This is a genomic window from Serratia sp. NFX21 (assembly GCF_048517035.1).
Taxonomy (GTDB): Bacteria; Pseudomonadota; Gammaproteobacteria; order Enterobacterales; family Enterobacteriaceae; genus Serratia; species Serratia quinivorans.
Genome location: NZ_CP183196.1, coordinates 4,519,087 through 4,749,772, shown reverse-complemented (window position 1 = coordinate 4,749,772; position 230,686 = coordinate 4,519,087). Strand labels below are relative to the sequence as shown.

Sequence of the window (230,686 nt, the reverse complement as noted above, 5' to 3'; positions counted from 1 at the left end):
TGCCTGATAGCCACCCGCGCAGCCTGCGTGCGTTCCATAATTCGCCGAGCATTGAGGCGATCCTGACGCAGTGCGATCTGACGCTGGTGGCCGGTTCACGCCTGCGCAGCAATGAAACCCGTACCTGGACGCTGCCGCTGCCGCGCCCATTGGTGCAGATTGATATTGATCCGGCGGCGGCCAATCGCAACTATCTGGCCGACGAACAAATCAACGGCGACTGTGGTGCCTTGCTTAAAGCACTGGCTGCCCGAGTTAGCCCAGGTGAAAAGGTCAATGCCGAGTGGGATAGCGAAATCGCCCACGCGGTGCAGCAGGCGGAAAGCGCGCTGCGCCAACAGTCGGGGGAATATGCCAAATTAAACGACGCCATTGCCGCCGCGCTGCCGCAGGATGGGCTGCTGGTGCGTGATATCACCGTCTCCGGCAGCGTTTGGGGCAGCCGTTTGTTCCGCGCGATTTCGCCGCTGTGTAACATTCACTCGCTGGCCGGGGCGATTGGCATGGGCTTGCCGATGGCGATTGGTACCGCGATCGCTAACCCGCAGCGCAAGGTGGTCGGGCTGGTGGGCGACGGCGGCTTGGCGTTAGGCCTGGGCGAGCTGGCGACCATGGCGCAGGAGCAGGCCAATATCACTTTGCTGATTATGAACGACGGCGGTTACGGCGTGATGCGCGGCATTCAGGATAAATACTTTGCCGGTCGTCAGTACTATAACGAACTGCATACTCCGGCCTTTACGCTGGTGGCCGAAGCTATGGGGCTGAAAGCCTGGAAGGTCGACAGCGCGGCGCAGTTCAGCGGCGTCTTGGCAGAGGCGATTAACTATCCGGGGCCGTCGGTGGTGGAGGTGGACATGAACAGCATTGGGCCGTTGACCTTCGCCGGACCACCGCAGAAAACCCTGTACTGAGTCGTGACAGATTGAACGACACCTTAATCAGTAAGGTGTCGTTCAAATGAAGTTAATTTTTATTAAATATTCCCAGGGCGTCGACTATCAGTGAAATGGATACTCGTAGCCCAATAATAGCAAGAACCAGTGTGACCAAGTCCACGTAGCTGGTCGCCGGTTGTAATATTTTCAATGACGAATTAATGCCAATAAAGTAACAGCCTGGCATCCAGATAATGGAAATTAACGAGTATCTTGCTTTATTCATAAGTTGACGCCTTAATCTCCGTCATTACTGAGTGAAAGCGATTTTTTTGTATGTATAAAATGCGACAGATGGCGGCCAGGCTGCTTACTACCCACGACCACCAGCGATTTGATCGAGTAAAGATGAGTCAATAGTTTTCATAAATAACTCCATTCCATAGTGTTGTTTTATGTCCATAAGGAAACTTAGTATTATATTGTTTCCAGACAACGTTCAATGCCACTTGGGTGAATTTCCGTTAAAGATCACAAAAAATAAATGGTTATTATGTGTTGTTGTAAGTTGTTTTATTTATATAAATCTATAAGCGGTTTTGAGAGGTTTTTTTTAAAATGGATTTAATAGGATTGCGCTTTTTTATTTTTTTGAAAACGGCACCTTAGTCAGTGGGAAGCCCACTTTTGGGTGCCGTTGCTCTGTAGGATAATGAAGGTTACTTACCTGCCGCGATGCGGTCGCGAATGTGCTGCGCACGCGCTTCCGAGGCCGGGTGGTCGTCGAACATGCTGCTTTGACGGCCGGCTTCCATTTTCGCCAGTTTTTCAAAGCTGGTGACCAGACCGTTCGGATCGATGCCGCGCTGTTTCAGCAGGTCGAACGAGTAGTCATCCGCTTCGCTTTCCTGCTTCTGCGAGAACTGGGCATTCACCAGTTTTTCACCCATGTCCGCCAGTTGTGACTGTGACAACGAGCCGATGATGCCGCCGGTTGAGGCCGCTGCGGTACGCAACGCCACGGTGCCGTAAGCCACCTGCATCGCCTTGCGAGTATGGCCCAGCGCCACGTGGCCCATTTCATGGCCCAGTACGCCTTCCACTTCATTATCGGTCATCATGTCCATCAGGCCGCTGTAAACGCGGATACAGCCGTTGGCCATCGCCCAGGCATTCACGTCTTTAGTGACGTAAACCTTGTAGTTGGCCGGCGTGCCGTTGATATTATCACCCAGCGCCGCGGCGATTTTGTTCAGACGCTTGGCATAGGTGCTGTCAGCCGGCGCGATTTGTGCCTTGCTGTCCATCTCCGCGCAGGATTTATCACTCAGGGTTTTTACGTCGTTATTGCTCAACGTCGCCGCCTGGAACGCCTGTGCGCCAGACTGCATCAGGGTATCGGTATTCAGGTTTTGACAGCCGCTTACCAAAGTGGCAATGCTTAATGCAATCAAAGAGGTACGGATCTTCATAAAGCCATCTTCCTGTGATAGTAACAAGGGGGGAGTGCCATTTTAATTTAGGGAAATCTTGCCGTCTGAGACTAGTGTACGCTGACAATCAGGAAAATAGTGTTATTCCGAAAAAACGACCAATTGTGCTAATAAGTTGTGAACTCGCTCTCATTTGGCATTAGGGATTGCCGTTTTAATGCTGAGTCTGAGAAAATAGAAAACTTGACTGATTTTTTAATCCGACCTGGAGTAAAACATGTCCTCTCGTAAAGAGCTTGCCAACGCCATCCGCGCACTCAGCATGGACGCCGTACAAAAAGCAAATTCCGGCCACCCGGGTGCACCTATGGGCATGGCGGACATCGCCGAAGTCCTGTGGCGTGACTACCTGAACCACAACCCGACCAACCCGCACTGGGCTGACCGTGACCGCTTCGTCCTCTCCAACGGCCATGGCTCCATGCTGATTTACAGCCTGTTGCACCTCACCGGCTACGACCTGCCGATGAGCGAGCTGGAAAACTTCCGCCAGCTGCACTCCAAAACCCCGGGCCACCCGGAATACGGCTACACCCCGGGCGTGGAAACCACCACCGGCCCACTGGGTCAGGGCATCGCCAACGCCGTCGGTTTCGCCATTGCCGAACGCACCCTGGGCGCGCAGTTCAACCGCCCGGGTCATGACATCGTCGACCACCACACCTACGCCTTTATGGGCGACGGCTGCATGATGGAAGGCATCTCCCACGAAGTCTGTTCGCTGGCCGGTACCCTCAAGCTCGGCAAACTGACCGCGTTCTACGATGACAACGGCATCTCCATCGACGGTCACGTCGAAGGCTGGTTCACCGACAACACCGCCGAGCGCTTTGAAGCCTACGGCTGGCACGTGGTGCGTCACGTTGACGGCCACAACCCGGACGCCATCAAGGCCGCCATTGAAGAAGCCCGCAAGGTCACCGACAAGCCGTCGCTGCTGATGTGCAAAACCGTGATTGGTTTCGGCTCCCCGAACAAGGCCGGTACCCACGACGTGCACGGTGCTGCGCTGGGCGCCGCCGAAGTGGCCGCCACCCGTGAAGCGCTGGGCTGGAAATACGCCGCCTTCGAAATCCCGCAGGACATCTATGCCCAGTGGGATGCCAAAGAAGCCGGCAAGGCCAAAGAAGCGGCCTGGAACGACAAGTTCGCCGCCTACGCGAAAGCCTTCCCTGAACTGGCTGCCGAGTTCAAACGCCGTGTGAACGGTGAACTGCCGGCCAACTGGAAAGCCGAAGCCAAAGCCTTCGTGGAAAAACTTCAGGCCAACCCGGCCAATATCGCCAGCCGCAAGGCCTCGCAGAATGCGCTGGAAACCTTCGGCAAGGTGCTGCCTGAATTCCTCGGCGGCTCCGCTGACCTGGCACCGAGCAACCTGACCATGTGGTCCGGCTCCAAACCGCTCAACGAAGACCTGGCGGGTAACTACATCCACTACGGCGTGCGCGAGTTCGGCATGACCGCCATCACCAACGGCATCGCGCTGCACGGCGGCTTCCTGCCGTACTCGGCGACCTTCCTGATGTTCGTGGAATACGCCCGTAATGCGGTGCGTATGGCGGCGCTGATGAAAATCCGCAACGTGTTCGTCTACACCCATGACTCCATCGGTCTGGGCGAAGACGGCCCGACGCACCAGCCGGTTGAGCAGATGGCCAGCCTGCGTGTGACCCCGAACATGAGCACCTGGCGTCCGTGTGACCAGGTGGAGTCGGCGGTAGCCTGGCAGTACGGCATCGAGCGCAACGACGGCCCGACCACGCTGATTTTCTCCCGTCAGAACCTGACCCAGCAGCCGCGTAGCGCAGAGCAACTGGCCAACGTTTACCGTGGCGGTTATGTGCTGAAGGACTGCGCCGGGACACCGGACGTCATTCTGATTGCCACCGGTTCGGAAGTGGGTATCACCGTGGAAGCGGCAGACCAGCTGACTGCGGCCGGCCGCAAGGTGCGCGTGGTCTCCATGCCGTCTACCGACGCGTTCGACAAGCAGGATGCGGCCTACCGTGAATCCGTGCTGCCGGCGGCGGTTAGCGCACGCGTGGCGGTAGAAGCGGGTATCGCGGACTACTGGTACAAATATGTGGGCCTGAACGGCGCCATCGTGGGCATGACCACCTTTGGCGAGTCAGCCCCGGCAGAGCAGCTGTTCAAAGAGTTTGGCTTCACCGTGGACAACGTGGTGGCCAAGGCGCAGGCACTGCTGAAATAAGCGGTCCTTCGCAAGCTGATAAAAAAACCGGTCATTGACCGGTTTTTTTTATTTCAGGCCATCGTCCCGGCACGGCGCGGTGCGCGCAACCGATCGTAAACCGCCGCCAGCAACAGCACTAACAGCGTCGGCTGCAACCAAACCAATCCCTGATCCGCCAACGGCAGTTGATCGAACCAGGCCGGCAGCAGGCCGCTGAAGCTGGAGGCCTTTATTCCGTCGGCGAGGCCAAGCAGCAGACTGGTGGCGATCACCGGTGTGAACACGCGGTTGGCGCTGCGCCAACGGCTCTGGCTAAAGCTGAGCAATACCAGGGCGATGCACGGAGGATAGATGGCCGTCAGCACCGGAATCGATACGCGGATCAGATTGGCCAGCCCGAGATTGGACACCAGCATGGCGAACGCAGCGAGGAGGACCACCAGTGAACGGTAAGACAGCGGCAGATAGCGGGAGAAGAAATCGGCGCAGGCGCAGGTCATGCCCACCGCAGTCACCAGACAGGCGATGAACATCAGGATGGCCATAAAGACGCTGCCCAAATTGCCGAAGGTGTGCTGTACATAGGCATGCAGGATTGCCGCGCCGTCTTGCCCGTCGGCAACCAGGCCGCCGCTGCCGGCGCCCAGCTTGAACATGCAGATATAAACCAGTGTCAGGCCGATGCCGGCAATCAGGCTGGCCCACAGAGTGTAGCGCATCAATAACCCCCGATCGTTGACGCCGCGCGACCGTGCGGCGGTAACGATAATCGAGCCGAACATCAGCGCCGACAGCGTGTCCATCGTCAGATATCCCTGCACAAAACCGGTGGAGAACGCCGCGTCCTGATAGCTGCCGCTGGCGAGGATGGGCGCGCCGGCGGGCCAAATCAACGCGGCGACGCCCAGTGCGGCCAGCGCGAGGATCTTCAGCGGTGCCAGAATATGGCCGACGTTATCCAGCAGTCGCCCGGGGTACAGCGAGATAATCATTGCCAGCGTGAAGAACAGCAGGCTGTAGATAAACTGCTGCAGGGCGCCGTCGCCGGTAAAAGGTGCGATGCCCAAAGCGAAAGAAACGTTGGCGGTGCGCGGTGTGGCGAACAGCGGGCCGAGCGCCAGATAGCAGAGGGTAGCCAGCAGCAGGCCGGCCCTGCGGCCGATTGGTGCGGTCAACAGGCTGATGCTGCCGCCGACACGCGCCAGCGCAATCACCGCGATCACCGGCAGGACGACGGCGGTGACGATAAAGCCTGCGGCGGCCAGCCACAGATGTTCACCGGACTGCAGGCCCACCATTGGCGGGAAAATGATATTGCCGGCGCCGACAAACAGGGCGAAGGTCATAAAGCCCAGGGCGATAATGTCTTTGGGAGATAAGCGTGTTGTCATAACGGTATTGCTTTGCCTGTGTACGATAAAAACAACCTGGCGCCGATAAACTCAAGGGCAGGCGCGATGGGCAAACGGGCACCCATAAAAATTTCGGCATGCAGGATATGATATTTTGCCGAGAAAAGCCTGAGTTACGCTGCGATGAATCAGCTCAAAGCTGGAAATAAACCGGTTGCCGGGCAGCAGGGAATAAACCGCAACCGGTTGAAAACGGTACAGACAAATTTATTGATGTCCTGATTCAGCCTGGCGCGCGGGGCTACGCTGACGCCATCGATAATGTAGGCCTTAAAGCGCATTATCGCCTGGAATACCGTGTTTAACTGCAGGTCGTCGTTGATGCCGCGGAAGTGGCGAATTTGCCCCGAATCATGGCGGATAAAGTCTTCCTCGACCGACAGCACAAAAGGCTGGAATTCCAGTCTCTCTATGCGGTCATTATCAAAGTTAAAGCAGAATCGGCCGTTTCTCGATTTGCGAAAGGGCAGCGTGGGATCGTCCGCCAGGTTATTGCTGACCTGTGTCAGTTTGGTAAAGTCTTCGGGCTGAGCGCCAAGAGTCAATAAAATGTCCTTCATGGTATCACCGGGAATAAACACAGAGCGCTTTTCCTGGTATTCCTTCTTTATAGCGTCAAGCTGAGATAGCTGTTGCATTGCTCTATTGCTCTATTGCTCTATTGCTCTATTGCCTCTTGGATTAGGATAAACTGACAGTTATAAAACCTTGCTGCCGATCTCTTCGCCAAAATAGACCTGCAATTTATACGCCGGCTTTAATGCATTCTCGTTATATTCCACAGAGATGATTTCGCCGATGCGCATATCCAGCCTTAAGTATGAAGGGTATAAATAAAAATGAATTATAAGGCAGGTTAATTATATGGTTTTCGATTTAATTATTAGCGTATCGGGCATGTTTTGTTTTTATCGAGGTCAATATTCGTGAGGTAAAATCTATTAAGCTAATGTTAAATTAGTTAGTATGCTTCGTAGTGAACCACCAACAGCATTATTCAGGTATTTTTATGGTAATTACCGGCAAGGAAAGCTTCTATCGGCGCAAATCCATTATTGCGCCGTTTTTCCTGATACTAATCTGGTCGACCGGGTTTATAGCCGCCCGCGCGGTGGCGGATCATGCCGATCCCAATCTCTTTCTGACCTTTCGCTTCCTGATCGCCGCCGCGGTTTTTGCCCTGCTGGCCGCCAACTGCGCCTGGCCTAAAGGGCGGCAGTTCATCATGCACCTGCTTACCGGCATGCTGATGAACGGCGTTTATCTCGCCGCCAGTTGGTGGGCGGTGGCGAACGGCCTGGCGGCCGGCGTAATGTCATTGATCGGCGGCCTGCAGCCGCTGTTCACGGCGCTGATTTTTGCTTTGGTGCTGCGCAAGCCGATAGGCCTGCGTTCCTGGACGGGGCTGGCGATCGGTTTTATCGGCGTGGCGTTGGTGCTGTCACCGCGGCTGACCGGCATCGACGTCGGTAACATGGCGCTGCTGCCCATTCTGCTGGGTTTTGGCAGCATCGTTGCGCTGACGATTGGCATCATGGTGCAGAAGTCTTCGCTGGCGGCGGCGGATCTCCGGGCCGCAGGAGCTATTCAGCATCTTGGCGCGGCATTGGTCACCGGCGTTTTGGCGGCGGTGATGGGATCGGGAGAATGGGATAATTCGCCAACGCTGTGGTTCTCGCTGCTGTGGTCGGCCGGGATATTGTCGCTGGGCGGTACCGCGTTGTTTATCTGGATGGTGCGGCATGGCGATCTGACGCGCATTACCGCGCTGATGCTGCTGGTGCCGCCGGCTGCCGCGTTGCAGGCTTATTTCCTGTTTGGCGAAGCGCTGTCGTTGGTGCAACTGGCGGGGTTTTGCCTGACATTGCTCGGCGTGGCTATCGTACAGAAGATCCGCCTGCTGCGGCGTTCCAAACTGATGCAATAACACCGGTTATTTCGTCCTTGGTTTAAAAACCGGGATGACCATGGATTTTTTTGACTGAAAAACGTCCAACCTCACAAAACCAAAAGATAAAAAATCAACGGCGTTGCTTAAGAACACTTATTAACTATATGTTAATTTTTAGTTTCTTAAATGTAACCAGGAGTTGATTATGTTGACAAGAATCGGCGCGTCGGTAGTGGCGATGGCTGTACTGGGCGCGGTGCCTGCTTACGCTGAATTCCCGGCAGGCTATCCAGCCGACTATCAAAAAATTGTGGATGGCGCGAAGAAAGAGGGCAAGGTGGTGGTGTACTCCACCACGGATACCAAGGCCGCCGGGCCGCTGATCCAGGGGTTCGAAGCGTTGTATCCTGGCGTTAAGGTCGAATACAACGACATGAACAGCACCGAGCTGTACAACCGCTATATCAGCGAACAGGCGGCGGGAGGCACCAGCGGCGACGTGGTGTGGAGCTCGTCGATGGATACCGCGCTGAAACTGGCGACCGACTATGCACAGGAATACGCTTCGCCGGAACAGGGCCAACTGCCCAAGTGGGCGGTCTGGAAAGATAAAGCCTACGGTACCACCTACGAACCGGTGGTCTTCATCTATAACAAACGCCTGATCCCGCAGGGCGATGTACCGGATTCTCACGCCGCGCTGGCCAAGTTGATCGCCAGCCAGACCGACAAGTTCAAAAAGAAAGTCACCACCTATGACATTGAAAAGTCAGGGTTGGGCTTCATGCTGTCGGTGCAGGACTTCAAGGCCGACCCGAACTATTTCGCCACCCTGGCTGACGTCGCCAAAGGGGGGCTGGCGGTGCAATCTTCTACCGGCACCATGATGGAAAGGGTGTCATCCGGGGAGAACCTGATTGGTTTCAACATCCTGGGTTCTTACGCCGAAGCACGAGCCAAAACCGACCCTTCCCTCGGCATCTCTTATCCGAAGGATTACACCCTGGTGCTGTCGCGCGTGTCCTTTATCAGCAAAGAGGCTGCCAACGGCAATGCGGCAAAACTGTGGCTTAACTACGTGCTGTCGGAAAAGGGCCAGAGCATTCTCGCCAACCAGGCCGATATTCCGTCTATTCGTAATGACATTGAAGGCAAAAACGACATCGACGGCATGACCAAAATGCTCGGCAAAGCGCTCAAACCGATCCCGGTGGATGAAAGCCTGCTGGAGTACCTGCAGCCGGCCAAACGCCTGGATTACATCAAGCAATGGCGTACCGCCGCCGCGAAATAACACAGGATCCGGACGCGCGTCTGCCATTGTGGCGCGCGCCCTTTGGTCGTCGTCGTTTACAACCATCGGGATATATTTATGGAAGCATGGCGCAGAAAGTGGCAAAGCCTGCCGCGCGGCTTGGTGGTGTTGATAACCGCACTGGTTATCTACGTGCCGCTGTCGTTTATCGTGATTCAAAGTTTCCTCTCCGCTCCCTTTTTCTCCCCCTCCAAGGTGTTCAGCCTGGAGGCGTTCCAGTTTATCTTTACCGATCCGGACTTCTACAAGGCGCTGAAAAGCGGGTTTATTCTGGCTTTCGGCCTGGTGGTGATCGCCATTCCGCTGGGGGGCATTCTGGCCTTTTTGATGGTCAGAACCGACTTGCCCGGTCGGCGCTTTATTGAACCGCTGATCCTGGTGCCGATCTTTGTCTCGCCGATGGTCTTGGGTTTTGGCTACGTGGTGGCCGCCGGGCCAGTGGGCTTCTTCTCGCTGTGGGCGGAGTCGCTGCTGGGGTTCGTACCCTGGAATATCTATTCGATGGCCAGCATCGTGGTGATTGCCGGGCTGACGCACGTGCCACACGCCTATCTTTATATTTCCTCGGCCTTGCGCAGCGTCGGTTCCGACGTGGAGGAAGCCGCACGCACGGCGGGTGCCTCGCCTTTGCAGGTGATGACGGCGGTCAGTTTGCCGATGGTGCGACCGTCCATTTTGTATGCTGGGGTACTGCTGTTTTTCCTTGGGCTGGAAGTGTTTGGCCTGATGTTGGTGCTGGGCGATCCGGAAGGCAACCTGGTGCTGGCGACTTACCTGTATCAACTGACCAATAAGCTGGGCACGCCGTCTTACCATCTGATGGCGGCGGTGGCGGTGGTGCTGATCTGCATCACCATTCCGTTGGTGATGTTGCAACGCCGTCTGATGCGCACCGCTAACCGCTTCGTTACCGTCAAGGGCAAGGCGTCGCAGGCGCGGGCGCTGCCGCTGGGGAAATGGCGTTGGGTCGCCGGTGCGGTGGTGGTGTTCTGGCTGACGGTGACCATCGGCGTACCGCTGGTGGGGGTGGTGCTGCGCGCCTTTATTTCCAACTGGGGCGTGGGTGTTTCCATTTGGGACGAACTGTCGCTCAATACTTTCCGCACCATCTGGCAGCAACCCAACCTGCTGCGGGCGATCGTCAACTCGATGGCGATTGGGGTATTCGGCGGCGCGCTGGCGGTGGTTTGCTATCTGTTTATCGGCATTGCCATGCACCGCAAACCCGACGGGGCTACCCGTTTCCTCGATTACAGCGTGCTGGTGCCACGAGCGGTGCCGGGCCTGCTGGCGGGGCTGGCGTTCCTGTGGGTGTTCCTGTTCCTGCCGATGTGGCTGGACAAGTCATTGAAAGAGGGCTGGCTGTCGGCGCTGCCGGTGGCCGAGTGGCTGCGGGAGAACCTGATCGTCTGGCTGCGTTCCTTGCGCAGCACCATCTTCAGCGTCTGGCTGGCGTACACCGTGGTGTGGATGGCCTATGGCCTGCGGCTGATCTCTTCGACGCTGCTGCAGGTCGGCCCAGAGCTGGAGGAGGCGGCGCGCAGTGCCGGCGCGACCCGGGGGCAGATCACCCGTCACGTCACCATTCCGCTGTCGCGCTACGGCCTGATTGGTTCGTGGCTGCTGATGTTCCTGATTTTCGAACGTGAGTATTCCACCGGGGTGTATCTGTTGTCTCCGGGCACCGAAACCATAGGTTCGATGCTGGTTTCCCTGTGGGCGGCGGGCGCCATCGATATCGTTGCGGCACTCTCGTTCATTAACATCCTGCTGGTGGTGTTGGGGCTGGGTATTGCCCTGCGCTTTGGAGTGAAATTACATGATTGAACTTTCGGTAGAAAACCTGCATTTAACCTACGGCGACAACCCGGTGTTGAAGGGTGTCTCGATGGATTTAAAGCGCGGCGAGGTGGTTTCGCTGTTGGGGCCGTCGGGCAGTGGTAAAACCACGCTGTTGCGGGCGGTTGCCGGGCTGGAGAAACCGACCCAGGGCCGCATTATCATTGGCAGCAATACCGTGTACAACGGCAGCGCGCGCAGTGAAATTCCGGCGGAGGAGCGCAACCTGGGGTTGGTGTTTCAGTCCTATGCCCTGTGGCCACATAAAACAGTGTTTGAAAACGTCGCCTATCCGCTGAAATTACGCAAAGTCGCCGCAGCGGAAATCAACCAGCGGGTGCAGGGCGTGCTCGACCAGCTTGGTCTGGGGCATTTGGGCCAGCGTCATCCGCATCAGTTGTCCGGTGGCCAGCAACAGCGCGTGGCGATTGGGCGGGCGCTGGTGTACAACCCGCCGGTTATCCTGCTCGATGAGCCGTTATCTAACCTCGACGCCAAGCTGCGCGAAGAGGCGCGGGTGTTCCTGCGTGAGCTGATCATCAAACTGGGGCTTTCGGCGCTGATGGTGACTCACGATCAGAACGAGGCAATGGCGATCTCCGATCGCATCCTGTTGCTCAACAACGGAAAAATCGAGCAGCAGGGTACGCCGCAGGAAATGTACGGTTCGCCGTCGACCCTGTTTACCGCCGAGTTTATGGGCAGTAATAATCGCCTGCACGGCAAGGTTACCGAAGTGAGTGAGGGCAAAGCGCGTATTGAAGGCAAAGACTGGGCGCTGTGGGGCATGGCGGGGGCAGGGGTAAAAGCCGGCGAAGAGGCCACGGCGGTGATCCGCGTGGAGCGCGTGCGCCTGGGAGATGATGCGCAGGGCAATCAGCTTGAGCTGCCGTTGCTGACCAGCATGTACCTCGGCGACCGTTGGGAATACCTGTTCCGCACCGTCGCCGAGGATTTCGTGGTGCGCGCTTATGGCACCGAAGTACGAGGTCAGACACTGTGCCGGCTCTCCCTGCCGCCCGAGCACCTGTGGATTTTTCCTAAAGTTTAAGGCGGAAAACGTCGTTTTTGTTAAAAAATCTGGCGCAAGGCCAAGGATTGGCCAGGAAAAAGTGTGCGCTAGATCATCTTATTCCCGCAAAGTGTCGTTCGGTTGTCAGGCAGACTGTCGCATCTGTTCCTTTTGGTAAAACTTTGGTTTATGCTCAGCTGAAGCGTTTCAGTTGTGGCTGTTTTCAACTGAAATGCCGGAGTGAAGCCGGTGAAACCACTGCCGGGTCGAAGGAATAATGCAATGCGACGATTCACAGCGGGTGGTGCGCTAAAGTACTCTATGCGGGTTATCCAGATAACCCAGTCAGCGCCCTCTCGACAACGGTGAGTACGCCCGGTGAGGGAAGGCCCTTTTTCAGGAGCAGCATGACAATCCGCATAGCGATAAACGGCTTTGGCCGCATTGGCCGCAGCGTTTTACGCGCACTGTATGAATCGGGACGAAGAGCGGAGATTTCCGTGGTGGCGATCAACGAATTGGCAAACGCCGAGGGGATGGCCCACCTGCTGAAATACGACTCCAGCCATGGCCGCTTTGCCTGGGATGTTCGCCAGGAATGCGACATGCTGACCGTCGGGGACGACACCATTCGCTTGCTGCATCAGCCGGCGGTGGAACAGCTTCCCTGGGGAGAGTTGGGTGTCGACGTGGTACTGGACTGCAGCGGTGTGTACGGCAGCCGGGCAGATGGCGAAGCCCATCTGGCGGCGGGGGCGAAAAAAGTGTTGTTCGCCCACCCAGGCGGTAACGATCTGGACGCCACCATCGTGTTCGGCGTCAACCATCAGACGCTGCTGGCAGAACACCGCATTGTTTCCAATGCGTCATGCACCACCAACTGCATTATTCCGGTGATTAAGCTGCTGGACGATGCCTACAGCATCGAATCGGGCACCCTGACCACCATTCACTCTTCGATGAACGATCAGCCGGTGATAGACGCCTATCATCAGGATTTGCGGCGTACCCGTGCGGCGAGCCAGTCGATTATTCCGGTCGACACCAAGCTGGCCGCGGGCATCACCCGTATTTTTCCGCAGTTTTGCGATCGTTTCGAAGCGATTTCCGTGCGCGTGCCGACCATCAACGTGACGGCCATCGATCTCAGCGTCAGCGTCAGTTCGGCGGTGAAGGTGACAGAGGTCAACCAGCTGCTGCAAATGGCCGCACGGGGATCATTTCGTGGTATAGTTGACTATACGGAACTACCATTAGTCTCGATCGATTTTAACCATGACCCGCATAGCGCTATCGTCGACGGTACGCAGACCCGGGTCAGCGGTCAGCACCTGATCAAGACCTTGGTCTGGTGTGATAATGAATGGGGCTTTGCCAACCGGATGTTGGATACAACACGGGCAATGGCCGCAAGCGGTTTCTAGTACGGCGGCATCGGCACGACCGATGCGCCGCTCAGGCAACTTTATAGTTTCTAGAGAATCAACCAAGAGGGTTCACCATGTCTGTAATTAACATGTCCGATCTGGATCTGGCCGGTAAACGCGTTCTGATCCGCTCCGATCTGAACGTTCCAGTGAAAGACGGTAAAGTGACTTCCGATGCACGTATCCGTGCCTCCCTGCCGACTATTGAAGCTGCGCTGAAACAAGGCGCCCGCGTGATGGTAACTTCCCACCTGGGTCGTCCTACCGAAGGCGAGTACAACGAAGAATTCTCCCTGCTGCCTGTTGTTAACTATCTGAAAGAACACCTGAAAAACCCGGTTCGTCTGGCTAAAGACTACCTGGAAGGTGTTGACGTTGCAGAAGGTGAACTGGTAGTGCTGGAAAACGTCCGTTTCAACAAGGGCGAGAAAAAAGACGACGAAACCCTGTCCAAAAAATATGCGGCGCTGTGCGACGTGTATGTGATGGACGCCTTCGGTACGGCACACCGTGCGCAGGCTTCCACCCACGGCGTGGGCAAGTTTGCACCTGTCGCCTGTGCTGGCCCGCTGCTGTCTGCAGAACTGGAAGCCCTGGGCAAAGCGCTGAAAAGCCCGGCTCGCCCGATGGTTGCCGTGGTTGGCGGTTCTAAGGTTTCGACTAAATTCGATGTGCTGAACTCGCTGGTGAAAATCGCCGATACGGTGATCGTGGGCGGCGGTATCGCCAACACCTTCGTGGCTATCGATAACAACGTCGGTAAATCTCTGTACGAACCTGACTTCGTCGATGCAGCGAGAAAACTGCGTGACGAGTTTAAAATTCCGGTTCCTACCGATTCTCGCGTAGGTACGGAGTTCTCTGAAACTGCACCTGCCACCTTGAAAAAAGTCAGTGAAGTCAACGATGATGAAGAGATCATGGACTTCGGTGACGAAACCGCGCTGGCTATGGCCAAGTTGCTCAAAGAAGCCAAAACCATTCTGTGGAATGGTCCGGTTGGCGTATTCGAGTTCCCTAACTTCCGTAAGGGTACCGAAATTGTCGCGCGCGCTATCGCAGACAGCGAGGCATTCTCTATCGCTGGTGGTGGTGATACGCTGGCGGCTATCGATCTGTTCGGTATCGAGGATAAGATTTCCTACATCTCTACCGGCGGCGGCGCCTTCCTGGAATTCGTGGAAGGCAAAGCGTTACCGGCAGTTGTGATGCTGGAAGAGCGCGCTAAGCAGTAATTCAGACAACGGGAGACGAAAGTCGCCCGTTTATTTTATACCGCGCGGCATAGGCGGCGCGGCATGAAAAATCGATTTACATCCATCTACGGCCGACGAAACAGGACAAAGTAACATGTCTAAAATTTTTGATTTCGTAAAACCGGGTGTCATCACTGGTGATGACGTTCAGAAAGTATTCGCAGTAGCTAAAGAGAACAACTTTGCTCTGCCAGCAGTTAACTGTGTGGGTACCGACTCTATCAACGCCGTGCTGGAAACAGCCGCGAAGGTACGCGCTCCGGTTATCGTTCAGTTCTCCAACGGCGGTGCCGCGTTTATCGCCGGCAAAGGCGTGAAGACTGACGTTCCACAGGGTGCAGCAATTCTGGGCGCGATTTCTGGTGCACACCACGTTCATCAGATGGCTGAGCATTACGGCGTGCCGGTTATTCTGCACACCGACCACTGCGCGAAGAAATTGCTGCCATGGCTGGACGGCCTGTTGGACGCTGGCGAGAAGCATTTCGCCGCTACCGGCAAACCATTGTTCTCTTCCCACATGATCGACCTGTCTGAAGAGTCCCTGGAAGAAAACATCGAAATTTGCAGCAAATACCTGACTCGCATGGCGAAAATCGGTATGACCCTGGAAATCGAACTGGGCTGCACCGGCGGTGAAGAAGATGGCGTGGACAACAGCCATATGGACGCATCCTCCCTGTACACTCAGCCAGAAGACGTGGCTTACGCATACGAAAAACTCAATGCGATCAGCCCACGCTTCACTATCGCGGCGTCCTTTGGTAACGTGCACGGCGTTTATAAGCCAGGCAACGTGAAACTGACCCCGACCATCCTGCGTGATTCTCAGGACTATGTTTCCAAGAAATATAACCTGCCGCACAACAGCCTGAACTTCGTGTTCCACGGCGGTTCCGGTTCTAGCGATGCAGAGATCAAAGAGTCCGTAGGTTACGGCGTGATCAAAATGAACATCGATACCGATACCCAATGGGCAACCTGGGACGGCATCCTGCAGTACTACAAAAAGAACGAAGGCTATCTGCAAGGCCAACTGGGTAACCCAGAAGGTGCTGACAAGCCGAACAAGAAATACTACGACCCACGCGTATGGCTGCGTTCAGCCCAGACTTCGATGATTACTCGTCTGGAACAGGCTTTCAAAGATCTGAACGCAGTAGACGTTCTGTAATCTCGGTTAGCTGTTAGCTCTACATGAAGGCTCCCCTCGGGGAGCCTTTTTTGTTTTTAACTCAGTAGGCTGGCGCCGACGTTGATCGACAACCCGAGGATGATCAGGTTGAAGACAAAGGAAATCACCGATTGCAGCAGGGCGATTTTGCGCACCTCGGCCGCGCCGACCGCCACGTCGGCGGTTTGCGAAGCGACGGCAATGGTGAAAGAAAAATAGGCGAAGTCCCAATAGGTCGGTTCTTTGAGGTCACCGGGAAACAACAGTGGCAGAGGATCTTGCTGCGCGCCCTGACGATAAAATTGATGGGCATAGTGCATGGTGAACGCGGTGGGCAGCAGCAGCCAGGACACCACCAGCGTGGCACCGGTCAGCGCCAGATGCAGTGTTTTCAGCGAGTCGCTGACCTGCCTGGTGGTACTGAGCTCAAACAGAATCGACAGAATGCTCACCATGCAGCCAATGCTGACCAGCGCCAGCACTTTACTGGCGCTTTCATCCTGCGTGCGCGCGAGTTGGCGGATATGCTTCGGCGTGCTGACCAGCATCAACCGCCACAGAAACAGCAGGTAGCACCAGGCCAGCAGGTTCCAGCCGAGCATCAGGCGTTGCAATTGACCGAGCCTGTCCGGCAGCAGCAGGTAGCACAGGATGCCCGCAGCCACGGAAAGCAGCAGCCTGGGGCGAACCCGCCAATAGTGTTGAATCGACGATGGCATCTGCATGACGAGCGAAGTTCCTTATCGTTAAAAAGGCGATAGCGCTATGTTCAGCATAGAGGAAGTTCGGCGATTTTTACCGCTTACGGTTGGCATGCTGCGGGAATGTTAGTTAACCTAGGGCGGTGGTTTCCGACTGACGCCAGATGTCAGTTTTTTTGCGAGTTTATCCCCTTAGGGAAAAGTTAGGACGACACGAATGAAAGATCTGAATGTAGTAGACGGCATTAATGGTGCCGGTAACTGGCTGGTGCAGAACCAGGATTTATTGATTCAGTATGCGGTGAACATCGTCGCGGCGATTGTTATTTTCATCATTGGTTCGATCATTGCCCGAGTAGTCAGCAATGCGGTAAACCGCGTGATGAAGCTGCGCGGCATTGATGCCACGGTAGCCGATTTCCTGTCGGCCATGGCGCGTTACGGCATTTTGGCCTTCACCTTTATTGCAGTGCTGGGGCGCGTTGGCGTACAGACTACCTCGGTGATCGCCGTGCTGGGTGCCGCAGGTTTGGCCGTCGGCCTGGCGCTGCAGGGCTCGCTGTCCAACTTCGCCGCAGGCGTGCTGCTGGTGGCCTTCCGTCCACTGCGTGCCGGTGAGTATGTCGATCTGGGCGGCGTAGCCGGTACCGTCGACCAGGTGCAGATTTTCTCCACCACGTTGCGCACCGCAGACAACAAAACCATCGTGGTACCGAACGGTAAAATCATCGCCGGCAACATCATCAACTATTCCCGCGAGCCGAACCGCCGTGTGGATATCGTGGTTGGCGTGGCTTATAACGCCGACATCGATGTGGTGAAAAAGGTACTGGGCGATGTGATCGCCGCTGACAAGCGCATCATGCACGCCAAAGGCGTGACCGTGCGTCTGAACGAGATGGCGCCTTCTTCACTGAACTTCGTGACCCGCTCCTGGACCACCAATGCCGAGTATTGGAACGTGTACTTCGATCTGATGGAGAACTTCAAGCGCGCGCTGGATGCCAACAACATCGGTATTCCGTTCCCGCAGATGGACGTTCATCTGTATCGCAACGATGCGACCACCGCGAAAGCGGAATAACGGAAAGGGGCCTTGGCCCCTTTTTTATTTGTTCAGTTGGGCAACGCAGGGTCATGCGCAGATGCCCGGCGGCTCAAACTGAGCCGGTAGAGCAGGAAGATGGCGGCAGAACCCACCAACACCGGTAGCGCCAGCCAGATAAAGAACGTCTCCGGGGAACCGGCAGCGGCAATCATCCAGGCACCGAGCATGGAGCCGACAATGGAGCCGAAGCGGCCACTCGCCATCGCCCAGCTTACCCCGGTGACGCGAGCCGCAGTGGGGTAGATAGTGGCGGAAACCAAATTCAAACCGTTCTGTGCGCCTGCCACACCGAAGCCGACAAGGAACACGGTGGCGGCCAGCGTGTAGACATCCCCCATCAGATAGCCGGTAGCGCCGACAACCAGCGCGGCACCCAGGTAGGATAGGGCCAGCACCCGGTAAGGCCCGACGCGGTCCATCAGCAGCGCCATCAGGATTGCACCGAGAGTCCCGCCCAGAGGCAGCATCGCGCCAATGCGTGATGCGTGAACGATATCGTAACCGGCGTCCTTGAGAATGCTCGGCAGCCAACTGGTGAGCTGGTAAAACACGAACAGCGAGCAGAAGAACGCGGCCCACAGCAGCAGGGTCCGCACTGCGCGGCCTTCGGTGAACAGATGGGTCATCGGCGACCGCGCCTGCGTTGGGCGCTCGTCATCGAGGATCGTTACGCCAGCCCAGCTTTTGCCAGTGATACGCTCAACCACCTGGCGCAGGCCAGCGGCATGTTTCGGGCTGGAGGCCATAAAGCGTACCGATTCGGGCATCTGCCAGGCCAGCAACGGCAGCAGCAATAACGGCGCCATGCCGCCCAACATCAGCACGCCGCGCCAGCCGAACACCGGAATAATCTGCCCGGCCAGCAGGCCGCCCAGGGCCAGACCGGCGGTGAAACCGCTCCAGCTCAGGGTGACCATGATCATCCGCCGACGTGCCGGGGAGTACTCTGAACTGAGGGTGATGCAGGTGGGCATCGCGCCCCCCAAACCAATGCCGGTAATTAACCGCAGCAGGGTCAGCGACTCAATGGAATGGGTATAGGCCGAGGCCAAAGTCCCCCCGCCAAAAATCAGTATCGAAACCAGCAGTACCCGTTTGCGGCCAATGGCATCGGCGACCGGACCGAAGATCAGACTGCCGAGCAGCAGACCGAACAACCCGGCACCAAAGGCGGGGGATAACTGCGCAGGCAGCAGATCCCACTCTTCGCGCAGCGCGGGGGCGATATAGCCAATGATGGCGGTATCAAAACCGTCCAGCAGGACGATTAGAAAACACAGGCTGAGGATCAGGATCTGGTAAGGCGAGACCTTGGCGTTGTCGATAATCTCACTGATACGAGCGGTGTTTTGGCTCATGATAGTTCCACTAAATTGGGCTGGTGTGGAGCTGGCTGGAGGGCAGAATAGGCGTCAGGTTCCGGCTGAAACGGGCCTGATCCAAAGCCGCTTTGGCTGGCATGGCGTAGAAACCCGAGTATACACCAGAGCCAAGGGCTTGCAGCGATGTTACGGGGGAAGCCGATGATCTTTTGCGGGTTTCACGCAGGGGAAGCAGGAGGCGCTAATTATAGATACTTTCGCTTTCAGAACGGGCTGGCGTGATGGGCTTTGATTGGCTCTTCGGTCATGGGATGAACAAAATGCAGCTCACTGGCGTGCAGCATCAGCCGCGGGGTCCGTTCGGTGCCGGGCAGCAGGAGACCGCCATACAGGTCACAGCCCAAAATAGGGTGGCCCAATTGCTGACAGTGGATGCGCAGTTGATGAGTACGCCCGGTTTCCGGGGTTAGCTGCACCCGCGTCAATGGCAGTGACGTTCCGTCTGCCAACTCATGATAAAAGCGCTCAATGACCTGATAGCCGGAGCGAGCGGGCTTGCCGTGGATGGCGCAAATCGACATCAGCGGGAACAACGCCGGATCTTTGGCAATCGCTGCGTCTATCACCCCTTCGTTATCGGCCAGATGCCCGCACAGCAGTGCGCTGTACACTTTGGTCACGGTACGCTGGCTGAACTGCTGGCAGAGGGCGGCATTGATAGCCTTATTGCGGGCAATCACCATCAACCCGGAAGTGCCGAAATCCAGGCGGTGGATCAACGTGCAGCCGGGGAACTGCTGTACCAGCCGATGATGCACTGAATCGAGATTTTGCGGATTTTTCCCCGACAGGCTGAGCAACCCGCTGGGCTTATTGATCAGCACCAGACTTTCGTCCTGATAGAGGATCTCGATCTGCTCATGGCACGGCGGGGCAATAAAGGTATCGATAATCTTGGACATCAGGCTACCCGGAGGGAGAGTGGGTGCGGATGATAACGAATTTTAAACCGGCTGACGAATTACGATCGCCTGGCAACAGGGCGGGGGAAAAACCGAGAAGGCTGATTTCCATGCCAGCTAACTTTATTTTCACCAGATGCCTCAAAGCATCCGGTGAAAACTTTTGATACTGGAACTGAGGCCCGCCAACCCTATTTATTGCCCGTAATAAGCATTCTTGCCGTGTTTGCGCAGGTAGTGTTTATCCAGCAGCGCGGGCTGCATGCTGCTGATGCCCGGCGTCAACTGGCGCGAGAAAATCCCCATATAGGCAATTTCTTCCAGCACTACCGCGTTGTGTACCGCGCTGTGCGCGTCCTTGCCCCAGGCGAAGGGGCCGTGTGAATTGACCAGCACCGCCGGAATGGCGTTCGGGCTGATACCGCGTCGGTGGAAGGTGTCGATAATCACCTTGCCGGTCTCCAGTTCGTAATCTTGCGCAATTTCGTCCTCGGTCATCAGCCGGGTGCAGGGAATGGCACCGTAGAAATAATCGGCGTGGGTAGTGCCCCAGGCGGGGATGTCCAGCCCGGCCTGCGCCCAGATGGTGGCGTGGCGCGAATGGGTGTGTACGATGCCGCCGATATCGGCAAATTCACGGTACAGCGCCAGATGGGTGGCGGTGTCCGAGGAGGGCTTTTTGCTGCCCTCGACGGTTTGGCCACTGGCGAGGCTGACCACCACCATGTCCTCGGCCACCATGTGTTCATATTCCACGCCGGAAGGCTTGATCACCACCAGCCCGCGTTCGCGATCCACCGCGCTGACGTTGCCCCAGGTGAAAGTCACCAGGTTATGGCGCGGCAGGTCGAGGTTGGCTTCCAGTACCTGTTGTTTCAGCTGCGACAGCGTTAGCATGTCATACCCCCTTGTTGCATTTTTTGTTCGATCCAGCGGCGTGCCTGTACGATTTCTGCCACCGGCTCTTCGGCTTTCTCGGTCCACATCTCGATCAGGAAAGCGCCGCGATAGTTAAGCTGTTTCAGCGTGCGGAATAGCGCGACGAAGTCGACGCAGCCTTCGCCAAAGGGCACGTCGCGGAACTGCCCTGGCGAGCTTTCGGTGACCGGATAGGTGTCTTTCAGATGGATGGCGGCGATGCGGTCAATGCCCAGCGCCAGTTCCTGCGCCACGTCATTGCCCCAGGCGCTGAGGTTGCCGACGTCCGGATAGACCGTGAACCACGGCGATGCCAGGCAGGTATCCCATGCCTTCCACTTGCTGATTGAGTTCATAAAAGCGGTGTCCATGATCTCCACCGCCAGCATCACCTGGGCGGCGGCGGCGCGTTCGACCGCCCATTGCATGCCCTCGGTGAAGCGGGCGAGGGTGCTTTCGTCCTGCTGTTCGTAATAGACGTCATAACCGGCGAGCTGGATGGTACGGATACCTACGTCCTTCGCCAGTTGGATCGCCTGTTCCATCACCTCGAAGGCGCGTTGGCGCAGCGCATCGTCATGGCTGCCGAACGGAAAGCGGCGGTGGCCGGACAGGCACATTGATGGGATGCTGATGCCGGTTTCCAGCATGGCGCTGACTAGCGACAGCCGCTGTTCTTTGCTCCAGCTCAGGCGTGCCAGCCGTTCGTCACTTTCATCCACCGACATTTCGACAAAATCAAAACCGCAGGCCTTGGCCAGCGCCAGACGCTCGGGCCAGGTCAGGTGTTTCGGTAGGGCTTTTTCATAAATTCCCAATGGGTGCTGGCGCATATCAACTTCTCCAGATGTCATCAATGGCGGTGCGGAACTGACCGGCGGCGGTCAGCGGATCGGCAGCTTCTGCCAACGCCCGGCCGACGATAAAAGCGGTAACGGCGATGTCCTTAAACAGCGGTAAATCGGTCGGGGTGATGCCGCCAGTGACCGACAGCTCAATGCCCAGATCCGACAACGCTTTCATCAGATCCAAATCCTGTCGGCCCCAGGTTTGTCCGCTGGCCTGGGCGTCGCGGCCACGGTGGTAGATCGCCTGGCGGATGCCAAGCTCGCGCCACTGCCGGGCATCGTCCAGCGTCCAGCGGCCGAACAGCTCAATCTGGATCTCGCCCTGGTGCTGTTGCGCCACCTCCAGCGCGCTGGCCATGGTGGCTAACGGCGCGGCGCAGATCACCGTCATCCAGTTGGCACCGTGGTTGAAGGCCTGCTGCGCCAGCGTGCCACCGGCATCGGCCACTTTCAGGTCGGCCACCAGCGTATGTTGTGGGCAGCGTTCACGCAGCGCGCTCACCGCCTGGATACCGGCGCTGATGCATAAAATGGTGCCGGCCTCGATAATGTCGACGTGCGGCTGCAGGCGTTCTGCCGTTTGCAGGGCGGCGTCCAGCCGGGTGTGATCGAGCGCCAGTTGCAGACGCGGTTTGTTGCTCATAGGGCCTCCTTCTGGATGGATTGCAGCGTGGCTACCAGCGCCTGATAACATTGATATTTTTTACCGTAAGCCTCTGCTGCTGCTGCGTCCGGCAGCACCCGTTCGATGCGCGGTGCCAGCGCTCGCTGGGCGGCAGTGAAATCGCTGAATACGCCGCTGCCGACCATTGCCGCCATGGCTGCACCCAGGCAGCCGGTTTCTTCCACCTGCGGCAGTTCCACCGGCAGGCCGCTGACGTCGGCGAACATTTGCATCCAGGGGGCGGATTTGGCCGGACCGCCGGTGACGCGCAGCGCGGTAGCCGCAGGGAAGCGTTGCCGCATGCGGTTGAGGTGGGTCATATGGCAGAACACCACGCCTTCATAAATCGCCTGTACCAAATGCTCGCGCTGGTGGAAGGCCTGCATACCATGGAAGCTGGCGCTCAGGCCCAACCCGGCGTTGGAGCCGTACAGGAAGGGAACAAACAGCAGGCTGCTGTCGGCCTTCGGCAGCGTTGCTACCCAGTCGTTGAGCTGGGCGTAGTCCTGCAGCCCCCATTGTCGGCAGAACCACTCCAGGTTGGCGGCAGAGGTTGGGCTGGCTTCGTGCACAATGTATTTGCCGGCTTCGGCGTGGCGACCATAAACAAACGGGTGGTCGAAACCGTCGGTGATTTTGTCGGTAATGCCGCTGGTAACCGACCAGGTGCCCATCACTGCGTTGAGCCGCGTTTCGTCGTGTAACCCGGCGCACAGCGCGGTGGACACCACATCGAACAGCCCGCCGACCACTGGCGTACCTGCCAATAGCCCGGTTGCCTTTGCAGCGGCGGCGTTGATCCGTCCGGCGATTTCGGCCGAACCGACAATCGGCGGCAGGGTGGGCATGATGTCGCCAATGCCCAGCAGCTGTGCCAGCGCCGGGTCATAGCGACCCTCGGCCATTTGGTAAAGATTGGATTCGGAGATATTGGTTTCTTCACAGGCCAACTCGCCGGTCAGGCAGTAGCGCAGATAATCGTGGGCCATCAGCACGCTGCCAATCTGGCGATAACGTTCCGGCTGATGCTGCCGAACCCAGCGCAGCAGCGACACCGGGTGGCCGGTCCACAGCGTTTGCCGGGTCTGCGGATACAGCGTCTGCGGCACGCCCTGTTTTTGCCATTCCTGCACCAGCGCCAGTGCGCGCTGGTCAGAAGACAGCATGGCATTGCCCAGTGGCTGCCCTTGCTGGTCCAGCAGAAACGCCCCTTTGCCCTGCGCCGAGATGCCGACGGCCTGAATATCACCGACAGCAATCTTGTTGCGGGTCAGCAACTCGCGGATCACCTCGGCAGCGGTGTGCCATAGCGCAGGCATATCCCGCTCCGCCCAACCCGGTTGGGGCGAGACAATTTCCAGGTTGCGGCGAGCGATGCCCAGCTCAGCCCCCTGACGGTCATACAGCCCGGCTTTGATAAAGGTGCCGCCGCAGTCCAACCCCAACCAATAGTCCATTATTCGGCCCTCGCGCTTTGGTCGCATTTGTTCGGCAGCATCAGCGCCAGCACCGAGGCAATGGCCAGTGATACCGCCAGGCTATAAACGCCGACGTCCTTGCTGAACAGGCTGATCAATACGCCGACCATATAAGGGCCGCAGAAACCGCCCAGGTTGCCCAGCGCGTTGATCACGCCGCGTGCCCCACCTGCCACTTCGGCATTGAACAGTTTGGGAGGAATGGTCCAGAACACCCCGGCGGCGGCCTGGATGAATACCCCGCAGCCGACCAGCGCCGCGTAGGACCACCAGATGTGATCTTTCAACAGTACCGACAGCGCCATGCAGATGGCGAAGCAGGCCAGCGGCAGCGCGACGAAGATTTTGCGTTTTCCGGTACGATCGGAGAGTGAGGAAATCACCAGCATGCCGAAGATGGCACCGATGTAGGGCAGAATAGCCAGTATGCCGACCTGTTCCATGTTGCCGTTGGTCAGCCCCTTGAGGATGGTCGGCAGCCACAGGGTGTAGCCGTAAATCCCGGTCTGGTAGAAGAAGTTCACCAGGATCAGCTGCCACATGATCTTGTCGCCCAACACCCGGCGCAGCGAGGCGTTGCGCACCGTTTTGCCTTTGATCAGCAGTTGTTCGTCATGCAGCGTTTTGATCAGGTAGTCTTTTTCCGCTGCTGAAATCCACTTGGCCTCCTGCGGACGGTTGCTGATGGTGAAGTACCACAGCACCATCACCACCAGCGACAGCGCGCCCTCCACCAGAAACAGCATACGCCAGTCCCAGACGGTGATGATCCAGCCGGACAGCGGGGCGGTGAGAATACCGGCTATCGGCACGAACATAATGACGATGGCGTTGGCACGGCCGCGTTCCTTGTCCGGGAACCAGTTGCTGATCATGGTCAGCACCACCGGCAGCATGCCGCCCTCGGAAACGCCCAGGGCAAAGCGCAGGAACAACAGTTGATACTGGTTACTGACCAGCCCGGTCAGCACCGAAATAATCGCCCAAGCCAGCAGCGACCAACCGATGAATTTCTTGCCGTTGCCGTACACCGCCAACTTGCCGCCGGGTACCTGCAGGAACAGATAACCGATAAAGAAGATGCCGCCGGCCAAACCGGCCATCGAGGCGGTAATACCCAGCTCGGCATCCATACCACCGGGCATGGCGAAGGCGATATTCACCCGGTCCATATAGGAAATGATGCAGGTAATCAGGATCGGCGGTACGATCCGCAGCCAGCGTAATTTGGGGATCGCCTGGTTTTGAGTGACAGAAACAGAGGCAATATTCATATATACACCTGTAGGGTCAGATTTTATTGTTTTGGTGGTTTAAGGCGCAGGGGCGCCCACACCCGCCCGTAGGCTGATGATTTTTATCTTTGATTCCTTTGCTGTCGGTCAGGCGCTAAATAATGCCAGCGGTATTTTCACCACTACTTTGCGAATATCGCAGGGTTGTTGATGAATACAGGCCGGGCGATGAACATCCGGCGGGAAAAATACCGCAAAATTACCGGGCTGCATGGTTAACCAGGATTCATCCGCGACGTCCTGATAAAAAATAATGTCGCGCTGCGCCAGTAATTCCTGATGGATCGGGTTATCGCCACGATCCGCCGCCACGCCGATCAATTCGCTGCCGCTGACCAGAAACTGCACATCAACATTTTGACGGTGCACTTCGGGCCGCAGATCGCTCGGTTGCTGGGTGTGCAGATCCAGCACCTGTACTACATAGCCGGTAGCGGGATCCTGATAACGTCCGGCGGGCAGGGCGCTGAAATCCGTGCCTTGCAAATAGGCGATGGCGTGAGCCACCGGTGCCGGGTAGTGCTCCGGTGAGGTATTGGCGATATGGCCAAAGATCATGGTGTTTCTCCTGTTACAGCGCCTGAATGCGCGCCCAGATGCGCTCATCCACCGGAATGCCGTCACGCATGTTTTCTGCATGAATGCGTGGGAATTTATGGCCCGGCAGGCGGATAGCCACCTCCGGGTTATCGCGTTCGGCGCTGGTGATGTAGTCCATGATGCGCTGCAGTTTTGCATCGCGAGTGGCACCGTCGATCAAGCGTTCGATCTCAATGGCGATAAACACCTGCGACACGCCGTACTCGTCACTGTTGTCCTCGGTGACTTCCGCGACTGAAGATCCGCCGGAAAGCAGGGTGGCGATCATATCCAGCACTACCGACAGCGCCGATCCTTTCCAGTAGCCCATCGGAAGAATGCGACGGTTCTCTTCAATGGTGGCCGGATCGCGCGTCAATTGCCCGTCGTTGTCAAAGCCGCCGTCCACTGGCAGGGTTTTGCCCGCCAGCCGGTTCAGCTCCAACGCGCCATAGGAGAACATCGACATCGACATATCTACCATGGTGATTGGGTTACCCGGCACCGCGACGATCAATGGATTGGTGCCGATGCGGCACTCTTTGGCCCCCCAGGGCGGCATCACTGCTGCTGAGTTGGTCCAGCAAATACCGATATAGCCTTTCTCAGCCGCTTGCCAGCCGTAGCCGCCGCCGCGCATCCAGTGGTTGGCATTACGCAGGGCCACCAGCCCGATACCGTGGCCGTCGGCTAACTGCATGGCGCGATCCATCATCTTGCGGGCGGTGAGGTTACCTATGCCCTGATGGGCGTCCCATTGCTCAATTGCACCCAGCGACAGCAGCTTGCTGGGTTCGGCGTCCGGCACAATATCGCCAGCGTCCAACTGCTGAATAAAACGTGGGAAACGGTTAACGCCGTGGGAGTAAACGCCGCTGGCGGAGGTATCGGCGAACATACCGGCACAGTCATCGGCGGTGCCTTCCGCCACGCCACGCGCCAATAGCACGCGTTTGAATTGCTGCTTTAGATCGGTGTAACTCACTCTCATCCTGATTCTCCGCTACGGCGTATTTGTTTGTTTTATGCTCTTCGTATTTCAATATACGGAATTGCATTTCAAATAAATGCTATACCTGCGGTTAAACGAAGTCAAAGCGACGGAGGAGAAAGTTATTTATATAAAACAGTGTGTTAAATTAATCTGATGAATTTGTGATCGACAACACGTTTTGGGGTGTTGACGTGCTTCAGACGTGGCAAAGCAGAGCGGAACAGGCCCGCTCTGCCAACATCATTTTTCCCCGTTATCCGCGAGTATTCAGCACCATGCGGTATAACGAGGTGGTGGCGGTAATGTACAACTCATTGCCGTCCGGCCCGCCGAAGGTGCAGTTAGAGACGCGTTCCGGCACCTCAATCTTACCTAGCTGTTTTCCCTGGCTGTTGAAGATCAGTACCCCATCGGCACAGCTGCAAAACAGGTTACCGATCTCATCAACACAAAAGCCGTCCGGGAAGCCGGGTGCCACGCTGACGAAACGCCGACCGGCATCCAGTTCACGCCCATTGACCTGATACACCCGCAGTTCACTGCGGCCGAGGGTCGGGAAATCGACGATCGACATGTCCGCCACATATAACAGTGACTCATCCGGTGAGAACGCCAGGCCGTTTGGCCGCTGCAGGTCACTGGCGGCAATGTTCAGCGAGCCGTCGCGCGGATCAAAACAGTAGAGGTAGCAGCCGATGATCTGGCTTTCCGATTTGTAGCCTTCTTCATCCCCGGTGATGCCATAGGGTGGGTCGGTAAACCAAAGGGTGCCATCGGAGCGAACCACCAGGTCATTAGGGGAGTTGAAGCGCTTGCCGTCTACCCGATCGACCAGCATTTGCATCTCACCGTTGCTTTCGGTGCGGCTGATGCCGCGCCGCCCGTGTTCGCAGCTGATCACCCGGCCTTCGGTATCGCGCGCATTGCCGTTGGCATAGTGCGACGGGGAGCGCCACAGGCTGAGTTCTCCCTGTCGCGACCAGTGGAACATGCGGTTGCCTTTCACGTCGCTGAACACCACCGCATCCTGCAGCGGCAGCCACACCGGCCCCTCGGCCCAAATGGCCGGTGAGCACAGGCGTTCAAGCGGGTGACCTGTCATCAGTGGGTTCATGCTGCCTCCGCTTACTTCACGCCCCAAATGGCTTTGTAGTGGCCCTGATAATCATTTTGCGGGTCATACCGATTGCTGCTGCCACCGTCGGCAGTGATATTGTCGCGGGTCACCAGGTGCGCCGGGGTGACGTAGCCGGAAGGCGGCTGTTTGGCGAAGGCGCGGTTAAACTCATCCAGCAGTTGCCAGCCGTGCAGTTTAAGCGGTTCCGGTACCGTAGCCGATTGGCTGCCCCCAGAGCGGATGCGTTGATAGGCGGAAATAGAGCCGTCGCCGGCCGAGATGCTGTAGGGCGCATTGTTGCCGCCTTTGCCCGCGGTTTTCAGCGCCGGGGCCATAAAATCAAAATACAGATCGTTAATGGCCAGCGCGTACTGGAACTGGTCACCGTATTTTTGCAGCAGGCTGAAAGTCATGGCCGGCATGCGGTTGGCGGTATCCGCCAGCGGGGTGTCGATAAACTCGACCACCTTGCAGCCACTGCATTTGCCGATTTCCTCTTTCATCACGTTGGCCTTGTCCAGCGCGATTTGGTACAGCGAATCGGTAAAGATCAACACGTTGGCCTTGCCGCCGGACTGCACCACCGCATACTGGGCGGCGATGCGTGCCACGTCATTGGAGTCGGAGGTGACATTGTAAAACACGTTGTATTTGGCGATTGGCCCCGGCTCAGGCACCGCATGCCAGGCGGTCAGCACAATGCCTTGCTGGATGGCTTTTTTCAGCGGGATCTTGGCTACGTTCGGGTTCCAGCCGCCGATCACGATACCGTCCGGCTTCTGGGCAATCGCCTGGTTCAGTGACGCCAATTGATCTTTCACCGAGCCGCCGCCATCCAGGGTTTCCAATTTCCAGCCGGCCGCTTTCGCCGCTTCACTCAGCCCTTCCTGCACGCCCTGCACGCCGCCGTTTTTCATGTCCGAAGCGATAAAGATGATTTTCTTGTTGGCCTGTAACTTTGGCCCGCTGGTGGGGCCATCCCACTGGGTCACGCTGGCGGTGGCCTTGGTGACCGCCGCCGTGGCCTGGTCGAGATAGGCATCGGCCCAGGCGGATGAGGCGGTGCCGGCCAGCAGCAGGGTGGTGGGCAATATCCAAAGATGTTTCATTCGGTGAACTCCTGGTTAAGGATTGATCGCTTTATGGTTATTTTTATCAGCCGGAATGGCTGGGCTGCGTTGAACCGCTTTTTGATTGAGTAGCCGACGGCGTTGGGCGTAGCCTGCCAGCGTGATTGACAGCAACAGCGTCGCACCGTTAAACAGCGGTTCGACCCAGAACTCGCCGCCGAACTGCTGGATACCGGCGATGCCGATAGCCAGAATGGCGATGCCGACTACGGTGCCCCAGACGTTAACCCGACCGGGACGAATGGTGGTACTGCCGAGGAAGGCGCCCACCAGCGCGGGCAATAGATAGTCCATGCCGACGCTGGCCTGGCCAACACCCTGCTCGGCGGCGATCAGCACCCCGCTAAAGCCGGTCAGCACGCTGGAGGCGATAAAGGCACCGATGGTAAAGCGATTGACCGAAATGCCGTTCAGCCGCGCCGCCGCCGGGTTACCGCCAACGGCATACATGCAACGGCCCAGTGGAGTGTGTTCGGTGATCAACCACAGCACCACCGCGACGATCAACACGTAGAACGCCACGATCGGGATCCCGCCGATCTCGGTGTGGTGCAGGGCGATAAAGGCGTCCGGCAGATCGCCGACGATCTGTCGTCCGCCGGAGTGCCACAGCGCAATGGCATACAGCACGGTGCCTGAACCGAGGGTGGCGACGAAACTGTCTATATCCGCCAGTGCCACCAAAATACCGTTCAACAGGCCGTACAGCGCGGAGAGTGCCAGCACCGTCAGCACCGCCATCTGCCACGAAAAGCCGTATTCCACCTGTAAGGTAATGGCCAGGATATGCCACAGCACGATGCCGAAGCCGACGTTAAGGTCAATTTTGCCGACGATCATCGGGATGGTCGCCGCCAGCGCCAACAGGGCGATTTTTGCTTTGCTGGAGAGGATCGCCTGCAGCGTCAGCATTGAGGCGAACGTGGGGGAGATCAGTGAAAACAGGAGCACCAGCGCAATGCACAGCAACAGCAGGCCGTAGCGGGTAAGGACCTGCATCAGCCACGGGCCGGCGCCGTCCTGCGACAGGCTGACTCTTTGTTCCAGTGCCGTTGATTTAACAGATGTTTTAGACATGACCCACCTCAGATTCTAACCTTGTCTCGAGAGTTTCCCCGGCGCTGGCGGAGGCCAGTTCCAATAAATTGGCGAATGACACCTGCTGATTTTTCAGCTCGCCGACCACTTTTCCCCGGTTAAATACCAGTGCGCGGTTGCAGATATGGGCGATCTCCTCAAAGTCGTTAGAGATAACCAATACCGCCACGCCTTCCTCCAGGGATTTATTTAACAGATGGTAGATTTCCGCCCGTGCGCCGACGTCGACGCCGGCGGTAGGGTCTTCCAGGATCAGCAGTGGGGCGCCCAGATGCATCCAGCGTGCCATGACCACCTTTTGCTGGTTGCCGCCGGACAGGGCGCTGATATCGATATTGACGTCCTTGGGCCGCACGTCGAACAACTGGACTTTCCACCAACTGGCCCCGATCTCGGCCCGGCGGCTGTAGCGTGACAGCAGTTTGTGGCCGCTGGCCACAGGGTTGATAAACAGGTTTTCACGCACGCTCATCGACATCACCAGGCTTTCGCCGGTGCGATCCCCTGCGACCAATGAGACGCCGCAGGCCATGGCTTGCTGTGGGCTGCTGGCAGTGTAGCCTTGCTCGCGAAAGCGGATTTCGCCTTCATCAGCGTGACGCAGGCCAAACAGCAACCGGCCAATTTCTTCCTGTCCGGCACCGCGCAGGCCGGCCAGCGCCAGCATTTCCCCAGGCTGCAGATTGAAGCTGACCGGGCCGATATCACCGACCACCACGTTATTGAGCTGCAGCACGGGCGGCCGATTTTCAGGCAGAGGTTCACGCTGATCGTCAGCCATTGCTTCGCCGACGATCATCTGCACCAGATCGCGCAGCGAATAATCGGCGGTATTGCCACCGGCCACATAACGGCCGTCGCGCATAACGCACACCCGGTCGGCAATTTCGATTACTTCATCCAGCCGATGGGTGACGTAAATCATGCCGACCTTTTTGGCACGTAGCCGGTTAATCACCGCGAACAGGTGGCGCACATCGTTGGCGGGCAGCGAGGCGGTGGGTTCATCCAGCACCAGCAGTTCGGCATTGACCGCGACCGCCCGGGCTATCGCCAACAGCGATTTTTCGGTACGCGACAGTTCGAAGACTCTGGCGTCGGGATCCAACTCTATGCCGACATCCTGCAGTGCCTGAACGGCACGGCGGCGAATGGCACGCCAGTCGATCAGGCCGAAACGACGTGGGAAACCCATCACCAGCGCCATGTTTTCCGCTACCGTCATCCATTCGATCAGCCCGAGATCCTGATGAATAAAGGCAATAGGCTGGCGGCTGTCACTTTTTATCGCCGCGGCGGAGGCTATGCTGGCCCCTTGAAACTGAATATCGCCCGCGTCGCGTGGGTAAACCCCGGCCAGCACTTTGATCAGCGTCGATTTGCCCGCGCCATTTTCGCCCAGCAAGGCCAGGACTTCGCCCGGCATCACCTGCAGGCTGACGTCATTCACCGCGACGTTACCGCCAAAGCGTTTGACGATATGGCTGAGGGTGAGAATGGGTTGTTCCGCATTTTCTGGTGTCATGTGATGCGCCCCTGGTCCCTGCATCCGCGATCGGCGTGATGCTGATTGGTGGTTATATCGCCTTTAAATTTCAACATGCGAAATTCAATTTCAAAAATAATATGCCGATTGCCGATCTAAAGCAAAGCAGGAGAGGTTTTAATTTTCTTTTTAAAACAAGTGGTTATTTATATCTTTGCGGAATTGTGACGCACAACTCACTTCGGAAGTTAGCGGAATGTTGCGAGTTTTTAACCCGCTGACGACAATGAAACGGCGTTCCGTCTTCACCTGATGCGGGCCTTGGGGTAACATTCCCGGCAAAGGATCCGTTTGCCACGCCGTGGCGTTGGCTGGCGGCCCGACACTGGAGAAATTGCGCTATGAGCCTGAAAGCTGTCGACGAGAAAGATGATAAGAAAGACAAACCCCTGGGCAGCCAAAGCCTGTTCCGTGGTTTGCAACTGATTGAGATCCTGAGCAACTTCCCTAACGGCTGCCCACTGGCGCACCTGTCTGAGTTGGCCGGCATGAATAAAAGTACCGTCCATCGCCTGCTGCAGGGGCTGCATACCAGCGGCTATGTCACTCAGGCGCCGTCGCCCGGCAGCTATCGCCTGACCACCAAGTTTATTTCTGTCGGTCAGAAGGCGCTTTCTTCGCTGAATATTATCCATGTCGCTGCGCCGCATCTGGAACAGCTCAATCTGGAAGTGGGGGAGACGGTCAACTTCTCCAGCCGCGAAGACGACCATGTCATTTTGATCTACAAGCTGGAGCCAACCACCGGCATGATGCGCACTCGTGCCTATATCGGCCAGCATATGCCGCTGTATTGCTCGGCGATGGGCAAGATTTTTATGGCCTACGGCAACAGCGATTATCCCGATCGTTACTGGCAAACCCATCAGCATGAAATTCAGACGTTGACGCGCAATACCATCACCGAGTTGCCGAAGATGTATGAGGAACTGGCCGATATTCGCAAGCAGGGCATGGCGATGGATCGCGAAGAGAATGAGCTGGGGGTGTCCTGCGTGGCGGCACCGGTATTTGATATTCAACAGCGGGTGCCTTATGCGGTGTCGGTCTCTTTGCCGACCGCCAAACTGCAACAGATTGGTGTCAAAGCCCTGATTAAGCCGGTGCTGGCGACCGCACAGCGTATTTCTCAGGAGCTGGGATTTGTTATTCCCGCCTGATTATTAGCATTGCTGATAGTTGATTAGAATTATCAATTTCACCTAATAATTTTTTCCTCCTATGATGCGCGTATTGACCGATACGCGCCGCTGAACGGCGCTCTTTTCTCTGTGAGGAATACCATGTTAGCTGTCTTTTTGCAGGGCTTTGCCCTGAGCGCCGCGATGATCCTGCCGCTTGGCCCACAAAACGTTTTTGTTATGAATCAGGGTATTCGTCGCCAGTATCATCTGATGGTCGCGTCGTTGTGTGCGCTGAGCGACATCGTGCTGATCTGCGGTGGGATTTTCGGTGGCAGCGCCTTACTGAGCCGCTCGCCGCTACTGCTGGCGCTGGTGACCTGGGGTGGGGTAGCTTTTCTGCTGTGGTACGGCTGGGGGGCCTTTCGTACCGCATTTAGCCGGCAACTGGCGCTGGCGACGGCCGAAGAGCTGAAGCAAAGCCGCTGGCGGCTGGTGGTTACCATGCTGGCGGTGACCTGGTTGAATCCGCATGTCTATCTCGACACCTTTGTGGTGCTGGGAAGTTTGGGAGGGCAACTGACGCCGGACGTACGTTCCTGGTTTGCACTGGGGGCGGTGAGCGCTTCCGTCGTGTGGTTCTTCGCTCTGGCGCTGTTGGCCTCCTGGCTGGCGCCGTGGCTGAAAACCCAAATGGCGCAGCGCATCATTAATACATTGGTCGGGGTGGTGATGTGGGGCATCGCCTTGCAGTTGGCCTGGCAAGGGGCAAGTTTATAAGAATTTGTCACTAATCCGAATTCAAAAACCCGTGCGATATGCTAGCTTTGATGCCAAGGAACTGGCCTTTCAGGCCGGTAATCAGTTAGAGCCTGTCATCAAGGAGACACCGTGAAGCTTAAAGCATTGGCTATGGCCGCAATGATTGGATTAGGGACGTTACCTCTGGCGCTGCAGGCGGCAGAAGTGCCGGAAGGGCCGCACGTAGTGACCTCGGGTACCTCCAGCGTTGACGCGACGCCAGACATCGCCACCCTGGCGATCGAGGTCAGCGTTTCATCCAAAGACGCCGCCCAGGCGAAGAAGCAGGTTGATGAGCGCGTAGCGCAATATTTTGATTTCCTGCAGAAAAACAATATTGAGAAGAAAGACATCAGCGCCGCCAACCTGCGCACCCAGCCTGAATATGATTACCTGAAAACCGGTGAGTCAGTGCTGAAAGGCTACCGTGCCGTTCGTCAGGTACAGGTGACGTTGCGCCAGTTGGACAAGTTGAACGAGCTGCTGGACGGGGCGTTGAAATCCGGTCTCAATGAGATCCGTTCCGTTGAGCTGGGCGTGGCAAAACCAGACGTCTACCGTGAGCAGGCGCGTCAGAAGGCCATCGAGAACGCAACTCAGCAGGCCGCGTCTCTGGCGAAAGGCTTTAACGCCAAGCTGGGGCCGGTATACAGCATTCGTTACCATGTCGCCAACTACCAGCCGATGCCGGTAGCGCGCATGTATAAATCCGCGGGGGCGGCAGCGGAAAGTGATGCGGCGCAAACCTACGAACAGCAAAGCATTCACTTTGACGATCAGGTGGATGTGGTGTTTGAGTTGCAGCGTAACGCGGCACAATAACGCAGGTGGGTTTCAGTAAAAAAGGTTCGCCGCGGCGAACCTTTTCTATTTAATCCTGACGCAGAACCTGGCGGCCGTGCTCCAGCAGAGCATCGGTCACTTTACGCATCATGCGGCTCTCCGGCGCGAAGCGGTGCCAGAACAGCATGCGGCGTTGGAACAGACCCGGCGTCAGATCGATCAGTTCACCCGAAGCCAACTCTTTCTCAATCTGCAGATGCGGGATCATACAGCAGGTGGTGCCCTGGCGTGCCAACTGCACGAAGGCTTCCGACGAGTTCACAATATGGCAGGGCACGCTCCCCGGCGACAGATCAAAGTTCTGCTGCAGGAAAGCCTGGTGCATGTCGTCGAGATGATCGAACGCCACCGCCGGCGCTTTGAGTAGCGCGGAGCGCGTAACCCCGTTCGGGAAGTAACGCTCGGCAAAACCCTTCGAGGCGACAAACAAATAGTCCAGCGCGCCCAGTTGATCCACCAGGCAGCTTGGCAGCGGCTGTGGCTGGATACTCACTGCACCCACCACTTCACCCCGGCGCAGACGTTCCTGAGTGCGGGTTTCGTCTTCTACCTGCAGGTTCAGGCGGATAGGCGAATCTGTCAGCACCGGTTTCAATGCCGGTAGCAGCCAGGTCGCCAGGCTGTCGGCGTTAACCGCCAGCGACAACAGCAGCGGCGTATCAATGCCGGTATCGTTGCCCAGCCACTCTTCTTCCAGTAATTCCACCTGGTGCAACAGCGCCAGCAGTTTTTGGCCCTGTTCGGTCGGGCGTGGCGGCACGGTACGCACCAACAGCGGTTGGCCAAACAGATTTTCCAACTGCTTGATGCGCTGGGATACTGCCGATTGTGTGATGCAAAGTTTTTGCGCGGCGCGCTCAAAGCCACGCTCACGGATCACCGCGTCCAGCGCTTGCAGCGTTCGATAGTCTGGGCGTTTCATCGGAAAGATATCCCTTAAAGTAAATTGATACAGGCACTATGCCACATCTCTGGTGTATTACAGGTGGAAAATCACTGGGCCATCTTGCCGCACCGCGCCTAAAAATGCGGCCTGGCGTGAAGAAGTGTGATCCTGCCTAAGTGAAAAATAGCGATTTACCCTATAATACGCACACGTTTTCGTACAGAGGCAATGGACATATTATGACGCAGGATGAACTGAAAAAAGCGGTTGGCTGGGCAGCACTGGATTACGTTACCCCGGGCACCATCGTTGGGGTTGGCACTGGCTCGACCGCCGCCCACTTTATTGACGCGCTCGGCTCGATCAAGCACCAGATCGAAGGGGCGGTGTCCAGCTCTGACGCCTCTACCGCCAAGCTGAAAAGCCTCGGTATCCACGTTTTCGACAGCAATGAAGTGGATTCACTGGATATTTATGTCGACGGCGCGGATGAAATCAACCGCCATATGCAGATGATCAAAGGCGGCGGCGCTGCGCTGACGCGTGAAAAAATCATTGCCGCTATCGCGCGCAAATTTATCTGTATTGTCGATTCCAGCAAACAGGTCGATGTGTTGGGTAAATTCCCTCTGCCGGTAGAAGTGATCCCGATGGCACGTTCTTACGTAGCGCGTGAGCTGGTCAAGCTGGGCGGGCTGCCGGAGTATCGTCAGAATGTCCTGACCGATAACGGCAACGTGATCCTCGATGTGCATAACCTGAGCATCATGGACGCCATTGCGCTGGAAAACAAAATCAACGGCATCGCCGGTGTGGTGACCGTGGGTCTGTTCGCCAACCGGGGTGCCGATGTGGCGCTGGTTGGTACGCCTGACGGCGTGAAGGTTGTCGAGTAATGTAGTGCCGCTACAGGTATGCGGTCTTGGATCCCACCAGGCCGCATAATTCACTGGTTAAAATATCTTTTATTAAAAGCGTCAAATTTGGTGACATATGTCACATTGCGAGCGATAGCTCCACGAAGCTTCTGTCTATTTCTTTCCCTATGGCATTTTCTGCCAGAAACCACCAACAACGCTGAGCCTTGTACTGACGGGCGGGCAATCGTTTGTATTGCCGCCCGCGATATTTTTGTTATGTTGGATGCGTGCTGTTTCACAACAGCCGCTTCTGAAGTCTGAACATAGGGTCGGGTAAATGGCAAAAGTATCATTGGAGAAAGACAGGATTAAATTCCTGTTGGTGGAAGGGGTTCATCAGAGCACGGTAGATAATCTGCTGGCAGCCGGATATACCAACATTGAATATCACAAAGGTGCGTTAGACACCGAATCGCTTAAGGCATCGATTCGCGATGCTCACTTCGTCGGTATCCGATCGCGCACAAATCTGACCGAAGAAGTTTTCGCTGCCGCAGAGAAGCTGGTGGCGGTTGGCTGTTTCTGTATTGGCACTAACCAGGTTGATTTGAAGGCGGCGACCAAACGCGGCGTCCCGGTGTTTAACGCACCTTTCTCTAATACCCGATCCGTGGCTGAAATGGTGCTGGGCGAACTGCTGCTGATGTTGCGCGGCATTCCGTCCGCCAACGCCAAAGCGCACCGTGGCGAATGGCAGAAGCTGGCCGTCGGCTCGTTTGAAGCGCGCGGCAAGAAGCTGGGGATTATTGGCTACGGCCATATCGGCACCCAACTGGGGATCCTGGCCGAAGGCCTGGGCATGAAAGTGTTCTTCTACGATATCGAGAACAAGCTGCCGTTGGGTAATGCCCAGCAGGTGCGCCACCTGTCCGATCTGCTCAATATGAGCGACGTAGTGACGCTGCACGTGCCGGAAACCCTGTCGACCAAGAATATGATGGGCGCAGAAGAGCTGGCGTTGATGAAGCCAGGCTCGATTCTGATCAACGCCTCGCGCGGTACCGTGGTGGATATCCCAGAATTGTGCAAAGTCCTGGCCAGCAAGCATTTGGCCGGTGCGGCGATCGACGTCTTCCCGGAAGAACCTGCGACCAACAGTGAGCCGTTCATCTCACCGTTGTGCGAGTTCGACAACGTGATCCTGACTCCGCACATTGGCGGTTCTACGCAGGAAGCGCAGGAGAATATCGGTGACGAAGTGGCCGGTAAGCTGGCGAAATACTCCGACAACGGTTCGACCCTGTCGGCGGTTAACTTCCCGGAAGTATCACTGCCGGCGCATGGCCCTAATGCCAGCCGTCTGCTGCACATCCATGAAAACCGTCCTGGTGTATTGACGCAGATTAACCAGATCTTCGCTGAAGAAGGGGTGAACATCGCCGCGCAGTACCTGCAAACCGGTCCGGAAATCGGCTACGTGGTTATCGATATCGAAGCGGAAACCGAACGTGCCGATGCTGCACTGCAACGCATGAAGGCTATTGACGGCACTATCCGTGCTCGCCTGCTGCTCTGATTGAATACGCGGTGACAAAAAGGCCGGATTTTTCCGGCCTTTTCTATTTGGCTATCTGCCATGTCCAATTTTGAGATGGGGTAATGATTTCCGGCAGCGGGATATCCCAATGCTCCACCGGCAGCTGTTCCACCTGCTGGCAGTCATGCGCCAACCCGATAGGGTAGGGGCCGAGATGCTGCCAGTTTTGCAGAGTGCGATCGTAAAAACCGCCGCCCATCCCCAAACGCTGACCCGAGCTGTCAAACGCCACCAATGGCGTCAGCACCACGTCAAGTGATCCGACCGGCAAGACGTTGCGCACATCGAGCTGTGGCTCAAGGATATTGAAACGGTTGTTAACCAGCGGCGTTTCCGGGGTGTAACGCAGGAACAGCAGGTTGCCGGGGCTAAACGGGTGCAACACCGGCAGATAGACTTGCTTGGCCTGTTGCCATAACCGTTCAATCAGCGGACGGGTATCCAACTCACCGTCAAACGACAAAAATACTGCAATGCTGTGTGCCGCCTGGATGCGCGGATGCACAGCGATACGTTCGGCAGTTTGCAGGGCAAAGTTATTTTGTTGTTCAGAGGTTAGGGCGCGTCGACGCTGACGGATTTGGTTACGGATGTTCTGCCGCTGCTGGGCATACTGGGCTTGAAAAGACATAGTCAGCACACTTACCGCTGAGGAAGGGGGAATCTCCGAGATGCCGTCGCAGGCTGTAACCCTTGAACCCATGGTTCAAGGTGAACGTGCTGTCGCAATCTTAAGGCTTCTCGGCGGGCCGAGCATGCACACCGATCGCGGATCATCACATTCTGTTGGTACTAAATATCGGCTCAGGGGACTGGCCCGCTGGCGAACATCTCAGAGAAATTTTTTACTCATTGCCGAAACCTTGGATTTCAGCAACTTAAGTTATTCGAATTGTGCATCCTGACGTTCAGAGATGCGACCCTGTTCAAGCAAAGCCTGTTCAATGGTCTGTTGTAGCATGCGAATGCGTTGTTCCATATTGGACGCATAATCACGGGTTTTCAACCGTTCTTGAGCAAGTTCGTGACAAACATTCAATGCCGCGATGAAAACGAGCTGCTCAGTATTTGTGACTCTAGTGCGAACTTTAAGATCTTGCAACCGTTCGTTAAGATCGACCGCTGCCATGTTCAACGCATCTTGTTGTTCTGGCGGGCAATTGACTCTTAAAGAGCGACCAAAAATTTGAATATCTACTGGTTGTGCAGACATGCCACCTTCCTGCCTAAATTTCGCGCCAGCCTCAACCTGCCCTTACCGGGCCGTCCAAAGCGGGCGCCACTATATATACCTCGGTACCAAGATACAACCCCTTTTTCAGTACCTGGTTGTAATCTACTGCGACAGACATTACCAGTCAAAAAAGGGTTTCAAAATGCGTATTTAGCTTCATTTTGTTCCCTGCCGGCAGTGTGTGAAATCTGGCACATCACGATTATAACTAGCCACTGAGGTGTCGTGCTTATCTGGTACAGCGACGGACCTTGGTGGTAGCATAACACGAACTTATCCTGCCAACGATGACGAATACGCATGTCTATACAGAATACATTTCCAAGTTACCAATCTTTGACCCTTGCCCTCAACCAGCAAGCGGTGGCGTTGACCGCTGCAGAAATGCACGGCCTGATCAGTGGCCTGTTGTGCGGTGGCAGCCGCGACGCCGGCTGGCAATCGCTGGTCTATGATCTGACAAACGAAGGCGTGGCCTTCCCGCAGGCGCTAAGCTTGCCACTTCAGCAACTTCATGAAATTACGCGTGAAACGCTGGAAGACGACGATTTCATGTTCCAACTGATGATGCCGGAAGGCGAGACGGTCAGCGTGTTTGACCGCGCCGACGCGCTGAGCGGTTGGGTGAACCATTTCCTGCTCGGGCTCGGCATGATGCAGCCGAAACTGGCTCAGGTGAAAGACGAGGTGGGTGAGGCGATCGACGATCTGCGCAATATCGCCCAACTCGGTTATGAAGAAGACGAAGACCAGGAAGAGCTTGAGCACTCTCTGGAGGAAGTGGTGGAGTATGTGCGGATGGCGGCCATTTTGTGCCACACCGAATTTACCCGCCGCAAGCCGACGGCACCGGAAAATGCCAAACCGACCTTGCACTAAATACCCGATTTCACGTCCTTAAGGCCGTGAGCACAGGCAGATTGATTTCAGGAGAAGGTGATGACTCAGCAGGAATTCAACAGCCGCCGTCAGGCGCTGTTGGCTAAAATGGCTCCGGCCAGCGCGGCGATTATTTTCTCTGCGCCGGAAGCGACGCGCAGTGCCGATACTGAATATCCTTACCGTCAGAACAGCGATTTCTGGTACCTGACCGGTTTTAACGAGCCGGAAGCGGTGCTGATTCTGGTGAAAAGTGACGAGACGCATAACCACAGCGTGCTGTTCAACCGGGTGCGCGATCTGGCGGCGGAAACCTGGTTTGGCCGCCGTCTGGGCCAGGATGCCGCTCCGGCGAAGCTGAGTGTGGACCGCGCTCTGCCGTTCAATGAAATCAACGATCAATTGCCTCTGTTGCTTAATGGCCTGGACGTGGTTTACCACGCACAGGGCCAGTACGCCTATGCCGATAAAATAGTGTTCGACGCGCTGGACAAGCTACGTAAAGGCTTCCGTCAGAACCTTCAGGCACCGGCGACTCTGACCGACTGGCGTCCGTGGCTGCACGAAATGCGCCTGTTCAAGTCGTCCGAAGAGATGGTTATCATGCGCCACGCAGGTGAAATTAGTGCGCTGGCCCATACCCGCGCGATGGAGAAATGCCGTCCGGGGATGTTCGAATATCAGCTCGAGGCGGAAATTCATCATGAGTTTACCCGCCTGGGTGCCCGCTCCCCGTCCTACAACACCATCGTCGGTGGTGGAGACAACGCCTGCATCCTGCATTACACCGAAAACGAAAGCGAATTGCGCGATGGCGATCTGGTGTTGATCGACGCAGGCTGTGAGTTTAAAGGCTATGCCGGTGACATCACCCGTACCTTCCCGGTCAACGGCAAATTCAGCCGCCCGCAGCGCGCGGTGTATGACATCGTGCTGGCGTCACTGACGCGGGCGCTGGAGATGTTCAAGCCGGGCATCAGCATTCGTGTGGTGAATGATGAGGTGGTGCGCATTATGATTACCGGGATGGTAGAGCTGGGGATCCTGAAAGGCGAAGTAGAGCAGTTAATTGCCGAGCAGGCCCACCGCCCGTTCTATATGCATGGCCTTGGCCACTGGTTGGGGCTGGATGTACATGATGTCGGCCATTACGGCACGCCGGATCGCGACCGTACGCTGGAGCCGGGTATGGTGCTGACGGTTGAACCGGGGCTGTACATTGCGCCGGATGCCGACGTGCCGGAAGAATATCGCGGCATGGGCATTCGTATTGAAGACGACATCCTGATCACCGCGACCGGTATTGAGAACCTGACTGCCGGCGTAGTGAAAGACGCTGACGCCATCGAAGCACTGATGGCGGCGGCAAGGTAATAGCATGAGTGTAATCATCGTTGGCGGCGGTATGGCGGGCGCGACTTTGGCGTTGGCCATTTCATCGCTTACTCAGGGACGATTGGCGGTTGATCTGGTCGAAGCGACCCGACCGGACGACCGCAGCCATCCGGGATTTGACGCCCGCGCCATTGCCCTGGCGCAGGGCACCTGTCAGCAGTTGACGCGCATCGGCGTTTGGCCGGCGCTGCGTGACTGTGCGACGGCCATCACCCAGGTGCACGTTAGCGATCGCGGCCACGCCGGGTTCGTTAATTTGCACGCGCAGGATTATCAGGTTGACGCGTTGGGGCAGGTGATTGAGCTGCACGACGCAGGGCAACGGCTGTTTGCGCTGCTGGCCAAGGCGCCCGGCGTTACGCTGCACTGTCCGGCCCGAGTGGTCGATGTGGTGCGCACCGCGGAGCAGGCCGAAGTGCTGCTGGATAACGGTCAGCGCATCAGCGGGAAACTGCTGGTGGCGGCAGACGGCTCGCGTTCGGCGCTGGCACAGGCCTGTAATGTGCAGTGGCAGCAAAGCGACTATCCGCAGTTTGCTACCATCGCCAATGTCACCACCGCCGAGCATCCGCAGGGGCGCGCTTTTGAACGCTTCACCCGGCACGGGCCGCTGGCATTATTGCCGATGTCTCAGGGACGCAGCTCACTGGTGTGGTGCCATGCGCGTGAAGATCGCGAACAGGTTGACGGCTGGGACGACGAACGTTTTATCAGTGAGTTGCAGCAGGCATTTGGCTGGCGTCTGGGGCGCATCCTTCGCGCCGGGAAACGTCACAGCTATCCGCTCAGCCTATTGACCGCCAATCAGCATGTCAGCCATCGCCTGGCACTGGTGGGCAATGCCGCGCAAACGCTGCACCCGATCGCCGGGCAGGGGTTCAATCTCGGCCTGCGTGACGTGATGTCGCTGGCGGAAACCCTGGCCGAGGCGCAGCAGGCCGGAGAAGATCCCGGTGGCTATGCGCTGTTGGGGCGTTACCAACAACGGCGGCAGCAAGATCAGCAGGCAACCATCGGCGTGACCGACGGCCTGATCCGGCTGTTTGCCAATCGCTACGGCCCGCTGGTGGTCGGTCGCAATCTGGGCCTGATGGCGATGGCCCGGTTACCGGCGGTGCGAGACGCCTTTGCCAAGCGCACTTTGGGCTGGGTCGATCGTTAAGCGGTGTATGAGCAGGGGCGTAGCGTGCTGCGCCCAAAACGCTGGGCAATGGCACAGCGAGTCATTTAAGGAAATTAAGCAGCATGCAATCATTTGACGTGGTTATCGCCGGTGGCGGTATGGTGGGGCTGGCTCTGGCCTGTGGTTTGCAGGGCAGCGGTCTGCGCGTTGCGGTGCTGGAGCATCAGCAACCGGATATGACGCCGCCGCAACCACAGCCGGAACTGCGCGTTTCCGCTATCAATGCCGCCAGCGAGCGCCTGCTGCAGCATATTGGCGTGTGGGACGAGATCCTCAACCTGCGCGCCAGCGCCTATAACGCGATGGAAGTTTGGGATCGCGATAGCTTCGGTAAAATAGCCTTTCGTGGTGACGAGTGCGGCTTCAGTCATCTCGGTCATATCATCGAGAACTCGGTGATCCAGCAGACATTGTGGAAACGGGCGGAAAGCCTGAGTGACGTCACGCTGATGACTCCGGCGGCGCTCAAGCAGGTGGCCTGGGGCGAAAACGACGCTTTTATCACCCTGGAAGATGGCCGTATGCTGACCGCCCGGTTGGTCATCGGCGCCGATGGCGCCCATTCCTGGCTGCGTCAGCATGCCGATATTCCGCTAACCTTCTGGGATTATCGCCACCATGCGCTGGTGGCCACCATTCGCACCGAAGAACCGCATTTGGCGACGGCGCGGCAGGTGTTCCACGGCGATGGCATTCTGGCGTTTCTGCCGTTCAGCGATCCGCATTTAAGCTCGATCGTCTGGTCGGTGGCGCCGGAGGAGGCAGAACGGCTGAAGCAACTGGAGCCGGAGCAGTTTAACCGTGAGCTGGCGATGGCTTTTGACCTGCGCCTCGGTGCCTGCACGGTGGAAAGTGAACGTCAGACCTTCCCCCTGACCGGGCGTTACGCCCGCAGCTTTGCCGCGCACCGGCTGGCGCTGGTAGGTGATGCAGCACATACCGTGCATCCGCTGGCGGGGCAAGGGGTGAACCTGGGCTTTATGGACGCCGCCGAGTTGATTGCCGAACTGCGCCGTCTGCAACGTCAGGGCAAGGATATTGGCCAACATCTGTATCTGCGTCGTTACGAGCGCCGCCGCAAACACGGCGCGGCGGTCATGCTGGCCAGCATGCAGGGGTTCCGCGAACTGTTTGATGGCAACCATCCGGCGAAGAAGCTGCTGCGTGATGTCGGGCTACGCCTGGCCGATAGCCTGCCGGGCGTGAAGCCCAGGTTGGTGCGTCAGGCGATGGGCCTCAATGACCTGCCAGAATGGCTGGCCTGACCGCTGTCTGAGGGAGGTCGCCAGACCTCTCTGCCTTATTTTCCTCGCATTATCATCGCTCCCGAAGGCGCAGCCCTGCGCCTTATACCCATAGATTTTTCTTATATAACCTTTCATTTGAAATAATCTAATTCCAGGCCGGTTTTACCATTAGTTTTTCTAATTCCATGTTCGGTTATCAAAAGTCGAAATTCCGTATGCTGCCGTGGGTTTGTTATATAACTTCGGATTTTTGGTGCTTTAATTGTTGGTTTTGTGCCTTAAAGCGCATTTTTCCAGTCAAAAACTCTGCACACTAGCCCGGCATTTTACTGGCCCTGAACGACGCCAAGCCTATTTTATCTTATGGTTAATGGGGTCATTCGGTGATAACGTCAGGACAAAGGTATCGTTTGCGTCGCGGCGGTTAGCCGCAGTTTTTGCACGTTTCGGCGCAGCGTTTCCGTTGGGCAGTCAGTGCGCCACGCAATCCGGCCGCGAGCCATTATCTGATGTATTGCGTAGCAGCACCCTATCTTCAGCTTCTGAGTGAAATGAGGGAAAAGATGGCAAAGCAAACCCCACTGTACGACCAGCACGTGGCGTGCGGTGCGCGCATGGTAGATTTTCATGGCTGGATGATGCCGCTGCATTACGGCTCCCAGATCGATGAGCACCACGCCGTGCGTCAGGATGCCGGTATGTTCGACGTCTCCCACATGACCATTGTGGATCTGCGCGGTGCCCGCACCCGCGAGTTCCTGCGTTACCTGCTGGCGAATGACGTCGCCAAGCTCACTCAACCTGGCAAAGCGTTATACACCGGTATGCTGAATGCGTCCGGCGGTGTGATCGACGACCTGATTGTTTACTTCCTTACTGAAGACTATTTCCGCCTGGTGGTGAACTCCGCCACACGCGAAAAAGACCTGGCCTGGATCGAAGAGCACGCAGCCCCTTACGGCGTTGCCCTGACGGTGCGTGACGATCTGGCGCTGGTTGCGGTGCAGGGCCCACAGGCCAAAGAACGTGCCGCCACCTTATTTACTCCGGAACAAAAAAGCGCGGTTGAAGGCATGAAGCCATTCTTCGGCGTACAGGCCGGGGATCTGTTTATTGCCACCACCGGTTATACCGGCGAAGCGGGCTATGAAATCGCCCTGCCGAAAGAGCAGGTGGTCGATTTCTGGCAAAAACTGCTGGCAGCAGGTGTGAAGCCTGCCGGCCTGGGCGCACGCGACACGCTGCGTCTGGAGGCAGGCATGAACCTGTACGGGCAAGAAATGGACGAAGGCGTTTCGCCGCTGGCCGCCAACATGGGCTGGACCATTGCCTGGCTGCCGGAAGACCGTCAGTTTATTGGCCGTGAAGCGCTGGAAAAACAGCGTGAAATGGGTACCGAGCAACTGGTCGGCTTGATCATGACGGAAAAAGGCGTATTACGTAATGAGCTGCCGGTGCGATTCACCGATGAAGCAGGTCAGACGCATGAAGGGATTATCACCAGCGGTTCATTCTCACCGACCCTGGGCTTCAGTATTGCCCTGGCCCGCGTGCCCGCCGGTATCGGCGAGCAGGCCATCGTGCAGATCCGCAACCGTGAAATGCCGGTCAAGGTCACCAAACCTGGATTCGTGCGTGCCGGTAAGCCACTGACTAATTAATTTTTTGTTTATTGATTCTTTATTTCTTCGAAGGAGTAGCTGGCGATGAGCAATGTGCCAACAGAATTGAAGTATGCATCTTCCCATGAGTGGGTTCGTTCAGAAGGTAACGGCGTTTACACCGTGGGCATCACCGAACACGCGCAGGAACTGCTGGGCGATATGGTATTTGTCGATCTGCCGGAAGTAGGCCGCACCGTTGCCGCCGGTGAAGACTGCGCCGTGGCGGAGTCCGTCAAGGCGGCCTCTGACATTTACGCGCCAATCAGCGGCGAAATCGTTGCGGTAAACGGCGAACTGGAAAGTTCTCCGGAGCTGGTCAACAGCGGGCCATACGCTGAAGGCTTCCTGTTCCAGATTAAAGCCTCAGACGAAGGCGAACTGGCGAAGCTGCTGGACGCCACGGCTTATCAGGCTTCTATCGACGAGTAACCGTTGCAACGCCCCAGGCCTATTGGTCGGGGCGTTTTAGTTACAGAACAGGCTATGTCCCGTACCCCGTAAGCATTCAGGAATTTGTAGCAATGACTCAGACACTCAGCCAACTTGAACACAGCGAAGCGTTCATCGAACGTCATATCGGCTCTTCTGCGCAGCAACAGCAGCAGTTGCTGGAAGCGGTGGGCGCACGTTCGCTCAACGCGCTGATCCAACAGATTGTGCCGGCAGATATTCAACTGCCTGCGCCGCCGCCGGTGGGTGATGCGGCCACTGAACATCAGGCGCTGGCCGAACTGAAGGCGATTGCCTCGCATAATCAGCGCTACAAATCCTATATCGGTATGGGCTACAGCGCAGTGCTGACGCCGCCGGTGATCCTGCGTAACATGCTGGAAAACCCGGGCTGGTATACCGCTTATACTCCTTATCAGCCGGAAGTGTCACAGGGCCGTCTTGAGGCGCTGTTGAACTTCCAGACCGTAACTCTTGATCTGACCGGTCTGGATCTGGCATCCGCTTCATTGCTGGACGAAGCAACCGCAGCAGCCGAAGCGATGGCGTTGGCCAAACGCGCCAGCAAGCTGAAAGACGCCAACCGCTTCTTCGTGGCTGACGACGTACATCCGCAGACGCTGGACGTAGTACGTACCCGCGCCGCCACCTTCGGTTTTGAAGTGATTGTAGATAAAGCCGAGAAGGTGCTGGAACTGCAGGGCGTGTTTGGCGTGCTGCTGCAACAGGTTGGCACGACCGGTGAATTGCACGATTACAGCGCACTGCTGGCGGAACTGAAAAACCGTAAAATCGGCACCAGCGTGGCTGCCGACATTATGGCGCTGGTGCTGTTGACCGCACCGGGCAAACAGGGCGCCGACGTGGTGTTCGGCTCCGCACAGCGCTTTGGCGTGCCGATGGGCTACGGTGGCCCACACGCCGCCTTCTTCGCCTGCCGTGACGAATTCAAACGTTCGATGCCGGGCCGCATCATCGGTGTTTCCCGCGATGCCGCTGGTAACACCGCGCTGCGCATGGCGATGCAAACCCGTGAACAACATATCCGTCGCGAAAAAGCCAACTCGAATATCTGTACCTCGCAGGTGCTGCTGGCCAACATTGCCAGCCTGTACGCGGTGTACCATGGCCCACAGGGCCTGCAGCGCATTGCCGGGCGCATCCATCGCCTGACCGACATTCTGGCTGCCGGGTTGCAACAGGCCGGTCTGCAATTGCGCCACAAAACCTGGTTCGACACCCTGACGGTGGAAGTGAAAGACAAGGCCGCGGTGCTGGAACGTGCGTTGAGCTTTGGTATCAACCTGCGTACCGACATTCACGGTGCGGTGGGTATCACGCTGGACGAAGCCACCTCACGTGAAGACGTGCAGACTTTGTTCGCCCTGCTGGTGGGCGACAATCACGGTCTGGACATCGACGCTCTGGACGCGGCGGTAAGCAAAAATAGCCAGTCGATCCCGGCGGGCATGCTGCGTCAGGATCCAATCCTGACTCACCCGGTATTCAACAGTTACCACAGCGAAACCGAGATGATGCGTTATATGCACCGTCTGGAGCGCAAGGATCTGGCGCTTAACCAGGCGATGATCCCGCTCGGTTCTTGCACCATGAAGCTGAACGCCGCGGCGGAAATGATCCCGATTACCTGGCCTGAATTCTCCGAGCTGCACCCGTTCTGCCCGCCAGAGCAGGCTGCAGGCTATCAGCAGATGATCGGCCAGTTGTCACAGTGGCTGGTGCAATTGACCGGTTACGACGCGGTTTGCATGCAGCCTAACTCCGGCGCGCAGGGTGAATATGCCGGGTTGCTGGCGATCCGCCATTACCATGAAAGCCGTAACGAATCCGGCCGTCATATCTGCCTGATCCCAAGTTCCGCACACGGTACTAACCCGGCTTCTGCCCAAATGGCAGGAATGAGCGTGGTGGTGGTGGCCTGCGACAAGAACGGCAACATCGATCTGCACGATCTGCGCGTCAAGGCAGAGCAAGCGGGTGAAGCGCTGTCTTGTATCATGGTGACTTACCCGTCGACCCACGGCGTGTATGAAGAAACTATCCGTGAAGTGTGCCAAATCGTTCATCAGTTCGGCGGCCAGGTGTACCTCGACGGCGCCAACATGAATGCTCAGGTGGGCATCACTACGCCAGGTTATATCGGTGCGGATGTCTCACACCTTAACCTGCATAAAACCTTCTGTATCCCGCACGGCGGCGGCGGTCCAGGCATGGGGCCAATCGGCGTTAAAGCGCATTTGGCACCCTTCGTTCCAGGCCACAGCGTAGTGCAGATCGACGGTGTGCTCACTCAGCAGGGTGCGGTTTCCGCTGCGCCGTTCGGCAGCGCTTCTATTCTGCCAATCAGCTGGATGTATATCCGCATGATGGGCGCGGAAGGGCTGAAACAGGCGAGCCAGGTGGCAATTCTTAATGCCAACTACATTGCGACCCGCCTGAAGGACGCTTACCCGGTGCTGTATACCGGTCGCGATCACCGCGTGGCGCATGAATGTATTCTCGACATTCGTCCGCTGAAAGAAGAGACCGGCATCAGCGAAATGGATATTGCCAAGCGCCTGATTGACTACGGCTTCCATGCGCCGACCATGTCGTTCCCGGTAGCGGGCACGCTGATGGTTGAACCTACCGAATCGGAAAGCAAAGTGGAGCTGGATCGCTTTATCGATGCGATGCTGGCTATCCGCAGCGAGATTGATCGGGTGGCAAAAGGTGAATGGCCGTTGGAAGACAACCCGCTGGTGAACGCGCCGCACATTCAGGCGGAACTGGTCAGCGACTGGCAGCATGCCTACAGCCGTGAGCTGGCTGTGTTCCCTATCGCCGGTGTGCGTGAGAACAAATACTGGCCGAGCGTGAAGCGTCTGGATGATGTGTACGGCGACCGCAATTTGTTCTGTTCCTGCGTGCCGATGAGCGAATACGAATAAGCTCCTCTGTCGATGGAGTATCAAGAGCAGCGCATCATGCGCTGCTTTTTTTTGCGCGAAACACCTAAGAGTGTTCTTGTTTATATTATTGATTAATTGCTGTTTTTTAATTTTTATTGCTATTGCCCGTCGTTTTTTTTCAATCCGGGTTAAGACTCGGCTCGGTTTACTTTCCGTTTAAACCCTGGTGGTTAAATTGATCTCAGCAAAATATTTTGCAGGGAAGATTGACTCACAAGGAGTGCTCTATGAAAAGGTTGGCTATCGCAATCATGGCGGCTTTACCCTTCTGTTCCGCGCAGGCAGTTGAGAGTTATGAAGTCCGCAATCACAGCGGGCAAACGGTATTTAAACTGAATTTTTACGCTCCCTCCGACGGCAGTTATTTTACGGGTGAGGATGGGCCTCAGCGCTCATCCTGGACACTGGATGCCGGACAAAAGGCCCAGGTGATCAGTGCGGCGCAGCGCTGGGCCGATATCATTAAACCCAAGCCCGGCGAATTGCCCGGGGTGATCAATATCGGTACTTTTGATGAACAGAATGCCGGAGCATTGAGCCCTGATGTTAGCGAAGCTCCTTTCAGCCTGACCCAACTTCAGGCGGTATTGCAAGGGCAGGATGCGGGTGAGTTGGACAGTGGCGCTCACGCCTTCGTCAGCATCGGTAAACTGAACTTTACCCCGGTACAAGCCGCGCCTGCGCAGGTCCCGACCGATTCCCGCTTTGATCTGGAAGTCACCCTATTTCATGAGCTTGCCCATGCGTTAGGGATTAGCACCAGCGCCGGCGTGCCGGATGATGGCGTGACCCAGTTCGGTCCGACGCAGGGCAGCTGGACATCACACCTGTTTGACGACAACGGTAATCCGGCACGGCCAGGGCAGGCTATTTTATGCAAAGGATGCGAGGGGCCGGACGATCCTTCAGGCTTTGACGTGCGCAAAGACCAGGGCTATTTTGCCGGCAGTCACGTCAAAGAGGTGCTGGCCGGTGCTATGCCGGGAGTTCCTGTGCGAATCCTTTTTGAGGATGGCAGTCTGGATGATGATTACATGTCCCACAGTGAGCTGGACCGCAGTCTGATGAGCCATCAAGACTACCGCAACTACACTTCCATGATGGAAGCCGAACTGGCGGTGTTGCAAGACATGGGGTACGACATCGATCGTCGTAATTTCTTTGGTCGCTCTGTGTATGGCAGCGGTCTGAATGTGGTTAACCAACAGGGGTATTTCGCGCGCAATGTCGCAGGCACTGCGTATCTCGACGGCCAGGCCAATACCGCCGCCCGCGGTGTCGGGTTGCATATTTACGGCAGTAATAACCGGGTGGAGCAACGCGGTGACTTACTGGCCGACGGCGTTGCCGCCGCCGGTATTCGGGTTGACGGTGCGGGCAATACGCTGACCATCGCACCGGGTACCCGAGTGCAGGCCAACGGTGATTACGGCACCGGTTTATTGGTGGCCTACGGAGATAACCACAGGATTATCCAGCGCGGCAGCCTGGAGGCGACCGGCAAAGAAGGCGTCGCCGCCCGGTTGGATTTCGGCAACAACCTGCTGGGCAATGAGAGTGAATATCGGGGTTCATATATTTGGCTGGTGGGTGGCACCGATCAGTCCGAAGACATGGCAGGACCATTGGTGTCCAGTTTCGATATCACCGGCTCGTTAAAGGGGGCCAAAGCGGCTATTTACCAGTCGGTGAATGCGCTGGCCGGCGCGATTAACGTGATGCGCGGCGCCGATATTCAGGGTGATATTATTTCTGATTATGCGCAATGGGACGAAAATAATCAGGCGCGTCTCACCCGCTTAACCTTCGGTCTGCAACCGGATGGGGTGGGGCAGGTGACCGCGCTGGCGGATAGCGGTTTCGACTTCACCTATAACGGCAACATTCGCGGCAAGGATAATTTGGCTCTGGTGGCCGAAGGGGGCAAAACCACCCTGAATGGCGAGCATCAGGTGTATAGCGTGGATATTGAGCCGGGGGCCCAGTTGGCAGGCAATAGCCGTTATGAGCTGTCGGATGCCGGGTTGTTCACCAATAATGGCTTGCTGACGACCGGTTCACCTTTTGGCCAGGTTGCTATCATTGGTGATTACCAGCAGGGGCCACAGGGGCGTTTGCAACTGATGTTCGACAGTCTGGGGCGCGGAGATCAGGTGTCAATCAGTGGCACATCCAGTCTGGACGGTGCCCTGACGCTGATGCCGGTAAAAGGCTGGTATGCCTCAGACTGGCAGTTGAACAGCGCTTCGCTGCTGCAACTGGGACAGGTCAGCGGCGAGTTCGATCAAGTCAGCGTGCAGACGCAGTCACCGACGCTGAGTTTCAGTACAGCGCCATTGGCGGCTGGAGAATATCAAATCAGTGCGACCCGTGGTGCATCTGCCTATAGCCAGTATGCGCAAAGTGCTAATGAGCGAAACGTCGGGCTGGCGTTGGCCCGTGCGGCGGCGACGGCGGGTAATGATATGCGACCGTTGCTGACCGCGCTGGATTTTTCCACCCCTGATGGCAAGCAGGTGAGCGGCGCTTTGGCGCAGCTGGAGCCGTCGGCCTATAACAGCCTGATCCAGGCGTCATTCGATCGCGAACGCCAATTAACCCGAGCGTTGACGGCGCCGGAGCGCAATTTGACGTTGGCTCCAATGGGCGACGAGCAGGATTGGATCAGTTTTGCCCTGCCTTACGGCGGTGGCACCTGGCAGCGTAATGCGGCCAACATCACCGGTTACAACGCATCGCGTTATGGCGTGCTGTTCGGCGCAGAGAAACGCAATGTCCTGGTGCCGGGGCTGACAACCGGCTTCCACGCGGCGGTTGGCGGGCAAACGGTCAATGCCAAAAGCGCCGATCGGGCGCGTGCACACAGCACGTCATTTGATGTCGGTCTGCAGTTCAGCTTCGCGCAGGATCCCATGGCCGGGCCGTTTGCCTATGGCCTGGGTCGTGTAGGGGCTGAGGATAATCATATGAAGCGTCAGTTTGATGTTGCCGGCGTGAGTGGCACCAGCAAGAGCGACTGGACGTCGTGGAACGGTTCATTAGCCCTGGGCGGCGGCTATCATTTTGCGTTAACCGAGTCGTTCAGCTTCGGCCCGGTAGCCGCGCTGGATTATACCGCCAGCAAGCATCGTACAATTAAAGAGTCCGGGTCTGGTACCTTGCCGATGCAGATTAAAGGCCATTATGCCGATTCACTGCAAAGCACGCTGGGCATAGAAGCGTTGTACCAGGGGCCACAGGCTTTGTCCGCCACCCTGCGCCTTGGCTGGCAGCATGAGCTGCTGAGCAACAGTGTCACTCAGCGTGCTCAATTCGTCGGTTATGACGCTTCCGCTTTTGATAGCAAGAGCAAGTTGGCCGGTCGTGATGGATTGGCCGCGCAGGCGGGTGTGCAATATCAGCTTACTAAAGATGTTTCCGTCGGGGCCGGCCTTTCCAGCGAGCTGTTCCGTCAGGGCAGCAATTCGTTAGAGGGCAACATGTCCGTGACCTGGCGGTTCTGATTTTAGGCAATATCAATAACACGTTCGGCAAAGCGTACTATCAGGGGACACTGCATTATGCAGTGTCCTTTTCTATTGTCGCCGCAGGGTACCCGAACGATATATGGAGCAATAATGATGAGAGCTGCAATTGTCAACGTGTTAGGTCAAGCGCCGGTGGCGGGTAATGTGGATGAGCCGGTAGCCAGGGAAGGGGAGACGCTGATCGAGGTGAGCGTAGCCGGTATCAAACAACTGGATCGCGCCATGGTGGCGGGAACCCATTACTCCAGCCCGAAGGCGTTGCCGATCGTGCCCGGAACCGATGGCGTTGGTTTTACACCGGACGGCCAGCGGGTTTATTTCGCCTCTTTCCGACAGCCGCATGGTGCTCTGGCTGAGCGTACCGTCGCTTCCTGGACCGTGCCGGTACCGGCTGGTGTGGATGATGCTACCGCCGCCGCCTTGATCAACCCGGCATTCGCTGCCTGGCTGCCGCTGCACTGGCGTGCCGAGCTTCAGGCGGGTGAAACGGTACTGATTATTGGCGCGACCGGCACCTCGGGCAAGCTGGCGGTAGCGGCGGCTCGTCAGGCGGGTGCAGGGCGCATTGTTGCAGCCGGCCGTCGGCAGAGCGTGCTGGATACGTTGGATGTCGATGCTACGGTGGATCTCAGTTTGGAAGGGGATGTGTTAACCCAGGCTTTCGCTGCTGCCGCAGGGCCGAACGGATATCAGGTGATAGTCGATTACATCTGGGGTACGGCGACCGAAGCGCTGCTGGCCACGCTGAACAACCACGACCTGTCTTCCTACGCCGGGGGGCGCGGTATTCGCTTGGTCAATGTTGGGTCGATGGCCGGGCCGGACATTTGTTTGCCGGCGGCAGTATTGCGCAGTAACCAACTGCAGATTATGGGTAGCGGCACCGGAAATTTCCCATCGGCGGCTGAGATGCAGAGATATGCCAGTGAGATCCTGGCGTTGGCGGCCACCGGGCAGATTTCGGTCGAGACTCAGGAGCATGGCTTATCCGAGATCGCGGAAGTGTGGGATCTGAACAAGAAAAGCGACGTCCGCTCGGTGGTCCGCATTGCCGGATAGCTATTTTTATATTTATGGGCAAACCGCAGTTTGCCCATTTGTTTGCCACAGCAAATCAAGCGGATGCCGTTGCAGTAAAATTGGCTGGGCGATGTTGGCTTAACTCTCCGATGACACCAGATAGTTCTCCGGTAGATCAATAACAAACCCGATGCCGCGTTCATCAAGCCCTTCGGCTACCCGCAGTTGCGCACCGATTTTATCCGCCAGATTTTTGGCAATCGCCAGCCCCAGACCGCTGCCGACCTGCAGAGTACCTGGCACGCGATAAAAACGTTCGAATAACCGTTTGTGGTATTCAGGGTTAATACCGGGGCCATTGTCTCGCACAGTAATATAGCAACCCAGTGGCGATAGCGAACGGATGTTGACTTCGATTCGGCCACCGTCAGGCGCGTATTTGATGGCGTTTTCCAACAGGTTGGTAAAAATGGTAATCAGCGAGTGACGATCGGTATCAATCATCACATTTTCACTGCCATCCAGCGAGAGTTCGACATTCTTCTCCAGCGCATAGGGCACGTGCTGGGCAATGCATTTGCCGATTTCCGCGTGGATATTCACCGTTTCAATCTTCAGTGGGAAGTCTTCCGACTCCAGTTTGGCCAGATCAATCAGTTGGCGCGAAAGCGATGCGGCGCGATCCAACCCTTGCTGCATGTCTTCAATGATTTCCTGACGTTCGGTTTTATCCGCCACCTGGGTCAACAGGTGCAGCTGTGCCAGTACGGCGGCGATCGGGGTGCGCAGCTCATGCGCCGCATCGGCCATAAAACGCTTTTCACGTTGGTTGGCAGCATCGATGCGCGACATCAGCTTATTGATTTCCAAAACGATTGGTCGGATTTCTTGATATTGTTCGGCCGCATTGATCGGCGACAGAGTACCGGGCTTGCGGTCAGAGATCATTCTGGCAATTTGCCGCAGAGGCCGCAGGCTGAGATAGGCGGTAAACAGCAAAGTGACAATGATGGCTGCCAGGGTGACCAACAGCGGGATCGCGGTGCTTTCCGCCGGATTGCCGAAAATAGTGGTGCGGTTGTCAAAGGATTCGCCGACGATCACTCTAAATTGCTGTTTATCGCTCCAACTGCCGGCAATATGCCACTTCACATTGGCGTAGCTGATGGTGCCGGACAGCACCGACGGCGGCAGGAACAGCGGTTTTTCCTGTGACGGTGAGGCGTAAAGCATTTGGTTGTTGCTATCGTAAACCACAAATAGCGGGCGATAGTCTATTTCATCCTGCATGCCGTTTTTGATCGAGTCGATATACATGACTTCGATATCTTTAATCACCTCAAGATAACTGCGGTTGGTAACATCTGTCTTATCAAGAATATTGGCGATACCCCGGGCGACAATGCGTTGCTGATTATCTAAATACTTTTCCGCATCGGGATAATATGAATATTTTACCCAACCAATCAATGCGCCCCAGAGCAATAATATAGCTAAAACCTGGAAAATAATGGTGCGCATAAAAAAGGATTTAAAACTTATCATCCCAGAGTCTCTTTTTTTAATAAATAACCGATGCCACGCACGGTGATAATTTTTTCCTTGCCAATCTTGCGCCGCAAGTTATGCATATGCACCTCCAGAGAATTACTTTCCACGCTGTCGCCATGGCCGAACAGACTCTGCTCCAGTGCGGTTTTACGCACCACGGTGCCGGCGCAGCGCATCAGTTCATGCAGCAGCCGATACTCCTTTTTCGATAACAGCAGAAGTTCGTCATCCAGCGTCACCTGGTGATTAATTGGGTCCAGATACAGATTGCCCAGGCTCCAGGTTTGGGAGGCAAACCCGGCCATGCGGCGGTTCACCGCCTTCACGCGGGATATCAACTCAGGCAAGGCGAAAGGTTTGGCCAGAAAGTCGTCCGCGCCGGAGTCCAGGCTATTGACCAGGCTTTCGATACGGTCGCGTGCGGTCAAAATAATGATCGGGATATTTTGTCCGGCGGCCCGCCACTCGACCAGTTTTTTTAATCCATCCCCGTCTGGCAGGGTAAGGTCTAACAGCATTAAATCGAAACTGCCCTGTGAGAGCCTGGTTTGAGCATCATGCACCAGCCGCACCCAGCATAGCTCAAAACCCGCCAGCTCTAGTGCCCGGCACAGGGCCTTGCCCAATTGCAGATCGTCTTCCACTAACAATATGTTCACGGGGTATCCGGTTTATGTCACGACGCTGGCGGCTATATAACTACAACCCTCATGGGAAGACAACGGCGTCATCCTTTTTGCACCATCGTTCTTAAGCAAACCTTAATCTGGGATTAATTTGGCGTTAAGGGAGCGTCGATATATTTCGAGTACGCTGATTCCTGCACAAATCATCAGGGTAGGAAAAATGCGTGTCGACAACTTTTCAATGGCGGTTACCTGTACAGGCGCAATTTTATTGTTGGTGTTGGTCATACTGCCTTCCGACGTTGGCGCGCAAGGGGGTAATCATCCCGTCCAGATTTCCTCTCCCTTGCCGCATATTCAGCATGCGCAGTCCCTGATTTTTTATAAAAGCTTAAAGCCACGGATTAAAAAACAACTGCGTCGTTTGGTGCAGTTATAAGGTTTATTTTAATAAGGGCAACAAGTGGAAAAATACCCTTGGATATTCTGCAGCATGGATATCTATACTCTGTTGAAGAAGGTGGCTGAGGTAGCTTTGCTGAGCGCCAGTTACCGGTTATGACTTCCCAATCAAAGAAAGGAACAACATGACTAAAGTTGCATTGGTCACCGGTGCCAGTCGGGGTATTGGCCGCGCTACGGCGCTACTGCTGGCACGTCAGGGTTATGCGGTAGGCGTTAACTATCTGCAGAATGAAGCTGCGGCGCAACAGGTGGTCGCGGAGATAGAATCACTGGGCGGCCGGGCGCTGGCGCTGCGTGCCGATATTGGCGATGAAAGCCAGGTACAGGCGATGTTTAGCCAACTGGATGCCACCCTCGGGCCTATTGACGCACTGGTCAACAATGCCGGTATTCTGTTTCAGCAGTCGAGCATTGAGCAACTGACCGCCGAGCGCATCAACAAGGTGCTGAGCACCAACGTTACCGGTTATTTTCTCTGTTGCCGCGAGACGGTAAAGCGCATGGCGCATCGTCATGGCGGCCAGGGCGGGGCGATCGTCAATGTCTCTTCCGCTGCAGCACGCTTAGGCGCACCGGGCGAATACATCGACTATGCCGCCTCTAAAGGGGCGGTGGACACGCTAACTACCGGACTGGCGTTGGAGGTGGCGGCGCAGGGCATTCGCGTCAACGCGGTGCGGCCGGGGCTTATTTATACCGAAATGCATGCCAGCGGCGGCGAGCCTGGGCGCGTTGATCGGGTAAAAAGCAGCCTGCCGATGCAACGCGGCGGTACCCCGGAAGAGGTGGCAGAAATCATCGCCTGGCTGCTGTCCGATGCCGCTTCTTACGTCACCGGCAGCTTTATCGAGGCCGCCGGCGGTCGTTGATGGCTCATTAGCCACAGTTCCGCGAGTATCCTTTTGACTTCAGGTATTATTGGGTGTAATTATTGTTTAAATAACAACCAATTTGTAGTTACAAAAATGTATGTTTCTTTTGAATGGAATCAAAGAAAAAGCCAAAGTAATCTGGCGAAACATCACATAAGCTTTGAGCTGGCGCAGCATGTTTTTTCTGACCCAAACCAGCTAGCCGTGATTGAGCGCATTGATGGTGGCGAAGAGCGCTGGCAAACCATTGGCATGGTCGGTGGTTGCCTGATATTGCTGGTGGCGCATACCACGCGAGAGGTTGATGTGGACGGTGACAGTATAGAGATTATCCGTATCATTTCAGCCCGCAAAGCGGATGTTAAAGAAAGGGGAAAATATGAAGCGAAAAAATTTGGTTAGGAATGTGCAACATAGCGTGCTTCCTCCCCTGACGGAGGTGCAAAAAGCGCAAATAGCTTCATTGAGTGCTATGCCAGACGTCGACATTGACTACAGTGATGCGCCCACACTTAGCGATGAGAAGTGGGGGACTGCGTTACAAGGAAGGTTCTACAAACCGATGAAGGTATCAAAAACCGTCAGGATCGATGCTGATATTCTGGAGTGGCTTCAGAGGCCGGGTAAAGGTTACCAGAAACGTTTGAACGCGGTCTTGCGCGCCGCCATGCTGAAAGGCCAAGAGCTCGAAGAGTAAAACTCCTCACCTGCCAGTATTTATCCTGCCGTTTAAAACCCGGTAGCTTTAGACTCACCGGGTTTTTGCTTTGGCGTTATCTCTACCCAATCAGCCCTCATGCAGCAGCGCGCTGCGGAAAGACAGAATGTGCGCCTCTGCTGCATTGGCGGCTGCGTCGTCATCCTGTGCGGCCAGTGCAGCGATAATGGCTCGATGTTCTTCGATCACCTCTCGCATATGACCTTCGCGTGACAGCGTGCTGGCCCAAAAGCGTTGCGCCCTGGCATGCAGCACGCTCAGGATGTCCGCCAGCATATTATTCCCGGCGATCTGCGCCAGCTGCTGGTGGAACTGGTGGTCCAGCGTCATCATCTGCACCCGGTCACGGCGCTGGCTGGCGACTTCAATTTGTTGATTGAGGGCCGTCAGTGCGGCGACTTGTGGTTCGGTAATTCGCTTGCTTGCCAGCCGCATACACAGCATTTCATTGGCCAGTCGGACTTCAATCAGTTCCAGTGCGTCATCCATCGACAGCGGCGAAACCATCACTCCTTTACGCGGGATCACCTGTAACAACCCTTCATTGGCCAGCCGATGGATTGCCTGATTGATTGGCGTTCTGCCCATATCCAGCTCACTCATTACCTGCGCGGTATTGAGATATTCACCAGGCTTATAACTCAACGTCACCAATGCCTGCTTAAAGCGCCGATAGGCCAGTTCATTCAGTGACATTCCGGCTTCCTCTGCCGTCGGGAGTTCCTGGCTCTCTGCGTCAAGGCTCATCACGTTCTGCTCCTGCAAGAAGAAAGTTTTTAGACATAGTACACAAAAACATGGCATGGAAATCGCTTATTTGGTAGCTAAAGATATAGTGAAATTTCACAGTATTTTAACTAAAGGGACACAAACGCCATGAGACTGACCTTCACTTTACCTGAATCCAGCGGGGCCGGGGTGCTGGATGTTGAGATTGATCATTTGGTGATCGCCGGCTGGACCGGCCGCGATCGCGAGGCCATTCTGCACCATATTAGGGAGTTGGCCGAACTGGGCGTGCCCCAACCCAGTGCAGTCCCGCTATTTTATCGGGTGGCGGCTAATCAGCTCAGTCAGAGCGATTGCATTGAAGTGATCGGCAATGCCAGCTCCGGCGAAGCGGAGCCTTTGATCTTCACTCATCAGGGGGAAGTGTTTGTTTCGCTGGCCTCAGATCATACCGATCGCCAACTGGAGGCGCACAGCGTCGCGCTGTCCAAACAAATCTGCGTCAAACCGGTAGCCCGCGCCGCCTGGCCACTACGGGAAGTGATTGCTCACTGGGATTCATTGATCCTGCGATCCTGGATCAAAGAAAACGGTGAGTTCCGGCTTTATCAGCAGGGTTACCTTGCCAGTCTGCGTACTCCCGGCGATCTGCTGGATCGCTATTTGAGTGGTCAGCAGGTGCCGGAGGGCGGGCTGACGGTCCCGCAGCCGCGAGATGGCCTGGCGATGGCCTGTGGCACGGTCGCGGCGATTGGTGGTATCCGTCCGGCGGTCGAATTCCGTATGGAACTGGTGGACGAAGTGCTGGGACGTACCATCAGCCACGGTTATCGCAGCATAGAACTGCCGGTGGTGGCGTGATGAAAAAACTGACTTTAGCGCAGGCTGCCGCCGGATTGGCCAGTGGCGAATTCACTGCTGTGCAACTGACCGCCACCGCTCTGGCGCAAATCGCCGACCCACAGGGGGAGGGCGCACGCACTTTTACTCATGTTTATAGCGACTGGGCACAGCAGCAGGCATTGGCTGCCGATCGACGGCGTGCGGCGGGTAAGCCCCTGTCGGCGTTGGACGGTGTGCCGGTATCGGTCAAAGACCTGTTTGATGTCGCCGGGGAGGCCACCGCTGCCGGTTCGCGGGTGTTGGCCGATGCGCCGGTAGCCAACAACCACGCTGCAGTGGTGGCGCAGTTGTTGCAGGCTGGCGCGGTAGTGATCGGCAAAACCAACATGACCGAGTTTGCCTATTCGGGGCTTGGCATTAATCCCCACTACGGCACGCCCGCCAATCCCTGGGATCGCCCTGCTGGCCGTATTCCCGGTGGTTCGTCTTCCGGTGCGGCGGTTGCGGTGGCTGACGGCATGTGCTTTGGCGCGATAGGCAGCGATACCGGTGGTTCGGTACGTATTCCGGCGGCCTTCTGTGGCCTGACCGGTTATAAACCTACCGCCCGGCGCATCAGCAGTCGTGGTTTGCTGCCCTTGTCACCCTCACTGGATTCAATTGGCGTGATTGCCCATGACGTTGCCGGTTGCATCGCGCTGGATACGGTGATTGCCCAGCAGCCGCTGCACCCGCAGCAGAAAACGCTGAGTCAGGCGCGCTTTGCCGTGCCACAAACGCTGGTGCTGGATGGCCTGGATGAGGAAGTCACCGCCGCCTTTCATCTCAGCGTGGAGCGGCTGGTGCAGGCCGGGGCGCAGATTGAATTTATTCCCTGTCATGAGTTCGCCGAGCTGGCAGCGATCAACGCCGCCGGTGGTTTCACCGCGCTGGAGTCCTGGCGCTGGCACCAGCCGCTGATTGCCGAACATGCCGAAGACTATGACCCACGGGTGCTGTCACGTATTCGTCGCGGCCAGTTGCTCGATGAGCAGGATCTGCAGCAATTGCGGATGCAGCGTGCCGATTGGCAACGGCGAGTGACCGCGGCAGTGGAAAAATTTGACGCGTTGTTGATGCCAACCCTGCCCTTCGTTGCGCCGACCATTGCCGAACTGCAGGAGGATGAAGACGCCTATTTCCGTATCAACGGTGCCGCGTTGCGTAACCCTTCGGTGATCAACTTCCTCGATGGTTGTGCGCTGTCGCTGCCCTGTCAACGAGGTGATACGGCTCCTGTGGGGCTGATGGTGGCCGGGCTGCCGCTGCAGGACGAGGCGCTGCTGGGCTGGGCGCTGGCGATCGAACGCTGCCTCGCCGAGGCGTGATTTTCCGGTGGGGACGACCCCGCCTTACTTTGAACTAACAGGAGAGTACCCATGACCGGTTCCCCAAACGGAATGCTGTTTGTCGCAACAGATGTCGCCGCGCAGGACGAGGCGGATTTCAATAAGTGGTACGACCGCGAGCACGTGGAAGAGCGAGTGCGGGTGCCCGGTTTCTTGTCGGGTACGCGTTATCAGGCACTACAGGGCGGACGCAAATACCTCGGACTGTATAAAACCGAATCCCTGGCCAGCTTTACCTCGGCGGCCTACCGCGCCGCGTTTACCGAACAGACCCCCTGGTCGGTCGCCAGTCTCGATAAAATGCGCGATCCGATGCGTCGTGTCTGCGCGGTGGAGGCGGTGACCGGTCAGGGTTGCGGCAGCCATCTGGTTATCCTTCCCCTCGAACCGGCGCAGCCGCAAGTGCTGAAGGCCTGCATCAAGCATTTGGGGAGCCAACTGGCCGAACTGCCCGGTTTTGTGCGCAGTAGCCTGCTGTCGCCGGACGCTGAACTAAGTTCCCCGTTGCCGAAAGAGTCGCGGGAGAACCGCCGGTTACTGCCGATGATGCTGATCGAAAGCAGCAGCGCCGAAGCCGGACAGCGGCTGAGTGAGTTGGCCTGTAGCCAACTGAAAATCCCCGCCGCCGATGCCCTGCATTATGCCCTTGGCTGGCAACTGACCACACAGGAGCTTTCATCATGAGCACTTCAACCACACAGCCGTCAATCGCGGAAGCGTCCACTGCCGAGGCTACCGCCCATCCGCCAAACACCGGCAAGCTGGCGGCGGCCAGTTCGATTGGCACCGCGCTGGAATGGTATGACTTCACCGTCTACAACATCATGGCGGCGCTGATTTTCAACCACGTATTTTTCCCCTCTTTCGATCCGCTGGTGGGCACCATTTTGGCGTTTTCCACTTACGCGGTGGGTTATGTTTCGCGGCCGATTGGCGGTATCGTCTTTGGTCATCTGGGTGACGTGCTGGGACGGCGTTTTGTATTGGTGACCACGCTGGTGATCATGGGGGTGACAACCGCGCTGATGGGGTTGCTACCCGGTTATGCCAGCTGGGGAATTTGGAGTCCGTTGCTGTTGGTGACGCTGCGCTTTATTCAGGGAATTGCGCTGGGGGGCGAATGGGCGGGGGCGGTATTGCTGTCGATGGAGCACGGCAAGCCTCATCAGCGAGGACGCAACGCCTCCTTTGCTCAGGTTGGCCCTTCCTGCGGAACGCTGATCGGCACCGGGCTTATCACGCTGGTGACGGTGGCGATGACGGCGGAGGATTTCCAGCAGTGGGGCTGGCGTATTCCCTTCCTGCTTAGCCTGGTACTGGTGGTGTTTGGCCTGTGGCTACGCCGTGGCGTGGGGGAAACGCCGGCGTTTCTGAAACTGGAGGCATCGAAGGACGTTACCCATTCACCAATCCGCGAAGTTTTCACCCAGCATCGGCGTCCGCTGTTGATCGCCGGAGGTTCGCGTATTGGTTCCGACGTGCTGTATGCGCTGGTGGTGGTTTTTACCCTGACCTACGTCACTACGGTATTGAACCTGCCGCGCCCGGTGGCGTTGGCTGCCACCATGTTGGGGGCGATCGGTAACGCGATTACCGTGCCGATGTTCGGCGCACTGTCCGATCGTTTTGGCCGTCGGCCGGTGTATATCGGTGGGGCTTTGGCGGCGATGGTTTGGGCATTTGTGTTCTTTATGCTGCTCGACAGCAGCCAGCCGGTGCTGATCTGCCTGGCGGTGGTGGTCGGTCTGTTGATCCATGCGGCAATGTATGGCCCGCAGGCGGCCTTTATCACCGAACAATTCCCAACCCGGGTGCGTTATGCGGGGTCGTCGTTGGCTTATACGTTGGCAGGTATTATCGGTGGTGGCTTTGCGCCGCTGATCATCGCCTCATTGTTCAAGTCTTACGACAGCACGCTGGCTATTTCGGCCTATGTGGTGCTGGCACTGCTAATCACACTTTGGGCAGTGATTGCCGCGAAGGAAACGGCACACAAGCCGTTATGAAAGGCGTGCCGGGTGAAGGGATCACCCGGCCTGTCACAATAGCAACGCTGTTATTTCAGCCAGCCTTTGCGTTGTGCGTCCTGCAGGTGTTGCAGCAGGTACTTCCACAACTCCGGGTGAACATCGGCGATGGTAGTGTTACGCGCCAATACCTGCTCCAGGCTGATACCGTTCTCTACCCAGCTTTGGCCCTGGTTGTGCAGGTTCATCAGCATCGGCATGGTGCGATCCAGCACCAGCGCAAAGCGCGCGTCGGCGCTCTCGCCATCTTCATATTCCTGCCATAAAGCGGTGAAATACTCGCGCTGAGAGTCCGGCAGCATACCGAACAACCGGCGTGCCGCCGCCACTTCCACATCATGGATCGCTGCGCGGGCCGCCAGATCGTAGACCAGCACGTCACCGGCATCGATCTCAACGATGTCATGCAGCAGCGCCATCTGGATCACGCGTTGGATATCTACGCCTTCACTGGCGTAAGGGGCCAGGCTCATGGCGGCAATAGCAAAGTGCCAGCTATGTTCGGCGGAGTTTTCCTGGCGTTGGGTGCCCAGCACTTTGGTGCGGCGTTGCACGCTTTTCAACTTGTCGATTTCCATCAGGAACTGGATGACCTGGGTCATGGAGCCGAAATCTAACGCGGGTACAGCGGATGACATGGTGTAAACCTCATGGTAGATGGGTTGAAGCCGAACGATTGTAGACCAGCGGGCGAGGGATTTCGATGGTTACACGCACACACAGTTTTATTTTAGCGTACACGTGTACACTGAAATTATTCTCAGTTAAGCTGCCTTGCGGTAATTTCGAACAATGTTGGCTGTTTTGAGGGGTTGTGTGCAATGGGAAAAACGGGCGTAGTGAAAGCCGGTACTGAAAAAATGGCCGCCACGGCCTATCCGTGGGCGGAAGAAATCGCTAACAGCATCAGTCACGGTATAGGGTTGGTTTTTGGTATTGTCGGCCTGGTACTGTTGTTGGTTCAGGCGGTAGACACCGGCGCTGACGTAACGGCCATCGCCAGCTACAGCCTTTATGGCGGCAGCATGATCCTGCTGTTCCTGGCCTCCACGCTGTACCATGCCATTCCCCACCAGAAAGCCAAGCACTGGCTGAAAAAATTTGACCACTGCGCCATTTATCTTTTGATTGCCGGTACCTACACGCCGTTTCTGTTGGTGGGGCTGAACTCACCGTTGGCCAAGGGGTTGATGGCGGTAATTTGGGGTTTGGCGCTGCTGGGCGTGTTGTTCAAACTGGCGTTCGCACACCGGTTTGAAGCGCTCTCGCTGGTGACCTATCTGACCATGGGTTGGCTGTCGCTGATCGTGATTTATCAGTTGGCAACTCGTTTGGCGCTGGGCGGTGTGACGCTGCTGGCGGTCGGTGGCGTGGTTTATACCCTGGGCGTGATCTTCTATGCATCGAAGCGTTTCCGCTTCGGCCACGCCATTTGGCATGGTTTCGTGCTCGGTGGCAGCCTGTGCCACTTTATGGCGATTTATCTGTACGTCTGATACCCGCTGATATCTTTCGCACTGCAGCGTTGTTGGCTGCAGTGCGAAATCTATTGCAGACAGACCAGGAAGCTCTGACTGCTCCCTTCTTTATTTCTCTTCCGCCAGTGAGTATGGCAGTGGCTTGATGGCCAGTTGACTGGTGGCATCGTCGCGAACCCGCAGCTTGCTGTCGGCGTCCAGATCGTTATTCAGCACCACTTGTACCCACAGCGTGCCGTCGGCCAACCTGGCAGCGCTCAGCACCGTACCGGTACGGCGCCAGTTTTCACCCAACTGCAATTCCACGTCTTCAGCGGCCTGCGGCACTCGCCCAGCCTTGCCTTCCAGCCAGTACAATGCCCGTTTGTTGGCCCCGCGGAACTTGGCGCGCGCCACCATTTCCTGACCGGTGTAGCAGCCCTTGCTGAAGCTGATGCCATCCAGCGCCTGCAGGTTGGTGGCCTGTGGGATAAACTGCCCGCTGTTGGCGGCGTCAATCACCGGGTAGCCGGCTTCGATATCCAGCGTCAGCCACTGCTGGCTGTCGTTCAATTCGGCCTGCTCGTGCAGTTTGTCGACCAACTGTTCGGCAACGGCGGCGGTGGTGACCAACAGAAAACGTTCTGCCGGGAGTGAAAAGTGCAACAGGGTAGTTTCACCGTCCTGCACGACCTGATGTTCGGCATCCGGCAGGCTGTTGAAAACGCCCGCCAGCGCCGCGCGTGCCTGAAAACCGGCTACGCCCAGCAACACTGCTTCGCTGTCGGCGGCAATGGTGAGTTTGGAAAATACCGCGTACTTTTTGATTTCAGCCAGTTGGCTATCCAGCACGCTGCGGCGTTCCAGATAGGCAAAGCCTTCACCGCGATGGAATAAACGCAGGTTGCTCCACATTTTGCCTTTGGCATCACAGTGGCCGCACAACACGTGGCTATCGGCCGGCAGCGCTTCGATATCGGCGGTTACCTGGCCCTGAAGGTATTTCACCCGGTCCGGCCCGTTCAATGTCACCAGCGCCCAATCTTCCAGTGAGATCAGGGTCAGGGGCAGATGGGAGGAAGCGGAAGGCTGACGGGGTGGAAATGGAATTTTATACGCCATAGTAAGATCCTGCTTAACGTTTAGCTTACCTGAAGGTGTGTTGGCCCCATGGTAAAAGAGGTGGCGGCCTTTGCAAACTGTTATTCACGCTTGCCTCGCAGACAGCGCTTTTTTTGACATTTAGCGCTTTATTACGCTTTACACCGAGAACGTCCTTCCCGGCGAGTATGTCAAATTGTTACTCTATAGGCTTGCGGCCAAGGGTAACCCTTGCAGACAGATCTTTGGCTGATGGAATTATATCGCGCCGGTGTTGCCATACAGTGTGTCAGTTGAACCCTGCGATGGCGTTGCCACGCTGAAAAGAGGTTAGTCATAACAACATGGATATTAATAACAAAGCACGTATCCACTGGGCTTGTCGCCGCGGTATGCGTGAGCTGGACATCTCCATCATGCCCTTCTTCGAGTATGAATATGACCTGTTGAACGATACAGACAAAGCGCTGTTTATCCGTCTGCTGGAGTCTGACGATCCCGATCTCTTCAATTGGCTGATGAATCATGGCGCTCCGCAGGACAGTGAACTGCAGAGAATGGTGACACTGATCCAGACGCGAAATAAAGACCGTGGCCCAGTGGCGATGTGACGTCCGTATTTCCTGGCGCACCCAGTTATTTTCGCTGCTGACACATGGCGTATTGATCCTGCTGATCCTGATTTCGCCCTGGCCGGAAGGCTATGGCCCGATCTGGCTGGTGCTACTGACGCTGGTGGTGTTTGAGTGCATTCGCAGCCAAAAGCGTATTGCGTCGCGGCAGGGTGAGCTGCGCCTGCTGGAGAACCAACGCCTGGGTTGGCATGGGCAGGAGTGGCAACTGCTAAAGCAGCCCTGGATGCCACGTTACGGCATTCTGTTGACGTTACAGCCGGTGGGAGGCAAAAAGCGCCGTCGGCTGTGGCTGGCTTCCGACTCCATGGCTAAAGCCGACTGGCGGCAGTTGCGCCAACGCTTGCTGTATCCGCCCGCCAGTGATGACGAGGAGCCCTGATGAAGCCGACGCTCTGGCTGGTGGAAGATGAACCCAGCATTGCCGACACGCTGATTTATACCCTGGAGAGCGAAGGCTTTCAGGTGCGCTGGTTCGAACGCGGTGAACCGGCATTACAGGCGTTGGCGCAAGGGGCACCTGCGCTGGCGATCCTCGATGTTGGTCTGCCGGACATCAATGGTTTTGAACTCTGCCGCCGGTTGTTATCGCAGTCGGCGGATTTGCCTATTTTATTTCTCACCGCCCGCAGCGATGAGCTTGATCGCCTGATAGGGTTGGAAATCGGTGCCGATGATTACGTCGCCAAACCCTTTTCCCCGCGAGAAGTCAGCGCCCGGGTGCGCACTATTCTGCGCCGTCTGCAAAAACAGCAGCGCCTGCAGCAGCCGGCTCTGTATCAATTCGGCCCTTTCAGCCTGGACGAACAGGCCGCGGCCATCCATTACCATCAGCAGCCGCTGCTGCTGACCCGTTACGAATTTTTGCTGTTGAAAACGCTGTTGCTGGCGCCCGGCCGGGTATTTTCACGCCAGCAACTGATGGAAAGCGTCTGGGCGCTGGCCGAAGAAAGCCTGGATCGCACCGTCGACACCCATATCAAAACGTTGCGTGCCAAGCTGCGCGCCATCGATCCCGCTGAACCGCCGATCCACACTCATCGCGGCCTCGGCTACAGCGTGAGCCGCCAGCCATGAGAATAGGCCTGCGCCTGCTGTTGGGGTACTTCCTGATTGTGGCGGTGGCGGGCTATTTCGTACTGAGCATTTTCGTGCAGGAAGTGAAACCCGGCGTGCGGCGCGCTACCGAAGGCACACTGGTGGACACTGCCAACCTGCTGGCGCAGATTGCACGTCTGGACATGCAGCGCGCCGACGTAGCGCACGGGCAACTGGCACAGGCGTTCTCTCAACTCAATCAACGCCCCATTGGCGCCAATATTGCCGGCATCCGCAAGGATCGCAGCGAATATCACGTTTATCTTACCGATCAAAACGGCAAGGTCATTTTTGATTCCAGCGGCAAGGCGCTCGGCCAGGACTACTCACGCTGGAATGACGTTTATCTGACGCTGCTTGGCCAGTACGGCGCACGCAGCACGCGCAGCGATCCGCAGGATGAAAACAGCTCGGTGATGTATGTTGCCGCGCCGGTCATGGAGCAGGGGAAAATTATCGGTGTGCTTAGCGTCGGTAAACCGAACAGCACCATGGTACCGGTGATCAAGCGCAGCGAACGCCGTATTCTGTGGGCCGGTGCGCTGCTGTTGGGCATTGCCTTGCTGATTGGCCTGGGCTTTGTCTGGTGGATCAACCGCTCGATTGGGCGGCTGGTGTACTACGCCGACGGTGTGGCGCAGGGAAAAAGTGTGCCGTTACCGAAGATGGGCGGCCATGAATTGACCCAGTTGGCGCAGGCGCTGGACAGCATGCGGGTGAAGCTGGAGGGCAAGGCTTACATCGAACAGTATGTACATACCCTGACCCACGAACTGAAAAGCCCGCTGGCGGCGATCCGTGGCGCAGCAGAGCTGTTGCAGGAACAACCGCCGGCAGCCACCGCCCAGCGTTTTCTGACCAATATCGAACAGCAGAGTGCGCGCATTCAGCAACTGGTGGATAAATTGCTGGTGCAGGCGCGGCTGGAGAGCCGGCCGGTCCTGGAACTTGTGCCACTGGCAATGGCGACGCTGGTGCGTCAGGCTGTGGCAGGCAAAGAGGCGCAGGCAGCGCGGCGTAGCGTTTTGCTACAGGTTGAAGGAGTGGAAGATATCACCCTGAACGGCGATGGACTGCTGATTAGCCAGGCGCTGACCAACCTGCTGGACAACGCATTGGACTTCACCCCGGTTGGCGGCACCATCAAAGTGCGCGGTGAGCGCCATGAGGGCCACTATCAGGTCACCGTTAGTGACGACGGCAGCGGCATTCCGGATTATGCACTGGATAAAGTGTTCGAGCGTTTCTATTCTCTGGCCCGATCGGATAAGCCGAAAAGCAGTGGCCTGGGGCTGAATTTTGTGCAGGAAGTGGCGCGCTTGCACCGTGGCAGTATCCAGTTGAGCAACCGTCAGCCGCACGGCGTGACCGCTATTTTCACCTTATCGCTCTGACTTCACCGTCCCTTCACATAACCACATTCTGCTTTCACCCGAGGGCATTATCGTGACTCCATTACCTACATGGAGCGCGGCGATGATGAAATCGATACTGTTTTGGAAAATAACCACTCTGCTGGGACTAATGATTTTAATGATTATCCCGGTAACGATGTTAATGAATGTGATTGATGAGCGCAGCGGCTACCGCCAGAGCGTGGTTGGGCAGGTCAGTGAAAGCACCAGCCGGGCACAGCGCATTTTGGGGCCGCTGATCGTCATCCCTTACAGCGAGCGGGAAGAGAAGACGGATGACAAGGGGCAGAAGGTGGTGCAGATAGTTCGGCATCATCGCTATCTGCTGCCCGAGACGTTGCAGGTCAGCGGCAAGCCGAACGTGGAGGTGCGCAAGCTGGGCATTTACCAGACTCAGGTCTATCAGGGACCGTTGCAGTTTAAGGTGAAGTTTGGCCAGCCGGATGTGACAGACCTGCAGCGCAGCAATGTCGTGATTGGCCAGCCGTTCCTGCTGGTTTCGCTGAGCGATTCACGCGGCATCAAGAGCATCTCGCCGCTTAGCAGCGCAGAGTCTCAAACGGTGTTTGAACCGGGTACCCAGGTAAACGTGTTACCTCAGGGTATTCATGCACCGCTGACGCTGCCCGCATTGCAAAAAGCGGGGCTGGATGCCGAGTTCACCCTGACGCTGGCTGGCACCAGCAGCCTGTCACTGGTACCGCTCGGGCGTAGCAGCGAATTGACATTACAGAGTAATTGGCCACACCCGAATTTCCTCGGTAACTTCTTGCCGGACGAACGCAAGGTGACGGAAAAAGGCTTCAGTGCCCGCTGGCGCAGCACCTGGTTTGCCAACAACATCAACAGCGCTTTCCATTACGACGACGAAATTCTTGGCGAAGACAAGTTGCCAACCTTCAGCACCAGCCTGATTGAACCGGTCGATCACTATCAACTGACCGAACGCGCGGTGAAGTATGCGGTGCTGTTTATCGGCCTGACATTTATGGCGTTCTTCCTGTTCGAAACCCTGACCGGCCTGCGGGTGCACCCGATTCAGTACCTGCTGGTCGGCACGGCACTGGTGCTGTTCTACCTGATCCTGCTGGCATTCTCCGAGCATTTTGGCTTCGCCATCGCTTATCTGCTGGCCAGCATCGCCTGCAGTGGGTTGATCGCTTTTTACCTCAGCGCGGTACTGCGTGGCAGGCTGCGGGGGGCGCTGTTCGCCGCCAGTCTGTTGATGTTGTATGGCGTGCTGTATCTGTTGCTGCAGTCGGAAGATAACGCGTTGGTGCTGGGGGCAGGGCTGTTGTTCGCTATTTTGGCGGGAATTATGCTGCTGACGCGTAAATTGGACTGGTATCAGGTGGCCGATCCGGCGCGCTTGAACGGAGAAACGCCAACCGGCGCGGAGGAGAGCCGCTTCCGGTTGTGGAAATAAGCATCGGACTGGGCGCGGCTACCGCGCCCACGGGCATTACAGCAGGGGTTCCATCTCCAGCAGGATCTGTTCGCACCACTGTTGCAGACGTTCTTCGCTCATGTCGTATTGGTTCACATCATCGAGCGCCAGGCCAACAAAGTGTTTGCCGTCGGCGCTTAGCGGTTTCGGGCTGGTGAATTCGAAGCCGTCGATCGGCCAGAAGCCAATAAACTGTACGCCCAGTGGGGCAATGTGATCGTGCAACATGCCGAGCGCATCGAGGAACCATTCGCCATAGCCGAGTTGATCGCCCATGCCATACATGGCGACAATTTTCCCCTGGAGATCCAGCGTGGTCAGCTGTGGCCAAATCGCTTCCCAGTCTTCCTGAAGCTCACCGAAATCCCAGGTTGGCATGCCGAGGATCAGGATGGAGTACTCTTCCATCAGCTTGGGGGAAACGTCTTTCAGGTTGTGCAGGTCGACCAGGTCTTCACCTAAAATCTCACGGATTTTTTCTGCCGCCATCTCGGTGTAGCAGGTGCTGGAGCCGTAAAACAGACCAATCTTCATGTGTAAACCGTTTATATTGCCGTAGGTAGAATTGCAGCGAGTATACCCGATTTGTCCCGGCTTAAGGCATAATGCCTGTGGCATAAACGTAACAAAGAGAGGACCGCGTGCAACAGCAAGAGAGTGCGTTGATTGAGCAATTCCTGGATGCGCTGTGGCTCGAACGTAATCTGGCAGAAAATACGCTGGCCTCTTACCGATTGGATTTGCAGGCGCTGGGTGCCTGGCTGAATCAGCAAAATACCTCGCTGTTACAGGCACAGGCGCTGGATTTACAGGCGTTTCTCGCCGATCGGGTGGAGGGAGGATATAAAGCGACCAGCTCCGCACGTTTGCTGAGCGCCATGCGCCGTCTGTTCCAATACCTGTATCGCGAAAATATGCGTAGCGACGATCCCACGGCACTGCTGGCTTCGCCGAAGTTGCCGCAGCGCCTGCCGAAAGACTTGAGCGAAGCGCAGGTCGATGCGCTGCTGAAGGCGCCCTGTGTCGATCAGCCGCTGGAGCTGCGTGACAAGGCGATGCTGGAAGTGCTGTACGCTACCGGGCTGCGCGTCTCCGAACTGGTCGGGCTGACCATCAGCGATGTCAGCCTGCGTCAGGGCGTGGTACGGGTGATAGGTAAAGGCAACAAGGAACGACTGGTGCCGCTGGGTGAAGAAGCGGTGTACTGGATAGAAAATTATCTGGAGCACGGCCGCCCGTGGATGGTCAACGGCCAGGCGCTGGACGTCTTGTTCCCCAGCAACCGCAGCCAGCAAATGACCCGACAGACATTCTGGCATCGCATCAAACACTATGCGATCCTAGCGGGTATTGACAGCGAGAGGCTGTCGCCGCACGTGTTGCGCCACGCGTTTGCCACCCATTTGCTGAACCATGGGGCCGATCTCCGTGTCGTACAGATGTTATTGGGGCATAGCGACCTCTCGACCACACAAATTTACACGCATGTAGCGACCGAAAGACTTAAACAGCTACATCAACAGCACCACCCGCGTGCCTGACACGCCGGGTTCAAAAGGATTGGAAGAATGAAGAAAGGTTTAATGCTGCTCTCTATGCTGGTGGCTTCAGTGACCGGCGCGGCCCATGCCGACGACGCGGCAATTCAAAAAGCACTTGGCAGCCTGGGCATTCAGCAGGCGGACGTGCAGCCTTCACCGGTGAACGGCCTGAAAACCGTATTGACCGATAGCGGCGTGCTGTACGTGACCGAAGACGGCAAACACATTCTGCAAGGCCCGCTGTACGACGTCAGTGGCAAAGAGCCGGTTAACGTCACCAACCAACTGCTGACCGGCAAGCTGGAAGCGCTGAAAGATCAGATGATCGTCTACAAAGCGCCAAAGCAGAAACACGTGATCACCGTGTTCACCGACATCACCTGTGGCTATTGCCACAAGCTGCACCAGCAGATGAAAGAATATAACGATCTGGGCATTACCGTCCGTTATCTGGCGTTCCCGCGTCAGGGGCTAAATTCCCAGGCCGAAAAAGACATGCAGTCAATCTGGTGTACCGCCGACAAGGCCAAGGCCTTCGATACCGCCATGAAAGGCGACGCGGTTTCTCCGGCGACCTGTAAAACCGACATCAGCAAACACTATGCGCTCGGCGTGCAGTTCGGTATTCAGGGCACCCCGGCGATCATTCTGGAAAACGGCATGATGATCCCAGGGTATCAGGGGCCAAAAGAGATGGCCGCCATGCTGGACGCGCATCAGACCGCAACCAAAACCGGTGGTTAATCGCCGGTGAGCATCAAAACACAACTACGCCGCCGTGCGGCGACGGACGACAGCCATTTGCCAGCCAGCCTGCACCCGCTGTTGCGCCGTTTATATGCGCTGCGCGGCGTTCAGGCTGAGCAGGAATTGGAACGCAGCGTCAAAGGCATGCTGCCGTGGCAGCAGTTGGATGGCATTGACACCGCCGTTGGCATTCTGCAACAGGCGCTGGCGGCGAGTCGCCGCATCATGGTGGTGGGGGACTTCGACGCCGATGGTGCCACCAGTACCGCGTTGACGGTGTTGGCGCTGCGCAGCATGGGCGGCAGTGCGGTCGATTATCTGGTGCCGAATCGTTTTGAGGACGGCTACGGCCTGAGTCCCGAAGTGGTCGAACAGGCGGCGACGCGCGGTGCCGAATTGATCCTCACGGTGGATAACGGCATCTCTTCCCATGCGGGAGTGGACGTGGCCCACGCCAAAGGCATGCAGGTGCTGGTGACTGACCACCACCTGCCGGGGGAAACCCTGCCGGCGGCGGAAGCGATCGTCAACCCGAACCTGCGCGGCTGTGAGTTCCCTTCCAAATCCCTGGCCGGCGTCGGTGTGGCTTTTTATCTGATGCTGGCGTTGCGTGCGCGGCTGCGTGACAGCGGCTGGTTCGAACAACGTGCGCTGGCGATGCCGAACCTGGCGGAACTGCTGGATCTGGTCGCGCTCGGTACGGTGGCGGACGTGGTGCCACTCGACGCCAACAACCGCATTCTGGTGTACCAGGGCCTGAACCGCATCCGCGCCGGTAAATGCCGGCCGGGCATCCGGGCGCTGCTGGAAGTGGCTAATCGTGATGCGCGCCAACTGGCGGCCAACGATCTCGGCTTTGCGCTGGGGCCACGGCTCAACGCCGCCGGGCGGCTGGATGATATGTCGATCGGCGTGGCCTTGTTGTTGAGTGATGACATCGCCCAGGCGCGTATGTTGGCTAACGATCTTGATGCGCTCAATCTGACACGGCGTGAGATTGAACAGGGCATGCAGGTTGAAGCTCTGCAGCTGTGCGACGAACTCGAGCGCAGCAGCACCGCCTTGCCATACGGGCTGGCAATGTATCATCCGGAGTGGCATCAGGGCGTGGTGGGGATTCTGGCCTCACGTATCAAGGAGCGCTTCCATCGCCCGGTGATAGCCTTTGCACCGGCCGGTGAGGGCATTCTTAAAGGTTCGGGCCGTTCGATAGCCGGTCTGCACATGCGTGATGCGCTGGAGCGGTTGGATACGCTGAATCCGGGGTTGATGATGAAGTTCGGTGGTCATGCCATGGCGGCCGGGCTGTCGCTGGAAGAGAGCAAATTCGACGAGTTCCGCCAGCGCTTTGGCGATCTGGTGGGTGAATGGCTCGATCCGGCGATGCTGGAAGGGGTGATTTGGTCTGACGGCGAACTGGCGATGCAGGAACTTTCGCTGGAAACGGCGGAGCTGTTGCGCGAGGGCGGCCCCTGGGGCCAGGCGTTCCCGGAACCGACCTTCGATGGCACATTCCGCATCCTGCAGCAGCGGCTGGTGGGCGAGAAACACCTGAAACTGATGGTGGAACCGCTTGGCGGCGGCCCGCTGCTGGACGGTATCGCGTTCAATGTCGATACCACCCTGTGGCCCGACAGCAGCGTGCGCGAAGTGGAGCTGGCCTACAAGCTCGACGTCAACGAGTTCCGTGGCAACCGCAACGTGCAGTTACTGATCCAACACCTCTGGCCGCGTTGATTTGTGGTTGCTTTATCCCGGGGTTTGCTCTGCCAAATCCCGGCAAGTTTTCTTCCCCCACAAAAACTAACCAACCGGCTATAAACTGACGCCTGGATCCGCTAGAATTACCGGTTCCAATGGCATTTCGCCATCGACGACATCAACGTAAAAGAACGCAAAAAACATGTTTGAAATTAACCCGGTAAAAAACCGAATTCAGGACCTGTCCGTGCGGACTGCCGTTCTTAGGGGGTATCTTTGACTATGATGCCAAGAAAGAACGCCTAGAAGAAGTTAACGCAGAGCTGGAACAACCTGACGTTTGGAACGAACCCGAGCGCGCACAGGCGCTGGGTAAAGAGCGCGCAGCGCTTGAAGCCATCGTTGAAACCATCGATCAGCTGGAGCAGGGCGGCGAAGACGTCTCTGGCCTGCTGGAATTGGCGATTGAAGCCGACGATGAAGAAACCTTTAACGAAGCCGTCGTTGAGCTTGATCAACTGTCTGCCAAGCTTGAGCAATTAGAATTCCGTCGTATGTTCTCTGGTGAATACGACAGTGCTGATTGCTATCTGGACATCCAGGCGGGTTCCGGCGGCACCGAAGCACAGGACTGGGCCAGCATGTTGCTGCGCATGTACCTGCGCTGGGCCGAGGCCAAAGGCTTCAAGACCGAAGTGATTGAAGAGTCCGACGGCGACGTGGCAGGGTTGAAGTCCGCCACCATCAAGATCATCGGTGACTATGCGTTCGGCTGGTTGCGTACTGAAACCGGCGTACATCGCCTGGTGCGCAAGAGCCCGTTCGACTCCGGCGGCCGTCGTCATACCTCGTTCAGTTCGGTGTTTATCTACCCGGAAGTGGACGACGATATCGATATCGACATCAACCCGGCGGATTTGCGTATAGACGTTTACCGCGCCTCGGGGGCGGGTGGTCAGCACGTGAACAAAACTGAGTCGGCGGTGCGTATTACCCACTTGCCGACCAACATCGTAGTGCAGTGTCAGAATGACCGTTCTCAGCATAAGAACAAGGATCAAGCGTTTAAACAGCTGCGAGCCAAGCTGTACGAGTTTGAGATGCAAAAGAAAAATGCTGATAAACAGATGATGGAAGACAACAAGTCCGATATCGGGTGGGGCAGCCAAATCCGCTCTTACGTGCTGGATGACGCCCGAATCAAGGATTTGCGCACTAACGTTGAAACGCGCAACACGCAGGCCGTATTAGATGGCGACCTGGATAAATTCATTGAGGCAAGTTTGAAAGCCGGGTTATAAGGAACAGAAATGTCTGAGCAACAACCACAAGGCGCCGAACAGGCGCTGGATCTCAATAACGAGTTGCAGTCACGCCGTGAAAAACTGGCTGCGCTGCGCGAGAACGGCATTGCGTTCCCGAATGATTTCCGTCGCGACACCACGTCCGACAAGCTGCACGCTGCGTACGGCGATAAAGACAACGAAGAGCTGGAAGCACTGGGTGTAGAAGTCACCGTTGCCGGCCGTATGATGACCCGCCGTATCATGGGCAAGGCATCCTTTGTCACGCTGCAAGACGTTGGTGGCCGCATCCAGTTGTACGTCGCCCGCGACGATCTGGCGGAAGGCGTTTACAACGAAGAATTCAAGAAGTGGGACCTGGGTGACATCCTTGGCGCACGCGGCAAGCTGTTCAAAACCAAGACGGGTGAACTGTCTATCCACTGCACCGAACTGCGCCTGTTGACCAAGGCACTGCGCCCGCTGCCGGACAAGTTCCACGGCCTGGCCGATCAGGAAACCCGCTATCGTCAACGTTACCTGGACCTGATTGCCAACGACGAATCGCGCAAGACCTTCCAGGTGCGTTCTCAGATCATGGCGGCGATGCGTAACTTCATGGTGGAACGCGGCTTCATGGAAGTCGAAACCCCTATGATGCAGGTGATCCCGGGTGGTGCTTCTGCTCGTCCATTCGTGACTCACCACAATGCGCTGGACATCGATATGTACCTGCGTATTGCCCCAGAGCTGTACCTGAAGCGTCTGGTGGTAGGTGGCTTCGAGCGCGTGTTCGAAATCAACCGTAACTTCCGTAACGAAGGCGTTTCTCCGCGTCATAACCCAGAGTTCACCATGATGGAACTCTATATGGCTTACGCGGATTACAAAGATCTGATCGAACTGACCGAGTCGCTGTTCCGCACCCTGACCCAGAACGTGCTGGGTAATACTCAGGTGCAGTACGGTGATGAAGTGTTCGACTTCGGCAAGCCGTTCGTGAAGCTGACCATGACCGAGGCGATCAAAAAATACCGTCCGGAAACCGATCTGGCTGACCTGGCTGATATGGGTAAAGCGGTGGCTATCGCTGAATCCATCGGCATCAAGGTTGAGAAGAGCTGGGGTCTGGGCCGCGTAGTGACCGAGATCTTCGAAGAAGTGGCGGAAAGCCATCTGATTCAGCCGACTTTCATCACTGAATACCCGGCCGAAGTTTCGCCGCTGGCGCGCCGTAACGACGTTAACCCGGAAATCACTGACCGCTTTGAGTTCTTCATCGGCGGCCGTGAAATCGGCAACGGCTTCTCCGAGCTGAATGACGCAGAAGACCAGGCGCAGCGTTTTGCTGACCAGGCTAATGCGAAAGACGCAGGTGATGACGAAGCCATGTTCTACGACGAAGACTACGTCACCGCGCTGGAGCACGGCCTGCCACCAACCGCAGGTCTGGGCATCGGTATCGACCGTATGGTGATGCTGTTCACTAACAGCCACACCATTCGCGACGTGATTTTGTTCCCGGCAATGCGCCCACAGAAATAACTTCGCAGTAATGAATATCAACCGGCGCAGGTCTCTGTGCCGGTTTTTTTTCGTCTGAGGGGGAGGGTGAGGGGATGTTGCGGCTAACTGCTTAAAACATCAGCAGTTACGCGTTATCTCCGCTTGCCCGGCAGGGATAACCGGTTATAATGGCAGCCGCACACCGATGCGGGTGTAGTTCAATGGTAGAACGGCAGCTTCCCAAGCTGCATACGAGGGTTCGATTCCCTTCACCCGCTCCAAAACTTCCTGTCACTACCTTCCGCTGGCAAGTATCTCAAACAAAGTATCGATTTCTTGCAGAGTATTGTAATGCATCATCCCAATGCGCAGCACGCCACCGCTGTCCTGCAGGTTCAACCGTCGAATTAACCCCAGTGCATAGAAGTGTCCGCTGCCGACGCAGATATTGTGTTGGCCAAGTCGACGGGCGATCTCCTCAGGCTTATGGCTGCTGAAGGTCAGGGCAAAGGTCGGGGTACGACGGTGAATGTCCGCCTGCGGGGTGCCATAGAGCTGCACGCCGTCGAAGTTCCGCAGGCCTTGCAGGAAGTACCTGCACAGGCTCTCCTCATGGCGGTGATAGTCGGCAAAACTTTCCTGTAAACGCTGCCTTAAAGGAGCGCCTGCTGTACCCCATTGCGCCAGGTAGTCAATCGCCGCCGTTACACCGGCCAGCCCTTCGAAACTTTGGGTGCCGGTCTCAAAACGGCCTGGGCCGATGTCGGTGGCCGGCTCGACTTTATAGGGCTGCAGCCGTTGCAACCATTGCGGCGCGATATAGGCCATGCCGATATGCGGGCCAAAGAATTTATAGGCGGAACACACCAGAAAGTCGCAACCCAGCGCCTGCACATCGATCAGGTTATGCGGAGCATAATGTACTGCGTCGACATAAACCTGCGCGCCGACCCGGTGGGCGGCTTCGGTGATGGCTTTAATATCGACGATGCTGCCCGTAACATTAGACGCATAGCTGACTGCGACCAGGCGAGTTTTGGCGGTAATCTTTTCGCACAGCCGGGCGGTATCCAAAGAACAATCCGCTTGTTGCAGGGGGATTTGATGCACGGTGACTTGCTTGTCATTTGCCGCCTGCTGCCAGCTGGAGACATTGGCGTAGTGATCCAGCTCGGTAACGATGATTTCGTCCCCGGCTTGCCAACTAAGGCTAATGATGCGGCTGAGGTGGAACGTCAGCGAGGTCATGTTCATGCCAAAAACGATATTATCGGGCGAGGGTGCATTCAAGAAGGCGCGCACCGATTCCCTTGCATGATCCATCACCTCGGTTGTTTTATGGCTGGAAAAATAATGTCCGCCCAGATTGGCGTTATATTTCCCCAGGTAGTGGGTCATTTTCTCCAGCACCCCTTGCGAAACCTGAGAACCGCCAGGCCCATCGAAAAAGATAACGGGTTTGTCATCATGGCGTTGGGTCAGCGCACTAAACTGAGCCCGGGCGAGTTCGGGAGTAAATGTCATGCTTTTTCCCCTCGTGCGGTCAGAACAAACAGGTCAAGATGCCCCTCTTGTTCCGGGACAATGGCGCTGATCGGCGTGGCGTTATGCCATAGCTTACTGTCCGCCAACAAAACGGCTTCGCCATCCGCCAACACTTTTTTAAAGAACGGGGGCTGGTGATTATCGGCGTATAGCATGATCTCGCCGCCGACAATATTTTGCCGATGAATACCAATCATCGCTATATGGTCAAAACCATCCTGATGGATCCCTTCCGGAGCCACCTGCGTTTCATTATCAATAGCGACCACGCGCATCTGATGAATTTCTATTTCCGTTCCTTCAGGTAAATCATTGCTTTCAGCAAACAGATTGCACATTTCTTCCATAGCGGCGCTTTGCAGTACGGCATCGTCAATCGGCTCGAAACGGCGCACTACGTTGCCCTGAAAGTGGTTGATTTCATCAGACTGAACGAAATTGCGCGGACCAATTTCTACCACATGACCATTGAGATGTTTGACGACCGAATAGCGGCGCAAACGGTACTTGCCGTCGGCGTGTTGTGTATGGGGCAAGCCAGAAAATGACGGCATTAATTGTTGGGTGGCCTGGTGGCTAAGTGCAGTCATACTTATTACGTTTTCGTGTTTATGTAACATAATCACCTCAAATATGAATCAAGACTGACTTTGTAGGGAGGTATTTCGATTGAATTGTAGTCGACACTATTGCCAACGCAATTTTTAGCCGTCGTTGGCCGCCGTTGCGCTATTGCTGCTGTAAACAAGAGTGAACGCAGGGCGGTATGACCAGGTATAAAGCCCCACTAAATGATAAATTTGAGAGGTTTATGGGGGGGTATTTGTGAGGTTGATCGTAAAAATTGAGGCGATGCGGCGTAGCTTCAAATAAACGGCATAGTTGAATTATTATTGCGAAGCGTCCGAAAATCTTCGGCGCTGTTTTGTTAGGCGGTATTATCCCTGGCATTTTGGCGTTGATGACGATTGGAGTGGTATGCCAAGTGGCCAGCCGGTGTGGGGCGAGAAGTTCGTCGTGCAATGCACTTCACGAAATGGCGACCAGGGCGCCGATGATGGCGATGAGCAGGATCCAAAACCATTTAGAGGTTTTTTCCGGTTTCCATTCTTCGCCATATTCAACCCGATAATCGGGTTTGCGATCCTTACCGTTCATCCTATTTCCCTGGAATTCCATATCCATAAAACGTTGGCTGTATTTTAAGATGAATCCTAATGCTATTGAATTTAAAGTTTAATTTTAGGTAAAAATCTTAAGTGCGGTAAAGGATTGTTTTCTGCCTGCAATAAAATTATTAAAAAATTATATTTATAAATATGATTCAAATTGTTGATTATAAGGCACGTCCATGTGCCGTCGTGCCTTAGCGAACAGCGAACCAGGCTTCAAGCGGTGTCGCCTGTAAGGTTATGGTTTTTATTTGCGTGTAGGCATTCAGGGTTTCTTTGCAAAACTCGCGACCCATGCCGCTATTCTTGTAACCCCCGAAGGCTGTGCCCTCAGTAATGTTTGAATAGCGATTAATCCAGACCGAACCCGCCTCTAATTTATCGGCCGTTTCCATGGCATTTTTCAGGCTGCTGGTATAAATACCCGATGCCAATCCATATTCGGTGTCATTGGCCTGTTTGATCATCTCGTCATAATCGGACCATTTGATTAGCGTAAGCACTGGGCCAAATATTTCTTCCTGACAGATCTGCATATGATTCTCTGCGGCAAAAATTGTCGGTTCGATAAAATACCCGTTTTCACAGCCTGAAATCGCCCGTCGGTTTCCCCCCACCAACAGTGCGGCACCTTCATCAATACCGGTTTGGATATAAGAAAGTACCCGCTTGCCTTGCTTTTCTGACACCAGGCAGCTGACTGTGGAGTGCTCATCTAAAGGTGAGCCAATGCGCACACGTTTGAATGACTCAACGAGTTTGGCACTGAAGCTCTCGTAGATATCGGAGTGAACAAATAGGCGGGTGCCGGCCAAACAAGATTGGCCATTATTGTGGAGCGCGGCAAAGCTGACGTTGTCCACGACCGCATCAATGTCGCTGATATCGGGGAATACGATATTGGGGCTTTTTCCCCCTAACTCCAACGTGACGGGCACCAATCTTTCTGCTGCGGCTTTTGCCACCATTCTGCCTACTGCGGTACTACCGGTAAACGAAAGCTTGCGGACTTTTTTATTACCGGTCAGGGCTGAGCCAACCACATTGCCTAATCCGGTTATGATGTTAACCACGCCGGCAGGAAAGACGTTACTGATATGTTTACCCAGTTCGAGTGTGGATAACGAAGCATTTTCATCCACTTTTAACACCAGAGTGTTACCTGTGACCAAGGCTGGTGCCAGTTTGAAGGCAGCCATAATCGCCGGTGCATTCCACGGGATAATCTGCCCGCAAACGCCGAGAGGCTCACGCTTAGCCAGGCTATAGCCGTCGGCGATGCATCTGCCGGTATCCTCATGCCCCATGATCACTGAAGCAAAGTAGCGATAATGACGCACCGCAGTGTGATAATCGCGACGTACTTCGCTGATACAGCGACCCACATCCAATGCATCCATTTGCGCCATTCGCTCCGAATCATTCTCCAGCAAATCTGCCAACTTGAGAACTAATTGCGCGCGAGCTTGCTGCCCTTGGGCTTTCCAGGCGGGAAATGCGGCTTCGGCGGCCAATACCGCTCGTTCTACATCCTGTTCATTACAGTAATGCAAATCAGCGAGTTTCTCCCCTGTAGAGGGTGAAATCATGGGATGCAGATCCGTATTATTCAGCTCAAAAACGCCGTTGATCAGTGGGCCGTATTCTTTATCTAAATTCATTTTCACGCTTGCCTCTAACAATATTAATGTAAACCGCCGCCAATAATTAAACATTCACCGGTGACCCAACTGGCCTCATCAGAGGCCAGATAAGCGACGGCGGGGGCAATATCCTGTGGTGTCCCAATACGGCCAAGCGGGGTGACTGATTCAATATGCGTTTTGAAATCACTATTAAAGAAGCCGCTATCGTGCACACCTTCGGTGACGACCAACCCCGGATTGACCGCATTAACGCGAATGTTTCTTTTGCCGAGTTCATTCGCCAATGTTTTGGTGATGGCATCAACGGCAGCCTTTGACGCGGTATAGACCATAGAATTGGCTGGGGTGAATGAAGTGACGCTGGAGCTGATATTGACAATGGAACCGCCAGCCTCCGGCATGGCGTTAACGGCCGCTCTGGTACAATAAATCAGCCCTTTAACATTGAGATTAAAATGCCGCTCATATTCTTGAGCATTAAACTCTTCTAAACTGCCAGTTGCATAGACGCCGGCATTGTTAACCAATACGTCGACTCGGCCGTACTGGGCGATAATATCAGCCAGCAGTTTATTCACCTCGGATTCAATGGCCACATTCGCCTGCAAAGGAAAAGCGATCCCCCCTTGTTGATTGATCTCTTTAACTAATCTGTTGGCATCATCCTGCCCTCTAGAGTAGTTAATGAAAACAATGGCACCTTCGGCTGACAGCCGTTTGGCAATCGCCGCGCCAATACCTTTTGAGCTGCCCGTGATCAGGGCGATTTTATTTTTAAAACGTTTCATTAATGACTCTCCAGCATGAAGGCGGAATTCGCGACAAACCACATTTTTCCCGACGTTGATTGCATAAATGAAAAAACAAAAAATCATTGTCTATCAGATATGGATATAATTCGGTTAGGTAGCGCTTGAAGTAATGGATGTATATTATCGTTTGAGTGATTAATAAGGTTCACTCGCTATGGGTTAATGGTTGAAAAGAGAATGCTCTATTATCAATAGGCCGGGTATGTCCGTTTAATTAAAACTCCTGTACCGTGGGGCGCAGTATCACCTCATTGATGTCTACGTCTGCCGGCTGTTCAATCGCATAGGCAATGGCTCGTGCAACTGAATCAGCGGGGATCGCCTGCTGCCGATAGAACTCGTTAACGGCCGCCAGGCTTTCTGCGTGTGAACTGCCGAACTTCAGTTCGGTATCCACGAGTCCCGGAGAGACCGTCGTGGTGCGGATATGTGCTCCGACTTCATGGCGCAAACCTTCTGAAATAGCGCGCACGGCGAATTTGGTTCCGCTGTACACGGTGCCACCCGGGCTAAAGACTTTCATACCTGCAATGGAGGAGATGTTAATGAAATGGCCCGTTTGCTGTTTTTCAAATATTGGCAGCGCCGCGGCAATCCCGTACAGCATGCCCTTGACGTTGATATCGATCATCCGCTCCCATTCGTCCACTTTGGTTGCACTGATGGGGGCGATCGACATTAAGCCCGCGTTACTGACCAACACGTCGATTCGGCCAAAATGTTCTACCGTTCTGGCGACCATCTGTTCAACATCGCTGCGCTGGGTCACGTCTACCTGAAGTGCCAGCGCCTTACCTCCTGCGCTGACGATCTCGCTTGCCAGCGTATCGAGGCGTTCTTTCCTGCGTGCCGCCAGGACTAACCATGCACCTTTGGCTGCCAGGTGCCTGGCTGTCGCCTCACCTAAACCGCTGCTGGCACCCGTTATTACCACGACCTTACCTGAAATGTTGTTCATAGCGACGTCCTTCAAATGAGTTGCAATCGAGGCTCATATACTGACGTTTTAACGCTGCCGGTAAATGGAAATGTTATACTTTCAAAATTCCAAATTATGGAATAGTGATGAGGTGACAGGATGCAAAATCGGCTGGAGGCATTGCAAATTTTTTGCGCCGCTGCGGAAGAAAGCAGTTTTAAACAGGTGGCGATAAGGCTGGCAATCTCGCCGCAGAAGGTGACCCGTGCGATAAAAGAACTGGAGCGGTTACGAGGGGAGCAACTGTTCCACCGTAACACCCGGCAAATAAAAATCACCCAATTTGGCGCTGACTTTGCGGAGCAGGCGAAACAGGTCATTAGCCAGTTTGAACAGCTATTTCCTGATAAGCATAAAATGCGAGAAGACATTCGTGGCATTGTGCGTATCACGGCGCCCAATACCTTTGGCCGTGAGGTGGTCATGCCTGCCTTAACCGAGCTGGCCGTTCTTTATCCGGCGATTACGCTGGAATTTCATCTCGCCAATACTCACAGCAATCTAGTGGATGAGGAAATTGATATTGGCGTACGCATTGGCTTCTTGCATGACCAAACCTGCGTCGTCCGGCAGCCGAAAATGATGCCTTTTTATTTGGTGGCGGCGCCGTCATTGCTTGCACGTACGGGCTTGCCGAAGAGCATTGAGGAATTATCGTCTTTACCGATCATTGCGTTGATAAACCGTAAAACTGGAAGATATTGGCCGTGGGAATTCAGTAACAAACGTCGTTTTCATCCAGAACAGGCCGCTTTTATCACTGACGATCCGGATATCGAACGCAATGCAGCCCTGGCAGGAATAGGCTTTGGTCATATGGCGGGCTACCTGGTTGAAAAATATCTGGCCAGTGGGCAGTTGATCTCGGTATTGCCAAATGATGCACCGGAACCTTGGCCGCTGAATTTATATCGGCCATATCAGGAGCCGGTACCGGCCAGAATTAGACTGGTTTTTGACTATCTCTATGAGAAGTTAAGCCAGCCTGCGTATGGACTCGATGACGCTGGCTAGCGTGAGCTGGGCCAGTTTGGCATTAGATTGAAGGCAGCCGTAATCTCCGGTGCATTCCAGAATATTATCTGCCTGCAAATACCGTGGAATTTACGCTAATAGCCGTCTTGGCATTTTATGTCAGTATAAAAAACAGATTAAAATCAATATCCATTTATTTACAAAATAAACAAAATAACAACCTATTTTAAACAATTCGGTTTTACATGAATATTAAGTCGCTTTTTTAACTTAAAAAACCATCTGTTTGTGATCGCTATCCCTCAATGAAAATGAAAATAAGTTAACTATTAACCTTCTTAACAATAATAATGAGGTTAGCATGCTATTTACCATTCAACTTATTGTCATACTGATCTGTCTATTTTATGGAGCCAGAAAAGGTGGAATTGCACTGGGGCTGCTCGGCGGTATTGGATTAATCATCCTGGTTTTCGTTTTTCATTTACCGCCCGGAAAACCGCCGGTTGACGTTATGCTGGTTATCATCGCCGTGGTGGCCGCATCGGCGACGTTGCAGGCATCCGGTGGGCTTGACGTGATGCTGCAGATTGCCGAGCGTATGCTGCGCCGCAATCCTAAATATGTCTCCATCGTCGCTCCCTTTGTGACCTGCATCCTGACCATTCTTTGCGGTACCGGGCATGTGGTATACACCATTTTGCCGATTATTTATGATGTGGCAATCAAGAATAACATTCGCCCGGAAAGGCCGATGGCAGCCAGTTCTATCGGGGCACAGATGGGCATTATAGCCAGCCCGGTATCCGTCGCTGTGGTGTCGCTGGTCGCCATGTTGGGTAATTTTACCTTCAATGGCAAGCACCTCGAGTTTCTCGATCTGCTGGCCATTACTATTCCCTCGACCCTGTGCGGCATTCTGGCTATTGGTATATTCAGTTGGTTCCGGGGTAAGGATCTGGATAAGGATGAAAAGTTCCAAAGCTTCATTTCAGACCCAGAAAACTATAAATACGTTTATGGCGAAACGGCAACATTACTGGATAAGAAATTGCCCACCAGCAACTGGGTGGCTATGTGGATTTTTCTGGCTACCATAGCTATTGTTGCGCTATTGGGCGCTTTTTCTGAACTACGGCCATTAATTAATGGGAAACCACTTTCCATGGTATTGGTCATCCAGATGTTTATGCTGTGTGCAGGTGCAGTAATTATTATCGCGACCAAAACGAATCCGACCAATATCTCAAAAAACGAGGTTTTCCGTTCAGGCATGATTGCCATAGTGGCGGTTTACGGTATTGCCTGGATGGCCGAAACTATGTTTGGTGCGCATTTGGAAGAGATAAAGTCCGTACTGGGAACCCTGGTTAAAGAGTATCCCTGGGCCTACGCTATCATTTTGCTGCTGGTTTCCAAGTTTGTTAACTCTCAGGCCGCTGCACTTGCAGCCATCGTCCCTGTCGCATTGGCTATCGGCGTTGATCCGGCCTATATCGTAGCTTCTGCTCCCGCTTGTTATGGCTACTATATTTTACCCACCTACCCAAGCGATTTGGCGGCTATTCAGTTCGATCGCTCCGGGACAACCAACATCGGACGGTTCGTCATCAACCACAGTTTCATCATGGTGGGTTTGATCGGGGTTTCCGTATCCTGCGTGATGGGTTGGGTGCTGGCCGCGGCCTACGGGTTCTTATAACGGGGGGCGTAGCGCTGGATAATATTGTTTGTTGATGAGTCACTATTTTTCTTAGATGTGAAATGCAAAAAACCCGCTCAACGCGGGTTTTTTATCACTAATGCTTAACTGCTCAGGCTGGTGCCTTCATCGCTATCGTAAGTCTTAGTGAGGTTATCGGCGATTAAAGCGCGATAACATTAACAGCAGATGGGCCTTTAGCGCCGTTCTCAATCGAGAACTCTACTTTCTGACCTTCATCCAGGGTTTTAAAATCGCTGCTCTGGATGGCGGAGAAATGTACGAAGACATCTTTGCTGCCATCTTGTGGAGTGATAAAGCCGAAGCCTTTGTCAGCGTTAAACCATTTTACTAAACCAGTCATTTTGTTAGACATAGATATATCCTTTTCATTTTTTGAGCCACTCAACGTGGCGAACATGGCCTGTTTTGCAGATTTTTACTTATGGGGCACTTAGGAGGAGGCTCATGAAGAAGGGTATCTAGAGATAACGCTTGAACTGAGAACTGCTTTACTAAAACTGCTTTCATAAGGTCTGTGTTCCAAACCGATGCTGCCATAGTAGGCTTGGTTTGATTTATTAAGCAAGGATTAATTTCCTTAATGTCATTGGCAGGCCAATATTTCCTTGGTGCCGCATGAGGGATAATGACAGGACTCAGGCTGTGTGGCAGGCATCTTTTATCGTCATGTGGCTGATGTAGAAAAGATAAAAGCCCTGACAATGGTTGCCAGGGCTTTTAAGGTACTATCGACTTCAAATTTAACATTAATGAACTTACTGATTTCTTACTGCTAAGGTATACCATTAAATGTACATGTTTATCACAGATAATATTGGGCGAACTAAAACCTCCCCTATATTTACCAGTTTACGTTTATCATCAATCCTGATAGATATTCAAAGATTGATGGCTTAACCAGGTACATCTCCCCTCGCGATATAGACTCTTTGATGCGTGGCCTCACTTCTATTGCGATCTGTTGCACTAAACTGAAGAATCGCAAACAAAAAACAATTAGAACATGGCCTTACATCATCGCGTGTTGGTACACACCCTGCGATTGTAGGTACTGACTACATGGCCTGAAAGCGTCATCAATAGAGAATGTTGCTTATCTCGATACTGATGCCCATACAAAAAATACTTCGTGGCCTTTATCGCAAAAATAACTGTAATAACTAAACTTCAATACTTTTACCTTTATCAACAAGCTATTATTACGCTGTTGATGATTACTAATCTACTGGTTTTTTAAGGGGTGTCAATACTGTTTTTAATAACATGTTTTTAATGACATGTCTTTATTAACAGTATTCATAATAATCATCGACTAAGCATCATGGAACGCTTATTTTTCAGCCTCAAATCTTGAGTTTTAGGAGGTTTATTATGCTTGAAATTCGTACAGTGGCGGTAGGGTAAAACTTATTTTTTAATTAATTAATGAAAACAAAATTATAGTGGAACAGCAGAGAATGGCAGTGTCTGACATAGCCCGCTGCAGAAGCAACGGGCTGGTTTTGATGCTATCAGGGCTTGGCGATAAAGCGGGCCAGCCGTTGATGCAATTGACTGTTCTCTTTACGTAAATGCTCAATTTCTTCCAGCAGCGTCAGCGTTACCGCAATTCCGGGCCAATCCAGAGCCAGCTCGCGATGCAACTGCTCAGCGCGATGGAAGGTGATTAATGCACGATCGTCAAAGATCCAGTCTTCAGTCTCGGGATCGCGCGGTTGAATCACTCCCAGCCCGACAATTTCCGTCAGCTCATCCTGTGAAACGCCGGTATGCAGGCAAAACTCGGTAATGGTGAAAGTTACTGTTACGTTAGCCATTTTGCTTACTCCAGTCTTTGCGCGGATCGAAGCTCTGCTGGGCTTCTGCCAACTGTTGCCACAGCGCGGCGCTTTTTTCGTCCGGCTTCGGTGGCATCATGACCTTAATCACGGCATACAAATCCCCGGTTTCTTTTTTGCCGACCAGGCCTTTTCCCTTGATGCGCAAGCGCTGCCCGGTTTGGCTACCGGCAGGAATGGTCAACAGGATACTGTCTTTCAGTGTGGGTACCGGTACTTTGGCGCCGAGTGCGGCTTCCCACGGGGCGACTGGCAGCACGATCTCCAGATTGTGACCGACGATGTCGAACAATGGATGCGGAGCAATGCGGATGATCAGATAGAGATCGCCGCTGGCACCACCGTCAGTTCCTGGTCCGCCCTGGCCCTTAAGACGAATGCGTTCGCCATCGCCAACGCCGGCGGGGATTTTCACATTAAGGGTTTTAGGAATTTCCTGCTCCACCATGCCGAAAGCGTTATATACCGGCAGGCTATAGCGAATGGTACGGGTTTGCTCGGCCTGGGTTTCTTCCAGGAAGATAGCCACTTCCATTTCAACATCCTGGCCGCGCATGCCCTGACGTCGTTGACGATGTTGTTGGCCACGGGCATGTTCGCCGAACATGGAGGAGAAAATATCGGAAAAATCTTCGGCGTTATGAGCACTGCCATGCTGCGTCTGGCGGCCAAAATTGGGATCGTTGCGGTGCTCTCGCAGTTGATCATATTCGGCGCGGCGTTCGTCGTCTTTCAGCACTTCATAGGCTTCGGCGACCAGTTTGAACTGTTCCTCGGCATTCGATTCGGTGCTGACGTCGGGGTGATATTTTCGTGCCAGTCGGCGATAGGCAGTTTTGATTGCCTTGAGATCGTCCGCCGGCTTAACCCCTAAAATGGCATAGTAGTCCTTGAATTCCATAGCGTTATCATCTCACTTCAATCTTTCGTCAGGGGGATAGTTGAACCTGTATTGGGTGAAACTTTACTCTTAGTCGGGCTGTTTGTCGTTGATGTCCCGATGTCATCAGGCGGTTTGGCAACCAAAAAGCGGAGCCGGGTGGCTCCGCTGCGGGATCATGCCCGTTTCAGTAGTCGGGCAACCTGGAACAGGCTAAAAGAGCTGAACAGCATTTCAATGCCGACAATGGTGGTCACCAACACCACCGACGTCACGGGATCGGCGCTCAGCAGCAGCCAGGCAATCGCCAAATCCAGAACGCCAATCACCAATTGCAACCAGCTTCCTTTAACTTCACGCAGCTTATAGCCGGCGATCAGACGAGCAATCCCACCCAGCGCAAACAAGGCGGCGAGATAAATTGCCATGGCGAAAATGCCCACCGCCGGGTTGGTGATAAAAACGTAGCCGATAATCAGGTAAGCCACCCCGAGCAGAATGCCGCCGATCATCGGCCAGGTATTTTGCAACCGGTTGGCAACCATGGCGAAAATCAGACCGAATCCACTCAGCAACAAGAAAATCCCCACGACCATACTGATCGCCGCGCCGGAGGCGAAGGGGCTGAACAGGCAGAAAAGGCCGCCCAATAACAGCAGTAGCGAGATGATTAACAGCGGGGTGCGTTGTTTCTTTAGGCTCTGTTCGTCGATGTTCAACGAATGAAGATGATTCATATTTAGCATGATGTAACTCCCTTGTTTTGAATGTCCTGTACTGTTCACCACTGAGTATAGTGGAACACGCCGCCTTGAGGATGATGCATGGCTGCGGTGTTTTTCCTCCGGTACCAAAAAGAGTCTCGCAGGTGGATTACATAAGGTTTTTCATGGCATACGTGCCAGAATAGAGATAAAACCGATGCCGCTATGCTGACCGAGATAATAGATATCCGATGATGGCTCCTTCCCGCTTACTGAAATTTCTGCTGCCTTATCTGTGGCCTAAAGATAACCCTAAACTGCGTTATTACCTGGTTATTGCCTTTGCTTTCATGGTGATTTCCAAGGTCAGTATCACGCTGGTGCCGCTGGCATACAAAGCGATGATCGACGCCCTGAGCGGCGAAACCGCCAAAATGCTGGCCATCCCCATAGGATTGATTTTGGCCTATGGCGTCGCCCGTATCGGTGGGGCGTTATTTGAAGAGCTGCGCAACGTGATGTTTGTGCATGTCAGCCAGAATGCCACCCGATTACTGGGGCTGCGGGTTTTCAGACAGTTGCACGCGCTGAGCCTGCGCTTTCACCTGGAGCGCCAAACCGGCGGGTTATCGTTATCGATCGAACGCGGTACCCAGGCGGTGGCAACGGTGCTTTCGCGGCTGCTGTTCTCCATTTTCCCCATTTTGTTCGAAATCACCCTGGTCGCGGTGATCATGTGGCATCTGTTAAACGGTTGGTTTGCACTGGCCATTTTGCTGACGGTCGGCTGCTATATCCTGTTTACCGTGATGGCGGTCAGTTGGCGTAGCCGCTTTCGGCGCGAGCTTAATCAGGCGAATGCCGATGCCAATACCAAATCTATCGACAGCCTGCTCAATTATGAGACGGTAAAATACTTCGGTAACGAAGACTTCGAGGCCGAGCGTTTTAATATGTCGCGCCGGCTGTATGAATATGCCGCCATCAAGAACCAGTTCAGTTTTACCGCTCTGAACCTCGGGCAAACTGCCATTATTTCCATCGGCCTGATCGTGATGATGGCGATGGCGGCGCAGGGCATTGTGCAAGGGCGCATGACGATTGGTGACTTTGTATTGGTGAATGCCTATCTGCTGCAACTCTATCAGCCGCTGAATTTCTTCGGTTTTATTTATGCCGAGGTCCGGCAGGCGCTGATCGATATGGAAAACATGTTCGATTTGTTGCAGGAAGAGCAGGAAATCGTCGATCGGCCGGATGCGAAGGCGCTGCACCTGGCTGCTGGCGAGGTGAGTTTTGACTCGGTCAGCTTTGGCTATGATGCGCGTCGGCCGATCCTGAAAAACGTCAGCTTCACTATTCCGGCCGGTAACACGGTCGCGGTGGTCGGAGCCTCGGGGGCGGGCAAGTCCACGCTGTCCCGGTTGCTGTTTCGTTTCTATGACGTGAGCGGTGGCTCGGTCTCGATTGACGGCCAGGATATCCGCAGCCTGAAACAGGCCAGCCTGCGTGCGGCGATCGGCATCGTGCCGCAGGACACCGTATTGTTTAACGATACGCTGGGCTACAACATTGGCTACGGTAAAACCGGCTCGAGCCAGGACGAGATCGAGCGGGCCGCCAGGTTGGCGCATATACATGAGTTTATCGTCAGCCTGCCCGACGGCTATCAAACCCGGGTGGGGGAGCGTGGGCTTAAGCTGTCCGGCGGTGAAAAGCAACGGGTGGCGATTGCTCGTACCATTCTGAAAAATCCGGCGATCCTGGTTTTCGACGAAGCCACCAGCGCGCTGGATACCCAGACCGAACGCGAAATCCAGTCGCACTTACGTGAAGTGAGCCGTGACCACACCACGCTGGTGATTGCGCACCGTTTATCGACGGTGGTGGATGCCGATGAAATTATCGTGCTGGATGCCGGTGAAATCGTTGAGCGCGGACGGCATGAAGCCTTGCTGGCAGCCAATGGCCGCTATGCTGCGATGTGGCAAAACCAATATAACGACGAACAGCAGCCCTGAAGGTGTTGACCCCGGGCGCTTTACTGCGCCTGGGGATTGTCGTTTATAGATCGCCGGTCAGGTACTGCGCTACACCGTTGCCGAAACTCCAGTCGCCCTGACTGTTGGTGGTGATTGACACCATCAGGTCACTGCCTTCAATCCCACAGTTCTCCTTCAGCTCCCGGCTGAGATCGGCATAAAAACGCTGTTTCTGCTGCTCGGGTCGCGGGCTGGTAATCACCCGTACCACCACCAAATCGCGGGTGCGAGTCAGGTTAAGGCCGGTGTCTTCAATCACCATATGGTGAGCCTTGTTTTCATGAACAATCTGGTACCTGTCACGCGGCGGGACCTCAAAGGCGCTGAGCACCGCGCGGTGGGCAGCATCGAGCAGGGTTTTCAGTTCGGCTTCGCTGCGGCCCTCAATGACTTCAAAGATAAGTAATGGCATTTTTATAATCCTGTCAGTGGGTTAATCTCGATATGAGGCAGCGAGTCATCTTCGCCCTGGAGAACCCATCTTAGCCAAGCGGCGGTGTGGGAAGAAGCGCTATACTTGAACTCATTGTTTATATAAATGAACAGTCGACGATGAAAAACCCAAAAATAGAAACCCTGTGGACCCATTTGCACTGGCTCACCGTGCTGGCCGAGCAGGGCAGTTTTACCCGTGCGGCGGAGCGGCTGGATGTCAGCAAAGCGGCGATGAGCCAAAAAATCAAAGAGATTGAAACCTTGGCCGGGGTGCCGCTGGTGCAACGCACGACGCGCAGCGTCAGACTGACCGATGCCGGGCTGCGACTGGTGGAGGAACTGCGCCAGCCTTTCGCGCAGATAAAGCAGAGTTTCTCCGGCATTTGCGATTCGGCCGGGCCGCTGCGTGGTTCGGTACGGGTGACGGCGCCGGTGGCGTTTGCCCGCCAGCAGCTGGTGCCACGTATTACCGGCTTTCTGCGTGCTAATCCGGAGGTGCGGTTGCAGCTTGAGGTGTCCGACCGGCTGGTGTCGTTAACCAGCGAAGGGTTTGATTTGGCGATCCGCCACAGTGACAACCTGCCTGATACCCATGTTGCCTGGCGGCTGTGCCAGACCGAAACCTTGGCGGTGGCCTCGGCAGACTACGTGAAACGGCACGGCATGCCGGTTTCACCGGCCGATCTGCAACGGCATCAGTGTCTTTATTATCCTCGCAGCAGTGAATCCCCGAGCTGGAGCTTTGTCGCCAAACAGGCAGCAGAGGGCAAGACAGAAAAGATTCGGGTGCCGGTCAGCGGCCCGTTTGCCACCAACAACAGCGAGTCGATACGTGATGCGGCAGCGGAAGGCTTGGGCATTGCCCTGTTGCCAGACTTTAGCGCGCAGCAGGCATTGGCAGACGGCAGATTGATCGAGGTATTACCGGCCTGGCGGCCGATAGATGCCTTTGCTGACAGCCTTTATGTGGTACGCCCTTATGCGCCCCAGGTCTCGCGAGCGGTGGCGGAGTTCAGCCGTTATCTGCGCAGTGCCTTTGCCGAGGGGTTTTCGTCTGCCGGGTGCTGAATTGCCAGCGTTACCACCCACCAAGGCTGGCGCAATGGTAACGCTAATTATAAGAACGATGTGATTAACGCAGCCCCTGGACCAGCGAGTCGGCGTTGATGTCCGCGATGGTTTTCGCGCCGATCAGCGTCATGGCGACGCGCATTTCTTTATCGATCAGCTCGAGCAGGTTGGCGACTCCGGCCTGCCCGGCGGCGGCCAGCGCATAGGCAAAGGCGCGCCCCAGCAGCACGCCGTCGGCGCCCAGAGCAATCATGCGCACCACGTCCAGCCCGCTGCGAATGCCGGAGTCGGCCAGCAGGGTGATATCGCCTTTTACCGCCTCGGCAATCGCCGGCAGCGCATGGGCAGTGGATAACACGCCGTCCAGCTGGCGGCCGCCGTGGTTGGATACCACAATACCGTCGGCACCAAAGCGCACCGCATCTTTGGCGTCTTCGGGATCCAAAATGCCTTTGATGATCATCGGGCCTTGCCAGAACTCGCGGATCCAGTCCAGATCCTTCCAGGAGATGGAGGGATCGAAGTTGGTACCCAGCCAGCCGATATAGTCTTCCAGGCTGGTGGGTTTGCCGCGATAGGCCGAGACGTTGCCCAGATCGTGCGGCTTGCCGCACAGCCCGACGTCCCAGGCCCACTGCGGATGGGTCACCGCCTGCAACATGCGGCGCACGGCGGCATTGGGGCCACTCATGCCGGAGTGGGCGTCGCGGTAACGCGCACCGGGCACCGGCATATCGACGGTGAATACCAGGGTTTTCACCCCGGCGGCTTTGGCGCGCTCCAGCGCATTGCGCATAAAGCCCCGATCTTTCAATACGTACAGTTGGAACCACATCGGCCGATCGATTGCCGGTGCCACTTCTTCAATCGGGCAAACAGAGACCGTCGACAGGGTAAAAGGAATGCCTTTCTGCGCGGCGGCTTTGGCTGCCTGGACTTCACCGCGTCGGGCGTACATACCGGTTAACCCGACCGGGCCGAGGATCACCGGCATCGCCAGTTTTTCACCGAACAGGCTGGTTTCCAGGCTGAGGTCGGACATATTGCGCAGTATGCGCTGGCGCAGCGCGATGCCCGCCAGGTCTTCCGTGTTGCGTCGTAGCGTGTGTTCCGCGTAGGCCCCGCCGTCAATATAGTGAAACAGAAAAGGCGGGAGCTTAGCCTGTGCAGCGGCCCGGTAATCGGTTGAAGCGGAGATAATCATATTTATACCTTATTTCGATAATGGGCTTTTACGCTCAGAGGATCATTGCCTGCGCCATCACAGCGGCGATCCCCCCGTACACCAACATGGGCAATACGGTCTTTTTGATAATTTTGCCTTCGGCATTGCCGATCCCGAGGATTGAGCAAACGGCGATAATATTGTTCAGGCATATCATGTTGCCCATCGCTCCCCCGACGGATTGCAGTGCCAGCGTCAGGTTGACGTTTAGCCCGCTGCTCAGGGCGATAGACTGCTGGATGCCGCCGAACGTCAGGTTGGAAACGGTATTGGAACCGGAGAAAAACGAACCCAGCGCCCCAAGGAAAGAAGAGAACAGCAGCCAGCTTTCCCCCGTCAATGCCGCCAACGCCTTGCCGATGAGGATCACCGGCGCATTGTCGCCGCCCAGCATCATCAGGTTGACCATCACCAGCGCACCAAACAGGGCGATAAAGGGTTTAGCCACGCGCCCACCGGTTTCTGCGAACATCTGTTTTACCTGCCTGCAGTTCAGCCGGAACAGGGGAATACACAGCACGACCACCAGCAAGAAAGGGATCAGTGCGGGTACATACAGCGTTTTGTAGCTGGCGGCGGCAGAAGTGCCGAATACCTGCTGCAATTCAATGATCAGGGCATTGCTGACGCGTAGCTCACCCAGGTTGCCGAGGCTCCCTTGCCACAGCAGTGCGCTGCTGTTGAGCAGCGCTTTGATGCCCAACTGGTGGATACGGGTCACTATCAGAATAGCAATCAGCAGCAGGGTCGGGGTCATTGCCTTGATGACCTGAACGAATGGCACGGCCTGGGGAGATGTTTTGCCTTCGCAGCGGGTCAGGCCGATGCCGGCACGCGCCAACAGCACCGACAGCATCAGGCCAATGGCGCCGCCCACCAGAGCCGGGAATTCATAGTTAACCTGTGCCAGCAGCAGGTAAGGCACCGTGCAACTCAAGACGCTGAGTAAAATAAACGGCAGGTTATAGCGAATTTCACGCCAGGAAACGATAAAACGCAGCGCCAGCAATGGGATAACAAATCCGGCGACAAAGTGGATCAACGCGGTCTGACGGCCAATTTCCAGCAGGCTGGCATCGGATAACCCCAAATTGGCAAAGCCGAACCAGGTGGGCGTGCCGACGGCACCGAATGAGACGGGAACCGAGTTCATGACCAGCGTCAGCAGCGCAACGCGCAGGGGGTTAAAGCCTAGCCCGACCAGAATGGGGGCGGCAATGGCGGCTGGCGTGCCGAATCCGCTGGCGCCTTCAATCATAAAGGCGAATGCCCAACCGATAATCATCAACTGAGCAACCGGATTGGGGCTGATATTTTCCAGCCAACGACGAACCACGTTTTCCGCACCGCTGATTTGCATCAGCTTATTCAGCAAAATCGCGCCGGCAATAATGGTTATCGGGGTGAAAACCGACACCAGTGCGGTAATGATATTGGCGTGCAGCAGCAGGGGCAGACTGTCGAACCAAAACATTTGCACGCCATACACGGCAGCGGCCGTTAAGGGCAGCGCGATATAAGAGGGCACACCGTTCTTTTTGGTCATCATCCAAATCAGCAGGACGATCGGCGCAATACTGAAAAACAGGGACATAAGAGCCTCAGCGTTATTATAGTTATTTGTAGAGGTATGTAGCCGGAAGGTTAATTACCGCAACATTTTCATTCTAATCACAACGCTGGCTGATGTTCTATTCTGCAATTTTCCAGGATGGGGATGTGGGTCGGTATAGTGACTTTGCGGGATGATTTCCGATTATTGGGTTTGTTTTTATTTGATTTAAAATCAATTGGATATAATTTTTTGTTGTGTGATGAATGTGCTGGGTCACATTGATTACACAATAATTACCAATAGATTATATTCAAAAATGGAGTAATCCCGCGGCTCGCTCACGAGCCAACGAAAAATAATTATGTGACTCACTTCAAAAATAGTGACTGATATTCTGATAGGACGTAATGATATGTTCGATCAGCAGCCGGGTTTTTAACGGTAAATTGCGGGTATAAGGGTAAACCGCGTAAATACCTAATACCTTGCCACAGTGGCCGCTCAAAACCTCCACCATGCTACCTTCCTGTAAATCCTCGTACACCATGCAGCGTGGCACCATGGCAATGCCATAACCGGCGATCACCGCCTTGCGGATCGCCCGGGCGTTATTGGCGGACAGGTTGCCACTAACCTGCAGTTCATAAATCTTGTTGCTGCCCGGCTGCTTCATCAGCCAGTTGTCAGTGCCGCTTTCCTGATAGGTATAGGTCAGACAGTTATGCTCGAGCAGGTCGCCTGCTGACTTCGGCTCAGAATATTGCTGCAGATAGCTGGGCGAGCAAACGATCACCCAGCGGGAGTTCAGGATCGGACGGGCGATCAGGCTGGAATCCGGCAGGGTGCCGGTGCGGATAGCCAGATCTATCCCTTCGTTGACCAAATCGGCAAAGCGATTTTCCAGCCGCATTTCCACCTTCAGGTTTGGGTGAAGGGCACAAAATTCCGCCACGCTTTCACTTAACAACAATTCCCCTGAAATGGTTGGCACCGACATGCGGATGATGCCGGTCAGTTCATCGCTGTGTTCACTGATGACGTTCAGGGCTTCCTGAGTTTTTGCGCTGATTTCTTTGGCCTGACGGTACAGGCTTTGGCCGTTTTCGGTTAGCGTCAGGCTGCGGGTGGTGCGGTACAGCAGGCGTGCGCCGAGAGATTTCTCCAGGCGACCAATGCGCTTGCTGACCACCGAGCTGGTGATGCCGGCGGTTTCAGCGGCTTTGCTGAAAGAACCGCAGTCAACAATCAGGGCGAACAGGATCAGGTCGTTGGCGTATTCATGTGTGGGCAGCATCGGTGGGTGTTTTCCTCGTCCCGGAGTAACGGCCAGTGTAAATCCTCAGGTTCAGGAATCAATCGTTGGCGACAATATGAGAATTGTTATTGATATCACTTTTTGGCCGCTTACAATGCCTGCCATCTCAAGATTTCAGGCTAAGGGTTCTTCATGGAGTTGCTACGGGTGGTTTACCGCCAGTATCGCTGGCCGTTTCTGGCGGTAATGGCGTTGACCATGGCCAGTGCGGCGCTGGGTATAGGCATCATCGCCTTTATAAATTTGCGGCTGATGACGGTGGCGGGCAACCCGCTGGCCGTATTGCCTGAGTTCCTCGGGCTGCTGGCGTTGCTGATGGCGGTCACGCTGGGCTCGCAGCTGGCGCTGACCACGCTCGGCCACCATTTTGTGTTCCGACTGCGCGGCCAACTGGTGAAACAGATCCTGGATACCGATATCGAGCGGATAGAGCAACTGGGCAGCGCCTCACTGTTGGCGAGTCTGGCCAGTGATATACGAAATATCACCATTGCCTTTGTTCGCCTGCCGGAGCTGGTGCAAGGGGTGATACTGACGCTGGGGTCGGCGGCCTATCTGGGCTGGCTATCTCCGCAGATGCTGGCGGTCACCGCCGTTTGGGTCGCGGTGACGGTATTTGGCAGCGGCTGTCTGGTCTCGCGGGTGTATCGTCATTTGACCAGCGTGCGAGAGGCCGAAGAGCGCCTCTATGAACACTATCAGTCTGCGATTGACGGCCGCAAAGAGCTGGCATTGAACCGCGATCGTGCAAAAGCGCTGTACCAGCAGGCCTACCAGCCGGATGCCGAAGATTATCGACAGCACATTATCCGCGCCGATACCTACCATCTCAGTGCGGTGAACTGGTCGAATATCATGATGTTGGGGGCGATTGGTTTGGTGTTTTACATGGCCAACAGCCTGGGCTGGGCCGATACCACCGTCGCGGCAACCTACTCGCTGACGTTGCTGTTCCTGCGTACCCCGTTGCTGCAGGCGGTGGGGGCATTCCCGACGCTGATCGGTGCCGAAGTTGCCTTCGGCAAGGTCAAAGCGCTGCGACTTGCCGATTATCAACCCGAGTTTCCTGCGGTAGCGGCCAAAGCCTGGCAAACCCTGGAGCTGCGCGATGTGATGTTCCACTATGGCGCGACGGAGCAAAAAACGGGGTTCGCCGTTGGGCCGATCGACCTGAGGTTGCAACGTGGTGAACTGGTCTTCCTGATTGGCGGTAACGGCAGTGGGAAGTCGACGCTGGCGATGTTGCTGACCGGGTTATATCAGCCGGTCAGTGGACAAATCTTGCTGGATGGCGTGCCACAGACTCCGAACGATATGTCTGACTATCGTCGTTTGTTCTCCGCCATTTTCACCGACTTTCATCCGTTCCACCATTTGCAGGGGCCTGAAGGCGAACAGCCGGATGCCGAACTGGTGGAAAGCTGGCTTAACCGTTTGAACATGAAAAGCAAATTGCAATTCGACGGCCTGCGGGTAACTAATCCACAGTTGTCGCAGGGGCAGCGCAAGCGACTGGCGCTGCTGCTGGCAGTGGCGGAGAAGCGGGATATTTTGCTATTGGACGAATGGGCGGCGGATCAGGATCCGCAATTTCGCCGAATATTCTATCGTGAACTGCTACCGCAGTTACGCGCTTTGGGCAAAACGGTGTTTGCCATCAGCCATGACGATCATTACTTCGAACATGCCGATCGGCTGCTGCAAATGCGTGACGGGCGCCTCAGCGAGTTGACCGGCAGCGAACGTGAACGTGCCAGCAAGGACTCGGTTTCGCAGATTGACTGAAATTAATATCACCCGGCCTGCACTATTGGGCTGGGTTATCCATTCTTCTCGCATGGCGCTATCCGCTAAAATCAGCATATCCCCGTGCTTCATGGTCACTCCCCAGCCTAAATTGTCGCCAATTTAACTTAAGTTGTGCTGATTAATTGTGTTTTGATTTATTGAATAGTGGTTTAATTTTGATCTATCTGCTTGTGCCACACTGCGGCTTGTCGATTAATCCACCCCAAATCTGGCGCCAATGACCTGACTAATCCTGTTGTCTTTCTGCCGCATACCTGACTTTAGGTACATGAGTAGCAGATATTTTTTAAATTTCTATAGGAACAAACTTCTTTATTGATCGTTTAAATAGATCAATAATTGCATTTTGATTAGTTTAATCTATTAGATGAGGCGGCTGTGATAAGCAAGGATGACGCGGATATCAAACGTAAAGCTTGGCTGTGCGTATTTATCGGCTGCGGGGTGTTTTGGCTGGCCGTTGCCGCCGTGATTTACTGGCTGCTTATTTAGGAAACAAATCGATGGACAAAAAGCGCGTAAAGAAGAAAGGGGGCGCCCGGGATGACAGCCCGGTCAAGATCCCCCCTTTATGGCAGTTGACCCAACAACAACGGGATTTTATCAACGATCTCTGGCAGGACGATGCCACGGAACCCGTACCGAAACCGGCCACCCGGCCCGGCGTTAACGAATAACTCTATTGCGCCCGGCCAATATGCCGAACAGCATCTGCAGCAGCGTCAGGCCCAGCAGAATGCTCAGCGGCAACTGCCAGCCCTGAGTCAGGTCATGTAACAGACCGAACAGCGTCGGCCCCAGCGCGGCCAGTAAATAGCCTACCGATTGCGCCATGCCTGACAGTTGCGTGGCCTGGTGATGATGGCTGCTGCGCAGGCCAAAGAACGACAGCGCCAGTACCAAAGAACTTCCCGCCCCCAGACCGGCAAAAATCAACCAAATCAGAGAATAGGTTGGCAGCAGCAGCAGCCCGGCGACGCCGATAAAAATCAGCAGTGAACTGCACAGCGCAATAGCCCGCTGATCGCGTGCGCGCGGCAGAATAAACACCATCACAAAGTTGGCGGCGATTGCCACCACCTGATAGATAAACAGCTCAAACCCCGCCTGCTGCGGCGAGGTGCCATGGCTGGCGGCGAAGGCGCTAAACCAGCCGATAATGGTATAGAAGGTGATGGACTGTAAGCCCATAAACAGCGCCACCTGCCATCCGAGCGCACTGTCCCAGGGGGAGCGGGGCGGCGCCGGCTGAACCGCCGGGGCATCGGCAGTCACCGAAGTCGCTGGACGGCGCAGCTGCGGCAGCCAGACAATCAGCGCCAACAACGCAGGTAGGCTCCAGCACAGCAGGGAAAAACGCCAACCGAGACCATTCAACCCCGCCAGCGGCACCGCCAGACCCGAAGCGGTTGCGGCCACCAGTGACATCACCGCCGCGTAACCGGCAATCATGGCGGCGGCACGGCCTGGAAAGTCGCGTTTCACCAGCGTCGGCAGGACCACGTTGGCAAATGCGATGGCAGCGCCGATCAGGATAGTGCCCAGCCATAACATGCCGGGTTGCGGCAGGGAACGCAGTGCGATGCCGAAAACCAGCAACAACAGTGCCATACCCAGCGTGCGTTCAATCCCCAGGCGTTTGGCCAGGCCAGGAGTCACTGGTGACAGCACGGCAAACAGGATCAACGGCAATGAATTAAGCAGGCCGGCCGCGGTGGCGGACAGCAACAACTGTTGCTGGATCTGTTCCAGTAACGGTCCGACGCTGGTGAGCGCGGCGCGCAGGTTGGCCGCGACCAGCATAATGCCGGTGACCAGTAATAATGGGTGGCGTAAACGGCTGCGTTTTAGGGGAGCAGACGTTGGGGGTAAGACAGATTGGGGCATTAGTTCCTCGCACCAGGGCAGGCAGTCAATCAATACTGCATGGCATGATGCGTTGATTGACGTTAACGCTTACGCATCGGCAGCGGCCAATGTCTGCGCGCAAGTGTAGGGAAGAACCCCTGACCTGACAAGGGGCTGGTTTTGCGATGTATGCGCCATTCCGGCGTCTGCGACGCCATGCCGGGAGGGGATAATTGCTGTTATGTGATCCCGATCACCTGATGAAATAAAAGTCAGCCAGCCGGGCCGCTGCACCCCCTCTTTCGTTTTCTGCTGCGCATTGGACTCCTCACCCCGGCAGCCGCGCCCACGCAGAGATTTCACTTTACCTTTCACTGGCCATTAATATTTTCACTTCATTTCGATCCGAAAGGTTTTTAGCCTCTTTTTCTGCTAAAACAGCGCTGTAACCCCGATCACAATTTCATTGCTTTCGCTTTGCTGTAATGCCAGCGCAGTAGAGCGAAAGCCATCTTCTCCCCGGCCCGGCCGGAAACCTGAGGACCGCAGCTCATGCCAGTGAATACCGCAAAGCGACGTGAACACATTATCGACTTGTTATGCGAGCACGGCAGCGTGCGCGTGGAGCAGCTCAGCAAACAGTTTGCAGTATCCACGGTGACGATCCGCAACGATCTGCGCTTTCTGGAACGAAAAGGGTGTGCGCTGCGGGCTTATGGCGGCGCGATGCTCAATCAGCAATTCGCCTTCGATCGCCCGTTGCATGACAAGGGGCGGTTAAACCGCGACGTGAAGTCGCAGATCGCAAGCGTAGCGGCCAGCTATGTGCGCGATGGTGACGCGCTGATCCTCGATTCCGGTTCCACCACTACCCAGATAGTGCCGTTCCTCAAAGGGCGACGCGATCTGGTGGTGATGACCAATGCGCTGAACATTGCCTATGAGCTTTCAGGTAACGATGGGGTGGAGGTGATGGTGCTGGGCGGCAGCGTGCGCCGTAACTCCTACTCGCTCTACGGTCCGGCTGCCGAGCAGCAATTGCGCCAGTACCGCTTCGACAAACTGTTTTTGGGTGTCGACGGTTTCGATCTGGTTGCCGGCATCACCACGCCTCACCCCGGTGAGGCCCACCTCAATCGCGTGATGTGCGAGGTGGCGCGCGAGATCATCGCCGTGGCGGATGCCAGCAAGTTTGGTCGCAAGAGCTTTTGCATGATTCGCGAAGCCGGACAAATTCATCGGCTGATTACCGACAGCCTTCTTCCGGACGATTACGAGCGGGCGTTAACCGAGTTGGGCGTGGAGGTTGTCATCGCTGACCGGTAGTACGGCGCCTGCGTGGGGGTTTCATGCAGCAGTTGTTACAGCTTGTTGAGCAGCACAAGGCCGGAAAACCGGTTGGGGTATTTTCCGTTTGTTCCGCTCACCCCTGGGTGCTGAAAGCGGCCCTGCGACAGGCCAAAGCGCGTGGTACACCAGTGCTGGTTGAGGCCACCTCGAATCAGGTCAATCAGTTTGGTGGTTACACCGGCCAGACGGCGCAGCAGTTCCGCGATGCGCTGTGGCAGCTGGCGGATGAAGTGGGGTTGGCGCGTGATCGTCTGTGGCTGGGGGGCGATCATCTCGGTCCCAATGCCTGGCAGGACCGGCCGGCGGAAGAGGCGATGCAACTGGCGGAAACGCTGATCGACGATTATGTGCGCGCCGGCTTTCGCAAAATTCACCTCGATTGCTCCATGTCCTGCGTTGGCGATCCTTTCCCGCTCAATGATGAAACCGTGGCCGTTCGTGCCGCCCGGTTATGTAGCGTCGCGGAACGCGCCTGGCAGCAAAGCGGCGGCGAGCCACCGGTGTATGTCATAGGTACCGAAGTGCCGGTGCCGGGCGGCGCGCAGGAGGCGCTGGAAGGCATGCAGGTCACCACGCCACAGGCGGTACAGCAAACGCTTGAGGTACATCGCCTGGCCTGGCAACGGGCAGAGCTGGTCGATGCCTGGAGGCGAACCATTGCGCTGGTGGTGCAACCGGGCGTGGAGTTTGATCATCACAGCGTAGAACACTACCAACCTCAGCGGGCCCATGAGCTGAGTCGTTTTATCGAACGGCAGCCGGGTATGGTCTACGAGGCGCATTCAACGGACTACCAACCCCCGCAGGCCTATCGGCAACTGGTGGGCGATCATTTCGCCATCCTGAAAGTCGGCCCGGCGCTGACTTTTGCCCTGCGTGAGGCGCTGTTCGCCCTGGATCATATTGAACGTGAATGGCTGGGCGAGCATCAGTCGGCGCAGCTGTGCGCCACGCTGGAACAGGTGATGCGCGAGCAGCCGCAACAGTGGAGCCGTTACTACCACGGCAACCCGCATCAACAGTATCTGGATCGCCACTACAGCCTGAGCGACCGGGTGCGTTACTACTGGCCGCAGCCGCAGGTTCAGCAGGCGGTAGAAGGTCTGATCGACAACCTGCGCTGCAATCCGGTACCGCTGGCGTTGTTAAGCCAGTATCTGCCCGAGCAGGCCCGCGCGATGAATGCCGGCGAATTGAGCGGCGATCCGCAGGACTGGGTGATGCACAAGGTGACGCAGGTGCTCGATGATTATCACGCCGCCTGCTACCCGGAGGTGCACTGAAATGCCGAATATCCTGATGACCCGCATTGATAACCGACTGGTACATGGCCAGGTCGGCGTTACCTGGACCAACACCCTGGGGGCCAATCTGGTGGTGGTGGCCAACGATGAAGCGGCGGTCGATCCGGTGCAGCAGAACCTGATGGACATGGTGGTGGCGGAGGGGGTGCAGACGCGTTACTTCACGCTGCAGAAAACCATCGACGTGATCCACAAGGCGGCGGATCGCCAGAAGATCTTTTTAGTGTGCAAAACGCCGCAGGATGTTTTGCGGCTGGTACAGGGCGGAGTACCGATCCGTTTCGTCAACGTCGGCAACATGCATTTCGCCGAGGGCAAGCGGCAGGTACATAAAACGGTCTCGCTGGATGAGGGTGACGTGGCCGCCTTTCGCGAACTGGCGGCGCTGGGCGTCGAGTGTGAGGTGCGTCGGGTGCCGGATGAAGCGGGTGAGCCTGTCGGCAAACTGCTGTTTTGAGTTTGGGGGAAATCATGTTGACTGATGCGTTATTGATTGCACTGCTGGCCGGGCTGGCGGGGGTCGACCTGTTCGACGGCCTGACCCACTTCCACCGTCCGGTGGTTCTGGGGCCGCTGGTCGGCCTGATCCTCGGGGATGTCTACACCGGCCTGCTGGTCGGCGGCACGCTGGAGCTGGTGTGGATGGGCATGGTGCCGCTGGCGGGGGCTCAGCCGCCGAACGTGGTGATCGGCGGGGTGATTGGCACGGCGTTCGCCATTCTTACCAAAGCCGATCCCAAGGTGGCGATTGGCGTTGCGGTGCCGTTTTCGATTGCGGTGCAGGGCTGTATCACGCTGCTGTTCACCCTGTTTTCACCGATGATGCATCGCTGCGATCGCATGGTGAAAGAACTGAACTGGCGCGGTATTGAACGGGTGAACTATCTCGGTATCACCATCCTGTTCGCGTTCTATTTTGTGGTGGCGTTTCTGCCGATTTATTTCGGCGCCGACGCGGCCAGCGCCATGGTGCAAAAGGCCCCGGTCTGGCTGTTGGACGGCCTGGCGGTGGCGGGTGGCATGATGCCGGCGATTGGTTTCTCACTGCTGATGAAAGTGATGATGAAAAAAACCTATGTGGCCTATTTCATCCTCGGTTTTATTTCCGTCACCTTCCTGAAACTGCCGATCCTGGCCGTGGCGCTGGGCGCGCTGGCGATCGCCCTGATCGACTTCTTTAACAGTCAACGGGCCGCTGCCGACCCGCTCAAACAACCTGTACCCCAGGAGGATGCTGAAGATGGCATTTAATGATTCTGACGATCTGCTGGCGCAAAAAGCGGAAAAACGTATGGCGCAGGCGCTGGCCACCAGTCAGGTGGAGCATGACGACTACGTCGATAGCCAGCCCGCCGAGGCTCTGACCCGCGGCGATATCAACCGGATGGCCTGGCGCTCGTTGCTGTTGCAGGCGTCGTTCAACTATGAGCGTATGCAGGCCGGTGGCTGGCTGTATCAGTTGATCCCGGCATTGCGCAAGATCCACCGCAATCCGCAGGATCTGTCCAACTCGATGAAAATGCACATGGAGTTTATCAATGTGCATCCGTTTGACGTCACCTTCCTTTCCGGGTTGGTGCTGGCGATGGAGCAAAACAAAGAGAAGATCTCCACCATCCGTGCGGTAAAAGTGGCGCTGATGGGGCCGCTGGGCGGTATTGGTGATGCGCTGTTCTGGCTGACGCTGCTGCCGATCTGCGCCGGGATTGGTGCCTCGCTGGCGCTGGAGGGCAGCCTGTTTGGGCCGATCGTCTTCCTGCTGCTGTTTAACGTCTTTCACTTCGGGCTGCGCTTCGGGCTGGCTCACTACGGTTATCAGGCCGGAACCAGCGCGCTGGCGTTGCTAAAAACCCATACCCGACGAATATCCCACGCCGCCTCGATTGTCGGCATGACGGTGATCGGTGCGCTGGTGGCTTCGTATGTTCATCTTTCTACCCCGCTGGTGATGCATGCCGGCAAAGCCAGCGTGGCGCTACAGACCGATGTGCTGGACAAGCTGATGCCCAACCTGCTGCCGCTGTGCTTTACGCTGCTGATTTTCTTCCTGATGAAGCGCGGCTTCTCACCGGTGAAACTGATTGGCGTGACGGTGGTGATTGGCGTGGTGGGCAAGTTTATCGGTTTATTGTGAGGAGCGGTTTATGCCAGGCATTGTGATTACCGGTCACGGCGGTTTCGCCAGTGGCCTGTTGCAGGCGGTTGAACAGGTGGTGGGGCCGCAGCCGTACTGCGTTGCGGTCAATTTTCCCGAGCAGATGAGTACCGCCGAGTTAAAAGCGGCGTTGAGCTCGGCGTTGGCCGAAGTGGCACAGCCGGACGGCGTGGTGTTTCTCACCGATATGCTCGGCGGTTCGCCGTTTCGCTGTGCCAGCGAACTGGCGGATACGCACGGGGATTGTGAGGTGCTGACCGGGGTGAATATGCAGTTGGCGGCGGAAATGATGCTGGAAAGGGACGGGCTGAGCCTGGACGAATTCCGCGAAGTGGCACTGGCGTGCGGCAAGCGCGGGTTGACCAGCCTGTGGCACGAAAGACGCCGGGTAAAATGTGAGGACGTACAGACCGACGGCATTTGAGGGAAGCCGGGTACCGCTCCAGTGAGCGGCACCCGGTTGATTAGCCGACGACCGGCAGCGGGCTAAGCGCCATGCGGGCCGGTTGATTCTCCTCCGGGCGGCTAAAGCGCCAGCAGCTCTGGTGGTATTTCGCCACGCTGTTGCGGTGCGCCACGCTGACCAACGTCACCTGCGGCAGTTCATCCACCAACAGGCAATACATCAACTGCTCGGTTTCATCGTCCAGCGCGCTGGTGGCCTCGTCGAGGAACAGAATATCCGGTCGGGTCAGAATCGCACGGGCGAATGCCATCCGCTGTTGCTCGCCTGGCGACAGGCGGTGGCTCCAGTTGGCGCTGGTGTCCAGCCAGCGTTGCAGATGCTTCAGACGGCAATTTTCCAGCACTCTCAGTAGTTGCTCATCACTGTATTCGGCCGCAAGATGCGGATAACTGAGCGCCTCGCGCAGCGTGCCGATGGGAATATAGCTGCGTTGTGGCAGGAATAAGGCGCTGCTGGCCGCGTCGCGGCCAATGGTGCCGGAACCGTAGGGCCAGATCCCGGCGATAGCACGCAGCAGCGTGGATTTACCGCAGCCCGAAGGGCCGACGACCAGCACTTTTTCACCGCGTTTCAGCGTCATCGACGTTGAGCCCAGCAAACTTTGACCGTCCGGCAGTTGCAGGCTGAGACGATCGAGGATCAGCGGTTGGTCGTTCTCCGCTTGCAGTTGAATGCCGCGTTGCTGATGGTGTACCTGATCCACGGCGGCGTTAAAACCGGCCAGACGGTTAACGCAGGCTTTCCAGGTCGCCAGATCGCTAAAGGCATCGATAAACCATGACAGCGCCCCCTGTACCTGGCCAAAGGCGGAGGCGATCTGCATCATGCCGCCCATCTGGATAGCGCCGGAGAAGTAGCGCGGTGCCGCCACCAACAGCGGGAAAACAATGGCAAACTGGCTGTAAAAATTAGAGGCGATGTTCAGCCGGCGGGTGATGCGCATGATTGACCACCAGTTGGTGCGGATGTTGTCAAAGCGGTCACCCAACTGTTGCGCTTCGCGCGGTTCGCCGTGATAAAGCGCGATGGCATCGTTGTTTTCCCGGATACGGATCAGCCCAAAACGGAAGTTTGCCTCATAGCGCTCCTGATTAAAGCCGAGCTGGACCAGCGGTTTGCCGACCCACCAAATCAACAGCGAACCCAGCACCGCGTACAGCAGGGCGAACCACACCATATAGCCGGGCAGGGTGACGGCATGCTGATGGATAACAAAGGTCATTGGCCCGCTGACGTGCCAGAGAATGGTGATAAAGGAAAACAGCGTCACCAGGCTGGAGAGCAGCCCGAGCGACAGCGACAGCGTGTACTGGGTCAGTACATTGAGATCTTCGGCAATACGCTGGTCCGGGTTATCGACGATCTGTTGCTGTTCGGTATGGTAATAGGCCTGATGCGCCAGCCATTTACCCATAAATTTTTCCGTCATCCAGCGCCGCCAGCGCATCTGCAGGCCCTGCGTCAGGTAAATTTTATATACCGCGAGCACGATAAAGATCAGCGCCAGATAGGTAAAACGCCACAGTTGCGCCTTGAATACCGGATAGTTTTTGTTTTGCAGCGCGTCGTAAAACACCTGGTTCCACTCATTGATCTGTACGCTGATGTACACCAGCCCGAGCGACAAAGCGACAATGGCGATCAGCATCGACCAGGCCCGCAGCTTTTCTTCCGAAACCCAGAAGGGTTTAATTAATTGCCAGACGGCGTGTTTGGGGGGTGGGGTTGCGTTCATGAGGTCTCGTTAATTCTGCATTTTTTTCAGCATGGGCCGCAGGCAAGTAACAAACAAACCGGGACTGTAAGCAGTTTTAACGCGGCTAACCTTTTGAAATATTGTGATTGAATCGTCAGAGGTGAAGCCGGGAGGGATGGCGGTTATACTGGCGCCGAAATTTGGCTTGTTTACTGCGGAAAGGATGAGTGATGAAGGCGTGGGTTCCCCTGCTGTTGGCCTATGGTGCGCTCACCAGCGGCCAGGCGACGGCACAGATTGATGAGCCGGATATTGATGCCGATTGTCACAAGGTGGCGAGCTATGCCGAGCTGGGGAAAAGTGCCTACCAGCGCGGTGATTACCCACGCGCAGCCGACGTTTTCCGCGATCAGGCCGCCTGGAGTGAGTTCTGCGGTCTCGACAATCAGGCGACCGCCACTGCTTACAACAATGTGGCGCTGGCGCTGATGCATGCCGGTGAACTGCTCAAGGCACGCGCCTATCTGGAATTGGCGCCGCAGGACAGTAAATCCCAACATAATTTGAAACTGCTGCAGCAGCGCCTGGCGAAGCAACCGCCGTCGAACGGACCGGGTGGCGCCTACTGGCAGTACGCCGGGCGCGGCGTGTGGAGCGAAGTGGAGGTCAAGCCACAGGACGGCCGCTGGCTGATCAATTATTCCGGCTATTATATGCCGCAAATGGGGTTGTATTACGGCCCGAATATGGGCGAATTCGCCGAGGTGTTGCCGATTGAACAGGACAAGGCGCTATACCGTCAGCGGGAGCCGGAGGACGCGATGGCCTGTGATGTGACGATGCAATTCAGCGCGGATGCGCTGGAAATGCACACCAAAGGCGACTGCGGTTTTGGTTTTAACGTGCGGGCGGAAGGGCGCTTCGTGCGGGTCGAATAATCAGCCCCGGACATTCAATATCCTGAATGTCCGGGCACTGTAACAGGCATTACGCCCAGGTAGTGGCACCGCTCAACAACTCTTTCCAGGCTTCAACATTCCCCAGATAGTTGCCCGCCGGGATCTGGCGCAGCTGGCCTTCACTGTCTTCAAGCGCAAAGGTCGGGAAGCCTTGTCCCTGAACTTTGGCAAGCATCGCCCGGCTTTGTGCGATGTGTTGCGCGGTCGGGGCACCGGCGTTAAAGCGCATCTCGGCGATGAACGGGGCAGAGGCCAGACCCAGCTCTTTCGCCAGGGCCTCCAGCACCGGCGTATCGGCGATGCGTCGACCTTCCTGATAATGCGCTTCCTGAATGCGATGCAGCATATCCAGCCCGCGTCCCGCCAGCGCTTGCGCCGCCAGTATCGCGGTAATCGGCGGCTCTGAGTCCATGATCGCCGTGGTATCACGCAGCAGGCCATTAAAATAGGCATCACCAAAGGTCTGTCCGGTTAACTCCGCAATACGTTTGTCGTGCGGGATAACATAATTACGCCATTCGTCCGTGATTTGGCGGCGGTTGTTGCCGGTCATCATGCCACCGGCATGCAGCGCGATGTTCAGCCCTGGAATGGTTTTGGCCGCCTTCACCAGCGGGGCTGCGCCATAGCACCAGCCACACAGCGGATCGAAAATGTAATGCAGAGTCGTGCCGGTCATATTTATTCCTCGTTATCCCCGCCCTCTTTCAAGGGCGGGTTGCAGTAACGCCGTAGTCTGTTTATTAAGGCGGGCTTATTGCGGCCACTTCATTTCGCCTTTCAGCACCTTGGCGCTCAGTTCCAGGCTGGATTCATCCTTCAGGTTCGGGTAATGCTTTTTCATTGCCGCCACCAGTGCAGCAGAATCTTTGGCTTTCGGCAGTTCAGCTTCCAGCGTGGTCAGGTAGTTCTGGGTAAAGGTCACGGATTTCAGCGTCTGGTCGGCACCCGGCAGGAAATGGCCAGGGACAACGACTTTCGGTTTCAATGCCTTGATGCCTTCCAGCGTTTGCTGCCAGTGCGCGCGGGATTCAACGCTCTGGTTATCGGCGACCCACGGATGGATGTTGTCGCCCGCGACCGGAACACCGCCCACTACCGCTTTCAGTGCCGGGATCCACACGTAGGTACGTTCTGGCGTTGGGCCGGTCAGGCCTTTCACTTCCACTTTCTGGCCGTCAACGGTGAAGCTGTCACCCTGCAACGCCTGTGGAACCACCACCGCTTTCGGTGCATTGTCTTTCAGGATCGGGCCCCAATAGGCGACTTTGCCGTCTTTGGTGGCGTTGATTTCTTCGATGGTGCCTGGGGACGCGATGATTTTCGCCTGTGGGAACGCGGCTTTAATCACGTCCAGACCAAAGTAGAAATCCGGATCTGAATGGCTGATGTAGACGGTGGTCAGCTTTTTGCCGGTGGCCTTGATCTTTTTCACCAGTTCTTCTGCGTCGTTGCGCTGGAACTGGGCGTCAATCAGCGCCACTTCGTGTTTACCGCTGATGATCTCAGAGGACACCGGGAACACGCTTTTCTCACCTGGGTTGTACACTTCCATGGTCAGAGTGTCGGCGGCGGTGGCGTAGGCGCTAAAGGTGGTGATGCCGGCGAAGGCCAGGGTCAGTAATGATTTGTTAAACATGGGCAGAGGTCCTTGGGTAGCGATTAAATGTTGTGTAGATGTTAGGTTGCATAAAGCGATAGAAAAACCGGATAATGAGCAATTATTAATTGCGTAAATCGGACGAATCATGGATCGCATCACCGCAGCTGAGGTTTTTATCACCATCGTTGACCGTGGCAGCATGATTGCGGCGGCAGAAACGCTGGAAATGTCGCGAGCCATGGTGACGCGTTATCTGGCCCAGATGGAGCAATGGGCCGGGGCACGTTTGCTGCACCGTACTACCCGTAAGCTTAGTCTGACTGACGCCGGTGAGCGTACATTAGAGCGTTGCCGACAGATGCTGGCGCTGGCGGGGGAAATAGACCTGGTCGAAGGGGAACAGAGTGATGAACTACGCGGCCTGCTACGGATCACCTGCTCGCAGTCGCTGGGTCAGACGGCGCTGGTGGGCGCGGTAGCACAATACCTTAAGCGTCATCCGCAGGTGGCTGTGGATCTGCAAATGAATAACCGCGCAGTGAATCTGGTCGAAGAGCGTATCGATTTGGCGCTGCGAATTACCAATGAGCTGGATCCCAATCTGATCGCCCGACCGCTCTCTTCCTGCGCCTCGGTGGTCTGCGCTGCACCGGCCTATCTGGCGGCACATGGCACGCCGCGTCATCCGCAGGATCTGGCGCTGCACAACTGCCTGACTTACTCCTACTTCGGTAAAAGCCTGTGGCATTTTGACCACCAGGGGGTGAAGTCGGCAGTCGCGGTCAGCGGTAATCTGAGCGCCAATGAATCGGTGGTATTGATGGCGGGTACGGTGCAGGGGGCCGGGGTTTCCATGCAACCTTATTATTCGGCGGCACCGCTGCTGGCCAGTGGCGAACTGATTGAGCTGATGCCGGATTATCGGCCCCAGTCGATGGGCATTTACGGCATTTATACTTCGCGTCGGCAGATGCCGGCGACTCTGAGGACCATGTTGGACTTTTTAGTGGAGTGGTTTGCCACCGATGCCGGCTGGCGAGCGACGTTGCGCTGATATTATTAACGCCGCAGTAACATTTTCACACATTTTTCATCATTAGCGCATTCAAGCGGTTAGCGAGTTTACCGGGGCATTTTGTGCGCTGTCGCGGCTCTGTCACTGGTTAACTGATGGTGCGACGTGTAGTTTTTGTAGCGTGAGAAGAGTGAATAAGACTTAATAATTATAGGGTTAAATAGATATCCCGGCTCTTTGAACATCCTCTCTGACCTTTCCACGGGCAGCCTGCCAGGCTGGCCGATAATTTTGTGTTTTTTTACCAGCCTCGCGCGCCTGACGCCGGGGCTTTGTTGATTGGGAGCGTTACGCATGCCTGTTTCTCTGCTCGCACTGGCATTAAGTGCATTTGCTATCGGCACCACCGAGTTCGTTATTATGGGGTTGCTGCCGGAGGTCGCGAGGGATCTGCAGGTCTCTATTCCTTCCGCCGGCTGGTTGATCAGCGGCTATGCCCTTGGCGTGGCTATCGGCGCACCGATCATGGCGCTGCTGACGGCGAAGCTGCCGCGCAAAAAGACTCTGCTGCTGCTGATGGTGATTTTCATTTTCGGCAATATTATGTGCGCGCTGAGTTACAGCTACGATTTCCTGATGCTGGCGCGCATTATCACCGCCCTGTGCCACGGAGCATTCTTCGGCATTGGCGCTGTAGTGGCGGCGAATCTGGTGGCACCCAACCGTCGGGCTTCCGCCGTGGCGTTGATGTTCACCGGTCTGACATTGGCCAACGTGCTGGGGGTGCCGCTCGGCACTGCACTGGGGCAAGCATTGGGCTGGCGCTCAACCTTCTGGGCGGTGACGGTGATCGGCGTATTATCCCTGTTGGCGCTGTATAGCAAGCTGCCGACGGTCAGGGATGAACAACCGACCGACCTGAAAAAAGAGCTGACGGCACTGCGCGGCGGCGGCATCTGGCTTTCGCTGCTGATGACCGTGGCCTTTGCCGCATCGATGTTCGCACTGTTTACCTATATTGCCCCGCTGCTGACCGAAGTGACCGGGGTTTCGTCACATGGCGTGAGTTGGACGCTGTTGTTGATGGGGGTTGGCCTGACGCTGGGCAATATCCTTGGCGGCCGTCTGGCAGACTGGCGTTTGCCGCTGACCCTGACCTGTACTTTCCTGGTCATCGCCTGTTTCGCGGCGCTGTTCAGTTGGACCAGTCACTCAATGGTGCCGGCGGAAATCACCCTGTTCCTGTGGGCCGCTGCGGCGTTTGCCGCGGTGCCGGCGCTGCAGATCAACGTGGTGACCTACGGTAAAAAGGCACCCAATCTGGTGTCTACGCTAAATATTGCTGCGTTTAACGTTGGCAATGCCATTGGTGCCTGGGTCGGTGGCGTGGTGATCGCGCAGGGGCTGGGCTTGACCAGCGTACCGCTGGCGGCCGCGGGGATCGCGCTGCTGGGGCTGCTGCTCTGCATGGTGACCTTCAGCCGTGCCAAGCGCCCGGTTAGCGTGTAATTACTGCCGCCAGGCGGGCGGGGAGTGTCTGCGCTTGCTGTTGCAAATGCTGAGTAAAGGCCGTGACCAGCGCCGACGATGGGCGGTGCAGCGGCCGGATCAGACTGACGGTAAAGGGGACGTCAACGCTGAATGTCCGCACGTGGACGCCGCTGCCGGCGTAATCGAGCGCCGTCAGCGGGTTAACGATCGACACTCCCACTCCCGCTTTAACCATGGCGCAGACCGATGCGGCGCTATGGGTTTCCATTACCAGACGGCGGTTGACTCCTTCCTCACTGAACAACGAATCCAGTAACTGGCGATAGCTGTCGGTGTTCGACAGGCTGATAAAGTTTTGTCCGGCAAAGTCCTGCGGCGTCAACACCGTTTTCGCCAGCAGGGGATGCCCGGCCGGTAGCACGCACACCTCGTTCAAGGTCATCAGCGTCATGCGCTCGGTCCCCGCCGGGGTCAGGGTATTTTCTGTGAGTCCCAAATCGTGACGCTGCGCCGACAGCCACTCCTCCAGCAGCGGTGATTCCTGCGGTATTACGCTGAAGCTCACTTCCGGATAGCGATCGATAAAAGGTTTGCACACCGCGGGTAGCAGTGATTGCGAGAACACCGGCAGGCAGGCAATCGACAGCTGTGCCTGCCGGAACTGGCGGATACTGGCGGCGGCGGCGGTGATACGATCCAGACCGTAGTAGGAGCGCTGCACCTCTTCCAATAGCCGCAGGCCTTGCACCGTTGGGGATAACCGCCCGCGAACCCGTTCGAACAATTGCAGCTGGATTAGCTTCTCAAAGCGCGCCAGCTCGCGGCTGACGGTGGGCTGCGAGGTTTGCAGCAGCGCGGCGGCTTCGGTCAGGTTGCCGGTGGTCATCACCGCATAGAAGATTTCAATCTGGCGTAGCGTTATCGCGTGCATCGGTAGCTCTTTTAATCAGCAAAGCCATATCATAAATGAATAGACTCTGGCTAAATAGATATTTTCCATCCAAGAAAGCGTGCGGCAATATTGGGGTATTAGAGTCACTAAATTTTATTCAGGGATACCACCATGCCACGTGCTCTCGACGACACCACTACCGCTCTTAATACCGCTAACCTGTTGGCCCTGCCTGAGCGCTTTGGTTGCCCGGTATGGGCTTATGACGCCGCTATCATTAGCGAGCGCATCAGCCAGCTGCGTCATTTCGATGTTATTCGTTTTGCCCAAAAGGCCTGCTCGAATATCCATATTCTGCGCCTGATGCGTGAGCAGGGCGTCAAGGTGGACTCGGTGTCGTTGGGGGAGATTGAGCGTGCATTGCAGGCCGGTTTTCAGCCGGGTGGTGAGCCAAGTGAGATTGTGTTTACCGCAGACGTGCTGGATCACGCGACCCTGGCGCGCGTCAGCGAATTGAAAATTCCGGTTAACGTCGGTTCGATCGACATGCTGGAACAACTGGGCCAGGTTTCTACCGGACATCCAGTGTGGCTGCGCATCAACCCAGGTTTTGGGCACGGCCACAGCCAGAAAACCAATACCGGCGGCGAAAACAGCAAGCACGGCATTTGGTATGCCGATTTACCGCAGGCGGTGGAGAAAATTCAGCAGTACGGCCTGAAATTGATCGGTGTGCATATGCATATCGGCTCGGGCGTGGATTACCAGCATCTGGAGCGGGTGTGTGATGCCATGGTGCAGCAGGTGATCGATCTCGGCCAGGATATCAGCGCCATCTCCGCCGGTGGCGGCCTGTCGATCCCTTATCAGTACGGTGAAGAGGCGATTGATACCGAGCACTATTTTGGCCTGTGGAACAGTGCCCGTGAGCGCATTGCCGCGCATCTGGGGCATCCGGTGAGCCTGGAGATTGAACCTGGGCGTTTCCTGATGGCGGAAGCCGGGGTGCTGGTGGCCGAGGTGCGCGCGGTGAAAGACATGGGCAGCCGCCACTTTGTGCTGGTGGACGCCGGTTTTAACGATTTGATGCGTCCGGCGATGTACGGCAGTTACCACCATATTTCTCTGCTGCCGGCCGATGGCCGCGATACTGCCAACCAGCCGCTGCGCGATACCGTGATTGCCGGGCCGCTGTGCGAGTCCGGTGATGTCTTTACCCAGCAGGCCGGTGGTGGCATTGAAACCCGCGAACTGCCGCCGGTGCAGGTCGGTGATTATTTGGTGTTCCATGACACCGGTGCTTACGGCGCGTCAATGTCATCGAACTACAACAGCCGTCCATTGCTGCCGGAAGTGCTGTTTGAAAACGGCGAAGCGCGATTGATTCGCCGCCGCCAGACCATTGAAGAGCTGATTGCGCTGGAACTGATCTGATGCTCTCGGGCGCAGTTTAATACTGCGCCCGTTTCACAGAGACATTCGCCGATGCTGACCGTTGGGGAGTTGGACTTCCAGCGACAGCGTACCGCCCATGGCTTCAATATAGCGTTTTAACGAAGAGAGTTTGATTTCGCTACCGCGTTTTTCCAAATTGGCCACAGAAGGTTGGCTGATGCCAAGCCGCTTCGCCAGTTCAACCTGGGACACCGCCAGTTCTTCCCGCAGCATAGCCAGCCGCAGTTCAAAAATTTCTTTGTCCGCTTTTTGCCGAGCCGCGTCAACCACGGCGGGATCGAGCTTATCGATCAGATTTGATAATGGTTTGGCCATTTGCGTTACCTCTGGGTTGCCAAATAAAAATCAGTTGTCGAATCGCTCGACGGCCGCACTCCAATATAGCCTTTGTGCTATATAGTGTAAAGGTTATTGTCATGACAATATGCGGGCTGGTGGCAGGGAAAGGAAATGGCGGTGGAGGAAATGCGGCGCGGCGCGCAATCAGCGGCGGCGCCAGATGGAATCAGTCGGCGTAAGGCCCTGGCACCACGGATTCCCGTAGCCGAAGTTCACCGGTGAAAGGCGTAAGTGGCTGTATGTCCTCCCCCTTAATCAGGCGGAAAGCCTGGCTGATGGCGGCTTCGATCATCACGTCGATCGGCAGATAAACGGTAGACAGCGCCGGTTGCAAATAGGCGGCGCTGGGTTCGTCGTCAAAGCCGAACAGTGAGACATCCTGCGGCAGGCGTTTACCCGCATCGTGCAACGCTTTCATTGCGCCGACCGCCATGTCGTCGTTACAGGCAAACAGGGCGCTAAAGCCGCTACCCCCGGCCAGTAAACTACGCACAGCCTGGTAGCCGCTCTGTACGCTGCTGTCACCATAGGCTACGCGGGCGTCGTCAAAGGCAATGGTGTGATGCTCAAGCGCCTGCCGATAACCGGCCAACCGAGCCAGGGCGGTAGGCGTGGCAATCGGCCCGGTAATGCAGGCTATCTCGCGATGTCCTTGCCGAATCAAATAATCCACCGCATGGAAGGCGGCTTTCTGCTGTTCGAAGGACACACAGCGTGCGCGGGCCTGTGGCAGATCGCGGTTGATCACCATGATCGGCACCGGCAGGCTGTCCAACAGGTTCATCAGCGTGGGCTCGGACATAAAACGGGTATACAGGATGATGGCGTCGCAGCGGCGATCGGCCAGCAGTTGCACCGCCTGCAGCTCGTCTTCCGGCGTGTCGTGGCCATCGGTGACAATCAGATGCTTGCCGCTGGCCTCGATCAGCTTGGCGGCTTTTCGCAGCAGGCGGCCGAAGTAGGGACCATCGAAGTTGGAAACCACCAGCCCGATACTGTTGGAGCTTTTATTTGCCAGCGATTGGGCCAGGAAATTGGGGCGGTAGCCCAGCTCGTCCATGGCCTTGAACACCGCGTCGCGGGTGCTCTTTTTCACCTGGCCGGTGCCATTCAACACGCGTGAAACCGTGGCTTTAGATACCCCCGCGCGAATGGAAACATCCAACATGGTGATCATCAATGGCTTACCCCTTTCAACTTCCGCTGTGGCAAATAATGCTCAGTCTAGCATAGGGTTAGCCCTTGGCTGCGCGGCTTTTTATTGCAGTGATTGCGTTGTGGTGAAACGCTCGTAGACTGTTCTCTGGCAATGAGAATAAGGGGAAGGCTGGATGACTAATATTGTGCTTCTGGCAGATTATCCGCAGCACCGGCAGCAGGTGATCAACTGGCTATGGCAGGCATTCGGCAGTGAAAACAGCAGGGCATTTTTCGCCAGCGTGGTGGACAGTGGTCTGCGTGGGGCAGACTTGCCCATCACTTTTATTGCCTTGCAGGGGGACGAACTGGTCGGCACCGTCGGTCTGTGGCGCTGTGATTTAATCAGCCGCCAGGATCTGACGCCCTGGCTGGCGGCGCTGTATGTCGATGAAAGCCAGCGCGGCAGCGGCCTGGGTCTGCGGCTGCAGCAGCATGTACAGGACTACAGCCGCCAGGCCGGCTTTAACGAGCTGTATCTCTACAGTGACTTCAGCGGCTATTACGAACGTCACGGCTGGCACTATATCGGCGACGCGCTGGACTACCCTGATCGCCCGGTGCGGCTCTATCACCGCGAGCTGGACTAGTTCTGCTCGTAAACGTTATTGATGCTGGCCACCGAGTGGCGGCGCACCAGCGTCGGGCTGAACATATTGGTGATCTCCGGCAGCGGCTGGTTATTGGCCAGCGCCAGTGCCAGTTCGGCCGCCTGAGTCGCCATGGCCACCACCGGATAGCGGATGGTGGTCAGGCGGGGGCGCAGATAGCGTGAAATCAACACGTCATCAAAGCCAATCAACGACATTTGGCCCGGCACATCCACGCTGTTGTCGCTCAGCACCGAGAGCGCGCCTGCGGCCATCGAATCGTTATAACAGGTCACTGCGGTGAAGTTTTTACCGCGCCCGAGCAACTCGGTCATCGCTTGTTCACCGCCGATTTCGTCCGGCTCTCCGTAGGCAATCAACCTTTCATCTACCGCAATGCCATGCTCCTGCAATGCATCGAGATAACCCTGCAGGCGGTCTGCGGCGTCGGAAATTTGGTGGGTGGAGCAGACGATGGCAATACGCTGATGCCCCTGTTGAATCAGATGGCGAGTCGCCAGCCAGGCACCATAGCGGTCGTCCAGCGCCACACAGCGCGATTCAAAGCCCGGCAGCGTGCGGTTAATCAGCACCATCCCCGGGATCTGCTGCATCCAGCCGCTTAACTCAGGATCGGTCAGCTTTTTGGCATGCACCACCAGTGCTGCACAGCGGTGACGCACCAGTTGTTCAATCGCCTGACGCTCTTTTTCCGCCTCATGGTAACCGTTGCCAATCAGCAAGAAGTTGTGGGTAGCGTAGGCCACCTGTTCGACCGCTTTGACCATAGCGCCAAAAAAGGGATCGGACACGTCGGAGACGATCAGCCCCAGCGTTTCGGTCGATTGCTGCGCCAGCGCGCGGGCGTTGGCGTTTGGGTGGTACTGCAGTTGTTCCATCGCAGCCAGCACGGCGGTGCGTGAGCTTTCGCTGGCCTTCGGGGAATGGTTTATTACGCGGGATACCGTGGCCACGGAAACACCCGCCAGCCTGGCAACATCCTTTATGGTAGCCATATCTGTCATACATCCTGGGTAATCGCTTACATTCCTCAGTCTTGCGGAAAAAACCCGGGGCTGCAAGCGCTGGCGATCGCAACTTGTGGCGGCTGTTGCAGATATGGGCGATTTATTCTGTGCTTAGACCTGCGCAGCTCAGTAATAGAGCCATTTGTGCTTTGGCGGCGCACGGCAGCTAATGTTACTTTTGTGTATCCCATTTTGTTTGAGAACCGCATGTCGATTAAACGTTACCCGCAACTCGCTCACTGGGGGGCGTATACCGCCGTGGTTGAAGACGGCAGGCTTATCCGCTGTGAGCCGTTTGCAGGCGATCCGGATCCTTCCCCGATGCTCGACTCCATCGCGCCGATGGCCTATTCCGACAAACGGATCCGCAAGCCGGCGGTGCGCCGTTCCTGGCTGCAAAAGCGTGAAGGCAGTGACCGCACGCTGCGTGGCCGTGAGGATTTTGTCGAAGTGGACTGGGATCTGGCGCTCGATCTGGTGGCGGAAGAAAACCGCCGCGTGCGCGATCGCTATGGCCCCTCGGGCCTGTTTACCGGCTCCTATGGTTGGTCATCCGCCGGGCGTTTGCATCATGCGCGTTCGCTGGTGCGGCGCTTTTATTTCGGCGGTGGCGGCGGTGTTGATCAGTTAGGCAACTACAGTTGGGGCGCTGCGCAGTTTTTCCTGCCCTATGTGATTGGTACCTTCACCCCATTGACCGGGCGCGTCACCAGTTGGCCGAGCGTGGTTGAGCACTGTGAACTGTTTGTGGCTTTCGGTGGGTTGGCACTGAAAAATGCCCAGGTATCGTCCGGTGGCGCGGCGGAACACTCGCTCAAACCATGGTTGCAAAAACTGGTGCAGAAAGGCACCCCGGTTATCAACATCAGCCCGATGCGTGATGACTGCCCGGCATTTGTGAATGCCGAATGGATCCCAATCCGCCCGAATACCGATGTGGCGTTAATGCTGGCACTGGCGTATGAAATTCAGCGTCGGGGCGCGCAGGACGAAGCATTCCTCTATAGCCACTGTGCCGGTTATGACCAACTGGCGAGTTATCTGCGCGGCACCGATGACGGCGTGGCGAAAACCCCAGAATGGGCCAGTGCGATCACCGGTATTCCGGCGGCGCGCATTGGCTTGCTCGCACAGCAACTGATTGGCGTGCGAAGCTTTCTTACCTGCTCCTATTCCGTTCAGCGCGCTCATCGTGGCGAACAGCCCTATTGGATGATGATTGCCCTGTCGGCGATGCTCGGCCAGGTTGGGCTACCGGGCGGCGGCTTCTCGTTTGGCCACGGTTCAATGAACGGCGTTGGCAACCCGCGCGTGGATACGCCGGGGCCAATGATGCCGGTGGGGCCTAACCCTTGCGGGTTGGCGATCCCGGTGGCACGCATTTGCGACATGTTGCTGCAACCGGGCGAACCCTACCAGTTCCGCGGTGAGACGCTGCATTACCCGGATATCCATTTGGTGCACTGGGCCGGGGGTAACCCGTTCCATCATCACCAACAGTTAAACCGGCTGGTGGAAGGCTGGCAGAAGCCGGATACGGTGATTGTGCAGGATATCTGGTGGACTCCGGCCGCCAAAATGGCGGATATCGTGCTGCCGGTAACCACCTCGCTGGAACGTAACGATATCGGCGGTTCATCGCGCGATCGCTACGTGTTGGCGATGCATCAGGCCATTGCGCCGCAGCATCAGGCGCGTAACGACTTTGATATTTTTGCCGATCTGGCGGAGCGACTGGGTTACCGCGAACAATTCACCGAAAATCGCGATGAACGAGCCTGGATCGAATCTATCTATCAGCAGTGCGGACAGGCGCAGGCCGGTACCGGTGTGGAATGGCCCGAGTTCGAGGATTTTTGGCGTAAAGGCTATGTCGAGCTGCCGGCACCGGCGAAAGAATTCGTGTTCTTTGACGACTTCCGCGCCGACCCACAGGCCAACCCGTTGCAAACCCCGAGCGGCAAGATTGAGTTGTTCAGCGAGAAAATAGCCGGCTACGGTTATGCTGATTTTGCACCGCATCCGCAGTGGCAGCCGCCGGTCGAATGGCTGGGGGCGCCACAGGCCAAAGAGTGGCCGCTGCACCTGATTTCCATCCAGCCGAGCGATCGTTTACACAGCCAGATGGACCCGGCCCCCCTGGCGCAGGGCAATAAAACCGCCGGGCGCGAAACGCTGTATATGCACCCGCAGGATGCGATAAAACGCGGTATTGTCGATGGCGTTGAGGTGTTGGTCAGCAATGCGCGCGGCAGTTGTCTGGCGGGCGTCGCTATTACCGACGGCGTTACACCGGGCGTGGTGCTGATGGCCACCGGTGCCTGGTTTGATCCGGGCTTCGGCAGCCAGCGACTGCAGGTGGAACAGTCCGGCAATCCGAACGTATTAACGCTGGATATCGGCACCTCGCCGTTAACTCAGGGGCCGAACGCCATGAGCTGCCTGGTCGAGGTGAGCGTTCGATAAACAATTACACCCCTGGTTACACTTTGCGCCCCAATGTTGCGATTGCCTGCTGGCTGGTTTTTGCCGGCACAGGGTAAATTGAACGTCCCAGAGGTATTGATTGGTGAATCTCAGCAACTTGTTGTTGAACCCATATTAATTTGCACCAACCTACGCAGATGCGTAGGTTTTTTTTGTCTGATGCCCTGCCATCCCGCCTGCACAAAATTCGATTTTGTATTTTTCTGTTCCAGGACTGTTTAAGTTTCATTGAGTTATTTCCGTAAATTGCGGGAAATTTACAGCTGGTTGCATTTAGAGCAAAACTCTTGCGATTGGTCGGTAGTTTCTTGATCGCTACCTCTCTAGAGTAGGTGATCCCAGAGGTATTGATTGGTGAGAAATCAGCATACTCTGTATGTTGAAGCCATTTTCAATTGCACCAACCTACGCGGATGCGTAGGTTTTTTTTTGCCTGCCATATAGTATTCTTTTCCCTACAACCATTTACGCTCATCTTGGCCAAGGGGAGAAGGGCATGATCTTTTCTATACTGCGGGTGCTGTTCCGCCTGCTGTACCGGGTACGTGTCGAGGGCGACGTCCGGCATTTCGACCAGCAAAAACTGCTGATTACGCCCAATCATATCTCCTTCCTTGACGGTATTTTGCTGGCGTTGTTTTTGCCGATCAAACCGGTGTTTGCCGTCTATGCCAGTATTGGCGATCGTTGGTTTATGCGCTGGCTGCGGCCCTATATCGACTTTGTCTCGCTCGACCCTACCAAACCCATGGCCATCAAACAGCTGGTGCGCACGGTGGAACAGGGCAGGCCGGTAGTGGTGTTTCCCGAAGGACGCATAACCGTTACCGGTTCGCTGATGAAGGTTTATGACGGTGCCGCGTTTATCGCCGCCAAATCGGGGGCGACCCTGGTGCCGATACGGCTCGATGGCGCCGAGTTCAGCCCCTTTGGCCGCATGGCAGGAGTGTTCAAGATCCGCTGGTTCCCGCAGATCAGCATCCGTATTTTACCGCCGACCTCGCTGCCGATGCCGGTAGCGCCGCGCGCCCGCGATCGCCGAGCATTGGCCGGGGATCGGCTGCACCAGATCATGATGCAGGCGCGAATGGATACCCGTGAGCCGCAGACCCTGTTTCAGGCTCTGCTGGCGGCGCAGTACCGTTATGGCCGCAGCAAGCCGTGTATCGAGGATATTAACTTCAAGGAGGACAGTTACCGCACGCTGACCAAGAAAGCGCTGGGCGTCAGCCGTATCCTGCAACGTTTTACCGCCGAGGGCGAACATGTCGGTATGTTATTGCCGAACGCGACCATCACCGTAGCGGCGATTTTTGGCGCTTCACTGCGCAACCGCATTCCGGCGATGCTCAACTACACCGCCGGTTCCAAGGGCCTGAAAAGCGCCATGACCGCCGCCAGCCTCAAAACTATCGTCACGTCACGTCAGTTTCTCGAAAAGGGCAAGCTGACCCATTTGCCGCAGCAGGTGCCGGAGGCTAACTGGGTGTACCTGGAAGACCTGAAAGATACGGTGACCCTGGCGGACAAGCTGTGGATCCTGCGCCATCTGTTCCAACCGGCGCGGGCCATGCTGCCGCAGCAGCCTGACGATGCGGCGCTGATCCTGTTCACATCGGGTTCGGAGGGCAATCCGAAGGGCGTGGTGCATTCCCATGCCAGCCTGTTGGCCAACGTTGAACAGATCCGTACCATCGCCGATTTCACCCCGCGTGATCGCTTTATGTCATCGCTGCCGTTGTTCCACTCGTTCGGCCTGACGGTCGGGCTGCTGACGCCGCTGATGACCGGCAGCCGCATCTTCCTTTACCCCAGCCCGCTGCATTACCGTGTGGTTCCGGAGCTGGTGTACGACCGTAACTGCACCGTGTTGTTCGGCACAGCGACCTTCCTTAATAACTATGCGCGTTTTGCTCACCCGTATGATTTTGCCCGTTTGCGCTATGTGGTTGCCGGGGCGGAAAAGCTGGCGGACAGCACCAAACAGATTTATCAGGACAAATACGGCATCCGTATTCTGGAAGGCTATGGCGTGACTGAATGCGCACCTGTGGTGTCGATCAACGTGCCGCTGGCGGCCAAGGTCGGTACCGTCGGCCGTATTATGCCGAACATGGAAGCGCGGCTGATGAAGGTGCCGGGCATCGATAACGGTGGGCGCCTGCAGTTGAAGGGGCCTAATATCATGAAAGGTTACCTGCGGGTGGAACGCCCGGGCGAACTGGAACCCCCGGCGGCCGAGGATGAGCATGGCAACCTGCAGCCGGGTTGGTACGATACCGGCGATATTGTCACATTGGACGAGCAGGGTTACTGCGTGATCCGCGGCCGGGTGAAGCGCTTTGCCAAACTGGCGGGGGAAATGGTCTCGCTGGAAAGCGTTGAACTGCTGGCACAGCGCGTCGCGCCGGAAGCCCAGCATGCCGCCACGGTTAAAAGCGACAGCAGCAAGGGCGAGGCGTTGGTGCTGTTTACCACCGACGCAGGCATCACCCGTGAGGCCTTGTTGAAGGTGGCGCGTGAATTGGGCAGCCCTGAGCTGACGGTGCCGCGTGATATCCGTATTTTGAAAACCTTACCGGTGCTTGGCAGCGGTAAACCGGACTTTGTGACCCTGCGTAACATGGCTGAACAGCCGGAGATTGCCTGATGAACCCGACGTTACCTACTGATTCACCTTTGCTTTCTCGCAGTATGATCGCCGTAATTTGCGCCCAGTTTCTGTCCGCATTCGGTGACAATGCATTGCTGTTCGCTACCCTGGCATTGATCAAGCAACAGCTCTACCCCGACTGGAGCCAACCGATTTTGCAGATGGCGTTTGTCGCCACCTATATCATCCTCGCGCCTTTTGTCGGTCAGGTCGCCGACAGCTTCGCCAAGGGGCGGGTGATGATGGTGGCCAACGGCCTGAAACTGGCCGGCGCATTGGTGATCTGTTTCGGGTTTAATCCGTTCCTCGGCTATACCCTGGTCGGCGTAGGGGCAGCCGCCTATTCACCCGCCAAATACGGCATTCTGGGAGAGATCACCAGCGGCGAAAAGCTGGTCAAAGCCAACGGCCTGATGGAGGCTTCTACCATCGCCGCGATCCTTATAGGTTCGGTGGCCGGCGGCATATTGGCCGACTGGCACATTGTGGCGGCGCTGGCGGTGTGTGCGGTGGTCTACGCGGCGGCGGTGATCGCCAATCTGTACATTCCACGTTTACCGGCGGCACATCCTGCCGTTTCCTGGACGCCGCGTGCCATGACGCAGGCTTTCTTCAACGCCTGTGTGGTGCTGTGGCGCGACGGTCAGACGCGTTTCTCTTTGATCGGTACCAGTCTGTTTTGGGGGGCCGGGGTCACGCTGCGCTTCCTGTTGGTGCTTTGGGTACCGGTGGCACTCGGTATCGCCGACAATGCTACGCCGACGTTGCTCAATGCGATGGTGGCGGTCGGGATAGTGATAGGCGCCGGGGCAGCCGCACGTTTCGTCACGCTGGAGACGGTGAAGCGCTGTATGCCCGCCGGGATCCTGATCGGCGTGGCGGTGGCAATATTCGCCCTGCAAACCACCCTGTTTAACGCTTATGCACTGCTGTTGATTATCGGCGTATTGGGCGGTTTTTTTGTGGTGCCGTTGAATGCGCTGTTGCAGGAACGGGGCAAAAATTCGGTGGGGGCAGGCAATGCGATCGCGGTACAGAACCTGGGGGAGAACACCGCCATGTTGCTGATGCTCGGGTTGTATTCGCTGGCCGTTAAAGTCAGTGTGCCGGTGGTCGGCGTGGGAATTGGCTTTGGCGTGGTGTTTGCGCTGGCAATTAGCGCGCTGTGGCTGTCGCAGCGGCGGGCAAAATAGCAGAAGGGGCGCGGATTAGGCGCCCCATCTTATTGATGGCGCAGGACGTGTTTTATGGTGCCGGAATAGTAAAGCGGGTGTGGATCTCTTCCAGCCCCTGCAGTACGTCTTCATTCAATACCACGTCGAAACTGTCGATGTTGGTTTTCAGCTGTTCCAACGTGGTTGCACCCAGCAGGGTGCTGGCAACGAACGGCTGCTGGCGCACAAACGCCAGTGCCATCTGCGACGGATCCAACCCGTGCTTTTTGGCTAACGCGACATACTCGGCAATCGCCAACTGCGTTTGTGGCGCAGAGTAGCGGTTAAAGCGAGTGAATAGCGTGTTGCGTGCACCTGCCGGCTTGGCACCGTTGAGATACTTGCCGCTCAGGGTGCCGAACGCCAGGCTGGAATAGGCCAACAGTTCGACCCCTTCGTGCTGGCTGATTTCCGCCAGGGCAATCTCAAAACTGCGGTTCAGCAGGCTATAGGGGTTTTGAATCGAAACGATACGCGGCAACTCATGTTTTTCAGCCAGTTGCAGGTAACGCATTACGCCCCATGGCGTTTCATTAGACACCCCGATATAGCGGATTTTACCGGCACGTACCTGTTCGGTCAGCGCTTCCAGCGTTTCCAGCAGGGTGACGGTGGCCTTATCGTCGGTGTATTGATAATTGAGCTTGCCGAAGTAGTTGGTCGGGCGCTGCGGCCAGTGCAATTGGTAGAGATCGAGATAATCGGTGTTGAGTCGTTTCAGGCTGGCGTCCAGCGCGACACGAATATTTTTGCGATCCAGCGCCTGCTGCGGGCGGATGCTGCTGTCGGTACCGCGCACCGGCCCGGCAATCTTGCTGGCCAGCACTATCTTTTCACGGTTGCCGCGTGCCTTGATCCAACTGCCGATGTATTGCTCGGTCAGCCCCTGGGTTTCAGGGCGGGGCGGTACCGGGTACATCTCTGCGGTGTCGATCAGGTTGACGCCAGCGGCTAATGCATAGTCGAGTTGCGTATGGGCATCGGCTTCACTGTTCTGTTCGCCAAAGGTCATGGTGCCCAGTCCCAGCACGCTCACTTCTAAAGAACTGTGGGGAATACGGTGGTATTGCATTAACGGCCTTCCTTTCATGTTAGCGCTTACGGGCTAAACCGCCCGGTGAAACAGGAGCCAAAGGGCAGGCTGTGGCAAACAACCTGCAAGGCGGTGTACTGCCTTTGCCGACTATAACCAAGCCGAGAAGATGGGGGAAGCGGATTCAGTGCGGGGAGGGCTATCGCGCACTACGAGAGCGATAGCCGACGGGGAATTTAACGTTCGATAACCTGTGAAACCTGATCGCCGTTGATTTGGCGGCTGTTGCCTTTTTCATCTTTATAGCTGATCAGGCCGGTATCTTGGTCAATCTCCGGTTTGCCCTCGGTCAGGATCATATTGCCGTCTTTGGTCGCCATCACGTAATCGCTGGAACATCCCGCCAACCCGGCGGCGATCACCAACGCAGACACTGCCATTACCCACTTTTTCATCCTGCGGATCCTCAGTTATATATGCAAAAAAGAAGCTTCTTTTAAGATTAGCAAAATCTGGATGCGCCGTGTTTCGGATAAGTCTTTATCTTGATAGGGAAAGTGACGCTGAAACAGGGCAGCAGAAAATAATAACGGGAGTGGCTGACGCGCACTCCCGTGGGGAATTACTCAGAGACGGTTTTTTTCTTGCTGCGCATCAGGTTGAGCGCTTCGACCGACATTGAGAAGAACATCGCAAAGTAGATGTAGCCTTTCGGCACATGCACCTGGAAGCTTTCCAGCATCAGGGTGAAGCCCACCAGGATCAGGAACGCCAACGCCAGCATCTTCACCGAAGGGTGGCGGTTAACGAACTCGCCAATAGGCCGGGCGGCAAACATCATGACGCCAACGGCAATCACCACTGCGGCCATCATAATAAACAGATGGTCGGACAGGCCTACCGCGGTAATCACCGAGTCCAGGCTGAAAATGATGTCCAGCAGCATAATCTGCACGATAGCGCCGAAGAAGCCGTGCACCTTGGTGTGGTGCTCTTCATCAGAGCCTTCGATGGTTTCATGGATCTCTTTACTGGCTTTCCAAATCAGGAACAGCCCACCCAGCAGCAGGATCAGATCGCGTGCCGAGATGCTGTGGTCCATGACGCTAAACAGCGGATGGGTCAGACGGATCACCCAGGCGATGGAGGCTAACAGCCCCAGACGCATTAACATTGCGCCGGCCAGCCCGATGCGGCGAGCCTTGTTCTGCTGCGCTTTCGGCAGCTTGGACACCACCAGCGAAAGGAAAATAATGTTATCAATACCCAGAATGATCTCAAGAATGGTCAGCGTACCTAACGCTAACCAGGCATTGGGATCCATAATCCACTCAAACATTGTCGAGCCACACCTTAATAAAAAACAAAGGCTGAATTATACGCGTTTATTGATACAACGACACTGTTAGCTAAACGTGACCTAAACAAAAGGGATCAGACAAAGAAATGTCTTGCCAATAATGCGCCGGTGAAGCTTTTTTTCAGGTAAAAACCGCGTGGCAATGTGAGGATCGGCTGCCCCTGTTCGCCGATAGCTTCGGTCAGGGCCTTACTGTTGGCCGCCTTGGGACGCAGTTGCAGCACCTCACCGTGGCGGGCGGTGATCCGCTCTACGTGGCCGAGCACGATCAAATCCATCAGTTCCTCCCAGTCGCGGCGCAGCATCTCTTCTTCTTCGGCGTTTGGGCTCCACAACAGCGGTGAACCGATACGTCGCTGCGCCAGCGGGATTTGTCGCTCACCTTCTACCGGGATCCACAGCACCCGCGCCAGCTTATGACGTACATGGCTGCTGGCCCAGGTTACGCCGCTGTTGCCGGTTAAGGGGGCTACGCAGACGAAGGTGGTTTCCAGCGGTTTGCCGGCGGCGTCTATCGGGATGGTTTTCAGCTCGATGCCCAGTTCGGGGAAATCCTGCTCCGGCTTGCTGCCCGCCATGGCGCCAAGATATTGCTCCAGCAGCATGCCAACCCAGCCTTTATCACGCTTCAGATCCCTGGGGATAGCCAACCGCGCACCTTCGGCCAGTTCGCCCAGGGAACAGCCGGCAAGCCGCTGCGCCCTTTCAAACAGCTGTTGTTCGTTTTCAGGAGGAGGGGGCAAAGGAGATAAAAACGCCATAATACAAGCCTGTTAGATTTGGTTGAAAAACGTACTGTATTTGTCCACAGAGAACTTTGACCGGAAAGGACTGGGGAAAAGAATAATAGTAGCATGATTTTCCATGACTTTTTCTCTCTCACCCGACAGAGGAAAAATTCCGGCTGACGCTTGTGCACCTGTAGCCACCGACAATAAACAGGATCTTACACCTATTTATCCACAGATTTATGGGATAACCCAAATTTTTACCGATCACTGGTTCGATTTACAGCCTTGACTCAGGCACTTTTTTGCGAAATTGTCCGATTTGTGCGTAACTCATACGGATAATCTGTGGATAAAAACGACGTTGGTGGATCTTTCGCCAGGGTAAGATCCTAAACGGACATAGATCACATTTTTGCTCTGTATAGGGCTGTTGATAATTACATATCAATATGTTTTTAAAGGGTTAATGTGATTTTTGTATTTCCGGGGTTTTTAGGCTCACCAGAGTTTTACCGGCTTATCCCTTGAGTTCTTCACATACCTATCCACAGAAAAAGTGAATAAAACCCGGTGTAAATCGTTCCGCATGTTTATAACTTTGCCATTATCTGTGAGTTATCCCAATGTTATCCGGTTTGCAGCGCCGCAAAGCAGTGGTTTACCGCCTGTAGCTTGTGTGAAACAATCAGGGTATCTATGCGAATTTAAGCTTATCGAGGTAGTCCGGTGATCGATGATGATGGCTACCGCCCGAATGTTGGTATCGTAATCTGTAATCGTCAGGGGCAAGTCCTGTGGGCTCGCCGTTACGGTCAACACTCCTGGCAGTTTCCCCAAGGTGGGATTAACCCTGGTGAAACCGCAGAACAGGCCATGTACCGTGAGCTGTTCGAAGAAGTGGGGCTGAGTAAAAAGGATGTCCGTATCCTGGCCTCAACCCGCAACTGGTTGCGCTATAAATTGCCAAAACGTTTGGTGCGTTGGGACACAAAGCCGGTTTGTATCGGCCAAAAGCAGAAATGGTTTCTGTTGCAGTTAATGTGCAATGACGCTGATATCAATATGCAACGCAGCAGCACGCCGGAGTTTGACGGTTGGCGCTGGGTAAGTTTTTGGTATCCGGTGCGCCAGGTGGTGTCGTTCAAACGCGACGTTTACCGCCGGGTGATGAAAGAATTCGCCGTCACCGTGATGCCGATGCAGGAGCAGGCAGCACAGCGGCAGACCCCCGCTTATCGCCGGAAGAGAGGTTAAGTTAAGCCGACTATGCTCACGCGCTTGCGAGAAATTGTTGAGAAGGTGGCCGCGGCGGCCAGTCTGACAGATGCGCTGGATCTTTTGGTCAATGAAACCTGTCTGGCAATGGATACAGAAGTCTGTTCCATCTACCTGGCGGACAACGACCGCCGCTGCTATTACCTGATGGCGACACGCGGGTTAAAAAAACCGCGTGGGCGCGCTATCGCACTGGCATTTGATGAAGGTATTGTCGGGTTGGTCGGACGCCGTGCGGAGCCGATTAACCTGGCAGACGCGCAGAGCCACCCCAGCTTCAAATACATTCCCCAGGTGAAAGAGGATCGTTTCCGATCCTTCCTCGGCGTGCCGATCATTCATCGCCGTCAGTTGCTGGGGGTATTGGTGGTGCAGCAGCGTGAACTGCGCCAGTTTGATGAAAGCGAAGAGTCCTTCATGGTGACCCTGGCCACGCAAATGGCCGGGATCCTCTCGCAGTCACAGCTTAACGCCATTTTTGGTCAATATCGTCAGACGCGTATTCGTGCACTGGCGGCATCGCCGGGCGTCGCAGTAGCTGAAGGCTGGCAGGACAGCAGCCAGCCGTCTCTCGACCAGGTTTACAAAGCCTCGACGCTCGATACCGCCAGCGAACGTGAACGCCTGACTCAGGCACTCGAAGAGGCCGGCGCGGAATTCCGCCGTTTCAGCAAGCGCTTTGCCGCCAGCTCGCAAAAAGAGAGCGCGGCGATCTTCGATCTTTACTCTCACCTGCTCAACGACGCTCGTCTCAAGCGCGAACTCTTTGCCGAGATTGATGCCGGTTCCGTGGCGGAATGGGCGGTTAAACAGGTGATCGAAGTCTTTGCCGCCCAGTTTGCCAGCCTGCAAGACACCTATATGCGTGAGCGTGCCAGCGATCTGCGCGCGCTCGGCCAGCGTCTGCTATTCCATCTCGATGACACCACCCAGGGCGCTACCCAGTGGCCGGCGCGTTTTGTGCTGGTAGCCGATGAGCTGACCGCGACTCTGCTGGCTGAAATGCCGCAGGACAGGCTGGTCGGCGTGGTGGTGCGCGACGGTGCCGCCAACTCCCATGCAGCCATATTGGTGCGGGCGATGGGCGTACCGACGGTGATGGGCGCGGATATTCAGCCTGCGCTGCTCAGCCAGCGACTGCTGATTGTCGATGGTTATCGCGGCGAACTTTTGGTCGACCCCGAACCGGTGCTGGTGCAGGAATACCAACGGCTGATCAGCGAAGAGCTGGAATTAAGCCGGTTGGCGGAAGATGACGTTGAGCAACCGGCCCAGCTTAAAAGCGGCGAGCGGGTTCAGGTGATGCTTAATGCCGGCCTCAGCCCGGAACATGAAAAGCTGCTGGGCGGGCGGGTTGACGGTGTGGGTCTGTACCGTACCGAAATTCCCTTTATGCTACAGAGCGGCTTCCCTTCCGAAGAGGAGCAGGTCGCCCAGTATCAGGGCATGTTGCAGATGTACCCGAATAAGCCAGTGACGCTACGTACGCTGGATATCGGTGCCGATAAACAACTGCCTTATATGCCGATCAGCGAAGAAAACCCGTGCCTGGGCTGGCGTGGTATCCGAATTACCCTGGATCAACCGGAGATCTTCCTGATCCAGGTGCGAGCCATGCTGCGCGCCAATGCCGGTACCGGCAATCTGGGTATACTGCTGCCGATGATCACCAGCCTGGAAGAGATCGACGAGGCTCGCAGGTTGATCGACCGGGCAGGGCGGGAAGTGGAAGAGGTGCTGGGGTATGAAATCCCAAAACCCAAATTGGGCATCATGCTGGAAGTCCCTTCGATGATCTTCATGATCCCGCATCTGGCCGGGCGCATTGAGTTTATTTCGGTGGGGACCAACGACCTGACCCAATACCTGCTGGCGGTGGATCGCAACAATACCCGGGTGGCCTCACTGTACGACAGCCTGCATCCTTCCATGTTGCAGGTGCTGAAGCTGATAGCCGTTCAGGCCAGGGCCGTCGGGCTGCAGGTCAGCCTGTGCGGTGAACTGGCCGGTGACCCAATGGGTGCGCTGCTGCTGGTGGGGATGGGCTACCGCAACCTGAGCATGAACGGCCGCAGCGTGGCGCGGATAAAATATCTGCTGCGACACATTGAGTTATCCGACGCCGAAGTGCTGGCCCAGCGGGTGCTTAACGCCCAAATGACCACCGAAGTGCGCCATCAGGTGGCGGCATTTATGGAACGTCGTGGTATGGGCGGTTTGATCCGCGGCGGCAAGTAAGGCCGCGGGCTGACTGATTTTTTTACAGAACTTTTCCCGGCGGGCCAGTCCGGTGGTGGTTAAGCTTATGCTATTATCCGCTTCCTCAACTGCGTTGAAAGCCACGGAAAAATAGTGTTCCCGCTGTGTTTCACCGCGTTTGGCACCTGCCGCCCCCGGATGGGGAAGAATAATAGACATGTTGTGGTGATAGATGACCAATAGCTATCTGGCGTTTCCTAAATTTGATCCGGTGATTTTCTCGATCGGCCCGGTTTCTCTGCATTGGTACGGTCTGATGTACCTGGTTGGCTTTGTTTTTGCCATGTGGCTGGCGGTACGCCGGGCTAACAAACCAGGCAGCGGCTGGACCAAGGATGAAGTAGAGAACCTGCTGTACGCCGGTTTCCTCGGTGTGTTCGTCGGTGGCCGCGTTGGTTATGTGCTGTTCTACAACCTGCCGCTGTTCATGGATAACCCGCTCTATCTGTTTAAAGTCTGGGATGGCGGCATGTCGTTCCACGGCGGTTTGATGGGGGTGATCCTGGTGATGTTCTGGTTCGCTCGCCGCACCAAACGCACCTTCTTCCAGGTTTCTGATTTTATTGCCCCGTTGATCCCCTTCGGCCTGGGCGCCGGCCGTTTGGGCAACTTTATCAATGGTGAACTCTGGGGCCGCGTGACTACCGATACCCCATGGGCGATGTTGTTCCCAAGCTCGCGTGCAGAAGACGTGGCGCTTGCCGCCGCCGATCCGAAACTGTTGCCTATTCTGAACCAATACGGCGTGTTGCCGCGTCACCCGTCCCAGCTGTATGAACTGCTGTTGGAAGGCGTGGTGCTGTTTATCATTCTGAACCTGTTTATCCGCAAGCCGCGGCCGATGGGCGCCGTCTCCGGCCTGTTCCTGATTGGCTATGGTGCATTCCGTATTATTGTCGAAGCTTTCCGCCAGCCGGATGCCCAGCTCGGCCTGTTCGACGGCGTAATCAGCATGGGGCAGATCCTGTCCGTCCCTATGGTGGTGGCCGGTATTATTATGATGATTTGGGCGTATCGTCGCCGCCCGCAGCAACAACTGTCGTGAGGAACAAATGAAACAGTATCTGGATTTGATGAACAAAGTGCTCGCCGAGGGCACCCCTAAAGCCGACCGTACCGGCACTGGCACCTTGTCGATATTCGGCCACCAGATGCGTTTCAATTTGCAGGAAGGGTTTCCGCTGGTTACTACCAAAAAGTGTCACCTGCGTTCAATCATCCATGAGCTGCTGTGGTTCCTGAACGGTGACACCAACGTGGCTTACCTGAAGGAAAACAAAGTCAGCATCTGGGACGAGTGGGCCGACGAAAACGGTAGCCTTGGCCCGGTGTACGGCAAGCAGTGGCGTGCCTGGGGGACGGCGGACGGTCGTCAGATCGATCAATTGACCACCGTGCTGAACCAGTTGAAACAGGACCCGGATTCACGCCGTATCATTGTTTCAGCCTGGAACGTGGGGGAGTTGGATCAGATGGCGTTGGCACCGTGCCACGCGTTCTTCCAGTTCTACGTGGCGGATGGCAAATTGTCTTGCCAACTGTACCAGCGTTCCTGCGATGTGTTCCTCGGCCTGCCGTTCAACATTGCCAGCTACGCGCTATTGGTACATATGATGGCGCAGCAATGTGACCTGGAAGTGGGTGATTTCGTCTGGACCGGCGGCGACACTCATTTGTACAGCAACCATATGGAACAAACCCAGCTGCAGTTGACGCGTGAGCCGCGTGCCTTGCCGAAGCTAGTGATTAAGCGCAAGCCGGCATCGCTGTTTGATTACCGTTTCGAAGACTTTGAAATCGAAGGTTACGATCCGCACCCAGCCATTAAGGCACCGGTTGCCATCTGATTTTTACCCGATGATTGATCCCCAGGGGCGCACAGGTTGCGCCCTTTTTTATTTCTGCCGATCCGCCGTGGTTGTTTCTGCGTTCCTCATCGCATTTTGTTGGTTTCTCCCGTCAGTTTCATAGAAAGGTTGCGCAGCACGCTTCAGGTCGGATAACGCCGTCTTTATCCGGCGGCGGCCCTGGTTACACTGGCCGCCATGAACGACAAGATGATTTTCAAGAATATTGATGGCCAGCGCGGGATGACGCTGATTGAGCTGCTGGTGGTGATAACCCTGGCAGGCCTGCTGACCGGCTGGGGGGTTAGCCACTGGCGTCATTATCAACAGGCCCTGCGGCTGGAGCATACCGCGCAGCAACTGCTGGCATTTCTCACCCGGTTACAGGCAGACGCCAACTGGCGCAACCGCACGGCACTGCTGGGGTTTAAAACCGGCGATCCCTGGTGCATCGGCAGCGGCCAATCGCCAATGGATTGCGCAGCGCTCGGCGATGATGTGTTCAGCCCCGGCTATCGGGACGTGCAACTGGCGGGTTTTACTCAAAAGGATATGGGGTTCTATGGCCTGCGTAACAATGCACAGGCCGGGCATATCTTGCTCAGCAATGGCGCTGGCCGCCTGCGGTTGGTGCTGTCTGCCAAGGGGCGGCTACGGCTATGCAGTGAAGACGTGAGCATAAGAGGGATTACGACATGCCAGCCCTAGCGCGCGGTTTTACCTTGCCGGAGGTGATGCTGGCGCTGACGTTTGGCAGCCTGATTGCGTTGGCGGCGGCTAAAACTTATCCGGTCTTGCGTCAGCACAGTGTCGATGTTGGTCGGCATTATCGGCTGGAATCGGTGCTGCGGCAGTTAGCCTTTGGCATTGAGAAGGATCTGCGCCGCGCCGGCTTCTGTGCCGGCCAGTGCCAGGGGCAACCTCTGTTGATTAGCCGGGCGGGCGGGGAGGCCGTGGGCAGTTGCGTGATAGTCGCCTATGACATCACCCGCAGTGGGCGTTGGGAAACCCTTAGCGCCGACGCTGGATACTTCGGTTACCGCTTACGGCAAGGCATGCTGGAGGGGCAACGTGGGGTGAGACACTGCCATGGCGCTGGCTGGGAGCGTCTGCTCGATAACGACGAAGTACTCATTGAAGCCTTCGGCATCAAGGTGAATGCGGGCGAAGGCGGTAAACGCTGGGTAACGCTGACCTTGAGTGGCCGTTCAAAAGCGGATGGCGGCATACGGCGCAGTCTGCAGTGGGTGGTTAATATGGCCTCGCTGCCATGAACGCTGCCGGGCAGCGGGGAGGCAGCACTCTGGCGGCGGTGATGATGCTGTTGGTGATGGGGCTGATGCTGTTGAATGCCCAGCATCGCCAACTCGATAGTGCTTTGCTGCTGGCTGCCGACGAGAAGCAATATTTACAGGCTTACAATCAGGCCGCTTCGGCGCTCAGTTGGGGGGTTGCGCAGTCCTGGCCACGCGGCAGGCTCGCCGCCAACGGCTGGTGGTGCCAGCAAACCGACCAACTGCGGGCCTGTGCAAAACTGTCCTCTCAGGCAGGTATTGTGCTGGTACGTGGTGATGCGCAGGTGAGCCGTGGGGAACCGCTGCGGTTATATCAACGCACCAGGCCTGATGGCTCAGGGGGCGACATCGGGCTAAGAGCGGAAACCGGCGGCTGGCTGGATTTTTGCCCCGAGAAAAAGCAGGCTGACTGTGCGGAGTAGCCAACGGGGCTTCAGCCTGCCGGAGGTGCTGATTGCCGCATTGCTGTTCGCGGTGTCACTGCTGGGATTGTTACAGTATCATCAGGTGCTGTTGCAGTCGTTCCAGCGCCAATGGCAGTATCGACAGGCCTGGTCGTTGGCGCATCAGCAATTGGAAGTTTTCGCCGCTACCGGGCGCGTGGACGTCGGGCTACCGCTACCGACATCCGGATGGCAGCGTCAGACCGGGTTAAGCACCCCGCAAGCCGCCTGCCAGCGGCTGACGGTAAGAATACAAACGCCCCAACGGCAGTGGGCGGAACTCAGTCGTTGGTACTGCATGCGTCAGTGAACCGGCAGACTATTTTGTTTTAAGGGAGCTCCCAATGTTTAGGGTTTATCATTCCAATCAGTTGGATTTGCTGAAAACGTTAACCAGCGCGTTGATAGCCAGAGAGCCATTGGCCGATCCTTTTCAACAGGAAGTGGTGCTGGTGCAGAGCCCCGGTATGGCGCAGTGGCTACAGATGCAACTGGCTGAACAGTTCGGCATTGCCGCCAACATCGCTTTTCCACTGCCGGCGACCTTCATCTGGGACATGTTTACCCGGGTGTTACCGGGTATCCCGAAAGAGAGCGCCTTTAGCAAAGACGCCATGACCTGGAAGCTGATGTGGCTGCTGCCCGATCTGCTCACTCAGCCTGAATTTGCCCCGCTGCAGCATTACCTCACCGACGACGGCGACAAGCGGAAGATTCACCAGCTTGCCGGCCGGGTCGCCGACCTGTTTGACCAATATCTGGTGTATCGTCCACAATGGCTGGAAAGCTGGCAGAAAGGCGAACGCATTGACGGACTGGCGGAAGCACAGCAGTGGCAGGCACCACTGTGGGCGCGACTGGTCGAATACACCCAGGAACTGGGGCAGCCGGAATGGCATCGTGCCAACCTGTATCGCCGTTTTATCAGCGCGTTAGATAAAGCTGAAACCCCACCTGCGGGGTTGCCGCCTCGGGTATTTATCTGCGGCATCTCGGCCTTGCCGCCGGTCTATCTGGAAGCGCTGCAGGCGCTGGGCAAGCATATCGATATTCATCTGATGTTCACTAATCCCTGCCGCTACTATTGGGGGGACATTCAGAGCCAGTCCTTCCTGGCGAAATTACAGAGCCGCAAAAGACAGCATTATCGCGATAAAACGGAATATTCGTTATTCAGGGATCCAGATAACGCCTCGGCATTGTTTAATGACGCCGGCGAGCAAGACCTGCCGAACCCGCTGTTGGCCTCATGGGGCAAGCTGGGGCGCGACCACCACTTTTTACTTTCGCAGATCGAGTCCTCAGAAGAGGTTTTTGCCTTTGTGGATATCCCTGCGGACAATCTGTTGCATGGCATTCAGTACGATATGTTGGAGCTGAAGAACAGTGCGGTGATCGGCACCACCCCGGAAACGCTGGAGAGCAGCGACACCAAACGTCGACTGGATCCGGCCGACAGGTCTATTAGCCTGCACGCCTGCCATAGCCCGCAGCGTGAGGTAGAGGTGCTGCATGACCAACTGTTGAGCATGCTGGCGGACGATCCTGAGCTGACGCCGCGTGACATCATCGTGATGGTGGCGGATATCGACAGTTACACCCCTTATATTCAGGCGGTATTCGGTAACGCCTCGCCCGAACGCTATCTGCCGTTTGCCATTTCTGACCGAAAAGCCAGCCAGGCGCACCCGGCGCTACAGGCGTTTATCTCGCTGTTGGATCTGCCGCAGAGCCGCTTTACCTCAGAACAGGTACTGGCTTTGCTGGAAGTTCCGGCACTGGCGGCACGTTTCTCCATTCGGGAGGAAGGATTGCGCCTGTTGCGCCATTGGGTTGGTGAGTCTGGCGTGCGCTGGGGGCTGGATGACGACAACGTGCGTGAATTGGATCTGCCCGCTACCGGCCAGCATACCTGGCAATTTGGCATTACACGCATGCTGCTGGGTTACGCGATGGACAGCAATGCCGGTGATTGGCAGGGCGTTTTGCCTTATGACGAGTCGAGCGGGCTGGTGGCAGAACTGGCCGGGCAACTGGCGGAACTGCTGGCAGCGCTGAGTCGTTGGCGGCAACGGCTGGGGCAGGCGCGCTCTTTGCCAGAGTGGCAGCCACTGTGTCGTCAACTGCTTGAGACCTTCTTTGAGCAGGACGGCGAAACGGAAGTGGTGTTGGCACTGATAGAGCGGGAGTGGAACAGGCTGTTCGAGTTCGGGCTGGCGGCGCGCTATCCCGATGAGGTGCCGCTGTCTATCCTGCGGGACGAGTTGGCAGCGCGCCTCGATCAGGAACGCATCAGCCAGCGTTTCCTGGCCGGCCAAATCAACTTCTGTACGCTGATGCCCATGCGTTCCATCCCATTCAAAGTGGTTTGCCTGCTGGGTATGAACGACGGGGTTTATCCGCGCACTCTGCCGCCGTTAGGCTTTGATCTAATGGCGCAACAGGTCAAACGCGGTGACCGCAGCCGCCGTGATGATGACCGTTACCTGTTCCTGGAAGCGATTTTGTCGGCTCAGCAACGGCTGTACATCAGCTTTATTGGCCGCTCCATTCAGGATAACAGCGAGCGTTATCCCTCGGTGTTGGTGACTGAACTGCTGGAGTATCTGGAGCAAAGTTATTGTCTGCCGGGCGATGAACATCTGGACGCCGATGGCAGCGCACGTCTGGTGGGTAAACACTTGCTTAACTGGCATTCACGCATGCCGTTTGCCGCCGAGAACTTCCTGCCCGATACCGAAGCGCAGAGCTATGCGGCAGAATGGCTGCCTGCCGCCGATCGGCGCGGTGCGGCACATCCGCCGTTTAATCAGCCCTTGCTGCCGGATGAGAAAACTCAGGTCTCGCTGGACGATTTATTACGCTTCTACCGCCACCCGATCCGCGCCTTCTTCCAACTGCGGCTGGGGGTCAGTTTCATCCTGGAAGAAACCGAACTGCCGGATGAAGAACCCTTCACCCTGGATAACCTCAGCCGCTATCAGTTCAACAGCCAACTGCTGAACACCCTGATTGACGGCGAGGATGCCAGCCGCCTGTTTCAGCGGGTGCGTGCCGCCGGTGGGTTGCCTTTTGGCCCCTTCGGCGAAATTTACTGGCAAAAACAACAAGAAGAGATGAGCGAACTGGCCGAACAGGTACGCGCCGAAAGAAGTGAAGGGCACAGCCTGGAACTGGATATCGACATTGCCGGTGTGCGCATCAGCGGCTGGTTACATCAGGTACAAGGCGATGGGCTGCTGCGCTGGCGGCCATCAACCCTATCGGCAGTCGATGGCATATTGCTGTGGCTGGAGCATCTGGTGTACTGCTGCGTCGGGGGGAGCGGCGAAAGTCGCATTTACGGGCGCAAAGGGGCTGTCTGGCGCTTTGCTGCATTAAGCGCGCAAGAGGCCCGCGAACAATTGGCCGAACTGGTGGCGGGTTATCAGCGCGGCCTGTGTCAGCCGTTGCTGCTGCTGAACAAAAGCGGCTGGGCGTGGCTGAGCCAGTGCTACCAGCCACAAACGCAGCAGATTGACTGGGATGAAGAGGTGCAAATCAAGGCCCGGGGCAAGCTGCTGCAAACCTGGCAGGGCGACCAGCGTATTCCGGGCGAAGGTGAAGACCCTTATGTGCAGCGGGTATTCCGCCAGTTGGACAATATTTATTTAGCGCAAATTCTGGACGAAACAGAGCGTTATCTGTTGCCGCTGGCACGGCATAACCTTGGGTAACAATCCCCCGGTGGTACTGATTGCCCTGAGGTGGTAAAAATAATCAGGGTTATATTCAACTATCGGGGTTAGCTCCGGTCTTACATAACGTACAGGCATATAGACCCGTCGCCTTTCAAGCTACAGCTTGAAATTCATAGGGTATAGATTTTGAGTGTGTTGTTTTGATGTACGCCGTCAACGTCAGGGATGTGGCGCGACGGCGTCTGAATAGGGGTTCATTTTGGATATGCGCAGACAGTTGGCCCGCATCACCGGGTTGGTATTAGTGGTTATGTTTTGGACGCCGTTGAGCTGGGCCGCACAGGGATGGCAACCGCTGGCGGAGAAGATCAATAAAAGCGATCACGATCCGCGCCAGTACCAGGCGATCAAACTGACGAACGGCATGACCGTGCTGTTGGTTTCCGATGCTCAGGCACCGAAATCACTGGCGGCGCTGGCACTGCCGGTAGGCTCGCTGGAAGATCCGAACAGTCAGTTGGGGTTAGCGCACTACCTGGAACACATGGTGTTGATGGGTTCCAAGCGCTATCCGCAACCCGAAAACCTGTCGGAGTTCCTGAAGAAGCACGGTGGCAGCCATAACGCCAGCACCGCGTCTTACCGCACCGCGTTCTATCTGGAAGTGGAAAACGACGCGCTGGCCCCGGCGGTAGACCGCATGGCGGACGCCATCGCCGAGCCGCTGCTGGATCCGGGCAATGCCGATCGTGAACGTAATGCGGTCAACGCCGAACTGACGATGGCACGCTCACGCGACGGTATGCGCATGGCGCAGGTTGGGGCTGAAACGCTGAACCCGGCTCACCCGAGCGCGCGTTTCTCTGGCGGTAACCTCGATACCTTAAAGGACAAACCGGGCAGCAAGCTGCACGATGAGCTGACGGCATTCTACCAACGTTATTATTCTGCCAATCTGATGATGGGGGTGCTGTACAGCAACCAGCCATTGCCGGAACTGGCTGAACTGGCGGCCAAAACCTTTGGCAAGGTCCCTAACCGAGACGCCAGCGTACCGCCGATCACAGTCCCGGCGGTCACCCCTGAACAGCAGGGCATCATTATTCATTATGTGCCGGCCCAGCCGCGTAAACAGTTGAAAGTAGAATTCCGCATCGACAACAACAGTGCCGAGTTCCGCAGCAAGACCGATACCTACATTAGTTACCTGATTGGCAACCGCAGCCAAAATACCCTGTCTGACTGGCTGCAAAAGCAGGGGTTGGCGGATGCCATCAATGCCGGGGCTGATCCTATGGTAGATCGCAACGGCGGCGTATTCTCGATCAGCGTCTCGCTGACCGATAAAGGCCTGGCCAAGCGCGACGAAGTGGTGGCGGCCATCTTCAACTACCTGAAAATGTTGCGCAGCGAAGGCATCAAGCAAAGCTATTTTGATGAGATTTCCCACGTACTGAATCTGGATTTCCGCTATCCGTCGATCACCCGTGATATGGACTACATCGAATGGCTGGTGGATACCATGCTGCGCGTGCCGGTCGAGCATACGCTGGATGCGCCTTATCTGGCCGACCGCTATGACGCTAAAGCGATTGCCGAGCGTCTGGACGCCATGACGCCGCAAAATGCGCGTATCTGGTTCGTCAGCCCCAATGAGCCGCATAACAAGATGGCCTACTTCGTCAATGCGCCGTATCAGGTCGATAAAATCACTCCGCAGCGCTTTGAGCAGTGGCAGCAACTGGGGAAAGGCATCAGCCTGTCGTTACCCACGCTGAATCCGTATATTCCTGATGATTTCAGCCTGACCAAACCTTCGCACGAGTTTAAAAAACCGGAGGTGGTGGTCGACCAACCGGGCCTGCGCGTGTTGTATATGCCGAGCCGTTACTTTGCCGACGAGCCGAAGGCTGACGTCACAGTAGCGTTCCGCAATGCAAAAACCATGGATTCTGCACGCAACCAGGTGTTGTTCTCTTTGACCGACTATCTGGCCGGCATTTCACTGGATCAACTGAGCTATCAGGCTTCGGTTGGCGGGCTGAGTTTCTCAACCTCGCCGAACAACGGTCTGGAGTTCAACGCCAACGGCTTTACCCAGCGTCTGCCGCAATTGCTGACCTCGCTGATCGAAGGCTACTCAAGCTTTACGCCGACGGAAGATCAACTTGCGCAGGCCAAATCCTGGTATCTGGAACAGCTGGATTCTGCCGAGAAAGGCAAAGCCTTTGAACTGGCTATCCAGCCGGTGCAGATGGTTTCCCGCGTGCCTTACTCAGAACGTAGTGAGCGCCGTGAGGTGCTGAAAACCCTGACGCTGAAAGATGTGCTGGCCTACCGTGACAGCCTGCTGGCTGAGGCGACGCCGGAGTTGTTGGTGGTGGGCAATATGAGCAAGCAGCAGGTGGATACCCTGGCCTCTACGCTGAAACACCGTCTGGGTTGTACCGGTGTTACATGGTGGCATGGCGAAGATGTTGAAGTGACTAAAAGCCAGTTGGCCAATCTGCAGCGGGCAGGCAGCAGCACCGACTCGGCGCTGGCGGCAGTGTATGTGCCGACCGGCTACGACGAAGTGACCGGCATGGCTTACAGCTCGCTGCTTGGCCAAATTATCCAGCCATGGTTCTACAGCCAACTGCGTACTCAGGAACAGCTGGGCTACGCGGTGTTTGCTTTCCCGATGTCCGTCGGCCGTCAGTGGGGTATTGGTTTCCTGCTGCAAAGTAACAGCAAGCAACCGGCGTACCTGTATCAGCGCTATCAGGATTTCTACCCGAAAACCGAGAAACGCCTGCGAGAGATGAAAGAAGCAGACTTCGAGCAGTATAAGCAGGCGATGATCAACGAATTGAAGCAGCGTCCACAAACCCTGAGCGAAGAAGCCGGCCGTTTCTCCAATGACTTCGACCGTGGCAACTTCGCATTTGATACCCGTCATAAACTGATTGAGCAAATCAAGCAGTTGACGCCGACCAAACTGGCGGATTATTTCCACCAGGCGGTGATTAAGCCGCAGGGGCTGGCGGTGCTGTCGCAGGTGAGTGGTAGTGGGCAAGAGAAGGCGGATTATGCGGTGCAGCCGAACTGGGTGACTTATCCAAACGCCTCTGCGCTGCAGAAAACTCTGCCGCGTAAGGTGGCGACACCATGACAGAGACCACCCCGCAGCGACTTGATCCGCTAACGTTGCCGCTATTTGGCGAGCGGTTGATAGAAGCGTCGGCGGGGACCGGTAAAACCTTTACCATCGGTGCGCTGTATCTGCGCCTGCTGCTTGGCCTGGGCCAGGCAGCGGCCTTTCCCCGGCCGCTGACGGTAGAGGAGATCCTGGTGGTGACCTTTACCGAGGCCGCCACCGAGGAGCTTCGTGGACGCATCCGCAGCAATATCCATGGCTTACGCATTGCCTGCGTACGTGGCAGCAGTAAAGACCCGTTATTTAATGCGTTAATGGCGGAAATTGACGATCTGCCCGATGCTGCCGCGCAACTGCTGGCTGCCGAGCGGCAGATGGACGAAGCGGCAATCTACACCATCCACGGTTTTTGCCAGCGTATGCTGACCCACAACGCCTTCGAGTCCGGCATTCTGTTTGAGCAAACGCTGGTGCAGGATGAACTGCCGCTGCGCCGCCAGGCCTGTGCGGACTTTTGGCGTCGCCATTGTTATCCGTTGCCGATTGGCGTTGCCCGGGCGGTGAGCCAGGAATGGAGCGGCCCGGAAGCGCTGTTGGCCGATCTTTCCGGCTATCTGCATGGCGAAGCACCCATGCTGCGTCGGCCGCCGAAGGATGAAGAAACGGTGCTGATGCGCCATGAGCAGATCGTGGCGCGTATTGACGCCATCAAAGCGCAGTGGCTGGCCGCAGCGGGCGATCTGGAGGCGTTAATCAGCCAGTCCGGCGTTGATAAGCGCAGTTACAGCAGCAAACACCTGCCTAACTGGCTGCACAAAGTCGGTGAATGGGTGGTGCTGGAAACTCAGGACTACCAACTGCCGAAAGAGCTGGATAAATTTCGCCAGTCGGTGCTGCTGGAGAAAACCAAAAAAGGCGAACCGCCGCACCATGCATTGTTCGTGGCGATCGACGAACTGTTCGATGAACCGCTGACACTGCGTGACCTGATTATTGCGCGGGCGCTGAGCGAGATACGTTTGTCCATTCAGCAGGAGAAACGCCAGCGGGCCGAGCTGGGTTTTGACGACCTGTTAAGTCGGCTGGACAGTGCATTGCAGAGCGAAGGTGGTGAACGTTTGGCACAGGCGATTCGCCAGCGTTACCCGGTGGCGATGATCGATGAGTTCCAGGATACCGATCCACAGCAATACCGCATCTTCCAAAAACTCTATGTCGGCAGGCCGGAATGCGGCCTGCTGCTGATCGGCGATCCCAAACAGGCAATTTACGCTTTCCGCGGTGCCGATATCTTTACCTATATGCGCGCTCGTTCAGAGGTAAGCGCCCACTACACGCTCGAAACCAACTGGCGCTCCTCACCGGCGATGGTGAACAGCGTTAACCATCTGTTTGCGCAGGTGGAAAAACCTTTCCTGTTCGGCCAGATTCCCTTTATTGAGGTGGCCGCCGCCGAGAAAAATCGGGGGCTGGCGTTTGAGCTGCAAAATCAGCCGCAGCCGGCGATGCAGTTCTGGCTGCAGCAGGGGGAAGGTGTTGGCGTTAGTGAGTACCAACAATTGATGGCGCGCCTGTGCGCCACGCAAATTCGCGACTGGCTCAGCGCCGGACAAAACCAACAGGCCTGGCTGGTCGACGGCGAGAAACGGCGGGCGGTAGAGGCGTCAGACATTACCGTGCTGGTGCGCAGCCGCAATGAGGCGGCGTTAGTACGTGATGCCCTGAGTGCGCTGGCGATACCTTCGGTTTATTTGTCCAACCGCGACAGCGTATTCGATACGCCAGAAGCCAAGGATTTGCTGTGGCTGCTGCAGGCCGTGCTGGCGCCGGAGCAGGAACGTACGCTGCGCAGTGCCATGGCTACCGGGCTGATGGGGCTGGATGCGCAGGCGCTGGACGGATTGAATCGGGATGAGCGTGCCTGGGATGCGCTGGTCAACGAGTTCGACAAATATCGTACGCTGTGGCTGCGCCGCGGCGTGTTGCCGATGCTGCGTGAGGTGATGAATCAGCGCCATCTGGCAGAAAATCTGTTGGCCAGCCTCGGCGGTGAGCGCCGGTTGACCGACGTGATGCATCTGGGCGAGCTTTTGCAGGAAGCTTCTGCACAGCTCGACAGCGAGCATGCGCTGGTGCGTTGGCTGGCGCAGCAGATTGCCCAGCCCAACCGGCAGTCAGACAACCAGCAGCTACGGCTGGAAAGCGACCGTCATTTGGTACAGGTGATCACCATCCATAAATCCAAAGGGTTGGAGTTCGATCTGGTATGGCTGCCGTTCGTCGGTAATTTCCGCCAGCAACAGCAGGTGTTGTACCACGATCGTCACAGCTTCCAGGCCCTGCTTGACCTCAACGCCGATGAGCAAAGTATTGAGTGGGCAGAGGAGGAGCGGCTGGCGGAAGATTTACGCCTGTTGTATGTCGCGCTGACCCGTTCGGTATACCACTGCAGTATCGGTATTGCGCCGTTGATTCAGGGCACCCGCAAAAAACAGGGTGATAGCGATTTACACCGCAGCGCGCTGGGCTATCTGGTGCAGGCCGGCCAGGCCGGCGATGCGGCTTATCTGCAGCAATGTCTGCAACAGTTGGCTGTAGATGGCGTTGCGCTGTCGCTGGTCGAAAGCCTGGACGAGCAACCCTGGCAGCCGCAAACGCCAGACTTGACCGAACTGTCGGCGAAACACTTCATGCGCCAGGTGCAGGATTTCTGGCGGGTGACCAGCTATACCGGTCTGCAACAGCACGGCACGAGCCTGATGCAGGATTTGTTGCCGCGGTTGGATGTTGATGCCGCCGGCGAGCAAGCGCAGGACAGTGAGCCAGCGCTCACACCGCATACCTTTCCTCGTGGTGCCGGTCCGGGGACTTTCCTGCACAGTCTGTTTGAAACGATCGACTTTACCCAACCCCTCGATGAGGCGTGGTTGCTGGAGCAGTTGCAACAACAAGGATTTGGCGAACACTGGCAACCGATACTGTTGGCGTGGATGCAGGTGCTGTTAAACACCCCGCTTAATGATACCGGCGTCGCTTTGTCGGCGCTGGCTCCGCAGCATAAGCAGGCTGAGTTGCAGTTTTATCTGCCTATCGAGCAGCTGTTGCAGGCGCGTGAGCTGGATAAGCTGGTGAAAAGTTACGATCCGCTTTCTGCCCGTTGCCCTGAGTTGGATTTTCAGCAGGTGCAGGGGATGCTGAAAGGATTTATCGACCTGGTGTTCTGCTGGCAGGGGAAATATTACCTGCTGGACTACAAATCCAACTGGTTGGGTGAAGACAGCAGTGCCTATACCCAACCGGCGATGGAGCAGGCGATGGCGGAGCACCGTTACGATTTGCAGTACCAGCTATACACGCTGGCATTGCACCGCTATCTGCGCCATAGGTTGCCGGATTATGATTATCAGCGGCACTTCGGCGGGGTGATTTATCTGTTCCTGCGCGGTGTGGATGCACTGCATCCGGGCAATGGCATTTTTGCCTGCCGTCCGCAGGAGCAATTGGTGGAAGGCATGGATTTGTTATTCAGCGGTAAAACCGCTGCGGTGGAGGATGCATCATGATCGCTCTACTGGAACAGGCGCAGGCGCTTGGCGTATTACGTCCACTAGATTTGCAGTTCGCCCGCGTAGTCGCTGGAGCGGATGAGCCTGAGATACTGTTGGCTGCCGCCTGCCTCAGTGCGGAGGCTGGCGCGGGTCACGTTTGCCTGATGCTGGAGCAACTGCTGCCGGAAAACCTATTTGACGGACGTCAGCCGGAGCTGGCGCAGGCCGTGTGGTTGGCGGCAGGGCAGTTGGATGTGGCCGGTTGGCAACGGCGGCTGTCGGCCAGTGCGGCGGTGAGCGACGGCAGCACTGCGACGCCGATGGTGTTACAACCACAGCGCTTGTATCTGCAGCGCATGTGGCAGAACGAGGGGGAGGTTGCCGCCTTTATCCGTGGTGACAGTATCAGCAGCGACAGTCTGCCTCAGGCGGTTGAAGAGGCCGACCTGCGCACCATTCTCGACCAATTATTTGGTGAGGCGACTGATGAACCCGACTGGCAGAAAATTGCTGCCGCGGTGGCCGCTACGCGACGTATTGCGGTGATTTCAGGCGGACCGGGCACCGGTAAGACCACCACGGTCGCCAAATTGCTGGCGGCGCTGGTGCAGCTCGATGAAGGGCGACGTTTGCGCATCCAATTGGCGGCGCCTACCGGTAAAGCGGCGGCGCGTTTAACCGAATCGTTAGGCAGTGCCGGCAAACAATTGGCGCTAACCCCGGAGCAGCGTGTGCTGTTCCCTACCGAGGCATCCACGTTGCATCGCCTGCTGGGCGCTCAGCCCAACAGTCAGCGTATGCGTTATCACAGTGGCAACCGGCTGCATCTGGACGTGCTGGTAGTTGATGAGGCCTCTATGGTCGACCTGCCTATGATGGCGCGTTTGATTGCCGCCTTGCCCACTCAGGCACGGGTGATCTTCCTGGGCGACCGCGATCAACTGGCTTCGGTGGAGGCCGGGGCGGTACTGGGGGATATTTGCCGCTTTGCCGAACAAGGTTACAGCGTGGCGCGGGCGGAGCAACTTTCGCGGCTGACCGGCTGCCAACTGCTGGGGCAAACTGCCCAGGCGGAAGCTGCGGTGCGCGACAGTCTGTGCTTGCTGCGTAAAAGCTACCGTTTTGATGCCAATTCAGGTATTGGTCAATTGGCCTTTGCCGTGAACGCCGGCGATGGCAAGCGGGCAATGGCGGCGCTCAGCGGCAGTTTCGCTGACGTTAGCGGTTATCCACTGGCGGAAACGCAGGACTATCAGGCGCTGTTGGATGCCTGCGTGGCGGGTTACCGTGATTATCTGCGGCTGGTGGGTGAAGGGGCGGACGCAGTGGCGGTGTTGGCGGCGTTCGGTCATTTCCAGGTGCTGTGCGCGCTGCGCGAGGGGCCTTTCGGCATCGCCGGGTTAAATGAACGCATTGAGACGGGGCTGCAACGTGCCGGTCTAATCCAGCGTAAGCCGGGAGCCGCTGGGCGTTGGTATTCTGGCCGTCCGGTGATGATTGGTCGCAATGACAGCGCTCTGGGGCTGTTTAACGGCGATATTGGCATTGCCTTGCGGGACGAGAGCGGCGAACTACGTGTTCATTTTCAACTGCCGGACGGCAGCATCAAGTCGGTGCAGCCGAGCCGTTTACCGGCGCATGAAACCGCTTATGCGATGACGGTGCATAAATCACAAGGCTCGGAGTTTGACCATACGGTACTGGTGCTGCCCAATCATTTCCTGCCGGTGCTGACCCGTGAACTGGTGTACACCGCGATCACCCGCGCTCGCAGGCAGCTTTCGCTGTACGCCATCGATGCGGTTTTGATGCGGGCGATCCGCACTCCGACCCAGCGCCGTAGCGGGTTGGCGGAGCGGTTGCAGCTCAAGGCTTAAGTGCCCATGGGCGCAGCACGCTGCGCCCGCCAGCAATTACAGATCCGCCAGTAAAATCTTTGAACGGCGTTGGTAGTTGTACAGCGCCTGTTTCTCAACCGGCAGCACGTCGACTTCCGCCGGTGTGAAACCACGTTCCTGGAACCAGTGGATGCTGCGCGTAGTCAGCACAAACAGCTTACGCAGGCCCATCTGGCGTGCCTGACTCTCCACCCGTTGCAGCAGCATTTCACCCCGTGACGAGCTGCGGTAATCAGGATGAACCGCAACGCAGGCCATCTCGCCAATCTTCTCTTCCGGGAACGGATACAGCGCCGCGCATGCGATGGTCAGGTTATCGCGTTCAATAATGGTGAATTTGTCGATCTCCATCTCCAGTTGCTCACGTGAGCGGCGCACCAAGATGCCCTGCTGCTCAAGCGGACGGATCAGCTCGAGGATGCCGCCGATATCGTTAATCGTCGCCCGGCGCACCTGTTCAGCACTCTCCATCACTATCTGAGTGCCTATACCATCGCGTGAAAACAGTTCCTGCACCAGCGCACCGTCTTCCTGATAGCTGATCAGGTGGCTGCGGCGTACGCCGCTGCGGCAGGCCTTCACCGCGCCACGCAGGAAACGCACGGTGCCGGAATGATAGTCGCCATGCTCTTCCAGCTCCTCAATGCGTTTTTGCGCGTCGTTGGGGAACAGTTCGGAAATGATGGTGCCTTCCTGATTGGTGACCCCCTGTGACGAACAGAAGCCGATCATTTTCTCGGCCTTCAGCTTGACGGCCAACTGGGTTGCCACTTCTTCCGAGGTCAGGTTAAAGCTTTCGCCGGTGACGGAAACGGCCACCGGGCCAATCAGCACGATGGCGTTGCTGTCGAGCTGACGGTGAATGGCTTCTTCATCAATACGGCGGATGCGGCCGCTGTGGCAGTAGTCCACACCGTCATCAATCCCCAGTGGCTGGGCGATAATAAAATTACCGCTGACCACGTTGATATGCGCGCCCTGCAATGGCGTGTTGTTGAGGCTCATTGACAGCCGGGCGGTGATATCCAGTTGCAGCAGACCCGCCGCCTGTTTAACCAGCTCCAGCGTATGGGCGTCGGTGACGCGGGTGTGCTTGTGATAAATCGGTTCGAGATTATGCTGCGCCAGATTGACGTCAATCTGCGGCCGGGCACCATAGACCACGACTAAACGAATACCCAGACTATGCAGCAGCCCGATGTCGTTAACGATGTTGGCAAAGTTCTCATGTTCTATGGCTTCGCCACCCAGCATAACGACAAACGTCTTGCCACGGTGGGCGTTGATATAGGGAACTGAGTGACGGAATCCTTGGACCAGCTCTGTACTACGTTCCTTCACGGCCAAACCTCATTTGCATATTTATACGATATTTTTGTATTTTTATTCTTTTATTGCCCTGATGGCAAGTGAGAATTTATCTCTATTTCTTTGCCGGGGGCGCTGAGTCGTTAATAAATTGAAAAACCATAAAAAGATTTTCTGATGACAGCGCCGGAATGATTGGTTAAAGTTTTCGGCATTCCTGTTAACTGGTGTTTTTTTCATCTGTTTTAATCTGTTACCACTGCTGGAGCCGCATGCCAAACTCAAATCACAATCTGGGCCGCCGTCGTTTATTACAGGGGGTTGCCGCAAGCTGGTTGCTGAGTGTGAGTCGCACAGGTTTCGCTGCTTCATCGCACGTCATTGCCGTACGCGTCTGGCCATCCTCCACCTATACCCGGGTGACGCTCGAATCCAACGTTGAACTGAAATATAAGCAGTTTGCGCTGACCAATCCCGATCGCGTGGTGGTGGATATTGAAGGCGTGCAGCTCAACAGCGTGCTCAAGGGGATTGTTGGCCAGGTTCGTGCCGACGATCCCTACCTGAAACAGGCGCGCGTCGGTCAGTTTGATCAAAACACCGTCCGGTTGGTGCTGGAGCTTAAGCGCAGCGTCAGCCCGCATATGTTTACTCTGGCGCCGGTGCCGGAATACCGCAATCGTCTGGTGATGGATCTGTACCCGAGCAAGGGCGGCAGCGGTGAAGACTATGATCCGCTGTTGGCGTTACTGGAAGATTACAACAAGGGCGATCTTGAGCGTACATTGCCGGCGGAAGCGCCACAGGCCGGTAAGGCGGGGCGTGACCGCCCGATTGTCATCATGCTGGATCCCGGTCACGGCGGCGAAGATCCCGGAGCGATTGGTAAATTCAAAACGCGTGAAAAAGACATCGTATTGCAGATTGCGCGTCGGCTAAGCACGTTAATCAAGCGCGAGCCGAATATGAAGGTGTTTATGACGCGCAATGAAGACGTCTTCATTCCGTTGAAGGTGAGGGTGGCGAAGGCGCGTAAGCAGCGTGCTGACCTGTTTGTGTCCATCCACGCCGATGCCTTTACCAGCCGGGCCGCGCGTGGGTCATCGGTGTTTGCGCTGTCGACCAAAGGTGCCACCAGTTCGGCGGCGAAGTTCCTGGCGCAGACCCAAAATGAATCGGACCAAATCGGCGGCGTAAGCAAAAGCGGTGACCGCTATCTGGATCACACCATGTTTGATCTGATTCAAACCGCGACCATCAATGACAGCCTGAAATTCGGTAAGGAAGTGCTGAACCGGATGGGCAAAATAAACCGTTTGCATAAGAATCGTGTCGATCAGGCCGGTTTTGCGGTATTGAAAGCGCCGGACATCCCTTCGATTCTGGTTGAGACGGCGTTTATCAGCAACATCGAAGAAGAACGCAAGCTGCGTACCACGCATTTCCAGCAGCAGGTGGCGGAATCTATTCTGGCGGGTATCAAGGCGTACTTTGCCAACGGTGGTGCGGTAGCGCGCAGAGGGTAAGGCTAATGCGGAAACGACTGGGCGGCTGCCCGGTCGATTTTTGGCGGATTTCAGATACAAAAAAACACCCGTTAAGGTGCTTATTTGTAGTCATTAAGATTGGTTGCGGAGGCCGGATTTGAACCGACGACCTTCGGGTTATGAGCCCGACGAGCTACCAGGCTGCTCCACCCCGCGTCCGTCTTAATGCTTGTATTATCGAAACCAACATTTCATGTGATACCGCTGGTACAGTATCGGTTGGTTGCGGGGGCCGGATTTGAACCGACGACCTTCGGGTTATGAGCCCGACGAGCTACCAGGCTGCTCCACCCCGCGTCCGTATAATACTTTCTTTTTCATCGAATCCAACACTTTACTTGATACTGCCTCTGGCAATATCGGTTGGTTGCGGAGGCCGGATTTGAACCGACGACCTTCGGGTTATGAGCCCGACGAGCTACCAGGCTGCTCCACCCCGCGTCCGATGGAAGCGCACTATACTCTCCGTGCATTTTGTTGCAACCCTTTTTGCACTTAATTGAACTAAAACAGTCTTTCTGCTGGATTAGTCCGCAATCTGCGTTCTTTTTCAGCGTTATTGCCCCTGGGGCTTTTTTTATTGGCGGCGATTCCTTTATCTATGGGCGTTTGTTATCGTTCGCCGGGAGATCATATATGTAGAGAGTGTGCGTGATGAAAGGACGTTGGGGCAAATACCTGCTGGGCGGGTTAATGGTAGCGGTACTGGCGGGCTGTTCTTCCAAGCCGACCGACCGGGGACAACAATATAAGGATGGTCACCTGGATCAGTCGCTGGAGTTGGTGAATCAACCCAACGCCAGGGGCGTACCGGTTAATGCCAAGGATTACTCGGATCAGCTGATGGAGATTAAATACGCCTCTCCTTCACTTTTTAATCGCAACAACACTACCTTCCAGGCGGTACAAAGCTGGATGGCGTCCGGTGCCGACACTCGTACTCTGAACCAATATGGCCTCAGTGCTTATCAAATGGAAGGCGTGGACAGCTATGGCAACGTGCAGTTCACCGGTTACTACACACCGGTGCTGCAGGCGCGTTATACCCAGCAGGGGGAGTTCCGTTACCCGCTGTACCGCATGCCACCAAAAGGTAAAGGCCGTCTGCCCGATCGCGCGGGCATTTATTCGGGTGCACTGGATGACCGATATATCGTGGCGTATACCAACTCGCTGATGGACAACTTTATGATGGAAGTCCAGGGCAGTGGCTATGTGGATTATGGCAACGGCCAGCCGTTGGTGTTCTTCGGTTACGGCGGCAAGAACGGCCATGCGTATCGCAGCATTGGTAAAGTGCTGATCGATCGCGGTGAAGTGGCCAAGGCGGATATGTCGATGCAGGCGATCCGCCAGTGGGCGGACACTCACAGCGCCGCCGAAGTGCGCGAATTGCTGGAGCAAAACCCTTCCTTTGTCTTCTTCCGTCCTGAAGCCTTTGCGCCGGTACGCGGTGCCAGCGCCGTGCCGCTGGTGGCCAAGGCGTCGGTGGCTTCCGACCGTTCACTGATCCCGGCAGGTACCACGCTGCTGGCAGAGGTGCCGCTACTGGACAACAAGGGTAAATTCACGGGAAAATATGAGATGCGCCTGATGGTGGCTCTGGACGTGGGTGGGGCAATCAAAGGCCAGCACTTCGATATGTACCAGGGCATCGGGCCGGATGCCGGTCACTCGGCCGGTTTTTATAACCACTATGGCCGCGTTTGGGTGCTGAAAGGCGCTAACGTTAATGCGCCGTTGTTCACCAGCCAGACCCGTTCCGCCTCTGGCGGCTCGCTGTTAGTCACCCGCTAACGGCAATAATTGACCGCAAGGGCCGGACATTCCGGCCCTTATTATTTGCAATGTTAAGGTAATTAAAGCGTTATGAGCACAGCCTATTCTGAAGCCTACCTGCAGCGTTTTGGCGGCACGGCACGTTTATACGGTCAGCAGGCCCTGGCGCTGTTTGCCCAGGCGCACATTTGCGTGATTGGCATCGGCGGCGTGGGCTCCTGGGCGGCAGAGGCGTTGGCGCGCACCGGTATCGGTGCCATTACGCTGATTGATATGGATGATGTCTGCGTCACCAACACCAACCGCCAAATCCACGCGCTGCGTCAGCATGTGGGCCAGTCAAAAACGGAAGTGATGGCGGAGCGCATTCTGGCGATCAACCCGGAGTGCCGGGTGACCTGCATTGACGACTTTATTACTGCGGACAACGTTGCAGAGCTGCTGAATAACAATTTTAGCTATGTCATCGATGCGATTGACAGCGTACGACCGAAGGCCGCGCTGCTGGCTTATTGTCGTCGTTACAAGATCCCGGTGGTCACTACCGGCGGAGCAGGTGGTCAGATAGATCCGACCCAGATTGCAGTGGTCGATCTGGCCAAAACCATTCAGGATCCGCTGGCGGCCAAGCTGCGTGAGCGGTTGAAAAATGATTTCAACGTGGTGAAGAACAGCAAGGGCAAATTGGGCATCGACTGCGTATTTTCCAGCGAGCCGCTGGTTTACCCCCAGCCGGATGGCAGCGTTTGCGCATCACGCAGTACCGCGGAAGGGCCAAAACGAATGGATTGCAGTGCGGGATTTGGCGCGGCAACCATGGTTACCGCTACCTTTGGTTTTGTCGCCGTTTCCCATGCGCTGAAGAAGATGGTGGCGAAAGCCGCGCGTCAGGCGTAGCGAGCGGCCATTTCTTTCACGGCAGCAGCCAGTGCTGCCAGCCCGCTGGCGCGGGTGGCACTGAGTTGAGCACGTAACGCCAGTTGATCAAACAGCGCCAGGGGATCCATCGCCGCTATCTGCTGCGGCGTTTTTCCTTCTACCTCCGTTAGCAGTACCGCCAACAGGCCGCGCACGATACGGCCTTCGCTGTCGCCATAAAAGTGCAGCGTGCCGTCCGCCAGTAACTGATGCCCAAGCCAGACCCGATTCTCACAGCCACTCAACTCCATTTCTGCTGCGCGTAATGCTTCCGGCAGCGGCGGCAATTGTTTCGCCAGCATGATCAGTTGGCGATAACGATCTTCCCATTGTTTCAGCGCGGTAAATTTCTCGATCAGCGCTTCGGCGGTGATTTCATGGCCAAAGGGATGGGGGGCAAGCATAGCGTCTCCGGGGTTCATTTAATCGGCCAGCAGGTCGATGGCGTTGTGCAGGGCGGTGACCAGGGTATCGACGTCTTCCCGCGTGTTGTATGGCGCAAAGGAGGCGCGTAGTGTCCCACTGACACCCAGCGCTGCCATCAGCGGTTGAGCGCAGTGCTGACCGGCTCGCAGCGCGATGCCTTGTTCTGCCAGCAGGGTGACGATATCGCTGTGATGGATACCGGCAATATCAAACGCCAGTAAGCTGGAGCCTGAACAACGGAAACTGCGGAACCCCGGCAGTTGCGCCAATTGTTTCTCGGCGAGATCGGCCAGCTCGCGGCTGTATTGCTCGGCTGCCGCCAGATCCTGAGTACCAAGCCATTCCAATGCGGCGGCCAACCCCAGCACACCTGCGATATTCGGCGTACCGGCTTCAAAACAGTGCGGTGGTTTTTGCGGCGTGAAGCCGTCGAAGGACGCCTGAGTCAGCATCTTGCCACCACCTTGCCAGGGAGCCATCTGCGCCAGCAATTCACTTTTCCCGTATAGCGCACCGATGCCGGTCGGGCCATATAATTTGTGGCTGGAGAAGGCGTAGAAATCAATGTCTAGTCGCTGAACGTCAGCCGGACAGTGAACGATGCCCTGCGCGCCGTCGATCATCACCAGGGCACCGGCATTATGGGCAAGCCGGATGGCCAGATCCAGATCCGGACAGCCGCCGGTAACGTTGGACATTTGGCCCAGTGCCAGCAGGCGGGTTTTATCACTCAGCAGGCTGGGTAACTGGGTCAGATCCGGCAGGCGGTCTGCACCCAGTGGCAGTTTCACCACCCGAGCGCCGGTTTGTTCCGCCACCATCAGCCAGGGGATCAGGTTGGCGTGGTGTTCGGCCTCGCTCACCAGGATTTCGTCACCGGGCTGCAACCGGGGGCGGGCATAGCTCTGCGCTACCAAATTGATCGCTTCGGTGGTGCCGCGGGTCCAGATAATGTCGTCGGCTGAAGGAGCATTGACCAGCGTCGCGACTTGTTGGCGAGCCTGCTCGAAGCGTGCAGTCAGATCCTGCGCCGCCCGGTGCTGGCTGCGGTGCACGGTAGCGGCATCGTCGCGGTAAAACTGCTGCGTGGCATTGATGACCGCCAGCGGCTTCAACGCGGTGGCGGCGCTGTCGAGATAAATGCCCGCTTGCTGCAAGGCAGGAAACTGATTACGAAAGACGATGGGATTAAAAGGTGTCATAACCTGATTGTCACTGGCTTGAGTCAATGGCCGATCCTGTCTTATTTTACCGCCAGAGACAAGCTATCCCGCATATTAGGATTCATCGTCTGGAAATTATAGGTGAGTTTGTTATGCTGTTAGGTGCGCACTAAGTCATGGCGTTAAATAACATAAAAGGTTTTTACAGCATTTAAAACTACAAGGAGTCCACAATGAAGAAAACAGCCGCAGTTATCTCTGCCCTGATGCTAACGTTTACCCTGGCCGCCTGTTCCAGCAACTACGTGATGCAGACCAATGATGGACGCACCATTGTCGCTAAAGGAAAACCCGCGTTGGATAACGACACCGGGATGATCAGCTATAAAGACGCCAACGGCGTTGAGCAGCAGATCAACCGTTCAGACGTGAAGGAAATGGTTGAAAAAGACCAATAACGTCGGGCAAAAAAAAAGCACCGCAAAGATTGCGGTGCTGCATAAAATCACTATGGACAGACAGGGTAAATGTACAGGAAGTGAAAAACAGTAGCTTAGCTACCACGTCTGGATTGCCAGACAATTTGCAAACACAACATCACAACCACAAGCCAAAAGTTCATCGGCGTCCTCGACACCCACTCCCTTTTCGTTCCGGCCCGGGAAGTGCCGCCACTATAGGTATTTACTGGCGCATGCTCAACGGACAATTTATAATGGCTCGGATTAAAAAAACTAATGGTAGCGCTTTGCTGTCTGGTGCCTATCGCACGGCAGATAACGCCGCCTGATTTTTTATGCCGAATCACTCGGATTATTGTTACACAAAAGTAGCTAATAAATGTCTAAACGCTTACCACCTCTTAATGCACTGCGGGTTTTTGACGCGGCTGCCCGTCACCTGAGTTTTACCAAAGCGGCAGAAGAACTGTTTGTCACCCAGGCCGCGGTGAGCCACCAGATCAAGTCGCTGGAGGACTTCCTCGGCCTGAAGCTTTTTCGGCGCCGCAATCGCTCGCTGTTGCTGACGGAAGAAGGGCAAAGTTATTACCTGGATATCAAAGAAATTTTCACCTCAATCAATGAGGCCACCCGCAAGCTGCAGGCCCGCAGCGCCAAGGGGGCATTAACCGTCAGTTTGCCCCCTAGTTTTGCTATTCAGTGGCTGGTGCCGCGCCTGTCCGGCTTTAACTCAGCTTATCCGGGAATTGACGTGCGTATTCAGGCCGTGGACCGCGAAGAAGACAAGCTGGCGGATGATGTCGACGTGGCTATTTTCTATGGACGCGGCAACTGGACCGGATTGCGAGCCGAACGTTTATACGCGGAATATCTGTTGCCGGTGTGCTCACCCAGCCTGCTGACCGGGGAACATGCGTTAAAAATGACGAGCGATCTGGCTTATCACACGCTACTGCATGATACTTCACGCCGCGATTGGCTGGCCTATACCCGTCAGTTGGGGTTGCAGCACATTAATGTGCAGCAGGGGCCTATTTTCAGCCATAGCGCGATGGTGGTTCAGGCGGCGGTGCATGGGCAGGGGATTGCGCTGGTGAATAACGTGATGGCGCAGACCGAGATTGAAGCCGGGCGTTTGGTCTGTCCGTTTAACGAGGTTTTAGTCAGTAAAAATGCTTTTTATCTGGTATGTCATGACAGCCAGGCAGAACTGGGTAAAATAGCCGCCTTTCGTCAGTGGATCCTGGCTCGGGCAGCCAGCGAACAAGAAAAGTTCCGCTTTCGCTACGAACAATGAGGCCGGTCGCCGCGATGGCGCAGCCGGTTTTCTTCAATAAAGGTAAATAACGATGAGCAGTCGTTCAATGCTGATTTTTGCCGCTATCAGTGGCTTTGTATTTGTTGCTCTGGGCGCGTTTGGCGCACACGTATTAAGTGGCACCCTGGGTGCCAACGAGATGGTCTGGATCCGTACCGGACTGGACTATCAGGGGTTCCATACCCTGGCGATCCTGGCGCTGGCGGTGGCAATGCAACGCCGCGTCAGCCTGTGGTTTTACTGGAGCGGAGCGTTGTTGGCGCTCGGCACCGTACTGTTCAGCGGCAGTCTGTACTGTCTGGCGCTGTCACACCTGAAGTTCTGGGTTTATATCACGCCGATTGGCGGCGTGTGTTTCCTGATCGGTTGGGTATTGATGTTGATTGGCGCTTTGCGTCTGAGGAAAAAGGCCGAGCGCCATGAATAGACTTGCGTTGTATTGCCGTCAAGGCTTTGAAAAAGAGTGTGCGGCAGAAATTACCGCCAAGGCTGCCGAACTGGAAGTGTTCGGTTTCGCCAGAGTAAAGGATAACAGCGGCTACGTGCTGTTCGAGTGCTACCAGCCGGATGACGCCGATCGCCTGGCGAAGGAAATCCCGTTCCGGGAGCTGATTTTTGCCCGTCAGATATTGGTGGTGGGCGAGTTGCTGCGCGATTTACCACCGGAAGATCGGGTTTCTCCGATTGTCGGCATGCTGATTGGCGTGGTCGATCGTGGTGGTGAGCTGCGCGTGGAAGTGCCGGATACCAACGAAAGCAAAGAACTGTTGAAGTTCTGCCGCAAGCTGACGGTGCCGTTGCGTACTGCGATGCGTGAGCAGAAGGTGTTGATGGCGCGTGAGAATAAGACCCGTCCAGTGGTGCATGTGTTCTTTATCGCTCCGGGGTGTTGCTATGTGGGTTACTCCTTCAGCAACAACAACTCACCGTTCTATATGGGCATTCCGCGTCTCAAGTTCCCATCCGATGCACCGAGCCGTTCTACCCTTAAACTGGAAGAAGCGTTCCACGTGTTCATTCCTGCCGACGAGTGGGATGAACGTTTGGCCAGCGGCATGCACGCGGTCGATCTGGGCGCCTGTCCGGGGGGCTGGACCTATCAACTGGTGCAGCGCAGCATGATGGTGCACGCAGTGGACAATGGCCCAATGGCACCGAGCCTGATGGATACCGGGCAGGTGACGCATCATCGTGCCGACGGTTTCAGATATGAGCCTTCCAGCAGCAAGATTTACTGGCTGGTGTGCGATATGGTGGAAAAACCGGCGAAGGTGACCAGCCTGATGATCCAGTGGCTGGTGAAAGGCTGGTGTCGTGAGGCGATCTTCAACCTGAAATTGCCGATGAAAAAACGTTACGAAGAGGTTTCGCAGAATCTGCTGGCCATCAAGGAAGCGTTGGATACGGCGGGTATCAGTTCAGAAATTCATGCCAAGCAGCTGTATCACGATCGTGAAGAAGTCACCGTGCACGTCCGTCGTATGTGGTCGGCCGTGGCAGGCCGCCGCGACGAGCGCGATTAAATGACAGGGCGCTGTCTTCAGCGCCAGTGATTAAACCGGTAACCGCAGTTGCTGCAGGTTGCCGGTTAATGCCAGATCGGTTCGCAAGGTAGCGACACTTTTGCTGACGTAGGCCATCTCGCGGTGCTGTTGCAGTTTTCCGCGCCATTTTTCCGGCACCTGTTCCAAATCCTGATATAACCCATCCAGCGAACCTGCCTGTTGTAACAGCAATACCGCCGTCTTCGGCCCAATCCCCGCCACGCCGGGGATTTTGCTGCTGCTTATTCCCGCCAGCCCCCAGTAATCCGCCAATTGTTGTGGCGATACGCCGAACTCTTGCTGCACAAACGGCATATCCAGCCAACGTTTTTGGAAATAATCGCGGATCTGCACGCTGGGTGCCAATAGTTGGCAATAGCCTTTGTCGGTGGACACAATGGTCACCTGATGGCCGCCGCCTGCAACCTTGGCGGTCAGCGTTGCCGCCAGATCGTCGGCCTCATTGCCTGGAGAGTGCCAACAGGCAACGCCAAGTGATTCAAATGCTTGCCGTAACTGCGGCATTTCCTGCTGCAAATTGTCCGGCATGGGCGAACGGCCGGCCTTGTAGTCGGGCAGGATTTGGTGGCGCCAGCTTTCGCTGCGGTCGTCCTCATCGAACACCGCTACGGCGTGCGTTGGCCGACTGTGCTGAATCAACTGTTGCAGTGCGTGCTGGCAGGCATTCACACAGGGGGACCCCTGCACGGCGTGTATGCGGCGGATCAGGTTGAGGGCATCGACAATCAGTAGGTGTATCATCATGGGCTTACAAGGTCAGAAAAAAGAAGGGCGGCTGTCAGGCCGCCCCGGATTGCTCATTAAGCGACTATTTCGTAACAGGGCACATAAGCGGTGCCTGGCAGTTTCATCCGGTGCTGAGCGACAAAACCCTGCAGCAGACTGTCCATTTGCTTCATCATCTGCGGTTCGCCGTGCAGCTTGTACGGCCCAAACTGTTCGATGGCATGAATGCCATTTTCCTTCACGTTACCGGCGACGATGCCGGAAAACGCGCGGCGCAGCGCGGCAGCCAACTGTTCGGCCGGCTGGTCGGGATACAGGTTGAGATTGGCCATATTCTCATGGCTTGGCTCAAACGGCAGCTGCAAATCCGGCGCAATGCGGATCGACCAGTTAAAGCTGTAGGCATCGCCGGTATTACGACGGTTCTCTTTCACCAGCGGCATGGCTTTTTTCATCTGACGTGCGACTTCGGCCGGATCGTCGATGATGATGGTGTAGTGACGGCGCGCTTCGTCACCCAGCGTGTTCATGATGAACTCATCCAGCACCTGGAAGTAGTTGGCGCTCTCTTTCGGCCCGGTGAGGATCAGCGGCAACACCTGTTCGCTGTTCTCCGGGTTCATCAGGATACCCAGTAGATAAAGCAGCTCTTCTGCCGTGCCGACACCGCCCGGGAAAATGATGATGCCGTGGGCGATACGGACGAAGGCCTCCAGGCGTTTTTCAATGTCCGGCATGATCACCAGCTCATTGACCAACGGGTTGGGTGGCTCTGCGGCGATGATCGACGGCTCGGTCATGCCGATAAAGCGGCTATTGTGGTAGCGCTGTTGCGCATGGCCTACGGCCGCGCCTTTCATCGGTGCCTCCATGGCACCCGGCCCACAGCCGGTACAGATATTCAGCTCGCGCAGGCCCAGTTGGCTTCCGACCTTACGTGCGTAGAGGTATTCGTTTTCGTTGATCGAGTGACCCCCCCAGCACACCACCAGATTGGGATCTTCATCAAGGTGCAGCGCGCGGGCGTTGCGCAGGATAGAGAACACCAGATTGGTAATGTGGGCCGAGTTTTCCAGATTCAGATGCTGGAAACGGCCGGCGCTGTCGATCTGCCCGTGAACGAACAGGATATCGCGCAGCACGGCAAACAGGTTGGCCTGCAGCGAACGGATGATTCGCCCGTCGACAAAGGCGTCTTCCGGTGGATTCACCAGTTCAAGTTTGACCCCGCGCTCACGGCGCAGGACGTTGATATCAAAGGTTTCGTAGCGTGACAGCAGCTGTTTGCTGTTGTCGGTCTGGCTGCCGGAGTTCAGGACGGCCAGCGAACAGTTGCGGAACAAACGGTAAAGATCGCTGCTGGCGGTACGCTTCAGCATGTCTACTTCCAGCTGCGACAGCAAATCCATAGAGCCAAGCGGGCTGATGTGTGTAATCAAGGTAACTCCTTTGCACCCGGAAAGGGGCAGTAGTAATCCATACGCAGCAGAACAGCATCTCGTTATAGTTAGCGCACGGCGGCAACGTCATCGTTTGCCAGCCGGAATGCCCAGCGCTCCTGATTTAACCTTACCGCCGTCCCCTGTTTTTTACCAATACAAACCGCTCGTTAGCTCAGTTGTTGAGCACTGTTTCGCACTATTGGCGTGCCAGACGGCCATGTGACGGGACAAAGTCAGTGTTGCTGCGCCATGGATTGATGTCCAACCCGCCGCGACGGGTGTAGCGCGCATATACCGTCAGGCTTTGCGGCTGACAGTAACGCATCAGGTCGTTAAAGATGCGTTCGACACATTGTTCATGGAATTCATTGTGATGACGGAAAGACACCAGATAACGCAGCAGCGCTTCGCGATCGATCTGCGCACCACGATAAGCAATTTGCACCGAGCCCCAGTCCGGCTGGTTGGTGATCAGGCAATTGGACTTCAACAGATGACTGACCAACTGCTCTTCCACCTGCAAGGGGCCGGTGGCATTTTGCAGATAATCGGCATTGAACTCGTAGTTATCGATACGAATGTCCTGGTTATCGATGCATTCGCCGTCCAACCGGGCGATCGGGCTGCCTTCCAGCTGATCTACGCGGAACAATGAGACGCTGACCTCGCCCTGAGCGCAGGCAGACAGATCGCGTTGCAAGGTATTGCGCACCGTCTCCCAGTCGCTGAAAGGCGTTTGGTTGAAACTGTTGAGATAAAGTTTGAAGCTCTTGGACTCAATCAGATTGATGCTGTCGGCAGTCAGGCTTATCTCTCCAACTGCCACCTGCGGCAAGCCGTTGTCGTTCAGCCAGGAGAGTTCGTACAGCGTCCAGATATCGGCCCCGTGGAACGGCAGGCTGTCCGGATACAAGCCCAGCGGCTCGCGGTTCATACTGCGCGGTACCGCCTGCAACAGCGTGGCGTCGTAATGGTCGCGATACGCGGTGGCTTTGCCCAGCGTCAGTGCCGACAGGGCGTGATGGTCTTGGTAGGAGGACATCTGCTGTCACCTTGGTAATAGATAGGTACAATGGTTGTCAGTTTACCGTATGCGAGAAAAAATATGGACCATGATGTACCGCACGCCCTGCGTGAATTTACCCAGCGCTATGTTGATCTTTGGCAGCAAGAGCGTGGTCATGCCCCAGCCAGCCAGGATCTGTACGGTGTGCCGTCGCCTTGCCTGGTAGAAAATCGTGATGACGAAGTGCTGTGGTTGCCCCAGCCGTTTACCCCGGCGGCGACGCTGGAAAAGGTAGAGACCGCACTCGAGCTGCGCTTGCAGCCGGATATCAATCTGTTTTATACCCAGCAGTATGCGGGTGACATGAGCGCCCAGTTTGGTGAGCATCACGTGACTCTGTTGCAGGTATGGAGCGAGGACGACTTTATTCGTCTGCAGGAAAACCTGATCGGTCATCTGGTGACGCAAAAGCGCCTGAAACTGTCGCCAACGCTGTTCCTGGCAACGACCGAATCAGAAATGACCATGGTCTCGCTGTGTAACGTTAGCGGCAATGTGGTTTTGGAGCAGTTTGGCAGTGATAAACGCACTTTGCTGGCGGCTTCGTTGGGCAATTTCCTCGATGCATTGCGCCCGACGTTGGGTGTTTGAGCCTTTTTGTTCCGAAGTCCGTGTGCGAGATCTCGCACACGGGCTGTGAGAGATCGCTTTTAATTTTTCCCTCGCACTAGCTTAGGTGGAATTTATTGTTATCCAGATCAATTGGTTAGATTTTCTTTAGGATAACTCTTAGTGTTAATTTCCTGTCAGCCGCCCAGTAAGCCCTTGTGAACCCGGGATAATTAAGCGATCTTATGTTCACCGAAAGGGATACGGTGGAGCTGGAAAGCATCAGGATGATGCAGCTTCAGGATGAAGAAGTGGATGCGCTCAGTGAAGAGCGAAGGACGGCGTCAGGAGATGCTCAGGATGTTTCAGGATTGAAACCAGGGACACCTCCAGGATGGAGATTGAGAGCCGGCACAGGATGGTTGGCGGGTCATGAAGACTGAGGAACCGCGTCAGGACGATGCTACAGGACAGAGCCAGGATGGTTTTGGTCAGGATGGCCGCAGGAAAAGTTTTCAAGGATTGAGCAGGGAGCACACTGTGTAGCGGGACTGCTATAAAACGAACCGAGGGCACTGTTAGCGCAGTGCCCTCAACTTTTTATACGGGTTCATGCTTTAAGTATCAATAATACTTAACCCTGCTTACATTCATCTCAGTTATTAACCAATCGCACCCAGCGTATCGCCATCGCTCTGTTTTTTCGGTAACAGGAACAGCGTGGCGTAGATATCCAGCAAATAAATAGCCGCCAGCAGGCTGATCGCCGCAGTGAAGGATACCTGTGTCACCAGCGCGCCGATGACCAATGGCCCCAGTCCACCGACGCCTCGCCCCAGGTTAAACAGAATATTTTGTGCAGTGGCACGCGCCTGAACCGGGTAGGTATCGGAGATCAATGCGCCGTAGCCCCCAATCATGCCATTAACGAATAACCCCATCAGCGCTCCGGCAAACAGCATCAACGTTGGGTCACTAAGCTGCGCGTAGACAACCACCATGACCACCGCACCAATCTGATAGCAGATAAAAATCTTCCAGCGGCTGAAGCGATCGGCCAACACGCCAAATAGCCAGATGCCAAATGTCATGCCGATCACCGTGACGGCTGTCCACAGGCCGGATTTGGTCAGTGAGAAACCAAAGTTTTTTGCCAGGTAGGTCGGCATCCAAATCATCAGCCCGTAATAACCGAAGTTCTGCACCGAGCACAGAATGAAAATGCCGATGCTGGCCTTGCTGGTGGCCCGGTCTTTGAATAGCAGGCTCAGACGTTGGGCGAATGACAGTTGTGGGCCGCTGTTTTGCTGACGGACGAACTCTTCCGGCTCACCCAGAGTGCGGCGGATCAGGAACGACACCAGCGCCGGTAACAGCCCAACCAGGAACATGCCACGCCAGCCGATATGGGGCAGCAGCAGTGGGGTGAGGAACGCCGCCGCCAGGACGCCCAACTGCCAGCCCATGCCCACATAGGCCGAGGCGCGATTACGTTTTTCTGCCGGCCAGGCTTCGGCGATCAGCGCCATGCCGATACCGAACTCGCCGCCGAGTCCAATGCCAGCCAGCGTGCGGTAGGCGAGTAAATCCCAGTAGCCTTGCGCCAGCGCGCACAGACCGGTAAACAGTGAGAACATCAAAATTGTAATGGTCAGCACCCGGATACGGCCAAAGCGATCGCTGAGGTGGCCGAAGATCACGCCGCCCAGTACCGCGCCGATCAGCGTCCAGGTGACCAGTGAACCGGCAGCGGAGGAGCTTAACCCCATTTCGATACTGATGGCCGGCAGCATAAAGCCGAGGATCAGCAGGTCAAAGCCGTCCATGGCGTAGCCGGTGACTGAAGCCACCATGGCTTTGCCGGGCGTGGCGTGATTTTTTGTCGGTGTGATTGCGGGCATCTGTCTAATCTGTGTGGTTTATTCGGTGAACACATTGTGCCGTGTGGCCGCGCCGCCCACCAGTCCAAATCCATTTCGGCCATCAACTCAGCTGAATTTGGGCTATAAAAAGTAAAATGCTATGCTTTGCCGCCTTTCAGCCGCGCCGCTGAATATCATGGTTTAAACAGATCGGGAATGCAGATGAGTATACAAAATCAGGTTCGCCTTAGTTTGCAGGCGATTGAACAGTCAATGCGAGAGTTGGCGCTGTGGCAAGCTACGCCGCCCGAGCCTGAAGCCTTCGCCAGCCCCGAGCCGTTTTGCGTTGACAGCATGTCGGCCGAAGCCTGGTTGCAATGGGTCTTTCTGCCACGCATGTACGCGTTGCTGGATGCGGGAGCGCCGCTGCCGACGCGTTTTGCCATCACGCCTTATTTCGAAGAGGCGTTGAAAGATAACGACCCCAACTGCATGCCGCTGTTGGTGCTGTTGCAGCGCCTGGATAACATGCTGAATAAAGAGCTGCAATAATGCTTGAGATTCTATATCAGGATGAGCATTTGGTGGCGGTGAACAAGCCTTCCGGGTGGTTGGTACACCGCAGCTGGCTGGATCGCCATGAAACCCGGTTTGTGATGCAAACCGTGCGCGATCAGATTGGCCAGCATGTGTTTACCGTGCATCGCCTCGATCGGCCTACCTCAGGGGTGCTGTTGATGGCGCTGTCCAGTGAGGTGGCACGGTTGCTATCGCAGCAGTTTGAACAGCATCAGATGCAGAAAACCTATCACGCGGTGGTGCGTGGTTACGTGCTGGAGGGTGCGACCATCGACTATCCGCTGACGGAAGAGCTGGACAAAATCGCCGACAAGTTTGCCTCTAAAGACAAAGGCCCGCAGCCGGCGGTCACTCATTACCGGCCGCTGGCGCGGGTAGAAATGCCGGTAGCGATTGGCCGTTACGAAAGCGCGCGCTACAGCCTGGTTGAACTGAAGCCGGAAAATGGCCGCAAGCACCAGTTGCGCCGCCATATGGTGCATATCCGCCATCCGATTATTGGTGACAGCAAACACGGCGACCTGAACCAGAACCGGGGTATGGCCCAGCATTTTGGCTGTCCACGCCTGATGCTGCATGCCAGTCATCTGCAACTGAATCATCCGGTGACCGGTGAGCCGCTGCATCTTTCCGCGCGCTGGGATGAACCCTGGCAGGGAGTCATGTCACAGTTTGGCTGGACAGAGAATCTCCCTGAGCTTGCCAGGGTTGAGTTTCCCCCGGCTAGCGGTCAGGATAACTGATCATTTTCAAAGATATTTAAGGGAGTAGGGGCAATGGCTCAGGTTGGAATCTTCGTGGGAACGGTCTACGGCAACGCATTATTGGTGGCGGAAGAGGCTGAAACTATCCTCAGTGAGCAGGGCCATGAGGTCAAACTGTTTGAAGAAGGCTCGCTTGAGGCCTGGCAGTTTTACCGTCAGCACTACGCGCTGGTGATCACTTCAACGACCGGCCAGGGTGATTTGCCGGACAGCATTGCGCCGCTGTTTCACGCTATCCGTGACCAGGTCGGCTACCAGCCGGAGCTGCGCTATGGGCTGATCGCACTGGGTGACAGCAGCTACGACAATTTCTGCGGTGCCGGGCGTGCTTTTGATGCGTTGCTGCAGGAACAAGGCGCCACCCGCGTGGGTGAAGTGTTGGAAATCGATGCGATGGAACAGCCTGAACCGGAAGTGGTTTCTTGCCCGTGGGTTGAGAAGTGGGGCACGCTGCTGAAATAGAATGACCTGCCGCCTGTAGGGGCGAATATATTCGCCCCGATTAATACGGGCGCAGCATGCTGCGCCCCTACAATCTGTAGTCTCAGTGCGCTGAACCCTTACTTACCGCGAGTCAGTTTTTCCAGATCGGATTCGATCTCGGCAATTTTGTGGGAGACCACGCCTTCCAGATGACGCAAGTCATCAAGAATTTTGCGTTTCAGATCGACTTCCACCTGATCGCGCTGGCATAGCTGATCCAATTCATCAATGACGTAGCGAAGGTTCGGGTTAATTTCGTGGATTTCTTTGTAACCCTGGCCGGCGTTGTCAGCGACGACCGTTTTGCGTTGGCGCGGATATTTGAATTTCACGCTCTTGGCAAAGAATTCGCCTTTATCCTTGCGGAAATAAATCTTAAGAATGTCGTTATTGGCCTCCTGACGCAGGCTATAGCGATCGACATCTTCCGGTTGATTGATTCCTAAGCTTTTCAGGTTGTCATACATAATAGCGCCACCTTATAAATAGACTATATTCCACGGTCTGGGATTATGGCGAATAACCGCGCCAGAGACTGTGACTGCTCACGTAATGAAGATAAAAAAATGGCGGGTGATTAACCCGCCATGTCTATTTTAGTCGATGGTGCGTAATAACTCATTAATGCCGACTTTACCACGCGTCTTGGCATCGACTTTCTTGACGATGACCGCGCAATACAGGCTGTAAGAGCCATCTTTGGACGGCAGGTTACCGGAAACCACTACCGAACCGGCCGGTACGCGGCCGTAGTGCACTTCGCCGGTTTCACGGTCGTAAATGCGGGTGCTCTGGCCCAGGTACACGCCCATGGAGATCACTGAACCTTCTTCCACGATCACGCCTTCAACCACTTCTGAACGCGCACCGATAAAGCAGTTGTCTTCAATGATGGTCGGGTTGGCCTGCAGTGGCTCCAGTACGCCACCGATGCCGACGCCGCCGGACAGGTGAACGTTTTTGCCGATCTGCGCGCAAGAGCCGACGGTTGCCCAGGTATCCACCATGCTGCCTTCGTCAACGTAGGCACCGATGTTCACGTAGGATGGCATCAGTACGGTATTACGGGCGATGAACGCGCCCTGGCGAACGGTGGCTGGTGGCACCACGCGGAAGCCTTCTTTCTGGAAGCGCGCTTCGTCGTAATCGGCGAATTTCATTGGCACTTTGTCGTAATAACGGGTTTCGGCACCGTCCATCACTTTGTTGTCATTGATGCGGAAAGAAAGCAGCACGGCCTTTTTCAGCCACTGATGCGTTACCCACTGACCGTCAATCTTCTCGGCAACGCGCAGGGCGCCGCTGTCCAGCAGGGCGATCACCTGGTTTACCGCTTCGCGCGTTACGGTGTCTGCGTTCGCCGGGGTGATTTCCGCACGGCGTTCGAAGGCGTTTTCAATAACGTTTTGTAATTGCTGCATGCTGTTCTCTGTCCTGATGTTGTCTACGAAAAAGTTACTTGTATCACATTTTATCGTTTGGATTGAGGGCCTCTGTCAACCGTTGTTCCAACTTTCTGCGCGTTTCCGGGTTAAGGGCGCGTCGATCGCTGTCGGCCAGAATAAATAAATCCTCAACCCGTTCGCCGATAGTGGAGATGCGTGCGCCGTGCAGCGACAGGTTGAGATCGGCGAACACTTCGCCCACCCGAGCCAACAGACCGGGCTGGTCGAGTGCGGTCAGTTCCAGATAGCTGCGACGGTCGGTATGGGTCGGCAGGAAACTGACTTCGGTCGGCACGCTAAAATGACGCAGCTTGGAAGACGGCCTGCGCACGCGCGGCGGCTGATATTCCCGCTGGGTAATGGCCTGCAACAGTGCGTGGCGGATCGCCGTGTGGCGGTCCTGGGCCAGCGGGCTGCCGTCCGGCTCCAGTACGATAAAGGTATCCATTGCCATGCCGTCACGATTAGTGAAGATCTGCGCGTCATGTACGCTCAGGTTACGGCGATCCATCTCCCCGGCCACGGCGGCAAACAGGTAAGGGCGGTCAGGGCTCCAGATGAAAATTTCGGTGCCGCCGCGCGTGGCCTGCCGGCTGACCAGCACCAGCGGTTTGGTGGAGTCATGGGCCAGCAAATGGCGCGCATGCCAGGCCAACTGGTTGGGTGAATGACGCAGGAAGTAATCGGCGCGACAGCGGCTCCAGATGCGGTGCAGCGCCTCCTCGTCGATATTGTCCATGCGCAGCAACGCCAAAGCCTGCAGGCGATGATGACGTACGCGTTCGCGCAGGTCCGGGCTGTTTTGCATGCCGCGGCGCAGCTGTTTTTCGGTGGCAAAATACAGCTCGCGCAACAGGCTCTGTTTCCAACTGTTCCACAGGGTTTCGTTGGTGGCGCAGATATCCGCCACCGTCAGGCAGACCAGATAACGCAGACGGGTTTCGCTCTGCACTTCGGCGCTGAACTGCTGAATAACGGTCGGATCCTGAATGTCGCGGCGTTGGGCGGTCACCGACATCAGCAGATGACAACGCACCAGCCAGGCGACCAGTTGGGCCTCGCGGGAATTCAGCCCATGGACTTCGGCGAACTCCAGCACGTCCTGCGCACCGAGGATCGAATGGTCGCCGCCGCGCCCTTTGGCGATATCGTGGAACAGGGCGGCCAGCAGTAGCAGTTCCGGATTCGGCAGGCGTGGATACAGCTCGACACACAGCGGATGGCGCGGTCGCGTTTCGGCATCGGCAAAGCTTTCCAGTTTTTGCAGGACGCGAATGGTGTGTTCGTCGACGGTGTAGGCGTGGAACAGATCGAACTGCATTTGCCCGACGATTTTGCCCCACTGCGGCATATAGGCCCACAGCACGCTGTGGCGGTGCATCGGCACCAACGCTCGGGAGACCGCGCCGGGGTGGCGCAGAATGGCCATAAACAGTTCACGTGCCTCAGGAATGGTGCAGAGCGGCTGCTTCAAATGGCGGCGCGCATGACGCAGCTGGCGTACTGTGGTGGAATAAATGCCTTTGATCTCACGGTTGCGTACCATCAGGTAGAACATCCGCATGATGGATTCCGGCTGGCGGATAAACAGCGTTTCATCACGCAGGTCGATCAGATCGCCACGCAGTTGGAAATCGTCGTTCAGCGGACGTGGTTTTTCCGTCGCGTCCAGCGCCAGAATTGCCTCGTCGAACAGCTGCAGCAGCATATGATTCAGCTCGCCGACGCGGCGCGTCATGCGATAAAAATCCTTCATCATGCGTTCAACCGGTTCGTTGCCTTCCCCCTCATAACGCAGTAACTGTGCCACGTTGAGCTGGCGATCGAACAGTAAGCGGTTGTCGTAGCGCGGCAGCACCAGGTGCAGTGCGAAGCGGATGCGCCACAGGAAGCTCTGGCATTCGTTCAGCTCGTTGCGCTCGGCCTGAGTGAGAAAGCCGAAGCCGACCATTTCGTCCAGCGAGGTGGCGCCAAAGTGACGACGCGCCACCCACAGCAAGGTGTGAATATCGCGCAGGCCACCGGGGCTGCTCTTGATATCCGGTTCCAGGTTGTAGCTGGTACCGTGGTATCGCTGATGGCGTTCCTGCTGCTCAACCACCTTGGCGTGGAAAAATTGCGGGGAGGGCCAGAAACCATCGCTGAAGATATGTTTTTGCATTTGCAGAAACAGTGCGACATCGCCGCAGATCATCCGCGATTCAATCAGGTTGGTGGCGACGGTCAGGTCCGCCAGCCCTTCCAGCAGGCATTCTTCCAGCGTTCGCACACTGTGGCCGACTTCCAGCTTCAGATCCCACAGCAGGGTGATAAATTCCCCCACGCGTTGGGATTGCTGTTCATTCAGGCGGCGCTGGCTGAGCACCAGCACGTCAATGTCCGAGAGCGGGTGCAGCTCGCCACGGCCATAGCCGCCAACGGCAACCAGCGCGGTTTCCGGAATATCCTCGAATCCGTAGAAGACCCACAGACGGCGCAGCAGGCGGTCGATAAAGTCGCTGCGGGCCGCTACCAGGCTTTCGGCGCTGGAACCGGCGTTGAACGCTGCCGCCAGCCATAATTGGAACTGCTCCAGGCGTTGTTTCAGCGCGATGCAGTTAATCTCCTCATCGCCATAGGCGTTGGGATATTCAGGCTGCACCGGTACGGCCTGTGGCGAAATAACCGAGGTGTCTTGTTGGCGAAAGTTTTCAGACATAATACGCAGCCCATAAAAAAGGCCGGCAAAAGCCGGCCTGTGACATCATGCATCGCGGCAAAACGCCGCGGCGCTTACATCTCGTGCGTAATGATGTTGGGGATGGTGTCATCCTTGCGCAACGTCATTATCTCGCAGCCGTTATCCGTGACCACAATAGTATGCTCATACTGCGCCGACAAGCTGCGATCTTTGGTTTTTACCGTCCAGCCGTCTTTCATGGTGCGAATGCGGTAATCACCGGCATTGACCATCGGCTCGATGGTGAAGGCCATACCAGCCTGCAACACCACGCCGCCGTCGTCAGCGTCATAGTGCAGCACCTGCGGTTCCTCGTGGAACACTTCGCCAATGCCGTGGCCGCAGTACTCGCGAACCACCGAGAAATTCTCGGCCTCGACGAATTTCTGGATCTCTTTGCCCAGCGTGCGCAGGCGGATACCCGGCTTCACCATTTTCAGCGACAGATACAGGCTTTCCTGAGTGATGCGGCACAGGCGCTCGCCCAGAATGGTCGGTTTACCGGCGATGAACATTTTAGAAGTGTCACCGTGGAAACCGTCTTTGATGACGGTAACGTCGATATTAACGATGTCGCCGTCTTTCAGGACTTTGTCATCGCTCGGGATGCCGTGGCAGACCACTTCATTCACCGAGATACACACGGATTTCGGGAAACCGTGGTAGCCCAGACAGGCAGAGATCGCCTGCTGCTGGTTGGTGATGTGATCGTGACAGATACGATCGAGTTCGCCGGTGGTCACGCCAGGTTTGACGTGCGGCTCAATGATTTCCAGCACTTCGGCAGCCAGTCGGCCGGCCACGCGCATTTTTTGGATGTCATCAGGTGTTTTAATTGAGATTGCCATGAAATTCGTCCGCAGGTGTCGTGCTCGCCGACAACAGAAAGAAATAAGAAGCAGTCTCTTATGGTATCAGCCCGGCCTGAGGCTGCCAAATTTGATTTCTCGCCGGCCCGCGCCTGGCAACAAAAGTTGGTGTCCGGGGTGGGTTTATGGTATAAAGCGCGCCGGCAGATCCGCACATCTTCCTTGTGATAATGGCGGAATAGGCCGAAAATACTTTAACTGCACTCACTTTGTGTAAATAACACACACGTATCGGCACATCCGCCGGGGTGCCCTGAGGTGATTTATCACCGCCAGGGTCGGCGTTATGGGATACGTGGAGGCATAACCCCAACTAACTCTATAGAGGTTTAATCATGGCAACTGTTTCCATGCGCGACATGCTCCAGGCCGGTGTACACTTTGGTCACCAGACCCGTTACTGGAACCCGAAAATGAAGCCTTTCATCTTCGGCGCACGTAACAAGGTTCACATCATCAACCTGGAAAAAACCGTACCAATGGCCAACGCAGCACTGGCTGAACTGACCAAGATCTCTTCCCGTAAAGGTAAGATCCTGTTCGTTGGTACCAAGCGCGCAGCAAGCGAAGCGGTAAAAGAATATGCTACCGGCTGCGACCAGTTCTTCGTGAACCATCGCTGGTTGGGCGGCATGCTGACTAACTGGAAAACCGTTCGTCAGTCAATCAAGCGTTTGAAAGATCTGGAAATCCAGTCTCAAGATGGCACCTTTGACAAGCTGACCAAGAAAGAGGCGCTGATGCGTACTCGCGAACTGGCCAAGCTGGAAAACTCCCTGGGTGGTATCAAGGACATGGGTGGTCTGCCTGACGCTCTGTTCGTAATCGATGCTGATCACGAACACATCGCGATCAAAGAAGCCAACAACCTGGGTATCCCGGTATTCTCTATCGTTGATACCAACTCCGATCCAGACGGCGTTGACTTCATCATCCCTGGTAACGACGATGCAATCCGTGCAATCAAATTGTACCTGACTGCCGTTGCTGCCGCCGTCCGTGAAGGTCGTTCTCAAGATCTGGCCGTTCAAGCGGAAGAAAGCTTCGTAGAAGCTGAATAATAAGGCAAGCTCGTCACTGAGCCCTTATTAACCAGGTATTGAATATGTTGGTTAGGGGGGCCTTTATAGGCCCCCTTTGCTTATCTGAATGAGAACTGTCTCCACGTGAGATAACCGAGGAAAAAGAAATGGCTGATATTACCGCTGCTCTGGTAAAAGAACTGCGTGAGCGTACTGGCGCTGGCATGATGGATTGTAAAAAAGCTCTGGTTGAGTCTAACGGCGACATCGAGCTGGCAATCGAAAACATGCGTAAATCTGGTGCGATCAAAGCGGCGAAAAAAGCAGGCAACGTAGCTGCTGACGGCGTGATCAAAACCAAGATTGAAGGCAACTACGGTCTGATCCTGGAAGTTAACTGCCAGACTGACTTCGTAGCTAAAGATGCTGGTTTCCAGGCATTCGCTGACAAAGTGCTGGATGCTGCTTTTGCCGGCAAAATCACTGACGTTGAAGTGTTGAAAGCACAGTTCGAAGAAGAACGTGTAGCGCTGGTTGCAAAAATCGGTGAGAACATCAACATCCGTCGCGTTGCTTCCCTGGAAGGCGAAGTGCTGGGTAGCTACCTGCACGGTGCGCGTATCGGCGTTCTGATCGCAGCTACCGGTGCTGACGAAGAGCTGGTTAAGCAAATTGCCATGCACGTTGCGGCAAGCAAGCCTGAATTCGTTAAGCCTGAAGACGTGTCTGCTGAAGTGGTAGAAAAAGAGTACCAGGTTCAGTTGGACATCGCCATGCAGTCTGGCAAGCCGAAAGAAATCGCTGAGAAAATGGTTGAAGGCCGCATGAAGAAATTCACCGGCGAAGTTTCCCTGACCGGTCAGCCTTTCGTTATCGAACCAAGCAAAACTGTTGGCCAGGTGCTGAAAGAGCACAACGCTGACGTGGTTAACTTCATCCGCTTCGAAGTGGGCGAAGGCATCGCTAAAGTTGAGAACGACTTTGCTGCTGAAGTTGCAGCAATGAGCAAGCAGTCTTAATGACTGTTAATGGGGCCGCCGTCTGGCGGTTCCATTTTATCCAGCCAGAATTACACCGGTGGCAAGCCCTGTGGCATGATACACAGCACAGGCGCGTTTCATCGGCTGAAATCCCCAATACTAATACTGCTTCTTAGGACAGATCACCATGGCAACCAATGCAAAACCCGTATATCAGCGTATTCTGCTTAAACTGAGTGGCGAAGCCCTGCAAGGTGCAGAAGGTTTTGGTATCGACGCTAGCGTTTTGGATCGCATGGCTCAGGAAGTTAAAGAGCTGGTCGAACTGGGAATTCAGGTCGGTGTAGTTATTGGCGGCGGTAACCTGTTCCGCGGCGCGGGCCTGGCACAAGCCGGCATGAACCGCGTAGTGGGCGACCACATGGGAATGCTGGCTACCGTGATGAACGGTCTGGCTATGCGTGATGCACTGCACCGTGCCTATGTGAACGCTCGCCTGATGTCGGCAATTCCGTTGAACGGCGTGTGCGACAACTACAGCTGGGCCGAGGCGATCAGCCTGCTGCGTAATAATCGCGTGGTGATCTTCTCCGCCGGTACCGGCAACCCGTTCTTCACTACCGATTCTGCGGCGTGCCTGCGCGGGATCGAGATTGAAGCGGATGTGGTATTGAAAGCGACTAAAGTGGATGGTGTATACTCCGCTGACCCGGTTAAAAATCCGGATGCCACACTGTACGAACATATAACCTATCAGGACGTGTTGGAACGTGAGCTGAAAGTGATGGATCTGGCGGCATTTACGCTGGCTCGCGATCACGGTCTGCCAATCCGCGTATTCAACATGAACAAGCCGGGTGCGCTGCGCCGGGTAGTGATGGGTGAAAACGAAGGCACGCTGATCAGCAAATAAGGCGGGTCTGCCAAATTTAGCGGGAGCGGGTAACGCCAGGCGTAGCGCGCTTTCCTTGAGTAAAATTCACGGGCTATACTGTGGTATGGCCTGCCAAGTATCCAGCTTTCAAGGGTTCGCAACGTGATTAATGAAATCAGAAAAGATGCTGATTCACGCATGGAAAAAAGCGTAGAAGCATTCAAAAACCAAATCAGTAAAATCCGTACCGGCCGCGCTTCTCCGAGCATCCTGGACGGCATCATGGTTGAATATTACGGCGCATCTACGCCGCTGCGTCAGCTGGCTAGCGTGACGGTAGAAGATTCTCGTACGCTGAAAATTAACGTATTTGACCGCTCTATCAGTGCCGCTGTTGAAAAGGCAATCATGAGCTCCGATCTGGGTCTGAACCCATCTTCAGCCGGTAGCGACATCCGTGTTCCACTTCCTGCATTGACCGAAGAGCGCCGTAAAGATCTGATCAAGATCGTGCGTAATGAAGCTGAGCAGGGCCGTGTAGCGGTTCGTAACGTGCGCCGTGATGCCAACGACAAGGTTAAAGCGCTGCTGAAAGACAAAGAAATCAGCGAAGATGAAGATCGTCGTTCACAGGACGACGTTCAGAAACTGACCGATGCTTACATCAAACTTCTGGATGCCGCTCTGGCCGATAAAGAAAAAGAGCTGATGGAATTCTAATCAGCATCGCGCAGAAAAAAAGCGTCGCCTGGGCGGCGCTTTGTTTTTTGTGGCGCAGATCCCGTTTCATCGTACTGATTGATCATGGACAAGTGGTGGCCAAGGTTACACACTGGAGCACCCCGATCTCATCAGACAGTTATTCAGAGTGAGCTCATGAAGCAACTGACTATTCTTGGTTCCACCGGCTCAGTGGGGACCAGTACCCTGGCCGTGGTCAGGGAAAATCCCGACCGTTTTGCGATTAAAGCGCTGGTTGCCGGCCGCAATGTAGCGGTCATGGCGCAACAGTGCATCGAATTTCGCCCGGCCTATGCCGCGATGGCGGACGAAGGCGCTGCGCGTGAACTGCGTATTCTGCTGGCGGAAAACGGTATTGCCACCGAGGTGATGGCGGGCGAGCAGGCGGCCTGTGAGTTGGCGGCATTGGACGACGTCGACCAGGTCACGGCAGCCATTGTGGGCGCTGCCGGCCTGCTGCCAACGCTGGCGGCAATTCGTGCCGGCAAGCAGGTGCTGCTGGCGAACAAAGAGTCGCTGGTCACCTGCGGGCGTCTGTTTATGGACGCGGTGCAACAGAGCAAGACGCAGTTACTGCCGCTCGACAGCGAACATAACGCCATTTTTCAGAGTTTGCCTGAGAGCATTCAGCGTCAGTTGGGATACTCTTCATTAGAGAGTCATGGTGTGTCGCGCATCGTGCTTACCGGTTCTGGCGGCCCGTTCCGCACTACGCCGCTGGAGCAGTTTACCACGATGACGCCGGATCAGGCCTGTGCCCATCCCAATTGGTCGATGGGGCGCAAGATCTCGGTGGACTCCGCCACCATGATGAACAAAGGACTGGAATATATTGAGGCCCGCTGGCTGTTTAACGCCTCGGCCGAGCAAATGGAAGTGATTCTGCATCCGCAGTCGGTGATCCACTCGATGGTTCGTTACACCGATGGCAGCGTACTGGCCCAGTTGGGCACGCCGGATATGCGTACGCCGATCGCCCATGCGATGGCTTATCCTCAGCGCGTTAATTCTGGTGTGGAAGCACTGGATTTCTGCCGCATCGGCTCGCTGACCTTTGCCGAGCCTGAACGGGAACGCTATCCCTGCCTGTATCTGGCCATTGAGGCCTTTGATGCCGGTCAGGCGGCGACTACCGCGCTGAACGCGGCCAACGAAGTGGCCGTGGCGGCTTTCCTGCAGGAGCAGATTCGCTTTACCGATATTGCGGCAGTGAACCAAAAAGTAGTCGAACGGCTGTCACTGCAGGAACCGTCCTGCATTGATGCGGTCTTAGAAATAGATCGCCAGGCGCGTGAGGTTGCGGTTGGATTGGTTAAATCACTGCATAACTGATACCGGCAATTATCCTATTTTGTTCGCAAATTACGCGTGCCGCAGTGGGGCCGTTTGTTCAGGCCTTGCTGAGGTGGTATAGTCTGCGCCACCTTTCAGCGGTTATACCGTTGAATTATGGCCTGATTGACATCTCGAATGCCGATAGTACAGCGCAGATTACCGGCTGTCGCAAGGCAGTCTGAAAAGCCGTGTCGGGCACACGGCTTTTTTTGCGCGTAAGGGCCTGATGTTCCGGAAGGGCAGTTGTATTTCTATTGAGGAAATAAGTACGAGTTATGTCGTCCGCAAATCAACAAGAGGCTAATCTGTCCACTCTGGGGCCACGACATGTCGCCATTATTATGGACGGCAACGGGCGCTGGGCTAAACGTCAGGGTAAGTTACGTGTCTTCGGTCATAAAGCAGGGGTGAAATCGGTGCGTCGCGCGGTCAGTTTTGCCGCCAACAACCATTTAGATGCGCTCACGCTTTATGCCTTCAGCAGCGAGAACTGGAATCGTCCAGTGCAGGAAGTTTCCGCTTTGATGGAGCTTTTCGTCCGCGCCTTGGACAGTGAAGTAAAAAGCCTGCATAAACATAACGTCAGACTGCGAGTGATCGGTGATATCAGCCGTTTCAGCACGCGCTTGCAGGAGCGGATCCGTCGCTCCGAGCAACTGACAGAAAATAACGATGGCCTGACGCTCAACATTGCTGCCAACTACGGCGGCCGTTGGGATATTATTCAGGGAGTAAGGGAACTGGCTGAGCAGGTGAAGGACGGTTCACTGCGTCCGGATCAAATCAGCGAAGAGTTACTGGGTGAGCGGATCTGCATGAACGATCTGTCGCCGGTGGATTTGGTGATCCGTACCGGTGGCGAACATCGCATCAGTAACTTCTTGCTGTGGCAAATTGCTTATGCCGAACTTTACTTTACTGATGTACTCTGGCCTGATTTTGATGAACTTGTCTTTGAAGGTGCGCTGAATGCATTTGCACAACGCGAGCGTCGCTTCGGGGGAACAACACCTATCGGCGCCAATGCGTCCTAGGGGGAACTTTTGCTGAAGTATCGCCTCATAACTGCTCTGATCTTAATTCCGATTGTTATCGCGGCGCTGTTTTTGCTGCCGCCGGTGGGCTTTGCCCTGGTAACACTCGTGGTGTGCATGTTAGCGGCCTGGGAGTGGGGCCAACTGGCCGGATTTACCTCCCGCTCGCAGCGCATCTGGTTGGCGATATTGTGCGGCTTCCTGCTGGCGTTGATGATGCTCAGTATTCCGGCCTATCATCAGTCGGTCCATCTACTTCAGGTAGGCGGTTCGCTGTGGCTGTCAATGGCTTGGTGGCTGGTGGCGCTGTTGCTGGTGCTGTTCTATCCCGGCTCGGCCGCACTGTGGCGTAACTCACGCCCGATACGTCTGGTTTTCGGTCTGCTGACCATAGTGCCGTTCTTCTGGGGTATGCTATCGCTGCGTCAGTTCGGCTACGAACAAAACCACTTCACCGGCGCCTGGTGGCTGCTGTATGTGATGTTGCTGGTTTGGGGCGCGGATTCCGGTGCCTACATGTTCGGCAAACTGTTCGGCAAGCATAAGCTGGCACCCAAAGTTTCTCCGGGGAAAACCTGGGAAGGGCTGGTCGGTGGCCTGATTACTTCGGCCCTGATATCCTGGCTGTTTGGTCGTTATGCCCCGCTCAATGTGGTGCCGACAACCTTACTGATTTGTTCGGTGATTGCCGTGCTGGCCTCAGTGCTGGGCGATCTTACCGAGAGCATGTTCAAACGCGAAGCGGGTATCAAAGACAGCGGTCATTTGATACCGGGTCATGGCGGCATACTGGATCGTATCGATAGCCTGACCGCAGCAGTGCCTGTATTTGCCTGCCTGATGCTGTTAGTGTTTTAATCCGTCAACGGCGGGGAGTGAAGGGATTATGGTTAGCGTGCTCTGGAACTTAGTCGCATTTCTTGTTGCGCTCGGTGTATTGATCACCGTGCATGAGTTCGGGCACTTTTGGGTCGCCCGTCGCTGCGGCGTCCGTGTAGAACGCTTCTCCATTGGCTTCGGCCGCGCCCTGTGGCGTCGTACCGACCGTCAGGGTACGGAGTACGTGATTGCCCTGATCCCGCTTGGCGGCTACGTGAAGATGCTCGATGAGCGGGTTGATTCGGTCGCACCGGAACTCCGTCATCAGGCGTTTAACAACAAAACCGTTTGGCAGCGTGCCGCTATCATCAGTGCCGGTCCTATCGCCAATTTCCTGTTTGCTATCCTTGCTTACTGGCTGGTATTCATTATCGGCGTGCCCAGTTTCCGCCCGGTAATCGGTGAAATCGCTCCCCAATCGATTGCAGCCCACGCTGAAATTTCGCCTGGAATGGAACTTAAGTCCGTAGATGGCATCGAAACGCCTGATTGGGAATCAGTTCGTCTGGCACTGGTGGCGAAGATTGGCGACGCAGAAACCGAGGTGGGTATCGCGCCGTTTGGTTCTTCCAGTGTGGTGACCAAAACCCTGGATTTGCGCCAGTGGAATTTTGAGCCGGACAAACAGGATCCCGTGGTGGCGTTGGGTATCATTCCGCGCGGCCCGCAGATAGAATCTGTCCTTGCCGAAGTGCAGCCGGGGTCGGCAGCGCAAAAGGCGGGTTTACAAGCGGGGGACAGGATCGTTAAAGTCGATGGTCAGTTATTGGGTCGTTGGCAAACGTTGGTGAAACGGATACACAACGGTCCAGGGCAACCGCTGGCTTTAGAGATCGAAAGAAACGGCGCCCCCTTGTCTTTGACGCTGATACCGGATACAAAGCCGGTGGGAAAAGACAAATCGGTGGGTTTTGCCGGCATCATTCCGAAAGTGTTGCCGCTGCCGGACGAGTATAAGACGATTCGCCAGTATGGACCTTTCCCGGCGCTGTATCAGGCCGGGGACAAGACCTGGCAGCTTATGAGCCTTACGGTCAAAATGCTGGGTAAATTAATAACCGGTGATGTAAAGCTGAACAACCTGAGTGGCCCGATTTCGATTGCACAGGGAGCAGGGGCGTCAGCTGGGGTCGGGTTTGTGTATTATCTGATGTTTCTGGCGTTGATCAGTGTCAACCTGGGTATCATCAACCTGTTCCCATTACCGGTGTTAGATGGTGGGCATCTCCTCTTCCTGGCGATAGAAAAGCTGAAGGGTGGGCCGGTTTCCGAGCGAGTACAGGACTACAGTTACCGCATAGGTTCGATCGTGTTGGTGCTTTTAATGGGTCTTGCACTTTTCAATGATTTTTCTCGTCTTTAGGGGCGGGGATAGGTTAGGAAGAACGCATAACAACGATGGCGATGAAAAAGTTGCTCATAGCGTCGCTGCTGTTTGGCAGCGCCACCGTATACGGTGCAGACGGGTTCGTAGTGAAGGATATTCATTTCGAAGGCCTGCAGCGAGTCGCCGTCGGTGCGGCGTTACTCAACATGCCGGTTCGCGTAGGCGATACCGTCACTGACGATGATATCAGTAATACCATCCGTGCCTTGTTTGCCACTGGCAACTTCGAGGACGTTCGCGTGCTGCGCGATGGTAATACGCTGATTGTTCAGGTTAAGGAACGCCCTACCATTGCCAGCATCACTTTCTCCGGCAACAAGTCGGTGAAAGATGACATGCTCAAGCAAAACCTGGAAGCCTCTGGCGTTCGGGTTGGCGAAGCGCTCGACCGCACCACGATATCCAGCATTGAAAAAGGGCTGGAAGACTTCTATTACAGCGTCGGTAAATACAGTGCCTCGGTGAAAGCCGTGGTCACGCCATTGCCGCGTAACCGTGTTGACCTGAAACTGGTGTTCACGGAAGGGGTTTCCGCCAAGATTCAACAAATCAACATTGTCGGCAATCATGCCTTCACCAATGATGAACTGATTTCACGCTTCCAACTGCGTGATGAAGTGCCGTGGTGGAACGTGGTTGGCGATCGCAAATACCAGAAGCAAAAGCTGGCGGGTGACCTCGAAACCCTGCGCAGTTTCTATCTGGACCGCGGCTACGCGCGCTTTAATATTGATTCGACTCAGGTCAGCCTGACGCCGGACAAAAAAGGCATCTATATCACCATCAATATCACTGAAGGCGAGCAGTACAAGCTCACCGACGTGGTGGTGAACGGCAATCTGGCCGGCCACTCGGCGGAAGTCGCCCAGTTGACCAAGATTGAGCCAGGTGAGCTGTATAACGGCAGTAAAGTAACCAAAATGGAAGACAACATCAAAACGATGTTGGGCCGTTACGGTTACGCTTACCCGCGTGTTTCTACCCAGCCTGAAATCAACGACGCGGATAAAACCGTGAAGCTGCACGTGAATATTGATGCGGGTAACCGTTTCTATGTCCGTCGCATCAAGTTTGAAGGCAACGACACCAGTAAAGATTCCGTACTGCGCCGTGAAATGCGTCAGATGGAAGGTGCGTGGCTGGGCAATGCACAGGTAGAGCAGGGCAAAGAACGTCTGAACCGTTTGGGCTATTTTGAAACGGTAGATGTGGAAACCCAGCGCGTGCCAGGTACTGCAGATCAGGTTGATGTCACCTATAAGGTGAAAGAGCGTAACACCGGTACCTTCAACTTCGGCGTTGGCTACGGCACCGAGAGCGGCGTGAGCTTCCAGGCGGGCGTTCAGCAGGACAACTGGCTGGGGACCGGCTATTCCGTCGGCATCAGCGGTACCAAGAACGATTACCAGACCTACACCGAGCTGTCGGTAACCAACCCGTACTTCACCGTTGACGGTGTGAGTTTGGGTGGCCGTATCTTCTACAACGACTTTAAAGCCGATGACGCGGACCTGTCCGACTATACCAACAAGAGTTACGGTATAGACGGTACCCTGGGCTTCCCGATCAACGAAAACAACTCGTTGCGTACCGGCCTGGGTTACGTGCATAACGGCTTGTCCAACATGCAGCCGCAGATTGCCATGTGGCGTTATCTGGACTCGATGGGTCTGAACCCTAACACCACCGATCGCGCCAGCTATTCTGCCGATGACTTCACGCTGAACCTGGGTTGGACCTATAACAACCTTGACCGTGGCTATTTCCCAACCTCGGGTAACCGCACTACGCTCAATGGTAAAGTCACCATTCCAGGCTCGGATAACGAATACTACAAGTTGACGTTAGACAGCGTGCAGTATGTTCCGATCAATGATGACCGCACCTGGGTGCTGTTGGGTCGTGGCCGTCTGGGTTATGCAGATGGTCTGGGCGGCAAAGAAATGCCGTTCTACGAAAACTTCTATGCCGGTGGTTCCAGCACCGTGCGTGGTTTCGGCTCCAACACCATTGGTCCAAAAGCGGCATACTACAACTCCAATTCGTATGGCTGTAGTAACGGTACCCCGATTTGTAATTCGGACGACGCAGTGGGCGGTAACGCCATGGCTGTCGCCAGTATGGAGCTGATCACACCAACGCCATTCATCAGTGAGAAATACGCCAACTCGGTGCGTACTTCACTGTTCATGGATGCGGGTACCGTGTGGGATACCAACTGGCAGAATACTGCGCAGACCAGCATGTACGATATTCCGGACTACAGTAAGGCGAGCAACATCCGCGTTTCTGCCGGTATCGCCTTGCAGTGGATGTCACCTTTGGGTCCGTTGGTGTTCTCTTATGCCAACCCGCTCAAGAAATACGAAGGCGACAAGTCCGAACAGTTCCAGTTTAACATTGGCAAGACCTGGTAACAGGTCCGGCTTCTGGGCATAGCAGTTATTAAGAATCGCAAATGCCAGGCGCCCGTCCGAGCACAGAGAGATGATTCTCATTGTTTTGCGGGATAAGTCTGGCAGATTGTGTACTTCAAGTGTCATATGACACAAATGGGTGATGGTAAGGAGTTTATAGTGAAAAAGTGGTTGTGTGCCGCAGGCCTCGGTTTAGCAATGGCTGCTTCAGCTGGCGTTCAGGCAGCAGATAAGATCGCTGTAGTTAACGTCTCCAGCATTTTCCAACAGTTGCCGGCTCGTGAAACCGTAGCTAAACAGCTGGAAAACGAGTTTAAAGGCCGTGCGGGTGAGCTTCAGACTATGGAGCGTAGCCTTCAGACCAAAATGCAACGTTTGCAGCGTGATGGCGCTACCATGAAAGCCAGCGATCGCAGCAAGTTGGAAAAAGACGTAATGGCACAGCGCGAGCAGTTCTCTCAGAAAGCACAGGCTTTTGAGCAGGACAACCGTCGCCGTCAGATGGAAGAGCGTAACAAAATCCTGAGCCGTATTCAGGACGCTGTGAAATCTGTTGCCAGCAAAGAAGGCTACGACGTAGTTATCGATGCTAACGCTGTTGCCTACGCAGGGACTTCTAAAGACATCACTGCTGACGTGCTGAAACAGGTTAAATAACAACATGCCTTCAATTCGACTGGCTGATCTAGCGCAGCAGTTGGATGCACAATTGCACGGTGATGGCGATCTCGTCATCACCGGCATTGCTTCTATGCATTCGGCACAGGCTGGCCAAATCACGTTTTTGTCAAACAGCCGCTATCAAGAGCAGCTGGCTTCCTGCCAGGCAAGCGCAGTAGTGCTTACCGAGGCGGATTTACCACACTGTCGTTCTGCGGCGCTGGTGGTTAAAAATCCTTACCTGACTTACGCGCGCATGGCGCAACTGATGGATACCACGCCGTCCCCGGCTCAGGATATCGCTCCAAGCGCGGTTATCTCACCTGAAGCCACTCTGGGTCAGCATGTTGCCATTGGTGCCAATGCGGTGATCGAGTCGGGCGCAGTGCTTGGCGATAACGTGGTTATCGGCCCTGGCTGCTTCATCGGCAAACGTGCACGCATTGGCGCGGGTACGCGTCTGTGGGCGAACGTAACGATTTATCATGAAGTCGAGATCGGCCAACGCTGCCTGATCCAATCAGGTACTGTGATTGGTGCTGATGGTTTCGGCTATGCCAACGAACGTGGTGAGTGGATAAAAATTCCTCAGTTGGGCACGGTAATTATCGGCGATCGCGTCGAGATTGGCGCTTGCACCACCATTGACCGCGGCGCGCTGGATAACACCCAGATCGGGAATGGTGTTATCATCGACAACCAATGCCAGATTGCACATAACGTGGTGATTGGCGACAATACTGCCGTTGCCGGCGGTGTTATCATGGCGGGCAGCCTGAAAATCGGCCGCTACTGCCAGATCGGCGGAGCCAGCGTGATCAACGGTCACATGGAGATCGCCGACAAGGTTGTTGTCACCGGAATGGGAATGGTTATGCGACCAATCACCGAACCTGGGGTATACTCTTCGGGCATTCCGTTACAACCCAACAAAGTTTGGCGTAAAACCGCTGCGTTGGTGATGAATATCGATGAGATTAGCAAGCGCTTAAAAGCTGTCGAACGAAAAGTCGGAAAAGACTAATCACTACCGCCCGCCTCGCTGGGTACAAAACGAAACGCGTTGGTCATGAGACCAAAAGCGCAAAGAGTTGTTAATTTGCGGCCTGCATGACTTCCTCCTTATTGGGGGCAGCGCAGGCCGTGTTGTTGATGCCATCAGTTTTTAGAGACAGGAAGAGTATTTTGACTACTGACACTCATACTCTGGATATTGCAGAAATTTTAGAGTTGCTTCCTCACCGTTACCCGTTCTTGCTGGTTGATCGCGTCCTCGAGTTTGAGGAGCACAAATTCCTGCGTGCGGTGAAGAACGTATCTGTAAATGAGCCGTTTTTCCAGGGACACTTCCCTGGTAAGCCGATTTTTCCAGGCGTATTGATTCTGGAAGCCATGGCGCAGGCCACCGGTATTCTGGCGTTTAAAAGCGTCGGCAAACTGGAGCCGGGCGAGTTGTATTACTTTGCCGGTATCGACGAAGCTCGCTTCAAACGCCCGGTAGTGCCTGGTGATCAAATGATCATGGAAGTCACCTTTGAGAAAACTCGTCGTGGTTTGACGCGCTTTAAAGGCGTGGCGACCGTCGACGGCAAAATTGTCTGCGAAGCAACCATGATGTGTGCGCGCAGCCGGGAGGCCTAATCCGTGATCGACAAAACCGCCTTTATCCATCCTAGCGCGATTATTGAAGAAGGCGCCGTTATCGGCGCTGGTGCGCACATCGGTCCCTTCTGCTACGTCGGCTCCCAGGTGGAAATCGGCGAAGGCACGGTACTGAAGTCCCACATTGTGGTGAATGGCTTGACCAAAATCGGCCGCGATAATCAGATCTATCAGTTCGCCTCTATTGGCGAAGTGAATCAGGATCTGAAATACGCGGGTGAACCGACGCGTGTCGAGATTGGCGATCGCAACCGCATCCGCGAAAGCGTCACCATTCATCGCGGTACGGCGCAGGGCACCGGTTTGACCAAAGTAGGTAATGACAACCTGCTGATGGTTAACGTGCATGTCGCACACGACTGCGTGGTGGGTAACTCCTGTATCCTGGCAAACAACGCCACGCTGGCCGGCCATGTGGAAATTGACGATCATGCCATTATCGGTGGTATGACGGCTATTCATCAGTTCTGCATTATCGGGACTCACGTGATGGTTGGCGGTTGTTCCGGCGTTGCCCAGGACGTGCCACCTTTTGTCATTGCGCAGGGTAACCACGCCACGCCATTCGGTGTTAACGCCGTTGGCCTGAAGCGTCGTGGTTTTGATAAAGATGAAATGCAGGCTATCCGTAACGCCTACAAAATTCTTTATCGCAGCGAGAAAACGCTGGATGAAGCGAAAACAGAAATCGAAGCCCTGGCGAAAGAACAGCCAGTGGTGCAGCAGTTCCTTGATTTCTTTGGTCGTTCCACCCGCGGTATTATTCGCTGACCTATGCAAAATCGCCCATTGACCATCGGATTGGTCGCCGGAGAAACTTCCGGTGATATTCTTGGCGCCGGTTTAATTCGCGCGCTCAAGGCGCAGATCCCCGACGCGCGTTTTGTTGGCGTCGCCGGCCCGCTGATGCAGGCCGAAGGCTGCGAAACCTGGTACGAAATGGAAGAGCTGGCGGTAATGGGCGTGGTCGAGGTGCTTGAGCGCCTGCCACGCCTGTTAAAGATCCGCAAGGATCTTACCCGCCGGTTCAGCGATCTCGCGCCTGACGTGTTTGTGGGTATCGACGCGCCGGACTTCAATATCACCCTGGAAGGTCGCCTGAAACAGCGTGGTATCCGCACCATTCATTATGTCAGCCCCTCCGTCTGGGCCTGGCGTCAAAAGCGCGTTTTCAAAATAGGCAAAGCCACCGATCTGGTGTTGGCGTTTCTCCCTTTCGAAAAAGCGTTTTACGATCGTTTCAACGTTCCCTGTCGGTTTATCGGTCATACCATGGCTGACGCCATGCCTCTGCAACCGGACAAACTGGCTGCGCGCGCTAAACTGGGCATTGCCGCTGATGCGCGTTGTCTGGCCCTGCTGCCGGGCAGCCGCGGCGCGGAAGTCGAGATGCTGAGCGCTGATTTTCTGAAGACGGCCCAGTTGCTGCGTACCCGCTATCCGGAGCTGGAACTGGTGGTGCCGTTGGTTAACGCCAAGCGACGCGAGCAGTTCGAACGCATCAAGGCGGAAGTGGCACCTGAGTTAAGGGTCCATTTACTCAATGGCCAGGGCCGTGAGGCGATGATCGCCAGCGACGCAGCTTTACTGGCCTCAGGGACGGCGGCACTGGAGTGCATGCTGGCCAAATGCCCGATGGTGGTGGGTTACCGCATGAAGCCCTTTACCTTCTGGATAGCGCAGAGGTTGGTGAAGACTCCCTATGTCTCGCTGCCCAACCTGCTGGCCGGTCGTGAGATCGTCACCGAACTGTTGCAGCACGACTGCGTGCCGGACAAGTTGGCGGCATCGGTCATGCCGTTGCTGGAAGACAGTCCGCAAACCGACGAACTGAAACAGACTTTCCTTACCCTGCACCAAAGCATCCGTTGTGGTGCCGATGAACAGGCCGCTCAGGCTGTGTTGGAGCTGGCAAAAGCATGATTGAACCCTTCATTTATCCTGTCGCCACGCTGATTGCCGGCGTGGACGAAGTCGGCCGTGGCCCTTTGGTCGGGGCGGTAGTGACCGCCGCAGTGATCCTCGATCCTGCGCGGCCAATCGTTGGGCTGGCGGACTCGAAAAAACTCAGTGAAAAGCGCCGCCTGGCGCTGTATGACGAAATCGTCGAAAAGGCACTTTCCTGGAGTCTGGGGCGAGCCGAGCCGGACGAGATCGATCAACTGAATATTCTGCATGCCACCATGCTGGCGATGCAGCGAGCGGTTGCCGGATTGCATATCGCGCCGGACATGGTATTGATCGACGGTAACCGTTGTCCTAAATTACCGATGCGTTCGCAGGCGGTGGTGAAGGGCGATAGCCGCGTGGCAGAAATCAGCGCCGCGTCCATTCTGGCGAAGGTAACGCGTGATCGCGAAATGACCGAGTTGGATCGGGAATTCCCGGACTACGGCTTTGCGCAGCATAAAGGCTACCCAACCGCTTTCCATCTGGAGCGGCTGGCCGCGCTGGGTGCGACCGAGCATCATCGCCGCAGCTTTGCCCCGGTTAGAAGGGTGCTGGCGCTGTAATCTGCCGGCCCTAGCGATAGAGTTAACCCGGGTTCAGTTCGCTGAACCCCTAGATTCAGGTATCTGGATATGGCCGAACCTCGTTTTATTCACCTGCGCGTTCATAGCGACTACTCCATGATTGATGGATTAGCCAAGATCGGACCGTTGGTGAAAAGAGCCGCCGCGTTAGCCATGCCCGCTTTGGCAATTACCGACTTTACCAACCTGTGTGGCCTGGTGAAGTTTTATGGCAGCGCGCACGGCGCCGGGATCAAACCGATCATCGGCGCGGATTTTCATGTGCAAAGTGAAGTGCTGGGCGACGAGCTGGCGCAGCTCACCGTACTGGCCGCCAATAATGAAGGTTACCAAAACCTGACGCTGCTGATTTCCCGCGCCTATCAGCGTGGTTACGGCGCTGCCGGCCCGATCATCGATCGCGATTGGCTGATTGAGCACCGTGAAGGGCTTATCCTGCTCTCTGGCGCCCGTCAGGGCGACGTCGGCAAGTTTCTGCTGCGCGGCAACCAGCCGCAGGTGGAGCAGTGCCTGGAGTTTTATCAGCAGTACTTCCCCGACAGTTACTATCTTGAACTGATCCGTACCGGTCGGCCGGACGAAGAAAACTACCTGCATGCGGCGGTAGCCCTGGCGACCGAACGTGGGCTGCCGGTAGTGGCCACCAACGATGTGCGTTTTCTGGTCGCAGATGACTTTGACGCCCATGAGATCCGCGTTGCCATCCACGACGGTTTCACGCTCGATGATCCCAAGCGCCCGCGTAACTACACCTCGCAGCAATACATGCGTGACGAAGACGAGATGTGTGAGCTGTTTGCCGACATCCCGGAGGCGTTGCTCAACAGCGTAGAGATCGCCAAGCGTTGTAACGTGACTATTCGCCTTGGCGAATACTTCCTGCCGCAGTTCCCAACCGGTGATATGACTACCGAGGACTTCCTGGTCCTTAAGTCGAAGGAAGGGCTGGAAGATCGACTGGAGTTCCTGTTCCCGGATCCGGAGGTGCGTGCCCAGCGCCGCCCTGAATACGACGAACGTCTGGATATTGAGCTGAAAGTAATCAACCAGATGGGCTTCCCGGGCTACTTCCTGATCGTGATGGAGTTTATCCAGTGGTCGAAGGACAACGACGTGCCGGTCGGGCCAGGCCGTGGTTCTGGTGCCGGTTCACTGGTGGCTTACGCGCTGAAAATCACCGATCTTGATCCGCTGGAATTTGACCTGCTGTTCGAACGTTTCCTTAATCCGGAACGTGTTTCGATGCCCGACTTCGACGTCGACTTCTGCATGGAAAAACGCGATCTGGTGATTGATCACGTGGCGGAGATGTACGGCCGTGAGGCGGTATCCCAGATCATTACCTTCGGTACCATGGCGGCGAAGGCGGTTATTCGCGACGTGGGCCGCGTGCTGGGTCACCCGTATGGCTTCGTCGATCGTATCTCCAAGCTGGTGCCACCCGATCCGGGTATGACGCTGGAGAAAGCCTTTGCCGCCGAGCCGCAGTTACCGGAAATCTACGAGGCTGATGAGGAAGTCAAAGCGCTGATCGACATGGCGCGCAAGCTGGAAGGGGTGACGCGTAACGCCGGTAAGCACGCCGGTGGTGTGGTGATCGCACCGACCAAAATCACTGACTTCGCCCCCTTGTACTGCGATGCAGAAGGTCAGCATCCGGTAACCCAGTTTGACAAGAACGATGTGGAATACGCCGGGCTGGTGAAGTTCGACTTCCTCGGTCTGCGTACCCTGACCATCATCGACTGGGCGTTGGCGATGATCAACGCCCGCCGTGCGAAAACCGGGCTGGAACCGATCGATATCGCCGCTATCCCGCTCGAAGACAAGAAAAGCTTCGATATGTTGCAGCGTTCGGAGACCACTGCGGTCTTCCAGCTTGAATCGCGCGGCATGAAAGACTTGATCAAACGCCTGAAGCCCGACTGCTTCGAAGATATGATCGCACTGGTGGCACTGTTCCGCCCTGGGCCGCTGCAGTCCGGCATGGTAGATAACTTTATTGACCGTAAGCACGGTCGTGAAGAGATCTCTTACCCGGATATCCAGTGGCAGCATGAGTCGCTCAAGCCGGTGCTGGAGCCTACCTACGGCATCATCCTGTACCAGGAACAGGTAATGCAGATTGCCCAGGTGCTGGCCGGCTATTCGCTGGGCGGCGCGGACATGTTGCGTCGTGCGATGGGTAAAAAGAACCCGGTCGAGATGGCCAAGCAGCGTGGCGGTTTCGAAGATGGGGCAAAATCACGCGGTATCGACGGTGAACTGTCGGTAAAAATCTTTGACCTGGTGGAGAAATTCGCCGGTTACGGCTTCAACAAATCGCACTCCGCTGCCTATGCGCTGGTGTCATACCAGACATTGTGGCTGAAGGCGCACTATCCAGCCGAGTTTATGGCGGCGGTAATGACCGCCGATATGGACAACACCGATAAGGTGGTCGGGTTGGTGGATGAATGCTGGCGTATGGGCCTGAAAATCCTGCCGCCGGACATCAACAGCGGTCAGTACCATTTCCACGTTAACGATGAAGGCGAGATCGTTTACGGCATCGGCGCTATCAAGGGCGTCGGGGAAGGGCCGATTGAAGCCATTCTTGAAGCGCGTAACAGTGGTGAGCAGGGCTACTTCAAAGACTTGTTCGATCTGTGTGCTCGCTCAGATATCAAAAAACTGAACCGCCGCATTCTGGAAAAGCTGATCATGTCCGGGGCATTCGACCGCCTTGGGCCGCACCGCGCCGCGCTGATGAACTCATTGCCCGATGCGTTGAAAGCGGCCGATCAGCATGCCAAAGCCGAAGCGATCGGTCAGGTGGACATGTTTGGCGTACTGGCCGAAGCGCCGGAGCAGGTGGAGCAATCCTACGCCAACGTGCCCCTCTGGCAGGAGCAGGTGGTGCTGGACGGTGAACGGGAAACGCTGGGGTTGTACCTTACTGGCCACCCGATCACCCAGTACCTGAAGGAAATCGAACGCTATGCCGGTGGCCAGCGTTTGAAAGATATGCACCCGACGGATCGGGGCAAGATGACGACCGCCGTTGGGCTGGTGATCGCCTCACGGGTTATGGTCACCAAGCGGGGTAATCGCATCGGAATTTGTACGCTGGATGACCGTTCAGGCCGTCTGGAAGTGATGTTATTCACCGATGCGTTAGAAAAATACCAGCATTTATTGGAAAAAGACCGTATCCTGATCGCCAGTGGACAGGTCAGCTTTGATGACTTTAGCGGTGGGCTTAAAATGACCGCCCGCGAGCTAATGGACATCAGTGAAGCCCGTGAAAAATACGCTCGCGGACTTGCTATCTCGCTGACGGACAGGCAAATTGATGACCAGCTTTTGAACCGTCTCCGTCAGTCTTTGGAACCCCATCGCTCGGGGACGATTCCAGTGCATCTTTACTATCAACGGGAAGATGCGCGGGCCAAGCTGCGTTTTGGCGCAACCTGGCGCGTGACGCCCACCGACCGCTTATTGATAGATTTGCGGACTTTGGTAGGTAATGAGCAGGTGGAACTGGAATTTGACTAAAATAGGAATGCTATGAGTCTGAATTTTCTTGATTTTGAACAGCCGATTGCAGAGCTGGAAGCGAAAATTGACTCGCTGACTGCAGTCAGCCGTCAAGACGAAAAATTAGATATTAATCTGGACGAAGAGGTTCAGCGCCTTCGTGAAAAGAGCGTTGAGCTGACGCGCAAGATTTTTTCCGATCTTGGGGCTTGGCAAGTTGCTCAATTGGCACGCCACCCACGCCGTCCTTATACCCTGGATTATATCAAACACATCTTCACCGACTTCGAAGAACTGGCTGGCGATCGCGCCTATGCCGATGACAAAGCGATTGTCGGTGGTATTGCGCGTCTGGATGGTCGCCCGGTGATGATCATCGGTCACCAGAAAGGCCGCGAAACCAAAGAGAAAATCCGCCGTAACTTCGGCATGCCGGCACCGGAAGGCTATCGCAAAGCGTTGCGCCTGATGGAAATGGCTTCTCGCTTCAAGCTGCCGTTGATCACTTTCATCGACACCCCAGGGGCATACCCGGGCGTGGGCGCGGAAGAACGCGGCCAGTCAGAAGCGATTGCCCATAACCTGCGTGAAATGTCTCGCCTGAACATCCCGGTCGTCTGCACCGTGATCGGCGAAGGCGGTTCTGGCGGTGCATTGGCCATCGGCGTTGGCGACAAAGTGAATATGCTGCAGTACAGCACCTATTCGGTGATTTCACCGGAAGGCTGTGCCTCCATTCTATGGAAGAGTGCTGATAAGGCACCTCTGGCTGCAGAAGCGATGGGCATTACTGCACCGCGTCTGAAAGAGCTTAAGCTGATCGATTCGGTGATCCCGGAGCCTTTGGGTTCTGCTCACCGCGACGTTCCTGCGATGGCTGCAACGCTGAAAGCACAGTTGCTGGCTGACCTGAAAGACCTCGATGGCCTGAACAACGAAGAGTTGCGCAACCGTCGTTACCAGCGCCTGATGAACTACGGCTACTGCTGAGTTTTGTTATGCGTTGCAAGAAACCGCCTTCATTTGGGCGGTTTTTTTTTGGCTGACGAAAAGGGGGGCTTTGGGGTACACAGCACGGTTTTTTCATGTTGTTATAGACGATTGGTGGTTAACTGACAGGAGCAGCCGTTGAATATCATCGCGATCATGAGCCCTGCGGGCGTTTATTACAAAGACGAGCCGATCCGCGAGCTTCACACCGCACTGGCTGCAATGGATTTCCAACTGGTCTATCCGAAAAACAGCGGCGATCTGTTAAAACTGGTCGAAGCCAACGCGCGCATTTGTGGGGTGATTTTTGACTGGGACGACTACAGTCTGGAGCTGTGCAGCGATATCAATGAGTTGAATGAATATCTGCCGTTGTATGCCTTCATCAACACCCATTCCACCTTCGACGTCAGCCTGCATGAAATGCGCATGGCGCTGTATTTCTTTGAGTACGCTCTAAATGCGGCGGATGATATTGCACAGCGTATTCAGCAGTACACCGCCGAATACATAGATACCATTACGCCTCCTTTGACCAAGGCGCTGTTCAACTATGTGCGCGAAGGGAAATACACTTTCTGTACTCCAGGCCATATGGCCGGTACCGCCTTTCAGAAAAGCCCGGTCGGCTGTCTGTTTTACGACTTTTTTGGTGCCAACACGCTAAAAGCAGATGTCTCGATCTCTGTGACAGAACTGGGATCGCTGCTGGATCACACCGGCCCACATCTGGAAGCCGAAGAGTATATTGCCCGTACCTTTAACGCCGAGCAGAGTTATCTGGTGACTAACGGCACCTCCACCGCCAACAAGATAGTCGGAATGTATTCGGCGCCGACCGGTAGCACGGTATTGATTGACCGCAACTGCCATAAATCCTTATGCCATTTGCTGATGATGAGCGATATCGTGCCTATCTACCTGCGTCCGCTGCGTAATGCCTATGGCATTCTCGGTGGTATTCCGCAGCATGAATTTACTCGCGAGAGCATTGCCGGCCGGGTCGCGGCAACGGCTAACGCCAGTTGGCCGGTACATGCGGTGATCACCAACTCCACTTATGACGGTTTGTTGTACAACACCGACTACATCAAACAGACGCTGGACGTACCCTCAATTCACTTTGATTCGGCCTGGGTGCCCTATACCAACTTCCATCCCATTTACGACGGCAAGAGCGGTATGAGCGGCGAGCGCACGCCCGGCAAGGTTATCTACGAAACCCAGTCTACGCACAAACTGCTGGCGGCGTTTTCACAGGCTTCAATGATTCACATTAAGGGTGACTACGACGAAAGCACCTTTAACGAAGCCTATATGATGCACACCACCACCTCGCCGAATTACGGCATCGTAGCATCGATGGAGACTGCCGCAGCCATGCTGCGCGGCAATCCGGGGCGGCGATTGATAAATCGCTCGGTGGAGCGCGCACTGCATTTCCGCCGTGAGGTGCAGCGGCTGCGAGAGGAGAGCGATAGCTGGTTCTTCGACATCTGGCAGCCGGAGGAGATCGACGAGGCGCAGTGTTGGCCGCTGAACCCGGATGATAATTGGCACGGTTTCGGCAACACCGACAGCAACCACATGTACCTCGATCCGATCAAGGTCACTATCCTGACGCCGGGCATGAATGAACTGGGCATGCTGGAAGAGAGCGGGATACCGGCGGCGCTGGTGGCGAAGTATCTGGACGAACGCGGTATCGTAGTGGAAAAAACCGGGCCTTATAACCTGTTATTCCTGTTCAGCATCGGCATCGATAAAACCAAGGCGATGAGTCTGCTGCGCGGTTTGACCGATTTTAAACGCGCTTACGATCTCAACCTGCGGGTGAAGAACATGCTGCCGGATCTGTTCGCGGAAGATCCGGATTTCTACCGCAATATGCGCATTCAGGATCTGGCGGCCGGGATCCACAGTTTAATCTGTCGGCACGATCTGCCGGGGCTGATGCAACGGGCGTTTGACGTGCTGCCTGAAATGAAACTGACGCCGCACCAGATGTTCCAGCAACAGGTGCGCGGCAACGTAGAAACCTGCGAGCTGGATCAGTTGGTCGGCAAGGTGGCGGCTAACATGATCCTGCCTTATCCGCCTGGGGTTCCGCTGGTGATGCCGGGCGAGATGATCACCGAAGAGAGCCGTGCAGTGCTGGATTTCCTGCTGATGCTGTGCTCGATCGGCGAGCGTTACCCGGGCTTTGAAACCGATATCCACGGCGCGAAACTGACCGAGGACGGGCGTTATCTGGTGAAGGTGCTGAAAATGCCGCTGGCTTAAGCAAATTCCCGGCAAATCAGGTTCACGCTGCTTGCCGGCAACGGTTCCTGCGTCAGGCCGCAAAATGGTTGGCCATCCTGCCGTTGGTGATAGCGGCAGCGATGGCATTCGCCGAATAACGCCACGTTATCATCCTGCTTTTGCAACTGGCGCAACAACTGCGTCAGCAGTTCCACTAGCTGCCTGCCGTCTCGCTGCATGGCATCCTGCGCATCCTGTAAATAGGCCGGTGGGAACAGGGCATCCATCAATACGCGTGATTTGTCAGTCAGCTTTAGCCTGACGCTGCGGCGGTCCTTCTCGTCTGCAGTGCGGGCAATCATCCCGTTACTTTCCAGCTTTTTCAGCGATTGCGATACCGTGCCCTTGGTCAGGCCAAGATATTCCGCCACCGCCATTGGCGTGTTGGAGTAATGGTTGCAGCGCGCCAGATAGTACAACGCACTCAATTGCACCGGGGGCAGGCTTTCCAGCTCTTCATGGCTACGCAGCCAGCTGCGTTGCAGGCTATTCAGCCGTTCCAGTAAATCAAAAAGTCTCAATATGGGATCCTCGCTAACGTGGGAAAATAGTATCGATTAAAAACTATATTGACAAGGAGTGACGGAGGATTTATTGTGCATTTGGTTTCGAGTCGAAACCAAATGTGCGAATTAATTTCGCCCACACAGTCAGAACCAAGGAGAATTATCATGACTAAGGCCGTTTTCTATCATGCCGGTTGCCCGGTTTGCGTGAGCGCAGAGCAGCAGTTGTTGGGCCTGTTGAGCCAGGATGTGCAAGTGGATGTCGTTCATCTGGGTGAAAAACCGGCGCGTATCGCCGAAGCAGAAAAAGCCGGGGTACAGAGCGTACCGGCGCTGGTGGTGGATGGGCAGGTACTGCACATCAACTACGGTGCTGCGCTGGCGGATCTTAAAGCCTGATCTGCCGTTGCGTTGCTGATTTCTGAATGACGGCCCCGTCTTATATGCGGGGCTTTTTGTCGTTGACGTCGCCACTGCTGCCGGATAACGTGCCTCATCACATCGATAATGAGACACACTATGTTGGCACTTCGTCAGATACACCACATTGCCGTCATTGGTTCAGACTATGCGGCCAGTAAGCATTTTTATTGCGATATTCTGGGTTTCACCTTACTCGGCGAGTTTTACCGCGAAGAACGTGACTCCTGGAAGGCCGATTTGGCACTCAACGGCCAATACAGCATCGAACTGTTTTCCTTCCCGTCCCCCCCGGCTCGTGTCAGTCGTCCGGAAGCCTGTGGCCTGCGCCATCTGGCATTCAGCGTCGAGGACATCGAGCAGGCCATCCAGCATTTGCAGGCTGCCGGCGTAGTTTGCGAGCCGGTACGCATCGATCCTTATACCCAGTCACGCTTCACTTTTTTCAGCGATCCCGATGGCTTGCCTCTAGAATTATATGAGGTATGAATGCTTAATCGGGGCATATCGACGCAGGTCGGGCGCTCATATGGTATTATCCCGCGCTTGCCGCACCCCCTTTTGAGTTATTTTCACTATGCAAGAACCCGTTTTTCGCGTTGGTGAGTGGTTGGTTACTCCCGCAGACAACAAAATAAGCCGTGATGGGCGCCAACTGGCGTTGGAGCCGCGCTTAATCGATATGCTGCAATATTTCGCCCGGCACCCGGATGTGGTGCTGAGTCGCGATGAGCTGATCGATAACGTTTGGAAGCGCAACATTGTCACCAACCATGTGGTGACTCAGAGTATTTCCGAACTGCGCAAATACCTGAAGGACGGTGACAGCAACAGCCCGGAATACATCATTACCGTGCCCAAGCGCGGCTATAAGCTGGCTGCGCCAGTGATGTGGTGTGAAGGGGAAGAGACAGGCATACCTGCGCTACCCCGGGTGGCGGTCATCACCCATGAGCCGGAAGATGGCAGTGAAGACGATGACGTTGATTATCAACCGCCAAAACCCAGCCAGGCAAAAACATCGCCGGCAAAGTCGAAGGTGGCTTTTTATCGACAATCGCCGTTCTGGGTGTGGCTGGCTTTCCTGGCGGCATTGAGCGCCTGCGTGGTGTTTGTGGCCATTGCAACTTTGTCGCGTCGCATACCGGAATCCACCATGCCGGTGCTGATGAACCCGCGGGATATTGATATCCGCATTCAGGGGGGCAACAGCTGCAGTAACTGGACGCCGCAACTTTCCTATGTCGTCGGCCTGAGCGAAGTAGTCACGGACTCGCTAAACACCTATTCCACTTTCCTGGTGCACGATCAAACCAACTATAACTACACCGGGCCAAGCAGTTCGGGTAAATCGCTGACCATTGAGTTCGTCAACCAGCGCCATTATCGTGCGCAGCAATGTTTCCTGTCGGTACGGCTGGTGGACAATGCGGACAGCTCGATCATGCTGGATAAGCGCTACTTCGTTACTACAGACAATCAACTGAAAATTCAGGAGGACTTCCTGAGTAGCCTGTCTTTGGCCCTCAATCAGCCGTGGCCGGCCCCTTTGCAGCAGCGGTTGATGAAACTCTTGCCAAACTCAGGCCCGGAACTGCAGCAGTATTACCAGGCACATCAGTTATTGATCCAGGGGGATATCGATTCTTTGACCCATGCCAGTCGCATGCTGGGTGATATGGTGAAATCGTCTCCGGACTTTATTTATATTGCAGCCGAAAAAGCGCTGGCAGACTTACTGCGTAATTCTTATCAACCGTTTGATACTGTGCAGTTGGCGCAACTGGATACGGAGATAGCTCGCCTGGATGCGTTGCCAGCATTAAAAGACAGCCCCATAATTCAGCAAATTCATACGATACGGGCACTGGGAGAGGGGAAAACCGATGAGGCTTATCAGGCGATAAATAAAGGCATCGAGTTGCAGATGTCATGGATGAATTATGTGTTGCTCGGTAAAGTTTATGAAATGCAGGGCTACAATCGCTTGGCTGCAGATTCCTATATCACGGCATTTAACCTGCGTCCGGGCGAGAATACCCTGCACTGGATCCGTAATGCCGTCTTCCATACCTCAATAAACACCGTAGTTCCCTACCTCGAAAACTACAATCCGGATAAACAACCCAATTAAGCCACGCCGCCGAGTCAGATAGTTGACCGGCGGTGTTATTTATTGTGTTTTATTTGTTAAGTCCCATTAACTTATTGGTTGATTTGTTTTTCTCTTTTATTTTCATTTGTTAGTGAAAATAACAACGCTATCTTAATGTTTTTATTGGTTATTTATCTTTTCTTGAGCACGTGTTTATCTCTTGATGTGTTAATGAAAAACCTCAATTTATCATTTGTATGATCATGAGCGTAATATCACTTTATCTTTAGGACTTTATTCCCGCCAATCATTAGCATCCTGACTATCAAGTCCGGTCATTAGCAAATTTGCTTAGCGGCCAAGACTTATAAGAAATCAAAATCAGGAGAAACTGACCATGGGTTCATCCAAGAAAATAGGGCTTATTGCCTGCACCGGTGTGGTTGCCGGTAATATGATGGGGAGCGGTATTGCCTTATTACCCGCGAACCTGGCAAGCCTCGGTTCTATCGCCATCTGGGGATGGGTAATCTCTATTATTGGCGCGATGTCACTGGCTTATGTCTATGCGCGTCTGGCCACCAAAAACCCTCAGCAGGGTGGTCCTATTGCTTATGCGGGTGAAATTTCCCCGGCGTTTGGTTTCCAGACCGGTGTGCTTTATTACCATGCGAACTGGATCGGTAATTTGGCCATCGGCATTACCGCAGTTTCTTATCTCTCTACCTTCTTCCCTGAATTGAATAATCCGGTACCGGCAGGTATTGCCTGTATCGCCATCGTCTGGATATTCACCTTTGTTAACCTGCTTGGCGGGACCTGGGTCAGCCGCTTGACCACCCTCGGCCTGGTGCTGGTGTTAATCCCGGTGATTGTCACCGCGACTGCGGGCTGGCATTGGTTCGACGCTGCAACCTACCACGCTAACTGGAACACTTCCGGTACCACCGACAGCCATGCGGTAATCAAAAGTATTCTGCTGTGCCTGTGGGCGTTCATCGGCGTAGAGTCTGCTGCCGTGAGCACCGGCATGGTGAAAAACCCGAAACGTACCGTACCGCTGGCAACCATGCTGGGTACCGCGCTGGCCGGGATTATCTACATTGCTGCCACTCAGGTGATGAGCGGTATGTTCCCGGCTAGCCAAATGGCTGCCAGCGGTGCACCGTTCGCCGTCAGCGCCTCCGCCATTATGGGTAACTGGGCTGCACCACTGGTCTCAGCCTTCACCGCCTTTGCCTGCCTGACTTCACTGGGTTCGTGGATGATGCTGGTTGGCCAGGCCGGGGTTCGTGCTGCCAACGACGGTAACTTCCCGAAAGTTTATGGTGAAGTCGATAAAAACGGCGTGCCGAAAAAAGGCCTGCTGCTGGCAAGCTGCAAAATGACCGCGCTGATGGTGCTGATTACCGCCATGAGCTCCGGCGGCGGTAAAGCTTCCGACCTGTTCGGCATGCTGACCGGTATTGCGGTGCTGCTGACCATGTTGCCTTACTTCTACTCTTGCGTAGACCTGATCCGCTTCGAAGGCGTCAATATCCGTAACCTGTTGAGCCTGATTGCCTCGGTTCTGGGTTGTGGCTTCTGCTTCATCGCACTGATGGGTGCCGAATCGTTCGAACTGGCCGGTACCTTCATCATCAGCCTGATCATCCTGATGTTCTACGCCCGCAAAATGAATACCCGTCAGACAGCGAAAGCCAATGCTGTAGCCATCGACGACAGCTCGACGGCCAAAGCGCACTAAGCACGTACTGACCCACTTCTTAATTCAGCCCCTTGCAACAACGATTGTCATCCGTGATGGCAAGGGGCTCGCATTACCTGGAGAAATGATTATGAACGTTATTGCTATCATGAACCACATGGGTGTCTACTTCAAAGAAGAGCCCATCCGCGAACTGCACAACGCGTTGGAAAAACTGAACTTCCGCATTGTTTACCCGAACGACCGCGAAGACCTGCTCAAATTGATCGAGAATAATGCCCGTCTGTGCGGCGTGATCTTCGACTGGGACAAATACAACCTTGAGCTGTGCCAGGAAATCAGTGAGTTGAATGAGTACATGCCGCTGTATGCCTTTGCCAATACCTATTCAACCCTGGACGTTAGCCTGAACGATCTGCGTATGCAGGTGCGTTTCTTTGAATATGCGCTCGGTGCGGCCAACGACATTGCCGACAAGATCAAACAGAACACCGATGAGTACGTAGACACCATCCTGCCACCGCTGACCAAAGCGCTGTTCAAATATGTACGTGAAGGCAAATACACCTTCTGTACTCCTGGCCACATGGGCGGTACTGCCTTCCAGAAAAGCCCGGTCGGTAGCCTGTTCTACGATTTCTTTGGCCCTAATGCGATGAAATCCGACGTGTCAATTTCGGTCTCTGAGCTGGGTTCACTGCTGGATCACTCCGGCCCGCACAAAGAAGCTGAAGAATACATTGCCCGCGTGTTCAACGCTGAACGCAGCTATATGGTGACTAACGGCACTTCTACCGCCAACAAAATTGTCGGTATGTACTCTGCACCGGCAGGCAGCACCGTATTGATTGACCGTAACTGCCATAAATCGCTGACCCATCTGATGATGATGAGCGACATTACGCCAATTTATTTCCGCCCGACTCGTAATGCTTATGGCATCCTCGGTGGTATTCCACAGAGCGAGTTTGCCCGCGCCACCATCGCCAAACGCGTGAAAGAGACGCCGAACGCCACCTGGCCGGTACACGCGGTGATCACCAACTCGACCTACGACGGTCTGCTGTATAACACCGATTTCATCAAGAGCACGCTGGATGTGAAATCCATCCACTTTGACTCTGCCTGGGTGCCTTACACCAATTTCCACCCGATCTACAAAGGCAAGTGCGGCATGAGCGGTGGCCGCGTGGAAGGGAAAGTGATCTATGAAACCCAATCCACCCATAAACTGCTGGCGGCGTTCTCACAGGCTTCGATGATCCACGTGAAAGGCGACATCAATGAAGAAACCTTCAGTGAAGCCTACATGATGCACACCACCACTTCACCGCACTACGGTATCGTGGCATCTACCGAAACCGCAGCGGCGATGATGAAAGGCAATGCCGGTAAGCGTCTGATTAACGGTTCAATTGAGCGAGCTATCAAGTTCCGTAAAGAAATCAAACGTCTGAATGTCGAATCTGAAGGTTGGTTCTTTGACGTTTGGCAGCCGGAACATATTGATGAAGCAGAATGTTGGCCGCTGCGTTCCGACAGTGCATGGCATGGTTTCAAAGGTATTGATAACGAACATATGTACCTTGACCCAATCAAGGTCACCATGTTGACACCGGGGATGAGCAAAGATGGCGAAATGGAGTCGTTTGGTATCCCGGCCAGTCTGGTTGCCAAATACCTTGATGAGCACGGCATCATTGTTGAGAAAACCGGCCCGTATAACCTGTTGTTCCTGTTCAGCATCGGCATCGATAAAACCAAGGCTCTCAGCCTGCTGCGCGGTCTGACTGACTTTAAACGCTCGTTCGATCTGAACCTGCGGGTGAAAAACATGCTGCCTTCGCTGTATAAAGAGGCACCAGAGTTTTATGAAGACATGCGGATCCAGGAGCTGGCTCAGAATATCCACAACCTGGTGAAACACCATAATCTGCCTGACCTGATGTACCGCGCCTTTGAAGTGCTGCCGGCGATGGTAATGAACCCGTTCCAGGCCTTCCAGAAAGAACTGCACGGTGAAGTGGAAGAGGTTTATTTGGAAGACATGGTGGGCAAAGTGAATGCCAACATGATCCTGCCATATCCTCCGGGTGTTCCGCTGGTCATGCCGGGTGAAATGCTCACCGAGGAAAGCCGTCCGGTTCTGGAGTTCCTGCAAATGCTGTGCGAGATCGGCGCGCATTATCCAGGCTTCGAAACTGATATCCATGGCGCTTATCGCCAGGCGGATGGACGTTACACCGTGAAGGTGTTGAAAAACGATAAATAAGTGAACTAACAAGGGGAGGCGCTTGCGCTTCCCCTTTTGTCGTTCCCCGACTGATGGGAGAAAACCATGAAAACACCCTCACAGCCGCGCGCAATCTACTATGTCGTAGCCATACAAATTTGGGAATATTTCAGCTTTTACGGCATGCGTGCGTTACTTATTCTCTATCTTACCCACCAACTTGGTTATTCCGATAGCCGCGCCATTAGCCTCTATAGCGCTTACGCTTCTCTGGTCTATGTCACGCCGATCCTCGGCGGCCTGCTTGCCGATCGCCTGCTGGGCAACCGCGTAGCGGTCATTGCCGGAGCGGTATTGATGACGCTGGGCCATATCGTGCTCGGCCTGAGCGCCGTATCGACACAATCACTCTATCTCTCGCTGTCGATCATCATCTGTGGGTACGGCCTGTTTAAATCCAATATCAGCTGCCTGCTGGGCGAGTTGTATCAACCGCAGGACTCGCGCCGGGAAGGGGGCTTTTCACTGCTGTATGCCGCCGGTAATGTCGGCTCGATCCTGGCACCCATTGCCTGTGGGTTGGCGGCAGAACGCTACGGCTGGCACGTCGGCTTTGCGCTGGCGGGTATCGGCATGCTGGCCGGGTTGACGATCTTCCTGTTCGGCAGCCGTCATTTCAGCCATACGCGCGGTGTGGATCGGGCGCAGATGTGCGTCACCACGCTGCGAGTACCTAACTGGGTATGGCTTGGTGCCATGCTGCTGTTGGCCCCTCTGTTCTTCACTTCACTGTTCATTTACGACCTGGCCGGCCAATTACTGATGCTGGTGTGTGCCGCCGCCGTCGTGATGGTGATCCGTATAATGGCCCGGGCTACAACAGTGCAGCGCCGTGGGCTGTGGCAGATAGTGATGTTGATGCTGTTGGGCACCTTGTTCTGGGCCTTTGCCCAGCAGGGCGGCAGTTCGATCAGCCTGTTTATCGATCACTTTGTCGACCGACAATGGTTTTCCTGGACGGTGCCGACCGCATTGTTCCAGTCGGTTAACGCTTTTGCCGTGATGTTTGGCGGTGTGATGCTGGCCTGGCTGGTGCGGGGCAACGGCAATGGCAACCCCACTCTGCGGATTTGGGGAAAGTTCGCCTTTGGTTTACTGCTGATTGGCGTGGGGTTTACCCTGATGGCGCTTAACGCCCGTTACGGGCAGGGCTCGATGAGCCTGATGATCGCCGGGCTGTCGGTGATGGGGCTTGCCGAACTGTTTATCGATCCGGTCGCCATGGCACAGATTACCCGACTGAATATCCCTGGCGCTACCGGGGTGCTGACTGGTATTTATATGCTGACTACCGGCTCGATAGCCAATTACCTGGCCGGTATTATCGCCGGCCAGACTGCAGAAGACCCGGCAACGGGCGCGACGGCGCAGGCCTATGTTCACCTGTTTGCTCAAATTGGCTGGTGGGCGATGGGCTGTACGGCGGCAGTGGTGGCGGTGTTGGCCATGTGGTGGTTGCTGTCCGGCCGTCATATCCGTGCGGTTAATGCTTGATTGATGGTATGACGGGGGTTAACGTGCAGCTATCTGGACGTCATTAAGCCTAATCAATGAATAACAATCAATTATCCGCACAGCTAGCCCGCCAATTGGGTGCACACCGGCACTTGCTGGTGGCATTCAGTGGCGGGCTGGACTCCAGCGTGCTATTGCATCTGCTGGTAGGGTTACGGCAGCAATTGCCGGACTTGCAGCTTCGCGCGGTGCACGTGCATCACGGCCTGAGTGCTTTTGCCGACCAGTGGGTAACACACTGTCGGCAACAATGCGTTGCCTGGCAGCTCCCCCTGGTGGTTCAGCACGTGCAGGTTGATAGCCAGCAGGGCGGTATCGAAGCCGCAGCCCGGGCGGCACGTTACTCGGCTTTTGCCAGCACGCTGGCGGCCGATGAAACCTTGCTTACCGCGCAACACCTTGACGACCAATGTGAAACCTTCCTGCTGGCGCTAAAACGTGGCAGTGGTCCGGCGGGCCTGTCGGCCATGGCTGCACAGACGTCGCTGGGGAATAATCATTTGCTGCGTCCACTGTTGGGTCACTCTCGCCAGCAGTTGGAGGCCTATGCGCAGCAACATCAGCTCAGTTGGATTGAAGACGACAGCAATCAGGACCCACGCTTCGACCGCAACTTTTTACGCCTGCAGGTGTTGCCGCTACTGAATCAGCGCTGGCCGCACTTTGCTGCAGCGACGGCACGTAGTGCCAGCCTGTGCGCCGAGCAAGAGCAATTGCTGGATGAATTGCTGGCAGAGCAACTGCACAATCTGCTCGATGAAGATCGTGCGTTGGCGATTGATGGCCTGCTGACATGCTCAGCGGCCCGACGTTTCGCCCTGTTACGCCGTTGGATCGCGCTATTTGGCGTTACCATGCCTTCTCGCGAACAGTTGCAGCGGTTATGGGAAGAAGTGGCGCTCAGCCGCGAGGACGCCGAACCCCAGCTGCAATTGGGCCAATATCAGTTTCGCCGCTTCCGCCGCCGCTTGTATCTGCTGCCACTGATGGCCGATCTGCATGAAATCAGTCTAAGCTGGTCATTGGATGATTCGCTGATGCTGCCGGATGGGTTAGGTGAACTGGTCAGTGGGGAAGGAGACATCTGTTTGCGTGCGCCGCAATCACAGCAAAAAGTGAGCATTCGTTTTAGCGCTCAGGGCAAACACCGCATCCTGGGGCGCGCGCATTCTCGTCCGATCAAAAAATTGTGGCAGGAGTTGGGTATTCCTCCGTGGCAGCGTGAGCGTATCCCGTTGATCTATTATGATGACCAGCTGATTGCGGCGCTGGGGATTTTTGTCAGCGAGGCCGGACAAACGCCTGAGGGGCAGCAGCCCTGGCGGCTGCATTGGCGTAAAAAATAATAATTAGACTGAGGAACCATGATGAAATTTGTGAGCGCAATGGCGGTGATGTTGGGTCTGTTCAGCCTGCCTGTAATGGCGGCGGGCGATGCGGCGGCGGGTAAGGATAAGTCCGCCAGTTGTATGGCGTGCCATGGGGCTGAAGGGAAGGTGTCGATGCCCATGTACCCGAATCTGGCTGGGCAAAACGCCATGTATCTGGAGCATGCGTTGCAGGCTTATAAGAAGGGTGAGCGTAACGGAGGACAGGCGGAAGTGATGAAAGCCTACGTTTCCCCGCTGTCTGATGCGGATATTGCCGATCTGGCGGCCTACTATTCCAGTCTCAAACCCTAGGCCAGTCTCAAACCATAAATGACGAGGGCAGCCGTTGGGCTGCCCTGTTGGGATGGCGTTACCGCTAAATCAATCAGACAGGCTGACGACCACGGTACCGATTTCCGGATGACTGAAACTGAGGATGTGATCCAGACGCAAGCTGAGAGCGTCGCCGGCCCGATCGATAATCAGGTACTCAACGCCCTTGGTAAACTTCAGCTCGGTGGCTTTGCCTTCGAATTTTTCTCCGTCGCGTAACTCCAGCTTCAGAATGTAGTTATGCTGACAGGCGAGTTCCAGGCTTTCATAGTCATCGCAATTGATGGATTGGTACTCATCATTCATCAACATAGTCGCTCACCAATAAGTTAGCGGCGGCAAAGGCCGCCTGTTCCCTAACGGAGGACGGTAGCGTGCTATTCGCAGCAACTTCGTCCAATGCCTTTAATACACATGCTAACGCATCAGGCACGTAGCCGAGATCACCACTGCCGATCTCAGCGTAAAAACGGCGTACTAACTCACAGTATTGTTGCACAGTTTCCTCCCTTAAGAACCTCTGCGTCATCGAAGCCTTATAGCGATGAGGCGCAGGCACTCGGAGCTTGACTCTATCCTAGACGACTATAGCACAGCTATTGTGGAGTTATTAGCACCTCAGCGCGGCTTTCGCACCGGGCTTTGCCCGGCCGTGCTGGCCGCGGTTGGGCCAAATCTAGTACACTGTCGCCTGATAATAATGAGGTCACCCATGGCGCTGAAAGCTACTATTTATAAAGCCACGGTCAATATCGCTGATATGGATCGTCACTTCTACCACGACGCCACGCTTACCCTGGCCCAGCATCCTTCCGAAACTGAACAGCGCATGATGCTGCGTTTGCTGGCCTGGATCTGTCATGCCGATGAGCGTCTGGTGTTTACCAAAGGCCTGAGCGCCGATGATGAGCCGGAAATCTGGCGGCGAAACGATCATAACGGGCTGGAAATGTGGATTGAAATGGGCCTGCCGGATGAAAAACGCATCAAGAAGGCCTGCAACCAGTCACCGCGAGTGGTGCTGTATGCTTACGGCGAGCGTGCCGGCCACGTGTGGTGGCAATCGATGCAAGGCAAGGTGGCAAACCACAAAAATCTAAGCATCCGTTTCCTGGATGATGAACAATTAGCCAAACTGGCGGCGTTGGCCAGCCGCAATATGACGCTGCAGGCCACGCTGCAAGAGGGAACTATCTGGCTTTCCGATGCTCAGAATAGTCTGGAAATCCAGTTTGCCGAGTGGCAACAGGCGCAGGTGTGACCGGTGCTTGAACTGTCAAGAAATGTAGCCATACCGGATAACGAAGTGGAATTGACCGCGATCCGCGCGCAGGGCGCGGGTGGCCAGCACGTGAACAAAACCTCAACGGCTATCCATTTGCGCTTTGACATCCGGGCATCCAGCCTGCCAGAGTATTATAAGGAAAGGCTGCTGGCCCTGAATAATCATTTAATTACCGTCGATGGCGTGGTGATTATCAAAGCGCAGGAATATCGCAGTCAGGAATTAAACCGCGAGGCGGCGTTGGCCAGACTGGTCACTTTGATCCAGCAGGCGATGGTGGTAGAAAAAACTCGCCGGGCGACCAAGCCCACCAAAGGGGCAAAATTACGTCGTCTGGAAGGCAAGGTACGGAAAGGCGCGACTAAAGCGCTGCGCGGCAAGATCCGCACTTAAGGACACATGAACACAGTAGGAGAATAACTGTGAAGAAAATAACACTGGCCCTGTTTTTAGCGGCAGGGGCACTTTCGTTACTGGGATGTAATAACCACTTCCAGCCGAAAGAACAACCGCTTCAGGCGATGCAACAAAGTTATCAGGGCGTGCTGCCTTGCGCTGACTGCGGCGGTCTGGATACCGCATTATTCCTGGATAAAGACGGTACTTTCGTCCTGCAGGAAACCTATCGCGGCACCAAAGACGGCGATCAAACCTTTGCCGATTACGGTAAATGGGCGCGTACCGCCGATAAGCTGGTGCTGACCGACAGCCGTGGTGATAAGCGTTATTTCCGCCCGGTGGGTAAAAGTTTGGAAATGCTGGATCAAACCGGCATGCCGATTGAGTCGCAGTTGAATTACCGCCTTGATCCGGTAGAGAAAGCCTTGCCTAAAACGCCGATGGCGCTGAAAGGCAGCTACACCTACATGGCGGATGCGGCCGTGTTCAAAGATTGCGCCACCGGTAAAACGTTCCCGGTCGACAATACAATCGCGCTGGAGCAGGGGTATGCCAAGGCGAACAAAACGCCGGGCGAGCCGGTGTTCCTGACGCTGAATGGCCACTTTAGCGTTCAGCCGTCAATGGAAGAGGGGTTAACCGAGAAGGCGCTGGTGCCGGACGGTAAAATAGCCTTCGACCGCAGTAAAAATTGCGACAGCAAATAACCGCTACAAAAAAACCCGCCTAGGCGGGTTTTTAGTTTCTGCGATAGTGGATTAGCGCTTGATCTGCCCCAGCAAGAAATCAATGACTTCGCCGGTTTTAATCATTTGCTTCTCGCCGACACGGCGGTTTTTGTACTCAATCTCTTCGCTGTCGAGGTTACGGTCGCCGATCACGATAGAGTGCGGTACGCCAATCAGTTCCATATCCGCGAACATCACGCCCGGACGTTCTTTACGGTCGTCGAGGATCACGTCGATACCGTGGGAACGCAGAGTGTTGTACAACTCCTCCGCCAGCGCCTGCACACGGAAGGATTTGTGCATGTTCATTGGCAGAATAGCCACCTGGAATGGCGCGATAGCGTCAGGCCAAATGATACCGCGTTCGTCATGGTTCTGTTCGATAGCGGCAGCGACCACGCGGGTGACCCCGATACCGTAACAACCCATGGTCAGCACCTGATTACGGCCATCTTCACCTTGAACGGTGGCTTTCATCGCTTCCGAGTATTTGGTGCCGAGCTGGAAGATATGGCCCACTTCGATACCGCGTTTGATCAGCAGTGTGCCTTTACCGTCCGGGCTGGCATCGCCTTCAACGACGTTACGGATATCGGCAACCTGTGGCAGCGGCAGATCGCGCTCCCAGTTGATGCCGAAGTAGTGTTTACCGTCGATGTTGGCACCGGCGCCAAAATCACTCATCGCCGCGACGCTGCGATCGGCAACCACGGGAACCTGCAAATTGACCGGGCCGAGTGAACCAGGGCCTGCACCCACGATAGCGCGGATCTCTTCTTCGGTAGCAAAGACCAACGGAGCAGCAACCTGCGGCAGCTTCTCGGCTTTGATTTCGTTCAGTTCGTGATCGCCACGCACCAACAGGGCAACCAGCTTGTGGCCGCTCTCTTCTTTAGCACGTACCAGCAGCGTCTTGACGGTTTTCGTCACCGGCAGTTGGAATTGTTCTACCAGTTCAGCAATGGTCTTGGCGTTCGGGGTATCCACAATGCGCAGTTCTTCACTGGCTGCCGCACGCGGCTCAGCCGGTGCAACCGCTTCTGCCAGTTCGATATTGGCGGCAAAGTCGGAGCCGGTGGAAAACACGATATCGTCTTCACCGCTGTCGGCCAGTACCTGGAACTCGTGTGATGCACTACCGCCGATCGAGCCGGTATCGGCATGTACCGGACGGAAGTCCAGCCCCATGCGGCTGAAGATTTTGCTGTAGGCTTCGTACATCGCTTCGTAGGTTGCCTGCAGCGATTCCTGCGAGGTATGGAACGAGTAAGCATCCTTCATCAGGAATTCACGCGAGCGCATGACGCCGAAACGTGGGCGGACTTCATCACGGAACTTGGTCTGAATCTGGAAGAAGTTCAGCGGCAGCTGCTTGTAAGAGCTGATCTCGTTACGGATCAGGTCGGTGATCACTTCTTCGTGGGTTGGACCCAGCACGAATGGACGATCGCCGCGATCGACAAAGCGCAGCAGCTCAGGGCCGTACTGTTCCCAACGGCCGCTTTCCTGCCACAGATCGGCAGGCTGTACCACCGGCATGCAAACTTCGATCGCGTTAGCATTGTTCATTTCTTCGCGAACGATGTTTTCAACCTTTTTCAGAACGCGCAGGCCGGTTGGCAGCCAGGTATAAAGACCGGAGGCCAGCTTGCGAATCATCCCGGCGCGCAGCATCAGCTGGTGGCTGATCACTTCGGCATCGGCAGGTGTCTCCTTCAGGGTGGAGAGCAGATATTGGCTAGTACGCATGGTGTTTTGGTTCCGTTAGAACTGCAAATTGCAACCGGCTGCCAGTAGTAGGGCAGCCAAAATTTTCGAAAGTGATTTAGTTTACCAGTGCGAGCGGGTTGTCAAAAGAGAGATGGTGGAATTTTAACGCAGGTCGAGAGACAGCACCTCGGTTTGTTGACCCACCACTCGCCAGCGCACGTTGAAATCCAGTAGCCAGACGGCATAATCCCGTTCTGCTGCTTGCCCCTTGCGGTAGGCTGGACGCGGATCCTGAGCCAGCACCTGACTGATAAAGCGCCGCAGGTGCGGATAACGCCGCTGATGTTGCAGCAACTGTTGTTCCGCTTCTGGTGCAAAGCATACCGGCATATCACCGGCAGGCGCTGCCTGAGCAAACCCGGCGCGGGCCTGCGGCTGGCTTTCGGCAAATGGCAGATAGGGTTTGATATCCACCACCGGCGTGCCGTCAACCAGATCGAGACTGCCCAACTCCAGCACCACTTCTCCGCCCTGCACACGTACGCCTTTTAATTCGATCAGCGACATACCGAGCGGATTGGGGCGGAAGGTTGAGCGGGTGGCAAAAACCCCCATCCTGGCATTACCGCCGAGGCGCGGAGGCCGGACAGTGGGCCGCCAGCCACCTTCCATGGTTTGATGGAAAATAAACATCACCCACAGATGGCTGAACTCACTGAGTCCGCGTACCGCTTCCGCCTGATTATAGGGCGGCAGCAGCACCAACTCACCGCCACCGTCTTCGACTAACCCCGGTTGGCGGGGGACGGCGAACTTTTCTTTATACGGTGAACGGATGGTACCGATCTGGTTGAAAACAAATTCGGTCATTTGGACGAAACGTTAAGCGCTGAACCCTGGCAAATGGCCTGTTGGTAACAGCCGGCGACACCACTGACAATCTGGCAGTCATGCAACAGCACGGCATTAGCCTTCATATAAGAGGCGCGGATTTGCATGCGCTTACGAGCGGTCGCCAGATTCGGTGGTGAGTCCTGAACGGTTGTCTGGCAGGATTCGCCAGAGACTTCACCCAGATCGCGGAATGGTTTACCCACTAATTCTTCTGCACTTTTGTACAGTTTAACCGGTGCCGGACGCGCTGCTGGCGTGGGTTTGGTCGGAGTGGTTACTGCCGGTTTGCTGGTGCTGCTTGTGGACGGGGGCGCGAAACGCTGCGATGAACACCCTGCCAGCGCAAGCGCTAACAAACAGAGAGGTAAAGCACGCATTGAGATTCCTCTGCCTTGATGGAATAGTTAAGTGGCGCTATTGAAGCAATCTATGGTGGAAATAACAAGACGGGCCGTAGCCCGTCTAGATATAAGACAAACACCCGAAAAACGTGGTTTTCGGATGTTTGGGGTAATTCAGAAGATCTAATTCTTTGTTTTCATTAGGACTAAATCATTACTTTTAGCCGCAAAGAACTATGCCAACTCTCTCGACGGGCCGCAGCCCGTCTTGCAATTATAGGAATAAATTCGGTAATTAATGATTACCAGCCTTTAACTGCGCCACCGTTAAAGATCTTGTTGGCCGCTTCATTAACTTCGTCAGACTGATAAGCCTGAACGAACTTCTTCACGTTTTCCGCGTCTTTGTTATCTTCGCGGGCAACCAGCAGGTTAACGTACGGTGAGTCTTTATCTTCAACAAACAGGCCGTCTTTTGCCGGCGTCAGGCCAATCTGGCTGGCGTAAGTGGTGTTGATCACCGCCAGAGCGATTTGTTGGTCGTCCAGGGAGCGTGGCAGCTGTGGTGCTTCCAGTTCAACCAGCTTCAGGTTTTTCGGGTTTTCAGTCACGTCCAATACGGTCGGCAGCAGGCCAACACCGTCTTTCAGTTTGATCAGGTTAACCTTCTGCAGCAGCAGCAGGGAGCGGCCCAGATTGGTTGGGTCGTTAGGCAGCGCAACCTGAGAACCGTCTTTCAGTTCGTCCAGCGATTTGATTTTCTTGGAGTAACCGGCAATCGGGTAAACGAAGGAGTTACCGACCGACACCAGTTTGTAGCCGCGATCCTTGATCTGCTGATCCAGGTAAGGTTTGTGCTGGAAGGCGTTCAGATCGATATCGCCTTTGCTCAGCGCTTCGTTTGGCAGCACGTAGTCATTGAAGGTCACCAGTTCGACGTCCAGACCGTATTTCTCTTTTGCTACTTTTTGCGCGATTTCAGCGACCTGCTGTTCAGCACCGACAATGACGCCGACTTTGATATGGTTCGGATCTTTTTCTTCCTGACCGCAGCCTGCCAGAGCCAGAGTACCGATCAGTGCGCCGATTGCCGCGATGGATTTAAATTTTAACGACATATCCCTTCCTCATTAGACTCGCATTTGAAATACGCTGTGTGAGCGCAGTTGCTGTAAAAACTACTTATGGGTGACGGCCTTGACGATCCGATCACCGAAGAACTGAATCAGATAGACCAGCACCACCAGTAATACTAATACGGTATTCATTACTGTGGCGTTATAACCGATATAACCGTACTGATAGCCAATCTGTCCCAGACCGCCGGCGCCGACTGCGCCACCCATGGCGGAATACCCCACCAAAGTGATCAAGGTGATAGTGGCGGCGTTAACCAGGCCCGGCAGGGCTTCCGGCAGCAGCACCTTCTTGATGATTTGCATCGGGGTCGCCCCCATAGCGCGGGCTGCCTCCACCAGACCTGAGGGGATCTCCAGCAGGGCGTTCTCCACCATACGGGCAATAAACGGCGCAGCGCCCACGGTCAGCGGCACGATAGCTGCCTGCAGACCGATCGAGGTACCGACGATCAAACGAGTAAATGGAATCATCCACACCAACAGAATAATGAACGGAATGGAACGGAAAACGTTCACCAGCCCGGACAGCGTTCTATATAGCGTGTTGTTGGCGGCGATTTGCCCCGGGCGGGTCACATACAGCAGCACGCCAACCGGCAGGCCGAGTACGAAACCGAAAAAGCCGGAGACAAAGGTCATCATGACGGTTTCCCACACGCCACGAGCCATTAACCACATCATTGCCTCAGACATAACCCAGAACCTCTACTTTTACCTGATTTTCCTGCAGGAACTTAATCGTTGCCAGTGCGTCTTCATCACTGCCATGCAGCTCTGCCAACATTACGCCGAATTTAACGCCGCCGGCATAATCCATCTGCGCACTGATAATGTTGTTGTTAACGTTGAAACGACGGGCGGCTTCTGACAGCAGCGGCGCATCAACGGATTGGCCGGTGAACTCCAGACGCAAAAGGGGCTGACGGCCGCCACTGCGTTCCGGTGCCAGGCGTTTTGCGTAGTCGTCCGGGATATCCAAATGCAGCGTGGCTTGAATAAACTGCTGGGCCAGCGGAGTTTTCGGGTGCGAGAACACTTCGCTGACGCTGTCTTTTTCAATCAATTGACCCTGGCTGATAACCGCAACCTGATCGCAGATGCGTTTCACCACATCCATTTCATGGGTGATCAGCAGGATGGTCAGGCCGAGACGACGGTTAATGTCTTTCAGCAGTTCCAGAATTGAACGGGTGGTGGCCGGGTCCAGCGCGCTGGTGGCTTCATCACACAGCAGGACTTTGGGTTGGCTTGCCAGTGCACGGGCAATCGCCACGCGTTGCTTCTGGCCGCCCGACAGGTTGGCCGGGTAGGCGTCATGCTTGTCTGACAGTCCGACCAGTTCCAGCAATTCGGTTACGCGTTTTTTGATTTCAGCGCGTGGGGTGTTGTCCAGCTCAAGCGGCAATGAAACGTTGCCAAACACCGTGCGCGAAGACAACAGGTTAAAGTGCTGGAATATCATACCGATCTGACGGCGAGCGCGCGTCAGTTCGCCTTCAGACAGCGAGGTCAGATCCTGTCCGTCAACCAGTACCTGGCCGGAGGTAGGACGCTCAAGCATGTTGGCGCAGCGGATTAAGGTACTTTTACCGGCGCCTGATGCACCGATAACGCCATAAATTTGCCCGGCAGGGACGTGAAGAGTCACGTCAGAGAGCGCGGTAATGGTGCGCGAACCCTGCTGGAACACTTTGGTGATGTTAGAAAGTTTAATCATATTCTTCTTATTTTAGCGTGGTTGCCCGTGGCTAGATAAAAGTAAACCCTGGCGTGGACCAAGGTATGAGTCAGATGTTAAGGCGTCTAGACGTCCAAGTCAACGATCAACGCTGTTCTCTGCCGTTCTCAGTGCCGGGTAAAACATGCGATACTGTCGGCGTTTTCAGGCCCTCAGGAGCAAACCGGTGACACAAAGCGTTCCAGCAATTTTCCTCGATCGTGATGGCACGATTAATGTCGATCATGGCTACGTTCATGAAATCGATAATTTCCACTTTATAGATGGCGTGATTGACGCCTGTCGCGAACTCAAAAAGATGGGCTTTGCTCTGGTATTGGTGACCAACCAGTCCGGCATCGCGCGCGGCATGTTCAGCGAAGACCAATTTATGTACCTGACCGAGTGGATGGACTGGTCGCTGGCCGATCGCGATGTTGACCTGGACGGTATCTATTTCTGTCCACATCATCCTGATGCAGTAGTAGAAGAGTTCCGTCAGGTGTGCGACTGCCGTAAACCTCAGCCGGGCATGTTGTTGCAGGCGCAGCAGGAATTGAACATTGATATGGCTGCTTCTTATATGGTTGGCGATAAACCGGAAGATATGCAGGCAGCAATAGCGGCAGGCGTCGGGACTAAAGTGCTGGTGCGTACCGGCAAACCTGTCACTGAGCAAGGTGAGAAACTGGCGGATTGGGTGATAAACAGCCTGGCAGACCTGCCGGAAGCCATCAAAAAGCGGGTTTAGTAGACGTTATGCATGAATAGTGAGCGGTCAGATAAAAAGTGAATATAAACCCTTGTCATTCTGAACCAGCTCCCTATAATGCGCCTCCATCGACACGGAACATGTGAACAACTTCACAGAGTCTCCGGGGTTCGAAGAGAAAAAATCCTGAAAATTAGGGGTTGACTCTGAAAGAGGAAAGCGTAATATACGCCACCTCGAGATAGCAAGCTACGGCGGCTAACTCACTGCTCTTTAACAATTTATCAGACAATCTGTGTGGGCACTCCACAAGACGATATCCAGAACCTTCGGGTTCGAAAAAATATCAAGTCTTGAAGAGTGACCAAGCAATAAGTTGTTTCGTTGGCTTGTCCAACTGAATGACTATTACGAAAGTTATTTTCGAGCATCGCTTCACGAGTTGAAGCAAATCAAGCTTTTAATTGAAGAGTTTGATCATGGCTCAGATTGAACGCTGGCGGCAGGCCTAACACATGCAAGTCGAGCGGTAGCACAAGAGAGCTTGCTCTCTGGGTGACGAGCGGCGGACGGGTGAGTAATGTCTGGGAAACTGCCTGATGGAGGGGGATAACTACTGGAAACGGTAGCTAATACCGCATAACGTCTTCGGACCAAAGTGGGGGACCTTCGGGCCTCACGCCATCAGATGTGCCCAGATGGGATTAGCTAGTAGGTGGGGTAATGGCTCACCTAGGCGACGATCCCTAGCTGGTCTGAGAGGATGACCAGCCACACTGGAACTGAGACACGGTCCAGACTCCTACGGGAGGCAGCAGTGGGGAATATTGCACAATGGGCGCAAGCCTGATGCAGCCATGCCGCGTGTGTGAAGAAGGCCTTCGGGTTGTAAAGCACTTTCAGCGAGGAGGAAGGGTAGTGTGTTAATAGCACATTGCATTGACGTTACTCGCAGAAGAAGCACCGGCTAACTCCGTGCCAGCAGCCGCGGTAATACGGAGGGTGCAAGCGTTAATCGGAATTACTGGGCGTAAAGCGCACGCAGGCGGTTTGTTAAGTCAGATGTGAAATCCCCGCGCTTAACGTGGGAACTGCATTTGAAACTGGCAAGCTAGAGTCTTGTAGAGGGGGGTAGAATTCCAGGTGTAGCGGTGAAATGCGTAGAGATCTGGAGGAATACCGGTGGCGAAGGCGGCCCCCTGGACAAAGACTGACGCTCAGGTGCGAAAGCGTGGGGAGCAAACAGGATTAGATACCCTGGTAGTCCACGCTGTAAACGATGTCGACTTGGAGGTTGTGCCCTTGAGGCGTGGCTTCCGGAGCTAACGCGTTAAGTCGACCGCCTGGGGAGTACGGCCGCAAGGTTAAAACTCAAATGAATTGACGGGGGCCCGCACAAGCGGTGGAGCATGTGGTTTAATTCGATGCAACGCGAAGAACCTTACCTACTCTTGACATCCAGAGAATTCGCTAGAGATAGCTTAGTGCCTTCGGGAACTCTGAGACAGGTGCTGCATGGCTGTCGTCAGCTCGTGTTGTGAAATGTTGGGTTAAGTCCCGCAACGAGCGCAACCCTTATCCTTTGTTGCCAGCACGTAATGGTGGGAACTCAAAGGAGACTGCCGGTGATAAACCGGAGGAAGGTGGGGATGACGTCAAGTCATCATGGCCCTTACGAGTAGGGCTACACACGTGCTACAATGGCGTATACAAAGAGAAGCGAACTCGCGAGAGCCAGCGGACCTCATAAAGTACGTCGTAGTCCGGATCGGAGTCTGCAACTCGACTCCGTGAAGTCGGAATCGCTAGTAATCGTAGATCAGAATGCTACGGTGAATACGTTCCCGGGCCTTGTACACACCGCCCGTCACACCATGGGAGTGGGTTGCAAAAGAAGTAGGTAGCTTAACCTTCGGGAGGGCGCTTACCACTTTGTGATTCATGACTGGGGTGAAGTCGTAACAAGGTAACCGTAGGGGAACCTGCGGTTGGATCACCTCCTTACCTAATGATATTGATTGCGTGAAGTGCTCACACAGATTGTCTGATAGAAAAGTAACGAGCAGAAATACCTTTATAGGCTTGTAGCTCAGGTGGTTAGAGCGCACCCCTGATAAGGGTGAGGTCGGTGGTTCAAGTCCACTCAGGCCTACCACTTCTCGAAGTGGAAAAGGTACTGCACGTGACTGTATGGGGCTATAGCTCAGCTGGGAGAGCGCCTGCCTTGCACGCAGGAGGTCAGCGGTTCGATCCCGCTTAGCTCCACCATATAGTCCTGTATTTCAATACTTCAGAGTGTACTGGCAACAGTATGCTGCGAAGTATTTTGCTCTTTAACAATCTGGAACAAGCTGAAAATTGAAACATGACAGCTGAAACTTACTCCTCCGTAGAAGTATTGGAGTAAGGAGTACCCTGTCATAGAGTCTCTCAAATGTAGCAATGCAATTGTGGAAACACTTTTGGGTTGTGAGGTTAAGTGACTAAGCGTACACGGTGGATGCCTAGGCAGTCAGAGGCGATGAAGGGCGTGTTAATCTGCGATAAGCGTCGGTAAGGTGATATAAACCGTTATAACCGGCGATACCCGAATGGGGAAACCCAGTGCAATTCGTTGCACTATCATACGATGAATACATAGTCGTATGAGGCGAACCGGGGGAACTGAAACATCTAAGTACCCCGAGGAAAAGAAATCAACCGAGATTCCCCCAGTAGCGGCGAGCGAACGGGGAGGAGCCCAGAACCTGAATCAGTTCTTGTGTTAGTGGAAGCGTCTGGAAAGTCGCACAGTAAAGGGTGATAGTCCCGTACACTAAAATGCATTAATTGTGAGTTCGATGAGTAGGGCGGGACACGTGACATCCTGTCTGAATATGGGGGGACCATCCTCCAAGGCTAAATACTCCTGACTGACCGATAGTGAACCAGTACCGTGAGGGAAAGGCGAAAAGAACCCCGGCGAGGGGAGTGAAATAGAACCTGAAACCGTGTACGTACAAGCAGTGGGAGCCTACTTTGTTGGGTGACTGCGTACCTTTTGTATAATGGGTCAGCGACTTATATTTTGTAGCAAGGTTAACCGTATAGGGGAGCCGTAGGGAAACCGAGTCTTAACTGGGCGAATAGTTGCAAGGTATAGACCCGAAACCCGGTGATCTAGCCATGGGCAGGTTGAAGGTTGGGTAACACTAACTGGAGGACCGAACCGACTAATGTTGAAAAATTAGCGGATGACTTGTGGCTGGGGGTGAAAGGCCAATCAAACCGGGAGATAGCTGGTTCTCCCCGAAAGCTATTTAGGTAGCGCCTCGTGAACTCATCTTCGGGGGTAGAGCACTGTTTCGGCTAGGGGGCCATCCCGGCTTACCAAACCGATGCAAACTCCGAATACCGAAGAATGTTATCACGGGAGACACACGGCGGGTGCTAACGTCCGTCGTGAAGAGGGAAACAACCCAGACCGCCAGCTAAGGTCCCAAAGTCATGGTTAAGTGGGAAACGATGTGGGAAGGCATAGACAGCCAGGATGTTGGCTTAGAAGCAGCCATCATTTAAAGAAAGCGTAATAGCTCACTGGTCGAGTCGGCCTGCGCGGAAGATGTAACGGGGCTAAACCATGCACCGAAGCTGCGGCAGCGACGCTTAGGCGTTGTTGGGTAGGGGAGCGTTCTGTAAGCCGTTGAAGGTGGTCTGTGAGGATTGCTGGAGGTATCAGAAGTGCGAATGCTGACATAAGTAACGATAAAGCGGGTGAAAAACCCGCTCGCCGGAAGACCAAGGGTTCCTGTCCAACGTTAATCGGGGCAGGGTGAGTCGACCCCTAAGGCGAGGCCGAAAGGCGTAGTCGATGGGAAACAGGTTAATATTCCTGTACTCGGTGTTACTGCGAAGGGGGGACGGAGAAGGCTAGGCTAGCCGGGCGACGGTTGTCCCGGTTTAAGCGTGTAGGGGGAGTGACCTGGTAAATCCGGTGACTTATTCAACCCTGAGGCGTGATGACGATGCACTACGGTGCAGAAGTAGTTGATGCCAAGCTTCCAGGAAAAGCCTCTAAGCATCAGGTAACACAGAATCGTACCCCAAACCGACACAGGTGGTCAGGTAGAGAATACCAAGGCGCTTGAGAGAACTCGGGTGAAGGAACTAGGCAAAATGGTGCCGTAACTTCGGGAGAAGGCACGCTGGCGCGTAGGTGAAGAGACTTGCTCTCGGAGCCGAAGCCAGTCGCAGATACCAGCTGGCTGCAACTGTTTAATAAAAACACAGCACTGTGCAAACACGAAAGTGGACGTATACGGTGTGACGCCTGCCCGGTGCTGGAAGGTTAATTGATGGGGTCAGCCGCAAGGCGAAGCTCTTGATCGAAGCCCCAGTAAACGGCGGCCGTAACTATAACGGTCCTAAGGTAGCGAAATTCCTTGTCGGGTAAGTTCCGACCTGCACGAATGGCGTAATGATGGCCAGGCTGTCTCCACCCGAGACTCAGTGAAATTGAACTCGCTGTGAAGATGCAGTGTACCCGCGGCAAGACGGAAAGACCCCGTGAACCTTTACTATAGCTTGACACTGAACATTGAGCCTTGATGTGTAGGATAGGTGGGAGGCTTTGAAGCGTGGACGCCAGTCTGCGTGGAGCCAACCTTGAAATACCACCCTTTAATGTTTGATGTTCTAACTCGGCCCCGTAATCCGGGGTGAGGACAGTGTCTGGTGGGTAGTTTGACTGGGGCGGTCTCCTCCCAAAGAGTAACGGAGGAGCACGAAGGTTAGCTAATCACGGTCGGACATCGTGAGGTTAGTGCAAAGGCATAAGCTAGCTTGACTGCGAGAGTGACGGCTCGAGCAGGTACGAAAGTAGGTCTTAGTGATCCGGTGGTTCTGAATGGAAGGGCCATCGCTCAACGGATAAAAGGTACTCCGGGGATAACAGGCTGATACCGCCCAAGAGTTCATATCGACGGCGGTGTTTGGCACCTCGATGTCGGCTCATCACATCCTGGGGCTGAAGTAGGTCCCAAGGGTATGGCTGTTCGCCATTTAAAGTGGTACGCGAGCTGGGTTTAGAACGTCGTGAGACAGTTCGGTCCCTATCTGCCGTGGGCGTTGGAAGATTGAGAGGGGTTGCTCCTAGTACGAGAGGACCGGAGTGAACGCACCACTGGTGTTCGGGTTGTCATGCCAATGGCATTGCCCGGTAGCTAAGTGCGGAAAAGATAAGCGCTGAAAGCATCTAAGCGCGAAACTTGCCTCGAGATGAGTCTTCCCTGGGAACTTGATTCCCCTGAAGGAACGTTTAAGACTAAGACGTTGATAGGCTGGGTGTGTAAGTGCAGCGATGCATTGAGCTAACCAGTACTAATGATCCGTGAGACTTAACCTTACAACACCAAAAGTGTTTTGATTTGAGAGATTTTCAGCGCGTTCCGAGATTGGTTCTGGTGGTTACTGAGGTAACGGCCGGAATGAAACAGAATTTGCCTGGCGGCAATAGCGCGGTGGTCCCACCTGATCCCATGCCGAACTCAGAAGTGAAACGCCGTAGCGCCGATGGTAGTGTGGGGTCTCCCCATGCGAGAGTAGGACACTGCCAGGCATCAAATAAGCCAAGAGGCCATCCGCAAGGATGGCCTTTTTGCTTTGCCTGCTATAAATAAATGACCGTTATCCCACCAATTTTCATATCACTCTTCAATGCGCATCACATAAATCACGCTATATTCTTCGCCCGCTATTTGTTTTAATCGTTAACTAAACACTAACAATTGAGTCACATTTAAACGGCAGGACGCCGACTTCACTGTTTATCTGGCTCGGAGAATATAAAATGACAGAAACAACCTCGGCCATTGAGGATGAAGGGACCGCCGATCTGGCTGTTCAGGACAAAAAGAAACGTATTTTCGCGATTGTTGGGGCCTCATCAGGGAATCTGGTGGAGTGGTTTGATTTTTACGTCTATTCCTTCTGTTCTATCTACTTTGCCGCCTCGTTTTTCCCCGCCGGCAACAGCACTACCCAGCTGCTGCAAACGGCCGGTGTGTTTGCCGCCGGTTTCTTTATGCGCCCAATTGGCGGTTGGTTGTTCGGTTATATTGCCGACAAGCATGGCCGTAAAAACTCGATGTTGATCTCGGTCTGTATGATGTGCGCCGGATCGCTGGTGATCGCTTGCTTACCGACCTACGAGTCGATCGGCAGTTGGGCACCGGTGCTGCTGCTGGTAGCACGCCTGTTCCAGGGGCTGTCGGTCGGCGGTGAATATGGCACCAGTGCGACCTATATGAGTGAGGTGGCCATAAAGGGGCGACGCGGGTTCTATGCCTCATTCCAATATGTCACGCTGATTGGCGGCCAACTGTTGGCGTTGCTGGTTTTGGTGGCGCTACAACAAATCCTATCCACGGAAGAGCTCAAAGCCTGGGGCTGGCGTATTCCCTTCGCGATAGGAGCGGTATTGGCCGTAGTGGCGTTGTATCTGCGCCGTTCACTGAATGAAACTTCCGATGCCGAAACCCGTAACCATAAGGATGCCGGTTCGCTGAAAGGGCTGTGGAAGAATCGCAAAGCCTTCCTGATGGTGCTGGGGTTTACCGCCGGTGGCTCGCTGAGTTTTTATACTTTTACCACCTACATGCAAAAGTATCTGGTCAATACCTCAGGGATGGATGCCAAGCTGGCCAGCGGTATTATGACTGCAGCCTTGTTTATCTATATGCTGCTGCAACCGTTGGTTGGGGCACTATCGGACAAGATTGGTCGCCGTAGCTCAATGCTGATCTTTGCCTCTTTCGCCACCTTACTCACAGTACCTATTCTGTTAACCTTGAAAAATGTCAGCAATCCCTATGCGGCATTCGGTCTGATCGTACTGGCACTGTTTATTGTCAGTTTTTATACTTCGATCAGTGGGTTGCTGAAAGCCGAAATGTTCCCGCCGGAAGTGCGGGCGCTAGGCGTTGGTCTGTCTTATGCGGTGGCTAACGCGATGTTTGGCGGGTCTGCAGAATATGTTGCTCTGTCGCTGAAGTCATATGGCATAGAGAATGCCTTCTTCTGGTACGTTTCCGGTATGTGTCTGTTGGCGCTGATCGTTTCACTTCGCTTGCATCGCAAGGGAAAAGAGATCCAACTGTGAATCAACGGGTGGCGTGGTACAGGCTATACCCCGTAGCCGCCCCCGCCACATCCCAGGCAAAATCTTTCCAGCTCCAGCCGGTGCCGCCTTCGCGACTGTCATACAGCTCTTTGGCGGCACCCAGCCCGATCGAAAACATCAGGCCAAAGCTCCGGCTGCGAGCCTCACTCCAGTTTTGATGATCGCCATAAGCGGCACCCGCGGCGGCAAAGGCAGCAGAAGAGACAAAATGCTGCGCCTTGTCTTTTCCGGTCCAGCTGTCATTTGCCCAATGGGTGCAACCGCTGGTGAACAGGACAAAGGGCAGCACAAACAGACAGCGGAGTGGGCGCATAATGAAAACATCCTGTTGTCATGGCTCATAAAAAACCCCGGCATGGGCCGGGGTCTGCGATACCTGAATTATAGCGCGCTTACAGTATACGGCTAATCAATCGGTCGATACGGATACGGCGTAGACGGCGGATCAGCTTACGCACTTTGATCGGATACTCCTGGATGCTTTGCAATTCCAGATAGTGTCCCACCACGGTGGTATGGGTACGGATGCATTCCAGCTCTTTATGCCGCTGCTCACGCATTTCCTGCTTGGGATCGTGGATCAGAATGGCATTTTCCAGATCCAACCGCCAGGCGCGTGGATTGAGGTTATTACCGGTAATCAACTGCCATTCGTCATCCACCCACATGCCTTTCAGGTGATAGCTGTTATCGCCGTCTTTCCACAGGCGAACAATCAGCTGACCGGTATCGATATAACGCTGCAGACGGCTGAGAAAGCGTCGCAGGTTGATTTCGTACAGGTAAGGCAGAGCGCCGATAATTTTAAATGGCTGATCTTCCGGAATATAGAAGTCATTAGCGGTTTTATCACCGACAATGATTTCCACCTGCTTGCCCTGGCGCAACAGATAAATAATATTGCGCACCAGCAGCGCCGGCAGGTTGAAATAGGGGGTGCACAGCGTCAGTTTCTGATCGGCGCTGGACATCAGGTGGTGAATGGTTTTATTCAGTATGCTTTGTTTGCCCAGCCCAACCAGCGGTGTTACCGCCAGCTCATCGTTGCTGGCGTTGTTGCTAAACTGATAGCCGGCACGACGCAGGCCGAAGCGGAACAGGCGAGTTTCGTTTTTGATCTCGGGGCTTTTCGGGCGATCGTCACGATCCAAACGTTGTACGGCGCCAGCGGTCAGCAGATGCTGTTTGATGTAATCGACCAGGGTATTGGCCAATTCACCGTTAGCGATCAGTTGGTAGCGATCGTAACGGTATTTTTCATGCTGATGCAGGTAAACGTCATTGATACTGGCACCGCTGTAAATCACGGTATCGTCGACAACAAAACCTTTCAGGTGCAACACGCCCAAGGCTTCACGGGTGTTGACCGGCACGCCGTATATCGGCACCGGCAGCCCCGGATGCTGGTCTGCCATTGAGCAGTACCAGTCGGCGTTGGTATTGGCGGCCGCGGCGCCGATGCGCCCACGCTGGGCACGATGCCAGTCGACCAAAATGCAAATCTCCAGCTCCGGACACCGCTGCTTCGCCTGATAAAGTGCGTTGAGAATATCGCGCCCGGCGTCGTCATGCTCCAGATACAGAGCGACCAGATAAATGCGTTGGGTGGCGTTAGCGATTAATTCCAGCAGGGTGGCACGGTAATCAGACGGCGTGTACAAAGTACGTACATCAGCTACCGTCTGAGGGAGTTTGGGCAGTTGTGCAAGGTGTTGTTGATGTTTGCTACGTTTAAATTTTGACAACATCACAGTGCGCTTCTTCTCTCATGATTAGATGGCCTGAACGCCAAATACGGAAAAACAACAAATCGAATAATCGGGCGATAATACCACTAGTTGCCTCGATTGTGCGTATGTTTTGGCGTTAAGTGGTGGATTCGTAGCGCATTGCGACACAGGTCACTGCGCTTCCTCTGCCTGCAGCGGCAGGGTCAAATTGACGATACCGTCCTCGATCTGCACATCAATGCCAAAACCCAACCGCTGTGCCAGTCCGATCATTCCACGGTTGTTCGGCATGGTGATACCGGTCAGACGGGTCAACCCATGGGCTCGGGCATAGGCGATCATTTTTTCCAGCAGTTGGCGTCCCAGACCGAGTCCTTTCAGATCGGAACGCACCAGCACGGCAAATTCTGCATCGGTATTGTCCGGGTCGGATAGCGCGCGGGTTACGCCTATAATCTGTTCATCACGCACTGCTACAAAAGCCATTTCTCGATCGTAGTCGATCTGCGTCATGTTAGCCAAATCGTCATGGGTAAACTCGTTGATCTCACTGAAGTAGCGATAGTAGAGATCTTCCTTGGTCACGCGATCGATAAAGTGTTTCAACGCAGGTTCATCTTCCGGCAGGATCGGCCGGAACAGGCATTGCGAACCGTCTTTCAACCCAATGGTTTCTTCCAGCTCATGGGGATAAGGACGGATCGCCAGCCTTGCCTGCGGGTCACCCACAAAGGGGGCAAGCTGCATGGAAACATCCAGCAGGGTGAACTCGCTGCCGGAGGCCAGTACCGGGTGGATGTCCAGCCGGGTGATTTCCGGACAGTCGAGGATCAGATTGGAGACTTGCACCAACAGGCGACTCAGCCCGGGAATATCCAGCGGCCTCAGGGCACTGCGCCCGCGGATTTTTCCTCCTTTTACCGCCTGCAATACCAGATAGCGCGCCAGCGCCATATTCAGCGGCGGCAGTGCCACCGCGACCTGATTTTCCTGCCGCCATTCGATACCCCCTTCGCCCAGCATGATCAATGGGCCAAAAATGGCATCTTGTTCCACCGCAATACGCAGCTCTTGTGCCCCGGCGCGGTTGGCCATGCTCTGCACCAGCAAGCCGTGGATACGTGCCTGCGGATAGGTGCGTTTCACCCGGTCAAGGATCGCATCTGCTGCCCGTTGCACTTCGGTCGCGGTGCGCAAGTAGAGCATAACGCCCTGGACTTCAGACTTGTGGGGGATATCCGGCGAACGCAATTTCAGGGCTACCGGGTAGCCAATTTGCTCGGCGATATGCACCGCTTCGGCGCTGTCTTCGGCAATCCAGGTTGGCAGCGTGGTCAGATCATAGGCCTGCAGAATCGATTGCACCTCGTGGGTATCGAGCTGCGTAGCGCCTTCGGCCAGCGCCTGTTGAATTAATCGGTGGGCATCGGCGGTGTTGGCGGTCAGGCCGACCGGGAGCGCCGGGGTTTCTTTTAGCTGTTTCTGATTACGGCGGTATTCCACCATATGCATAAACGCGGTCACCGCGCCTTCCGGGGTGCGATAGGTGGGTATGCCGGCCTCGGTAAACAGCCGTCGGGCTTCCTGCGAGGAATATTCACCGCACCAATTGGTGAGTAGCGTAATGCGTTTGCCACGCGGGTGTTGACGTACCGCTTCGATAATACGTTCGGCAGTAATGGTGCCCGGGGCCGCCGCGCTTGGGGCATGGATCAGCAGCAAGGCGTCGTAGTCATGACTGTCGAGCAGCGTTTTAACCGCCGCCAGATAACGTTGCGGTGTCGCGTCATCACGCAGGTCTATCGGGTTGCCGGCTTGGATAAATTCGGGCAAAGCCTCGCCAAGCTGCGCCAGGATCTCGTCGCCCAACTGCGCCAGCTTGCCATTACGGCCTAACAGCTCGTCCAGAGCCATAGCGGCCGGTGCGGCACCGTTGCTGACGATCATCAGCCGCTCGCCGCGCAGCGGGTGCATATGGCTCAGGGTCTCTACTGCGGAGAACAGCTCATGGGTATCCTGCACGCGCAACAAACCGGCGCGCTGGATAGCGGCATCATAGGCGGCATCCAGCCCCTGTTGGCTGTTAAGCAACAGTTGGGCCTGCTGGCTGCGGCCGCTTTTGACCACCAGAATCGGTTTGTTGCGTGAGGCGCTGCGCGAGGCGGATAAAAAGCGCCGTGCATCGCTGATGTTTTCCAGATACAGCAAAATGGCGCTGGTTTTACTGTCGCGCGCCAGAAAGTCCAGCAGGTCGTCGACGTCAATATCCAGGCTATCGCCCAGCGCGATAAAATAGGAAAAGCCAACCTCACGCTGTTGCGCCCAGTCGAGAATGGTGTTGGCCACGGCGGCGGACTGGGAAATAAACGCCAGCTTGCCTTTGAGAATGGGGACCGGTGAGAAACTGGCGTTAATGCCTTGCCAGGGGGCCAGCAGGCCGAGGCTGTTTGGCCCCAGCAGGCGCATCGAATAACGCTGCGCACAGGCTTTCAGCTCGGCGAACTGTTCCGGCGGGGAGGAGAGCACAATGGCAGTTTTGCAGCCGCGCTTGCCCAGCTCTTCAATCAATGCCAGGTTGCGCTGCGCATGGGTACAAAGTATCGCCAGATCGGGGCTGATGGGCAGGCTGGCGACGTCCGGGTAGGCCATGACGCCACACACTGCCTTGTAGCGCGGTGTGACCGGCATCACCGGCCCGTTGAAACCGCCGGCCAGCAGGTTGCTCATCATCAGGTTACCGGCGCGGCCGGGCTGTTGTGAAGCGCCGAGAACGGCAATCGATTTAGGACGTAAAAGCGCTTCTAACCCTCGCTGGCTCATGCACGACTCCTTTAGGCAACGTTACGCCTGATTCTAGGCGTTTTGCGACGGCTTTGCTGTGACCGGTGCCTCCGGGCGGGTAGGTTTCCCGGCCAGATACTGTTGACGGAAATAGTGAAAATGTTCGGCCAGCCCGTTAGCGGCGGTCACGTCACCGGCTTGCTGCAACAGCGCTGCTGCCACTTCGGCCGTGCAGTGTTGCTCGATGCGGCTGGCTTCGCGCAGTTGGTAATTCGAAGCGGCGGTCACGTTGAGTGAGAATACCGGGAACTGATTAAGGTACGGGCTTTTACGGAACATTTTGCTCGCCTCGGTCCAGGTGCCATCGAGCATAATAAACAACGGCGGTTTGCCACCGGCAGGCAATTCGCTGAACACCGGCCGCTCGGGGGCGGCATAGGACGCGGGAAACACCACGTAAGGCTGGCGTTCGGGATCGTTAATCGCTGCCAGCAGGGCAGGGTCAACCTCGGTGCGTGACCAAAGAAATGCCTGGGTTTCCGGCAGAATATCGGCGATCAGTCGGCCGGTATTGCTCGGTTTCAGCGGTTCTGCACCAAACATGATCAGGCAAAAACGGCTGGCGGCAGGCTGTGGCCGGATACTGTCACACAGGCAGTTTTTATGGGGTAGCAGGCAGCCCTGACAACGCGGTACGCGGTTGCCACGCGCCAGAAAAGGGCGGGTAGAGCGTTCCAGGCGAAATTGGCGCAGGCGAAGGACGGCGTTGTCGGTCATAAAGATCTCGGGGAAAACCGCTATTGTAACGCAGAAAAAAGCCCGACGGGAGCGTTCGGGCTGGATTGCGTCACGGCGGTGTCACGGGCAATGGACAACACCGCCTATTGAAAGGCGACGGGTATAGACTTTCTGCGTTAAACTAGTTCATTGAGCCAGTTATCGAACGGCGTTTTCGGCATGGCACCGTTGAGCATGTCGACCATTTTCCCTTCGCGGAACAGCATAATGGTTGGAATGCTGCGGATGCGGAAACGGGCGCTCAGTTCGGGTTCTGCCTCGGTGTTGACTTTAACGAAGCGAACTTTGCCGGCGCGCTCTTCTGCGACGTCTTCAAAGATCGGGGCAAAACTGACGCAGGGGCCGCACCACGGCGCCCAAAAATCGACCACCACTGGCAGGCCATCCTGCAACAACGAGTCCAGTGTGGCGGCGGTGGCGTTGATCACCTCGCCGTCAAAGAGCGCATGGCCGCAACGGCCGCATTTCGCGCCGTCAGCCACTCGTTCTTCAGGCACGCGGTTGGTGGCATTACAAGCTGGACAAACTGTATTCATGATGACCTCGGATACTGAGAATGCACGACATGCCGCACTCGGGTTGCGGATATGTATCTTTAATGCTGCTTATTATCGTTAAAAGTAGGGCAATGGACAAAGAGGTTTGTTCGATGAATACGATAGTTGTTAGCTTTTAGCGCAAGTAGGTGGCTTAGCACCCCAACATCAGGTAATCTTCGCGCCCTGCGCGTTGGTGGAGAAGAAAATGAACGATTCATTTAGTGGCAAGAACGGTAAAGTTAAAGTGATGTACGTCCGCAGTGACGACGACAACAACAGCGACGACCGTAACAAGAATAAGCGTCCGGCCGGCAAAGGCCGTCCGGCAGACGGTGCGCGCTCTTCGGGCCGTACCGGTCAGGACAAGCCGCGCGGTAATAACGATCGCCGTGGCTCTGGCTCTGATTCCCGCCGCAGTGAAAGCGATCGTCCTCGCCGTCCAGCGCACAATGAAGACCGTGGCGGTTATGATTCGCCGTGGAAAACCGTGTCACGTGGCCCGGAAGAAGAGCCGGCGTTTGATCACGGCGGCATCAGCGGCAAGAGCTTTATCGATCCAGAGCAGTTGCGTCGTCAGCGTGCGGAAGAAACCCGCGTTTACGGTGAAAACGCCTGTCAGGCCCTGTTTGCCAGCCGTCCGGACGCTATCGTCCGCGCCTGGTTCGTACAGTCGGTCACGCCACGTTTTCGTGAAGCACTGCGCTGGATGGCGGCAAACCGCAAAGCCTATCACGTGGTGGATGAAGAAGAGCTGGCCAAAGCTTCCGGCACCGAACACCACGGCGGCGTCTGCTTCCTGATTAAAAAGCGTCAGGGTCTGGATGCGCAAACCTATCTGAAAGAAGCCCCGGCGAAAGACTGCGTGCTGGCGCTGGAAGAAGTAGGCAACCCGCACAACCTGGGTGCTATCGTGCGTTCTTGCGCTCACTTTGGCGTGAACGGCGTGTTGCTGCAGGATCCGGCGGTGCTGGAATCAGGTGCTGCGGTGCGTACGGCCGAAGGCGGCGCGGAACACATCAAGGCAATTAACGCCGATGACTTCCTGTCGGTGCTGGATACCTTCCGCAAGGCGGGTTACGCCATCGTCACCACCTCGAGCCACAAAGGGACTCCGTTGGCGCAGGCTAAACTGCCGGCCAAAATGGTACTGGTACTCGGCCAGGAACGTGACGGCCTGAGCGACAGTGCCTGGCAGCAGGGCGACATGAACGTGTCTATCGGCGGTACCGGCAAGGTGGAAAGCCTGAACGTATCGGTCGCGACCGGCATTTTGCTGGCTGACTGGTGGCGTCAAAACCAGGCCTAATATACCCGTCGCCTTTCAAGCCGCAGCGTTGTTACCTGCACTAACTCACCCCAGTTACTTACTAGAGTAAGCGCCTGGGGATGAGTGAGTTGGTCGCCTAGCTACAACTTGAAATTCATAGGGTATACATAATATTTTATAAAAAAACGGGCACCCTGGGGTGCCCGTTTTGCTTTCTACTGTTTAGTGAGCGCCGCCGCCCCCACCGCCGGAGCTGAATGGCGGTTTCGCCACCCAGACCAGCGCCAGCAGGACCAGGAACACCCCAGCGGACAGCCAGAATATCTCGTTAGCCGAGATAATCAGCCCCTGCGCGGTGATCTCGTTGGCGATATAGGCCGACGCCTGCTGCTTGCTCATGCCAATCTGTTCCAGTTGCCGGTACATGTCCTGCGACTGCGGGCTGTAAGGATTCACAAACTCCGCCAGCTGCGAGTGGTGTTGCGACTCGCGCTGAGTCCACAGCGTGGTGGTGATCGACGTCCCGATCGAACCCGCCAGCGTACGGGTAAAGTTCGACAGGCTCGATGCCGCCGCCATACGCTCCGGCGGCAGGCCGGACAGCGTAATGGTGGTCAATGGCATAAAGAAGCAGGCAATGGCGAAGCCCTGGACAAACTGCGGCCAGGCCGAAGCGCCAAAGTCCATTCCCGGTTCAAACGTATAGGCGCGCCAGTAAAAGCACACGGCATACATAATGAAGCTGAAGGTCACCAGCCGTCGCATGTCGAGCCGGTTACCGAACTTGCCGATGATCGGCGACAGCAATACCGGTATCAACCCGATTGGCGCCGAAGCCAGCCCCGCCCAGGTGGCGGTATAGCCATACACCTCCTGCAGCAGCTGCGGCAATAGCACGATGGCGCCGAAGTACAGCATATAGGCCAGGCTGATACACAGGCAGCCGACGGTAAAGTTGCGCGACTTGAACAGCGACAGATCCACCACCGGGTGGTCGTCCGTCAGTTCCCAGATGATCAGGAACACCAGCGCGACTACCGCCACCACCGTTAGCACTATTATTTCGGTGGAGTTGAACCAGTCCAGCTCCTTGCCCTGATCGAGCATCACCTGCAGCGAACCAATACCGACGATCAACAGCACCAGACCGATGGTATCGATCGGTTTGATCTCGGTTTTGGTTTCCCTGCCTTTCAACGTCGACATCGCCACCAGGATCACTACGGCGCCAATTGGAATATTGATGAAGAAGATCCAGCCCCAGTGATAGTTATCACTGATATAACCGCCGAGGATAGGCCCGAATATTGGCGCGACGATCACCGTCATCGACCATAGCGCCAGGGCCATTGCTCGCTTGGCGGGCGGATAGTTGTTCAGCAACAGACTTTGCGACAGCGGGATCAGTGGCCCCGCGACCACGCCCTGGATCACGCGGAAGAAGATCAGCATGCCCAGGCTGTTGGAGATGCCGCACAGCCAGGAAGCGAGCACGAACAGTGCGGTGGACCAAAGGAACAGCCGCACTTCACCGACGCGCTTCGCCAGCCAGCCGGTGATCGGGATCGAGATAGCGTTCGCCACGCCAAACGAGGTGATCACCCAGGTACCCTGCGAGTTGGAAGACCCGAGGTTACCCGCGATGGTCGGGATCGCCACGTTGGCAATGGTGGAGTCCAGCACCTGCATAAAGGTCGCCATGGCGAGCGCGACCGTCATCCAGGCGAGCTGGGCACCTTCAAGCGGTTTCTGTGCCAAGGTAGCCTCCCACGCGCTTAGCCGGCATTCGCATGGATCACGTCGGCGATCATCTGGTTAACCGGTGCCAGGTTCAACGCCAGCGCGTCGGTCTGATACAACGGCTTGTCACGCACCACGTCAGACAGCACGCGGCCGTCCAGGTTAGTGGTGTCCACTTTCACCAGCGTCGACAGACCGATACGCAGCGGATGATCGGCGATTTGCTTGGCATCCAGTTCAATACGTACCGGCAGGCGCTGAACCACCTTGATCCAGTTACCGGTAGCATTCTGCGCAGGCAGCAGAGAGAAGGCGCTGCCGGTGCCCATATCGATACCGACCACTTTGCCGCTGTACACCACGTCGTCACCGTAAATATCACTGACCACGGTGGCCGACTGACCGATGCGCATATTGGCGATCTGGGTTTCTTTGAAGTTGGCGTCCACCCAGATGTGATCGGCAGGCACCACCGCCATCAGCGGGGAACCGGCGGCGATTTGCGCGCCAACCTGTACGCTGCGACGGGACACATAGCCGGTGATCGGGCTGATGATTTTGGTACGTTGCAGCGCCAGCCAGGCGTCACGCATTTGCGCAGCGGACTGTTGGATAGCCGGCTGTTGCTCCAGCGGGGTGTTCAGCACCATCGCCTGGTTGGCGTTGTATTGCTGAACTGCCACTTCCAGTGCCGCTTTGGCGCTGTCGACCGCATCACGCGCATGTTGCAGTTCTTCGCGGCCGATGGCGTCAAGGCTGCCCAGTACCACGCGGCGCTTCAGATCGTTCTCCGCCTTGCTCAGGTCAGACTTGCGCAGGGCAATGTTGGCCTGATACTGCTTGCTGTTGATGATCAGCTGGTGGGTCTGACGCACGCTGTTGGCCAGGCCGGTTTTGGCGCGTTCAAGCGCCTGTTCGGCATCGGTCGGATCCAGCGTGAGCAGCACATCCCCCTGCTTCACGTAGTCGGTATTGTCGAAGTTGACGCTGTTAACGCTACCGTTCACCTGGGCCATGATCTGCACCTGGTTACCGGACACATAGGCGTCGTCCGTTTCCTGATGATGACGCAACACCAGGAACCAATACACTAAATATGCCACCCCAATAACAACGAAAATAACCGTCATCAACAGCAGCCAAAACTTGCGCTGCTTCTTTTTGCCGACAGGTTGTGGCGGGGTCTGAGTCTCCGCGCTTGCGCTCATGGTGTTCTCCAAGCTCTCTATTTTATTATGCTTTTGAATCCGCAGCGACCGGGGCCTGATAGCCACCGCCCAGCGCACGGATCAGTCCTATCTTCGCCTGCAGCAAGTTGCTGTTGGCATTCAGTTCCGCCTGTTGCTGCTGCAAGAGCTGCGTCTGGCTGGTTAACAACTGGTCGCGCCCGATAATCCCTGCCTGGTATCGAGCGTTAGCGACGCGGTACACCTGTTGCATCGATTGGGACGCAGATGCCGCCTGCAGCTGCTGTTGCGCAGTGCTTTGTTGGACGGTGATGGCATCGGCGGTTTCCTGCACGGCATTCAGGATGGTTTGGTTATAGGACTCCACCGCCTGGTCATACAGCGCGGACTCCTCACCCAGTTTGCTGCGCAGCGCACCGGCGTGGAAGATCGGCAATGAAATCGCCGGCATCACGTTCCAGGCCTGGCTGGCCGCTTCAAACAGATTCGGGCTGGTCCCACTGGTGTTGGTGGTAGTCAGGCCGGCAAAGGCTGAAATGGTCAGGCTGGGGTAAAATTCCTTGCGGGCGGCGCTGACGCGTTGGTTGTAAGACTCGACCAACTGACGCTGCGCGGCGATATCCGGGCGTTTGCCCAGCAGATCGGCGGTCAGTTCACCTTTTGGCGCCATCAGATTACTGGCGGGCAGAGCCACCGGACGCAGATGCTGCATCGCGCTTGGGCCCTGGCCAGCCAGCGCGGCCAACTGGTGTCTTAGTTGTTCAATCTGCGACTGCAGTTGCAGGATCTGCTGCTTGGCACCGTCGGCCTGCGCCTGGCTTTGTTGCGGAACATCAACACCGGTGATGCCGGCTTTATATTGTTGTTGGCGCAAATCCGTCAGGCGTTGGTTGTTGTCGACTTCCTGTTGCAGCAGTTTTTCCAGCGCGAAATTGCTCTGCAGCTGGAAATAGGCGGAGGCCACCGAGCTGGTTAACGTCAGCGCAGCCTGTTCCTGCTCGGCGCGGGCCGCATCGACCTGCGCCTTGGCGGCGTTAACCTGATTGCGGTATTTACCCCACCAGTCAAATTCATAGGCCAGATTCAGCCCCAGCGAGTTGGAGCTCTCGTAGATCGGCTTATGTGGATAGCCCAATCCCATGTTGACGTTTTGCGGGACTTTCTGGCGGTTGCTGCTGGCGTTCAGATCCAGATTCGGGCCGTTGGCTGCACTGGCTTCACCCATCACACTTTGCGCTTCGCGCACGCGCCCGGCGGCTTGTCTCAGCGTCGGTGAGCTTTGCAGCGTCTGGGTCATCAGACTGTCGAGCTGTGGATCGTTAAGCGAGCGCCACCACTGTGGGCTAACGTTCAGCGAGCTGACTTTCGGCTGTGACAATTGCAGGCTCTGCGGGTCCATCAAGGTGGACTGCGGGGCAATATTGTCGGTAGAAGCGCACCCGGCCAGCAGCAATACGGCGAACAGCGGGGTGAATCTCCAGTTAAACGGGGATCGCATAGTAGGTTACCTGAACAGAAATTATTGGGATAACTGTCCTGAAACTTCCATCTGGTCCAGACGCGTTAACAGCTTGCGTGTCAGCTGTTCAAGCTGTTGCTGTTCATCATCGTTCAGCGTGGACCACAGGAAATGCAGACATTTGTGCTGCGGTGGCAGCAGTTGGTTGAGAAACTCTTCTCCCTGCGGCGTCATGTGCAGATGCAGGCAACGACGGTCATGGTCGCTTTCCCGGCGTTCAATCCAGCCGCGTTTTTCCAGTTCATCGGCAATCCGCGTGGCATTGGTGCGTGACGAGCCCAGAGCAGAGCTTAGCTCAGAAGGCTGGATGCTGTGATTCTCCTGCGCATCCAGAGTAATCAGCGCCATAAACAGTGTTTCGTTAATCCCTTGTGCCTTGAGCATTTTATTGCGGTTTTCCAGCAGCTTGCTTTGCATGTGCATGCACAGCCGGGTCAGCAGAATTTCCTGATAAGGAAAATCTTTCTGACGTTTTGCGCGGAAATTAAGCATTTGTTCAATGGGAGTAAACGAGCTTTCCATAATTTGGGGCCTCATTAATTTCGTTCGAGATAGTAACGATAGTGATTAATAATGTAAATCTTCAGCCGTGCGAATAATTTAGCAATTCGTGTCATTTGTAAGTTATTTGTCAACGGCCCATTCACGAGCGACAGCTCAGAATGGGGATGACGGATAAAATCAAAGGCTGGCAGGACCGAAAATCATAAATATTTTTAACGTGATGCCAAAGGCGAGCGCACCGATCAAGGTAGACAGAATGATGCTTTTGCTACGGTAAAAGCACAGGCCCAGGGCGGCGAAGCCGACCAGCGTCGGCCACAGCTTGTCCGGTTCGCGCATCACCACCGGCGTGCTGGACACCACCAACAGTGCGCAAATGGAGGCGATACCAATGCTGTCGAGCAACAGCGCGGTTTTACCGCGTTTAATGCCCGGTTGGGCACGCGCCGGAGCCAGGCGTAGGGGCAAGTAACGGAACAGATAATTCGCGCAACCGACCACCAGGCCAATCACC

General features: G+C 55.6%; 200 protein-coding genes, 6 tRNA genes, 3 rRNA genes, 1 other RNA gene and 1 pseudogene (2 of these 211 running past the window's edge). 125 read left to right on the top strand and 86 right to left on the bottom strand.

The annotated features are described in order from the left end of the window. On the top strand, positions 1-914 hold the 3' portion of the coding sequence (locus ACNT1W_RS22190; RefSeq protein ID WP_329908138.1) for a thiamine pyrophosphate-binding protein. It extends 727 nt beyond the left edge of the window; the window shows 914 of its 1,641 coding nt (coding positions 728-1,641); its start codon lies off the left edge, out of view; the stop codon is at positions 912-914. 683 nt (positions 915-1,597) lie between these two features. On the opposite strand, the gene ACNT1W_RS22185 is transcribed toward ACNT1W_RS22190, so the two are convergent. Further along, positions 1,598-2,350 carry a M48 family metallopeptidase gene (locus tag ACNT1W_RS22185; protein WP_012146657.1) on the bottom strand — a complete coding sequence of 251 codons (753 nt, stop codon included), beginning with the start codon at positions 2,348-2,350 and terminating at the stop codon, positions 1,598-1,600. 238 nt (positions 2,351-2,588) lie between these two features. Here ACNT1W_RS22185 and tkt point away from each other — a divergent pair, with 238 nt between their 5' ends. Further along, positions 2,589-4,583, top strand: a complete 1,995-nt coding sequence (gene tkt / locus ACNT1W_RS22180; RefSeq protein ID WP_115183864.1) for a transketolase — start codon at positions 2,589-2,591, stop codon at positions 4,581-4,583. A gap of 53 nt (positions 4,584-4,636) precedes the next feature. Here tkt and brnQ read toward each other — a convergent pair whose 3' ends face one another. Together brnQ and ACNT1W_RS22170 are read right to left on the bottom strand one after the other, a co-directional pair. After that, positions 4,637-5,956, bottom strand: coding sequence for a branched-chain amino acid transport system II carrier protein (brnQ, locus tag ACNT1W_RS22175; protein ID WP_129937815.1), 1,320 nt, complete (start codon positions 5,954-5,956; stop codon positions 4,637-4,639). A 149-nt stretch (positions 5,957-6,105) separates the two neighbouring features. Then, positions 6,106-6,615, bottom strand: coding sequence for a 2OG-Fe dioxygenase family protein (locus ACNT1W_RS22170; protein ID WP_419246145.1), 510 nt, complete (start codon positions 6,613-6,615; stop codon positions 6,106-6,108). Positions 6,616-6,986: 371 nt separating this feature from the next. Between ACNT1W_RS22170 and ACNT1W_RS22165 the strand changes: the two genes are divergently transcribed. The 7 genes from ACNT1W_RS22165 to fbaA all read left to right on the top strand — a co-directional run bounded on the left by ACNT1W_RS22165 (position 6,987) and on the right by fbaA (position 15,891). After that, positions 6,987-7,904 carry a DMT family transporter gene (locus ACNT1W_RS22165; protein WP_017893899.1) on the top strand — a complete coding sequence of 306 codons (918 nt, stop codon included), beginning with the start codon at positions 6,987-6,989 and terminating at the stop codon, positions 7,902-7,904. 202 nt (positions 7,905-8,106) lie between these two features. Continuing rightward, positions 8,107-9,162, top strand: a complete 1,056-nt coding sequence (locus ACNT1W_RS22160; protein WP_375190131.1) for an ABC transporter substrate-binding protein — start codon at positions 8,107-8,109, stop codon at positions 9,160-9,162. Between the two features lie 78 nt (positions 9,163-9,240). Then, a complete protein-coding gene (locus ACNT1W_RS22155) occupies positions 9,241-11,010 on the top strand; it encodes an ABC transporter permease (RefSeq protein WP_017893897.1) in 1,770 nt (589 codons plus the stop codon). After that, positions 11,003-12,073: an ABC transporter ATP-binding protein gene (locus ACNT1W_RS22150; protein ID WP_012146649.1), complete on the top strand. Its 1,071-nt coding sequence runs from the start codon at positions 11,003-11,005 to the stop codon at positions 12,071-12,073. The genes ACNT1W_RS22155 and ACNT1W_RS22150 overlap by 8 nt, the downstream gene beginning before the upstream one ends. Positions 12,074-12,441: 368 nt before the next feature. Continuing rightward, positions 12,442-13,458, top strand: coding sequence for an erythrose-4-phosphate dehydrogenase (gene epd / locus ACNT1W_RS22145; RefSeq protein WP_012146648.1), 1,017 nt, complete (start codon positions 12,442-12,444; stop codon positions 13,456-13,458). Positions 13,459-13,535: 77 nt separating this feature from the next. Beyond that, entirely contained in the window at positions 13,536-14,696 is a 1,161-nt protein-coding gene (gene pgk / locus ACNT1W_RS22140; RefSeq protein WP_012146647.1) for a phosphoglycerate kinase, read from the top strand. 115 nt (positions 14,697-14,811) lie between these two features. Next, the gene (gene fbaA, locus ACNT1W_RS22135; protein WP_012146646.1) at positions 14,812-15,891 is read left to right on the top strand and encodes a class II fructose-bisphosphate aldolase; all 1,080 of its coding nucleotides are present in this window, start codon (positions 14,812-14,814) and stop codon (positions 15,889-15,891) included. 56 nt (positions 15,892-15,947) lie between these two features. Here fbaA and ACNT1W_RS22130 read toward each other — a convergent pair whose 3' ends face one another. Beyond that, positions 15,948-16,616: a DUF1345 domain-containing protein gene (locus ACNT1W_RS22130; RefSeq protein WP_012146645.1), complete on the bottom strand. Its 669-nt coding sequence runs from the start codon at positions 16,614-16,616 to the stop codon at positions 15,948-15,950. A 193-nt stretch (positions 16,617-16,809) separates the two neighbouring features. On the opposite strand from ACNT1W_RS22130, the gene mscS reads away from it, so the two are divergent. Beyond that, positions 16,810-17,676, top strand: a complete 867-nt coding sequence (gene mscS, locus ACNT1W_RS22125) for a small-conductance mechanosensitive channel MscS (protein WP_017893892.1) — start codon at positions 16,810-16,812, stop codon at positions 17,674-17,676. Positions 17,677-17,708: 32 nt separating this feature from the next. On the opposite strand, the gene ACNT1W_RS22120 is transcribed toward mscS, so the two are convergent. The 13 genes from ACNT1W_RS22120 to ACNT1W_RS22060 form a co-directional block, all read right to left on the bottom strand. Continuing rightward, complete coding sequence (locus tag ACNT1W_RS22120) at positions 17,709-19,058, bottom strand: MFS transporter (RefSeq protein ID WP_419246144.1); 1,350 nt, start codon at positions 19,056-19,058, stop codon at positions 17,709-17,711. A gap of 227 nt (positions 19,059-19,285) precedes the next feature. Beyond that, positions 19,286-19,984, bottom strand: a complete 699-nt coding sequence (locus ACNT1W_RS22115) for an RluA family pseudouridine synthase (protein WP_419246143.1) — start codon at positions 19,982-19,984, stop codon at positions 19,286-19,288. A 195-nt stretch (positions 19,985-20,179) separates the two neighbouring features. After that, entirely contained in the window at positions 20,180-20,881 is a 702-nt protein-coding gene (gene araD, locus ACNT1W_RS22110) for an L-ribulose-5-phosphate 4-epimerase (protein WP_012146641.1), read from the bottom strand. After that, complete coding sequence (locus tag ACNT1W_RS22105) at positions 20,875-21,735, bottom strand: L-ribulose-5-phosphate 3-epimerase (RefSeq protein WP_012146640.1); 861 nt, start codon at positions 21,733-21,735, stop codon at positions 20,875-20,877. The genes araD and ACNT1W_RS22105 overlap by 7 nt, the downstream gene beginning before the upstream one ends. Position 21,736: 1 nt before the next feature. After that, the gene (gene ulaD / locus ACNT1W_RS22100; protein WP_419246142.1) at positions 21,737-22,393 is read right to left on the bottom strand and encodes a 3-keto-L-gulonate-6-phosphate decarboxylase UlaD; all 657 of its coding nucleotides are present in this window, start codon (positions 22,391-22,393) and stop codon (positions 21,737-21,739) included. Then, on the bottom strand, positions 22,390-23,871 hold the full coding sequence (locus ACNT1W_RS22095; protein ID WP_411228056.1) for an FGGY-family carbohydrate kinase: 1,482 nt from the start codon (positions 23,869-23,871) through the stop codon (positions 22,390-22,392). Before ACNT1W_RS22095 ends, ulaD begins: the two co-directional genes overlap by 4 nt. After that, positions 23,871-25,166, bottom strand: coding sequence for an MFS transporter (locus ACNT1W_RS22090; protein WP_012146637.1), 1,296 nt, complete (start codon positions 25,164-25,166; stop codon positions 23,871-23,873). The genes ACNT1W_RS22095 and ACNT1W_RS22090 overlap by 1 nt, the downstream gene beginning before the upstream one ends. Before the next feature lie 108 nt (positions 25,167-25,274). Further along, entirely contained in the window at positions 25,275-25,745 is a 471-nt protein-coding gene (locus ACNT1W_RS22085; RefSeq protein WP_259191632.1) for a YhcH/YjgK/YiaL family protein, read from the bottom strand. Positions 25,746-25,758: 13 nt separating this feature from the next. Beyond that, a complete protein-coding gene (gene yiaK / locus ACNT1W_RS22080) occupies positions 25,759-26,757 on the bottom strand; it encodes a 3-dehydro-L-gulonate 2-dehydrogenase (RefSeq protein ID WP_012146635.1) in 999 nt (332 codons plus the stop codon). A 256-nt stretch (positions 26,758-27,013) separates the two neighbouring features. After that, entirely contained in the window at positions 27,014-27,874 is an 861-nt protein-coding gene (locus ACNT1W_RS22075; RefSeq protein ID WP_115183871.1) for an SMP-30/gluconolactonase/LRE family protein, read from the bottom strand. A gap of 11 nt (positions 27,875-27,885) precedes the next feature. Next, entirely contained in the window at positions 27,886-28,986 is a 1,101-nt protein-coding gene (locus ACNT1W_RS22070) for a substrate-binding domain-containing protein (RefSeq protein ID WP_419246141.1), read from the bottom strand. A gap of 15 nt (positions 28,987-29,001) precedes the next feature. Next, a complete protein-coding gene (locus tag ACNT1W_RS22065; protein WP_112363470.1) occupies positions 29,002-30,084 on the bottom strand; it encodes an ABC transporter permease in 1,083 nt (360 codons plus the stop codon). Beyond that, on the bottom strand, positions 30,077-31,630 hold the full coding sequence (locus ACNT1W_RS22060) for a sugar ABC transporter ATP-binding protein (protein WP_012146631.1): 1,554 nt from the start codon (positions 31,628-31,630) through the stop codon (positions 30,077-30,079). Before ACNT1W_RS22060 ends, ACNT1W_RS22065 begins: the two co-directional genes overlap by 8 nt. Positions 31,631-31,992: 362 nt before the next feature. Here ACNT1W_RS22060 and ACNT1W_RS22055 point away from each other — a divergent pair, with 362 nt between their 5' ends. The 3 genes from ACNT1W_RS22055 (at position 31,993) to ACNT1W_RS22045 (ending at position 34,395) form a co-directional block, all read left to right on the top strand. After that, positions 31,993-32,811: an IclR family transcriptional regulator gene (locus tag ACNT1W_RS22055; protein WP_012146630.1), complete on the top strand. Its 819-nt coding sequence runs from the start codon at positions 31,993-31,995 to the stop codon at positions 32,809-32,811. A 123-nt stretch (positions 32,812-32,934) separates the two neighbouring features. Next, the gene (gene argO, locus ACNT1W_RS22050; protein WP_012146629.1) at positions 32,935-33,552 is read left to right on the top strand and encodes an arginine exporter ArgO; all 618 of its coding nucleotides are present in this window, start codon (positions 32,935-32,937) and stop codon (positions 33,550-33,552) included. 111 nt (positions 33,553-33,663) lie between these two features. Next, the gene (locus ACNT1W_RS22045) at positions 33,664-34,395 is read left to right on the top strand and encodes an oxidative stress defense protein (RefSeq protein WP_012146628.1); all 732 of its coding nucleotides are present in this window, start codon (positions 33,664-33,666) and stop codon (positions 34,393-34,395) included. Positions 34,396-34,444: 49 nt separating this feature from the next. Here ACNT1W_RS22045 and ACNT1W_RS22040 read toward each other — a convergent pair whose 3' ends face one another. Beyond that, on the bottom strand, positions 34,445-35,338 hold the full coding sequence (locus ACNT1W_RS22040; RefSeq protein ID WP_012146627.1) for a LysR family transcriptional regulator ArgP: 894 nt from the start codon (positions 35,336-35,338) through the stop codon (positions 34,445-34,447). 203 nt (positions 35,339-35,541) lie between these two features. Here ACNT1W_RS22040 and rpiA point away from each other — a divergent pair, with 203 nt between their 5' ends. After that, positions 35,542-36,198, top strand: coding sequence for a ribose-5-phosphate isomerase RpiA (gene rpiA, locus ACNT1W_RS22035; RefSeq protein WP_017893879.1), 657 nt, complete (start codon positions 35,542-35,544; stop codon positions 36,196-36,198). A 301-nt stretch (positions 36,199-36,499) separates the two neighbouring features. Then, on the top strand, positions 36,500-37,738 hold the full coding sequence (gene serA, locus ACNT1W_RS22030; protein ID WP_012146625.1) for a phosphoglycerate dehydrogenase: 1,239 nt from the start codon (positions 36,500-36,502) through the stop codon (positions 37,736-37,738). Positions 37,739-37,781: 43 nt separating this feature from the next. Here the strand turns inward: serA and ACNT1W_RS22025 are convergent, their stop codons facing one another. The 3 genes from ACNT1W_RS22025 to zapA form a co-directional block, all read right to left on the bottom strand. Then, complete coding sequence (locus ACNT1W_RS22025) at positions 37,782-38,390, bottom strand: 5-formyltetrahydrofolate cyclo-ligase (protein ID WP_112363468.1); 609 nt, start codon at positions 38,388-38,390, stop codon at positions 37,782-37,784. Between the two features lie 28 nt (positions 38,391-38,418). Beyond that, a non-coding RNA gene (ssrS, locus tag ACNT1W_RS22020) (6S RNA) lies at positions 38,419-38,601 on the bottom strand. 41 nt (positions 38,602-38,642) lie between these two features. Continuing rightward, complete coding sequence (gene zapA / locus ACNT1W_RS22015) at positions 38,643-38,972, bottom strand: cell division protein ZapA (RefSeq protein ID WP_012146623.1); 330 nt, start codon at positions 38,970-38,972, stop codon at positions 38,643-38,645. A 321-nt stretch (positions 38,973-39,293) separates the two neighbouring features. Between zapA and ACNT1W_RS22010 the strand changes: the two genes are divergently transcribed. From ACNT1W_RS22010 to ACNT1W_RS21970, 9 genes are all read left to right on the top strand, one after another. Next, entirely contained in the window at positions 39,294-39,872 is a 579-nt protein-coding gene (locus tag ACNT1W_RS22010) for a YecA family protein (protein WP_012146622.1), read from the top strand. Positions 39,873-39,932: 60 nt separating this feature from the next. Then, positions 39,933-41,246 carry a Xaa-Pro aminopeptidase gene (gene pepP, locus ACNT1W_RS22005; RefSeq protein WP_419246140.1) on the top strand — a complete coding sequence of 438 codons (1,314 nt, stop codon included), beginning with the start codon at positions 39,933-39,935 and terminating at the stop codon, positions 41,244-41,246. 4 nt (positions 41,247-41,250) lie between these two features. Beyond that, a complete protein-coding gene (ubiH, locus tag ACNT1W_RS22000) occupies positions 41,251-42,429 on the top strand; it encodes a 2-octaprenyl-6-methoxyphenyl hydroxylase (RefSeq protein WP_419246139.1) in 1,179 nt (392 codons plus the stop codon). Positions 42,430-42,512: 83 nt separating this feature from the next. Continuing rightward, positions 42,513-43,715 (top strand): FAD-dependent 2-octaprenylphenol hydroxylase, encoded by a 1,203-nt coding sequence (ubiI, locus tag ACNT1W_RS21995; protein ID WP_419246138.1) that lies wholly within the window; start codon positions 42,513-42,515, stop codon positions 43,713-43,715. A gap of 545 nt (positions 43,716-44,260) precedes the next feature. Next, on the top strand, positions 44,261-45,358 hold the full coding sequence (gene gcvT, locus ACNT1W_RS21990; protein WP_012146618.1) for a glycine cleavage system aminomethyltransferase GcvT: 1,098 nt from the start codon (positions 44,261-44,263) through the stop codon (positions 45,356-45,358). Positions 45,359-45,403: 45 nt separating this feature from the next. Further along, positions 45,404-45,790, top strand: coding sequence for a glycine cleavage system protein GcvH (gcvH, locus tag ACNT1W_RS21985; RefSeq protein WP_012146617.1), 387 nt, complete (start codon positions 45,404-45,406; stop codon positions 45,788-45,790). A 92-nt stretch (positions 45,791-45,882) separates the two neighbouring features. Continuing rightward, positions 45,883-48,762, top strand: coding sequence for an aminomethyl-transferring glycine dehydrogenase (gene gcvP / locus ACNT1W_RS21980; protein ID WP_419246137.1), 2,880 nt, complete (start codon positions 45,883-45,885; stop codon positions 48,760-48,762). A 248-nt stretch (positions 48,763-49,010) separates the two neighbouring features. Next, the gene (locus ACNT1W_RS21975) at positions 49,011-52,286 is read left to right on the top strand and encodes an autotransporter outer membrane beta-barrel domain-containing protein (protein ID WP_419246136.1); all 3,276 of its coding nucleotides are present in this window, start codon (positions 49,011-49,013) and stop codon (positions 52,284-52,286) included. A gap of 117 nt (positions 52,287-52,403) precedes the next feature. After that, a complete protein-coding gene (locus tag ACNT1W_RS21970) occupies positions 52,404-53,369 on the top strand; it encodes a zinc-binding alcohol dehydrogenase family protein (protein WP_419246884.1) in 966 nt (321 codons plus the stop codon). A gap of 99 nt (positions 53,370-53,468) precedes the next feature. Here ACNT1W_RS21970 and ACNT1W_RS21965 read toward each other — a convergent pair whose 3' ends face one another. Both ACNT1W_RS21965 and ACNT1W_RS21960 read right to left on the bottom strand, forming a co-directional pair. After that, positions 53,469-54,875 (bottom strand): sensor histidine kinase, encoded by a 1,407-nt coding sequence (locus ACNT1W_RS21965; RefSeq protein ID WP_115183881.1) that lies wholly within the window; start codon positions 54,873-54,875, stop codon positions 53,469-53,471. Next, complete coding sequence (locus ACNT1W_RS21960; protein WP_017893868.1) at positions 54,872-55,540, bottom strand: response regulator; 669 nt, start codon at positions 55,538-55,540, stop codon at positions 54,872-54,874. The genes ACNT1W_RS21965 and ACNT1W_RS21960 overlap by 4 nt, the downstream gene beginning before the upstream one ends. 187 nt (positions 55,541-55,727) lie before the next feature. Between ACNT1W_RS21960 and ACNT1W_RS21955 the strand changes: the two genes are divergently transcribed. From ACNT1W_RS21955 to ACNT1W_RS21940, 4 genes are all read left to right on the top strand, one after another. Continuing rightward, positions 55,728-55,946 carry a hypothetical protein gene (locus ACNT1W_RS21955; protein WP_041418694.1) on the top strand — a complete coding sequence of 73 codons (219 nt, stop codon included), beginning with the start codon at positions 55,728-55,730 and terminating at the stop codon, positions 55,944-55,946. A 148-nt stretch (positions 55,947-56,094) separates the two neighbouring features. Further along, a complete protein-coding gene (locus tag ACNT1W_RS21950; RefSeq protein ID WP_112363189.1) occupies positions 56,095-56,841 on the top strand; it encodes an SDR family oxidoreductase in 747 nt (248 codons plus the stop codon). A gap of 96 nt (positions 56,842-56,937) precedes the next feature. Further along, on the top strand, positions 56,938-57,246 hold the full coding sequence (locus ACNT1W_RS21945; protein WP_017893865.1) for a BrnT family toxin: 309 nt from the start codon (positions 56,938-56,940) through the stop codon (positions 57,244-57,246). After that, the gene (locus tag ACNT1W_RS21940) at positions 57,224-57,541 is read left to right on the top strand and encodes a BrnA antitoxin family protein (protein WP_041418692.1); all 318 of its coding nucleotides are present in this window, start codon (positions 57,224-57,226) and stop codon (positions 57,539-57,541) included. The genes ACNT1W_RS21945 and ACNT1W_RS21940 overlap by 23 nt, the downstream gene beginning before the upstream one ends. Positions 57,542-57,631: 90 nt before the next feature. On the opposite strand, the gene ACNT1W_RS21935 is transcribed toward ACNT1W_RS21940, so the two are convergent. Further along, entirely contained in the window at positions 57,632-58,309 is a 678-nt protein-coding gene (locus ACNT1W_RS21935; RefSeq protein ID WP_041418690.1) for a GntR family transcriptional regulator, read from the bottom strand. Between the two features lie 129 nt (positions 58,310-58,438). Here ACNT1W_RS21935 and ACNT1W_RS21930 point away from each other — a divergent pair, with 129 nt between their 5' ends. The 4 genes from ACNT1W_RS21930 to ACNT1W_RS21915 are packed head-to-tail and all read left to right on the top strand — an operon-like array spanning position 58,439 to position 62,528. After that, on the top strand, positions 58,439-59,152 hold the full coding sequence (locus ACNT1W_RS21930) for a DUF2848 domain-containing protein (RefSeq protein ID WP_419246135.1): 714 nt from the start codon (positions 58,439-58,441) through the stop codon (positions 59,150-59,152). Continuing rightward, on the top strand, positions 59,152-60,501 hold the full coding sequence (locus ACNT1W_RS21925) for an amidase (RefSeq protein ID WP_419246134.1): 1,350 nt from the start codon (positions 59,152-59,154) through the stop codon (positions 60,499-60,501). Before ACNT1W_RS21930 ends, ACNT1W_RS21925 begins: the two co-directional genes overlap by 1 nt. Positions 60,502-60,552: 51 nt before the next feature. After that, a complete protein-coding gene (locus tag ACNT1W_RS21920; RefSeq protein ID WP_419246133.1) occupies positions 60,553-61,206 on the top strand; it encodes a hypothetical protein in 654 nt (217 codons plus the stop codon). Continuing rightward, complete coding sequence (locus ACNT1W_RS21915) at positions 61,203-62,528, top strand: MFS transporter (protein WP_017893860.1); 1,326 nt, start codon at positions 61,203-61,205, stop codon at positions 62,526-62,528. The genes ACNT1W_RS21920 and ACNT1W_RS21915 overlap by 4 nt, the downstream gene beginning before the upstream one ends. 50 nt (positions 62,529-62,578) lie before the next feature. Here ACNT1W_RS21915 and ACNT1W_RS21910 read toward each other — a convergent pair whose 3' ends face one another. Continuing rightward, positions 62,579-63,187 (bottom strand): HD domain-containing protein, encoded by a 609-nt coding sequence (locus ACNT1W_RS21910; RefSeq protein WP_419246132.1) that lies wholly within the window; start codon positions 63,185-63,187, stop codon positions 62,579-62,581. Between the two features lie 183 nt (positions 63,188-63,370). On the opposite strand from ACNT1W_RS21910, the gene trhA reads away from it, so the two are divergent. Next, entirely contained in the window at positions 63,371-64,045 is a 675-nt protein-coding gene (gene trhA, locus ACNT1W_RS21905) for a PAQR family membrane homeostasis protein TrhA (protein WP_012146602.1), read from the top strand. Positions 64,046-64,135: 90 nt separating this feature from the next. On the opposite strand, the gene ygfZ is transcribed toward trhA, so the two are convergent. Further along, positions 64,136-65,128, bottom strand: coding sequence for a tRNA-modifying protein YgfZ (gene ygfZ / locus ACNT1W_RS21900; protein WP_012146601.1), 993 nt, complete (start codon positions 65,126-65,128; stop codon positions 64,136-64,138). A 323-nt stretch (positions 65,129-65,451) separates the two neighbouring features. On the opposite strand from ygfZ, the gene sdhE reads away from it, so the two are divergent. The 5 genes from sdhE to creD all read left to right on the top strand — a co-directional run bounded on the left by sdhE (position 65,452) and on the right by creD (position 69,678). Further along, positions 65,452-65,718 carry an FAD assembly factor SdhE gene (sdhE, locus tag ACNT1W_RS21895; protein ID WP_012146600.1) on the top strand — a complete coding sequence of 89 codons (267 nt, stop codon included), beginning with the start codon at positions 65,452-65,454 and terminating at the stop codon, positions 65,716-65,718. After that, a complete protein-coding gene (locus ACNT1W_RS21890; RefSeq protein WP_012146599.1) occupies positions 65,699-66,121 on the top strand; it encodes a protein YgfX in 423 nt (140 codons plus the stop codon). The genes sdhE and ACNT1W_RS21890 overlap by 20 nt, the downstream gene beginning before the upstream one ends. Then, positions 66,121-66,816, top strand: coding sequence for a two-component system response regulator CreB (gene creB / locus ACNT1W_RS21885; protein ID WP_012146598.1), 696 nt, complete (start codon positions 66,121-66,123; stop codon positions 66,814-66,816). The genes ACNT1W_RS21890 and creB overlap by 1 nt, the downstream gene beginning before the upstream one ends. Next, on the top strand, positions 66,813-68,231 hold the full coding sequence (gene creC, locus ACNT1W_RS21880) for a two-component system sensor histidine kinase CreC (protein WP_112363196.1): 1,419 nt from the start codon (positions 66,813-66,815) through the stop codon (positions 68,229-68,231). Before creB ends, creC begins: the two co-directional genes overlap by 4 nt. A gap of 82 nt (positions 68,232-68,313) precedes the next feature. Then, positions 68,314-69,678: a cell envelope integrity protein CreD gene (creD, locus tag ACNT1W_RS21875; RefSeq protein WP_017893856.1), complete on the top strand. Its 1,365-nt coding sequence runs from the start codon at positions 68,314-68,316 to the stop codon at positions 69,676-69,678. A 36-nt stretch (positions 69,679-69,714) separates the two neighbouring features. On the opposite strand, the gene fldB is transcribed toward creD, so the two are convergent. Next, a complete protein-coding gene (fldB, locus tag ACNT1W_RS21870; RefSeq protein WP_017893855.1) occupies positions 69,715-70,233 on the bottom strand; it encodes a flavodoxin FldB in 519 nt (172 codons plus the stop codon). A 107-nt stretch (positions 70,234-70,340) separates the two neighbouring features. Between fldB and xerD the strand changes: the two genes are divergently transcribed. From xerD to ACNT1W_RS21840, 6 genes are all read left to right on the top strand, one after another. Then, positions 70,341-71,240 (top strand): site-specific tyrosine recombinase XerD, encoded by a 900-nt coding sequence (gene xerD / locus ACNT1W_RS21865; RefSeq protein ID WP_012146594.1) that lies wholly within the window; start codon positions 70,341-70,343, stop codon positions 71,238-71,240. A gap of 27 nt (positions 71,241-71,267) precedes the next feature. After that, positions 71,268-71,984 (top strand): bifunctional protein-disulfide isomerase/oxidoreductase DsbC, encoded by a 717-nt coding sequence (dsbC, locus tag ACNT1W_RS21860; protein WP_012146593.1) that lies wholly within the window; start codon positions 71,268-71,270, stop codon positions 71,982-71,984. Positions 71,985-71,990: 6 nt separating this feature from the next. Beyond that, positions 71,991-73,724: a single-stranded-DNA-specific exonuclease RecJ gene (gene recJ / locus ACNT1W_RS21855; protein ID WP_012146592.1), complete on the top strand. Its 1,734-nt coding sequence runs from the start codon at positions 71,991-71,993 to the stop codon at positions 73,722-73,724. A 166-nt stretch (positions 73,725-73,890) separates the two neighbouring features. Continuing rightward, positions 73,891-74,989 (top strand): peptide chain release factor 2 gene (gene prfB, locus ACNT1W_RS21850; RefSeq protein ID WP_112363199.1). Its coding sequence is split into 2 segments (ribosomal slippage): positions 73,891-73,965 and positions 73,967-74,989, totalling 1,098 coding nucleotides; the frame shifts between segments, so codons are not numbered across the junction. 9 nt (positions 74,990-74,998) lie between these two features. Beyond that, the gene (gene lysS / locus ACNT1W_RS21845; protein WP_012146591.1) at positions 74,999-76,516 is read left to right on the top strand and encodes a lysine--tRNA ligase; all 1,518 of its coding nucleotides are present in this window, start codon (positions 74,999-75,001) and stop codon (positions 76,514-76,516) included. A gap of 168 nt (positions 76,517-76,684) precedes the next feature. Continuing rightward, a tRNA-Gly gene (locus tag ACNT1W_RS21840) sits at positions 76,685-76,758 on the top strand. A gap of 13 nt (positions 76,759-76,771) precedes the next feature. Here ACNT1W_RS21840 and ACNT1W_RS21835 read toward each other — a convergent pair. The 6 genes from ACNT1W_RS21835 to ACNT1W_RS21810 form a co-directional block, all read right to left on the bottom strand. Continuing rightward, complete coding sequence (locus tag ACNT1W_RS21835; RefSeq protein ID WP_419246131.1) at positions 76,772-78,001, bottom strand: cysteine desulfurase-like protein; 1,230 nt, start codon at positions 77,999-78,001, stop codon at positions 76,772-76,774. Then, complete coding sequence (locus ACNT1W_RS21830; protein ID WP_223272826.1) at positions 77,998-78,612, bottom strand: 2OG-Fe dioxygenase family protein; 615 nt, start codon at positions 78,610-78,612, stop codon at positions 77,998-78,000. The genes ACNT1W_RS21835 and ACNT1W_RS21830 overlap by 4 nt, the downstream gene beginning before the upstream one ends. Positions 78,613-79,051: 439 nt before the next feature. Then, positions 79,052-79,180 carry a hypothetical protein gene (locus ACNT1W_RS21825; protein WP_261132518.1) on the bottom strand — a complete coding sequence of 43 codons (129 nt, stop codon included), beginning with the start codon at positions 79,178-79,180 and terminating at the stop codon, positions 79,052-79,054. 208 nt (positions 79,181-79,388) lie between these two features. Beyond that, positions 79,389-80,855, bottom strand: coding sequence for an aldehyde dehydrogenase family protein (locus ACNT1W_RS21820; RefSeq protein ID WP_329908247.1), 1,467 nt, complete (start codon positions 80,853-80,855; stop codon positions 79,389-79,391). A 23-nt stretch (positions 80,856-80,878) separates the two neighbouring features. Beyond that, entirely contained in the window at positions 80,879-81,628 is a 750-nt protein-coding gene (locus tag ACNT1W_RS21815; RefSeq protein ID WP_329908055.1) for a glucose 1-dehydrogenase, read from the bottom strand. Positions 81,629-81,866: 238 nt separating this feature from the next. Beyond that, entirely contained in the window at positions 81,867-82,610 is a 744-nt protein-coding gene (locus tag ACNT1W_RS21810) for an SDR family oxidoreductase (protein ID WP_012146568.1), read from the bottom strand. 120 nt (positions 82,611-82,730) lie between these two features. Between ACNT1W_RS21810 and ACNT1W_RS21805 the strand changes: the two genes are divergently transcribed. After that, entirely contained in the window at positions 82,731-83,645 is a 915-nt protein-coding gene (locus tag ACNT1W_RS21805) for a LysR family transcriptional regulator (protein WP_012146567.1), read from the top strand. Positions 83,646-83,967: 322 nt separating this feature from the next. Further along, the gene (locus ACNT1W_RS21800; RefSeq protein ID WP_419246130.1) at positions 83,968-85,308 is read left to right on the top strand and encodes an anaerobic C4-dicarboxylate transporter; all 1,341 of its coding nucleotides are present in this window, start codon (positions 83,968-83,970) and stop codon (positions 85,306-85,308) included. A gap of 163 nt (positions 85,309-85,471) precedes the next feature. Here the strand turns inward: ACNT1W_RS21800 and cspA are convergent, their stop codons facing one another. The 4 genes from cspA to ACNT1W_RS21780 form a co-directional block, all read right to left on the bottom strand. Then, entirely contained in the window at positions 85,472-85,684 is a 213-nt protein-coding gene (cspA, locus tag ACNT1W_RS21795) for an RNA chaperone/antiterminator CspA (RefSeq protein ID WP_012146565.1), read from the bottom strand. Positions 85,685-86,843: 1,159 nt separating this feature from the next. Further along, positions 86,844-87,149, bottom strand: a complete 306-nt coding sequence (gene cbpM, locus ACNT1W_RS21790; RefSeq protein WP_012146564.1) for a chaperone modulator CbpM — start codon at positions 87,147-87,149, stop codon at positions 86,844-86,846. Then, a complete protein-coding gene (gene cbpA, locus ACNT1W_RS21785; protein ID WP_012146563.1) occupies positions 87,142-88,071 on the bottom strand; it encodes a curved DNA-binding protein in 930 nt (309 codons plus the stop codon). The genes cbpM and cbpA overlap by 8 nt, the downstream gene beginning before the upstream one ends. 155 nt (positions 88,072-88,226) lie before the next feature. After that, on the bottom strand, positions 88,227-88,796 hold the full coding sequence (locus ACNT1W_RS21780; RefSeq protein WP_112363207.1) for an HdeD family acid-resistance protein: 570 nt from the start codon (positions 88,794-88,796) through the stop codon (positions 88,227-88,229). A gap of 212 nt (positions 88,797-89,008) precedes the next feature. On the opposite strand from ACNT1W_RS21780, the gene ACNT1W_RS21775 reads away from it, so the two are divergent. Continuing rightward, the gene (locus ACNT1W_RS21775) at positions 89,009-90,775 is read left to right on the top strand and encodes an ABCB family ABC transporter ATP-binding protein/permease (protein WP_041419027.1); all 1,767 of its coding nucleotides are present in this window, start codon (positions 89,009-89,011) and stop codon (positions 90,773-90,775) included. Between the two features lie 43 nt (positions 90,776-90,818). Here ACNT1W_RS21775 and ACNT1W_RS21770 read toward each other — a convergent pair whose 3' ends face one another. Then, positions 90,819-91,208, bottom strand: coding sequence for a tautomerase family protein (locus ACNT1W_RS21770; RefSeq protein WP_012146560.1), 390 nt, complete (start codon positions 91,206-91,208; stop codon positions 90,819-90,821). A gap of 140 nt (positions 91,209-91,348) precedes the next feature. On the opposite strand from ACNT1W_RS21770, the gene ACNT1W_RS21765 reads away from it, so the two are divergent. After that, entirely contained in the window at positions 91,349-92,299 is a 951-nt protein-coding gene (locus tag ACNT1W_RS21765) for a LysR family transcriptional regulator (RefSeq protein ID WP_218217312.1), read from the top strand. 64 nt (positions 92,300-92,363) lie between these two features. Here the strand turns inward: ACNT1W_RS21765 and lldD are convergent, their stop codons facing one another. The 3 genes and pseudogenes from lldD to ACNT1W_RS21750 form a co-directional block, all read right to left on the bottom strand. Then, positions 92,364-93,506 carry an FMN-dependent L-lactate dehydrogenase LldD gene (gene lldD, locus ACNT1W_RS21760; RefSeq protein ID WP_419246129.1) on the bottom strand — a complete coding sequence of 381 codons (1,143 nt, stop codon included), beginning with the start codon at positions 93,504-93,506 and terminating at the stop codon, positions 92,364-92,366. A 34-nt stretch (positions 93,507-93,540) separates the two neighbouring features. Then, positions 93,541-95,130 (bottom strand): annotated as a pseudogene (locus ACNT1W_RS21755) (L-lactate permease); the annotation flags it as partial. A gap of 325 nt (positions 95,131-95,455) precedes the next feature. After that, a complete protein-coding gene (locus tag ACNT1W_RS21750) occupies positions 95,456-96,376 on the bottom strand; it encodes a LysR family transcriptional regulator (RefSeq protein WP_259191580.1) in 921 nt (306 codons plus the stop codon). Positions 96,377-96,529: 153 nt separating this feature from the next. Here ACNT1W_RS21750 and ACNT1W_RS21745 point away from each other — a divergent pair, with 153 nt between their 5' ends. The 3 genes from ACNT1W_RS21745 (at position 96,530) to ACNT1W_RS21735 (ending at position 98,883) form a co-directional block, all read left to right on the top strand. After that, complete coding sequence (locus ACNT1W_RS21745; RefSeq protein ID WP_017893838.1) at positions 96,530-98,182, top strand: multidrug ABC transporter permease/ATP-binding protein; 1,653 nt, start codon at positions 96,530-96,532, stop codon at positions 98,180-98,182. A 402-nt stretch (positions 98,183-98,584) separates the two neighbouring features. Next, positions 98,585-98,698: a YmiA family putative membrane protein gene (locus ACNT1W_RS21740; protein WP_017893837.1), complete on the top strand. Its 114-nt coding sequence runs from the start codon at positions 98,585-98,587 to the stop codon at positions 98,696-98,698. Positions 98,699-98,709: 11 nt separating this feature from the next. Beyond that, a complete protein-coding gene (locus ACNT1W_RS21735; RefSeq protein ID WP_017893836.1) occupies positions 98,710-98,883 on the top strand; it encodes a hypothetical protein in 174 nt (57 codons plus the stop codon). On the opposite strand, the gene ACNT1W_RS21730 is transcribed toward ACNT1W_RS21735, so the two are convergent. Next, positions 98,873-100,093, bottom strand: a complete 1,221-nt coding sequence (locus ACNT1W_RS21730; protein WP_419246128.1) for a CynX/NimT family MFS transporter — start codon at positions 100,091-100,093, stop codon at positions 98,873-98,875. The two genes, ACNT1W_RS21735 and ACNT1W_RS21730, sit on opposite strands and share 11 nt — an antisense overlap. 513 nt (positions 100,094-100,606) lie before the next feature. Here ACNT1W_RS21730 and agaR point away from each other — a divergent pair. From agaR to agaF, 6 genes are read left to right on the top strand one after another with little or no spacing between them, the layout of a single operon-like run. After that, positions 100,607-101,380 carry a transcriptional repressor AgaR gene (agaR, locus tag ACNT1W_RS21725; protein ID WP_012146552.1) on the top strand — a complete coding sequence of 258 codons (774 nt, stop codon included), beginning with the start codon at positions 100,607-100,609 and terminating at the stop codon, positions 101,378-101,380. Between the two features lie 23 nt (positions 101,381-101,403). Then, entirely contained in the window at positions 101,404-102,687 is a 1,284-nt protein-coding gene (locus ACNT1W_RS21720; RefSeq protein ID WP_419246127.1) for a D-tagatose-bisphosphate aldolase, class II, non-catalytic subunit, read from the top strand. A gap of 1 nt (position 102,688) precedes the next feature. Further along, complete coding sequence (gene agaV, locus ACNT1W_RS21715; protein WP_419246126.1) at positions 102,689-103,165, top strand: PTS N-acetylgalactosamine transporter subunit IIB; 477 nt, start codon at positions 102,689-102,691, stop codon at positions 103,163-103,165. Positions 103,166-103,179: 14 nt separating this feature from the next. After that, positions 103,180-103,959, top strand: coding sequence for a PTS N-acetylgalactosamine transporter subunit IIC (agaW, locus tag ACNT1W_RS21710; RefSeq protein WP_012146549.1), 780 nt, complete (start codon positions 103,180-103,182; stop codon positions 103,957-103,959). Further along, entirely contained in the window at positions 103,949-104,842 is an 894-nt protein-coding gene (locus ACNT1W_RS21705; RefSeq protein WP_419246125.1) for a PTS system mannose/fructose/sorbose family transporter subunit IID, read from the top strand. Before agaW ends, ACNT1W_RS21705 begins: the two co-directional genes overlap by 11 nt. Positions 104,843-104,852: 10 nt before the next feature. After that, the gene (gene agaF, locus ACNT1W_RS21700; protein WP_012146547.1) at positions 104,853-105,287 is read left to right on the top strand and encodes a PTS galactosamine/N-acetylgalactosamine transporter subunit IIA; all 435 of its coding nucleotides are present in this window, start codon (positions 104,853-104,855) and stop codon (positions 105,285-105,287) included. A 40-nt stretch (positions 105,288-105,327) separates the two neighbouring features. Here agaF and ACNT1W_RS21695 read toward each other — a convergent pair whose 3' ends face one another. After that, complete coding sequence (locus ACNT1W_RS21695) at positions 105,328-107,064, bottom strand: ABC transporter ATP-binding protein/permease (RefSeq protein WP_419246124.1); 1,737 nt, start codon at positions 107,062-107,064, stop codon at positions 105,328-105,330. 191 nt (positions 107,065-107,255) lie between these two features. On the opposite strand from ACNT1W_RS21695, the gene ACNT1W_RS21690 reads away from it, so the two are divergent. Beyond that, positions 107,256-107,963 (top strand): tetratricopeptide repeat protein, encoded by a 708-nt coding sequence (locus ACNT1W_RS21690; RefSeq protein WP_112363217.1) that lies wholly within the window; start codon positions 107,256-107,258, stop codon positions 107,961-107,963. 49 nt (positions 107,964-108,012) lie between these two features. On the opposite strand, the gene ACNT1W_RS21685 is transcribed toward ACNT1W_RS21690, so the two are convergent. After that, the gene (locus ACNT1W_RS21685; protein WP_218217307.1) at positions 108,013-108,663 is read right to left on the bottom strand and encodes a DsbA family protein; all 651 of its coding nucleotides are present in this window, start codon (positions 108,661-108,663) and stop codon (positions 108,013-108,015) included. Positions 108,664-108,738: 75 nt separating this feature from the next. Then, positions 108,739-109,623 (bottom strand): MBL fold metallo-hydrolase, encoded by an 885-nt coding sequence (locus tag ACNT1W_RS21680; protein ID WP_017893827.1) that lies wholly within the window; start codon positions 109,621-109,623, stop codon positions 108,739-108,741. Positions 109,624-109,732: 109 nt separating this feature from the next. Here ACNT1W_RS21680 and ACNT1W_RS21675 point away from each other — a divergent pair, with 109 nt between their 5' ends. Together ACNT1W_RS21675 and ACNT1W_RS21670 are read left to right on the top strand one after the other, a co-directional pair. Next, positions 109,733-110,641 (top strand): LysR family transcriptional regulator, encoded by a 909-nt coding sequence (locus ACNT1W_RS21675; RefSeq protein WP_012146542.1) that lies wholly within the window; start codon positions 109,733-109,735, stop codon positions 110,639-110,641. Between the two features lie 315 nt (positions 110,642-110,956). Beyond that, positions 110,957-112,111 carry an MFS transporter gene (locus ACNT1W_RS21670; protein ID WP_419246123.1) on the top strand — a complete coding sequence of 385 codons (1,155 nt, stop codon included), beginning with the start codon at positions 110,957-110,959 and terminating at the stop codon, positions 112,109-112,111. On the opposite strand, the gene ACNT1W_RS21665 is transcribed toward ACNT1W_RS21670, so the two are convergent. After that, positions 112,101-113,024 (bottom strand): LysR family transcriptional regulator, encoded by a 924-nt coding sequence (locus ACNT1W_RS21665; protein WP_419246122.1) that lies wholly within the window; start codon positions 113,022-113,024, stop codon positions 112,101-112,103. The genes ACNT1W_RS21670 and ACNT1W_RS21665 overlap by 11 nt on opposite strands. Positions 113,025-113,156: 132 nt before the next feature. On the opposite strand from ACNT1W_RS21665, the gene lysA reads away from it, so the two are divergent. After that, positions 113,157-114,419 carry a diaminopimelate decarboxylase gene (lysA, locus tag ACNT1W_RS21660; RefSeq protein ID WP_115183923.1) on the top strand — a complete coding sequence of 421 codons (1,263 nt, stop codon included), beginning with the start codon at positions 113,157-113,159 and terminating at the stop codon, positions 114,417-114,419. Between the two features lie 33 nt (positions 114,420-114,452). On the opposite strand, the gene ACNT1W_RS21655 is transcribed toward lysA, so the two are convergent. Beyond that, positions 114,453-114,755, bottom strand: coding sequence for a helix-turn-helix domain-containing protein (locus ACNT1W_RS21655; protein ID WP_012146538.1), 303 nt, complete (start codon positions 114,753-114,755; stop codon positions 114,453-114,455). Between the two features lie 190 nt (positions 114,756-114,945). Further along, entirely contained in the window at positions 114,946-115,956 is a 1,011-nt protein-coding gene (locus ACNT1W_RS21650) for a LacI family DNA-binding transcriptional regulator (protein ID WP_261100296.1), read from the bottom strand. Positions 115,957-116,110: 154 nt separating this feature from the next. Here ACNT1W_RS21650 and ACNT1W_RS21645 point away from each other — a divergent pair, with 154 nt between their 5' ends. Further along, on the top strand, positions 116,111-116,566 hold the full coding sequence (locus ACNT1W_RS21645) for a GNAT family N-acetyltransferase (RefSeq protein ID WP_012146536.1): 456 nt from the start codon (positions 116,111-116,113) through the stop codon (positions 116,564-116,566). On the opposite strand, the gene galR is transcribed toward ACNT1W_RS21645, so the two are convergent. Then, a complete protein-coding gene (gene galR, locus ACNT1W_RS21640) occupies positions 116,563-117,582 on the bottom strand; it encodes an HTH-type transcriptional regulator GalR (protein ID WP_012146535.1) in 1,020 nt (339 codons plus the stop codon). The genes ACNT1W_RS21645 and galR overlap by 4 nt on opposite strands. A 219-nt stretch (positions 117,583-117,801) precedes the next feature. Between galR and ACNT1W_RS21635 the strand changes: the two genes are divergently transcribed. From ACNT1W_RS21635 to lplT, 3 genes are all read left to right on the top strand, one after another. Next, positions 117,802-120,060 carry a molybdopterin guanine dinucleotide-containing S/N-oxide reductase gene (locus tag ACNT1W_RS21635; RefSeq protein WP_012146534.1) on the top strand — a complete coding sequence of 753 codons (2,259 nt, stop codon included), beginning with the start codon at positions 117,802-117,804 and terminating at the stop codon, positions 120,058-120,060. Positions 120,061-120,577: 517 nt separating this feature from the next. After that, positions 120,578-122,731 (top strand): bifunctional acyl-ACP--phospholipid O-acyltransferase/long-chain-fatty-acid--ACP ligase, encoded by a 2,154-nt coding sequence (gene aas / locus ACNT1W_RS21630; protein ID WP_419246121.1) that lies wholly within the window; start codon positions 120,578-120,580, stop codon positions 122,729-122,731. After that, a complete protein-coding gene (gene lplT / locus ACNT1W_RS21625) occupies positions 122,731-123,927 on the top strand; it encodes a lysophospholipid transporter LplT (RefSeq protein ID WP_218217301.1) in 1,197 nt (398 codons plus the stop codon). The genes aas and lplT overlap by 1 nt, the downstream gene beginning before the upstream one ends. 52 nt (positions 123,928-123,979) lie before the next feature. Here lplT and ACNT1W_RS21620 read toward each other — a convergent pair whose 3' ends face one another. The 4 genes from ACNT1W_RS21620 to mutH form a co-directional block, all read right to left on the bottom strand. Beyond that, complete coding sequence (locus ACNT1W_RS21620; protein ID WP_218217300.1) at positions 123,980-125,020, bottom strand: NADP(H)-dependent aldo-keto reductase; 1,041 nt, start codon at positions 125,018-125,020, stop codon at positions 123,980-123,982. A gap of 197 nt (positions 125,021-125,217) precedes the next feature. Further along, positions 125,218-125,436, bottom strand: a complete 219-nt coding sequence (locus ACNT1W_RS21615; RefSeq protein ID WP_012146530.1) for a YgdI/YgdR family lipoprotein — start codon at positions 125,434-125,436, stop codon at positions 125,218-125,220. A 167-nt stretch (positions 125,437-125,603) separates the two neighbouring features. Beyond that, positions 125,604-126,320, bottom strand: a complete 717-nt coding sequence (locus ACNT1W_RS21610) for a TerC family protein (RefSeq protein ID WP_012146529.1) — start codon at positions 126,318-126,320, stop codon at positions 125,604-125,606. A 95-nt stretch (positions 126,321-126,415) separates the two neighbouring features. Further along, positions 126,416-127,102, bottom strand: coding sequence for a DNA mismatch repair endonuclease MutH (gene mutH, locus ACNT1W_RS21605; RefSeq protein ID WP_112363227.1), 687 nt, complete (start codon positions 127,100-127,102; stop codon positions 126,416-126,418). Positions 127,103-127,798: 696 nt separating this feature from the next. Between mutH and rppH the strand changes: the two genes are divergently transcribed. From rppH to recD, 12 genes are all read left to right on the top strand, one after another. Next, on the top strand, positions 127,799-128,326 hold the full coding sequence (gene rppH / locus ACNT1W_RS21600; protein ID WP_012146527.1) for an RNA pyrophosphohydrolase: 528 nt from the start codon (positions 127,799-127,801) through the stop codon (positions 128,324-128,326). 12 nt (positions 128,327-128,338) lie between these two features. Continuing rightward, entirely contained in the window at positions 128,339-130,585 is a 2,247-nt protein-coding gene (ptsP, locus tag ACNT1W_RS21595) for a phosphoenolpyruvate--protein phosphotransferase (protein WP_012146526.1), read from the top strand. A gap of 193 nt (positions 130,586-130,778) precedes the next feature. Continuing rightward, positions 130,779-131,651, top strand: coding sequence for a prolipoprotein diacylglyceryl transferase (lgt, locus tag ACNT1W_RS21590; protein WP_261100333.1), 873 nt, complete (start codon positions 130,779-130,781; stop codon positions 131,649-131,651). A 7-nt stretch (positions 131,652-131,658) separates the two neighbouring features. Beyond that, positions 131,659-132,453 carry a thymidylate synthase gene (thyA, locus tag ACNT1W_RS21585; RefSeq protein WP_017893814.1) on the top strand — a complete coding sequence of 265 codons (795 nt, stop codon included), beginning with the start codon at positions 131,659-131,661 and terminating at the stop codon, positions 132,451-132,453. A gap of 198 nt (positions 132,454-132,651) precedes the next feature. Continuing rightward, positions 132,652-133,161, top strand: coding sequence for a prepilin peptidase-dependent protein (locus ACNT1W_RS21580; RefSeq protein WP_261409285.1), 510 nt, complete (start codon positions 132,652-132,654; stop codon positions 133,159-133,161). Further along, positions 133,149-133,727 carry a prepilin peptidase-dependent protein gene (locus ACNT1W_RS21575; RefSeq protein WP_419246120.1) on the top strand — a complete coding sequence of 193 codons (579 nt, stop codon included), beginning with the start codon at positions 133,149-133,151 and terminating at the stop codon, positions 133,725-133,727. Before ACNT1W_RS21580 ends, ACNT1W_RS21575 begins: the two co-directional genes overlap by 13 nt. Further along, a complete protein-coding gene (locus tag ACNT1W_RS21570; protein WP_115183930.1) occupies positions 133,724-134,170 on the top strand; it encodes a YgdB family protein in 447 nt (148 codons plus the stop codon). The genes ACNT1W_RS21575 and ACNT1W_RS21570 overlap by 4 nt, the downstream gene beginning before the upstream one ends. Continuing rightward, positions 134,160-134,501: a prepilin-type N-terminal cleavage/methylation domain-containing protein gene (locus ACNT1W_RS21565; RefSeq protein ID WP_261277322.1), complete on the top strand. Its 342-nt coding sequence runs from the start codon at positions 134,160-134,162 to the stop codon at positions 134,499-134,501. Before ACNT1W_RS21570 ends, ACNT1W_RS21565 begins: the two co-directional genes overlap by 11 nt. A 34-nt stretch (positions 134,502-134,535) precedes the next feature. Next, positions 134,536-137,907, top strand: a complete 3,372-nt coding sequence (gene recC / locus ACNT1W_RS21560) for an exodeoxyribonuclease V subunit gamma (RefSeq protein WP_419246119.1) — start codon at positions 134,536-134,538, stop codon at positions 137,905-137,907. 229 nt (positions 137,908-138,136) lie between these two features. Continuing rightward, on the top strand, positions 138,137-141,025 hold the full coding sequence (gene ptrA, locus ACNT1W_RS21555; protein ID WP_419246883.1) for a pitrilysin: 2,889 nt from the start codon (positions 138,137-138,139) through the stop codon (positions 141,023-141,025). Continuing rightward, a complete protein-coding gene (recB, locus tag ACNT1W_RS21550; RefSeq protein WP_419246118.1) occupies positions 141,022-144,573 on the top strand; it encodes an exodeoxyribonuclease V subunit beta in 3,552 nt (1,183 codons plus the stop codon). Before ptrA ends, recB begins: the two co-directional genes overlap by 4 nt. After that, positions 144,570-146,435, top strand: coding sequence for an exodeoxyribonuclease V subunit alpha (recD, locus tag ACNT1W_RS21545; protein WP_419246117.1), 1,866 nt, complete (start codon positions 144,570-144,572; stop codon positions 146,433-146,435). Before recB ends, recD begins: the two co-directional genes overlap by 4 nt. 36 nt (positions 146,436-146,471) lie before the next feature. On the opposite strand, the gene argA is transcribed toward recD, so the two are convergent. Next, positions 146,472-147,797, bottom strand: coding sequence for an amino-acid N-acetyltransferase (gene argA, locus ACNT1W_RS21540; RefSeq protein ID WP_012146515.1), 1,326 nt, complete (start codon positions 147,795-147,797; stop codon positions 146,472-146,474). A gap of 239 nt (positions 147,798-148,036) precedes the next feature. On the opposite strand from argA, the gene amiC reads away from it, so the two are divergent. Then, positions 148,037-149,290: an N-acetylmuramoyl-L-alanine amidase AmiC gene (amiC, locus tag ACNT1W_RS21535; RefSeq protein WP_012146514.1), complete on the top strand. Its 1,254-nt coding sequence runs from the start codon at positions 148,037-148,039 to the stop codon at positions 149,288-149,290. A gap of 100 nt (positions 149,291-149,390) precedes the next feature. Here amiC and ACNT1W_RS21530 read toward each other — a convergent pair. From ACNT1W_RS21530 to ACNT1W_RS21520, 3 genes are all read right to left on the bottom strand, one after another. Beyond that, positions 149,391-149,467: transfer RNA gene (locus ACNT1W_RS21530), tRNA-Met, on the bottom strand. A gap of 64 nt (positions 149,468-149,531) precedes the next feature. Beyond that, positions 149,532-149,608, bottom strand: a tRNA-Met gene (locus ACNT1W_RS21525). A gap of 67 nt (positions 149,609-149,675) precedes the next feature. Continuing rightward, a tRNA-Met gene (locus tag ACNT1W_RS21520) sits at positions 149,676-149,752 on the bottom strand. Between the two features lie 213 nt (positions 149,753-149,965). On the opposite strand from ACNT1W_RS21520, the gene mltA reads away from it, so the two are divergent. Both mltA and tcdA read left to right on the top strand, forming a co-directional pair. Beyond that, positions 149,966-151,108 (top strand): murein transglycosylase A, encoded by a 1,143-nt coding sequence (mltA, locus tag ACNT1W_RS21515; RefSeq protein ID WP_017893804.1) that lies wholly within the window; start codon positions 149,966-149,968, stop codon positions 151,106-151,108. A gap of 72 nt (positions 151,109-151,180) precedes the next feature. Next, entirely contained in the window at positions 151,181-151,987 is an 807-nt protein-coding gene (tcdA, locus tag ACNT1W_RS21510; RefSeq protein WP_012146512.1) for a tRNA cyclic N6-threonylcarbamoyladenosine(37) synthase TcdA, read from the top strand. On the opposite strand, the gene csdE is transcribed toward tcdA, so the two are convergent. Further along, positions 151,978-152,412, bottom strand: coding sequence for a cysteine desulfurase sulfur acceptor subunit CsdE (gene csdE, locus ACNT1W_RS21505; RefSeq protein ID WP_419246116.1), 435 nt, complete (start codon positions 152,410-152,412; stop codon positions 151,978-151,980). The genes tcdA and csdE overlap by 10 nt on opposite strands. An 18-nt stretch (positions 152,413-152,430) precedes the next feature. Further along, on the bottom strand, positions 152,431-153,636 hold the full coding sequence (gene csdA, locus ACNT1W_RS21500) for a cysteine desulfurase CsdA (RefSeq protein ID WP_419246882.1): 1,206 nt from the start codon (positions 153,634-153,636) through the stop codon (positions 152,431-152,433). 194 nt (positions 153,637-153,830) lie between these two features. Between csdA and ACNT1W_RS21495 the strand changes: the two genes are divergently transcribed. The 4 genes from ACNT1W_RS21495 (at position 153,831) to rlmM (ending at position 156,899) form a co-directional block, all read left to right on the top strand. Further along, on the top strand, positions 153,831-154,055 hold the full coding sequence (locus tag ACNT1W_RS21495; RefSeq protein WP_012146509.1) for a YgdI/YgdR family lipoprotein: 225 nt from the start codon (positions 153,831-153,833) through the stop codon (positions 154,053-154,055). Between the two features lie 382 nt (positions 154,056-154,437). Then, positions 154,438-155,355: a transcriptional regulator GcvA gene (locus ACNT1W_RS21490; RefSeq protein ID WP_012146508.1), complete on the top strand. Its 918-nt coding sequence runs from the start codon at positions 154,438-154,440 to the stop codon at positions 155,353-155,355. Positions 155,356-155,407: 52 nt separating this feature from the next. Next, complete coding sequence (locus ACNT1W_RS21485) at positions 155,408-155,803, top strand: DUF423 domain-containing protein (RefSeq protein WP_012146507.1); 396 nt, start codon at positions 155,408-155,410, stop codon at positions 155,801-155,803. Further along, the gene (gene rlmM / locus ACNT1W_RS21480; protein WP_012146506.1) at positions 155,796-156,899 is read left to right on the top strand and encodes a 23S rRNA (cytidine(2498)-2'-O)-methyltransferase RlmM; all 1,104 of its coding nucleotides are present in this window, start codon (positions 155,796-155,798) and stop codon (positions 156,897-156,899) included. Before ACNT1W_RS21485 ends, rlmM begins: the two co-directional genes overlap by 8 nt. A gap of 30 nt (positions 156,900-156,929) precedes the next feature. Here rlmM and xni read toward each other — a convergent pair whose 3' ends face one another. The 3 genes from xni to queF all read right to left on the bottom strand — a co-directional run bounded on the left by xni (position 156,930) and on the right by queF (position 160,151). After that, positions 156,930-157,685 (bottom strand): flap endonuclease Xni, encoded by a 756-nt coding sequence (gene xni / locus ACNT1W_RS21475; RefSeq protein ID WP_419246115.1) that lies wholly within the window; start codon positions 157,683-157,685, stop codon positions 156,930-156,932. A 56-nt stretch (positions 157,686-157,741) separates the two neighbouring features. Next, positions 157,742-159,106: a nucleotide 5'-monophosphate nucleosidase PpnN gene (ppnN, locus tag ACNT1W_RS21470; RefSeq protein ID WP_012146504.1), complete on the bottom strand. Its 1,365-nt coding sequence runs from the start codon at positions 159,104-159,106 to the stop codon at positions 157,742-157,744. 199 nt (positions 159,107-159,305) lie between these two features. Then, the gene (gene queF, locus ACNT1W_RS21465; protein WP_112363398.1) at positions 159,306-160,151 is read right to left on the bottom strand and encodes an NADPH-dependent 7-cyano-7-deazaguanine reductase QueF; all 846 of its coding nucleotides are present in this window, start codon (positions 160,149-160,151) and stop codon (positions 159,306-159,308) included. Between the two features lie 63 nt (positions 160,152-160,214). On the opposite strand from queF, the gene syd reads away from it, so the two are divergent. Further along, positions 160,215-160,766 carry a SecY-interacting protein gene (gene syd / locus ACNT1W_RS21460; protein WP_017893799.1) on the top strand — a complete coding sequence of 184 codons (552 nt, stop codon included), beginning with the start codon at positions 160,215-160,217 and terminating at the stop codon, positions 160,764-160,766. Positions 160,767-161,386: 620 nt separating this feature from the next. On the opposite strand, the gene ACNT1W_RS21455 is transcribed toward syd, so the two are convergent. Then, positions 161,387-162,625 (bottom strand): MFS transporter, encoded by a 1,239-nt coding sequence (locus ACNT1W_RS21455; RefSeq protein ID WP_012146501.1) that lies wholly within the window; start codon positions 162,623-162,625, stop codon positions 161,387-161,389. Positions 162,626-162,808: 183 nt separating this feature from the next. Between ACNT1W_RS21455 and ACNT1W_RS21450 the strand changes: the two genes are divergently transcribed. The 3 genes from ACNT1W_RS21450 to ACNT1W_RS21440 are packed head-to-tail and all read left to right on the top strand — an operon-like array spanning position 162,809 to position 164,391. After that, positions 162,809-163,138, top strand: coding sequence for a YqcC family protein (locus tag ACNT1W_RS21450; RefSeq protein ID WP_012146500.1), 330 nt, complete (start codon positions 162,809-162,811; stop codon positions 163,136-163,138). Beyond that, positions 163,138-163,908 carry a tRNA pseudouridine(65) synthase TruC gene (gene truC / locus ACNT1W_RS21445; RefSeq protein WP_012146499.1) on the top strand — a complete coding sequence of 257 codons (771 nt, stop codon included), beginning with the start codon at positions 163,138-163,140 and terminating at the stop codon, positions 163,906-163,908. The genes ACNT1W_RS21450 and truC overlap by 1 nt, the downstream gene beginning before the upstream one ends. A 33-nt stretch (positions 163,909-163,941) precedes the next feature. Continuing rightward, complete coding sequence (locus ACNT1W_RS21440) at positions 163,942-164,391, top strand: flavodoxin (RefSeq protein WP_012146498.1); 450 nt, start codon at positions 163,942-163,944, stop codon at positions 164,389-164,391. A 98-nt stretch (positions 164,392-164,489) separates the two neighbouring features. On the opposite strand, the gene ACNT1W_RS21435 is transcribed toward ACNT1W_RS21440, so the two are convergent. The 4 genes from ACNT1W_RS21435 to map form a co-directional block, all read right to left on the bottom strand. Further along, the gene (locus ACNT1W_RS21435) at positions 164,490-164,879 is read right to left on the bottom strand and encodes a DUF3461 family protein (protein ID WP_006318690.1); all 390 of its coding nucleotides are present in this window, start codon (positions 164,877-164,879) and stop codon (positions 164,490-164,492) included. A gap of 129 nt (positions 164,880-165,008) precedes the next feature. Continuing rightward, on the bottom strand, positions 165,009-165,833 hold the full coding sequence (gene dapD / locus ACNT1W_RS21430; protein ID WP_012146497.1) for a 2,3,4,5-tetrahydropyridine-2,6-dicarboxylate N-succinyltransferase: 825 nt from the start codon (positions 165,831-165,833) through the stop codon (positions 165,009-165,011). A 43-nt stretch (positions 165,834-165,876) separates the two neighbouring features. Next, positions 165,877-168,555 carry a bifunctional uridylyltransferase/uridylyl-removing protein GlnD gene (gene glnD, locus ACNT1W_RS21425; protein ID WP_012146496.1) on the bottom strand — a complete coding sequence of 893 codons (2,679 nt, stop codon included), beginning with the start codon at positions 168,553-168,555 and terminating at the stop codon, positions 165,877-165,879. Positions 168,556-168,629: 74 nt separating this feature from the next. Next, positions 168,630-169,424, bottom strand: coding sequence for a type I methionyl aminopeptidase (gene map / locus ACNT1W_RS21420; RefSeq protein ID WP_012146495.1), 795 nt, complete (start codon positions 169,422-169,424; stop codon positions 168,630-168,632). Between the two features lie 356 nt (positions 169,425-169,780). Between map and rpsB the strand changes: the two genes are divergently transcribed. From rpsB to ACNT1W_RS21330, 18 genes are all read left to right on the top strand, one after another. Then, a complete protein-coding gene (gene rpsB / locus ACNT1W_RS21415) occupies positions 169,781-170,506 on the top strand; it encodes a 30S ribosomal protein S2 (RefSeq protein ID WP_012146494.1) in 726 nt (241 codons plus the stop codon). A 128-nt stretch (positions 170,507-170,634) separates the two neighbouring features. Beyond that, positions 170,635-171,486, top strand: coding sequence for a translation elongation factor Ts (gene tsf, locus ACNT1W_RS21410; RefSeq protein ID WP_012146493.1), 852 nt, complete (start codon positions 170,635-170,637; stop codon positions 171,484-171,486). 148 nt (positions 171,487-171,634) lie between these two features. Continuing rightward, positions 171,635-172,360 carry a UMP kinase gene (gene pyrH, locus ACNT1W_RS21405; protein ID WP_004952223.1) on the top strand — a complete coding sequence of 242 codons (726 nt, stop codon included), beginning with the start codon at positions 171,635-171,637 and terminating at the stop codon, positions 172,358-172,360. Between the two features lie 123 nt (positions 172,361-172,483). Next, on the top strand, positions 172,484-173,041 hold the full coding sequence (gene frr, locus ACNT1W_RS21400) for a ribosome recycling factor (RefSeq protein WP_012146492.1): 558 nt from the start codon (positions 172,484-172,486) through the stop codon (positions 173,039-173,041). Between the two features lie 156 nt (positions 173,042-173,197). Beyond that, complete coding sequence (ispC, locus tag ACNT1W_RS21395; protein WP_115183939.1) at positions 173,198-174,394, top strand: 1-deoxy-D-xylulose-5-phosphate reductoisomerase; 1,197 nt, start codon at positions 173,198-173,200, stop codon at positions 174,392-174,394. A 278-nt stretch (positions 174,395-174,672) separates the two neighbouring features. Next, entirely contained in the window at positions 174,673-175,431 is a 759-nt protein-coding gene (ispU, locus tag ACNT1W_RS21390) for a (2E,6E)-farnesyl-diphosphate-specific ditrans,polycis-undecaprenyl-diphosphate synthase (RefSeq protein WP_012146490.1), read from the top strand. 9 nt (positions 175,432-175,440) lie between these two features. Beyond that, positions 175,441-176,289, top strand: a complete 849-nt coding sequence (gene cdsA / locus ACNT1W_RS21385; protein WP_012146489.1) for a phosphatidate cytidylyltransferase — start codon at positions 175,441-175,443, stop codon at positions 176,287-176,289. A 28-nt stretch (positions 176,290-176,317) separates the two neighbouring features. Continuing rightward, entirely contained in the window at positions 176,318-177,673 is a 1,356-nt protein-coding gene (rseP, locus tag ACNT1W_RS21380) for a sigma E protease regulator RseP (RefSeq protein WP_012146488.1), read from the top strand. A 35-nt stretch (positions 177,674-177,708) separates the two neighbouring features. Beyond that, a complete protein-coding gene (gene bamA / locus ACNT1W_RS21375; protein ID WP_259191509.1) occupies positions 177,709-180,114 on the top strand; it encodes an outer membrane protein assembly factor BamA in 2,406 nt (801 codons plus the stop codon). Between the two features lie 159 nt (positions 180,115-180,273). Beyond that, positions 180,274-180,771 carry a molecular chaperone Skp gene (skp, locus tag ACNT1W_RS21370; RefSeq protein WP_017893791.1) on the top strand — a complete coding sequence of 166 codons (498 nt, stop codon included), beginning with the start codon at positions 180,274-180,276 and terminating at the stop codon, positions 180,769-180,771. A gap of 4 nt (positions 180,772-180,775) precedes the next feature. After that, on the top strand, positions 180,776-181,798 hold the full coding sequence (gene lpxD / locus ACNT1W_RS21365) for a UDP-3-O-(3-hydroxymyristoyl)glucosamine N-acyltransferase (RefSeq protein ID WP_012146485.1): 1,023 nt from the start codon (positions 180,776-180,778) through the stop codon (positions 181,796-181,798). 161 nt (positions 181,799-181,959) lie between these two features. Continuing rightward, the gene (fabZ, locus tag ACNT1W_RS21360; RefSeq protein ID WP_017893789.1) at positions 181,960-182,415 is read left to right on the top strand and encodes a 3-hydroxyacyl-ACP dehydratase FabZ; all 456 of its coding nucleotides are present in this window, start codon (positions 181,960-181,962) and stop codon (positions 182,413-182,415) included. 3 nt (positions 182,416-182,418) lie between these two features. Next, positions 182,419-183,207 carry an acyl-ACP--UDP-N-acetylglucosamine O-acyltransferase gene (gene lpxA / locus ACNT1W_RS21355; protein WP_012146483.1) on the top strand — a complete coding sequence of 263 codons (789 nt, stop codon included), beginning with the start codon at positions 182,419-182,421 and terminating at the stop codon, positions 183,205-183,207. Between the two features lie 3 nt (positions 183,208-183,210). Continuing rightward, positions 183,211-184,359: a lipid-A-disaccharide synthase gene (gene lpxB, locus ACNT1W_RS21350; RefSeq protein ID WP_012146482.1), complete on the top strand. Its 1,149-nt coding sequence runs from the start codon at positions 183,211-183,213 to the stop codon at positions 184,357-184,359. Then, the gene (gene rnhB / locus ACNT1W_RS21345) at positions 184,356-184,949 is read left to right on the top strand and encodes a ribonuclease HII (RefSeq protein WP_012146481.1); all 594 of its coding nucleotides are present in this window, start codon (positions 184,356-184,358) and stop codon (positions 184,947-184,949) included. The genes lpxB and rnhB overlap by 4 nt, the downstream gene beginning before the upstream one ends. 69 nt (positions 184,950-185,018) lie before the next feature. Beyond that, positions 185,019-188,507: a DNA polymerase III subunit alpha gene (gene dnaE, locus ACNT1W_RS21340; RefSeq protein WP_012146480.1), complete on the top strand. Its 3,489-nt coding sequence runs from the start codon at positions 185,019-185,021 to the stop codon at positions 188,505-188,507. 12 nt (positions 188,508-188,519) lie between these two features. Continuing rightward, on the top strand, positions 188,520-189,479 hold the full coding sequence (gene accA / locus ACNT1W_RS21335; protein WP_012146479.1) for an acetyl-CoA carboxylase carboxyl transferase subunit alpha: 960 nt from the start codon (positions 188,520-188,522) through the stop codon (positions 189,477-189,479). 138 nt (positions 189,480-189,617) lie between these two features. After that, complete coding sequence (locus tag ACNT1W_RS21330) at positions 189,618-191,762, top strand: lysine decarboxylase LdcC (protein ID WP_012146478.1); 2,145 nt, start codon at positions 189,618-189,620, stop codon at positions 191,760-191,762. Here ACNT1W_RS21330 and ACNT1W_RS21325 read toward each other — a convergent pair. Next, the gene (locus ACNT1W_RS21325; protein ID WP_012146477.1) at positions 191,759-192,304 is read right to left on the bottom strand and encodes a MarR family winged helix-turn-helix transcriptional regulator; all 546 of its coding nucleotides are present in this window, start codon (positions 192,302-192,304) and stop codon (positions 191,759-191,761) included. The two genes, ACNT1W_RS21330 and ACNT1W_RS21325, sit on opposite strands and share 4 nt — an antisense overlap. A gap of 150 nt (positions 192,305-192,454) precedes the next feature. Between ACNT1W_RS21325 and ACNT1W_RS21320 the strand changes: the two genes are divergently transcribed. From ACNT1W_RS21320 to ACNT1W_RS21285, 8 genes are all read left to right on the top strand, one after another. Next, the gene (locus ACNT1W_RS21320) at positions 192,455-192,688 is read left to right on the top strand and encodes a glutaredoxin family protein (RefSeq protein WP_012146476.1); all 234 of its coding nucleotides are present in this window, start codon (positions 192,455-192,457) and stop codon (positions 192,686-192,688) included. Between the two features lie 120 nt (positions 192,689-192,808). After that, positions 192,809-193,198, top strand: a complete 390-nt coding sequence (locus ACNT1W_RS21315; protein WP_017893785.1) for a VOC family protein — start codon at positions 192,809-192,811, stop codon at positions 193,196-193,198. Between the two features lie 88 nt (positions 193,199-193,286). Then, entirely contained in the window at positions 193,287-194,843 is a 1,557-nt protein-coding gene (cadC, locus tag ACNT1W_RS21310) for a lysine decarboxylation/transport transcriptional activator CadC (protein WP_012146474.1), read from the top strand. A 358-nt stretch (positions 194,844-195,201) separates the two neighbouring features. Then, a complete protein-coding gene (gene cadB / locus ACNT1W_RS21305) occupies positions 195,202-196,551 on the top strand; it encodes a cadaverine/lysine antiporter (RefSeq protein WP_115183941.1) in 1,350 nt (449 codons plus the stop codon). Between the two features lie 91 nt (positions 196,552-196,642). After that, positions 196,643-198,784, top strand: a complete 2,142-nt coding sequence (gene cadA, locus ACNT1W_RS21300) for a lysine decarboxylase CadA (protein ID WP_012146472.1) — start codon at positions 196,643-196,645, stop codon at positions 198,782-198,784. A 66-nt stretch (positions 198,785-198,850) separates the two neighbouring features. After that, complete coding sequence (gene dtpD, locus ACNT1W_RS21295) at positions 198,851-200,299, top strand: dipeptide permease DtpD (RefSeq protein ID WP_012146471.1); 1,449 nt, start codon at positions 198,851-198,853, stop codon at positions 200,297-200,299. Positions 200,300-200,355: 56 nt separating this feature from the next. Beyond that, a complete protein-coding gene (gene tilS / locus ACNT1W_RS21290) occupies positions 200,356-201,666 on the top strand; it encodes a tRNA lysidine(34) synthetase TilS (RefSeq protein WP_261277331.1) in 1,311 nt (436 codons plus the stop codon). A gap of 18 nt (positions 201,667-201,684) precedes the next feature. Continuing rightward, positions 201,685-202,002, top strand: coding sequence for a c-type cytochrome (locus ACNT1W_RS21285; RefSeq protein WP_026142508.1), 318 nt, complete (start codon positions 201,685-201,687; stop codon positions 202,000-202,002). A 69-nt stretch (positions 202,003-202,071) separates the two neighbouring features. Here ACNT1W_RS21285 and rof read toward each other — a convergent pair whose 3' ends face one another. Together rof and ACNT1W_RS21275 are read right to left on the bottom strand one after the other, a co-directional pair. After that, the gene (rof, locus tag ACNT1W_RS21280) at positions 202,072-202,329 is read right to left on the bottom strand and encodes a Rho-binding antiterminator (RefSeq protein ID WP_368040125.1); all 258 of its coding nucleotides are present in this window, start codon (positions 202,327-202,329) and stop codon (positions 202,072-202,074) included. Continuing rightward, on the bottom strand, positions 202,322-202,522 hold the full coding sequence (locus tag ACNT1W_RS21275; protein ID WP_012146467.1) for a YaeP family protein: 201 nt from the start codon (positions 202,520-202,522) through the stop codon (positions 202,322-202,324). The genes rof and ACNT1W_RS21275 overlap by 8 nt, the downstream gene beginning before the upstream one ends. Positions 202,523-202,735: 213 nt before the next feature. Here ACNT1W_RS21275 and ACNT1W_RS21270 point away from each other — a divergent pair, with 213 nt between their 5' ends. From ACNT1W_RS21270 to nlpE, 3 genes are read left to right on the top strand one after another with little or no spacing between them, the layout of a single operon-like run. Beyond that, positions 202,736-203,284, top strand: a complete 549-nt coding sequence (locus ACNT1W_RS21270) for a YaeQ family protein (RefSeq protein WP_012146466.1) — start codon at positions 202,736-202,738, stop codon at positions 203,282-203,284. A gap of 3 nt (positions 203,285-203,287) precedes the next feature. Next, on the top strand, positions 203,288-203,701 hold the full coding sequence (arfB, locus tag ACNT1W_RS21265; RefSeq protein WP_419246114.1) for an alternative ribosome rescue aminoacyl-tRNA hydrolase ArfB: 414 nt from the start codon (positions 203,288-203,290) through the stop codon (positions 203,699-203,701). A 29-nt stretch (positions 203,702-203,730) separates the two neighbouring features. After that, positions 203,731-204,414: an envelope stress response activation lipoprotein NlpE gene (gene nlpE, locus ACNT1W_RS21260; RefSeq protein WP_419246113.1), complete on the top strand. Its 684-nt coding sequence runs from the start codon at positions 203,731-203,733 to the stop codon at positions 204,412-204,414. A gap of 51 nt (positions 204,415-204,465) precedes the next feature. Here nlpE and proS read toward each other — a convergent pair whose 3' ends face one another. From proS to metN, 6 genes are all read right to left on the bottom strand, one after another. Further along, a complete protein-coding gene (proS, locus tag ACNT1W_RS21255; RefSeq protein WP_012146463.1) occupies positions 204,466-206,184 on the bottom strand; it encodes a proline--tRNA ligase in 1,719 nt (572 codons plus the stop codon). A gap of 123 nt (positions 206,185-206,307) precedes the next feature. Next, positions 206,308-207,015 carry a tRNA (N6-threonylcarbamoyladenosine(37)-N6)-methyltransferase TrmO gene (gene tsaA / locus ACNT1W_RS21250; protein WP_115183944.1) on the bottom strand — a complete coding sequence of 236 codons (708 nt, stop codon included), beginning with the start codon at positions 207,013-207,015 and terminating at the stop codon, positions 206,308-206,310. Then, positions 207,012-207,416: an Rcs stress response system protein RcsF gene (gene rcsF / locus ACNT1W_RS21245; protein WP_012146461.1), complete on the bottom strand. Its 405-nt coding sequence runs from the start codon at positions 207,414-207,416 to the stop codon at positions 207,012-207,014. The genes tsaA and rcsF overlap by 4 nt, the downstream gene beginning before the upstream one ends. Positions 207,417-207,682: 266 nt before the next feature. Beyond that, positions 207,683-208,498: a MetQ/NlpA family lipoprotein gene (locus ACNT1W_RS21240; protein ID WP_004952177.1), complete on the bottom strand. Its 816-nt coding sequence runs from the start codon at positions 208,496-208,498 to the stop codon at positions 207,683-207,685. Between the two features lie 60 nt (positions 208,499-208,558). After that, positions 208,559-209,212 (bottom strand): methionine ABC transporter permease MetI, encoded by a 654-nt coding sequence (locus tag ACNT1W_RS21235; RefSeq protein ID WP_012146460.1) that lies wholly within the window; start codon positions 209,210-209,212, stop codon positions 208,559-208,561. Then, positions 209,205-210,236: a methionine ABC transporter ATP-binding protein MetN gene (gene metN, locus ACNT1W_RS21230; protein ID WP_012146459.1), complete on the bottom strand. Its 1,032-nt coding sequence runs from the start codon at positions 210,234-210,236 to the stop codon at positions 209,205-209,207. Before metN ends, ACNT1W_RS21235 begins: the two co-directional genes overlap by 8 nt. Positions 210,237-210,423: 187 nt before the next feature. Between metN and gmhB the strand changes: the two genes are divergently transcribed. The 7 genes from gmhB to ACNT1W_RS21195 all read left to right on the top strand — a co-directional run bounded on the left by gmhB (position 210,424) and on the right by ACNT1W_RS21195 (position 218,086). Beyond that, on the top strand, positions 210,424-210,987 hold the full coding sequence (gene gmhB / locus ACNT1W_RS21225) for a D-glycero-beta-D-manno-heptose 1,7-bisphosphate 7-phosphatase (RefSeq protein WP_017893778.1): 564 nt from the start codon (positions 210,424-210,426) through the stop codon (positions 210,985-210,987). A 422-nt stretch (positions 210,988-211,409) separates the two neighbouring features. Then, a 16S ribosomal RNA gene (locus ACNT1W_RS21220) occupies positions 211,410-212,952 on the top strand. 74 nt (positions 212,953-213,026) lie between these two features. Next, positions 213,027-213,103 (top strand) — tRNA-Ile (locus ACNT1W_RS21215). Positions 213,104-213,140: 37 nt separating this feature from the next. Then, positions 213,141-213,216, top strand: a tRNA-Ala gene (locus tag ACNT1W_RS21210). 205 nt (positions 213,217-213,421) lie between these two features. Then, positions 213,422-216,331 (top strand): 23S ribosomal RNA (locus ACNT1W_RS21205). Positions 216,332-216,428: 97 nt separating this feature from the next. Then, positions 216,429-216,544 (top strand): 5S ribosomal RNA (gene rrf, locus ACNT1W_RS21200). Together the 16S, 23S and 5S rRNA genes with 2 tRNA genes alongside form the textbook arrangement of a ribosomal RNA operon. A 231-nt stretch (positions 216,545-216,775) precedes the next feature. Next, positions 216,776-218,086, top strand: a complete 1,311-nt coding sequence (locus ACNT1W_RS21195) for an MFS transporter (RefSeq protein ID WP_012146457.1) — start codon at positions 216,776-216,778, stop codon at positions 218,084-218,086. A gap of 1 nt (position 218,087) precedes the next feature. Here the strand turns inward: ACNT1W_RS21195 and ACNT1W_RS21190 are convergent, their stop codons facing one another. From ACNT1W_RS21190 to trxC, 5 genes are all read right to left on the bottom strand, one after another. After that, entirely contained in the window at positions 218,088-218,420 is a 333-nt protein-coding gene (locus ACNT1W_RS21190; protein ID WP_012146456.1) for a YfiM family lipoprotein, read from the bottom strand. Positions 218,421-218,499: 79 nt separating this feature from the next. Then, positions 218,500-219,855, bottom strand: a complete 1,356-nt coding sequence (gene pssA, locus ACNT1W_RS21185) for a CDP-diacylglycerol--serine O-phosphatidyltransferase (protein ID WP_165366774.1) — start codon at positions 219,853-219,855, stop codon at positions 218,500-218,502. Between the two features lie 153 nt (positions 219,856-220,008). Beyond that, on the bottom strand, positions 220,009-222,657 hold the full coding sequence (locus tag ACNT1W_RS21180) for a bifunctional acetate--CoA ligase family protein/GNAT family N-acetyltransferase (protein WP_012146454.1): 2,649 nt from the start codon (positions 222,655-222,657) through the stop codon (positions 220,009-220,011). Positions 222,658-222,690: 33 nt separating this feature from the next. After that, positions 222,691-223,395: a tRNA-uridine aminocarboxypropyltransferase gene (locus tag ACNT1W_RS21175; RefSeq protein WP_261278040.1), complete on the bottom strand. Its 705-nt coding sequence runs from the start codon at positions 223,393-223,395 to the stop codon at positions 222,691-222,693. A 137-nt stretch (positions 223,396-223,532) separates the two neighbouring features. After that, entirely contained in the window at positions 223,533-223,952 is a 420-nt protein-coding gene (trxC, locus tag ACNT1W_RS21170; protein WP_012146452.1) for a thioredoxin TrxC, read from the bottom strand. A 208-nt stretch (positions 223,953-224,160) separates the two neighbouring features. On the opposite strand from trxC, the gene ACNT1W_RS21165 reads away from it, so the two are divergent. Then, positions 224,161-225,261, top strand: coding sequence for a tRNA/rRNA methyltransferase (locus tag ACNT1W_RS21165; RefSeq protein ID WP_012146451.1), 1,101 nt, complete (start codon positions 224,161-224,163; stop codon positions 225,259-225,261). Positions 225,262-225,444: 183 nt separating this feature from the next. Here the strand turns inward: ACNT1W_RS21165 and emrB are convergent, their stop codons facing one another. The 5 genes from emrB to ygaH all read right to left on the bottom strand — a co-directional run. Continuing rightward, entirely contained in the window at positions 225,445-226,980 is a 1,536-nt protein-coding gene (gene emrB, locus ACNT1W_RS21160; RefSeq protein ID WP_012146450.1) for a multidrug efflux MFS transporter permease subunit EmrB, read from the bottom strand. 17 nt (positions 226,981-226,997) lie between these two features. Next, the gene (gene emrA / locus ACNT1W_RS21155; protein WP_012146449.1) at positions 226,998-228,170 is read right to left on the bottom strand and encodes a multidrug efflux MFS transporter periplasmic adaptor subunit EmrA; all 1,173 of its coding nucleotides are present in this window, start codon (positions 228,168-228,170) and stop codon (positions 226,998-227,000) included. A 25-nt stretch (positions 228,171-228,195) separates the two neighbouring features. Next, entirely contained in the window at positions 228,196-229,647 is a 1,452-nt protein-coding gene (locus tag ACNT1W_RS21150) for an efflux transporter outer membrane subunit (RefSeq protein WP_012146448.1), read from the bottom strand. Between the two features lie 21 nt (positions 229,648-229,668). After that, positions 229,669-230,190 carry a transcriptional repressor MprA gene (gene mprA, locus ACNT1W_RS21145; protein WP_012146447.1) on the bottom strand — a complete coding sequence of 174 codons (522 nt, stop codon included), beginning with the start codon at positions 230,188-230,190 and terminating at the stop codon, positions 229,669-229,671. A 159-nt stretch (positions 230,191-230,349) separates the two neighbouring features. After that, positions 230,350-230,686 carry the 3' portion of an L-valine transporter subunit YgaH gene (gene ygaH / locus ACNT1W_RS21140; protein WP_012146446.1) on the bottom strand. The gene runs 17 nt beyond the window's last position, so 337 of the gene's 354 nt are visible here — the last part of the coding sequence; the start codon falls outside the window, past its right edge — the gene reads right to left on this strand; its stop codon occupies positions 230,350-230,352.

Bases quoted from the DNA above. Each gene is read 5' to 3' on its own strand.
- ACNT1W_RS21490 (WP_012146508.1), top strand. From the start codon at position 154,438: ATGTCTAAACGCTTACCACCTCTTAATGCACTGCGGGTTTTTGACGCG.
- amiC (WP_012146514.1), top strand. From the start codon at position 148,037: ATGCCAAACTCAAATCACAATCTGGGCCGCCGTCGTTTATTACAGGGG.
- ACNT1W_RS21570 (WP_115183930.1), top strand. From the start codon at position 133,724: ATGAACGCTGCCGGGCAGCGGGGAGGCAGCACTCTGGCGGCGGTGATG.
- pssA (WP_165366774.1), bottom strand. From the start codon at position 219,855: ATGTTGTCAAAATTTAAACGTAGCAAACATCAACAACACCTTGCACAA.
- mutH (WP_112363227.1), bottom strand. From the start codon at position 127,102: ATGGCGTTTTTATCTCCTTTGCCCCCTCCTCCTGAAAACGAACAACAG.
- pgk (WP_012146647.1), top strand. From the start codon at position 13,536: ATGTCTGTAATTAACATGTCCGATCTGGATCTGGCCGGTAAACGCGTT.
- aas (WP_419246121.1), top strand. From the start codon at position 120,578: ATGATCTTTTCTATACTGCGGGTGCTGTTCCGCCTGCTGTACCGGGTA.
- ACNT1W_RS22165 (WP_017893899.1), top strand. From the start codon at position 6,987: ATGGTAATTACCGGCAAGGAAAGCTTCTATCGGCGCAAATCCATTATT.
- ispU (WP_012146490.1), top strand. From the start codon at position 174,673: ATGTCGTCCGCAAATCAACAAGAGGCTAATCTGTCCACTCTGGGGCCA.
- ACNT1W_RS21450 (WP_012146500.1), top strand. From the start codon at position 162,809: ATGAGTATACAAAATCAGGTTCGCCTTAGTTTGCAGGCGATTGAACAG.
- queF (WP_112363398.1), bottom strand. From the start codon at position 160,151: ATGTCCTCCTACCAAGACCATCACGCCCTGTCGGCACTGACGCTGGGC.
- ACNT1W_RS21165 (WP_012146451.1), top strand. From the start codon at position 224,161: ATGAACGATTCATTTAGTGGCAAGAACGGTAAAGTTAAAGTGATGTAC.
- trxC (WP_012146452.1), bottom strand. From the start codon at position 223,952: ATGAATACAGTTTGTCCAGCTTGTAATGCCACCAACCGCGTGCCTGAA.
- ACNT1W_RS22065 (WP_112363470.1), bottom strand. From the start codon at position 30,084: ATGTCTAAAACATCTGTTAAATCAACGGCACTGGAACAAAGAGTCAGC.
- agaF (WP_012146547.1), top strand. From the start codon at position 104,853: ATGCCAGGCATTGTGATTACCGGTCACGGCGGTTTCGCCAGTGGCCTG.
- zapA (WP_012146623.1), bottom strand. From the start codon at position 38,972: ATGTCTGCACAACCAGTAGATATTCAAATTTTTGGTCGCTCTTTAAGA.
- ACNT1W_RS21285 (WP_026142508.1), top strand. From the start codon at position 201,685: ATGATGAAATTTGTGAGCGCAATGGCGGTGATGTTGGGTCTGTTCAGC.
- sdhE (WP_012146600.1), top strand. From the start codon at position 65,452: ATGGATATTAATAACAAAGCACGTATCCACTGGGCTTGTCGCCGCGGT.
- ACNT1W_RS21315 (WP_017893785.1), top strand. From the start codon at position 192,809: ATGTTGGCACTTCGTCAGATACACCACATTGCCGTCATTGGTTCAGAC.
- accA (WP_012146479.1), top strand. From the start codon at position 188,520: ATGAGTCTGAATTTTCTTGATTTTGAACAGCCGATTGCAGAGCTGGAA.
- ACNT1W_RS21455 (WP_012146501.1), bottom strand. From the start codon at position 162,625: ATGCCCGCAATCACACCGACAAAAAATCACGCCACGCCCGGCAAAGCC.
- rpiA (WP_017893879.1), top strand. From the start codon at position 35,542: ATGACGCAGGATGAACTGAAAAAAGCGGTTGGCTGGGCAGCACTGGAT.
- dapD (WP_012146497.1), bottom strand. From the start codon at position 165,833: ATGCAGCAATTACAAAACGTTATTGAAAACGCCTTCGAACGCCGTGCG.
- agaW (WP_012146549.1), top strand. From the start codon at position 103,180: ATGTTGACTGATGCGTTATTGATTGCACTGCTGGCCGGGCTGGCGGGG.
- mprA (WP_012146447.1), bottom strand. From the start codon at position 230,190: ATGGAAAGCTCGTTTACTCCCATTGAACAAATGCTTAATTTCCGCGCA.
- ACNT1W_RS21440 (WP_012146498.1), top strand. From the start codon at position 163,942: ATGGCTCAGGTTGGAATCTTCGTGGGAACGGTCTACGGCAACGCATTA.
- cspA (WP_012146565.1), bottom strand. From the start codon at position 85,684: ATGTCTAACAAAATGACTGGTTTAGTAAAATGGTTTAACGCTGACAAA.
- ACNT1W_RS21935 (WP_041418690.1), bottom strand. From the start codon at position 58,309: ATGAGCCTTGACGCAGAGAGCCAGGAACTCCCGACGGCAGAGGAAGCC.
- ACNT1W_RS21720 (WP_419246127.1), top strand. From the start codon at position 101,404: ATGCAGCAGTTGTTACAGCTTGTTGAGCAGCACAAGGCCGGAAAACCG.
- ACNT1W_RS22115 (WP_419246143.1), bottom strand. From the start codon at position 19,984: ATGTCCAAGATTATCGATACCTTTATTGCCCCGCCGTGCCATGAGCAG.
- rpsB (WP_012146494.1), top strand. From the start codon at position 169,781: ATGGCAACTGTTTCCATGCGCGACATGCTCCAGGCCGGTGTACACTTT.
- fldB (WP_017893855.1), bottom strand. From the start codon at position 70,233: ATGAAGATTGGTCTGTTTTACGGCTCCAGCACCTGCTACACCGAGATG.
- ACNT1W_RS22090 (WP_012146637.1), bottom strand. From the start codon at position 25,166: ATGAATATTGCCTCTGTTTCTGTCACTCAAAACCAGGCGATCCCCAAA.
- ACNT1W_RS21645 (WP_012146536.1), top strand. From the start codon at position 116,111: ATGACTAATATTGTGCTTCTGGCAGATTATCCGCAGCACCGGCAGCAG.
- ACNT1W_RS21810 (WP_012146568.1), bottom strand. From the start codon at position 82,610: ATGAACAACATTTCAGGTAAGGTCGTGGTAATAACGGGTGCCAGCAGC.
- ACNT1W_RS21970 (WP_419246884.1), top strand. From the start codon at position 52,404: ATGAGAGCTGCAATTGTCAACGTGTTAGGTCAAGCGCCGGTGGCGGGT.
- ACNT1W_RS21825 (WP_261132518.1), bottom strand. From the start codon at position 79,180: ATGAACGGTAAGGATCGCAAACCCGATTATCGGGTTGAATATGGCGAA.
- ACNT1W_RS21615 (WP_012146530.1), bottom strand. From the start codon at position 125,436: ATGAAAAAGTGGGTAATGGCAGTGTCTGCGTTGGTGATCGCCGCCGGG.
- ACNT1W_RS21150 (WP_012146448.1), bottom strand. From the start codon at position 229,647: ATGCGATCCCCGTTTAACTGGAGATTCACCCCGCTGTTCGCCGTATTG.
- dsbC (WP_012146593.1), top strand. From the start codon at position 71,268: ATGAAGAAAGGTTTAATGCTGCTCTCTATGCTGGTGGCTTCAGTGACC.
- ACNT1W_RS21580 (WP_261409285.1), top strand. From the start codon at position 132,652: ATGAACGACAAGATGATTTTCAAGAATATTGATGGCCAGCGCGGGATG.
- recD (WP_419246117.1), top strand. From the start codon at position 144,570: ATGATCGCTCTACTGGAACAGGCGCAGGCGCTTGGCGTATTACGTCCA.
- cbpM (WP_012146564.1), bottom strand. From the start codon at position 87,149: ATGGCTAACGTAACAGTAACTTTCACCATTACCGAGTTTTGCCTGCAT.
- ACNT1W_RS21770 (WP_012146560.1), bottom strand. From the start codon at position 91,208: ATGCCATTACTTATCTTTGAAGTCATTGAGGGCCGCAGCGAAGCCGAA.
- ACNT1W_RS22155 (WP_017893897.1), top strand. From the start codon at position 9,241: ATGGAAGCATGGCGCAGAAAGTGGCAAAGCCTGCCGCGCGGCTTGGTG.
- ACNT1W_RS22010 (WP_012146622.1), top strand. From the start codon at position 39,294: ATGTCTATACAGAATACATTTCCAAGTTACCAATCTTTGACCCTTGCC.
- xni (WP_419246115.1), bottom strand. From the start codon at position 157,685: ATGATGATACACCTACTGATTGTCGATGCCCTCAACCTGATCCGCCGC.
- ACNT1W_RS21930 (WP_419246135.1), top strand. From the start codon at position 58,439: ATGAGACTGACCTTCACTTTACCTGAATCCAGCGGGGCCGGGGTGCTG.
- fbaA (WP_012146646.1), top strand. From the start codon at position 14,812: ATGTCTAAAATTTTTGATTTCGTAAAACCGGGTGTCATCACTGGTGAT.
- proS (WP_012146463.1), bottom strand. From the start codon at position 206,184: ATGCGTACTAGCCAATATCTGCTCTCCACCCTGAAGGAGACACCTGCC.
- map (WP_012146495.1), bottom strand. From the start codon at position 169,424: ATGGCAATCTCAATTAAAACACCTGATGACATCCAAAAAATGCGCGTG.
- ACNT1W_RS22040 (WP_012146627.1), bottom strand. From the start codon at position 35,338: ATGAAACGCCCAGACTATCGAACGCTGCAAGCGCTGGACGCGGTGATC.
- ACNT1W_RS22185 (WP_012146657.1), bottom strand. From the start codon at position 2,350: ATGAAGATCCGTACCTCTTTGATTGCATTAAGCATTGCCACTTTGGTA.
- ptsP (WP_012146526.1), top strand. From the start codon at position 128,339: ATGCTCACGCGCTTGCGAGAAATTGTTGAGAAGGTGGCCGCGGCGGCC.
- cadA (WP_012146472.1), top strand. From the start codon at position 196,643: ATGAACGTTATTGCTATCATGAACCACATGGGTGTCTACTTCAAAGAA.
- brnQ (WP_129937815.1), bottom strand. From the start codon at position 5,956: ATGACAACACGCTTATCTCCCAAAGACATTATCGCCCTGGGCTTTATG.
- ACNT1W_RS21665 (WP_419246122.1), bottom strand. From the start codon at position 113,024: ATGCACGCGATAACGCTACGCCAGATTGAAATCTTCTATGCGGTGATG.
- argO (WP_012146629.1), top strand. From the start codon at position 32,935: ATGTTAGCTGTCTTTTTGCAGGGCTTTGCCCTGAGCGCCGCGATGATC.
- ptrA (WP_419246883.1), top strand. From the start codon at position 138,137: ATGCGCAGACAGTTGGCCCGCATCACCGGGTTGGTATTAGTGGTTATG.
- ACNT1W_RS21830 (WP_223272826.1), bottom strand. From the start codon at position 78,612: ATGACTGCACTTAGCCACCAGGCCACCCAACAATTAATGCCGTCATTT.
- ACNT1W_RS21175 (WP_261278040.1), bottom strand. From the start codon at position 223,395: ATGACCGACAACGCCGTCCTTCGCCTGCGCCAATTTCGCCTGGAACGC.
- rlmM (WP_012146506.1), top strand. From the start codon at position 155,796: ATGAATAGACTTGCGTTGTATTGCCGTCAAGGCTTTGAAAAAGAGTGT.
- lldD (WP_419246129.1), bottom strand. From the start codon at position 93,506: ATGATTATCTCCGCTTCAACCGATTACCGGGCCGCTGCACAGGCTAAG.
- glnD (WP_012146496.1), bottom strand. From the start codon at position 168,555: ATGTCTGAAAACTTTCGCCAACAAGACACCTCGGTTATTTCGCCACAG.
- ACNT1W_RS21495 (WP_012146509.1), top strand. From the start codon at position 153,831: ATGAAGAAAACAGCCGCAGTTATCTCTGCCCTGATGCTAACGTTTACC.
- ACNT1W_RS22060 (WP_012146631.1), bottom strand. From the start codon at position 31,630: ATGACACCAGAAAATGCGGAACAACCCATTCTCACCCTCAGCCATATC.
- lpxB (WP_012146482.1), top strand. From the start codon at position 183,211: ATGCAAAATCGCCCATTGACCATCGGATTGGTCGCCGGAGAAACTTCC.
- ACNT1W_RS21730 (WP_419246128.1), bottom strand. From the start codon at position 100,093: ATGCCCCAATCTGTCTTACCCCCAACGTCTGCTCCCCTAAAACGCAGC.
- ACNT1W_RS21915 (WP_017893860.1), top strand. From the start codon at position 61,203: ATGAGCACTTCAACCACACAGCCGTCAATCGCGGAAGCGTCCACTGCC.
- rnhB (WP_012146481.1), top strand. From the start codon at position 184,356: ATGATTGAACCCTTCATTTATCCTGTCGCCACGCTGATTGCCGGCGTG.
- ACNT1W_RS21485 (WP_012146507.1), top strand. From the start codon at position 155,408: ATGAGCAGTCGTTCAATGCTGATTTTTGCCGCTATCAGTGGCTTTGTA.
- mltA (WP_017893804.1), top strand. From the start codon at position 149,966: ATGAAAGGACGTTGGGGCAAATACCTGCTGGGCGGGTTAATGGTAGCG.
- lgt (WP_261100333.1), top strand. From the start codon at position 130,779: ATGACCAATAGCTATCTGGCGTTTCCTAAATTTGATCCGGTGATTTTC.
- lpxD (WP_012146485.1), top strand. From the start codon at position 180,776: ATGCCTTCAATTCGACTGGCTGATCTAGCGCAGCAGTTGGATGCACAA.
- syd (WP_017893799.1), top strand. From the start codon at position 160,215: ATGGACCATGATGTACCGCACGCCCTGCGTGAATTTACCCAGCGCTAT.
- pepP (WP_419246140.1), top strand. From the start codon at position 39,933: ATGACTCAGCAGGAATTCAACAGCCGCCGTCAGGCGCTGTTGGCTAAA.
- ACNT1W_RS21685 (WP_218217307.1), bottom strand. From the start codon at position 108,663: ATGACCGGCACGACTCTGCATTACATTTTCGATCCGCTGTGTGGCTGG.
- ACNT1W_RS21950 (WP_112363189.1), top strand. From the start codon at position 56,095: ATGACTAAAGTTGCATTGGTCACCGGTGCCAGTCGGGGTATTGGCCGC.
- ACNT1W_RS22130 (WP_012146645.1), bottom strand. From the start codon at position 16,616: ATGCAGATGCCATCGTCGATTCAACACTATTGGCGGGTTCGCCCCAGG.
- ACNT1W_RS21180 (WP_012146454.1), bottom strand. From the start codon at position 222,657: ATGAGCCAGCGAGGGTTAGAAGCGCTTTTACGTCCTAAATCGATTGCC.
- ACNT1W_RS21435 (WP_006318690.1), bottom strand. From the start codon at position 164,879: ATGTATGACAACCTGAAAAGCTTAGGAATCAATCAACCGGAAGATGTC.
- ACNT1W_RS21270 (WP_012146466.1), top strand. From the start codon at position 202,736: ATGGCGCTGAAAGCTACTATTTATAAAGCCACGGTCAATATCGCTGAT.
- cadC (WP_012146474.1), top strand. From the start codon at position 193,287: ATGCAAGAACCCGTTTTTCGCGTTGGTGAGTGGTTGGTTACTCCCGCA.
- ACNT1W_RS22095 (WP_411228056.1), bottom strand. From the start codon at position 23,871: ATGGACTATTGGTTGGGGTTGGACTGCGGCGGCACCTTTATCAAAGCC.
- gcvH (WP_012146617.1), top strand. From the start codon at position 45,404: ATGAGCAATGTGCCAACAGAATTGAAGTATGCATCTTCCCATGAGTGG.
- ACNT1W_RS21965 (WP_115183881.1), bottom strand. From the start codon at position 54,875: ATGATAAGTTTTAAATCCTTTTTTATGCGCACCATTATTTTCCAGGTT.
- recB (WP_419246118.1), top strand. From the start codon at position 141,022: ATGACAGAGACCACCCCGCAGCGACTTGATCCGCTAACGTTGCCGCTA.
- dnaE (WP_012146480.1), top strand. From the start codon at position 185,019: ATGGCCGAACCTCGTTTTATTCACCTGCGCGTTCATAGCGACTACTCC.
- cadB (WP_115183941.1), top strand. From the start codon at position 195,202: ATGGGTTCATCCAAGAAAATAGGGCTTATTGCCTGCACCGGTGTGGTT.
- ACNT1W_RS22170 (WP_419246145.1), bottom strand. From the start codon at position 6,615: ATGCAACAGCTATCTCAGCTTGACGCTATAAAGAAGGAATACCAGGAA.
- dtpD (WP_012146471.1), top strand. From the start codon at position 198,851: ATGAAAACACCCTCACAGCCGCGCGCAATCTACTATGTCGTAGCCATA.
- ACNT1W_RS21235 (WP_012146460.1), bottom strand. From the start codon at position 209,212: ATGTCTGAGGCAATGATGTGGTTAATGGCTCGTGGCGTGTGGGAAACC.
- ACNT1W_RS21610 (WP_012146529.1), bottom strand. From the start codon at position 126,320: ATGTTTGAGTGGATTATGGATCCCAATGCCTGGTTAGCGTTAGGTACG.
- agaR (WP_012146552.1), top strand. From the start codon at position 100,607: ATGCCAGTGAATACCGCAAAGCGACGTGAACACATTATCGACTTGTTA.
- ACNT1W_RS21190 (WP_012146456.1), bottom strand. From the start codon at position 218,420: ATGCGCCCACTCCGCTGTCTGTTTGTGCTGCCCTTTGTCCTGTTCACC.
- creD (WP_017893856.1), top strand. From the start codon at position 68,314: ATGATGAAATCGATACTGTTTTGGAAAATAACCACTCTGCTGGGACTA.
- ACNT1W_RS21750 (WP_259191580.1), bottom strand. From the start codon at position 96,376: ATGCTGCCCACACATGAATACGCCAACGACCTGATCCTGTTCGCCCTG.
- ACNT1W_RS21975 (WP_419246136.1), top strand. From the start codon at position 49,011: ATGAAAAGGTTGGCTATCGCAATCATGGCGGCTTTACCCTTCTGTTCC.
- pyrH (WP_004952223.1), top strand. From the start codon at position 171,635: ATGGCAACCAATGCAAAACCCGTATATCAGCGTATTCTGCTTAAACTG.
- lysS (WP_012146591.1), top strand. From the start codon at position 74,999: ATGTCTGAGCAACAACCACAAGGCGCCGAACAGGCGCTGGATCTCAAT.
- rseP (WP_012146488.1), top strand. From the start codon at position 176,318: ATGGTTAGCGTGCTCTGGAACTTAGTCGCATTTCTTGTTGCGCTCGGT.
- yiaK (WP_012146635.1), bottom strand. From the start codon at position 26,757: ATGAGAGTGAGTTACACCGATCTAAAGCAGCAATTCAAACGCGTGCTA.
- ubiH (WP_419246139.1), top strand. From the start codon at position 41,251: ATGAGTGTAATCATCGTTGGCGGCGGTATGGCGGGCGCGACTTTGGCG.
- rof (WP_368040125.1), bottom strand. From the start codon at position 202,329: ATGAATGATGAGTACCAATCCATCAATTGCGATGACTATGAAAGCCTG.
- lplT (WP_218217301.1), top strand. From the start codon at position 122,731: ATGAACCCGACGTTACCTACTGATTCACCTTTGCTTTCTCGCAGTATG.
- ACNT1W_RS21955 (WP_041418694.1), top strand. From the start codon at position 55,728: ATGCGTGTCGACAACTTTTCAATGGCGGTTACCTGTACAGGCGCAATT.
- tcdA (WP_012146512.1), top strand. From the start codon at position 151,181: ATGAGCACAGCCTATTCTGAAGCCTACCTGCAGCGTTTTGGCGGCACG.
- mscS (WP_017893892.1), top strand. From the start codon at position 16,810: ATGAAAGATCTGAATGTAGTAGACGGCATTAATGGTGCCGGTAACTGG.
- ACNT1W_RS21820 (WP_329908247.1), bottom strand. From the start codon at position 80,855: ATGAATTTAGATAAAGAATACGGCCCACTGATCAACGGCGTTTTTGAG.
- cbpA (WP_012146563.1), bottom strand. From the start codon at position 88,071: ATGGAATTCAAGGACTACTATGCCATTTTAGGGGTTAAGCCGGCGGAC.
- trhA (WP_012146602.1), top strand. From the start codon at position 63,371: ATGGGAAAAACGGGCGTAGTGAAAGCCGGTACTGAAAAAATGGCCGCC.
- ulaD (WP_419246142.1), bottom strand. From the start codon at position 22,393: ATGAGCAACAAACCGCGTCTGCAACTGGCGCTCGATCACACCCGGCTG.
- ACNT1W_RS21620 (WP_218217300.1), bottom strand. From the start codon at position 125,020: ATGCAATACCACCGTATTCCCCACAGTTCTTTAGAAGTGAGCGTGCTG.
- tilS (WP_261277331.1), top strand. From the start codon at position 200,356: ATGAATAACAATCAATTATCCGCACAGCTAGCCCGCCAATTGGGTGCA.
- truC (WP_012146499.1), top strand. From the start codon at position 163,138: ATGCTTGAGATTCTATATCAGGATGAGCATTTGGTGGCGGTGAACAAG.
- ygfZ (WP_012146601.1), bottom strand. From the start codon at position 65,128: ATGGCGTATAAAATTCCATTTCCACCCCGTCAGCCTTCCGCTTCCTCC.
- agaV (WP_419246126.1), top strand. From the start codon at position 102,689: ATGCCGAATATCCTGATGACCCGCATTGATAACCGACTGGTACATGGC.
- serA (WP_012146625.1), top strand. From the start codon at position 36,500: ATGGCAAAAGTATCATTGGAGAAAGACAGGATTAAATTCCTGTTGGTG.
- thyA (WP_017893814.1), top strand. From the start codon at position 131,659: ATGAAACAGTATCTGGATTTGATGAACAAAGTGCTCGCCGAGGGCACC.
- ACNT1W_RS21195 (WP_012146457.1), top strand. From the start codon at position 216,776: ATGACAGAAACAACCTCGGCCATTGAGGATGAAGGGACCGCCGATCTG.
- bamA (WP_259191509.1), top strand. From the start codon at position 177,709: ATGGCGATGAAAAAGTTGCTCATAGCGTCGCTGCTGTTTGGCAGCGCC.
- creC (WP_112363196.1), top strand. From the start codon at position 66,813: ATGAGAATAGGCCTGCGCCTGCTGTTGGGGTACTTCCTGATTGTGGCG.
- ACNT1W_RS21635 (WP_012146534.1), top strand. From the start codon at position 117,802: ATGTCGATTAAACGTTACCCGCAACTCGCTCACTGGGGGGCGTATACC.
- lysA (WP_115183923.1), top strand. From the start codon at position 113,157: ATGCCACGTGCTCTCGACGACACCACTACCGCTCTTAATACCGCTAAC.
- ACNT1W_RS22105 (WP_012146640.1), bottom strand. From the start codon at position 21,735: ATGCGCCAGCACCCATTGGGAATTTATGAAAAAGCCCTACCGAAACAC.
- ACNT1W_RS21920 (WP_419246133.1), top strand. From the start codon at position 60,553: ATGACCGGTTCCCCAAACGGAATGCTGTTTGTCGCAACAGATGTCGCC.
- gcvT (WP_012146618.1), top strand. From the start codon at position 44,261: ATGGCAAAGCAAACCCCACTGTACGACCAGCACGTGGCGTGCGGTGCG.
- ACNT1W_RS21945 (WP_017893865.1), top strand. From the start codon at position 56,938: ATGTATGTTTCTTTTGAATGGAATCAAAGAAAAAGCCAAAGTAATCTG.
- tsaA (WP_115183944.1), bottom strand. From the start codon at position 207,015: ATGACCGAATTTGTTTTCAACCAGATCGGTACCATCCGTTCACCGTAT.
- ACNT1W_RS21925 (WP_419246134.1), top strand. From the start codon at position 59,152: ATGAAAAAACTGACTTTAGCGCAGGCTGCCGCCGGATTGGCCAGTGGC.
- ACNT1W_RS21775 (WP_041419027.1), top strand. From the start codon at position 89,009: ATGGCTCCTTCCCGCTTACTGAAATTTCTGCTGCCTTATCTGTGGCCT.
- ACNT1W_RS21780 (WP_112363207.1), bottom strand. From the start codon at position 88,796: ATGCTAAATATGAATCATCTTCATTCGTTGAACATCGACGAACAGAGC.
- ACNT1W_RS21655 (WP_012146538.1), bottom strand. From the start codon at position 114,755: ATGGCCAAACCATTATCAAATCTGATCGATAAGCTCGATCCCGCCGTG.
- ubiI (WP_419246138.1), top strand. From the start codon at position 42,513: ATGCAATCATTTGACGTGGTTATCGCCGGTGGCGGTATGGTGGGGCTG.
- recC (WP_419246119.1), top strand. From the start codon at position 134,536: ATGTTTAGGGTTTATCATTCCAATCAGTTGGATTTGCTGAAAACGTTA.
- ACNT1W_RS22070 (WP_419246141.1), bottom strand. From the start codon at position 28,986: ATGAAACATCTTTGGATATTGCCCACCACCCTGCTGCTGGCCGGCACC.
- ACNT1W_RS21745 (WP_017893838.1), top strand. From the start codon at position 96,530: ATGGAGTTGCTACGGGTGGTTTACCGCCAGTATCGCTGGCCGTTTCTG.
- ACNT1W_RS21835 (WP_419246131.1), bottom strand. From the start codon at position 78,001: ATGACATTTACTCCCGAACTCGCCCGGGCTCAGTTTAGTGCGCTGACC.
- ispC (WP_115183939.1), top strand. From the start codon at position 173,198: ATGAAGCAACTGACTATTCTTGGTTCCACCGGCTCAGTGGGGACCAGT.
- ACNT1W_RS22085 (WP_259191632.1), bottom strand. From the start codon at position 25,745: ATGATCTTTGGCCATATCGCCAATACCTCACCGGAGCACTACCCGGCA.
- epd (WP_012146648.1), top strand. From the start codon at position 12,442: ATGACAATCCGCATAGCGATAAACGGCTTTGGCCGCATTGGCCGCAGC.
- ACNT1W_RS21320 (WP_012146476.1), top strand. From the start codon at position 192,455: ATGACTAAGGCCGTTTTCTATCATGCCGGTTGCCCGGTTTGCGTGAGC.
- ACNT1W_RS21765 (WP_218217312.1), top strand. From the start codon at position 91,349: ATGAAAAACCCAAAAATAGAAACCCTGTGGACCCATTTGCACTGGCTC.
- ACNT1W_RS21815 (WP_329908055.1), bottom strand. From the start codon at position 81,628: ATGAAACGTTTTAAAAATAAAATCGCCCTGATCACGGGCAGCTCAAAA.
- ACNT1W_RS22075 (WP_115183871.1), bottom strand. From the start codon at position 27,874: ATGAACCCACTGATGACAGGTCACCCGCTTGAACGCCTGTGCTCACCG.
- ACNT1W_RS21800 (WP_419246130.1), top strand. From the start codon at position 83,968: ATGCTATTTACCATTCAACTTATTGTCATACTGATCTGTCTATTTTAT.
- ACNT1W_RS21690 (WP_112363217.1), top strand. From the start codon at position 107,256: ATGAAGGCGTGGGTTCCCCTGCTGTTGGCCTATGGTGCGCTCACCAGC.
- ACNT1W_RS21650 (WP_261100296.1), bottom strand. From the start codon at position 115,956: ATGATCACCATGTTGGATGTTTCCATTCGCGCGGGGGTATCTAAAGCC.
- galR (WP_012146535.1), bottom strand. From the start codon at position 117,582: ATGGCTACCATAAAGGATGTTGCCAGGCTGGCGGGTGTTTCCGTGGCC.
- ACNT1W_RS21735 (WP_017893836.1), top strand. From the start codon at position 98,710: ATGGACAAAAAGCGCGTAAAGAAGAAAGGGGGCGCCCGGGATGACAGC.
- ACNT1W_RS21680 (WP_017893827.1), bottom strand. From the start codon at position 109,623: ATGTTTAACAAATCATTACTGACCCTGGCCTTCGCCGGCATCACCACC.
- ACNT1W_RS21240 (WP_004952177.1), bottom strand. From the start codon at position 208,498: ATGTCGTTAAAATTTAAATCCATCGCGGCAATCGGCGCACTGATCGGT.
- ACNT1W_RS22160 (WP_375190131.1), top strand. From the start codon at position 8,107: ATGGCTGTACTGGGCGCGGTGCCTGCTTACGCTGAATTCCCGGCAGGC.
- tsf (WP_012146493.1), top strand. From the start codon at position 170,635: ATGGCTGATATTACCGCTGCTCTGGTAAAAGAACTGCGTGAGCGTACT.
- emrA (WP_012146449.1), bottom strand. From the start codon at position 228,170: ATGAGCGCAAGCGCGGAGACTCAGACCCCGCCACAACCTGTCGGCAAA.
- ACNT1W_RS22025 (WP_112363468.1), bottom strand. From the start codon at position 38,390: ATGTCTTTTCAAGCCCAGTATGCCCAGCAGCGGCAGAACATCCGTAAC.
- creB (WP_012146598.1), top strand. From the start codon at position 66,121: ATGAAGCCGACGCTCTGGCTGGTGGAAGATGAACCCAGCATTGCCGAC.
- ACNT1W_RS21675 (WP_012146542.1), top strand. From the start codon at position 109,733: ATGGATCGCATCACCGCAGCTGAGGTTTTTATCACCATCGTTGACCGT.
- ACNT1W_RS21910 (WP_419246132.1), bottom strand. From the start codon at position 63,187: ATGTCATCCGCTGTACCCGCGTTAGATTTCGGCTCCATGACCCAGGTC.
- ACNT1W_RS21575 (WP_419246120.1), top strand. From the start codon at position 133,149: ATGCCAGCCCTAGCGCGCGGTTTTACCTTGCCGGAGGTGATGCTGGCG.
- ACNT1W_RS22055 (WP_012146630.1), top strand. From the start codon at position 31,993: ATGAGCCTGAAAGCTGTCGACGAGAAAGATGATAAGAAAGACAAACCC.
- ACNT1W_RS21695 (WP_419246124.1), bottom strand. From the start codon at position 107,064: ATGAACGCAACCCCACCCCCCAAACACGCCGTCTGGCAATTAATTAAA.
- ACNT1W_RS21805 (WP_012146567.1), top strand. From the start codon at position 82,731: ATGCAAAATCGGCTGGAGGCATTGCAAATTTTTTGCGCCGCTGCGGAA.
- ACNT1W_RS22150 (WP_012146649.1), top strand. From the start codon at position 11,003: ATGATTGAACTTTCGGTAGAAAACCTGCATTTAACCTACGGCGACAAC.
- csdA (WP_419246882.1), bottom strand. From the start codon at position 153,636: ATGACACCTTTTAATCCCATCGTCTTTCGTAATCAGTTTCCTGCCTTG.
- ACNT1W_RS22120 (WP_419246144.1), bottom strand. From the start codon at position 19,058: ATGAGCCAAAACACCGCTCGTATCAGTGAGATTATCGACAACGCCAAG.
- ACNT1W_RS21705 (WP_419246125.1), top strand. From the start codon at position 103,949: ATGGCATTTAATGATTCTGACGATCTGCTGGCGCAAAAAGCGGAAAAA.
- tkt (WP_115183864.1), top strand. From the start codon at position 2,589: ATGTCCTCTCGTAAAGAGCTTGCCAACGCCATCCGCGCACTCAGCATG.
- metN (WP_012146459.1), bottom strand. From the start codon at position 210,236: ATGATTAAACTTTCTAACATCACCAAAGTGTTCCAGCAGGGTTCGCGC.
- ACNT1W_RS21670 (WP_419246123.1), top strand. From the start codon at position 110,957: ATGCCTGTTTCTCTGCTCGCACTGGCATTAAGTGCATTTGCTATCGGC.
- ACNT1W_RS21940 (WP_041418692.1), top strand. From the start codon at position 57,224: ATGAAGCGAAAAAATTTGGTTAGGAATGTGCAACATAGCGTGCTTCCT.
- gcvP (WP_419246137.1), top strand. From the start codon at position 45,883: ATGACTCAGACACTCAGCCAACTTGAACACAGCGAAGCGTTCATCGAA.
- csdE (WP_419246116.1), bottom strand. From the start codon at position 152,412: ATGCTTGCCCCCCATCCCTTTGGCCATGAAATCACCGCCGAAGCGCTG.
- rcsF (WP_012146461.1), bottom strand. From the start codon at position 207,416: ATGCGTGCTTTACCTCTCTGTTTGTTAGCGCTTGCGCTGGCAGGGTGT.
- araD (WP_012146641.1), bottom strand. From the start codon at position 20,881: ATGCTAACGCTGTCGCAGCTGAAACAACAGGTACTGGAAGCCAACCTC.